The organism is Cupriavidus sp. 291-E7 (assembly GCF_057798835.1).
On record NZ_JBYOJV010000008.1, the window covers coordinates 1 to 228,293 of the forward strand.

General features: G+C 64.2%; 192 protein-coding genes, 11 tRNA genes and 1 other RNA gene (1 of these 204 running past the window's edge). 119 read left to right on the forward strand and 85 right to left on the reverse strand.

Features of this window, described 5'->3' with window-relative positions; genetic code table 11:
• Positions 1-79 precede the first annotated feature (79 nt).
• Positions 80-1,300 (forward strand): ISL3 family transposase, encoded by a 1,221-nt coding sequence (locus tag AC3FLX_RS15345; protein ID WP_488694692.1) that lies wholly within the window; start codon positions 80-82, stop codon positions 1,298-1,300.
• 164 nt (positions 1,301-1,464) lie between these two features.
• On the opposite strand, the gene AC3FLX_RS15350 is transcribed toward AC3FLX_RS15345, so the two are convergent.
• Positions 1,465-1,555: transfer RNA gene (locus tag AC3FLX_RS15350), tRNA-Ser, on the reverse strand.
• Positions 1,556-1,733: 178 nt separating this feature from the next.
• Here AC3FLX_RS15350 and AC3FLX_RS15355 point away from each other — a divergent pair.
• A complete protein-coding gene (locus tag AC3FLX_RS15355) occupies positions 1,734-2,723 on the forward strand; it encodes a LysR family transcriptional regulator (protein WP_488698357.1) in 990 nt (329 codons plus the stop codon).
• 107 nt (positions 2,724-2,830) lie between these two features.
• Here the strand turns inward: AC3FLX_RS15355 and AC3FLX_RS15360 are convergent, their stop codons facing one another.
• A complete protein-coding gene (locus tag AC3FLX_RS15360; RefSeq protein WP_488697878.1) occupies positions 2,831-3,931 on the reverse strand; it encodes a hypothetical protein in 1,101 nt (366 codons plus the stop codon).
• Between the two features lie 130 nt (positions 3,932-4,061).
• On the opposite strand from AC3FLX_RS15360, the gene AC3FLX_RS15365 reads away from it, so the two are divergent.
• Positions 4,062-4,187 carry a hypothetical protein gene (locus tag AC3FLX_RS15365; protein WP_488697880.1) on the forward strand — a complete coding sequence of 42 codons (126 nt, stop codon included), beginning with the start codon at positions 4,062-4,064 and terminating at the stop codon, positions 4,185-4,187.
• A 21-nt stretch (positions 4,188-4,208) separates the two neighbouring features.
• On the opposite strand, the gene AC3FLX_RS15370 is transcribed toward AC3FLX_RS15365, so the two are convergent.
• The 13 genes from AC3FLX_RS15370 to bcsB all read right to left on the reverse strand — a co-directional run bounded on the left by AC3FLX_RS15370 (position 4,209) and on the right by bcsB (position 21,752).
• Positions 4,209-4,925 (reverse strand): GGDEF domain-containing protein, encoded by a 717-nt coding sequence (locus AC3FLX_RS15370; RefSeq protein WP_488698359.1) that lies wholly within the window; start codon positions 4,923-4,925, stop codon positions 4,209-4,211.
• A 32-nt stretch (positions 4,926-4,957) separates the two neighbouring features.
• Positions 4,958-5,347, reverse strand: a complete 390-nt coding sequence (locus AC3FLX_RS15375) for a DUF1987 domain-containing protein (protein WP_488697881.1) — start codon at positions 5,345-5,347, stop codon at positions 4,958-4,960.
• A gap of 24 nt (positions 5,348-5,371) precedes the next feature.
• Entirely contained in the window at positions 5,372-5,944 is a 573-nt protein-coding gene (locus AC3FLX_RS15380) for a SiaB family protein kinase (RefSeq protein ID WP_488697883.1), read from the reverse strand.
• 30 nt (positions 5,945-5,974) lie between these two features.
• Positions 5,975-7,234: a SpoIIE family protein phosphatase gene (locus AC3FLX_RS15385; protein ID WP_488697885.1), complete on the reverse strand. Its 1,260-nt coding sequence runs from the start codon at positions 7,232-7,234 to the stop codon at positions 5,975-5,977.
• Between the two features lie 147 nt (positions 7,235-7,381).
• Positions 7,382-7,618, reverse strand: a complete 237-nt coding sequence (gene bcsR, locus AC3FLX_RS15390) for a BcsR/BcsP family cellulose biosynthesis protein (RefSeq protein ID WP_488697887.1) — start codon at positions 7,616-7,618, stop codon at positions 7,382-7,384.
• On the reverse strand, positions 7,615-9,171 hold the full coding sequence (gene bcsG, locus AC3FLX_RS15395) for a cellulose biosynthesis protein BcsG (RefSeq protein WP_488697889.1): 1,557 nt from the start codon (positions 9,169-9,171) through the stop codon (positions 7,615-7,617). Before bcsG ends, bcsR begins: the two co-directional genes overlap by 4 nt.
• A 21-nt stretch (positions 9,172-9,192) precedes the next feature.
• The gene (gene bcsA / locus AC3FLX_RS15400; RefSeq protein ID WP_488697891.1) at positions 9,193-11,778 is read right to left on the reverse strand and encodes a UDP-forming cellulose synthase catalytic subunit; all 2,586 of its coding nucleotides are present in this window, start codon (positions 11,776-11,778) and stop codon (positions 9,193-9,195) included.
• Positions 11,775-12,557 carry a cellulose biosynthesis protein BcsQ gene (bcsQ, locus tag AC3FLX_RS15405; protein WP_488697893.1) on the reverse strand — a complete coding sequence of 261 codons (783 nt, stop codon included), beginning with the start codon at positions 12,555-12,557 and terminating at the stop codon, positions 11,775-11,777. Before bcsQ ends, bcsA begins: the two co-directional genes overlap by 4 nt.
• Complete coding sequence (locus tag AC3FLX_RS15410; protein ID WP_488697895.1) at positions 12,554-12,754, reverse strand: hypothetical protein; 201 nt, start codon at positions 12,752-12,754, stop codon at positions 12,554-12,556. The genes bcsQ and AC3FLX_RS15410 overlap by 4 nt, the downstream gene beginning before the upstream one ends.
• 3 nt (positions 12,755-12,757) lie before the next feature.
• Positions 12,758-14,524: a cellulose biosynthesis protein BcsE gene (gene bcsE, locus AC3FLX_RS15415; RefSeq protein ID WP_488697896.1), complete on the reverse strand. Its 1,767-nt coding sequence runs from the start codon at positions 14,522-14,524 to the stop codon at positions 12,758-12,760.
• A gap of 25 nt (positions 14,525-14,549) precedes the next feature.
• Positions 14,550-18,344 carry a cellulose synthase subunit BcsC-related outer membrane protein gene (locus AC3FLX_RS15420; protein WP_488697898.1) on the reverse strand — a complete coding sequence of 1,265 codons (3,795 nt, stop codon included), beginning with the start codon at positions 18,342-18,344 and terminating at the stop codon, positions 14,550-14,552.
• A complete protein-coding gene (gene bcsZ / locus AC3FLX_RS15425; protein ID WP_488697900.1) occupies positions 18,326-19,504 on the reverse strand; it encodes a cellulose synthase complex periplasmic endoglucanase BcsZ in 1,179 nt (392 codons plus the stop codon). Before bcsZ ends, AC3FLX_RS15420 begins: the two co-directional genes overlap by 19 nt.
• 1 nt (position 19,505) lies before the next feature.
• The gene (bcsB, locus tag AC3FLX_RS15430) at positions 19,506-21,752 is read right to left on the reverse strand and encodes a cellulose biosynthesis cyclic di-GMP-binding regulatory protein BcsB (RefSeq protein ID WP_488698361.1); all 2,247 of its coding nucleotides are present in this window, start codon (positions 21,750-21,752) and stop codon (positions 19,506-19,508) included.
• Positions 21,753-22,078: 326 nt separating this feature from the next.
• Between bcsB and AC3FLX_RS15435 the strand changes: the two genes are divergently transcribed.
• Together AC3FLX_RS15435 and AC3FLX_RS15440 are read left to right on the forward strand one after the other, a co-directional pair.
• Positions 22,079-22,927, forward strand: a complete 849-nt coding sequence (locus AC3FLX_RS15435) for a D-amino acid aminotransferase (protein ID WP_488697902.1) — start codon at positions 22,079-22,081, stop codon at positions 22,925-22,927.
• A 71-nt stretch (positions 22,928-22,998) separates the two neighbouring features.
• The gene (locus AC3FLX_RS15440) at positions 22,999-23,274 is read left to right on the forward strand and encodes a hypothetical protein (protein ID WP_488697904.1); all 276 of its coding nucleotides are present in this window, start codon (positions 22,999-23,001) and stop codon (positions 23,272-23,274) included.
• A 19-nt stretch (positions 23,275-23,293) separates the two neighbouring features.
• On the opposite strand, the gene AC3FLX_RS15445 is transcribed toward AC3FLX_RS15440, so the two are convergent.
• From AC3FLX_RS15445 to yfiR, 4 genes are all read right to left on the reverse strand, one after another.
• The gene (locus AC3FLX_RS15445) at positions 23,294-25,843 is read right to left on the reverse strand and encodes a sensor domain-containing protein (protein WP_488697906.1); all 2,550 of its coding nucleotides are present in this window, start codon (positions 25,841-25,843) and stop codon (positions 23,294-23,296) included.
• A 263-nt stretch (positions 25,844-26,106) separates the two neighbouring features.
• Positions 26,107-26,634, reverse strand: coding sequence for an outer membrane lipoprotein YfiB (gene yfiB, locus AC3FLX_RS15450; RefSeq protein ID WP_488697908.1), 528 nt, complete (start codon positions 26,632-26,634; stop codon positions 26,107-26,109).
• 8 nt (positions 26,635-26,642) lie between these two features.
• On the reverse strand, positions 26,643-27,923 hold the full coding sequence (gene dgcN / locus AC3FLX_RS15455; protein WP_488697910.1) for a diguanylate cyclase DgcN/YfiN: 1,281 nt from the start codon (positions 27,921-27,923) through the stop codon (positions 26,643-26,645).
• Positions 27,920-28,465, reverse strand: a complete 546-nt coding sequence (gene yfiR / locus AC3FLX_RS15460; protein WP_488697912.1) for a regulatory sequestration protein YfiR — start codon at positions 28,463-28,465, stop codon at positions 27,920-27,922. The genes dgcN and yfiR overlap by 4 nt, the downstream gene beginning before the upstream one ends.
• 330 nt (positions 28,466-28,795) lie before the next feature.
• On the opposite strand from yfiR, the gene AC3FLX_RS15465 reads away from it, so the two are divergent.
• The 3 genes from AC3FLX_RS15465 (at position 28,796) to AC3FLX_RS15475 (ending at position 29,907) form a co-directional block, all read left to right on the forward strand.
• A complete protein-coding gene (locus AC3FLX_RS15465) occupies positions 28,796-28,999 on the forward strand; it encodes a hypothetical protein (protein WP_488697913.1) in 204 nt (67 codons plus the stop codon).
• A 229-nt stretch (positions 29,000-29,228) separates the two neighbouring features.
• Positions 29,229-29,585, forward strand: coding sequence for a YXWGXW repeat-containing protein (locus AC3FLX_RS15470; RefSeq protein ID WP_488698363.1), 357 nt, complete (start codon positions 29,229-29,231; stop codon positions 29,583-29,585).
• A 97-nt stretch (positions 29,586-29,682) separates the two neighbouring features.
• Positions 29,683-29,907 carry a hypothetical protein gene (locus tag AC3FLX_RS15475; protein ID WP_488697914.1) on the forward strand — a complete coding sequence of 75 codons (225 nt, stop codon included), beginning with the start codon at positions 29,683-29,685 and terminating at the stop codon, positions 29,905-29,907.
• 73 nt (positions 29,908-29,980) lie between these two features.
• Here the strand turns inward: AC3FLX_RS15475 and AC3FLX_RS15480 are convergent, their stop codons facing one another.
• The 3 genes from AC3FLX_RS15480 to glpK form a co-directional block, all read right to left on the reverse strand.
• Positions 29,981-30,364 carry a hypothetical protein gene (locus AC3FLX_RS15480; protein ID WP_488697916.1) on the reverse strand — a complete coding sequence of 128 codons (384 nt, stop codon included), beginning with the start codon at positions 30,362-30,364 and terminating at the stop codon, positions 29,981-29,983.
• A gap of 68 nt (positions 30,365-30,432) precedes the next feature.
• Entirely contained in the window at positions 30,433-32,037 is a 1,605-nt protein-coding gene (locus tag AC3FLX_RS15485) for a glycerol-3-phosphate dehydrogenase/oxidase (RefSeq protein ID WP_488697918.1), read from the reverse strand.
• A gap of 21 nt (positions 32,038-32,058) precedes the next feature.
• A complete protein-coding gene (glpK, locus tag AC3FLX_RS15490; RefSeq protein WP_488697920.1) occupies positions 32,059-33,597 on the reverse strand; it encodes a glycerol kinase GlpK in 1,539 nt (512 codons plus the stop codon).
• Positions 33,598-33,621: 24 nt separating this feature from the next.
• Between glpK and AC3FLX_RS15495 the strand changes: the two genes are divergently transcribed.
• Both AC3FLX_RS15495 and purU read left to right on the forward strand, forming a co-directional pair.
• Positions 33,622-34,443: an NUDIX hydrolase gene (locus tag AC3FLX_RS15495; protein WP_488697922.1), complete on the forward strand. Its 822-nt coding sequence runs from the start codon at positions 33,622-33,624 to the stop codon at positions 34,441-34,443.
• A gap of 47 nt (positions 34,444-34,490) precedes the next feature.
• A complete protein-coding gene (gene purU / locus AC3FLX_RS15500) occupies positions 34,491-35,357 on the forward strand; it encodes a formyltetrahydrofolate deformylase (RefSeq protein WP_488697924.1) in 867 nt (288 codons plus the stop codon).
• A gap of 163 nt (positions 35,358-35,520) precedes the next feature.
• On the opposite strand, the gene AC3FLX_RS15505 is transcribed toward purU, so the two are convergent.
• Complete coding sequence (locus tag AC3FLX_RS15505) at positions 35,521-36,291, reverse strand: DeoR/GlpR family DNA-binding transcription regulator (protein WP_488697926.1); 771 nt, start codon at positions 36,289-36,291, stop codon at positions 35,521-35,523.
• Positions 36,292-36,449: 158 nt separating this feature from the next.
• Between AC3FLX_RS15505 and AC3FLX_RS15510 the strand changes: the two genes are divergently transcribed.
• From AC3FLX_RS15510 to AC3FLX_RS15540, 7 genes are all read left to right on the forward strand, one after another.
• Positions 36,450-37,568 (forward strand): ABC transporter ATP-binding protein, encoded by a 1,119-nt coding sequence (locus tag AC3FLX_RS15510; protein WP_488697928.1) that lies wholly within the window; start codon positions 36,450-36,452, stop codon positions 37,566-37,568.
• A 1-nt stretch (position 37,569) separates the two neighbouring features.
• Complete coding sequence (locus tag AC3FLX_RS15515; protein ID WP_488697930.1) at positions 37,570-38,670, forward strand: ABC transporter ATP-binding protein; 1,101 nt, start codon at positions 37,570-37,572, stop codon at positions 38,668-38,670.
• A complete protein-coding gene (locus AC3FLX_RS15520; RefSeq protein ID WP_488697932.1) occupies positions 38,667-39,551 on the forward strand; it encodes a carbohydrate ABC transporter permease in 885 nt (294 codons plus the stop codon). Before AC3FLX_RS15515 ends, AC3FLX_RS15520 begins: the two co-directional genes overlap by 4 nt.
• Positions 39,544-40,374, forward strand: coding sequence for a carbohydrate ABC transporter permease (locus AC3FLX_RS15525; protein WP_488697934.1), 831 nt, complete (start codon positions 39,544-39,546; stop codon positions 40,372-40,374). The genes AC3FLX_RS15520 and AC3FLX_RS15525 overlap by 8 nt, the downstream gene beginning before the upstream one ends.
• A gap of 10 nt (positions 40,375-40,384) precedes the next feature.
• Positions 40,385-40,693, forward strand: coding sequence for a DUF2160 domain-containing protein (locus AC3FLX_RS15530; protein WP_488697936.1), 309 nt, complete (start codon positions 40,385-40,387; stop codon positions 40,691-40,693).
• 135 nt (positions 40,694-40,828) lie between these two features.
• On the forward strand, positions 40,829-42,559 hold the full coding sequence (locus AC3FLX_RS15535) for an ABC transporter substrate-binding protein (RefSeq protein ID WP_488698364.1): 1,731 nt from the start codon (positions 40,829-40,831) through the stop codon (positions 42,557-42,559).
• Positions 42,560-42,842: 283 nt separating this feature from the next.
• The gene (locus tag AC3FLX_RS15540) at positions 42,843-44,027 is read left to right on the forward strand and encodes an AAA family ATPase (RefSeq protein WP_488697938.1); all 1,185 of its coding nucleotides are present in this window, start codon (positions 42,843-42,845) and stop codon (positions 44,025-44,027) included.
• Here AC3FLX_RS15540 and AC3FLX_RS15545 read toward each other — a convergent pair.
• Entirely contained in the window at positions 43,976-45,964 is a 1,989-nt protein-coding gene (locus tag AC3FLX_RS15545) for a diguanylate cyclase domain-containing protein (RefSeq protein ID WP_488697940.1), read from the reverse strand. The two genes, AC3FLX_RS15540 and AC3FLX_RS15545, sit on opposite strands and share 52 nt — an antisense overlap.
• Before the next feature lie 241 nt (positions 45,965-46,205).
• Complete coding sequence (locus tag AC3FLX_RS15550) at positions 46,206-47,066, reverse strand: LysR family transcriptional regulator (protein ID WP_488697941.1); 861 nt, start codon at positions 47,064-47,066, stop codon at positions 46,206-46,208.
• Positions 47,067-47,154: 88 nt separating this feature from the next.
• On the opposite strand from AC3FLX_RS15550, the gene AC3FLX_RS15555 reads away from it, so the two are divergent.
• A complete protein-coding gene (locus AC3FLX_RS15555) occupies positions 47,155-47,772 on the forward strand; it encodes a cysteine hydrolase family protein (RefSeq protein ID WP_488697943.1) in 618 nt (205 codons plus the stop codon).
• Between the two features lie 37 nt (positions 47,773-47,809).
• On the opposite strand, the gene AC3FLX_RS15560 is transcribed toward AC3FLX_RS15555, so the two are convergent.
• The 6 genes from AC3FLX_RS15560 to AC3FLX_RS15585 form a co-directional block, all read right to left on the reverse strand.
• Positions 47,810-48,505, reverse strand: a complete 696-nt coding sequence (locus tag AC3FLX_RS15560) for a hypothetical protein (RefSeq protein WP_488697944.1) — start codon at positions 48,503-48,505, stop codon at positions 47,810-47,812.
• A 139-nt stretch (positions 48,506-48,644) separates the two neighbouring features.
• Entirely contained in the window at positions 48,645-49,850 is a 1,206-nt protein-coding gene (locus AC3FLX_RS15565; protein WP_488697946.1) for a c-type cytochrome, read from the reverse strand.
• A 3-nt stretch (positions 49,851-49,853) separates the two neighbouring features.
• Entirely contained in the window at positions 49,854-50,666 is an 813-nt protein-coding gene (locus AC3FLX_RS15570) for an ABC transporter ATP-binding protein (RefSeq protein WP_488697949.1), read from the reverse strand.
• On the reverse strand, positions 50,660-51,685 hold the full coding sequence (locus AC3FLX_RS15575; RefSeq protein ID WP_488697951.1) for an ABC transporter permease: 1,026 nt from the start codon (positions 51,683-51,685) through the stop codon (positions 50,660-50,662). Before AC3FLX_RS15575 ends, AC3FLX_RS15570 begins: the two co-directional genes overlap by 7 nt.
• A 15-nt stretch (positions 51,686-51,700) precedes the next feature.
• Positions 51,701-52,714 (reverse strand): ABC transporter substrate-binding protein, encoded by a 1,014-nt coding sequence (locus AC3FLX_RS15580; RefSeq protein WP_488697953.1) that lies wholly within the window; start codon positions 52,712-52,714, stop codon positions 51,701-51,703.
• Positions 52,715-52,762: 48 nt separating this feature from the next.
• Positions 52,763-53,854 (reverse strand): LLM class flavin-dependent oxidoreductase, encoded by a 1,092-nt coding sequence (locus tag AC3FLX_RS15585; RefSeq protein ID WP_488697954.1) that lies wholly within the window; start codon positions 53,852-53,854, stop codon positions 52,763-52,765.
• Between the two features lie 190 nt (positions 53,855-54,044).
• On the opposite strand from AC3FLX_RS15585, the gene AC3FLX_RS15590 reads away from it, so the two are divergent.
• From AC3FLX_RS15590 to AC3FLX_RS15600, 3 genes are all read left to right on the forward strand, one after another.
• A complete protein-coding gene (locus tag AC3FLX_RS15590; protein ID WP_488697956.1) occupies positions 54,045-55,253 on the forward strand; it encodes an acyl-CoA dehydrogenase family protein in 1,209 nt (402 codons plus the stop codon).
• A 97-nt stretch (positions 55,254-55,350) separates the two neighbouring features.
• Positions 55,351-55,971 (forward strand): cysteine dioxygenase family protein, encoded by a 621-nt coding sequence (locus AC3FLX_RS15595; RefSeq protein ID WP_488697958.1) that lies wholly within the window; start codon positions 55,351-55,353, stop codon positions 55,969-55,971.
• Positions 55,968-57,572: a rhodanese-related sulfurtransferase gene (locus AC3FLX_RS15600; RefSeq protein WP_488697960.1), complete on the forward strand. Its 1,605-nt coding sequence runs from the start codon at positions 55,968-55,970 to the stop codon at positions 57,570-57,572. The genes AC3FLX_RS15595 and AC3FLX_RS15600 overlap by 4 nt, the downstream gene beginning before the upstream one ends.
• Positions 57,573-57,666: 94 nt before the next feature.
• Here AC3FLX_RS15600 and AC3FLX_RS15605 read toward each other — a convergent pair whose 3' ends face one another.
• From AC3FLX_RS15605 to AC3FLX_RS15655, 11 genes are all read right to left on the reverse strand, one after another.
• Entirely contained in the window at positions 57,667-58,125 is a 459-nt protein-coding gene (locus AC3FLX_RS15605) for an MEKHLA domain-containing protein (protein ID WP_488697962.1), read from the reverse strand.
• A 22-nt stretch (positions 58,126-58,147) separates the two neighbouring features.
• Complete coding sequence (locus AC3FLX_RS15610) at positions 58,148-58,411, reverse strand: hypothetical protein (RefSeq protein WP_488697964.1); 264 nt, start codon at positions 58,409-58,411, stop codon at positions 58,148-58,150.
• Positions 58,412-58,431: 20 nt separating this feature from the next.
• Complete coding sequence (locus AC3FLX_RS15615) at positions 58,432-58,707, reverse strand: DUF3562 domain-containing protein (RefSeq protein ID WP_488697966.1); 276 nt, start codon at positions 58,705-58,707, stop codon at positions 58,432-58,434.
• Positions 58,708-58,810: 103 nt separating this feature from the next.
• Positions 58,811-59,176, reverse strand: coding sequence for a response regulator (locus AC3FLX_RS15620; RefSeq protein ID WP_488697968.1), 366 nt, complete (start codon positions 59,174-59,176; stop codon positions 58,811-58,813).
• A gap of 22 nt (positions 59,177-59,198) precedes the next feature.
• Positions 59,199-59,759: a hypothetical protein gene (locus tag AC3FLX_RS15625; RefSeq protein ID WP_488697970.1), complete on the reverse strand. Its 561-nt coding sequence runs from the start codon at positions 59,757-59,759 to the stop codon at positions 59,199-59,201.
• On the reverse strand, positions 59,756-60,475 hold the full coding sequence (locus tag AC3FLX_RS15630) for a methyl-accepting chemotaxis protein (RefSeq protein ID WP_488697972.1): 720 nt from the start codon (positions 60,473-60,475) through the stop codon (positions 59,756-59,758). Before AC3FLX_RS15630 ends, AC3FLX_RS15625 begins: the two co-directional genes overlap by 4 nt.
• 55 nt (positions 60,476-60,530) lie before the next feature.
• Entirely contained in the window at positions 60,531-62,906 is a 2,376-nt protein-coding gene (locus AC3FLX_RS15635; RefSeq protein ID WP_488697974.1) for an ATP-binding protein, read from the reverse strand.
• Between the two features lie 323 nt (positions 62,907-63,229).
• A tRNA-Val gene (locus tag AC3FLX_RS15640) sits at positions 63,230-63,304 on the reverse strand.
• A gap of 137 nt (positions 63,305-63,441) precedes the next feature.
• Complete coding sequence (dnaQ, locus tag AC3FLX_RS15645) at positions 63,442-64,179, reverse strand: DNA polymerase III subunit epsilon (protein ID WP_488697976.1); 738 nt, start codon at positions 64,177-64,179, stop codon at positions 63,442-63,444.
• Between the two features lie 32 nt (positions 64,180-64,211).
• On the reverse strand, positions 64,212-64,649 hold the full coding sequence (gene rnhA / locus AC3FLX_RS15650; protein WP_488697978.1) for a ribonuclease HI: 438 nt from the start codon (positions 64,647-64,649) through the stop codon (positions 64,212-64,214).
• A gap of 24 nt (positions 64,650-64,673) precedes the next feature.
• Positions 64,674-65,474, reverse strand: coding sequence for a class I SAM-dependent methyltransferase (locus tag AC3FLX_RS15655; RefSeq protein WP_488697980.1), 801 nt, complete (start codon positions 65,472-65,474; stop codon positions 64,674-64,676).
• Between the two features lie 10 nt (positions 65,475-65,484).
• On the opposite strand from AC3FLX_RS15655, the gene gloB reads away from it, so the two are divergent.
• From gloB to AC3FLX_RS15735, 16 genes are all read left to right on the forward strand, one after another.
• Complete coding sequence (gloB, locus tag AC3FLX_RS15660) at positions 65,485-66,285, forward strand: hydroxyacylglutathione hydrolase (protein WP_488697982.1); 801 nt, start codon at positions 65,485-65,487, stop codon at positions 66,283-66,285.
• 165 nt (positions 66,286-66,450) lie between these two features.
• Positions 66,451-68,154 (forward strand): transglycosylase SLT domain-containing protein, encoded by a 1,704-nt coding sequence (locus tag AC3FLX_RS15665; RefSeq protein ID WP_488697984.1) that lies wholly within the window; start codon positions 66,451-66,453, stop codon positions 68,152-68,154.
• Between the two features lie 139 nt (positions 68,155-68,293).
• Positions 68,294-69,253 carry a glycerophosphodiester phosphodiesterase family protein gene (locus AC3FLX_RS15670; RefSeq protein WP_488697985.1) on the forward strand — a complete coding sequence of 320 codons (960 nt, stop codon included), beginning with the start codon at positions 68,294-68,296 and terminating at the stop codon, positions 69,251-69,253.
• A 101-nt stretch (positions 69,254-69,354) separates the two neighbouring features.
• On the forward strand, positions 69,355-71,256 hold the full coding sequence (locus AC3FLX_RS15675) for a propionate--CoA ligase (RefSeq protein WP_488697987.1): 1,902 nt from the start codon (positions 69,355-69,357) through the stop codon (positions 71,254-71,256).
• Between the two features lie 153 nt (positions 71,257-71,409).
• Positions 71,410-73,785, forward strand: a complete 2,376-nt coding sequence (locus tag AC3FLX_RS15680; RefSeq protein ID WP_488697989.1) for a bifunctional salicylyl-CoA 5-hydroxylase/oxidoreductase — start codon at positions 71,410-71,412, stop codon at positions 73,783-73,785.
• Between the two features lie 2 nt (positions 73,786-73,787).
• Complete coding sequence (locus tag AC3FLX_RS15685) at positions 73,788-74,582, forward strand: SDR family NAD(P)-dependent oxidoreductase (RefSeq protein WP_488697991.1); 795 nt, start codon at positions 73,788-73,790, stop codon at positions 74,580-74,582.
• A gap of 73 nt (positions 74,583-74,655) precedes the next feature.
• Positions 74,656-75,507 carry an enoyl-CoA hydratase family protein gene (locus AC3FLX_RS15690; protein ID WP_488697993.1) on the forward strand — a complete coding sequence of 284 codons (852 nt, stop codon included), beginning with the start codon at positions 74,656-74,658 and terminating at the stop codon, positions 75,505-75,507.
• Between the two features lie 9 nt (positions 75,508-75,516).
• Entirely contained in the window at positions 75,517-76,689 is a 1,173-nt protein-coding gene (locus tag AC3FLX_RS15695) for an acyl-CoA dehydrogenase family protein (RefSeq protein ID WP_488697995.1), read from the forward strand.
• 19 nt (positions 76,690-76,708) lie between these two features.
• Positions 76,709-78,376 carry an AMP-binding protein gene (locus tag AC3FLX_RS15700; RefSeq protein WP_488697997.1) on the forward strand — a complete coding sequence of 556 codons (1,668 nt, stop codon included), beginning with the start codon at positions 76,709-76,711 and terminating at the stop codon, positions 78,374-78,376.
• Entirely contained in the window at positions 78,373-78,798 is a 426-nt protein-coding gene (locus AC3FLX_RS15705) for an acyl-CoA thioesterase (RefSeq protein WP_488697998.1), read from the forward strand. Before AC3FLX_RS15700 ends, AC3FLX_RS15705 begins: the two co-directional genes overlap by 4 nt.
• Before the next feature lie 27 nt (positions 78,799-78,825).
• Positions 78,826-79,239: a RidA family protein gene (locus AC3FLX_RS15710; RefSeq protein ID WP_488698000.1), complete on the forward strand. Its 414-nt coding sequence runs from the start codon at positions 78,826-78,828 to the stop codon at positions 79,237-79,239.
• A 316-nt stretch (positions 79,240-79,555) separates the two neighbouring features.
• On the forward strand, positions 79,556-80,704 hold the full coding sequence (gene carA / locus AC3FLX_RS15715) for a glutamine-hydrolyzing carbamoyl-phosphate synthase small subunit (protein ID WP_488698002.1): 1,149 nt from the start codon (positions 79,556-79,558) through the stop codon (positions 80,702-80,704).
• Between the two features lie 48 nt (positions 80,705-80,752).
• Positions 80,753-81,427 carry a leucine efflux protein LeuE gene (leuE, locus tag AC3FLX_RS15720; RefSeq protein WP_488698003.1) on the forward strand — a complete coding sequence of 225 codons (675 nt, stop codon included), beginning with the start codon at positions 80,753-80,755 and terminating at the stop codon, positions 81,425-81,427.
• A 67-nt stretch (positions 81,428-81,494) separates the two neighbouring features.
• Positions 81,495-84,743 carry a carbamoyl-phosphate synthase large subunit gene (gene carB, locus AC3FLX_RS15725; RefSeq protein WP_488698005.1) on the forward strand — a complete coding sequence of 1,083 codons (3,249 nt, stop codon included), beginning with the start codon at positions 81,495-81,497 and terminating at the stop codon, positions 84,741-84,743.
• 227 nt (positions 84,744-84,970) lie between these two features.
• Positions 84,971-85,447 carry a transcription elongation factor GreA gene (greA, locus tag AC3FLX_RS15730; RefSeq protein ID WP_488698007.1) on the forward strand — a complete coding sequence of 159 codons (477 nt, stop codon included), beginning with the start codon at positions 84,971-84,973 and terminating at the stop codon, positions 85,445-85,447.
• A 15-nt stretch (positions 85,448-85,462) separates the two neighbouring features.
• Positions 85,463-85,966, forward strand: coding sequence for a DUF4149 domain-containing protein (locus AC3FLX_RS15735; protein WP_488698008.1), 504 nt, complete (start codon positions 85,463-85,465; stop codon positions 85,964-85,966).
• A 74-nt stretch (positions 85,967-86,040) separates the two neighbouring features.
• Here AC3FLX_RS15735 and AC3FLX_RS15740 read toward each other — a convergent pair whose 3' ends face one another.
• A complete protein-coding gene (locus AC3FLX_RS15740; protein ID WP_488698010.1) occupies positions 86,041-86,544 on the reverse strand; it encodes a YhbY family RNA-binding protein in 504 nt (167 codons plus the stop codon).
• 124 nt (positions 86,545-86,668) lie between these two features.
• On the opposite strand from AC3FLX_RS15740, the gene AC3FLX_RS15745 reads away from it, so the two are divergent.
• The 11 genes from AC3FLX_RS15745 (at position 86,669) to phoR (ending at position 98,968) form a co-directional block, all read left to right on the forward strand.
• Positions 86,669-87,340, forward strand: a complete 672-nt coding sequence (locus AC3FLX_RS15745; protein ID WP_488698012.1) for an RlmE family RNA methyltransferase — start codon at positions 86,669-86,671, stop codon at positions 87,338-87,340.
• 198 nt (positions 87,341-87,538) lie between these two features.
• On the forward strand, positions 87,539-89,440 hold the full coding sequence (gene ftsH / locus AC3FLX_RS15750) for an ATP-dependent zinc metalloprotease FtsH (protein ID WP_488698014.1): 1,902 nt from the start codon (positions 87,539-87,541) through the stop codon (positions 89,438-89,440).
• A gap of 129 nt (positions 89,441-89,569) precedes the next feature.
• Positions 89,570-90,439 carry a dihydropteroate synthase gene (gene folP / locus AC3FLX_RS15755; RefSeq protein WP_488698016.1) on the forward strand — a complete coding sequence of 290 codons (870 nt, stop codon included), beginning with the start codon at positions 89,570-89,572 and terminating at the stop codon, positions 90,437-90,439.
• A 4-nt stretch (positions 90,440-90,443) separates the two neighbouring features.
• The gene (gene glmM / locus AC3FLX_RS15760; protein ID WP_488698018.1) at positions 90,444-91,790 is read left to right on the forward strand and encodes a phosphoglucosamine mutase; all 1,347 of its coding nucleotides are present in this window, start codon (positions 90,444-90,446) and stop codon (positions 91,788-91,790) included.
• Positions 91,791-92,107: 317 nt separating this feature from the next.
• Positions 92,108-93,139 carry a phosphate ABC transporter substrate-binding protein PstS gene (gene pstS, locus AC3FLX_RS15765; protein WP_488698020.1) on the forward strand — a complete coding sequence of 344 codons (1,032 nt, stop codon included), beginning with the start codon at positions 92,108-92,110 and terminating at the stop codon, positions 93,137-93,139.
• A gap of 126 nt (positions 93,140-93,265) precedes the next feature.
• Positions 93,266-94,231, forward strand: coding sequence for a phosphate ABC transporter permease PstC (gene pstC / locus AC3FLX_RS15770; RefSeq protein ID WP_488698022.1), 966 nt, complete (start codon positions 93,266-93,268; stop codon positions 94,229-94,231).
• Entirely contained in the window at positions 94,228-95,130 is a 903-nt protein-coding gene (pstA, locus tag AC3FLX_RS15775) for a phosphate ABC transporter permease PstA (RefSeq protein ID WP_488698023.1), read from the forward strand. The genes pstC and pstA overlap by 4 nt, the downstream gene beginning before the upstream one ends.
• 54 nt (positions 95,131-95,184) lie before the next feature.
• Positions 95,185-95,973 (forward strand): phosphate ABC transporter ATP-binding protein PstB, encoded by a 789-nt coding sequence (gene pstB / locus AC3FLX_RS15780; RefSeq protein WP_061959259.1) that lies wholly within the window; start codon positions 95,185-95,187, stop codon positions 95,971-95,973.
• Between the two features lie 56 nt (positions 95,974-96,029).
• Positions 96,030-96,734, forward strand: a complete 705-nt coding sequence (gene phoU / locus AC3FLX_RS15785) for a phosphate signaling complex protein PhoU (RefSeq protein WP_488698026.1) — start codon at positions 96,030-96,032, stop codon at positions 96,732-96,734.
• Between the two features lie 35 nt (positions 96,735-96,769).
• Positions 96,770-97,477, forward strand: a complete 708-nt coding sequence (gene phoB / locus AC3FLX_RS15790; protein WP_066735924.1) for a phosphate regulon transcriptional regulator PhoB — start codon at positions 96,770-96,772, stop codon at positions 97,475-97,477.
• Positions 97,478-97,615: 138 nt separating this feature from the next.
• The gene (gene phoR, locus AC3FLX_RS15795; RefSeq protein WP_488698028.1) at positions 97,616-98,968 is read left to right on the forward strand and encodes a phosphate regulon sensor histidine kinase PhoR; all 1,353 of its coding nucleotides are present in this window, start codon (positions 97,616-97,618) and stop codon (positions 98,966-98,968) included.
• A 118-nt stretch (positions 98,969-99,086) separates the two neighbouring features.
• Here the strand turns inward: phoR and ppk1 are convergent, their stop codons facing one another.
• Positions 99,087-101,207 (reverse strand): polyphosphate kinase 1, encoded by a 2,121-nt coding sequence (gene ppk1 / locus AC3FLX_RS15800; RefSeq protein WP_488698029.1) that lies wholly within the window; start codon positions 101,205-101,207, stop codon positions 99,087-99,089.
• A 110-nt stretch (positions 101,208-101,317) separates the two neighbouring features.
• Between ppk1 and ppx the strand changes: the two genes are divergently transcribed.
• Positions 101,318-102,850, forward strand: a complete 1,533-nt coding sequence (gene ppx / locus AC3FLX_RS15805) for an exopolyphosphatase (RefSeq protein WP_488698030.1) — start codon at positions 101,318-101,320, stop codon at positions 102,848-102,850.
• A 123-nt stretch (positions 102,851-102,973) separates the two neighbouring features.
• On the opposite strand, the gene AC3FLX_RS15810 is transcribed toward ppx, so the two are convergent.
• The 4 genes from AC3FLX_RS15810 to AC3FLX_RS15825 form a co-directional block, all read right to left on the reverse strand.
• On the reverse strand, positions 102,974-103,825 hold the full coding sequence (locus AC3FLX_RS15810; protein ID WP_488698032.1) for a GNAT family N-acetyltransferase: 852 nt from the start codon (positions 103,823-103,825) through the stop codon (positions 102,974-102,976).
• A 230-nt stretch (positions 103,826-104,055) separates the two neighbouring features.
• Positions 104,056-104,532, reverse strand: coding sequence for a SixA phosphatase family protein (locus tag AC3FLX_RS15815; protein WP_488698034.1), 477 nt, complete (start codon positions 104,530-104,532; stop codon positions 104,056-104,058).
• Between the two features lie 187 nt (positions 104,533-104,719).
• Positions 104,720-104,941 carry a translation initiation factor IF-1 gene (gene infA, locus AC3FLX_RS15820; protein ID WP_008641674.1) on the reverse strand — a complete coding sequence of 74 codons (222 nt, stop codon included), beginning with the start codon at positions 104,939-104,941 and terminating at the stop codon, positions 104,720-104,722.
• 660 nt (positions 104,942-105,601) lie between these two features.
• Positions 105,602-105,678: transfer RNA gene (locus tag AC3FLX_RS15825), tRNA-Pro, on the reverse strand.
• A gap of 439 nt (positions 105,679-106,117) precedes the next feature.
• On the opposite strand from AC3FLX_RS15825, the gene AC3FLX_RS15830 reads away from it, so the two are divergent.
• From AC3FLX_RS15830 to AC3FLX_RS15840, 3 genes are all read left to right on the forward strand, one after another.
• Positions 106,118-107,392, forward strand: coding sequence for a GGDEF domain-containing protein (locus AC3FLX_RS15830; protein WP_488698365.1), 1,275 nt, complete (start codon positions 106,118-106,120; stop codon positions 107,390-107,392).
• A 137-nt stretch (positions 107,393-107,529) separates the two neighbouring features.
• Complete coding sequence (locus AC3FLX_RS15835; protein ID WP_488698036.1) at positions 107,530-108,183, forward strand: class I SAM-dependent methyltransferase; 654 nt, start codon at positions 107,530-107,532, stop codon at positions 108,181-108,183.
• Positions 108,184-108,309: 126 nt separating this feature from the next.
• Positions 108,310-108,386: transfer RNA gene (locus AC3FLX_RS15840), tRNA-Arg, on the forward strand.
• A 76-nt stretch (positions 108,387-108,462) separates the two neighbouring features.
• Here the strand turns inward: AC3FLX_RS15840 and AC3FLX_RS15845 are convergent.
• The 3 genes from AC3FLX_RS15845 to AC3FLX_RS15855 all read right to left on the reverse strand — a co-directional run bounded on the left by AC3FLX_RS15845 (position 108,463) and on the right by AC3FLX_RS15855 (position 112,879).
• A complete protein-coding gene (locus tag AC3FLX_RS15845) occupies positions 108,463-109,071 on the reverse strand; it encodes a CGNR zinc finger domain-containing protein (RefSeq protein WP_488698038.1) in 609 nt (202 codons plus the stop codon).
• Positions 109,072-109,230: 159 nt separating this feature from the next.
• Positions 109,231-110,880, reverse strand: coding sequence for a GMC family oxidoreductase (locus AC3FLX_RS15850; RefSeq protein ID WP_488698040.1), 1,650 nt, complete (start codon positions 110,878-110,880; stop codon positions 109,231-109,233).
• Between the two features lie 25 nt (positions 110,881-110,905).
• The gene (locus AC3FLX_RS15855; protein WP_488698042.1) at positions 110,906-112,879 is read right to left on the reverse strand and encodes an alkyl/aryl-sulfatase; all 1,974 of its coding nucleotides are present in this window, start codon (positions 112,877-112,879) and stop codon (positions 110,906-110,908) included.
• A gap of 99 nt (positions 112,880-112,978) precedes the next feature.
• Between AC3FLX_RS15855 and AC3FLX_RS15860 the strand changes: the two genes are divergently transcribed.
• Positions 112,979-113,875, forward strand: a complete 897-nt coding sequence (locus AC3FLX_RS15860; RefSeq protein WP_488698044.1) for a LysR family transcriptional regulator — start codon at positions 112,979-112,981, stop codon at positions 113,873-113,875.
• A gap of 49 nt (positions 113,876-113,924) precedes the next feature.
• Here AC3FLX_RS15860 and fabI read toward each other — a convergent pair whose 3' ends face one another.
• Positions 113,925-114,707: an enoyl-ACP reductase FabI gene (fabI, locus tag AC3FLX_RS15865; RefSeq protein WP_488698046.1), complete on the reverse strand. Its 783-nt coding sequence runs from the start codon at positions 114,705-114,707 to the stop codon at positions 113,925-113,927.
• A gap of 213 nt (positions 114,708-114,920) precedes the next feature.
• Between fabI and AC3FLX_RS15870 the strand changes: the two genes are divergently transcribed.
• The 5 genes from AC3FLX_RS15870 to AC3FLX_RS15890 all read left to right on the forward strand — a co-directional run bounded on the left by AC3FLX_RS15870 (position 114,921) and on the right by AC3FLX_RS15890 (position 121,706).
• Positions 114,921-116,807: an extracellular solute-binding protein gene (locus AC3FLX_RS15870; protein WP_488698048.1), complete on the forward strand. Its 1,887-nt coding sequence runs from the start codon at positions 114,921-114,923 to the stop codon at positions 116,805-116,807.
• Positions 116,808-116,834: 27 nt separating this feature from the next.
• On the forward strand, positions 116,835-117,884 hold the full coding sequence (locus tag AC3FLX_RS15875) for a microcin C ABC transporter permease YejB (RefSeq protein WP_488698050.1): 1,050 nt from the start codon (positions 116,835-116,837) through the stop codon (positions 117,882-117,884).
• On the forward strand, positions 117,881-119,014 hold the full coding sequence (locus tag AC3FLX_RS15880) for an ABC transporter permease (RefSeq protein WP_488698052.1): 1,134 nt from the start codon (positions 117,881-117,883) through the stop codon (positions 119,012-119,014). The genes AC3FLX_RS15875 and AC3FLX_RS15880 overlap by 4 nt, the downstream gene beginning before the upstream one ends.
• A gap of 14 nt (positions 119,015-119,028) precedes the next feature.
• Positions 119,029-120,681, forward strand: a complete 1,653-nt coding sequence (locus AC3FLX_RS15885) for an ABC transporter ATP-binding protein (RefSeq protein ID WP_488698366.1) — start codon at positions 119,029-119,031, stop codon at positions 120,679-120,681.
• A gap of 347 nt (positions 120,682-121,028) precedes the next feature.
• Positions 121,029-121,706 (forward strand): C40 family peptidase, encoded by a 678-nt coding sequence (locus AC3FLX_RS15890; RefSeq protein ID WP_488698054.1) that lies wholly within the window; start codon positions 121,029-121,031, stop codon positions 121,704-121,706.
• A 191-nt stretch (positions 121,707-121,897) separates the two neighbouring features.
• Here AC3FLX_RS15890 and AC3FLX_RS15895 read toward each other — a convergent pair whose 3' ends face one another.
• Positions 121,898-122,842, reverse strand: coding sequence for a patatin-like phospholipase family protein (locus AC3FLX_RS15895; RefSeq protein WP_488698056.1), 945 nt, complete (start codon positions 122,840-122,842; stop codon positions 121,898-121,900).
• 205 nt (positions 122,843-123,047) lie between these two features.
• Here AC3FLX_RS15895 and gltX point away from each other — a divergent pair, with 205 nt between their 5' ends.
• The 7 genes from gltX (at position 123,048) to AC3FLX_RS15930 (ending at position 125,526) form a co-directional block, all read left to right on the forward strand.
• Positions 123,048-124,445: a glutamate--tRNA ligase gene (gene gltX / locus AC3FLX_RS15900; protein WP_488698058.1), complete on the forward strand. Its 1,398-nt coding sequence runs from the start codon at positions 123,048-123,050 to the stop codon at positions 124,443-124,445.
• A gap of 207 nt (positions 124,446-124,652) precedes the next feature.
• Positions 124,653-124,728, forward strand: a tRNA-Ala gene (locus tag AC3FLX_RS15905).
• 8 nt (positions 124,729-124,736) lie between these two features.
• Positions 124,737-124,812: transfer RNA gene (locus AC3FLX_RS15910), tRNA-Glu, on the forward strand.
• Between the two features lie 66 nt (positions 124,813-124,878).
• Positions 124,879-124,955, forward strand: a tRNA-Asp gene (locus AC3FLX_RS15915).
• Between the two features lie 168 nt (positions 124,956-125,123).
• Positions 125,124-125,199 (forward strand) — tRNA-Ala (locus tag AC3FLX_RS15920).
• 111 nt (positions 125,200-125,310) lie between these two features.
• Positions 125,311-125,386: transfer RNA gene (locus AC3FLX_RS15925), tRNA-Glu, on the forward strand.
• Between the two features lie 63 nt (positions 125,387-125,449).
• Positions 125,450-125,526, forward strand: a tRNA-Asp gene (locus AC3FLX_RS15930).
• Between the two features lie 175 nt (positions 125,527-125,701).
• Here the strand turns inward: AC3FLX_RS15930 and AC3FLX_RS15935 are convergent.
• From AC3FLX_RS15935 to trxA, 6 genes are all read right to left on the reverse strand, one after another.
• Positions 125,702-127,054 carry an MATE family efflux transporter gene (locus AC3FLX_RS15935; RefSeq protein WP_488698060.1) on the reverse strand — a complete coding sequence of 451 codons (1,353 nt, stop codon included), beginning with the start codon at positions 127,052-127,054 and terminating at the stop codon, positions 125,702-125,704.
• 88 nt (positions 127,055-127,142) lie between these two features.
• The gene (locus AC3FLX_RS15940) at positions 127,143-128,927 is read right to left on the reverse strand and encodes an ArnT family glycosyltransferase (RefSeq protein ID WP_488698062.1); all 1,785 of its coding nucleotides are present in this window, start codon (positions 128,925-128,927) and stop codon (positions 127,143-127,145) included.
• Between the two features lie 153 nt (positions 128,928-129,080).
• On the reverse strand, positions 129,081-129,338 hold the full coding sequence (locus tag AC3FLX_RS15945; protein WP_061959698.1) for a type B 50S ribosomal protein L31: 258 nt from the start codon (positions 129,336-129,338) through the stop codon (positions 129,081-129,083).
• 174 nt (positions 129,339-129,512) lie between these two features.
• Positions 129,513-130,358, reverse strand: a complete 846-nt coding sequence (locus AC3FLX_RS15950; RefSeq protein ID WP_488698064.1) for a M90 family metallopeptidase — start codon at positions 130,356-130,358, stop codon at positions 129,513-129,515.
• A gap of 83 nt (positions 130,359-130,441) precedes the next feature.
• Positions 130,442-131,704, reverse strand: a complete 1,263-nt coding sequence (gene rho / locus AC3FLX_RS15955) for a transcription termination factor Rho (protein ID WP_066734373.1) — start codon at positions 131,702-131,704, stop codon at positions 130,442-130,444.
• Positions 131,705-131,888: 184 nt separating this feature from the next.
• Positions 131,889-132,215, reverse strand: a complete 327-nt coding sequence (gene trxA / locus AC3FLX_RS15960; RefSeq protein ID WP_124683940.1) for a thioredoxin TrxA — start codon at positions 132,213-132,215, stop codon at positions 131,889-131,891.
• Positions 132,216-132,676: 461 nt separating this feature from the next.
• Between trxA and AC3FLX_RS15965 the strand changes: the two genes are divergently transcribed.
• The 3 genes from AC3FLX_RS15965 (at position 132,677) to AC3FLX_RS15975 (ending at position 139,500) form a co-directional block, all read left to right on the forward strand.
• Positions 132,677-132,970, forward strand: coding sequence for a hypothetical protein (locus AC3FLX_RS15965; RefSeq protein ID WP_488698066.1), 294 nt, complete (start codon positions 132,677-132,679; stop codon positions 132,968-132,970).
• Positions 132,971-133,042: 72 nt separating this feature from the next.
• Positions 133,043-135,931, forward strand: coding sequence for a PD-(D/E)XK nuclease family protein (locus tag AC3FLX_RS15970; RefSeq protein ID WP_488698067.1), 2,889 nt, complete (start codon positions 133,043-133,045; stop codon positions 135,929-135,931).
• Positions 135,928-139,500, forward strand: a complete 3,573-nt coding sequence (locus AC3FLX_RS15975) for a UvrD-helicase domain-containing protein (RefSeq protein ID WP_488698069.1) — start codon at positions 135,928-135,930, stop codon at positions 139,498-139,500. The genes AC3FLX_RS15970 and AC3FLX_RS15975 overlap by 4 nt, the downstream gene beginning before the upstream one ends.
• 34 nt (positions 139,501-139,534) lie before the next feature.
• Here AC3FLX_RS15975 and AC3FLX_RS15980 read toward each other — a convergent pair whose 3' ends face one another.
• From AC3FLX_RS15980 to ffs, 3 genes are all read right to left on the reverse strand, one after another.
• Positions 139,535-140,413 (reverse strand): hypothetical protein, encoded by an 879-nt coding sequence (locus tag AC3FLX_RS15980; protein ID WP_488698071.1) that lies wholly within the window; start codon positions 140,411-140,413, stop codon positions 139,535-139,537.
• A gap of 2 nt (positions 140,414-140,415) precedes the next feature.
• Positions 140,416-141,732 (reverse strand): TRM11 family methyltransferase, encoded by a 1,317-nt coding sequence (locus AC3FLX_RS15985; protein ID WP_488698073.1) that lies wholly within the window; start codon positions 141,730-141,732, stop codon positions 140,416-140,418.
• Positions 141,733-141,988: 256 nt separating this feature from the next.
• Positions 141,989-142,087, reverse strand: an RNA gene (gene ffs, locus AC3FLX_RS15990) — signal recognition particle sRNA small type.
• Positions 142,088-142,268: 181 nt separating this feature from the next.
• On the opposite strand from ffs, the gene AC3FLX_RS15995 reads away from it, so the two are divergent.
• The 7 genes from AC3FLX_RS15995 (at position 142,269) to AC3FLX_RS16025 (ending at position 153,183) form a co-directional block, all read left to right on the forward strand.
• Entirely contained in the window at positions 142,269-144,761 is a 2,493-nt protein-coding gene (locus AC3FLX_RS15995) for an adenosylcobalamin-dependent ribonucleoside-diphosphate reductase (protein WP_488698075.1), read from the forward strand.
• A 327-nt stretch (positions 144,762-145,088) separates the two neighbouring features.
• Positions 145,089-146,765 (forward strand): L-lactate permease, encoded by a 1,677-nt coding sequence (locus tag AC3FLX_RS16000; RefSeq protein WP_488698077.1) that lies wholly within the window; start codon positions 145,089-145,091, stop codon positions 146,763-146,765.
• A gap of 126 nt (positions 146,766-146,891) precedes the next feature.
• On the forward strand, positions 146,892-148,724 hold the full coding sequence (locus tag AC3FLX_RS16005) for an ABC transporter ATP-binding protein (RefSeq protein WP_488698079.1): 1,833 nt from the start codon (positions 146,892-146,894) through the stop codon (positions 148,722-148,724).
• Between the two features lie 59 nt (positions 148,725-148,783).
• Complete coding sequence (locus AC3FLX_RS16010) at positions 148,784-151,216, forward strand: DNA polymerase III subunit gamma/tau (protein ID WP_488698081.1); 2,433 nt, start codon at positions 148,784-148,786, stop codon at positions 151,214-151,216.
• Between the two features lie 77 nt (positions 151,217-151,293).
• The gene (locus AC3FLX_RS16015) at positions 151,294-151,620 is read left to right on the forward strand and encodes a YbaB/EbfC family nucleoid-associated protein (RefSeq protein WP_019448247.1); all 327 of its coding nucleotides are present in this window, start codon (positions 151,294-151,296) and stop codon (positions 151,618-151,620) included.
• 40 nt (positions 151,621-151,660) lie between these two features.
• Entirely contained in the window at positions 151,661-152,275 is a 615-nt protein-coding gene (gene recR, locus AC3FLX_RS16020; protein WP_488698084.1) for a recombination mediator RecR, read from the forward strand.
• A 2-nt stretch (positions 152,276-152,277) separates the two neighbouring features.
• The gene (locus AC3FLX_RS16025; RefSeq protein ID WP_488698085.1) at positions 152,278-153,183 is read left to right on the forward strand and encodes a LysR family transcriptional regulator; all 906 of its coding nucleotides are present in this window, start codon (positions 152,278-152,280) and stop codon (positions 153,181-153,183) included.
• A gap of 1 nt (position 153,184) precedes the next feature.
• Here the strand turns inward: AC3FLX_RS16025 and AC3FLX_RS16030 are convergent, their stop codons facing one another.
• Both AC3FLX_RS16030 and AC3FLX_RS16035 read right to left on the reverse strand, forming a co-directional pair.
• Positions 153,185-154,519, reverse strand: coding sequence for a GGDEF domain-containing protein (locus tag AC3FLX_RS16030; RefSeq protein ID WP_488698087.1), 1,335 nt, complete (start codon positions 154,517-154,519; stop codon positions 153,185-153,187).
• 35 nt (positions 154,520-154,554) lie between these two features.
• A complete protein-coding gene (locus AC3FLX_RS16035) occupies positions 154,555-155,313 on the reverse strand; it encodes a substrate-binding periplasmic protein (RefSeq protein ID WP_488698089.1) in 759 nt (252 codons plus the stop codon).
• A gap of 242 nt (positions 155,314-155,555) precedes the next feature.
• Between AC3FLX_RS16035 and AC3FLX_RS16040 the strand changes: the two genes are divergently transcribed.
• From AC3FLX_RS16040 to AC3FLX_RS16065, 6 genes are all read left to right on the forward strand, one after another.
• Complete coding sequence (locus AC3FLX_RS16040; protein ID WP_488698091.1) at positions 155,556-156,752, forward strand: CaiB/BaiF CoA transferase family protein; 1,197 nt, start codon at positions 155,556-155,558, stop codon at positions 156,750-156,752.
• The gene (locus AC3FLX_RS16045; RefSeq protein ID WP_488698093.1) at positions 156,749-157,717 is read left to right on the forward strand and encodes a hydroxymethylglutaryl-CoA lyase; all 969 of its coding nucleotides are present in this window, start codon (positions 156,749-156,751) and stop codon (positions 157,715-157,717) included. Before AC3FLX_RS16040 ends, AC3FLX_RS16045 begins: the two co-directional genes overlap by 4 nt.
• 137 nt (positions 157,718-157,854) lie before the next feature.
• On the forward strand, positions 157,855-158,835 hold the full coding sequence (locus AC3FLX_RS16050) for a Bug family tripartite tricarboxylate transporter substrate binding protein (protein ID WP_488698095.1): 981 nt from the start codon (positions 157,855-157,857) through the stop codon (positions 158,833-158,835).
• Positions 158,836-159,045: 210 nt separating this feature from the next.
• Entirely contained in the window at positions 159,046-160,089 is a 1,044-nt protein-coding gene (locus AC3FLX_RS16055; RefSeq protein ID WP_488698097.1) for an ABC transporter substrate-binding protein, read from the forward strand.
• Positions 160,090-160,171: 82 nt separating this feature from the next.
• Positions 160,172-160,984, forward strand: coding sequence for an ABC transporter ATP-binding protein (locus AC3FLX_RS16060; RefSeq protein ID WP_488698099.1), 813 nt, complete (start codon positions 160,172-160,174; stop codon positions 160,982-160,984).
• A gap of 27 nt (positions 160,985-161,011) precedes the next feature.
• On the forward strand, positions 161,012-161,803 hold the full coding sequence (locus AC3FLX_RS16065) for an ABC transporter permease (protein ID WP_488698101.1): 792 nt from the start codon (positions 161,012-161,014) through the stop codon (positions 161,801-161,803).
• Positions 161,804-161,945: 142 nt separating this feature from the next.
• Here AC3FLX_RS16065 and AC3FLX_RS16070 read toward each other — a convergent pair whose 3' ends face one another.
• Entirely contained in the window at positions 161,946-162,920 is a 975-nt protein-coding gene (locus AC3FLX_RS16070) for an NADPH:quinone oxidoreductase family protein (RefSeq protein ID WP_488698103.1), read from the reverse strand.
• 227 nt (positions 162,921-163,147) lie between these two features.
• Between AC3FLX_RS16070 and surE the strand changes: the two genes are divergently transcribed.
• The 5 genes from surE to AC3FLX_RS16095 all read left to right on the forward strand — a co-directional run bounded on the left by surE (position 163,148) and on the right by AC3FLX_RS16095 (position 167,808).
• Positions 163,148-163,900, forward strand: coding sequence for a 5'/3'-nucleotidase SurE (surE, locus tag AC3FLX_RS16075; protein WP_488698105.1), 753 nt, complete (start codon positions 163,148-163,150; stop codon positions 163,898-163,900).
• Positions 163,901-164,006: 106 nt separating this feature from the next.
• Positions 164,007-164,912 (forward strand): protein-L-isoaspartate(D-aspartate) O-methyltransferase, encoded by a 906-nt coding sequence (locus AC3FLX_RS16080; RefSeq protein WP_488698107.1) that lies wholly within the window; start codon positions 164,007-164,009, stop codon positions 164,910-164,912.
• Between the two features lie 8 nt (positions 164,913-164,920).
• A complete protein-coding gene (locus AC3FLX_RS16085) occupies positions 164,921-165,802 on the forward strand; it encodes a peptidoglycan DD-metalloendopeptidase family protein (RefSeq protein ID WP_488698109.1) in 882 nt (293 codons plus the stop codon).
• A 6-nt stretch (positions 165,803-165,808) separates the two neighbouring features.
• Positions 165,809-166,975: an RNA polymerase sigma factor RpoS gene (gene rpoS / locus AC3FLX_RS16090; protein WP_488698111.1), complete on the forward strand. Its 1,167-nt coding sequence runs from the start codon at positions 165,809-165,811 to the stop codon at positions 166,973-166,975.
• Entirely contained in the window at positions 166,972-167,808 is an 837-nt protein-coding gene (locus AC3FLX_RS16095; protein WP_488698113.1) for a 3'-5' exonuclease, read from the forward strand. Before rpoS ends, AC3FLX_RS16095 begins: the two co-directional genes overlap by 4 nt.
• Here the strand turns inward: AC3FLX_RS16095 and AC3FLX_RS16100 are convergent.
• Entirely contained in the window at positions 167,805-168,659 is an 855-nt protein-coding gene (locus AC3FLX_RS16100; RefSeq protein ID WP_488698115.1) for an endonuclease/exonuclease/phosphatase family protein, read from the reverse strand. The two genes, AC3FLX_RS16095 and AC3FLX_RS16100, sit on opposite strands and share 4 nt — an antisense overlap.
• Before the next feature lie 90 nt (positions 168,660-168,749).
• Here AC3FLX_RS16100 and rlmD point away from each other — a divergent pair, with 90 nt between their 5' ends.
• Positions 168,750-170,162 (forward strand): 23S rRNA (uracil(1939)-C(5))-methyltransferase RlmD, encoded by a 1,413-nt coding sequence (gene rlmD, locus AC3FLX_RS16105; protein ID WP_488698117.1) that lies wholly within the window; start codon positions 168,750-168,752, stop codon positions 170,160-170,162.
• 72 nt (positions 170,163-170,234) lie between these two features.
• Here rlmD and AC3FLX_RS16110 read toward each other — a convergent pair whose 3' ends face one another.
• Complete coding sequence (locus tag AC3FLX_RS16110; protein ID WP_488698119.1) at positions 170,235-170,939, reverse strand: Bax inhibitor-1/YccA family protein; 705 nt, start codon at positions 170,937-170,939, stop codon at positions 170,235-170,237.
• A 339-nt stretch (positions 170,940-171,278) separates the two neighbouring features.
• Between AC3FLX_RS16110 and ndk the strand changes: the two genes are divergently transcribed.
• The 17 genes from ndk (at position 171,279) to AC3FLX_RS16195 (ending at position 188,905) form a co-directional block, all read left to right on the forward strand.
• Positions 171,279-171,704, forward strand: coding sequence for a nucleoside-diphosphate kinase (ndk, locus tag AC3FLX_RS16115; protein ID WP_066733833.1), 426 nt, complete (start codon positions 171,279-171,281; stop codon positions 171,702-171,704).
• A 50-nt stretch (positions 171,705-171,754) separates the two neighbouring features.
• Positions 171,755-172,906 (forward strand): dual-specificity RNA methyltransferase RlmN, encoded by a 1,152-nt coding sequence (gene rlmN, locus AC3FLX_RS16120; protein WP_488698121.1) that lies wholly within the window; start codon positions 171,755-171,757, stop codon positions 172,904-172,906.
• Positions 172,903-173,682 (forward strand): type IV pilus biogenesis/stability protein PilW, encoded by a 780-nt coding sequence (pilW, locus tag AC3FLX_RS16125; protein ID WP_488698122.1) that lies wholly within the window; start codon positions 172,903-172,905, stop codon positions 173,680-173,682. The genes rlmN and pilW overlap by 4 nt, the downstream gene beginning before the upstream one ends.
• The gene (locus tag AC3FLX_RS16130; RefSeq protein ID WP_488698123.1) at positions 173,675-174,784 is read left to right on the forward strand and encodes a RodZ domain-containing protein; all 1,110 of its coding nucleotides are present in this window, start codon (positions 173,675-173,677) and stop codon (positions 174,782-174,784) included. The genes pilW and AC3FLX_RS16130 overlap by 8 nt, the downstream gene beginning before the upstream one ends.
• Before the next feature lie 48 nt (positions 174,785-174,832).
• Positions 174,833-176,125, forward strand: coding sequence for a flavodoxin-dependent (E)-4-hydroxy-3-methylbut-2-enyl-diphosphate synthase (ispG, locus tag AC3FLX_RS16135; protein ID WP_488698125.1), 1,293 nt, complete (start codon positions 174,833-174,835; stop codon positions 176,123-176,125).
• A 48-nt stretch (positions 176,126-176,173) separates the two neighbouring features.
• Positions 176,174-177,526, forward strand: a complete 1,353-nt coding sequence (gene hisS / locus AC3FLX_RS16140; RefSeq protein ID WP_488698127.1) for a histidine--tRNA ligase — start codon at positions 176,174-176,176, stop codon at positions 177,524-177,526.
• Positions 177,527-177,613: 87 nt separating this feature from the next.
• Positions 177,614-178,243, forward strand: coding sequence for a YfgM family protein (locus tag AC3FLX_RS16145; RefSeq protein WP_488698368.1), 630 nt, complete (start codon positions 177,614-177,616; stop codon positions 178,241-178,243).
• Positions 178,244-178,284: 41 nt separating this feature from the next.
• A complete protein-coding gene (gene bamB / locus AC3FLX_RS16150) occupies positions 178,285-179,436 on the forward strand; it encodes an outer membrane protein assembly factor BamB (RefSeq protein WP_488698129.1) in 1,152 nt (383 codons plus the stop codon).
• Between the two features lie 128 nt (positions 179,437-179,564).
• Entirely contained in the window at positions 179,565-179,699 is a 135-nt protein-coding gene (locus AC3FLX_RS16155) for a hypothetical protein (RefSeq protein ID WP_488698131.1), read from the forward strand.
• Positions 179,696-181,039 (forward strand): ribosome biogenesis GTPase Der, encoded by a 1,344-nt coding sequence (gene der, locus AC3FLX_RS16160; RefSeq protein ID WP_488698133.1) that lies wholly within the window; start codon positions 179,696-179,698, stop codon positions 181,037-181,039. Before AC3FLX_RS16155 ends, der begins: the two co-directional genes overlap by 4 nt.
• Before the next feature lie 209 nt (positions 181,040-181,248).
• The gene (gene hfq / locus AC3FLX_RS16165; RefSeq protein WP_488698136.1) at positions 181,249-181,488 is read left to right on the forward strand and encodes an RNA chaperone Hfq; all 240 of its coding nucleotides are present in this window, start codon (positions 181,249-181,251) and stop codon (positions 181,486-181,488) included.
• Positions 181,489-181,760: 272 nt separating this feature from the next.
• The gene (gene hflX / locus AC3FLX_RS16170) at positions 181,761-183,017 is read left to right on the forward strand and encodes a GTPase HflX (protein ID WP_488698138.1); all 1,257 of its coding nucleotides are present in this window, start codon (positions 181,761-181,763) and stop codon (positions 183,015-183,017) included.
• Between the two features lie 107 nt (positions 183,018-183,124).
• On the forward strand, positions 183,125-184,462 hold the full coding sequence (gene hflK, locus AC3FLX_RS16175) for an FtsH protease activity modulator HflK (RefSeq protein ID WP_488698140.1): 1,338 nt from the start codon (positions 183,125-183,127) through the stop codon (positions 184,460-184,462).
• Positions 184,463-184,472: 10 nt separating this feature from the next.
• A complete protein-coding gene (gene hflC, locus AC3FLX_RS16180) occupies positions 184,473-185,375 on the forward strand; it encodes a protease modulator HflC (RefSeq protein WP_488698141.1) in 903 nt (300 codons plus the stop codon).
• 142 nt (positions 185,376-185,517) lie between these two features.
• Complete coding sequence (locus AC3FLX_RS16185) at positions 185,518-186,669, forward strand: ATP phosphoribosyltransferase regulatory subunit (RefSeq protein ID WP_488698143.1); 1,152 nt, start codon at positions 185,518-185,520, stop codon at positions 186,667-186,669.
• A gap of 187 nt (positions 186,670-186,856) precedes the next feature.
• Complete coding sequence (locus AC3FLX_RS16190; protein WP_488698145.1) at positions 186,857-188,200, forward strand: adenylosuccinate synthase; 1,344 nt, start codon at positions 186,857-186,859, stop codon at positions 188,198-188,200.
• 135 nt (positions 188,201-188,335) lie between these two features.
• Positions 188,336-188,905: a phosphoribosyltransferase gene (locus tag AC3FLX_RS16195; RefSeq protein ID WP_488698147.1), complete on the forward strand. Its 570-nt coding sequence runs from the start codon at positions 188,336-188,338 to the stop codon at positions 188,903-188,905.
• A gap of 57 nt (positions 188,906-188,962) precedes the next feature.
• Here the strand turns inward: AC3FLX_RS16195 and AC3FLX_RS16200 are convergent, their stop codons facing one another.
• From AC3FLX_RS16200 to AC3FLX_RS16210, 3 genes are all read right to left on the reverse strand, one after another.
• Positions 188,963-189,574 (reverse strand): NAD(P)-dependent oxidoreductase, encoded by a 612-nt coding sequence (locus AC3FLX_RS16200; protein WP_488698149.1) that lies wholly within the window; start codon positions 189,572-189,574, stop codon positions 188,963-188,965.
• 64 nt (positions 189,575-189,638) lie between these two features.
• Positions 189,639-190,073: an Rrf2 family transcriptional regulator gene (locus tag AC3FLX_RS16205; protein ID WP_488698151.1), complete on the reverse strand. Its 435-nt coding sequence runs from the start codon at positions 190,071-190,073 to the stop codon at positions 189,639-189,641.
• A gap of 265 nt (positions 190,074-190,338) precedes the next feature.
• A tRNA-Leu gene (locus AC3FLX_RS16210) sits at positions 190,339-190,425 on the reverse strand.
• A gap of 69 nt (positions 190,426-190,494) precedes the next feature.
• Here AC3FLX_RS16210 and rnr point away from each other — a divergent pair.
• The 3 genes from rnr to AC3FLX_RS16225 are packed head-to-tail and all read left to right on the forward strand — an operon-like array spanning position 190,495 to position 194,642.
• Complete coding sequence (gene rnr, locus AC3FLX_RS16215) at positions 190,495-193,116, forward strand: ribonuclease R (RefSeq protein ID WP_488698153.1); 2,622 nt, start codon at positions 190,495-190,497, stop codon at positions 193,114-193,116.
• Positions 193,117-193,161: 45 nt separating this feature from the next.
• Complete coding sequence (gene rlmB / locus AC3FLX_RS16220; RefSeq protein WP_488698155.1) at positions 193,162-193,899, forward strand: 23S rRNA (guanosine(2251)-2'-O)-methyltransferase RlmB; 738 nt, start codon at positions 193,162-193,164, stop codon at positions 193,897-193,899.
• 2 nt (positions 193,900-193,901) lie between these two features.
• The gene (locus AC3FLX_RS16225; RefSeq protein ID WP_488698156.1) at positions 193,902-194,642 is read left to right on the forward strand and encodes an SIR2 family NAD-dependent protein deacylase; all 741 of its coding nucleotides are present in this window, start codon (positions 193,902-193,904) and stop codon (positions 194,640-194,642) included.
• Between the two features lie 72 nt (positions 194,643-194,714).
• Here the strand turns inward: AC3FLX_RS16225 and tal are convergent, their stop codons facing one another.
• Complete coding sequence (tal, locus tag AC3FLX_RS16230) at positions 194,715-195,671, reverse strand: transaldolase (RefSeq protein WP_488698158.1); 957 nt, start codon at positions 195,669-195,671, stop codon at positions 194,715-194,717.
• A gap of 182 nt (positions 195,672-195,853) precedes the next feature.
• Here tal and rpiA point away from each other — a divergent pair, with 182 nt between their 5' ends.
• A complete protein-coding gene (gene rpiA, locus AC3FLX_RS16235) occupies positions 195,854-196,540 on the forward strand; it encodes a ribose-5-phosphate isomerase RpiA (protein WP_488698160.1) in 687 nt (228 codons plus the stop codon).
• 20 nt (positions 196,541-196,560) lie between these two features.
• On the opposite strand, the gene AC3FLX_RS16240 is transcribed toward rpiA, so the two are convergent.
• Positions 196,561-197,223, reverse strand: a complete 663-nt coding sequence (locus tag AC3FLX_RS16240) for a response regulator (protein ID WP_488698162.1) — start codon at positions 197,221-197,223, stop codon at positions 196,561-196,563.
• Positions 197,220-199,187, reverse strand: a complete 1,968-nt coding sequence (locus AC3FLX_RS16245) for a type IV pili methyl-accepting chemotaxis transducer N-terminal domain-containing protein (protein ID WP_488698370.1) — start codon at positions 199,185-199,187, stop codon at positions 197,220-197,222. Before AC3FLX_RS16245 ends, AC3FLX_RS16240 begins: the two co-directional genes overlap by 4 nt.
• A 309-nt stretch (positions 199,188-199,496) precedes the next feature.
• Between AC3FLX_RS16245 and AC3FLX_RS16250 the strand changes: the two genes are divergently transcribed.
• On the forward strand, positions 199,497-200,798 hold the full coding sequence (locus AC3FLX_RS16250; protein WP_488698163.1) for a hypothetical protein: 1,302 nt from the start codon (positions 199,497-199,499) through the stop codon (positions 200,796-200,798).
• Positions 200,799-200,816: 18 nt separating this feature from the next.
• Here AC3FLX_RS16250 and AC3FLX_RS16255 read toward each other — a convergent pair whose 3' ends face one another.
• From AC3FLX_RS16255 to argA, 11 genes are all read right to left on the reverse strand, one after another.
• Complete coding sequence (locus AC3FLX_RS16255; protein WP_488698165.1) at positions 200,817-202,007, reverse strand: NAD(P)H-dependent flavin oxidoreductase; 1,191 nt, start codon at positions 202,005-202,007, stop codon at positions 200,817-200,819.
• On the reverse strand, positions 202,004-202,381 hold the full coding sequence (locus tag AC3FLX_RS16260; RefSeq protein ID WP_488698167.1) for a putative zinc-binding protein: 378 nt from the start codon (positions 202,379-202,381) through the stop codon (positions 202,004-202,006). Before AC3FLX_RS16260 ends, AC3FLX_RS16255 begins: the two co-directional genes overlap by 4 nt.
• An 11-nt stretch (positions 202,382-202,392) precedes the next feature.
• Positions 202,393-203,109: a carbonic anhydrase gene (locus AC3FLX_RS16265; RefSeq protein ID WP_488698168.1), complete on the reverse strand. Its 717-nt coding sequence runs from the start codon at positions 203,107-203,109 to the stop codon at positions 202,393-202,395.
• A gap of 9 nt (positions 203,110-203,118) precedes the next feature.
• Positions 203,119-203,802: a respiratory nitrate reductase subunit gamma gene (gene narI, locus AC3FLX_RS16270; protein WP_488698170.1), complete on the reverse strand. Its 684-nt coding sequence runs from the start codon at positions 203,800-203,802 to the stop codon at positions 203,119-203,121.
• A gap of 17 nt (positions 203,803-203,819) precedes the next feature.
• Positions 203,820-204,503 carry a nitrate reductase molybdenum cofactor assembly chaperone gene (gene narJ / locus AC3FLX_RS16275; RefSeq protein WP_488698171.1) on the reverse strand — a complete coding sequence of 228 codons (684 nt, stop codon included), beginning with the start codon at positions 204,501-204,503 and terminating at the stop codon, positions 203,820-203,822.
• A gap of 19 nt (positions 204,504-204,522) precedes the next feature.
• Entirely contained in the window at positions 204,523-206,076 is a 1,554-nt protein-coding gene (gene narH, locus AC3FLX_RS16280) for a nitrate reductase subunit beta (protein WP_488698173.1), read from the reverse strand.
• On the reverse strand, positions 206,073-209,834 hold the full coding sequence (locus AC3FLX_RS16285) for a nitrate reductase subunit alpha (protein WP_488698175.1): 3,762 nt from the start codon (positions 209,832-209,834) through the stop codon (positions 206,073-206,075). Before AC3FLX_RS16285 ends, narH begins: the two co-directional genes overlap by 4 nt.
• Positions 209,835-209,873: 39 nt before the next feature.
• Positions 209,874-211,259 (reverse strand): NarK family nitrate/nitrite MFS transporter, encoded by a 1,386-nt coding sequence (locus AC3FLX_RS16290; RefSeq protein ID WP_488698176.1) that lies wholly within the window; start codon positions 211,257-211,259, stop codon positions 209,874-209,876.
• A 37-nt stretch (positions 211,260-211,296) separates the two neighbouring features.
• Complete coding sequence (locus AC3FLX_RS16295; RefSeq protein WP_488698178.1) at positions 211,297-212,613, reverse strand: MFS transporter; 1,317 nt, start codon at positions 212,611-212,613, stop codon at positions 211,297-211,299.
• Between the two features lie 436 nt (positions 212,614-213,049).
• Positions 213,050-213,325 carry an oxidative damage protection protein gene (locus AC3FLX_RS16300; RefSeq protein ID WP_066733742.1) on the reverse strand — a complete coding sequence of 92 codons (276 nt, stop codon included), beginning with the start codon at positions 213,323-213,325 and terminating at the stop codon, positions 213,050-213,052.
• A 103-nt stretch (positions 213,326-213,428) separates the two neighbouring features.
• The gene (gene argA, locus AC3FLX_RS16305; protein WP_488698179.1) at positions 213,429-214,889 is read right to left on the reverse strand and encodes an amino-acid N-acetyltransferase; all 1,461 of its coding nucleotides are present in this window, start codon (positions 214,887-214,889) and stop codon (positions 213,429-213,431) included.
• 23 nt (positions 214,890-214,912) lie between these two features.
• On the opposite strand from argA, the gene hrpA reads away from it, so the two are divergent.
• From hrpA to AC3FLX_RS16335, 6 genes are all read left to right on the forward strand, one after another.
• On the forward strand, positions 214,913-219,133 hold the full coding sequence (hrpA, locus tag AC3FLX_RS16310; RefSeq protein WP_488698181.1) for an ATP-dependent RNA helicase HrpA: 4,221 nt from the start codon (positions 214,913-214,915) through the stop codon (positions 219,131-219,133).
• A 140-nt stretch (positions 219,134-219,273) separates the two neighbouring features.
• The gene (locus AC3FLX_RS16315) at positions 219,274-220,260 is read left to right on the forward strand and encodes a YVTN family beta-propeller repeat protein (RefSeq protein ID WP_488698182.1); all 987 of its coding nucleotides are present in this window, start codon (positions 219,274-219,276) and stop codon (positions 220,258-220,260) included.
• 7 nt (positions 220,261-220,267) lie between these two features.
• Positions 220,268-221,092: a polysaccharide deacetylase family protein gene (locus tag AC3FLX_RS16320; RefSeq protein WP_488698184.1), complete on the forward strand. Its 825-nt coding sequence runs from the start codon at positions 220,268-220,270 to the stop codon at positions 221,090-221,092.
• Positions 221,092-222,087 carry a sterol desaturase family protein gene (locus AC3FLX_RS16325; protein WP_488698186.1) on the forward strand — a complete coding sequence of 332 codons (996 nt, stop codon included), beginning with the start codon at positions 221,092-221,094 and terminating at the stop codon, positions 222,085-222,087. The genes AC3FLX_RS16320 and AC3FLX_RS16325 overlap by 1 nt, the downstream gene beginning before the upstream one ends.
• Before the next feature lie 74 nt (positions 222,088-222,161).
• A complete protein-coding gene (locus tag AC3FLX_RS16330) occupies positions 222,162-223,034 on the forward strand; it encodes an EI24 domain-containing protein (protein ID WP_488698188.1) in 873 nt (290 codons plus the stop codon).
• 22 nt (positions 223,035-223,056) lie between these two features.
• Positions 223,057-223,857: a competence/damage-inducible protein A gene (locus AC3FLX_RS16335; RefSeq protein ID WP_488698190.1), complete on the forward strand. Its 801-nt coding sequence runs from the start codon at positions 223,057-223,059 to the stop codon at positions 223,855-223,857.
• A gap of 51 nt (positions 223,858-223,908) precedes the next feature.
• Here the strand turns inward: AC3FLX_RS16335 and AC3FLX_RS16340 are convergent, their stop codons facing one another.
• The gene (locus tag AC3FLX_RS16340; protein WP_488698192.1) at positions 223,909-224,373 is read right to left on the reverse strand and encodes a rhodanese-like domain-containing protein; all 465 of its coding nucleotides are present in this window, start codon (positions 224,371-224,373) and stop codon (positions 223,909-223,911) included.
• Positions 224,374-224,883: 510 nt separating this feature from the next.
• On the opposite strand from AC3FLX_RS16340, the gene AC3FLX_RS16345 reads away from it, so the two are divergent.
• From AC3FLX_RS16345 to ntrC, 4 genes are all read left to right on the forward strand, one after another.
• Positions 224,884-226,299: a 3-hydroxylaminophenol mutase gene (locus AC3FLX_RS16345; RefSeq protein ID WP_488698193.1), complete on the forward strand. Its 1,416-nt coding sequence runs from the start codon at positions 224,884-224,886 to the stop codon at positions 226,297-226,299.
• 136 nt (positions 226,300-226,435) lie between these two features.
• A complete protein-coding gene (locus AC3FLX_RS16350; RefSeq protein WP_488698194.1) occupies positions 226,436-227,011 on the forward strand; it encodes a DUF4124 domain-containing protein in 576 nt (191 codons plus the stop codon).
• 5 nt (positions 227,012-227,016) lie between these two features.
• The gene (gene glnL, locus AC3FLX_RS16355; protein WP_488698196.1) at positions 227,017-228,171 is read left to right on the forward strand and encodes a nitrogen regulation protein NR(II); all 1,155 of its coding nucleotides are present in this window, start codon (positions 227,017-227,019) and stop codon (positions 228,169-228,171) included.
• 88 nt (positions 228,172-228,259) lie between these two features.
• A protein-coding gene (ntrC, locus tag AC3FLX_RS16360; RefSeq protein ID WP_488698372.1) for a nitrogen regulation protein NR(I) crosses the window boundary here: on the forward strand, positions 228,260-228,293 show its 5' end (the start). Its footprint extends 1,529 nt past the window's final position; 34 of the gene's 1,563 nt are visible here — the first part of the coding sequence; the start codon lies at positions 228,260-228,262; its stop codon lies beyond the right edge, outside the window.

Sequence of the window (228,293 nt, forward strand, 5' to 3'; positions counted from 1 at the left end):
GGTTCTTCGGAGAATTCCGGGGACTGAATTGCCACATTCCGTATCCTAATGGCCGTTAAGACGGCTGTTGAGGAACGGGATGCTGGATCGGAAGACGCTGCAGGCCTTGGGCTGCTGGGATGGCTACAGGCTGGATCGGGTGGTATGGCCTGAAGGGGAGAGCCGTACGCTGGCGCTGTACTTGAAGCCAGTCAGCAAGGTCATGTACTGCGAGGAATGCGGATCGAAGTGCCGGCAGGTCCATGAAACGGTGGTGCGGCGCGTGCGCGATCTTCCGCTGTTCGAGTACCGGGTGGTGCTGCATGTCCCCCGCAGGCGCGTCTGGTGCGATCAATGCGGGGGGCCGCGACTCGAGCGGCTCGAATGGCTTGGGCGCTACCAGCGTGTCACAGCCAGGCTGGCGCAGGCCTGCGGGCAGTTGCTGCGTCACTGCACGGTGCAGGCCGTGGCGGCTTTCTATGACCTGGGCTGGCATACCGTCAAGACGATCGACAAGGCGCGCCTGCGCGAGGCAGTCGTCGAGCCGGACTGGTCCAGCATCCGCTACCTGGCCATGGACGAATTCGCGCTGCACAAGGGCCATCGCTATGCGACGGTGGTGGTCGATCCGATTGGGCGGCAAGTGCTCTGGATCGGTCAGGGCCGCTCGCGCGAGACGGCGCGCGCCTTCTTTGCGCAACTCCCGGCAGGCGCGGCAGAGCGCATCGAGGCCGTTGCCATCGACATGACGACCGCCTATGAACTGGAGATCCGCGAGCATTGCCCGCAGGCTGAGGTGGTCTTCGACCTCTTCCACGTCGTGGCCAAGTACGGGCGCGAGGTGATCGACCGGGTCCGTGTAGATCAGGCCAACCGCCTGCGGCACGACCGTCCGGCCAGACGGGTACTCAAGTCCACGCGCTGGCTACTGCTGCGCAACAAGGAGAACCTGAGCGACCCTCAAGCCGTGCATCTGAACGAGGTGCTGCAGGCCAATCAGCCGTTGCTGACGGTCTACATCCTGAGAGACGAGCTCAAGCGGCTGTGGTTCTACCGCCGCCCGGGATGGGCGCAAAAGGCGTGGGAGCATTGGTGTGAACAGGCAAGCCAGAGCCGGATTCCGGCTCTCGAACTGTTCGCCCAGCGCCTGAAAGCCTATTGGCACGGCATCATCGCCCGATGCCGGCACCCGCTGAACACGAGCGTCGTAGAGGGCATCAACAACACCATCAAGGTCATCAAGCGTAGGGCCTACGGCTACCGCGACGAGGAATACTTCTTCCTGAAGATCAAGGCTGCCTTCCCCGGAATTCCTCGTTGAACCAGAAAAAAGCCGTCCCATTGGACGGCTTCGGACGGTGTTCTTAGGCAGGGAGGTTGGCTGCGCATGCGCAGCAGGCCGGTCACTTCGAATTCGCCGTGCGGCCTGCAATGGTTTGCCTTCTCCAGAAACGACGATGCCCGCTGTCGCGGGCATCAAAAATCTGGCGGAGAGAGGGGGATTCGAACCCCCGATAGGCTATTAACCTATACACGCTTTCCAGGCGTGCGACTTAAACCACTCATCCATCTCTCCGGGAAGTCGGCGATTATAGCAGAGCCGGCGCGCGTGTCCAGCACCGTTCGCCCACGCTGATCCTGACGCCTTTTCGAGCCACCACAAGCGTTCCCAAGCCAACCATCTTTCGTTAATATCTGACCGGTCAATTAATTTTTTGCTGGCCTTCGCCGGTATTGCATTGAGAGCTGTCTGCATGAGCGATTCGGAAATATTGGACCGTGGCGCACAGCCTGATCAGTCGCTGCAAGCGAACCTTCTGTCGGCCAGCTTTGCCTCGAGTTACGCGGGAATCATGGCGTTTGTGGCGGTGGCGAGCGAGGGCAATTTTGCGAAGGCGGCGCAGCGTCTGGGTATCGGACGCTCGGCGGTCAGCCGCAGCATTCAGAAGCTCGAAGCGCAACTGAACACCCGATTGTTCCTCCGCACGACACGTACAACAGCCCTTACGCGCGAAGGGGAGCGATTCTTTGAAAATTGCCACCAGGGCGTGACACACATGATGGACGCGATGCGAGACATGCTGGAGTTACGCGAAGGTCCACCGTGCGGACTGATCCGCATCAGTTCATCGCTCTGCTTCGGCAGGCGCATCGTGGCGCCGCTGCTCGACAAATTCTCGAAGGCGTATCCCGATATCGATATCGAGCTTCTGCTCGACGATCGCCTGACCGACTTCGTGTCGGACGGTGTCGATGTTGCGTTCCGCAATGGACGTATCGAGGATTCTTCAATCATCGGTAAGCTGCTCAGACCGATGGAGTTGATGCTGGTTGCCGCGCCGTCCTATGTGGAGAAGTACGGGTTGCCTGAAACTCCAGACGATCTGTCCGCGCATCAGTGCGTCAACTACCGCTTCTGGCACGGACGTCTGTTCGAATGGGAGTTCAAGGTCGGAGGCCAGGCGCGCAAGCATCAGCCTGCGGCACGCTTCACGTTCAATGATTTCGACCTGGTGCTGGATGCGGCGCTGCAGGGGCAGGGCATTGCGCAACTGGCTGGCTACCAGGTCTGCGGACACCTTGCGGCCAACGAGCTTGTGGTGGCATTGCCAGAATATGTGCCAGCAGATCGCGGACACTATCTCTGTTACCTAAGTCGTCAGCATCTGCCCACGCGCATTCGCGTGTTCATCGATTTCATGGCGGAGGAGATTCGCCTGCTCGACTGGCGCTGCATGGGCTGACCGACGTTGCGCGTTTGGCCGGAACCGGCCGCGAGCGCGACGGCACTCACCAAAAAAATGCCCGCTGCGCGGGGGCGAGCGGGCCGGGATAAATGTCATGGGGTCAATCATGACTGGGGTTGATTGTCTTCTAATGTATCTTCCGTGTCTTCCCTACGGTGGAGGGGCATGTAAGCGCCAACGTCCTCTGCCTCGTGGGATTTGCGGGGCCGCTCTGAAGACAGGTTCTTGATCTCGTTCGGTGACGGCACCTGCATCGCGGGCGCGCTGGATTGCCGGACAACGGGCGTTGATGAGTTCCGACCCGATTCGAATGCGCTGATGATGGTGGAGTTCATCGCCGACATGGCTCCCGCCACCCCGATGACCGTCGTGCCGGCAGCAATCCAGATATTCCATCTCAGCACCTTCGACTCCCTGCGGATTTCGACGACCTCGTCATGAATCGACGCCACCCGGTCCGTGAAGTGTCGGGTCATGTCGTCGATGCGCTTGTTCATGGCGCCAAATCTGTAGTCCAGCATGTCGCGGAAGCTCGCCAATTGTTCGGCGAATCGCTGGTCCATCTCTGAGAGCCGTCTCTCGCTTTCTTTCCTGTTCTGTTCGCGTCGCTCGTCGTATTCCTTCCTGTATTGCGCGGCGCGTTGCTCGCTCTCCATGCGTTGCTGTTCGGTACGTCTCTCCCATTCCTGACGTTGTTGCTCGGCTCGTTTCTCACTTTCCTTGCGTTGTTGTTCGCGTCGCTCGTCGTGTTCCTTCTTGTATTGCTCGGCGCGTTTCTCGCTCTCCATGCGTTGCTGTTCGGCCCGTCTCTCCCATTCCTGACGTTGTTGCTCGGCTCGCTTCTCACTCTCCTTGCGTTGCTGTTCGAGGCGCTCGTCATATTCCTTTTTGTATTGCTCGGCCCGTCTCTCGCGTTCCTGCCGTTGTTGTTCGAGCCGTTCGTCGTACTCCTTCTTGTGTTGCTCGGCCCGTCGCTCGCGTTCCTGACGTTCTTGTTCGAGTCGTTCCTCATATTCCTTCTTGCGTTGCTCGGCTCGTCTCTCGTGTTCCTGCCGTTGCCGTTCGATCCGTTCATCACTTTTCGCGAACATTCGATTCATACGTTCGTCGGCTCGCTGAAGATGAGCGTCGAGCTTGCCCTGCGAGACCGCGTCGCTGCGATGTCTTTTCGAGCCTGATCGAAGTTTCTTCTGCCTATGCATCATGGCTGGGGTCTCCGGTTGAAAAATGTTCAACCTCGACTGTCGGCCAACCTGCAAAGGATCGCTATAAGACAGTTCGCAAAGTGGGATGGCGGCGCCTACCATGCAAGAACATCCACCCTAGGAGGCTCGCATGTCGAAGGAAAAAGGGAGTATTGCCATGCCCACGCTGATTGCCTTTGCCGTGGCCGGCATGGCATTCACCGCTTCGCTGGTGCTGGCGTACTACGCCACGCATCCAGAAAAGCTCAGGCAATAGAAGGCCGGGTGACGCTGCGCCTCAAGCCATGATGGCGCGGGTCACGCGGTTGCGGCCGCCGCGCTTGGCTTCGTAGAGGGCTTCGTCAGCGCGGCCATAGGCGTGCTCGAAGGTGCGGCCCTGGGCGGACCAGCTGACGCCAAAGCTGGCGGTGACCTGGCGATTCACCGGCGACGGAAAGCTCTGGTCGGCAATTGCGCAGCGCATCCGTTCGGCAAGGTCGAGCGCGTCGGCCATCGAGAAATCGGGCAGCAGTGCGGCGAATTCCTCGCCTCCCACGCGGCCGATCGCCCCTTCGGCGCGGATCGTGTCCTTCAGGCAGGCGGTGACGCCGCAGATCACGGCGTCGCCGGCGGGATGACCGAAATCGTCGTTGAGCCGCTTGAAATAGTCGATGTCGAGCACGATCAGCGCCAGGCTGCCGCGCGCCAGCGCCGCCGTGGCGCGGTCGATCACGGCGCCGCGATTCAGCGCGCCGGTCAGCGTGTCGTGCGTGGCGCGGTACTCCAGCTCCTGGGCCAGTTCCTGCAACCGGTGGTTCAGCCGGTTCATTTCCAGTTCTTCGCGGTCACTGCGGCGGATCAGCCGGCGCGTCTCGCGCATGAGCCGTTCGTAGTAACTGATCAGCTGGCCGAGCGTATGCCGATAGGCTTCCTCACCCGCGTCGACATCGCAGAACACGGCCTTGGCATGTGCCAAGGCGCTGTTCTCGGATTCGAACAGGTCGGGTTCCGACATGGCGGCGGCAGTGGGCATGTCGCGCGGCGCGTTCAACTGCTGGTGGTCACTTGGTCGATGAAGTCGATGGCGGGGAAGTCGTCATGCAGCTCCTGGCCGAATTCGAGGATCGTGTCGTCGTCCTCGTCGTGGAACCAGTGCAGCGTCACGTGATTGCCGCGCCCTGCCGCCTCATTGAGCGCATCGAACATGCTGAACAGCATCTTGGTGCTGGAGCTGTTGAAGTAGGTGAGCGCGACGTTCACGGTGATATCCATGTCGTCGCAATCGGCCAGGTACTTGCGCAGGCGCGTGACGGCTTCACCGTAGAAGACGGCGGCATTCTCGGGGTAGGACTCGCCCTTGAGCGAGAGCGTGTGCCGCGCGAAATCGAAGCTCACTTCGGGCGAGCTTGGCGTGGCGGCGATGAACAGGTTTTCCATGGCGGTCTGTGCGATCGGGCGGTGTCAGATGGTGGCGACGAGCTGAAACATCGTCGAGACCGGGTCCGTGTCGATCGGCTGAAAGTTGTACTCCAGGGGCGCGCTGGCATCGCGCGCCATCGTCAGGATGCCAAGCCCGGCTCCCTTGCTGCCTTCGGGAGCGTCCGAGCGCAGCGTTTCCTTGTAGGCGCGCTTGATTTCTTCGAGTGTCATCGTCCGCACCTTCTCCAGCGTGCCGCGCAGTTGCTCCACCCGCGCCGACGACACCGGGTTCGAGCACATCAGACGGTAGTGCTCGTCCACCATGCTGATGCAGACCGAGCCATGACGCAGCTGGCCGTCGGGCTGCGACGGCGAGGTCAGGGAGTCGGATGAATAGTGCACGATGTTCTGCGCCATCTCCACGAATGACGAGAACAGCTTGCGCCGCGTGGTGCCATCCACGCCGCTCACGGTAAGCTGCAGGCGCACCGCATCGGACATGGCGGCGATGATGTTCTGCGAAAAGTAGCCGACGTAGTAGAAAATCACGTTGCGTTCCCGAGCCATCTGGAAGAACGGCTCATATTCCTTGTCAATCGATTGTGCGGCGGTCATGTGCAAACGGTTGGGTGCGCGATTCGTGAGTCATTGCGCACGGAAGCAGAAGAAGGTCAGGTCGTCACGGCGGCGCTGCTCGCCCTGCCACGCACGATGTACGTCGAGCACGGCGTCGCTGATCTGCGCGGCCGACGCATCGCGCCGCGCGCAGATGGCCTCGCGCATGCGGCGCTTGCCGAAGGCGATTTCCTTCGGGCCGCCGATCTGGTCTATCAATCCGTCGGTGGTCACGAACACCAGCGTTCCCGTCTGCGTGGGCACGGCGCTGTTCTGCCAGGTGTAGTCCATGTCCGTGTCGACGTAGCCCACGCCCATGCGCGCACCGTTGATCATTTCGCCGCCGGTGTCGCCCGGCTGCAGCACGAACAGCGACGACTTCGCGCCGGCAAATGTCAGCTGGCGCGTGGCGTTGTCGAACCAGAAGAACGCGGCGTCCAGGCCGTCATCGGATTCCGATGCATCGGGCATCTGGCGTGCTTCCCGGTCCGCCTCGCGATCGGTCTGGCCAAGCATCTGCTTGATGCCACGGTTCACGGCCATCAGCAGCGCGCCGGGGTCGCGGGGCCCCAGTTGCTCCAGCGCCTGGGTCAGCAGCGATGAGGCGATCAGCGTCATGAAGGCGCCAGGCACGCCGTGGCCCGTGCAGTCGGCCAGCGCGGCAAACCATCCGTCCGGGAACGCGGCAAAGTGATAGAAGTCACCGCCCACCACATCGCGCGGTTCCCAGACCAGCGAGGCATCGGGCAGCGTGGCGGCCAACGTGTCGCGCGACGTGCGCAGCATCGCGCGCTGGATCGTGCTCGCGTAGTCGATGCTATGCATGATCTGGCGATTCCGCTCGGCCTGCATGTCCGCCACCACGCGCATCAGTTGCAGACCCTGACCCAGGCCGATGTACTGGCCGCCGCGCGCGATGATGAAGCCGTCGGCCAATGCCTTCTCGCCATACTCCACGGTGCGGAACGTCAGCGCGTCGATACTCATCTCGGCGTCGACGACGAGCGGCTCCTTGTCCATGAACGCGATACAGCTCTTGCGGTTGTAGAGCTCGCGGTGATACGGCTTGCTCATCTGCGACAGGAAGATCGACCGGTTGATCAGGCCGATCGGCTTGCCTTGCTCGGTCACCGGCAGACAGGCCAGTTCACGATGCATCGCAAACACTTCCAGCACATCCTGGTTGGTATGGTCGGTTGTGACCGAGGGCGTGGGAACGGCCAGATCCTCTGCGCATGGCTGCCGGAAGCGCGGTCGGGCAGCGGGAGAATCCACCAGGAAGCCGGACATGACGTAGGGACCACGGAATTGGAAAATGGCCCCGAGTCTAGGCGGGCTTTGTGTCGAATCCGTGACGAAAAGCCCTGGAAGTCAAGGCTTGCGGCCCTACCCACGAGGGGTGGCGGCATTAGCGATTTGAACGCCGGGAAAGCTGTGTCAGGCGCCGTCGTTTCGTGATTCGGCAGGCGAAGGGTAGGGCGTGTCGTCCAGCCCCATCACGCGCGCCAGCAGCGGCCAGCGCCGCACGGCCTCGGCCGTTTCCACTTCGCCCTGCTGGTCGAAGTAATGGCGGCCGTCAAAGCCATCCACCTTCTGGGCCAGCGCGTCGACGTCGTTGTAGGCGATGGCCGCCTTCCGGGATGTAATCGGCTTGGTGATGGGGCGAGTACTCATTTCTGCTCCACCCAGACGCCATCGGGCGTGTGCACGACGTAGCCGTCGGTGCGCTTCATCGTGATCGTGCCTTCGTTCTCGCCCACCATCTGGGTTTGCGGAAGGTCGTCCGAATAGTGGGACAGCGCCGGCGCGCCCTGCCGGAACGGGCTGTCCGCGATCAGGTTGAACACCAGTTGCGACAAGCCCAGGAAGCTCATCGGCGCATCGATGGTCACGGGCTGGGGCGTTTCCGTGCCGGGCAGGCCCACCAGTTTCACGCCCACGGGCACGTGGATGATGTTCGGCGTTGGAATCTCGCGCAGGCCCGAGATCTGGTTCTTGTCGCCGCGCAGTGCCGCGCCGTGCTCGGGTACGAAGATCACCACGGCCTTGCGGCCGGACTTGGAAATGGTGTCGATAATGCGGTCCACATCGTCCAGCAGTGCCTTGAGCCGGAGTGGATAGGATTCCAGGCTGGTCAGCCGCTTGCCCGGTAGCCGGTTGCCGTCGTGCAGCGTCACCGTGTTGTAGTACAGCGCCACGGGCTTCTTGTCCTGCGCCAGGCGCTTCTGGTACCAGTTGTCGAAGGTATTGAAATCCCCGAGCACCGGAGAGTCGTCGAACGCGCGCATCGCCACGGGCACGCCGTCCGTCGATTCGGGCTGCACGCCCGGCAGGCCGATTTCCTTATCCACAAAGCCGCGGAAGTCGTCGAAGCGGCCGTCGTGATTCATCAGCACATGCGGCGTGAAGCCGGCCTGCGCCAGGTCTGCGAACACATGGCATTCGGCCGGCGCGGGATCGTACAGGTTCTTGTGCGGCTCTTGCCCGCACGCCCCACGCAGCACGCGGATCGCGGCGGGGCCACTGTAGCTGGCCGCCGAGCTGAAATTCTTGAACAGGTAGTCGAACCGTGACAACAGCGGATGGTTCAGGCTCCGGGCCGCGTCGAGGTCATCCCAGGAGAGCGAGCAGATGTGGAGGAAGATGACGTCGAACTGCGCATCGGGGCTGGCGGTCAGCGGGGCCACCGTGGCACTGCGTTGTGCTTCCTGCTCGCGGAAAGCGGTCAGGATCGCGTCGTAATTGTTGGTCGCGTTGATGTCCGCGCGCGGGCTATCAGCGGCACGTGCCACGGCCGCGTCCTTGCCCGGCAGCGCGATGCCCAGGCCATACCAGAACGGCATCGCGAATAGCGCGATCAGCACGAACGTGGTGGTACGCAGCCAGCGATTGACCAGGAGGAACACCACCAGCACCAGCAGCACGGCCACCACCAGCTGGATCGACACCAGCCGCTGCAGCAACTCCACCAGGTATGCGGTGGTAAAGGCGCTGATGTTGGCGAACTGCGAGATCACACGCTCGAACGGCGGCAGCATCGATTCGCGCCATGCCAGCGCCGCTCCGACGCCAATCGCCAGCAGCTGCCGGATCACGCGTAACGGGCGCGACTCCATTGGCGCCACCAGCAGCAGCGCGAAGACGATGTTCAGCAGCCATATCGGCTTCATCTGTCCCGTATGGAACAGGTAGAGCTTGGCGAGGAAGTAGAGGTTCCAGAGTCCCATATCGTCTCGTTCAGCCGGGGATCATGGCGCGCGCGAGCGGCGTCGCGCGAGAACCAGATCCACCGCATCCATGAAGGCATCGTAGAGCCGCAGCAGGCCCTGGTAGCCCATTTCCATGACTTCCTTCAGGCTGCGCAGCGGCGCGTCCACGCGCTCGTCGTCGAGCCAGTCGATCCACGCATCGGCACGGCCGAACGTGCACTGGATCAACTGCGTTTCGCGGGCCATCGTCAGGTCTTCCATGCGCACGCCCAGGTGCCGGTTGACGTTGCGCGTGACCACCGCCGGAAAGTGATACGTGCGCGGGCCGCGCGACAGGCAGACGCCAACGCGGGAACCTTCCTGCAGCGGCACGTCGATGGGCAGCACAACACCAAGCCCCCCGATCGAATAGTTCTCGGTCTTGCAGGCCAGCGTGCGGCCATCGGGCAGCAGCAGCGTAGCCGGCACACGCATCGGAATGCGATGCGAGACACGCACCTGGCGCGCTTCGCGTGCCACGCCGACCGCCGCGCCGAGCATCATCAGGTTGAACAGTGCCCACGCCATGTTCATCAGTACCGTGGCCGGTTCCTCCGTGCCCCAGAACAGCAGCCGGGCGATGCCGGCGCCAAGCCCGATCACATTGAGTCCCAGCAGGAACAGGTAGGGCTTGGAAATGGTCCAGTCGAGGTAGTCGTCGGCAATCTGCCCGCCCTTGGCCGTGACGTTGAACTTGCCGGCCCGCGGGTTGATGAAGGCTACCGTGGTTGGCAGCACGATGTACCAGGCCAGCACCGATTCGTAGACTTCGGCCCAGAACGAATGACGGAAGCGGCCCTGCAGCCGCGAATTGGTGATGTTCGCAATCAGCAGGTACGGCACCACATACGCCGTGATCAGCAGTGCCGAGGTGTTGATCACATGCAGCCCGAAGTACAGGTAGGCGATTGGCATCGTCAGGAAGACCAACCGCGGAATACCGTAGAAGAAGTGCAGCATCGCGTTGCTGTAGCACAGGCGCTGAAAGAACTTCAGGCCGCGGCCGAGCATCGGGTTGTCGAGCCGGAAAATCTGCGCCATGCCACGCGCCCAGCGGATGCGCTGGCCGATATGTCCGGACAGGCTTTCCGTGGCCAGCCCCGCGGCCTGCACGGTGCGCAGGTAGGCGCTGTTGTAGCCAAGGCGATGCAGCTTGAGCGCCGTATGAGCGTCCTCGGTCACGGTTTCCACGGCAATGCCGCCGATCTGCAGCAACGGGGCGCGTTTGATTACCGCGCATGATCCGCAGAAGAACGTGGCGTTCCAGAAGTCGTTGCCGTCCTGGATCAGGCCGTAGAACAGACTGCCTTCGTTGGGTACGCGGCGGAACGTGTCGAAGTTGCGCTCGAACGGGTCCGGCGAGAAGAAGTGATGCGGTGTCTGTACCAGCGCGCAGTTCGGGTCGGCCAGGAACTCACCCATCGTCATCTGCAGGAACGAGCGCGTGGGAATGTGGTCGCAGTCGAAAATTGCGATGTATTCGCCGTCCGTCTTCGGCAATGCCGCGTTGATGTTACCGGCCTTGGCGTGGCGGTTGTCCGTGCGGGTCAGGTAGCCCACGCCGGCCGCTTCGGCAAACTCGCGGATGTGCGGGCGGCGGCCGTCGTCGAGGATGTAGACGCGCAGCTTGTCGGCGGGCCAGTCCATGCTGCGTGCGGCGAAGACAGTGGGCTGGATCACGCTCAGCGATTCGTTGTAGGTCGGGATAAAAACGTCGACCGTTGGCCATAGCTCCGGATCGGCGGGCAGCGTCTTGGGCTTGCGATGCAGTGGCCAGGCCGTTTGCAGATACCCCAGCGCCAGCACCAGCCAGGTATAGACCTCGGCTGCATACAACACATAGCCCACGGCGGCCTCGATCGCGCTGGCGAACTGCAACGTTTGCGTGGATCGCCACCAGATATATCGTCCGGCCATCAGTATGGAGATGGCGATCATCGTGATCGTCGCCAGCCGCCCCGGTATGCGCCGCACCACGCTCAGCCCGATCCAGACCACGGCGAAAAGCAACACCTGTTCCCCGAAGCGCAGCGGCGTGGTACTGACGGCCAGCACCGTGATGGCGGCCAGCACCAGCGACACGGGCAAGACGAATGGAATACGGCCGATGCGCGCGGATACCGCTTCGGAGACGAAGGCAACGCGATTCCAGTCGGGGCGGGGCAGGTGCGTCAGAACCTTGTGGCGCAGCCGCGATGTCGCGTGCCAGATCGGTTCCAGCACGCGATCGAGCCATTTGCGCAGCCAGCCCGTCCGTTCGGCGTCTCCGTTGCCGCGTTGCTTGCGCGGATCGGCGGCCAGGCGCACCCGTGGCTTGGGCGGCCGGATAAAGAGCCGCCAGATCCAGGTACCGGCCGAGGGCTGCTTGCCCACGCCCAGGCGCGCGACGGCGCGGCGGTATATCAGCGCGGCCCATTCCGCCGGAATGTCGGGCTTGCCAGGGCGTGGCGGGCGGAAGAACAGCCGCAGCAGCCAGTCGCCCACGTGAGGTACGGCGGAGGTGCTGGTGCCCACGCCGAGTTCACGCGACAGGCGGCTGCGCGCCGAAGCCATCCATTGCCGCAGCCAGGCCATGCGCGTGATCATGATGTGCTCCCGTCCAGCGCGCGCGATTCGATCCACGCCGACAACCACGAAGCCAGTCCATTCAGATCATGCGCGGCCTGCGAGTGAGGTGCGCTGCGGCTGAAGCATTCGCTGCGCGCCAGTGCCTCAGGCACGCTGCTGTCCTCGTGCACGTGATAGGGCAGCATGGCCTGCCCCAGCATCGCCTGCAGCATCGCAACGATGTCGACCTGCAGTTGCCGGGCCGGTTGCAATCGCGTGGCCAGATAGCGCACGGTCTTGCCGCGCGTGGCCAGATCATCGGTCAGGCGCTTCAGCGTCAGGCAGGTTTCCGGCTGTGCTGGCACCAGCACCAGTATCAGGTCCGCTGCGTCGATGGCCTGGTTGGCATAGGCCGACGGCCACGGTGCGGTATCGATCAGCACGGCACTGTGCGCCGGCAGGTCCACCTGCCCGACCCGTCGCGCCAGCCAGTTCGCGGGCAGCCGCTCGATCGCGCTCGATTCCACGCTGTCTCCCCAAGGCACGAACAGCACGCCATCGTCGCTGCGCAGTCCCGTGCCCGCCCAGGCCGCGGCCGAGGTGTCGTGCAGATAGCCGCCGATACCATCGGCCGGAATGCTGCGCAGCCCGAAGTGGAAACCGAGCACGTTGCGCGGGTCGCACTCCACGGCCAGAACTTCATGCTTGCGCCACGACAACAGCGAGGCCAGCTCCGCCGTCAGCGTGCTGCGGCCCGCCCCGCCGGTCGTGGAGACGATGGCGATGGTTGCCGTCGCGGAGGTTGTCCCGGCGCTCATCGACGGCCTCGTTCGCCAGCCTGGCGCTTGCCGCGAATGACCAGCGCATCGAGTTGGGGCGGCAGCCGCACGGCGCGGCGCGGGCGCGGTGCGGTCCAGCGCGGCAGCCATCGCAACAGGTCGAAACGCCAGGTCAACCAGGCCAGCGGCGCGGCGAGGATCAGGCCCCAGATGAAGTAGCCGAGAAAGATGGGCATGTCTCAGTCCTGACGTTTGAGAGGCACCGGATGGTGCTGGGGCAGGTCGCGTGGCGCGGCATTGGCGCTGGCGCGCCGTGGCGCCATCAGCGGCAGCGACATCGCGGCCGGCTCCGGCGCGCTGACCGGTTCTACGGCAACGTCCGGCGCCGACGACTCCTGCGTTGCCGATACAGCCGGACCGGGCTGCGCCGGCAGCCACGTGCTGTAGTCGGGCGGAGGATATTCGGCGATCTCCGTTTCGAGCCTTGCCAGCTCCGCCGCAATCGATTCGTTGTCGCCGCTGCGCAGGTCGCCCTGAAACAGGTCCGCCATCGGACGCTTGAACACGCGCTGGCATACGGCGTCCACATCGTCCATGCGGCAAGCGAAGAAGAATGCGTAGAGACTGTCGCTGCCGGCGGTGCACAGGTCGCCAGCGCGGCTCATATGGCAGGCACGCAGCGCATCCACGTGGGCCACTTCCGGCAACAGCGGCAGCTGCAGCAGTACGTGCGGCAGGCGGATCATCCGGCTGCGTTCCACGGCGTCGCGCGCCAGTGCAATGAATGTGGAAGCCGGGACGTAGCCGCTTGCCGTGGTGGTCAGTACGGCGGACAGCGCGTTGTGATAATCGGCCAGGATAGGCCGCGAAAACACTTGGCCCTGCAAGCCGTCAATCATGGCCTGCATGCGCGCAAACGGCGTGCGTTGGGCGATCACGGCATTGGCGCCGAGGTTCAGCATCAGCAGTTCATAGTGCTGGCGCATCGCTTCACGATCCTCGCGGATCACGATCTTGAGCGCGCGGCCCGCGCTGCGCCGCAGCCGGTGGACCTGACCGGCCAGCATCTCAAGGTCCCGCGTGCCAGCGTAGTGGAGGATAACGGTGGCAGCGACCGATTTGCTGGCCGTGGCGACGGCTGCTTCATTGCTATCCACCACCCGCCAGTCTTCCGGTATGAAGCGCTCGCGCAGCACGGCGTCGCGGCTGGCGATCACGCGCTGCTCGTCCGGCGCCAGCATGCCGGCTTCCTCGATCGTGTCGCTGTAAGTGTCGGATGCCACCATCAGACGGTGTTCGTTCGGCGCAAAGCGCAGGCGCAGAACCTCGCCGGCCACCACGGCCTGGTTGTCGCGCCAGAAAGCCACCTCCCACGTGTACTGGCCCTGCTGCTGCGACAACTGCACCGCGCCGGCAAAGCGGCCGTGAAAACCGTGCAGGTCCGGCAGGGGCTGTCCCTCCGCCGCTTCGGGCGGCGCCATCACAAGCAGGAGCGCGCAGCGCTCGCCTGCGCACCATTCGCTGACACGCACACCTTCGAGTGCCAGCGTTGTGGCATCGTGCCAGCTGAAGAATGCTTCGGCACCTTCGAGCAGGAACGTCGTGCCGCGTGCGCCGCATTGTTCGACCAGTGCGTCCAGGGCCTCGATCAGCGCGTCGATGCCGCTACGCCCGGTCTGCGCGCGCAAGGCGCACAGATTGGCGCGCGCATGCATGGCGCGGTTCACCTCGATGTCCAGTCCGTGCTCGCGCAGCGCATTGGCAATGCCATCGGCGTCGCGCGTGGACAGCACACAGGCGGGGCCGCGCAGTGCGGACGCCGCGGTTTGCCAGAACAGCGCGTCGCGTGCCGGGGACGGCCGGGCATAGACCACATGGGCGCGGCCGGGTGCCAGCGTGGCCAACGCTGGCGCCAGGCCCTCGATCGCCAGCATGGCGCGGGCCTGCAGCCGGGCCATCAGTGGCGCGGCGCGTGGCGTGGCGGGGATGCGGACGGCGTCGTTCATCGCGGTTCCTGGCTCATGGTGCCGCTCAATAGGCCGAATAAGGCCGCACCGGCGTTGGCGGGAATGGCACCGGTAGCTGTCGCTTGTCGAACAGGTAGCGGAGCCAGGCCATAGCGCGATTCGGCGCATAGTCGCGCGAACGGTCGATCGAGAATCCGGCGCCCACTACCCAGTGCGGCGCGAACGTATATTCGACGGTTGCGCCGATCGTATAGCTGAATCCACCGCCCGATCCGCCGCCGTAGGTGGCGTTGCCGCTCTGCGCCTGCAGGTCGGGACGCGTGGGGAAAAACGGCGCGGCATCTTCATAGGTCCATGACCAGCCCGCCGAACCGAGCAGGCGCCACGACCACTTCGCGTAGCGGCCGGTCCAGTCCAGCGGAACACCGACGGAGACGTAACGCTGCGGACTGTAGTAGCCGCCGTGCCCGAATGTGTAGAAGCGCTGGTTGTCCGAGTAGTGCCACCAGTTCAACACCAGGCCACTCGTCACGCGCTGGTCGCGCTGCGTGTAGACCGGCACGTCGAACCCGGTGCGAAGCGTGACTTCGCGGTTGGTCTTGACGTTCTCACCAGTGTAGAGGCCCGCGCCGACATCGGCAAACAGGCCCAGACGCCCCACGTCGCGCGCGTAGCGCAGGTGTACGCCATTGCGCACGATGCCGCCCCAGTGCTCGCCCGTGACCGGATCACGCGCGCCCGCGTACGAGATCAGCGAGCTGGTTTGCGCGCGGCGGGAGATGTCCACTGACACGGACTGCACGCCCAGATCCGCGCGATAGCGGAAGCCGCCCACCACCGTGGTTTCAAGAAAGCCCAGCGGCGTGGTGCCGATATCGGCGCGCCAGCTGTTATAGGCCCCGTCGTATTCGTAGCCCGCGGCCAGTGCCACGCCCTTGTCGGTCTGGCCGATGTTGCCGAGTCCGGCATTGCCGAGCGCGGGAATCTTGCCGAATGCCAGGTTGCGGATCGGGTCGCCGCCATGCAACGTGCCGGCGTCCAGCAAGACGGTGTCGGCGTGGAAGAACGCGTGACCCGTGTAGCCATGCGGGATGCGCACGTAGAGCGGAATCTCGGTGGCATGCAGCCGCGAAATACCATCGTCTCCGGACTTGTTCGATTGCATGACCGCCGTGGCCACCTCGCCCTGGCGTCGCGCTTCGAGCCCGGCCAGCGCGCGTTGTGCGGGCGTGCCGGTGGGGCCGGGCAGCACGCTTTCGCGTTGCTCCAGCGGTAGCGCGGAGCGATAGATATCCGCGGCCTCGTTGAAGTCGCCACGCGACTGCGCGATACGTCCGCGCTGCACGGTGATGTCCGCACGGTCAGGAAAGCGGGCATCGAGCGCATCGACGACTTCCGCCGCTTCGTCCTCGTGCCGCATCGCGGTGAAGCGACGGGCGATGGAAAGCCGCGTATCGATGTCGTCCTCCGGTGTTTCCGCCAGCACCGTGCGGACGATGTCGAGCGCCTGGCCGGTTTGCCCCATCAGTTCGTATTGGCGTGCCAGAGTGAGCTGCGCACCGGCATCATGCGGTTGCTTGGCCAACACCTGGCGCGCGGCATCGGCCGCCCCCTTGTAGTCACCGCCCGCCTGTCGCAGGTCGGCCAGTTCCAGCAGCCAACGCCGGTCGGTCTGCAGTTCGGGCGGCACCGCATAGAGCACCTGCTGCGCGCGCTTGAGATCGCCTGCTTCGATCTGGCGGTCCGTTTCGCGCAGAGCCAGCCGCAACGACTGGTCCGCGAAGTCGGCGCGTTGCTCGGGTGTGAGGCCGGGCAGGGCGGTCGAGTCGGCGATCCATTGGCGCAGTTCGTCGTCGCGGTCGGCGGCGGCCAGCAGTTCGCCATAGCGCAGGCGGATATCGGTGTGAGCGTCTTCCGGATGCGCGGCCAGCCAGTCGCTGACGAGGCGCAGGCCCTTGTCGGTCTCGCCCAGCGCGATCCATTCGCGGCCGATCGATGCCAGCATGTGCGGATCGTCGCGCGCTTCCACGGCAGCCTGGTCGAGCAGACGTCGTGCTTCGTCGTCGCGCCCCTCCGCCACACGCAGCCTTGCATCGCGCAACAGCTTTTGCGCGGCCAGATTGCGGGCCAGTCCCTGCATGCTGTCCGAGCGCTCGGCCTGCGGCACGGCGGACAGCATCGTGGCAGCGGCGTCGATATCGTCCACGCTATTCAGATAAAGCGCGCTGGCGTAACGCATGTCGTTGCTGGGTGCCGCGCGCATACCGTCGTCCATCACGCTGCGGCCCAGTGCGGGGAGATTCAGGTCACGATAGATGCGTGCCAGCGTGAAGCGCGTCCACGGGTCGTCTGGCCGCAGGCGGATGGCATCTTCTAGATCGCGGATGGCCGGGCTGCGTTTCCGCTGGGCCAGCAACTGCTCCGCACGCACCGACAGCAGATCTGCACGCATCGCGCGCAGTTCGGCCGCGGAGCCAGTCATGCGCGATGCCTGGCTTGCAATCAGCGGCTCCACCTCGGCATCGCGGCCTTCCTTCTGCAGGACTTCCACGAGCATGCGCAGCGCGCCGATGTCCGGCTTGGGCCGCGCCAGCATCTGCCGCAGCAGTGTTTCGGCTTCCTGGTTCCGGTTCTGCGCGATCAGCGCTTCGGCAAGGATATGCTGCGCATCTTCGTTGCCGGGCTGCTGCGTCAGCGCCTGCCGTGCCAGGCGCTCGGCATCGGCCGGCTTTCCCTGGCGGTTGGCTTCCCGGGCCTTGGCGACGGTGCCCCAGAACGTGGCGGTGCCAATCAGGCCGCGCCATTTGTTGCTCGGGTCGAGCTGGTTGGCGCGCGTGAACAGTTCGCGCGCCTCGTCGTGCCGGCCTTCGCGCAGCCGCACCAGTCCCAGGCCGCCCACCACTTCCGCATCGTCGCGGCGCTTCTGGTACGCCTTCTGCAATGCGATATCGGCGTCCTTGAGCTGGCCGCGCTCCAGTTGAGCAAGTCCGCGCTGACGAGCCTGGTAAGCGGGATCGGCCTCCAGTTTCTTTTGTGCCGCCACCTTGCTACCCAGGTCGGCGACGGCCGCTTGCGCGGTCTTGTCATCGGGCACTTCCTTCAGATAGCGCTCGAACCAGACGTAGTAGGCGGGATCATCGTTGACGCGATACAGCGTGCGCCGCCAGATGTCGAGCGCAGTGGCGCGGTCGCCATCGGGCCGCTGCGTGATTTCGTAGAGCAGGGCGATCCCTTCCTGGCGAGTGCCTGCCCGGTCGGTCAGCAGGTCGCCAAGCGCCAGCTTGAGCTGCATGTCATTGGGATTCGCGCGGATACGCTGGCGCAGTTCGCTGATGGCACGCGTGCGGCCATCGGGCGTTCCGGACAGGATGCGATAGTAGTCGCGTGACAGACTGCCGCCCGGCGCGCCGCGCGGGAACAGCTTCTGCAACCGCTGCGCGGCTTCCTCGTCCTTGCCGCTGCGTGACAGCAGGCGGATGTTGGCCATCTCGCGCTTGTCGCGCGTGGCGATGCGGTAAGCATCGTCGAGTTCGAGCGTGGCGGCACTGCCGGGGGCTACGGCCTGCAGCTTCTTCAACAGCTTTTCCGCTTCCGCCGGCCGGTTCGAGCGGATTTCGATCAGGCCAAGCAGCTTCAGCGCTTCCGGCTGGTTCGGATCGATCAGCAATGCCTTGTCCAGAATGCCGCGTGCCATATCGGCGCGATTTTTCGCTTCCCACATCCGGGCGGACGCCAGCAGTTGCGCCATCTGGGCGGAGGGCGTGGCGCGCGAGGAAGGGGCGGGGTCCGCGGCGAAGGCAGGCATGGCGGAACTGGCCAGCAACAGTGCCAGCGTGGGGGCTAGCGCGTTGCGGGGCATGTGGATTCCCAGGCCGGCACCAACGTGCCGTCCGCTTCAAAGCGGAAGTGTCCGTCGAGATGACCGAGGCCGAACAGCGACAGCACTTGGCTGTAGTAGCCGGGGGGCGTCTGCGTGGCGAGTTCGCGCGCGCGCTGGGCCTGCGCACGCGCCGCATCGGTCAGTCCCAGCGCCGCCAGATACGGGGCCACGGCAGCGGAAAAGCCACCATTGCCGGCGTTCGGGCCGAAGCTGCCCGCCTGCGTATCGACACGTTCGGGTGGATAGCCCTTGGCCACCACGTAGTCGGCCATCGGCCGGAAGGTCTGCAGTACGGAGGTTCGCAGCGGATCGCGCGGCGCCGTCATGCCGGCCCACAGGTACACGCGGATGGCGTTGTACGAACCGCCGGCCTGCGTCTGGGTGTCCGGATGAAAGCCGCGGCCCTTCCGGTACAGGACCCAGTCCGGCGAAAAGCCTTTCGGTGCGGTATCGACGATCAATCGCGCCGAGGTGTCGACCAGTGTTTTCCAGCCGCTATCCTCCGCACCGAGCACCGCCGCCAGCCGGCGCATTACCGGTAGCGGCACATAGCTTGGATTCAGGCGCCAGGTATCGGGTGCGGGATGAAAACCGACCGGGCCGGGCAGTAACGTGCGGCCCAGGCCGGGCAGGGCGGCTGTTTCCTCGCGCAGGGCGCGGCGCGCGACCAGAGTGCCGAGCGCCGTATAGCGCCGTTCTTTCCACAGCCGGCCGGCCTCCAGCAGTGCGTAGGCAATCCAGAGGTCGGCATCGGAAGCCGGGTTCGCGTCGATCACGCCCCAGGTGCCGGCGTGCTCGCCTTCCGTACGTTTGCCCCAGATCCACGCGGGCAGGTGCGATGTCAGGTCGCCCTGCGCCAGGTTGTTCTCGGTCCAGGTCAGCAGTTTGTCGAAGGTGGCGCGGTCATTGGCGGCCAGCGCGAAAAACAGCGCATAGGACTGGCCTTCGGAAACCGTAACCAGCTGGTCGGTGCTGGCATCGATCACGCGGCCGTCCTGGCTGATCGCGGTGCGCCGGAAGGCGTCCCAATCGGGCCACGGGCAGGCGGCAGCCACGGCCGACAGCGTGACGCCGCCCATCGCGCATGCGACGGCGCAGTGTATCGACACGCGCAGCAGCCAGGCTCGTGCCCGCCGCATGTCAGCCTCCGCTGCGGCGTGCCGCCAGTCGGCCCAGCGCCCAGAACAGTGTCAACGCCACCAGCAGCCCGGCCAGAATGCCGGCGATTGCAAGCAGCGCCGGGTGGGCGGACATCTGCATCCAGAGTCGCGCGTACCAGGGCAGGTTGCCCACGTAATAGGTCTCGCCCAAGCGCAGACCTTCGAGGTCGCGCTGGCGGATCACCGTGAGGTCGCCGCGAATCTGCGCGACCTTGCCCGGATCTTCGAGCACGTCGAGCACATCGCGCACGCGATCGTCGCTGGAGGCGGTCAGCGCCACCACGCTGCGGCGTTCCGCATAGGGCGACTCGAAGCCGATCAGCGCGGCCAGCGGTCCGTCGGCGACCAGTATCGCGCGGCCCGCCGGTGAAATGTTCTCGCTCTCCGCACCGCTGAGCCAGTTGGACCAGGCGTGCGAGCGCTGGTCGCGCAGCGCGATCTCAGTCTTGCCGCGCTCGATCAGCAACGGCAGCGACTTGCCCCATTTCTGCAGGATCTGCGCGGCGCTGCCGGTGCCGATGATGACGAGGTCATGATTCTTGACGGAGTCGATTGCCCGGGACGGCGTCACGCTCACGCGCAACGACGGCAGGCCGGTCCACTTGCCCATATGGCCCAGCACGGTCAGCACCGCTTCCTGGTCGATCGTGGTCGGTGCGTCTGGAATCACGACCGCGGTATCCGCGAGGTCGGCCATGCGCGTGAACGGGTAGCCGCTGTTGGCAAAGTACGCCAGGTTCGGCAGCGCGGCGTAATGCAGGAAACCGCTGAAGTCGATCGACGAGTCGGGGTCCACGGCGGCGCGTGCCACATTCGCGGCGGTGGACGAGCACAGCCCGGTCTTCTGCGAATCGATGTGGAAGCGGAACTGCATCTGGTTATTGCTACCGACGCGGAATGCCGGAATCAGTACCTCGTTGCTGACGCTGGCGCTGCCGCCGGACAGCAGCGGCACACTGACCAGGTTCTCGTCGGTCTGCACGGTCAGCGGCTTGAGCCGGTACGAGCGCACGAGCTGGTCGTTCACGTCGATGCTCAGCACCGAATCGTTGTACGTGGACGGGGCCGTGTAGCGGTACTTCATGCTCATCGGCACGGCGCGGTCGTTCCAGCCGAACAGATCGGCGGGAACTCTCAGGTTCACGCGAATGGCGTCGGGGCTGGCGCCCGATACCTGCAGCTGCTGCGGGTCGGTCACCAGTTCCTTGAACATGACCGGACGGTCCACGGGCGCCCACGCCGGCGCGTCATAGGGGCGCCGTGGCTTGCCAAGGTCCACCTCTTTCACCGTGGTGCTGGCCCCGGCCATGCCGGCCTTGCCTAGCACCACCGCGTTGGCGGCGACTTCGAGTTCCTGCGGGGTGCGGCCGGCCAGCACCAGCAGCTTGCGCGCCGGATTCGCGGGGTTGGGCATCACGCTGACCGTCGGGCCGTCGATTTTCTCCAGGCGCACACCATCGGGCTGTGCACCGGGCAACACCAGCGCAATCGCATGCGCATCGGCGGGCGCGGTGCGCGTGACCGGAAAGCGCAGCTCGCGGTAGCTGGCCAGCGCGCCCAGCCACGATGCCACCACGCCGGCGGCGCGCAACGTGACCGGATCGGCGTTGGCGGGCAGAACGAAGGGCACGGTCACGCGGCGATTGTCGCGGCGGTCGAAGAACGGGGCCGGCAGTAGCGCCAGGTTATCGGGCAGCGTGACGGTGGACTTGGTCAGCGTCAGCGTGCTGGTAGGGCTGATGTCGGTCCACAGGCTGGAGTGATAGGGGTCTTCGCAATGATCGAGCGTGTAGTGCGCGATCATCTGCACGTTGATGCGATTGAAGTCGGTAAAGAAGCGCGGATCGAGATCGATCTCGCGCGAGACCTGCTGACCGGCGTGCTCCTTGTCCAGGGGCAGCGTGGCCACCACTTCGTCGTTGAGCCGGATCTTCAGGTGAGAAAGCGGATAGATCAGCGAAGGCGAGTACGTGAAGACGAGCTTGAGCTTCGCGGCCGTCACCACTTCGTCGAGCCGCACGCCGACGTTGACTGTGCGGTCCGGGTCGACGCCGCGCAGCGGGATCGTGTAATTGGCGCCCATCTGGGCAAAGGTCAGCGATTGTGCCCGTCCCGGCGGCGGTGCCGCTGCGTCCGATGCGGCTGCCGGCACGGCAACCTGGACGGCCTGGGCTACAGCTTCCTGTGAAAGCAGGGCCGGCAGGACGGCTATCACCATCACAGCCATCCGCATGCAGCCACGTATCAGACCTGACACGAATTCCGTCATATCGGGATGCCCTGAGAATGTCGCGCAATAGGACACTGCGCTAGGGAAAAGTGCGTGACGAATATAGCACGCCACTTTCGGCCAGCAGCAAGGCTTTCCGGGCGGATCGGGGTGATTTAAGAAAGATTCAATTCAAACGGCGATGGTCTCCAAAAACTTTCAATTGCATCCGGCGCGGAGGTAGGGTTAGCCGTGTAGGACATGCTGAATTTGCATAAAGGCAGTCGGAGCCATGTGAAAGAATATCGGCCATCGCTTTCAGCTTTCCTTTTGAGAAATCCGTCATGTCCGAAGCCGTCGTCCTGCTGAACGGGGAACTGCTCCCGTTGTCCGAAGCCCGCATTCCCGTTCTCGATCGCGGGTTTATCTTTGGCGACGGCATCTACGAGGTGATTCCGCTCTACAACGGCAAGCCGTTCCGCGGCGCGCAGCACCTGGCCCGCCTGGCGCGCAGCCTGGCGGCCATCGGCATTCCCAATCCTCATACCGAAACGGAATGGCTGGCGCAGATCGATCGCGTGGTCAAGGCCAATGGCATGGCTGACCAGATGGTCTACATGCAGGTCACGCGCGGCGTGGCCAAGCGTGCGCACGCATTCCCGAAGGAAGTCACGCCGACGGTGCTGATCATGACCAATCCGATGGCGCTGCCGCCCGCGGCGTCCGTGGAGCAGGGCGTGGCCTGCGTGACGATGGAAGACCGCCGCTGGCTCAATTGCCAGATCAAGTCCACGTCGCTGCTGGGCAACGTGCTGGCGGCGCAGGTGGCGGCGGAAGCCGGCGTCACCGAGGCCATCCAGTTCCGCGACGGCTTTCTGACCGAAGCGTCGGCATCGAACGTGTGGGTGGTCAAGCAGGGGCGCGTGGCTGCGCCGCCCAAGGACAACCTGATCCTCGAAGGCATCCGCTACGGGCTGATGGAAGAGCTGTGCGCCGCGATGGAAATCTCGTTCGAGGCACGCCGCATCACCCGGGACGAAGTGTTCGGTGCCGACGAAGTACTGATTTCGTCGGCCAGCAAGGAGCTGCTGCCGGTGGTGACGATCGACGGCAAAGCGGTAGGCAACGGCAAGCCGGGGCCGGTGTTCCAGCGGCTCTACGCGGCATACCAGGCAGCCAAGGCGGCGCTGTAATCACACCGCTCGGGTGCCTTGAGCGCATGCTAGGATGGCCGCTGCGGTAATCCACCGATAGGAGGCTGCTCATGTCCAAGCGCGAGCGCAGCCGGCGTGTGATCAAGGAAGAGGTCAGCCGGCGGATTCAGAACATCGACGAGATCGCGGACGACGGTGCAAGGGTTCGGGTGCCTGACCCGATGCCTCATGAGCGGGACGCACGCGGCCGCAACTGGGACATGGCTCGCTTTGGCAACGCGCGTGGCTACGAGGCCGCCATCCGCGCGGTGGTGGACGAAGTGCGCGACGAATTCGATCTCGTCGACGATCCCATGAGCAAGGCGCCGAACCCGTTCGGCGACTGATGGCCGCGCCGGCAGCGGCTCAGGACGGCAACCCCGGCCAGACAGGTTGAGGTTGCCAGCCTTCAATGGCCTTGGCCGGCAACGGCTGGGCAAACAGGAATCCCTGCCCCACGTGGCACCCCTGGTCCTGCAGGAACTGGCGCTGGTACGCGCTGGTCACCCCCTCGGCCACCACATTGAGATTGCGCGCGCGGCCGATGCGGATCACGGCCTCCACTAGCGTGCGCGTTGCCTCGCTGGTTTCCAGATCCAGCAGAAAACTCCGATCGAGTTTGATTTCCTCCACCGGCAGGCGCGTGAGTTGGCTCAGGCTTGAGAATCCCGTTCCGAAGTCGTCGATCGACAGGCGCACGCCGAGCTTGCGCAGCGCGCCAATCGTGGTTTCCGCATCGGCCGTGTGTTCCAGGAAGACCCCTTCGGTGATCTCGATGGTCAGACTGCCGGGCGGCAGCCCGTGCGCGTGCAGGGCCTGGGCCACGACGTCGGGCAGCCCGGGGTCGCGGATGCAGATCGGCGACAGATTGACCGAAATGGCCGGAACGGCGGCGCCCGCCTTGCGCCATAGCGCCTGTTGCGCGCAGGCTTCGCGCACGGCCCAGTAACCCAGCGCGATGATCAGGCCCGATTCTTCGGCCAGCGGCACGAATACGGACGGCGACACATCGCCGCGGCGCGGATGCGGCCAGCGCGCCAGCGCTTCCACGGCCCAGAGATTGCCGCTGGCAAGGTGGATCTGTGGCTGGTAGTGCATGCGCAGCTTGCCCTCGGCGATGGCTTCGCGCAGTTCGCCTTCGAGCGTGCGGCGGTCGCCAAGGCGGCGCGCCAGGGCGGAGTCGTAGAGGCACACCTGATTGCTGCGCTCGCCCACCCGCTGGCGCTTGGCCTGGTAGACGGCCAGATCGGCGTGGTGCAACAGGGTCTCGCGGTCGCGCGCCTGCTCGCTCAGCAGGCTGATGCCGATGCTGGCCGATGGCGACAGACTGAATCCGCGCGCGACGTTGACCGGTTCGGTCAGCGCCTGCAACAAGTCTTGCGCGGCGGCGATGGCGGCATCGCGCGCGTGGCCGGGCAGCAGCACGGCGAATTCGTCGCCGGACAGGCGGCCCACCGTGGCGTCCCCGTGGCGGGCTTGCGCCACGTGCTGCAGACGGGTGGCCACTTCAATCAGGAAGCGGTCTCCCGCGCCATGTCCCTGCACGTCGTTGACGCGCTTGAAATCGTTGAGATCGATGAACAGCAGTGCCAGGGGCCCGCCATCGGCGTTGGCGCGGGCCACGGCATCGTCGGCGCGTGCCAGCAGCAACTGCCGGTTCGGCAGGCCGGTCAGTGCATCGTAGTAGGCCAGGCGATGAATGCGCTCCTGCGTCTGGTCGCGCGTCAGCGCCAGCGCGCAGAGGTCGGCCGCCACGGCCACGATGTTTTCGTGAAACGCATCGGGCAGCCGGGGTTCGGTGAAGCACAGGCCGAACGTTCCCAGCACGCGGCCATTGGCGGCACGTACCGGCGTGGACCAACTGGCGGCCAGGCCGGCGGCCAGCGCCACGTCGCGCAGCGGTTCCCAGCGGGGGTCGCGGGAAATGTCTCCGACCGCCACCGGCTTGCCCAGGAAGGCGGCAGCGCCACAGGAACCCGATTGCAGGCCGATCGGCATGTCGTCGAAGATGGCCACGGCGCCTGGGGCGGCCGATGGCATCGCCACATGCCTGAGGCGGCCGTCGGCCACGCGCATCACGGAGGCAATGGCGCCGGGCGCCATGCGTTCCACGCTGCGGCACAGGTCGGCCATGATCTTGCTGGTCGGCAGGTCGCGCGCCAGCGCTTCGAGCGTGCGGTGCTGGATCGACTCGCGCACCTTGGTGGCGGTGATGTCGGTCAGCACACTCACCGTATTGACCACACCGGCCGATGGCGCCGTCGTCATGATCGGACTGACGGCAATGGACAGCCAGCGCGGCTGGCCCGCCTTGTCGGCAACCAGCGTTTCATGCTGCAGGGGCTTGCCCTGTGCCAGCGGCGCCAGCAGGGCGTCGATCACATCGGCGCGGGCATTGAGCGGCTTCAGCAATTCGTGCCACGGGCGGCCTACCGCCTGATGCCTGGCGTAGCCGACCAGGCGGGCAAAGCCGCCGTTCACGTGGCAGATGATGCCGCGGCCATCGGTGATCATGACCGGGTTTTCGGCGTGATCCAGGCAGAGTGACAACATGTGCAACCCTGCCGGGCTTAGCGCTTCGCCACGCCCATCCGGGTGGTCGCACAGGAAGGCGGCAAACTGCATGGCCGAGCCGGTGTCGCCATCGAGCGGCGAAAAGGCGGTGGCATGGAGCCAGACATTGCGCACCGTGCCGTCGGATCGCGCGATGGCGATCGCGCGGGCGGCCTCGGCCTTGCTGCCGGCACCTGGCGTGTTCAGCGCGCCGAGCGACAGCGTGCTGGCGCATTGCCCAAGCACTGCCGATCGTCGGACTCCCCACAGCGCTTCGGCGGCGCCGTTGAACAGGGTGACCTGGTTGCGTGCGTTGACCGCGACCACGGCATCGATCGCCTGCTCAAGCGCCTGGGTACGCATGCTTTCTGACTTTCTCTTTATTTTTGGGAATTCGTTGCGTGCGCCCGGCAGTCTCCCTCGAAAGCCGTCCAACCACACGCCCCCGCGAGTGTAAGCCCGATCCCTACCGCCGACGGGCAGGGTTTGCCCGGTCTTTGTGCAGGAATTGCAACGGCGTCAACCCCACTTCCGGAGCGCGGCTGCCGTCCGCGTCATATCCGGCGCTGTTCGCTACCCGCGTATGCCAGAAATTAGAGGGTTTCTTCGGTATCGGGCAGCCAGGGCTAATCGACCGAGACGATGATGGAGACGCGCCGGTTTTCGGCGCGGCCGGCGGCGGTGCGATTGTCAGCCACCGGTCGGGTTTTTCCCAGCCCGCGCACTTCCAGGTGGTCGGGTGGAAAGCCGCAACTGGCCAGCACGCGAGCCACGGCCTCGGCCCGGCGCAGCGACAGCAGCCGGTTGTACTCGATAGGACCCGCGTTGTCAGTGTGGCCGTCGATGCGCAGCGATTCGATGCCCGCTTCGACGAGCACGCGCCCCATGCGCGTCAGCGAGGCCTGGCGCTCAGGCGCGATCGTATCGTCGTCAAAGCCGAACAGCACCTTGTCCGGCAACCCCAGTTCCCAGCCGTTGTCGGTCAGCGCAAAGCCCTGGCTCTTGAGTACGGTGATCTGGGCCGGGGTGAGCCGGCCTTGGGGTGCCGTGGCGCAACCGGCCAGTGCCGCGATCAGCCAGGCCACCAGTACCGTACTCAACACCTTGCCAGCGTGGCGCAGGCGCAGGCGGCGGACGGTGTCGACCCTCGGCATGGTGACGGTCAGGCGTGGGGTTCGGGCGGGGCGGTCTCGGCGCTGCGCCAGGTGGCGCCGGATTGGCGCTTGGCGCCATACATCGCGGCGTCCGCGGCGTGCAGCAGGGCGGTGCCATTTCTGGCGTGGATGGGATATACCGCCAGGCCGATGCTGAGCGGGGCCATGATGGCGGTGCCGTCGGGCAGGGCCATCGGTTCGGTCATCGCATCGAGAATGTCTTCGGCGATATGTACCGCGTCTTCGGGGCGGCGCAGCCCGGCGATCAGCACGGCAAATTCGTCACCGCCCAGGCGCGCCACGCAATCGGCTTCGCGCAGGCGCTCCCGGATGCGCTGGGCGATGCCGATCAGCACGGCGTCCCCAGCCGCGTGTCCGTGGCGGTCGTTGATACCTTTGAAGTCGTCACTGTCGAGATAGAGCACGGCGGCATGGCAGTTGCTGGTCGCTGCCGAGCGCACGGCAATGTCGAGCGCTTCGGTGAACGCGGCACGGTTCAGCAATCCTGTCAGGCTGTCATGCGTGGCGCGGTGCGCCAGCGAACGGTTCTCGTGCTGTAGCTGCTTTTGCCATGCCTCCAGTTCATCCAGCAGCACATTGAAGTCTTCGGACAGGTCGTTGAGTTCCTCGATCCTGGCTGGCGGCATGCGCTGGCCGAAGGCGCGCTCGGAGCGCACCGCGTGGGCCACGCGCATCAGGTTGCGCAGCGGATCGACGATATTGGCCAGCATCCGGCTGGACATGTAGTGCGCCCCCACCGCCGTCAGCAACAGGCAGGCCACCAGTCCCAGGGCCCCTTTCAACAGGAAGTGCAGCAGGGTGATGGGGTCGCCGGACACACGCACGCTGCCCACCTGCTGCGACTCGTGGATGACCGGCTGCTCCACCGGCCCCGAGGTCAGCAGTTCGCCAGCCAGCGCGCGCAGGGCCGGAAAGCGGCCCTGGCTACGCCGCTGCCACGACGCCAGCAGTTGATGCTCGCGGTCGAACACGGTGACGGCGGTCACGTCCTCGGCACTGGCGATGGCCGCCAGGGTGTCGGCGGTGGCGGCGTCGTCCCGGAACACGACCGGCGCCTCGACCGTATAGGCAATGGAGCGCGCCACCAGGCGCAGGTTGTGGTCGGCGTAGGCCCGCAGCGCGGTCAGGCCCAGGAATGTCAGCGAAATGCCTACCGTGAGCACCGCGATCAGCGCTACGCCCAGATGGATGCGGCGCAGCGCACTATATAGCGTGGGCCGGGTGGGCTGTGCGGAGGAAGGGGCGGCGCGGCGGCGGGGCAGGTTCATGGCGCCGGCGCCTTGCGGCGTCCCAGTTGCAGCACACCGGGGTGAATGTGGACGCCGCTGCGTGCGATGGCATCGAGGTTGATGCGGAACGACACCTGGTGCTCGCGGATATTCAGGCAGAACATGCTGCCGCCCTCACACTCGAAATCCTCTTCCGCCATCACCAGCACCGGCTTGCCCACGAAATACGTGGTCAGCGTGCGGCGGCGGGCCTCGTTGATCGTGCCGAGGTACAGGGCGTCGCACTCGGGCACCAGCCCCTCTGACAGGGTGTCGACCCTGCGGGCTTCAACGAGCCGCCCGGTGGATAACGTGCCACCTTCCATCAGCTTGCCGGCATAGCGGGCGGAACTGTCCACGCACAAACGCAGCGTTTCGCGTTCGCTGGGCCAGCGCGCATAGCTGAGCAGGCTCAACACCACGCGCGCGACGGCATCGGGCCGCGATGCCGGGGCAACGGCGGGTGCGGACGCAGGCACGGGCGCGGAGGGGGCCGGGGTCGCCCACGCGGGCACCGGAGGCAGCACGGCAGCCAGCAGCACCAGCAGCGCCAGGCGCGCACGGCGGCGAATGGCAGGGAGGAGGGAAGAGGGGCGGGACGCGAGGCGCGGCAATTGGGCAGCGGGCGAAGGAAAGGTCGGGCCGGCGAAAATGGCGGGTGAATGACTCCATGAAAGTGTCGGCAGGATTTGAAAAAACTGTAGTCACAAACGCCTGCGCCCGCATCCGGGCCAAATGCCCTAGGCCGGCGGGAGGGCGCCGGACGGATGTGCTAGAGTTTTTGGCAGTGCGTACCTGCCAGCGCCTTGTCCAGGCTGTCCCGTGTCTGTCCTGTTTGTCCTCTTTGTTGTCATATTGACCGGAGAAGCATCATGACGAGTGAATCCAGGCCGCAATTGAAGGCTTTTGTGCAAACCGCGCCCCAGGCCGGGCGCTATGTATGGGTCATCTCACTGGTGGATTTCAGTGCGCAGCAGATCCGCCGCACGATGGTGTCCGATGACACCTTCACCACCGCCGACGCCGCGCGCGTGGCCGGCGACGCCGAACTGAAAGCGATGGCGGCTGACCACTGACCACTGACCACTGACCACTGACCACTGACCGCTGACCACCGGCCCGGCCGTAACGCTCCGATACCCTTTCTTACATCACACCGCTTGGCCGGTGGGTACACTGCTGCCCGTTAGTCGACGTATTCCATCCAACAAGAGAAAGGGGTCAACCTTGAATCGTCAAGCCTTCCTGCGCGCCGCTGCCGGTGCCGCACTGCTCTGGTCCGCGGCGGCTTTCGCGCCCGCCGCGATGGCACAGGTCAATATCAGCATCGGTATTGGCACGCCGCCTCCGGCGCCCATCTACGAGGTCGTGCCGGCGCCGCGTGCCGGGTATGTCTGGGCACCGGGCTACTGGTCGTGGGATGACCACTATCGCAAGCACGCCTGGAAGAAGGGTCACTGGGTGACCGGGCGTCCGGGCTACGTCTACGAGGCGCCGCGCTGGGTGCAGGGCAGCAATGGCTGGGTGATGACGCCCGAGCGCTGGAATCGCGGTCCGGACTACGACCGCTATCAAGGCCACTATGACCATGACGACCATCATGGAAAGGGCCCCAAGGGCTACCACTGCCCGCCGGGACACGCAAAGAAGGGCGAGTGCTGAGGCACGTATCAGGCGGCGCGGTCTCACGACGCGGTGCCGTGCGGGCGTGAGGCCATGCTAGGATTTCCGGGCACAGCCGACTATCCGGAGTCCCGACATGCCCAAGCAGGTGTTCTCGCGCTCGCAGTATCTCGACATCCTTAACGACAGCCTGCGGCGTCATCCCGGCTTTCAGCCCGGCATGGCCTTCGTATTCCTGCCGCCAGGCGCGAGTGCCGACCAGGCGTCGGGCGTAGGCTGCACTGGTCCGCTAGACGCCATGCCGGTCTACTGCGAGATCGAGCGCGTCGCGTCCGGACTGATCGAAGTTAAGGATCGGTAAAGGTTTGGTGCTTCGGCCCAAGCCAAAGCCGAAGCCGCAGAAAGAAAAAACGCACCCGAGGGTGCGTTTTTTTTCAGCCTTCGTCTTCCTCGTCGTCGAGGAATTCGCGCCGCAACATCCAGTTGGCAATGGCTTCGTCGCAGACGTTCTTGAGCTTGCCCTTTTCGGGCAGCTTGTCGAACATCTGGAAGTTCACCAGCGCCATGCCAGCATCGGTGATGTAGAACAGACGGTCCGGTTCGTCGTAGTGGACGATGCGTCCGTCGATGCCGGACTCCTCGCTGTCGGCGGGCATGTCTTCGAGTTCCACGACCCGGCAGGTGAAGCGCGGGCTGCGTGTGTGGGTCAGGTACTCGAATTCGTCGTGCGTGACTTCGCCGCCCTTGCTGGCGGTAATGGCGAAGCCCCAGATGAACCGGGGCATCGGCAGATCGGACAGATCGTCAATCTCGTCCATGTGGTGTTCTCCCTGATGCGATAGCCGGCATTATCGCCGAAGTCTCGCGCCACGGGAGCCTGTCTGTCCTAATCGAGCATATATCCACGGGCCAGCGCGCCAAAGTCCTCCAGTTCGCGCGCCTGCCAGGCGGCATCCTGGCCCAGTTCCTCGGCCAGGATCTGCGCCACGCGCGGGGCGCCGGCCAGCGCGGCCCGGGCGTCGAGGAACAGCGCGCGGTTGCGCCTTCCCAGCACGTCTTCCACGCGGCGGGCCAGTTCGTGCCGGGCCGCGAAGCGGACATGCGCCTCGGTCAGGCCCGACGCCGGCACGATCATGGTGTCGGCCCCTGGCAGCGCACGCACCAGGGGCAGGTCCGCGCCGTAATAGCGGTCGGGCGATCCCGAATTGGCCGGCGGCAGGTCCGTCGGCATGCCGATGGCGCCGTGCAGCGGCAGCTCGGCGGTGCGGCACGGTGCGGCACGCAGCATCTGGCGCTGGATCGCGGTTTCGATCACGTCCTCCGCCATTTTCCGGTACGTGGTCCACTTGCCGCCGGTGACGGTGATCAGGCCCGCCTTCGACACCAGGATGGTGTGCTCGCGCGACAGCGAGGCCGTTGACGCCTCCCCGGTGGCCTTTACCAGCGGACGCAATCCTGCCCAGACGCTGGTGACATCTGCTCGCGACGGATCGCGGGCCAGGTAGCGCGCCGCCGTTTCCAGGATGAAGTCGACGTCGTCGCCTGTGGCGCGTGGCTCCAGCGGCAGGTCCTTGCGCGGGGTGTCCGTGGTGCCAACGATGACATGGCCGTTCCAGGGCACCAGAAACAGCACGCGCCCGTCGTCGGTTTTCGGGATCAGGATGGCGCGGTCGCCGGGCAGGAAGCTGCGCGGAAGAGTCAGGTGCACGCCCTGGCTGGGCGCCACCATCGTGCGGGCCTGGCCATCCTCCATCTGCCGCACGGCATCGACCCACACTCCGGTGGCGTTGATCACGCAGTCGGCGCACAACTGGAAGGTGCCCGTGCCGAGCGCATCCTCGGCCGTGAGGCCGGTGATGACGCCGTTGCGCTGCGTCAGGCCCGTCACGCGCATGTAGTTGATCGCCGTGCCGCCCACGTCGAACAGCGTGCGCATCAGGGCCATCGCCAGTCGCGCATCGTCGAACTGGCCGTCGAAATAGAGGTTGCCGCCTCGCAGCGGACGCCCCCCGACATGCTCGGCCAGCGTGGGCGCGGCTTCCAGTGTTTCGCGGTGGTTGAGCCAGCGGCTGCCCGACAGGTTCAGCCCGCCGGCGAGCATGTCGTAGAGCTTCAGGCCGATGCCGTAGAACGGCTGGTCGAACATCTGGTAGGCCGGCACCACGAAGCCGAGCGGCCACACCACATGCGGCGCATTGCGGGCGAGCAGGCCGCGTTCGTGCAGCGCCTCGCGCACCAGGCTGATATTGCCCTGGGCCAGGTAGCGCACACCGCCGTGCACGAGCTTGGTGGCCTTGCTTGACGTGCCCTTGGCAAAGTCGGCGGCTTCGAGCAGCAGGGTGCGGTAGCCACGCGCGGCCGCGTCGAGCGCCGTGCCCAGGCCCGTGGCGCCGCCGCCGATGACAATCACATCCCAGCGCGCGGTGCGCGACAGCGTATCGAGCAGTTCGGCCCGTGAGGGTGGCTGGACCGGAGGTACGGAGATAGACATGAGTTCTTCAGGCAATCGGATTCAATGTGTGATGTCTTCGCGTGCCCAGTCGCGCGCGCGGTCCACGGCGCGATGCCAGCGAGCGATACGATGCGCGCGATCATCGGCCGACAGCTTTGGCTCGAAGCGGTGCTCCACTTGCCACTGGCGCGAGATTTCCTCGGGATCGGTCCAGTAGCCCGTGGCCAGCCCCGCCAGGTAGGCGGCGCCGAGCGCCGTGGTTTCCGTGACGCGCGGACGCACGACCGGTGTGCCGAGCAGGTCCGCCTGCATCTGCATCAGCAGGTCGCTGCGCGAGGCACCGCCATCGACGCGCAGTTCGGCCAGCGAGATGCCGGCATCCTTCTGCATGGCGTCGAGCACGTCCACGCTTTGCAGCGCGATTGACTCCAGCGCCGCGCGGGCGATATGCGGACCACCGGTCCCGCGTGTGATCCCGACCAGCGTGCCTCGCGCGAAAGGGTCCCAGTGCGGTGCGCCAAGCCCTGCAAATGCGGGCACCAGCACCACGCCGCCAGTGTCTTCACATTGGCGCGCCAGTGGTTCCACTTCCGGCGCACTGTGGATCAGTTTGAGGCCGTCGCGCAGCCACTGGATCGTGGCGCCGCCCATGAACACGCCGCCTTCCAGGCAGTACTGGGTGTTCTGGCCGATCTGCCAGCCGATGGTCGTGATCAGCCGGTTCCGCGAGGTCACGGGTTTGTCGCCCGTATTCATCAGGATGAAGCAGCCGGTGCCGTAGGTGTTCTTGGCCATGCCGGGCCGCAGGCAGGCCTGGCCGAAGGTGGCGGCCTGCTGGTCGCCGGCGATTCCCGCGATGGGCACTTCCACGCCGAACAGGCGTGCCGACGTGCGCGCGACCTCGCCGCTGGACGGCACCACTTCGGGCAGCAGGCTGCGCGGAATATCGAGAACGCCGAGCAGTTCGTCGTCCCAGCGGAATTCGTGGATGTTGAACAGCAGGGTGCGCGAGGCGTTCGATACGTCGGTCACGTGCCGTTTGCCATCGGTCAGTTGCCAGATCAGCCAGGCATCCACCGTGCCGAACGCCAGCTCGCCGCGCTCGGCGCGTTCGCGTGCGCCATCGTAGTTGTCGAGCATCCAGCGCAGCTTGGTGCCAGAGAAATAGGCGTCGATGATCAGGCCGGTCTTGTTCTGAAACGCGTCGCCGTGCCCGGCGGCCTGCAGTTGCTCGCACATCGGCGCGGTGCGGCGGTCTTGCCAGACCAGCGCGCGGCCCACCGGCTCGCCGGTCTTGCGGTCCCACAGCACCGTGGTTTCGCGCTGGTTGGTGATGCCGATGGCGCGCAGCTGCGAGCCACTGACATTGGCGTCGCTCAGTACCTCGTGCGCGACGGCCAGTTGCGATTGCCAGATTTCGTAAGGGTCGTGCTCGACGTGGCCGGGATGCGGATAATATTGCCGGAATTCGCGCTGGGCGATCCTTACCACATTGCCGGCGTGATCGAACAGGATGGCGCGCGAGCTGCTGGTACCCTGGTCCAGGGCCAGTACGTACTGCGGCGTTTGCGTGGAATGCGTGGGTGTCATGCGGTCCATCCGTAACGGTGAATTTGATTGCCCATGTCCGATATCGTTAGCGAAGTCATTGACGGCGTTGCCGCGCGCAGTCCGTTTGATCCCGCCGCGCATCTGCGGCTGCTGGTGGACGGCGTGCAGGTGGGCTGGCTGCCGCGCCGCCATGCCGGCATCCTCCATGCAATGGGCGATGTGATCGGGCCGGTGGACGGGCAGGGCGTCGTCACGCTGTTGCCCGGCTGCGCCACGGTAGCGTCGCGCAACGCCGCGCTGGCCACGCTGGCGCGGCAACTGGCCGATGCCGGCCACGTGCGCGGCTGGCGCAACGAACTATTCGCGGTGACGCCGGCACTCGATGCCACGCCGTACGCGGTGATCGAACGCGCGGCGGCCCGCTTTCTGGGGCTGCTCACGTTTGCGTCGCACATGAACGGCATCGTCGAGGGGCAGCAGGCGTTCTGGATTTCGCGGCGCAGCCCGGCCAAGGCCGTGGACCCTGGCATGTGGGACAACCTCGTGGCCGGCGGCATGCCCGCCGGCAGCGATCCGCTGGAAACGCTGGTGCGGGAATGCGACGAGGAATCGGGCATTCCGGCCGCGCTGGCCAGCCGTGCCGAAGCGCACGGAGTGATCGATGTGCTGCGCGAAATTCCCGAAGGCGTGCAGTGGGAACGCGTGTATGTATATGACCTGACGCTGCCGCCGGACTTCGTGCCGCACAACCGCGATGGCGAAGTCGTTGAGCATCGGCATATCGACCCGGAGGCATTGCTTGCTATCATGGCGGGCCGCGCCATGACCGTAGATGCCACGCTGGTGACGCTGGATGCCCTCCGCAGGCGCGGCTGGGCGCACGTCCAGCCCTGAAACCGCGCCATCACGCTCAGGCCTTGCCTAACCCCGATTTGCCCAAGATGAGCTCCACTGGATTTATCCTGACGCTTTCCTGCCCGGATCAACCGGGCATCGTGCACGCTGTTTCCGGCCTGCTGTTCCAGCACGGCTGCAATATCGTGGATTCCGACCAGTACGGCGATGCATTCACCGGTCGCTTCTTCATGCGGGTGCATTTCAGCACCGCCACGGGCGGCCCCGGTCTGGCCGAACTGCGTGAAGCGTTCACGCCGGTGGGCGACCAGTTCGGCATGCAGTGGAACATGTTCGACGCCGCTGTGAAGCCGCGCGTGATGATCATGGTGTCGAAGATCGGCCATTGCCTGAACGACCTGCTGTTCCGCGCCAAGGCCGGTGGCCTGCCCGTGGAGATCGCCGCGATCGTGTCGAACCACCGCGACTTCTACCAGCTGGCCGCGTCGTACGACGTGCCGTTCTTCCACCTGCCGCTGATGAATGCATCGGGCGAGCAGAAGTCCGTGCAGGAAGCGCGGGTCTTTGAGGTGGTACGCGATCAGAACATCGATCTGGTGGTGCTGGCGCGCTACATGCAGGTGCTGTCCGACGACCTGTGCCGCAAGCTGGAAGGCCGTGCGATCAATATCCACCATTCGTTCCTGCCCAGCTTCAAGGGCGCCAAGCCGTACTACCAGGCGCATGACCGTGGCGTGAAGCTGATCGGCGCAACCGCGCACTACGTGACGGCCGATCTGGACGAAGGCCCGATCATCGAGCAGGAAATCGAGCGCGTGGACCACAGCATGGACCCCGAGCAGCTCACCGCCGTGGGCCGCGATGTCGAGTGCGTGGCGCTGGCCCGTGCGGTCAAGTGGCACGCCGAGCATCGTATTCTGCTGAACGGTCACAAGACCGTGGTGTTCAAGTAAGCCTTCGATTCGCCGAAGGTTTTCTCCCATCTCCCGAGCACGGGAGATGGGCTGGGAAGAGGGCTGCGGCATCAGGCCGCGTGGTTGCCGGATCAACGGCCGGCCCTTTCCCCCAACCCTTCTCCCACAAGCGGGATAAGGGAGCCGGATGCGCGAGCGGCGTTCATTCCTGATCCGCGACCACACATTTCACTCCGCTTTCCGCCAGCATCGTGTCGAACGGCGTGTGTAGCGGCTCGTCCGTGAACAACCGGTCGATGCTCGTCAACGGCGCCAGTTCCACCATCGCGCGGCGATTGAACTTGCTGGCATCCGCAGCCAGCCATATCTCGCGCGAGTGTTCCATGATCGTGCGCGCGACCTTCACTTCCCGAAAATCGTAATCGCGCAAGGTGCCGTCGGTCTCGATGCCCGAGATGCCGATCAGGCCGATATCCACCTTGAACTGGCGGATGAATTCCACCGTGGCCTCGCCGATGATGCCGCGATCGCGCGACCTTAGTACGCCGCCGGCCACGATCACTTCGCAGTCCGGGTTGTCCGCCAGGATATTGGCCACGTGCAGGTTGTTGGTGATCACGCGCAGCCCGCGGTGATGAATCAGCGCGCGCGCCACCTCTTCCACCGTCGTGCCGATGTTCAGGATCAGCGAGCAACCTTCAGGCACCGCCGCAGCCACCGCACGCGCAATGCGCGCCTTGCCTTCCGCATTGAGTACCTGCCGCTGCCGGTAGGCAATGTTCTCGGTTGTCGACCCTTCCATACGCACGCCGCCGTGAAACCGGGCCAGCATGCCGTTCTCAGCCAGCAGGTTTACGTCGCGCCGGACGGTTTGCAAGGTCACGCCGAACTTGCGCGCGAGTTCGTCGATGGAGGCAAAGCCCTGGGTGCGGACTTCCTCGAGCAGGGCGGTCTGGCGGGGATTAAGCGTCATGTCCGGCATTCTAGTTCAAACAGAAACGAAAACAAATGACGCACCGCAGTATTGTTTTATGTTCGTTTTTGCGCTAAAACGCACACGATGACTGGAAAAGTGCGCCTTGGCCGCGGTTTTCGGAGTGGCTAAGCAAGCACAGGAACATTGGAGACTGGATGCAGCTGAGCCTGGAAGGCATTGCGCAGCAAGTGGGGTCGCAAGCCTATCTTTACCCGATGTCGCTGGCCCCGGTGCCTGGCGCCGTCACCATCCTGCTGGGGGCTACCCAGGCCGGCAAGACATCGCTGATGCGGGTCATGGCCGGACTCGACAGGCCCACCACCGGCCGCGTGCTGGTCGACGGCGTGGACGTGACCGGCGTGCCGGTGCGCGAGCGCAACGTGTCGATGGTGTACCAGCAGTTCATCAACTATCCGTCGCTGACCGTCTTCGACAACATCGCGTCGCCGCTGCGGCTGCGGCGTGACAGCCGCGACGACATCGCCGCGCGCGTGCGCAGTCTGGCGGGGCGTCTCCATATCGAGCATCTGCTGGAACGGTTTCCGTCGGAGCTGTCCGGCGGCCAGCAGCAACGGGTGGCACTGGCGCGCGCGCTGGCCAAGAATGCGCCGTTGATGCTGCTGGACGAGCCGCTGGTCAACCTGGACTACAAGCTGCGCGAGGAACTCCGCGAAGAGCTGACGCATCTGTTTGCGCAGGGCGATGCCACGGTGATCTACGCCACCACGGAGCCGGCCGAAGCGCTGTTGCTGGGCGGCCATACCGCCGTGCTCGACGCCGGCGAATTGCTGCAGTACGGCCCGACGCCCGAAGTCTTTCACTATCCCACGTCGCTGCGGGTGGCACGCGCGTTCAGCGATCCGCCGATGAACCTCGTGGAAGGCGTGCTCGATGGCGGCCGCGTGACGTTGCCGGGCCAGATCGTGATTCCGTTGCCCGACGTGAACGCACCGGGCGGCCCGGTGACCGTTGGCGTACGCGCCGGCGCGCTGCGCCTGCAGGCCGTGCCGGGCGCCGTGGAGGTGCCGGGCAAGGTCGCGCTGGCCGAACTGTCGGGTTCGGACACGTTCGTGCATATCGATACGGCCGCCGGCAACCTCGTCGCGCAGTTCGCCGGCGTGCTCGATCTGCAGCTCGGCGCGCCGTTGTCGCTCCATATCGAGCCAGGCCAGCTTTATCTGTTCAATGCTGCCGGCGATCGCATCCACGCGCCGCGCCGTCCTGGCGCTCTGGCCGATGTGGTCAGCGCGCCGATCACCGAGTCGGGAGCCTGACATGGCACGTATCGATCTCGACCTCGCCCATTCCTATGTCGCCGATCCGCAGAAGGATGAGGACTACGCGCTGCTGCCGCTCAATTTCACATTCGAGGACGGCGGGGCCTATGCGTTGCTGGGGCCGTCCGGCTGCGGCAAGACCACGCTGCTGAACTGCATCTCGGGGCTGCTGCGCCCGTCGCAGGGCACGATCCGCTTTGACGGCAAGGACGTCACCGACGCCTCGCCGCAGGCGCGCAACATTGCCCAGGTGTTCCAGTTTCCGGTGATCTACGACACGATGACCGTGGGAGAAAACCTGGCCTTTCCGCTGCGCAACCGCGGCGTGCCGGCCGCGCAGGTCAAGGAGCGCGTCGGCAAAGTGGCTGAAATGCTGGACCTGTCGGCCTCGCTCGACCGGCGCGCAAGCGGGCTGGCTGCCGATGCCAAGCAGAAGATCTCGCTCGGACGCGGGCTGGTGCGGCAGGACGTGTCGGCCATCCTGTTCGACGAGCCGCTGACCGTGATCGACCCGCACCTCAAATGGCAACTGCGGCGCAAGCTCAAGGAAATCCATCACGAATTCCGGCTCACGCTGATCTACGTGACGCATGACCAGACCGAAGCCTTGACCTTTGCCGACCAGGTGGTGGTGATGTCTCGTGGCAAGGCCGTGCAGGTAGGATCGGCCGACGCGCTGTTCGAGCGGCCCGCGCATACGTTCGTGGGCCATTTCATCGGTTCGCCGGGCATGAACTTCCTGCCGGGCCAGTGGCGCGACGGGGCAATCGAAGTGGCCGGACGCCGCTACACGCCCGAGCTGCCGTCGCAGACGCAAGCCGCGCTGCAGACCGCCGGCAGTTTCAAGGTCGGCGTGCGGCCCGAATACCTGCACCTGACGCCTGCCGATGACCCGCAGGCCATGCCGGTGCGCGTGGAGCGCGCCCAGGATATCGGCACCTACTGGCTCATGACATCGACCGTGAACCACGGCGAGGCCGCGACCATCCGCGCCCGCCTGGGCACCGAGGCCGCATCGCTGCGCCCCGGCGATACCGCCTGGTTGTCGGTATTCAACCGGCATACCTGCTTCTACATCAACGAGGAACTGGTTTCATGAAGCCCGTCAACCAGAAGGCCTGGCTGCTGGTCTTGCCCGTGGTGATCTGCGTGGCGTTCTCGGCCATCCTGCCGCTGATGACCATCGTCAATTACTCGGTGCAGGACATTATTTCGCCGGAGCGCCGCGTGTTCGTCGGCACCGAATGGTTTGCCACCGTGCTGCGCGATGGCGAACTGCACGACGCGCTGCTGCGTCAGCTCGGCTTCTCACTGGCCGTGCTGTGCGTGGAGATTCCGCTGGGCATCCTGCTGGCGCTGGCCATGCCTGCCAAGGGGTGGAAGGCGTCCGCGGCGCTGGTCATCATCGCGTTGTCGCTGCTGATTCCGTGGAACGTGGTCGGCACGATCTGGCAAATCTTTGGCCGTACCGATATCGGCCTGCTTGGCGCGGCACTCGATGGGATGGGCTTCGACTATAACTACACGGGCAGCGCCGTGGATGCGTGGGTGACCGTGCTGGTGATGGATGTCTGGCACTGGACGCCGCTGGTGGCCCTGCTGTGCTATGCGGGCCTGCGCGCGATTCCCGATGCCTACTACCAGGCCGCGCAGATCGATGGTGCGTCGCGCCTTGCGGTGTTCCGCTTCATCCAGCTGCCCAAGCTGCGCGGCGTGCTGATGATTGCCGTGCTGCTGCGCTTCATGGACAGCTTCATGATCTACACCGAGCCGTTCGTACTGACCGGTGGTGGGCCGGGCAACGCCACCACGTTCCTGTCGCAGTATCTGACGCAGAAGGCAGTGGGCCAGTTCGACCTGGGGCCGGCCGCGGCGTTCTCGATCGTCTACTTCCTGATCATCCTGCTGACCTGTTTCGTGCTCTATAACTGGATGCAGCGCGCCGGCACCGCCGGTACCGAGGAGATTCCCAATGGCTGAGCGCAACCTTCCCGGCCAGCGCCCCGGCTGGTGGCGTCCGATGTTCCTGACGCTGTACCTGCTGTTCGCCATCGTGCCGATCTACTGGATGGTGAACATGTCGTTCAAGACCAACGAGGAGATCGTCTCATCGCTGTCGCTCTGGCCGGCGTCGTTCACGTTGGAGCACTACGTGACGATCTTTACCGATTCGTCGTGGTACTCGGGCTATATCAACTCGCTGATCTACGTCGCGTTGAACACGGTGATTTCGATCTCCGTGGCGCTGCCGGCGGCCTATGCGTTCTCGCGCTACCAGTTCATCGGCGACAAGCACGTGTTCTTCTGGCTGCTGACCAATCGGATGACGCCGCCGGCGGTGTTCCTGCTGCCGTTCTTTCAGCTCTACACGACGATGGGGCTGATGGACACGCACCTGGGCGTGGCGCTGGCCCATCTGGTGTTCAACGTGCCGCTGGCAGTGTGGATTCTGGAAGGCTTCATGTCGGGCGTGCCGCGCGAGATCGACGAAACCGCGTACGTGGACGGCTATTCGTTCCCGCGTTTCTTCCTGACGATCTTCCTGCCGCTGATCAAGGCCGGCGTGGGGGTGGCGGCGTTCTTCTGCTTCATGTTCAGCTGGGTGGAACTGCTGCTGGCGCGCACGCTGACGTCGGTCAATGCCAAGCCGATCGTGGCGACGATGACGCGCACGGTGTCGGCATCGGGCATGGACTGGGGTGTGCTGGCAGCGGCCGGTGTGCTGACCATCGTGCCCGGCGCGATCGTGATCTGGTTTGTCCGGCACTACATCGCGAAGGGCTTCGCGATGGGCCGCGTGTAAGGAGAAGACGATGCTGAGCTGGATGGTATGGACCACGCCGGTGGCCGTGTTCTTCTCCCTGGTGGTGCTGATGCTGATCGGTATGACGTTCTGGGAAGTGCGCTCGCCAACCGTCGAGCGCAAGGGCTTTCTGCCCATCGCCACCACGCGCGGTGACCGCCTGTTCATCGGCCTGATGTGCGCGGCCTGGATCAACCTGGCATGGGTGGGCCTGGGCGAGAAGATGCAGAGCTGGTTCCAGCTTGAGGTGGAGCCTTCGGTCTGGATCAGCGCGGTGATATCCGCCGTGGTGCTGCTGATCATCATGCGCAAGGGATAGCCTGCGCCAGGCAAAGGCGACGAGACGAGAGGTTTTGCTGTTCATGGGCTGCGAGATCTTTGTCCCTTCCCCGGGGCCGCAACCCAGGTACAGAGCCGGGGAAGGGTACCTGAGGAGACACGAATGAAAGAGCGCGTGAAGTTGGGGATGTCGGCCCTGGCCTTTGCGGCCGCGTTGACATGCGGGCATGCCGCGTGGGCCGACGAGGCCGCGGCGAAGAAGTGGATCGACAGCGAATTCCAGCCGTCGTCGCTGGCCAAGGACAAGCAGCAGGCCGAGATGAAGTGGTTCATCGACGCGGCGGCGAAGCTCAAGGCCAAGGGTGTGACGCAGATCAGCGTGGTGTCCGAGACGATCACCACACACGAATACGAATCGAAGACGCTGGCCAAGGCCTTCGAGGAAATCACCGGTATCAAGGTCAGCCATGACCTGATCCAGGAAGGCGACGTCGTGGAGAAGCTGCAGACGTCGATGCAGTCGGGCAAGTCGATCTACGATGGGTGGATCTCGGACTCCGATCTGATCGGCACGCACTACCGCTATGGCGCCATCCTGCCGCTGTCCGACTATATGAGCGGCGCGGGCAAGGAATTCACGAACCCGGGCATCGACGTCAAGGACTTCATCGGCACGAAGTTCACCACGGCGCCGGACGGCAAGCTGTATCAGCTGCCCGACCAGCAGTTCGCCAACCTGTACTGGTTCCGTGCCGACTGGTTCGCGCGCAAGGACCTGCAGGACAAGTTCAAGGCCAAGTACGGTTATGACCTGGGCGTGCCGACCAATTGGTCCGCCTACGAGGACATCGCCAACTTCTTCACCAACGACGTGAAGGAGCTCGATGGCAAGAAGGTCTTTGGCCACATGGACTACGGCAAGAAGGACCCGTCGCTGGGCTGGCGCTTCACCGATGCCTGGCTGTCGATGGCCGGCTCGGCTGACAAGGGTCTGCCCAACGGCATGCCGGTGGACGAGTGGGGCATCCGCGTGGCCGACGACAAATGCACGCCGGTGGGGGCCTCCGTGTCGCGGGGCGGCGCAACCAACAGCCCGGCCGCGGTCTATGCGCTGACCAAGTACATCGACTGGATGAAGAAGTACGCGCCGCCGCAGGCAATGGGCATGACGTTCTCGGAAGCCGGCCCGGTGCCCGCGCAAGGCCAGGTCGCGCAGCAGATCTTCTGGTACACGGCGTTCACGGCCGACATGACCAAGAAGGGCCTGCCCGTGGTGAACGCCGATGGCTCGCCGAAGTGGCGCATGGCACCGTCGCCCTACGGCCCGTACTGGAAGCAGGGCATGCAGAACGGCTACCAGGACGTGGGTTCGTGGACGTTCTTCAAGAACACGGATCCGAATCGCCTGGCCGCGGCGTGGCTCTACGCTCAGTTCGTGACGTCGAAGACCGTGTCGCTGAAGAAGTCGCTGACCGGCCTGACCTTCATCCGCGACAGCGATATCAATCACGAGTACCTGACCAAGAATGCGGCCAAGTACGGCGGCCTGGTGGAGTTCTACCGCAGCCCGGCCCGCGTGGCCTGGACGCCGACCGGCAACAACGTGCCCGACTATCCGAAGCTCGCACAGCTCTGGTGGAAGAACGTGGCCACGGCCGTGACGGGTGAGAAGACGCCGCAGGCCGCGATGGACAACCTGGCCGAGGAAATGGATCAGGTGATGGGCCGGCTGCAGCGCGCGGGCATGGCCCAGTGCGCGCCGAAGCTGAACCCGAAGAGCGATCCGTCGAAGTGGCTGTCGTCGGAACACGCGCCTTGGAAGAAGCTCGAAAACGAAAAGCCGAAGGGCGAGACCATTTCCTACGACAAACTGCTGCAAGCGTGGAAGGAAGGGCGAGTACGCTAATCCTTCGCTGAACGGGGTATTCAGCTTGCAGGCCGAAGCGGTGGCGCGTGTTGCGTCACCGCTTCATTTTTTTGTGGATGTGTAAAGGATCTGACTATTGCTGTTGCAGTCGGCGACGAGGGGTGGACTCCGAGCGTGGGCTACATAGAATCGGCAGCAACATCTTGCCGGTAACTGGAGCCTCTCAATGAATCCATTCTTCTTCAGGCGTCGTGCATTGGCTTGCGAACTCGCAACGCTTCTTGTGGACGCCGACGGTGAACGAACGGCGCGCTCGGGCGTGATGCTGACGGCGCCGCGCGGCACAGGCAAGTCGGTGTTCCTCAACAATGACCTGGCGGCCGCGCTGAGGCATCGCGGAGCCGTCGTCATCGTCGCCGATCTGGCGAAGCATTCCGATGCGGATCCGGCGGACCTGGTTGCCAAGGCGGTACTCGAAGCGCTCAAGGCGCATGAAGGTGTGCTGGCGCGGCTGGCAAGGCGGGTGGGTCTTGAACGCATCGGCTTTGGTGGCGTGTCGTTTCTGGTGTCGCGCCCCAGGTCCGATGGGATGTGGCTCTCCGAGGCACTGGAGGCGCTGTCTGATATGACGCGGCGACCCATCGTCCTGATTCTGGACGAAGCGCAGCAATGTCTGACGACGCCGCGCGGCACCAGTCTGCTGACCGTCCTCAAGGCGGCGCGCGATTCGCTGAATATTTCCCACTATGGGATGCGGATCATGGCAACCGGTTCGCACCGGGCCAAGCTGATGACGCTGCTGGGCAGAAGCAAAGTGTTTTTCTGTTCGAAGCGGATATCGCTGCCACCGCTCGATGGCGAATTTCTGGACTGGTTTCACCGCCATCACGGACTACCGGCATCGCTTGGCCCCGATGCTCTGGCGTCCCTGTTCCGGAGCGCGGGATATCGTCCGCAAGTTCTAACGGACGCCACGCTAGAGGTAATTTCGACCGGCGGCTTTCAGTATGGCGATGCGACCAGGATTCTCCGCCGGGCGATCGACAGGCAATCCACTGAGATTCACAAGGACATACTCGAAGTCATTGGGCGACTGCCTGCGATGGCGTCGGCGGTTGTCCGGGTCATGGCGACCACTGACAAGACGCGGGCCGGATTCGATCCGGCGACCATGACCGTCTACGCGGACGTGGTTCGCCGCATTGATCCTGCATGGAATGGCCAGGTCGATGTGGATGGCGTGGAACAGGCGCTTGCGGTGCTGGCGAGCAGGCGTCTGGTGTGGAAATCGACGATCGGCGTCTATATGCTCGAAGACCCGCTGGTGGCCACGGCGATGCGGCGGGCCGGCCTGCTGGACATCGTGCCCCCGATTCCCGGCGTCAGCCCCTATGAGGAAGCGTCGGACGATGTCGGGGACGATGAAGTATTCCCGCTCTGGGTCGGCACCTGTCGTCAGGCATTCGTTGCCGTGTCGACGGCTCGGTGGGCGCCCGTCGACGCGTAGCAGGCCTTGCCATGCCGCTTGGCATCGTAGAGCGCCATATCCGCGCGCATGAACAGTTCGCTGACCGACGTGCCCTGGTCTGGCCGATGCATTGCGCTGCCTACGCTGGCCGTCGATACGAGTCGATGGCCATCAATGTCGAACGGCCTCAGGGCCGCGTGGACCACCGTATGGGCGATGCGCTCGACGGTGTTGGGATTGCCCACGTTGTCGAGGACGATTGCGAATTCGTCTCCGCCTATCCGTGCCACGGCATCGCCATTGCGCACGCAGGCGCGCAGGCGCTCGGCGAAAGCAATCAGGAGCTGATCGCCGACCGGGTGTCCGTAGGTGTCGTTGACCGCCTTGAAGTCGTCCAGATCCACCAGCAGCAGGGCAGCGCGATAGTTGCCGGCGTCGGCACGCGCCATCGTCTCCTGCAAACGGCGGTCGAAGCCCTTGCGGTTGAGCAGGCCGGTCAGGTGATCGGACAGGGTCTGGGCTTCGAGGCTGCGCAGCTTCTGGCGTTCGCCGGTGATGTTGCGCGCGAACATGTGCAGCCCGGTGACAGTGTCCTTGGTCTCGTTCCAGGCGGGTTGGAATGTCATCTCCCAGGCCACGCTTTCGGCATTCTCGCGCGTGTACGTCACGGACTCGCCGCCGCAGGCGCGTTCCAGATATGGCTTGTTGGCGACGTACTCCGGCGTACCCCACAGTTCGCGCAGCGTCAGCCCGGTGATCTGTTCGGCCGGCAGCCCGAAATGACGGGCATAGGCCCGGTTGACGAAGACGAAGCGTTCACCGGCGTCGACGAATGCGACCAGATCCGGCACGTGGTTGGCGATGGCCTCAAGGCGTTTTTCGCTGGCGGCGGCACTTTCATTGGCGGCCTTCAAGGCGGCCTCCCGCTCGGTCAGCTGGGTCATGACTTCCGAGAACGCGCCGGCCAGCTCGCCAATCTCGTCGTCGCGGCGCACGGGCAGTTCCGCCACGGCAGCAGGTTGTTCGCAGAGCCGCCGTACTGTGCGATGCAGATGTTCCAGCGGAGCCAGCAGGTGCCGGATCACGGCCCACATCAGCGCCGCGGCGGCCAGGAGCGTCACGATGCCCAGGATGACCGCCCGGTGGCGGACCTCCACCAATGGCGCATACGCTTCAGCGGCGGGCAGGACGGAAATGACTTCCCATCCATTCGATTCCAGCAGATAGCGCGCTACAACCGGTTCTAAGGGTGCTACCGATTCCCAATCGGACTCGGGGACATCGGCGCCGCAGGCTTCACCAACCGGCAATGCCGGGGTGAGAACCTTTGAAGTGTCGGGGTGCATCGCGTAACGCGGATTCGGTCCGGCCGACACCAGGCAGTAGAAGCCCGTGACGCCCACGCGGTGCTGGGCCAGTTCCCGCAGGAAGTTGTCCGCCGAAAGGTTCAGCACGCCACCAACCACACCGCGCAGTTGGCCATGCGCGTCGCGCATCGGCACGGCGAGGATGACGCCTGGGGCGCTGGAGTGCTTGCCTTGCAGCAGATCGGAAACAGCGAAGTCTGCGCCGTTGACGATGGCCTTGAAGTAATCGCGATCGCCGACTGTCATCTTCACGCCATCAGGCACGGCAGTGCTGAATGCGAGCGTGCCATCTGGCCAGGCCAGGAACGTGGCGTTGAAGTGCTCCGGCATGTCCACGGTGTCGGTGGCGAGCTGCCGCAGTTGAGCGGTGGGTCGATCCAGAACAGGCGCCAGCGTGCGTGCGAGCCGGCGAAGCACCACGGCGCGCGATTCGAGCTTCTCATCGAGTTGGTCCGCAACCAGCTTGACCAGTGTGTCCTGCTGAGCCTGAATGACCTCCTTCAGGCGCGTGTATGCGTAGAGCTGGGAAAAACCCACTCGCACGACAAACACCAGCGTGACAACCGTCGCTGCCGCGATGGCCATCCGGTACTTCAAAGAGTGCCGCATGAATCTCTTTTTGTTCTGCGCACTGACCCGTTTCTACGACTGCCTGGGCTTTCAGTTCTGCGACCCTGCCCATCTAGGCGATGCATTAGTGCGATGCATCAATGACAGCCGGTTCAAAGCGTAGCAGAAGCGTTGCTTTTTTTTGGCTGTGGTGAGGTGGAAACACGTGTGCCACCCCACACGGAGTGGTGTATGCGGCGCGTCGTGGTAGCGATGCGACACCGAGCATGCGCGGTGCGCCTCAAGGGCAGGTTGCCAGGGCTTCAGCCAGCCAGTCGATGACCGGCCGGAATCGTGATGCGCCTCGGAACTCGGCGGGGTAGGCGAGCCAGATTTCGCGGATGACCTCCGGCACATCGCGCACCAGGGCAAGGCCCGGTTCGCCAGCGCCGAGGTAATGCGGCAGCAGTGCGACGCCCAGGCCGGCACACACGGCCTCGCGCACGGCCAGCAGGCTGTTGGATTGGAACGAGAAGCGTCGCTCCTGCGCCCGCGGCCATTCCACTTCCGGCAGCGAGAATCCTTCGTCGAGTAGCCCGCACATCGGCGTATCGCGGGAGTCGGCCTCCTCGGCCAGCATCGATGTGGATGCGTAGAGTCCGAACTGGATGGTGCCGACGCGCTGTGCCACCAGCGAATCTTCCTGCGGACGCGCCAGGCGCACGGCGATATGTGCGCGGCGCCGCGCCAGGCTGGTGATGCGGTTGTCCACTTCGAGCCGCAATTCCACATCGGGGTTGCGTGCGTAGAAGGTGGGTAACTGAGGCGTAAGGAAGTGGCTGCCCAGCGAAGCGGTGGCCGCCACCCGCACCACACCCGAAACCCCCGAGCCGGCGCCTTCGATCTCACGCAACAGCCGGTCAGCCGATTGCTCCATCTGGCGCGCCGCCGTCAGGGCATTGCGGCCTGCGTCGGTCAGCACGAAGCTGCCGTCCGTGCGTGTGGCAACGGGTTTGCCAAGCGCCGATTCGAGCCGGCGGATGCGTCGGATCGCCGTGGCATGGGTGATATCGAGTTCCCGGGCACAGGCCGAATAGCTGCCCACGCGCATCAGCGTGGACAAGGTGAGCAGGTCGTCCCAGGCGATTGTGCTTTTTTGCACAGCTTGTGTGATTTTGTGGCGAATTGGCGTACAGCTTACCGCGCCATAGGATGCGTGCATAGCCAATGATTTCCGCCTGGAGACATCCATGACCGCAGCCACAGTCGCCAAACCTTTCACCCTGCTCGATGCCGCAGGCGCAAGCCGCCTGCCGTCTGCCTGGAGCGAAGCCGTACTGATCCTGGTGGACCACCAGCGCGAATACATCGATGGCAAGCTGCCGCTGACCGGCATGCCCGATGCCGTGTCGGAATGCGCCACGCTGCTATCGATGGCTCGTCAGCACGGCACGCCGGTGATCCACGTCGTGCATCACGGCAAGCCGGGCGGGGCGTTCGATCCGAACGGGCCGTATGCCGCGATCATCGAGGGCGTGACGCCTGTCGACGGTGAGCAAACGGTCACCAAGAGCCTGCCGAACAGTTTCGCCGGCACGGATCTCGCGGCCCGGCTGGAGGCAATCGGCCGCAAGGAATTGATCGTGGGCGGATTCCAGACGCATATGTGCATCAGCGCAACGGTGCGCTCGGCGCTGGATCACGGATACCGCGTGACGCTGGTTGCGGCCGCTTGCGCCACGCGCGATCTGCCGGACCCGCTGGGTGGCGAGCCGCTGGCTGCCGCCGAGCTGCACCGGGTCACGCTCGCAGCGCTCAACGATCGCTTTGCCACCGTAGTGCCCGACGCCACGGCGTGGCAGACCTGACGCAGTGGGTATTGGCGCTAGCGCGGCACCCCCGCGCCTAGGCGCCGAATCGTGCCGTTGGCATTGCGTCGGCGTAGCGCCAGTATTCGAAATCCACGATCGTGGTGTTGCCGTTGGCGGTGACCACATCCAGCATGTATGGCTGGCGCCGGATCAGCATCTGCGTCAGGTAGCGCGCCCCGCGCGGCAGGGTCTTCGGTGCCGGAGTGGGGTCGCCATGACGTATTGCCAGGCGCAGGATATGCACGGGCACGAAGCTCTGCGCATTCTCCATGCGCGCCAACGCCGCACCCCAGTACAGCAGCGACGCGTTGGCCAAGCTGGCAAAGCGGGTACGCAACTGCGCCAGCATGGCTGGCGCCAGCGCGGCGCCGGTCCCGGTCAGCCCCAGCGGCGTCAGGCCGCGCACATTCTCGCGCCATAGCCCGCCCACCACCACCAGCGGATCGCGCTTTTCTGGTGGCGGCAATGCCGACAGGTCTTCCCACACAGAGAACATCTCGCCGTTGAGATCGTAGAGATGGCTGCGCAGGCCAAAGCGGCGATAGTAGCCAATGATGCAATCGAGATCTTCATCGAAGATCGGCCGCGCATCGCGGGTCAGGTAGGGGGGACGGATTTCGAACAGGCCGGCCGAGGCGGCATAGCGGCCTGTCCAGCTCCGCGGTGCGGTGGCTTCTGACCGAGCATCGGTACCGGTATGCAGGGTTGGTAGTTCCAGCGACATCGTCATCGATTCGTAGCGTTGAGGGAGTCCCCCACGCTACGCGGCTCACCGTTCGATGTCGGTAGGACGGTTCTGCAAATCGATGCGGAAATTTCTCTTCTTGTCGCCAGTTTGATGCAGGGCAACGTGTGCGCGCGTTGGCCAGTCAGTGGATGAAGCCGCCCTGGACAAAGCGCACTGGCTCGGCATCCATGCGCAGGAGCAGCGCGGTGAGGCCATCCGGTGGCACGGTTTGGTCGCCACTACGGGCGCTGTCATTGCCGGCCCCGGCACCTTGGCCAGCGGTGCAGAGCAGGCTGCCATCGCTCCATCCGCCGCTGCCCGGTACCGCCAGCGCGCGCAGCCAGCCGTCGCGGTCAGCCAGCCAGGCGGTGCCGTCCAGGCGTGCAGGGTCGATGCCGGCAATCCGCGCGAAAGCAGGCCAGGCGTCGGAGGAAGTGGCCACGCAGCCAGCGCGGAATTCGGGGACGGTCGATAGCGGACCGCCATCGCGCGTAATCAGCAGCGTCAGGAATCGTGGATCGTCGATTGGCAATGCGGCTCGCGCACCGTCGAACGCCACCACGCGCACGCGCTGGTCGCCGCGCCACGCGGCCAGACTGCGCGGCGCCGCCTGCCCGCAGCGCACCGTAACGTTGGGCAGACGCAGCGGGATCGGCCAGTTGCCCTGAGTGGTGGCGCCCGTACCGGCGGCCAGCGTCTTCATGTAGTCGATCACGGCCCAGATCTGCGCATCGTCGAGCTGGCGTCCGAATGCCGGCATCGTTGGATGCCCATCACGGTCACTCATGCCAGCGGAGATGCGCCAGAACAGTTCGCCTTCGGCGCGCCGGCCCAGCAGCGGACTCAGGAAGGTCGGCGGCCAGCGTGACAGCGAGGCCGCTATCGGTCCCTCGCCGCGGCCATCGTCGCCGTGACACGCCACGCAATGCCGGGCGTAGACGCGGGCGCCTTCCGCGATCGCGCTGACCGCAAATTGCGTCGGACTCCGATGAAAGCTGGTGGGAGCCGCCGGCGTCAGCAGCAGCGTGGGCGATGGCCACGGCGCCAGGACGATTGCCAGCGCGCCCAGGCCCAGCCATGCCAGGCGCCTGCGGCGCCAGCACAGCGCCACGATCACGCAACCCAATGCGAATGCGACCGCCAGCAAGGTCAGCCCGAGCTGGCGCGCCAGTCCCAGATCGATCAGCAGTGTTTCGCCGGCAACGCGGTGCGTCCATTGCCACGCGGGTTGCCCGTGGATATCGTCGGTCCAGCCCAGCGCGTGCCAGACCCGCAGCAGCGCAAGCTGGGTCTCCTGCACCACGCGCAGCAGCGCGTTGAGCCACGCCTGCGGCGGCGGGGCACTCATGGCTTACCAACTGTCATCGAGGCCCAGATGGCGAAGCGCTTCATGGCGAAGTTCGGCCAGGCGCGGGTCGCCGCGATGACGCGGATAGGGCAGGTCGACATGAATCTCGGCCGTGATGCGGGCAGGCCGCTGGCTGAACACGATCACGCGCTGGGCCAGGAACAGTGCCTCCTCGACATCGTGGGTCACGAGTAGCGCGGAGAATCCGGCGCGTTGCCACAGTTCGACGAGGTCGCTCTGCATGGCCAGTCGTGTCAGCGAATCGAGTTTGCCGAGCGGTTCGTCCAGAACCAGCAGCCGTGGATCGTTGACCAGCGCGCGCGCCAGCGCCACCCGCTGGGCCATGCCGCCGGACAACTGATGCGGAAAGGCGCGTGCAAACGCTTCGAGGCCAACGCGCTTGAGTGCCGCATCCACGCGATGGCCCTCACGGCGCAGCAGTCCGCGCGCCTGCAGCCCGAGTGCGACGTTGTCGCGTACGCGCCGCCACGGGTAAAGCGTCGGGTCCTGGAACACCACGATCCGCGACGGATCGGGCCGGTCGATCGGCGCGTCGTCCTGCAGGATCTCACCGTGCGTGGGACTGTCGAGCCCTGCCACGAGCCGCAGTAGCGTGGACTTGCCACAGCCGCTCGGTCCGAGCAGTGCGACGAACTCACCGGGCGCCACGTTGAGGTTCACGCTGTCGAGCACCGGCAACCGGTTGTCGCCATCGCCAAAGGCATGGCTGACCGCCCGGATATCGATTCTTGCGCCGCGTGCGGCGTTTCCGGCCTGTTCGGTCTGTTCGCTCTGTCGCGTTGCGCCGACTACCATTTGACGGTTCCTTTCTGCCAAGACAGCGCGCGATCGCGCACGGCAAACAGCAGTGTGATGACGCTTGAGAACAGCAATGCCATGACGATCAGCGCCGCATACATGTTCACGTAGGAAGCCCAGCCCTGCGCCCACGTCAGGTACCAGCCCAGCCCCGACTTCACGCCCATCATCTCGGCCGTAACCAGTACCGAGAACGATGCGCCAAGTCCCATGAACAGCCCGACGAAGACCTGAGGCAGCGCGGCCGGGATGGCGACGCGCAGCACCAGGAACCACTCGGAGGCACCCATCGTGCGCGCCACGTCGTAATAGCTTTTGTTCACGCTGGCCACGCCGGACCATGTCAGCACCGCCACCGGGAATGCCGTGGCCAGCGCGATCAGAAACACGGCGGCCGAATAGCTCGACGGGAAGAAATAGAACGTCAGCGGCAGCAACGCGGTGGACGGCAGCGGGCCAAGCACGCGCAGCACCGGATGCACCCAATAGCCAATGCGCCGTGACCAGCCGATCGATACCCCAATCAGGAAGCCGGCCACGCCGCCATAGGCCACGCCGAAGCCGAGCAGCTTCAGCGTGTTGAGCACGCTGTCCCCGAGCCGGCGCCAGTCGTCGATATAGACCTCGATCAGTGCCTGGGGCGGCGCGAAGAACGGCGTGGGCAGGGTGGCGGTTTTGGCCGTCAGGATCTCCCATGCCGCAAAGACCGCCGGCAGCGCGATCAGCCACGGCCCCGCGTTGCGCAGCGGATCGCGCACGCGATGCAACGGCCGGTAGCCGCCCGCCAGCGCCACCAGAAGCAGCGCGGCGGCGGCAACGAGCACCGCGATGCCCAGTTCCTCCGTATAGGCCCAGTCGTTGAAGCCCGCCACCTTGTTCGGCCAGCGCCAGGTGATCGCGCCGAAGGCGCCCCACGCCAGCGCGGCGACGATGCCGGTGGGCCAGATGCTGGCCGGCGTGCGCGGCGCGCCGGTGTGCAGCAGCGGGGCGTCAAGCGTTTGCTGCGACGATGCCATGTTCGCTCTCCTGTATCAGCCGAGCACGTTCGCGTACACGTGCTGCGCCAGCTTCCTTGTATCGGTCGACTTCTTGAGGACGCCGATACGCTGGAAATCGCCGGCATAGAACGCGATCTCTTCCTGCAGGTCCACGCCGGTAGGGTGGTGGGTATAGGTCAGCGACGCGTAGAGCTTGCGCAGGTCGTCGGTGCTGATCTTCGGCGAGTATTTGGCAAAGACCTTGGCCGCCTCGTTCGGATTCTCGTTGACGTAGTCGGTCGCCTGGACAATCGAGCGCGCCAGCGCCGAGGCGGCGGGGCGGTCGTTACGCACCAGCTCGCCACGCGCGCCGATCACGCAGCAGACCTTGCGCGCGTATTCGCCGGTCAGGTTGGTGGCCAGTTCCACGTAGGCGCCATTGGTGCGCTTTTCCAGCAGATAGAGATTGGGATCGCCGTCGGCAATCGCCTGGATCTCGCCCTTTTCGACGGCCACGCCCAGCAGGTCCGCCGGATACTGGCGCCACGTGATGTCGCGGTCGGGGTCGATGCCATTCTTTGCCAGCAGAATCGTGAAGAAGTGCTTGCCCGGCGCGGCCAGATCGCTCACGCCCACCGTCTTGCCCTTGAGCGCCTGCAGGTTCGTCACGCCAGCCGCCTTTGCGCCGACCAGTCGCACGCACCCGCCATGCGAACTGCCGATGATCTTGACGTCGAAGCCTGCCTCCAGCGGCTTGAGCCAGCGATGGATCATGCCTACCGCCGCATCGGCCTTGCCGGTGGCAATCGATTCCAGCAACTGGTCGGTGGACCCGCTGTAGTTGATCAGGTCGATCTGCAGCCCGTTCTTTTCGAAGAAGCCTTTTTCCTGCGCCACCACGATTGGCGTCAGGCAGAACGAATTCTGGTTCCACGCGAACGTGAGCTTGCGTGGCGCGGACCATGCCTGGCGGCCCAGGATCAGTGCCGGCGCCGCGATGGCCGCGCTGCCGGCCAGCCGCAGCACGCTGCGGCGGCGTGTATCGGGTTGGTGTTCTTTTTGGCTCATGATTTCCCGCTCCCCTTCTTGTCGATGTTCGTGAGGTGGGCCGCCCGTTCAGGCGGCGTGGCGCCGATGCGCGGCGTCCCTTTGTGCGACCAGTTCGCGCACGCGGGGAATCAGTTCGCGGCCGTAGTCGACGGCGTCTTCCAGCGGATCAAAGCCGCGGATCAGGAACGTGGTGACGCCAAGGTCGTAGTAAGCCAGCAGCGCATCAGCCACTTGCTCCGGCGTGCCGACCAGCCCGGTCGAGTTCGACCGGCCGCCCGTTTCGCGCGCGATGGCCGTCCACAGACGCTGGTCGACGCGGTCGCCTTTGTCGGCCGCCGCCAGCAACCTGCGCGCGCCCTCGCTCTGCTGCGGGCCGCCGCGGCTGTAGCCGGCCTGCACGCGCAGCGCCCTGGTGCGTTCGAGGATGTCTTCGGCACGTTTCCACGCCTTGTCTTCGGTTTCGGCCAGCACAGGGCGGAACGACACCGAGAAATTCACCGTGCGCCCGTGCTTTGCCGCTTCGGCGCGCACGCGGGTGGTCAGGTCGCGCACCTGATCGAGCGACTCGCCCCACAGCGCGTAGACGTCGGCATGCTTGCCGGCCACTTCGATGGCGGCTTCGGAGGCGCCGCCGAAGTAGATCGGAACATGAGGCTGCTGCGCGGGCTTGACCTCGGAGAAGCCACGCTCGAAGCGATAGAACGTGCTTTCATGATCGAACGGCTGCGCCTCCGTCCAGATGCGCCGCAGGATGCCGAGGTACTCATCGGTGCGCGCATAGCGCTGGTCGTGGTCCAGGTAATCGCCGTCGCGCTTCTGTTCGTCGTCCGATCCGCCCGAGATGAAGTGGACGCCAAGCCGGCCGCCGCTGAACTGGTCGAGCGTGGCGATCTGCCGCGCGGCCAGCGTCGGCGACGTAAAGCCGGGGCGATGCGCCAGCATGAAGTGGATGCGCTCCGTCACGGCCGCCGCATACGAAATCGTCAGCGTGGCCGATGGCCCGGTGGAGTGGTGCGGTACCAGGATGCGGTCGAAGCCTGCCTGTTCATGCGCCTGCGCAAAGGCGCGCACGTAGTCGCGGTCCACTACCGCGCCCTGCGGCGGATGGATCTCGGACTGCTTCTGGCTCTGGATCATGCCGATGAAATTGACGCTCATGCGTGCTTCTCCTGGTTCGCTTTTGGGTACGGACGAGAACCGTACGCCCGCGCCACGCGAGACCAAACGAATAAAAACGCGGCTCCATATGCGCAAAAACCGTTGCTCGATATGCGATATGCGTCGTTACTGGCGCAGGGTGTGGGGCGGTACGCTATGTGGCGTTTCGCCGTCCCTCCACAGGATATTTATGTCTTCGTCATCGCTTCACCGCCTGCCCGTGTCCGAGGCAAGGCTGGACGATGTGCTGGCCGAACTGGCCGCGCGCTTTGCTACCACCGCCGCCGATCACGACGCTAGCGGCGCCTTCCCGCACGACAATTTCGCGCTGCTGCACGAGTACGGGCTGATTGCGCAGGTAGTGCCGGCGGCCCACGGTGGCGGCGGTGTCGGGCTGACCCGCGCGCGGCAAATCATCGCGGCCGTGGCTGGCGGCGATGCGGCGACGGCACTGGTCCTCACCATGACGTACCTGGTGCATCGTTCGATTGGCCGGGCCGATTCGCGCTGGCCGCAAGCGGTGCGGCAGCAGGTATTTCGCAGTGCGGTGGAAGAGGGCGCACTGATCAATTCCTTGCGCGTGGAACCTGAACTTGGATCGCCGTCGCGCGGGGGCCTGCCGGCTACCGTGGCGCTGCGCGTGGGCGACCGCTGGCGGCTCAGTGGTCACAAGCTCTACACCACGGGCATTCCGGCTCTCAAATGGCTGGCGGTCTGGGGACGCACGCACGAACCCGAACCGCGGGTCGGCATTTTTCTGGTGCCGAAGCCGCAAGCCGAGACACCGGGCATCCGCGTGATCGAAAGCTGGAACCACATGGGGCTGCGCGCTTCCGGCAGCCATGAAGCCGTGTTCGAGGATGTCTGGATTCCGCTGGAGTATGCCGTCGACATTCGCCCACCCGCCGCATGGGCGCCAGCCACCGGCAGTCAGGCCGACTTCGATGCCAATGCCGATCAGCAGGCGTGGATGGTGGGCTTGCTGGGCAGCCTGTACGACGCCGTGGCGCGGGCAGCCTTCGCGTGGATTCGCCAGTTCGTGCGCGAGCGTGTGCCGGGCAGCCTTGGCAAGCCGCTGGCTACGTTGCCGCGCGTGCAGGAATCGATCGGCGAGATCGCGGCGCTGCTGCAGACGAATCAGGTGTTGCTGGACGATATCGCCGCGCGTACCGATGCGGGCACTCCGCCATCGGCTGCCGACAGCGGGTTGCTCAAATACACGGTGACGTCCAACGCAATCCGCGCCGTGGAGCTGGCGTTGCAGTTGTCGGGCAATCACGGCCTGAGCCGCAATAATCCGCTGGAGCGCCACTATCGCGACGTGCTCTGCAGCCGCATCCATACGCCCCAGAACGACGCCATCCTGACCGCCGCCGGCCGCGCGGCGCTGGGTGCCTGAGTGTCTCCGGCCGCCGCGCCGGTCTGCCGTCATCGTGCTATGGTGGCGGCAGATTCGCCGCGACCGCAGACGGTGAACATATCCTGGAGACACGCTCATGGCTGAGACGCTTCCTGCCGCGCAGCGGCTGGCGCCGCTACGCGACTTCATTACCGCTTTCTCCGCGCTGCTGGACCAGCAGCCGGGCGAGGCGCGCATTCTCGACGAAGGCGGCAAGCTGCTTGCCACGCTGGTATCGCGCGACGACTGGTTGCCCGATGCCTACGCCCAACCGCATCCCGAGTATTATCAGCAGATGCTGCTGCACTGCGATTCCGCCGAGCGGTTTTCGATCGTCAGCTTTGTCTGGGGTCCGGGGCAGCGGACGCCGATTCATGACCATACGGTCTGGGGACTGATCGGCATGCTGCGTGGCGCGGAGTACGCCCAACCGTATGCCATCGGCACCGATGACGTGCCGCGACCTCATGGCGAGCCGGTGCGCCTGGAGCCTGGCCACGTGGAGACGGTGTCGCCTACCGTGGGCGATATCCATCGCGTACACAACGCATTCGACGACCGCGTGTCGATCAGCATCCACGTCTACGGTGCCAACATCGGCGCCGTGCGCAGGCACGTCTATCTTGACGCCGGAGGCAGCAAGACCTTTATCTCCGGCTACTCCAATTCCACCTTGCCCAATCCCTGGGATCGTTCGAAGGATTCCGCAGCACCATGACCGACGCCCGTCAGCCGTTTCCCGTCACCACCAGCCAGGCGGTGCGCCAGGCCTTGCTCGATCGCGCCGAGATAGCGCTGATTGATGTCCGCGAGGAAGATCCGTTTGCGCAGCAGCATCCGCTCTGGGCCGCGAACTTTCCGGTCTCGAAACTTGAGCTGGAAGCATGGCGGCGCATTCCACGCCGCGATACGCGCATCGTCGTCTACGGCACGCATGACGGCGAGGACCTTGCCCCGCGCGCCGCCGCGAAGCTGCGTGAACTGGGATATACCGATGTGTCGCTGCTCGATGGCGGCCTGGATGCATGGATCGCCGCCGGTGGCGAGGTATTCCGCGATGTCAACGTTCCCAGCAAGTCGTTTGGCGAAGTCGTGGAGGCCCGCCGGCACACGCCGTCGCTGAGTGCGCAGGAAGTGCAGGCGCTGATCGATAGCAAGGCCGATGTGGTGATCGTCGACGCGCGTCGCTTTGACGAATACCAGACCATGAACATTCCGACGTCAACCAGCCTGCCGGGTGCTGAACTGGTGCTGCGTATTCGTGAACTGGCGCCCGACCCGCGTACGCAGGTCATCGTCAATTGCGCGGGACGCACGCGCAGCATCATCGGCACGCAGTCGCTGGTCAATGCAGGGATTCCCAACCCCGTGGCGGCGCTGCGCAATGGCACGATCGGCTGGACGCTGGCGGGACAGACGCTGTCGCATGGCGCTAGCCGCCGCGCACCGGCGCAGGTGGACCCCGCCAACCTTGCGCAGGCCCGCGAAGGGGCGCGTGCGATTGCGTCGCGCGTCGGAGTGCGGCGTATCGCTTTCGATGCGCTGGCGTCGCTGGAAGAGCCGGGGCGCACGGTGTATCGCTTCGATGTACGCACGCCCGAAGAATATGCCGACGGACATCTGCCCGGGTTTGCCAGTGCGCCGGGTGGTCAGCTCGTGCAGGAGACCGATCATCAGGCGCCGGTGCGTGGCGCGCGGATCGTGCTCGCCGATGACGACGAGGTGCGCGCGAACATGTCGGCATCGTGGCTCGCGCAGATGGGCTGGGAAGTGTACGTCGTGGAACCGGTCGACGCCGCGCGACGCAACGAGCGCGGCACGCCTGCGGCGAATCATGCGGCTACGCCAGAGGTAGCGACGGTAGATCCCGCGACGCTTGCCGAATGGCTGAAAGCCGGCGACACCGCCGTGATCGACGTGACGGCCAGCGCCAACTATGTGAAACGTCATGTCCCCGGTGCCTGGTTTGCCATTCGTGCGCAGCTGGCGCAGGCGCTGCGCGTGATTCCGCCAGCCGGCCGTTACGTACTGACTTGCGGCTCAAGCCTGCTGGCGCGCTTTGCGGCGAAGGATCTGCAGGCGCTGTCGAAGGCTGAAGTCTTCGTGCTGGAAGGTGGCACGGCGGCGTGGGTGGAAGCGGGGCTGCCAGTGGAGCAGGGCGAAACCCGGCTGGCCGTGCCGCGCACGGACCGTTACCGCCGGCCCTATGAAGGCACCGATAACGCCGCGGCGGCGATGCAGGCCTACCTCGACTGGGAATTCGGCCTGATCGCGCAGTTGGACCGCGACGGAACGCACTTCTTTGAGGTTCAGGGCTAAGCACTACCTTGCGCCGTTGCCGGGCTGAACCGGCCGGCGCATGGACACGCCTATCGTGCTATCGCCGTGTGGCTATGGCGGCGGCCGGGGCCAGTCAGAGGTCCCGGGTGCCGGGAATGATCACGGCCTGTCCGTGCAGCACGCCGTCGGCATCAAACATTTGCCAGAGCGTGGCTTCCTCGATCATGAAGCGCTTTCCGGATCGGGTAATCCGCACGCCCTTGTAGCCGGACTCGTAGCCGAGGCGCTGGACGCGCTCAAGAAACCGCTGCCGTTCCTCGCGGTTTGGCGCTTCGGCGGACAGGCGCGACGGCAGGTTCGTAATCGCGTCCCAGTCGTATTCAAAGCGTTGCTGGGCGGCCTTGTTACCGTAGATGAACACCGGGTCTGGCGCGGTATTGTGGGCAAGGATGGCGAACGGCGCGTGCTCGTACAGCCAGGCCGTGGCTTCGGCCACCGGCATGGGATGGGGCACCAGCGGCTTGCCCAGGATGCGGGCATAGCTGCCGGCAAGCAGTTCGTAAAACGCGGGATCGCTGTGGCGAGGCAGCATGGACGGCTTTTCCGCGTGACGATCAGGCGGACTTTGCCGTGGTCCTCGCAGCAGGCTTCGACAGGTCACCGCCGAACTCGGCGAACACACGCGCCTGAACCGCTTCCATGACGCCGAGCGTACGCGCATCCGCCACTTCGTCCGCCGTCACCCCCGTGGCGTCCTTGGGTTTTGCGCCAATCGGATAGAAGACGAAGCTGGACCCGAAATCCTTGCCCGCTTCGTTCTTCAGGCTTCGGTTCAGAGCCTTCAGATACTTCTTCTTCGCTGCCTTCGTCATTGCCATGTTTTTCGTGGTCTGGTTGTTTAGTGGTGCATCTGTTTGCCGCGCAGCGCCTGAACAGCCTTGCGTTCCGTCAGCACCAGCAGGTAGTCCGGAAACTTCGCGTCGAGCAGCAGACCGTCCCAGGCGTGCCAGAACTCCCAGCGCACTCGCTCCACGGGCAGTTCCAGTGCCGCGGCGATGCGGGCAATGGCGTCTTCTCCCGCTGCCGGCCTGGCCTTCGGGGCATGGCTGGCTTCCGCCGCAGTGGACTCATCTTGCAGTGGCGGGTTCTGAATAGCTTCTTGCGAGTGATTCATCTGGCATCCCCGGACAGGTCGGCGTGAGGCTATGTTAGTCGCCCCATGCAGGCGCGATCAACATCCGAATGGCTTTGTATCTAATGTTTGGAGAAGCCGGGATTCAGATAGCCAGCTTTTTGAGACCTTCCAGTACCGCGGCGCCCTTGAACGGCTTGACGATCCAGCCCTTGACGCCAGCCGCCTTGCCGCGATCCTTCATGGCCTGGCTGCTTTCGGTGGTCAGCATCACCACGTTGACACTCTTGTTGGCAAGCTCGCTACGAATTTTCTCGACCATCGTCAGGCCGTCCATATTGGGCATGTTCACGTCGCTGATGATGAGCCGGATGCCGGGGTCTGCCTTGAGCCGGGACAGGCCGTCCTTGCCGTCGACGGCGGTCTGCACGTCCAGGCCGTTGCTCCGCAGAAAGGTTGCCACTTCATCGCGCACCGCGCTCGAATCGTCCACTACCAGAATCTTCGCCAATTCATTTCTCCTGCAAGGACATTCAAAACAGTTCCAGTTCACCGTCGCTGGTGTCTTCCTCGACTTCGTGCCCCACTTGGAAGTCGACCGGCACGCGCGTGAACATGCACATCGTCACGCCGACTGCCACCGATGAGCCGATGGCAACGTCGAAGTCGGCACGAAAGTCGGGTTTCAGGCTATCCACGTGCCGCAGGGCGTGTCCTCCCAGCACATAAGGCGTGGACATGCCCAGGTCCGGGAAATGCCGGCCCAGGTCCTGGTTGATCGCTCCGCAACAAAGATTGCCCAGCTCCAGCAATGCGTCGCGCAGATCGTTGGCGTTGCCTCGGGCAAAGTAATCGGCGGTGGCCGCGTCGTCGGGAAAGCGCAGGAACAGCATGTACCGGAACCCCATCGACGAAATTGTGAGCACCACGATGACGTCGTTTGCGGCACCGTCGGGCATGTGCGTGGCCACCTCGGTGATGGAGCATGGGTCGCCGGGTTGCAGTACCAGCCGCGATTGCACGGCGCGATGCAACACGCGAATCAGGCTCTGCCTGGCCTGTGCGCTGATCATGCTGGCGTTTGCCGCGGTCACTGGTAAGCCGCCTCGAACTGTTCGGCCAGCAGGGCGACGCTGGCCAGCGAGGCAGTCACCATCTTGCCGCCGGCCTGGATGTCCTGGAACGTGGCGGTTGTCGTCAGGTCGCTTTGGTGCAGGCTGTCGCCATAACTCTTGGACAGCGCCTCGGATCGCGCCGCCAGCGCGCGCACTTCGCTGGCCACCACGCCAAAGCCCCGGCCCGCGGCACCGGCGCGGGCCGCTTCGATCGAAGCATTGAGCGAGACGATGACTACGTGCCTGACGATGGCCGACAGTTCCATGTTCTGCTCGTGCATGGCGCGGTTACGTGCCATCAGCGAAATCATGTGTTCATGCCAGCGTTCGAACGTCGTCGAGAGGCCGCGCAGCCGCGTGGTCTCCTCGGCGATGCGGCGCGCCTGGTGCAGTGCTTCGGCCTGGAGCCGACGGCTCGTGGCCAGGTCGGCATCTCGCTGTTCCAGCGCTGTGGAGCGCTCGGCGGTCATCGCCTGCATGCGCTGCACCTCGGCCAGCAGGGTTTCCTTTTCCTGCTCGCACGCGTCAATGCGCGCGCCGAGATCGGCATTGTCCTGATGCAGCTGTGCCAGCGCGCTCTCCTGCGCGGCCTGCGCGTGTGCCGTCATGCGTTGCATGCCGTTGCGCCACGCCAGCCATGCCGGTGCCGCGACGATGATCATGCCAAGAAGCGCACCTACCAGATACTCACCCATACTGCGTGTTCCTCATCCAACCTCAACAACTGCACGCGCGATGCGCCTGCAGCGCTCAAAGCGTCATCGATGCCGGTGTTTCAGCCAGCACGGCCACGCTATCCACGGCAAACCGGTCGGGCAGGCTCACGATGGTCTGGAACTGCCGGAACGGTGCGCCAACGTGGTTGTCGGTAAAGCGCAGCTCGATGGTGCCCGCCGAACGGGACAGAAACTCCCGCACTGCGTCCATGCCGACGCCTCGGCCGGAGATCATGGTCACGGCCTCGGCCGTCGAGAATCCGGGGTGGAAGATGAACTGCGCGATCGCGTCGTCGCCGAGCGCGGCGTCGGCGTCGATCCAGCCACGTTCCACGGCCGTCGCGCGAATCTTGTGTAGTGCCAGGCCGCGGCCATCGTCGGTGACGGTGATCTGCAGCGTCTGCTGATCGACTCCGGCTTCGACAACGACGCGGCCCGCGGGAGGCTTGCCGGCGGCCAGTCGTGCCTGCGGTGGTTCGATGCCGTGGTCGATGGCATTGCGAAGCAGATGCGTGAACACGTTTTCCAGCATGCCCGTGACTTCCGCGCGCAGCCTGTAGCCGTTGTCCTGGATGCTGACTTCCGGCGCGGCCTTGCCGAGCTCCGCGGCCAGCGAGGGCAGGGCATCGACTACGGGCGACAGTACCTCGGACAGGCTGGTGGCATCGAGCACGCGCAGGATGCGGTGCACAGCCGCGCGCATCGACAACAGCTCGGCCAGGCTGTCGGTCTTGGCGGCTTCCAGCAGGCGCAGGCTTTCGCGGATGCGGCCCAGTTCGGCATCGGCCAGCCGGGCGGCCTCCAGACCAGATGCCGTGCGACCCTTGCCCTTGCGCCCGAGCTTGTCCTCGTTGATCGTGGAGTAGCGGGCCAGCGTGTCACGTACGCGCGCCACGTCTTTCAGCAGGGCGTCGGGATTCCATTCGTTGGCTTCGCGCTCCAGATTGCGCAGCAGTTCCAGCCGTTGCTCGGCTTCGTGCACGACATCGGTCAGATGCTGGAGCTTGTAAGTGCGCGCATTGCCCTTGATCGTATGCATGTTGCGGAACAGGGCGGCGATGGCTGCGTTGTCCGCTTCGGTGGACTGCCGGATGATGTGCTCGTTCTCGTGCACAAAGCCGTGCGCGGTTTCCATGAACCGATGGAACTTCTCTTCGCTGACCGCCAGGATTTCGCCAATGATCTCCAGGCTGCGGCGCTGTTCGCTGGCCTCGGCCGCGAGTTCGCGCAGCTGCGTCACGTCGCGCACACACAGCATCAGGCGAATGATCGTGTCGGCGTCGTCGGTGATGGCGGACCAGCTCAAGTCCAGCACCTTGACCTGCCCATCGGACAGACGTTTCTCGATCTCCGTCGGCAGCAGGTGCTCGTTGAAGACGAAGTTGATGCCGTCCTGACCCAGGCAGGCGTTGATGGCCGCGTCGGCCTGCGCCAGCGCATCGGCGCCCAGGCCGGTATCGGCGAACACCAGATCCATGAAATTGCGGCCGGCAATGTCTTTCGTCTCGAAGATCTGTTCGAGGTAGGCCGAATACTCGGGATGCACGACGCCGCCTTCGACGGCCGTCAGAATGCCTTGCTGCATGTTCTGCAGAATGGCCTGGATGTCCGTGGTCTTCTGTCGCAGCAGGGAGGCGTTTTCCTGGATGCGCTCGATCATCTGATTGAACGCGACGATCGAGTGGCCAATCTCGTCCATGCGGCCCACCTCGATGCGGCGCGTGAAGTCCTGGCTGGCGGCGATCTCGCTCATGGTCGATTGCATCCGCGTGAGCGGACGGGCGATCTGGCGATGCAGCAGCCAGCCGATCAGCGACAGCAGCACGACGGCGGCGGCGCTGACCAGCCCGATCGTCCCGGCGGCGCTGGCGAGCGTGCTGTTGAGCGCGGCGATGGCGTCGTCTTTCTCGCGATTCTTTTCCACGCGCAGCGTATCGACGATCTTTTCCATCTCGTCGCGATAACGCGCGACGTTGGCAAACAGGAAGGCCTGCGCAATTTCGTCGCGCCCGGCGGCCTTCATCTCGGCGGTTTCGCGGATGGCGTCGAAGTAGTTGGTCAGGCTTTCATCGGCCTGCGCCATCAGCCCTTTCTGGGCGTGGGTGATGGCGTTACCCGCCTGCCTGGCCAGGGCCTCGCGCAGTGCGGTCTGCCTGGCCTTGAGGTCTTCCTGCGCCTGCGCCAGCAGATTGGCGTCGGGCGCATAGACCAGGGTCATGGTGGCCAGCTGAATATCCTTGACCAGGGACACCACATCGGCAGAAGCCAACGCACTGGGCACGACGCCCTCGGTCACCTGTTTCACTTCAGAAGCGCTGGAACGTGTCTGCAGCACGGCGTAGCCACCAATCGCGGCCAACGCCAGACACATCAGGACGATCAGCAGCACAATGCGCTGACGAATGGTCATGGCAAAGCTCCCCGGCATTACTAGTGTCAAGCCCTTCAAGGAAGGGAATTCGCCTCGTTCTATGCGAAGCAATCCATCTGTGGGGAGGATTATGTGAATGGGTGTATGACCTTGGGATGACCGTTGGCTGCTGGGGGTTCCCCTCGGAGGGAGGGGTGGGGTGAGGTGATTTGATGCGGGGGCAGGCAGGGGAGTGTTGTTGCGCGGGGTCGTGTGGCGCGAACTGATGGGGAGAGGGCGCTGGCGCGAAATCGGAGGCCGGTTGAGGGCGGCGTCGGACAAAACAAAAAGCCCAGCATCGCTGCTGGGCTTTTTGATGAATCTGGTGGGTGGTACAGGGATTGAACCTGTGACCCCTGCCGTGTGAAGGCAGTGCTCTACCGCTGAGCTAACCACCCCTTACTGCTTCGTCACCGTTGTTGCTGGTGTCGTGCAGCGGAGAAACGAGATTATGCCGATGGGCCAGTATCTTGTAAAGCCCTTTTTTCAACTTTCTACGAAAAAGTTGCGAAGGCTTCGGCACTGGTCCACTGGCCTATTGCACCGTTGCGTCCGCGGGCACTTCGGATGGCACTTCGATTTTCCAGACGGTCTTGCCGCCGCTGGCCTTGTCCAGCTCCTTGAGCACGACCTCGTGGGCCGAGATTTCCGTCTCGGTGGCCAGCAGGATCGGCAGGGACAGGGCGGACAGGTCGGCCGTGGCGCGGGCCTCGCCGCCGGCGGTGCCGCCGTCGAGCATGTCGATGACCAGCGAGTTCTGGCCGCGTGTCATGGCCAGGTACACCTCGGCCAGCAGCTCGGCATCGAGCAATGCGCCGTGCAGCGTGCGGTGTGCGTTGCTGACGCCCAGGCGGTCGCACAGTGCGTCCAGGGAATTCCGCTTGCCTGGGAACATCTGGCGCGCTTCGCGCAGGGTGTCGATCACGTTTGCCACATGGTCGCGGAACGGGGGCAGGTTGTGGAGCTTGAACTCCATCTCCAGAAAGCCCATGTCGAACGCCGCGTTATGGATGATCAGCTCGGCATCGCGCACGAATTCGCGGATATCGTGCATGACTTCGGCGAACTTCGGCTTGTCGGCCAGGAAGTCGGCGGTCAGGCCGTGGATGGCCACGGCGTCCTCGGGGACGTCGCGCTCCGGGTTGATGTAGAAGTGCAGGTTGCGGCCGGTCAGGCGGCGGTTCACCAGCTCCACGCAGCCAATTTCGATCAGGCGATCGCCGGTGGCGTGGTTCAGGCCGGTGGTTTCGGTATCGAGAACGATCTGTCGCATGGGGCAGGATTGTAATCGCTGGCGATAGGCTTTCAGGAATTGATCGATTCCACGCCGCGATTGGCGAGGCGATCCGCGCGTTCGTTGCCGGGGTGGCCGGCGTGGCCGCGCACCCAGTGCCATTCGATCTCGTGCGGCTGGCGGGCTTCGTCCAGGATTTGCCAGAGGTCGGCATTTTTCACGGGTTTTTTGTCAGCCGTCTTCCAGCCGCGCGCCTTCCAGCCCGTGATCCACTCGCTGATGCCTTTCTGCACGTACTGCGAATCGGTGTAGATCTTGATGACGCAGGGCCGCTTGAGCGCGCGCAGCGCCTCGATCACGGCCATCAGCTCCATGCGGTTGTTGGTGGTGGGGTTCTCCCCGCCGAACAGCTCTTTCTCGTGGCCGCCGGATACCAGCACGGCACCCCAGCCGCCAGGGCCGGGGTTGCCCTTGCAGGCCCCGTCGGAATAAATCGTGACTTCTTGCATGGATGGAATCTGGATGGCCCGGCCTCAATTGCCGGGCGAGTTCTTGTGGTGCTTGCCGTGTGTGCCCGTGGGCGTGGCCACCGGGGCCGACACCGGCGCCAGTGAAGGCTTGGAATTCTTCCAGGCCGGACCCACCAGGCGGATGTTCTTCACGCGCTTGACCGCGGAGATCATATAGACCGAGCCGAAGATCGGCCACCAGCGATCGCCCGCTTTCTCCATGAAGGCGGCGCGCTGCAGCCAGCGGTCGGTGCGGTAGGGCGGGCAATAGCAGCCAAACCGGCCGCGGATGATCTCGAAACCGAGCAGCTTGAGCCAGTCCTTGATCCGCACGAAGCCGATCGTCTGCGCATCGCTGGGCAGGAAGGGCGTGGCACCCAGGCGGTTCAGGCCCTGGCGCGCGCCCCACAGGCTCATTGGATTGAAACAGGTAACGACCACGCGGCCCTCGGGCATCAGCACGCGCGACACCTCGCGCAGCACTTCGTGCGGGTCCTCTGAGAATTCGAGGATGTGGGGCAGCGTGAGCAGGTCGATACTCTGGGTGTCGAACGGCAGCTCGTCGAACCGGCACAGCAGCTGGCGGGCGTCGGGGTGGGTCTCGCGCGGGCCGTGCGGGCCGGCGCGGTTGTCGAGCGCCAGCGCCGAGAACGGCATGCGGTTCTCGCGCAGCGTGTCGATATGGGGCAGCCCTAGCTGCACCGCGTGATAGCCGAAGATGTCCGCTACCGTCCGGTCATATTGCTGGGCTTCCCACTCGAGCATGTACTGCCCGGGTGGCGACGCCAGCCATTCTTCCCAATCTATAATCGGTCGGTTGGACATAGGAGCACGCATGTTGAAAGTGGAGCCGATCCCCGCCTTTCAGGACAACTATATCTGGGCTATCCATGACGGCAAAAGTGCCGCCGTGGTGGACCCAGGCGAGGCCGAGCCGGTCGAGCGCTTTCTGGCGCAACGCGGGCTGGCACTGGGCGCTATTGTAATCACGCATCATCACGGCGATCACCAGGGCGGTGTAACGCACCTGCTGGAAAGCCACCCGACCGGCCCCGACGGCGCGCCGATGCCGGTGATCGGACCCGCCGGCGAACGGATCGGGCATCGTACCCAGGCCGTGCGCGAGGGCGATACCGTGACGCTGGCGCATCCGGCCGCCACCTTCCGCGTGCTGGACGTCCCGGGCCATACCGCCGGTCACGTGGCCTATGTGGGAGACCTGCCCGGCGCCGGCCATGCGGTGTTCTGCGGCGACACCCTGTTCGCCAGCGGCTGCGGGCGGCTGTTCGAGGGTACGCCCGCGCAGATGCTGGCCTCGCTGGACAAGCTGGCCGCCTTGCCGGGCGATACCCGCGTCTACTGTGCCCACGAATACACGCGCAGCAATGTCCGCTTTGCCGAAGCCGTGGAGCCGGCCAACGCCGACCTGTCGGCGTGGTCGGCCCGCGTGGATGCATTGCGCCAGGCGGACACCCCAACGGTGCCGACGACTGTCGCCCATGAGCGCGCCGTCAATCCGTTCCTGCGCTCGCGCGAGCCATCGGTGCGCCATGCCGTGCAGGCCCAGGGCGGCGACGTCAGCAGCGATGCCGCGGCCTTCGGCGCGTTGCGCGGCTGGAAGGACAACTTCCGCTGATCGGCTAATACATTCCAGACGTTTCTGAGCGCGGCCGGCGGCCTTGGCTGCCATCGAAAGTAGCGCAAGATGTCCAAATTGCATCTTCGGGAAAATCTCATTGACGTTCACCGGCCTTTTCCATAGCATCAGGCGAAATTTTTGGCGTCACTTTCAGAGAACTTAATGCGATTTGGTCGATTTCTGGCGGTAGTTGCGTGTGCCGCGCTGCTTGCAGCCTGCGCCAGCACACCCACTCCGCCCGCCGGTGAGATGGCCGGCACGCCGACCGCCCTGGAATCCGGTCCAGCCAAGGACCCGCTCAATACCCTGAACAGCACCGGCCGCGCCGGCTCGCTCTCCCGCGCCAACGTCGTCAATGTCGACCAGTCCAGCGTGGACTGGCTGCGTGGCCCTTCCAACGATATCTGGGACCGCATCCGCAAGGGCTTTGCGATGCCTGATCTGGAAGGCACGCTGGTCGATGACCGCACGCAGTGGTACGCCGCCCGCCCTGACTATATGGAACGGATGGTAGGCCGGTCGAGCCGCTACCTGTACCACATCGTGGAAGAGCTCGAGCGTCGCAAGATGCCTACCGAGCTGGCGCTGCTGCCGTTCGTGGAAAGCGCATTCAATCCCCAGGCGGAATCCACGGCCAAGGCGGCCGGGATGTGGCAGTTCATTCCGAGCACGGGCAAGTCTTATAACCTCAAGCAGAACATGTTCCGCGACGAGCGGCGCGATGTGCTGGCGTCCACCGACGCCGCGCTCGACTATCTGTCGCGGCTCTATGACATGTTCGGCGACTGGCAACTGGCGCTGGCCGCTTACAACTGGGGCGAGGGCGCGGTGTCGCGTGCCATTGCGCGCAACCAGGCGCGCGGGCTGCCGACGGATTACGCCAGCCTGACCATGCCGAACGAGACGCGCTACTACGTGCCGAAGCTGCAGGCGGTGAAGAACATCATCGCCAACCCGGCCGCGTATGGCGTGAAGCTGCCCGAGATTCCGGATCACCCGTACTTTGTGACGGTGACCACGTCGCGCGATATCGACGTGGCGCTGGCCGCCAAGCTGGCCAACATGCCGCTGGACGAATTCAAGGCGTTGAACCCGTCGTTCAACCGGCCGGTGATCCTGGGCGCGGCCAATCCGCAGATCCTGCTGCCTTTCGATAACGCCGAGCGCTTTCAGTACAACCTCAATACCTATCGAGGCGGCCTGTCCACCTGGACGGCCATTTCGGTGGATAGCCGTGAGCGCGTGGAAGCACTGGCCGCGCGGCTCAATGTCGATGCCGACACGCTGCGCGAAATCAATCGCATCCCCAAGGGCATGCGCCTGAAGGCGGGTTCGACGGTCATGATCCCCCGCACCGAGCGCCATGACCAGGATGTCAGCGCTTCGCTGGTGGATACCGCGATGCTGGCCGTGGAACCCGACGTGCCGGATGCCAAGCGCGTGGTGGTCAAGGCGGGCCGCAAGGACACGGTGGTTTCGGTGGCGCGCCGTTATGGCGTGTCTCCGCGGCAGGTGCAGTCGTGGAACAAGCTGTCGGGCAGCAAGCTCGTGGCGGGGCAGAGCCTGGTGCTGATGGTGCGGCCGAACTCGGCAGCCGCCGCGCGCGCCGAGCGTGGCGACGACGGCGACGATACGCCTGCACGCGGTGCCGCGCAGGGCAAGTCGCATGGCAAGACGGTTGCCGCGAAATCGGAGAAGACTTCGAAGTCGACGAAATCCGAAAAGGCCGAGAAGGCCGAACCGCGCAAGCATGTGGTGGTAGAGGCTTCGCCGCGCAAGGGCACGGCCAAGTCCACGAGTAAGCCGGCGCCTGCGGCACCGGCGAAACCAGCCGCCGCCAAGTCCAGCAAGGGTCATTCTCGCTGAACTACGATGTCTCGCCCCGGCCGTATGCCGGGGCGTTTCGTTTGTGGCCTTCCGTTGTGTCTGGCCGTTGACGGGCATCAACGACTGCTTCCACTAAGCATGACAAAAGTGACATCTTTCGCAGGTGTTCATTTTGTCCATGTCTCTTTTCAGAACGCTCTGTGGCCTGCCGCTCGTTGCGGCGTGCCTCGGTGCCGCGTGCGATACCACGCGCAGCGGCGCCGATGCCGCATATCCCGCTCCGAAACTGATCGCGCATCGCGCAGGCACCGCAGACCGGCCGGAAAACACGCTGGCAGCTATCGACGCAGCCCTGGCGCAGCGCGTGGACATGATCTGGCTGTCGGTCCAGCTCAGTGCCGATGGCGAGCCCGTGCTTTACCGGCCCGCGGCGCTCGATGCGTTGACCAACGGCACGGGCAAGGTGGCCGATTGGTCTGCCGCGGCGCTTGCCAAGCTCAACGCGGGATGGAGCTTTGCCGAGAAGGTTGCCGATGGCACCGTGCGATACCCGTATCGCAATCGTCCCGTAGGTATTCCCACGCTGCGTGACGCGCTGCACGCCATTCCTGGCCGCATTCCTGTCGTGCTCGACATGAAGTCGATGCCGGCCGAGCCGCTGACGTTTGCCGTGGCACAGGTACTGACGGCGGAAGATGCCTGGGGCCGCGTGCTGATCTATTCGACCGAGGCCGACTTCCAGCGCACGTTTGCGTCATGGCCGAAGGCACGGCTGTTCGAATCGCGCGATACAACGCGCAACCGGCTGGTAACCGCCACGCTTGGTCAGGCATGTGGCACGCCGCCCCCAACCGGCGCCTGGGCCGGATTCGAGCTGCGTCGCAATGTGGAAGTCGTCGAGCAATTCACGCTCGGCGAAGGGCGCTCTCCCGTCAATGCCGTGTTCTGGACCAAAGCCTCGGTGAACTGCTACCGCGAAAAGACATCGGTCAACCTTGTTGCCTTCGGGATCAACGACCTGGACACCTATTGCAATGCCAAACGGCTGGGACTCGATGCGGTCATGGTAGATTCTCCAGAAAAGATGGCTGGCATCCGTGACCAGGTGGTGCAAAGCCCCGCGCGATGCAACAAGTAGGAGTGCCGGGGCCGAAGTAGTACCCAGGCAGTGCCCATCAGGCCGGCCGATGCCATCCGATACCGCATTCATATTCACACTACAAGCGGAGGAGACACATCATGACGGCAAGCCGTGCGCTGCACGCGCGTTCCCTGTCCGACAAGGCCGGTTTCTGGGCCGAACAGGCCGCGCGGATCGACTGGGAGACACCGTTCGAGCGCGTACTCGACGACAGTAATCCGCCGTTTGCACGCTGGTTCGTCGGCGGGCGCACCAATCTCTGCCACAACGCCATCGACCGCCACCTGGCCGCGCGCGGCGACCAGCGCGCGCTCGTCTATGTGTCGACCGAGACCGACACCGAGCGCGTCTACTCGTATCGTGACCTGCACGACGAAGTGAACCGCATGGCGGCCACGCTGCAGGCGCTGGGTGTGCAGCGCGGTGACCGCGTATTGATCTACATGCCGATGATTCCCGAGGCGATGTTTGCGATGCTGGCTTGCGCGCGCATCGGGGCGGTGCACTCGGTGGTGTTCGGAGGGTTTGCCTCGGTCAGTCTGGCCGCGCGTATCGACGATGCCAGGCCGAAGGTGATTGTCAGCGCCGATGGCGGCTCACGCGCCGGCAAGGTGGTGCCATACAAGCCGCTGCTGGACGAGGCAGTCCGTCTGGCGGGCCATCACCCGGACAAGGTGTTGCTGGTCGACCGGAAGCTGGCCGAAATGCCGCGCACGGCGGGCCGTGACGAGGACTACGCCACCTGGCGCGACAAGATGGCCGGCCAGCAGGTGCCGTGTGTCTGGCTGGAATCGAGCGAGCCGTCCTATGTGCTCTATACCTCGGGTACCACGGGCAAGCCCAAGGGCGTGCAGCGCGACACCGGCGGCTATGCCGTGGCGCTGGCCACCTCGATGGAGTACATCTTCTGCGGCAAACCGGGCGACACCATGTTCACGGCGTCGGACGTCGGCTGGGTCGTCGGGCACAGCTATATCGTCTACGCGCCGTTGCTGGCCGGCATGACGACGGTCATGTACGAAGGCACGCCGATCCGTCCTGATGGCGGCATCCTCTGGCGGATCGTGGAAAAACACGGCGTCAACATCATGTTCAGCGCGCCTACGGCCATTCGCGTGCTCAAGAAGCAGGATCCCGCGCTGCTCAAGCGCAATGACCTGTCCAGTCTGCGGCTGTTGTTCCTGGCTGGCGAGCCGCTGGACGAACCCACCGCGCGCTGGATTCAGGACGGCATTGGCAAGCCAGTCGTCGACAACTACTGGCAGACCGAGTCGGGCTGGCCGATCATCGCGATCCAGCGCGGTGTTGAGCCGTTGCCCGCCAAGCTCGGCTCGCCTGGCGTGCCGGCCTATGGCTATGACCTGCGCATCGTCGACGAGGTGACTGGCGAGGAATGCCAGCCCAATCAAAAGGGTGTGGTCGCCATCGACTATCCATTGCCGCCCGGCTGCATGACCACGATCTGGGGCGACGATGACCGGTTTGTGCGCACCTACTGGTCGTCGGTGCCAAGCCGGCGATGCTATTCGACCTTCGACTGGGGCGTGCGGGACGAGGATGGCTATGTTTTCATCCTCGGCCGCACGGACGATGTGATCAACGTGGCGGGGCACCGGCTTGGCACGCGCGAGATCGAAGAGAGTCTTTCGTCCCATTCGGGCGTGGCCGAGGTGGCCGTGGTTGGCGTGCAGGATGCGCTGAAAGGGCAGGTGGCGCTGGGCTTCTGCATCGCTCGTGATGCCAGCCGCACCGGAACCGATGCGGATCGCCTGGCCTTCGAGGGCGAGTTGATGAAGACCGTGGAGCAGCAGCTGGGGGCCGTGGCGCGCCCGTCGCGCGTGTTTTTTGTCAACGCGCTGCCCAAGACCCGCTCCGGAAAATTGCTGCGGCGCGCGATTCAGGCCGTGGCGGAAGGGCGCGATCCGGGCGATCTGACGACGATCGAGGACCCGACCGCACTCGAACAGGTCAAGTCCGCACTTTCCGGCGCGTCCAGCTAGAGTAAAGAGGGTTCCGGTGGCGTGTGCGGCGCCGGAACCCTGAAATTCCTCTTGCAACCGATCAGCATGCGGCCTAATATTTTAAGCATAAAATATTTAACCCTGATGTAGAGACCGCCAGTTCACTGCTGGCGGCGTGCAGGAGATCGACAGATGCGTGTGCTCTGTATTGGTGGTGGCCCGGCCGGACTGTATTTCGGCCTGCTGATGAAGCTGCAGGACCCGGCCAACGAGGTAATCGTGGTCGAGCGCAACCGGCCCTATGACACGTTTGGCTGGGGCGTCGTGTTCTCCGATGCCACGCTCGAGAACCTGAAGCAGGCTGACCCCGTCAGCGCGGCCGAGATCAACGAGGCCTTCAACCACTGGGACGATATCGATATCCATATCGGCGGCCGGACCATCCGCTCCGGGGGCCACGGATTCATCGGCATCGGCCGCAAGCGCCTGCTCAACATCCTGCAGGCGCGTTGCGAGGCGCTTGGTGTAAAGCTGGTTTTCGAGACCGATGTCAGCGACGACCAGGCCCTGGCGCAGCAGTACAACGCCGACCTGGTGATTGCGTCCGACGGCATCAACAGCCGCATCCGCGCGCGATATGCGGCGTCGTTCGCGCCCGATATCGACACGCGCCAGTGCCGCTTTGTCTGGCTCGGCACGCGCAAGCTGTTCGATGCGTTCACGTTTGCATTCGAGAAGACCGAACACGGCTGGTTCCAGGCTCATGCATACCGCTTTGACGACGACACATCGACGTTCATCGTGGAAGTCCCCGAGCCGGTCTGGCGCGCCGCCGGCATCGAACAGATGAGCCAGGAGGAGGGCGTGGCGTATTGCGAAAAACTCTTTGCGCGCCACCTCGACGGCCACAAGCTCATCAGCAATGCCACGCACTTGCGCGGCTCGGCCAGCTGGATCCGCTTCCCGCGCGTGATCTGCCACCGCTGGGTGCATTGGAACACGCTGGCTGACGGGCGCCGCGTGCCCGTGGTGCTGATGGGCGATGCCGCCCACACCGCCCATTTCTCGATTGGATCGGGCACCAAGCTCGCGCTGGAAGACGCCATCGACCTGGCTAACGAAATCGGCACCCACCGCGCTGCCGGTATCGACGGCCTGCCCGAGGCGCTGACCCGCTACGAAGCCACGCGCAGCGTGGAAGTGCTGAAGATCCAGAACGCCGCGCGCAACTCCACCGAATGGTTCGAGAACGTCGACCGCTACGCGGGCATGGCGCCGGAGCAGTTCGCCTACTCGCTGCTGACGCGCTCGCAGCGGATTTCGCACGAAAACCTGCGGGTGCGAGACGCGGGCTATGTCGATGGATTCGAGCAATGGCTGGCCGCGCAGGCGGGCGTGCCGCCGGAGACGCTCAAGCTGCGCGCCGCTGCCGGCGACGCGGGTCTGCCGCCGATGTTCACGCCGTTCACGGTACGTGGCGTGACACTGAAGAACCGTGTGATCGTCAGCCCAATGGCGATGTATTCGTCGGTCGATGGCGTGCCGGGCGACTTCCACCTGGTGCATCTTGGCTCGCGCGCAATGGGCGGGGCTGGCATGGTGGTGGCCGAGATGACCTGCGTGTCGCCGGATGCCCGCATCACGCCGGGATGCCCGGGTTTGTGGAACGATGCGCAACGCGATGCGTGGCGGCGCATTGTCGACTTCGTGCACGCGAATAGCGATGCGAAGATCGCCATGCAGCTGGGCCATGCCGGACGCAAGGGTTCCACGCAACTGGGCTGGGAGAAGATGGACTACCCGCTCGCCGATGGTAACTGGCCGCTGGAGTCGGCGTCGGCGCTGCCTTACATGCCCGGCATCTCGCAGGTGCCGCGCGAGATGACGCGCGCCGACATGGCTCGCGTGCGCGACGACTTCGCCGCCAATGCGCGCCGCGCCGCGGAAGCCGGCTTCGACTGGCTGGAGCTGCATTGCGCGCATGGCTACCTGCTGTCGAGCTTCATTTCGCCGCTGACCAACGTCCGGACCGACGAATACGGCGGATCACTGGACAACCGCCTGCGCTTTCCGCTCGAAGTATTCGCCGCCGTACGCGCGGTGTGGCCGCAGGACAAGCCGATGTCGGTGCGGATTTCCGCCCACGACTGGGTCGACGGCGGTATCACGGCCGACGATGCCGTGAAGATTGCGCGAGCCTTCAAGGCCGCCGGCGCGGACATGATCGATTGCTCGTCCGGCCAGGTCAGCCCCGATCAGGCGCCGGTCTACGGCCGGATGTACCAGACGCCGTTCGCGGACCGCATCCGCAACGAGGCCGGCATTCCGACGATTGCCGTCGGCGCCATCTTCGAAGCGGACCACGTCGACAGCATCGTGGCGGCGGGCCGTGCCGACCTGTGCGCGATTGCCCGACCGCATCTGGCCGATCCGGCCTGGACGCTGCACGAGGCGGCACGGCTCGGCTTCCGCGACGTGACGTGGCCGAAGCAGTACGTGGCCGGCAAGCGGCAGTTGGAAACCAATCTTGCGCGCGCGGCATCGTACGCGCAGCAGCCGGGAAAGTGATCATGACACTGTCTCTGCAGGGCCGGCATGCGCTGGTGACCGGCGGCGGACGCGGAATTGGCGCCGCAATTGCGCGCCGACTGCTTGAGGAAGGCGCCAGCGTGACACTGGTGGGCCGCCACTGCGCGGCGCTCGATGCCGCGATGCAGACGCTGGAGCCGTTGGCCGTGGATGGCGCGGCGCTGGGCGCGGCGGCGGCCGACATCACCGATGCCGATGCCGTGGCTGCCGCGTTTGCGCAAGCCACCGAGGAACGCGGCCCGGTCACGCTGCTGATCAACAACGCGGGGCAGGCGCACAGTGCGCCGTTCGGCAAGACCGATCTGGCGCTGTGGCAACGCATGCTCGATGTGAATCTCACGGGCACCTTCCTGTGCACGCAGGCAGCGTTGCCGGCGATGCTGGAGCAGGGCTGGGGACGCATCGTCAATGTGGCGAGCACCGCGGGCCTGATCGGCTATGGCTATGTCAGCGCCTACTGCGCGGCCAAGCACGGCGTGATCGGCCTGACCCGCGCGCTGGCGCTGGAACTGGCGACCAAGGGCATCACGGTCAACGCCGTGTGCCCCGGCTATACCGAAACCGATATCGTGCGCGACGCGGTGGCCAACATCGCCGGCAAGACCGGCCGCACCGAGGAGCAGGCACGCGCCGAACTGGCCGCGCGCAACCCGCAGAAGCGGCTGGTGCAGCCCGACGAGGTAGCCGACGCCGTGGCGTGGCTGTGCCGCCCATCGGCATCCGCGATCACGGGGCAGGCTGTGCCAGTGGCGGGCGGCGAGGTGATGGCGGGTTGAAGTACCGACTGTTTGCTCCGCTCTCCCGCCAGGTGGGAGAGGGGAGAACACACACACTGGAGCGAGACAAGCAATGACCGAAATTGCACTGGACATGCGCCACCACAAGCGCGCATTCGCCAACTACCAGCCGAAGCACTTCCTGTGGTCGGTATCGCCCGACGGCAAGGTGGCCACGATCACGCTGAACCGGCCCGAGCGCAAGAATCCGCTGACGTTCGATTCCTACGCGGAACTGCGCGACCTGTTCCGCGCGCTGTGCTATGCCACGGACATCAAGACCGTGGTGATAACCGGCGCGGGCGGCAACTACTGCTCCGGCGGCGACGTGCACGAAATCATCGGCCCGCTGACGCGCATGACGATGCCGGAGCTGCTCGACTTCACGCGCATGACCGGTGACCTGGTCAAGGCGATGCGCGCCTGCCCGCAGCCGATTATCAGCGCGATCGACGGAATCTGCGCCGGAGCGGGCGCGATGATGGCGCTGGCATCGGACATGCGGCTTGGCACGGCGCAAGCCAAGACGGCGTTCCTGTTCGTGCGCGTGGGCCTGGCCGGCGCCGACATGGGCGCATGCACGCTGCTGCCGCGCATGATCGGACAAGGGCGCGCAAGCGAGTTGCTCTATACGGGCCGGTCGATGAGCGGCGAGGAAGGGCTGCAGTGGGGCTTCTTCAATGCGCTGCATGCGTCGGACGCGGTGCTGGCTCAGGCCCAGGCACTTGCCGCGCAGATCGCGGCGGGACCCACCTTCGCGCACGGCGTGACAAAGAAGCTGCTGCACCAGGAATGGAACATGGGTGTGGATGAAGCCATCGAGGCCGAAGCCGAGGCACAGGCCATCTGCATGCAGACCCGCGACTTCCGGCGTGCGTACGACGCATTCGTGGCAAAGCAGAAGCCAGTGTTCGAAGGCGATTGAGGAGCGGGCATGAGCGACAAGACCTATATCGACCTGCCGTTCTTCGACGACGCGCATCGCCAGCTTGAACGCGAGCTCGATGCGTGGTGCGGTGAGCACCTGCGCGACATCGATCACCACGATGCCGACGCCGCGTGCCGCGCGCTGGTTCGCCAGCTTGGTCAGGCCGGCTGGCTGCGCTACTGCGTGCCGGCGGCGTTCGGCGGTGCCTTGCCCGCGCTGGATTCGCGCGCACTGTGTCTGCTGCGCGAAACGCTGGCGCGTCACGACGGATTGGCCGACTTTGCGTTCGCAATGCAGGGCCTTGGGTCCGGCGCCATCACGCTGGCCGGCAGCGACGCGGTGCGCGAGCGCTACCTGCCGCGCGTGGCAAAGGGCGAGGCAATCGCCGCCTTCGCGCTTTCCGAGCCCGATGCGGGCTCCGATGTAGCGGCGATGCAATGCAGCGCCAGACTGTCCGACGATGGCAGTCACTATGTGCTGGATGGCGCCAAGACCTGGATCTCGAACGGTGGCATTGCGGACTTCTACTGTGTGTTCGCGCGCACCGGCGAGGCGCCGGGAGCGCGTGGCATTACGGCCTTCGTGGTCGATGCCGATACGCCGGGCCTGACGATTGCCGAGCGCATCGACGTCATCGCGCCGCATCCGCTGGCCACGCTGCGCTTTGACAATTGCCGCGTGCCCGTGGGGAATCGTCTGGGCGAAGCCGGGCAGGGCTTCAAGGTGGCGATGATGACGCTGGACATCTTCCGCGCATCGGTGGCCGCGGCCGCGCTCGGCTTTGGCCGTGCGGCGCTGGACGATGCGCTCGCGCGCGCCACGTCGCGCCCGATGTTCGGCGGCGTGCTGGCGGACCTGCAACTGACGCAGGCGGCGATCGGCGACATGGCGACTGCCATCGATTCCGCCGCGCTGCTGACCTATCGCGCTGCGTGGCTGCGCGATGTGCGCCAGCAGCGCACCACACGCGAGGCGGCGATGGCCAAGATGGTGGCCACCGAAAACGCCCAGCAGGTGATCGACCGGGCGGTGCAGATCTTTGGCGGCCTGGGTGTCAAGGTGGGCACGCGCGTGGAAAGCCTGTATCGGGAAATCCGCTCGCTGCGCATCTACGAAGGCGCCACCGAAGTGCAGAAGCTGATCATCGCGCGCGAGACACTCGCCGCGCGCCAGGTCTAAATCGAATCAGGAGACAAGCATGGTCGCCCCCAACGTCGCCACGTCTCACGTCGACACCTTTGCGCAAGACCGGCTGCCGCCGCTGAAGGCCTGGCCGGTATTCCAGTTCAATGACGATACGCGCTATCCCGCGCGGCTCAACGCGGCCGTGGAGCTGGTGGACCGCCATGTCTCGGAAGGCAAGGGCAAGCGCGTGGCGGTGCGCCATGAACGCGATGGCCGTATCGAGACGGTGACGTACGCGCAGCTGGCGGCGCTGGTCAATCGCATCGCCCATGTGCTGGTGGAAGACATGGGGCTGGTGCCGGGCAATCGCGTGCTGTTGCGCGGGCCGAACAACCTGATGATGGCGGCAAGCTGGCTGGCGACGGTCAAGGCCGGGCTGATCGCGGTACCGACGATGCCGCTGCTGCGCGCGAAGGAACTGCGCCAGATCATCGACAAGGCGCAGGTGACGGCGGCGCTGTGCGATGCGCGCCTGCGCGACGAACTGGAAGCGAACCGGCGCGCGGACGGCGAGCATTATTGCCCGACGCTGGCAACGGTGCGGTATTTCAACGGCACGGGTGACGATGCGCTGGAAACCGCGATGGATAGCAAGCCGGAGACGTTCACGGCGTGCGACACCGCCACCGATGACATCTGCGTAATTGCATTCACCAGCGGCACCACTGGCCAGCCGAAGGGCACCATGCATTTTCATCGCGACGTGCTGGCGATGTGCGACCTGTTCCCGCGTCACGTGCTGAAGCCGACGCCGGACGACGTCTTCTGCGGCACGCCGCCCCTGGCGTTCACGTTCGGGCTCGGCGGCATGCTGTGCTTTCCGCTGCGGATAGGCGCCAGCACGGCGCTGGCCGAGAAACTCACGCCCGAAACCCTGCTGAAGCTGATTCAGGATCATCGTGCGACCGTGGTGTTCACGGCACCGACGTTCTATCGGCAGATGGCCGCGCTGGCCCCTGGCTTCGATCTCAAGAGCCTGAGGGAGAGCGTATCGGCTGGCGAGGCACTGCCCGATGCCACGCGCCAGGCCTGGAAGGCTGCCACCGGCATCGAGATGACCGACGGGCTTGGTGGCACCGAAATGATGCATATCTTCATTTCCAGTGCGGGAAGCGATGTGCGGCCCGGCGCGGTCGGGCGCGTGGTGCCCGGCTACGAAGCACGCATCGTCGACGACAACATGCAGCCGGTGCCGCCTGGCACCGTGGGCAAGCTGGCGGTGCGCGGCCCCACGGGCTGCCGCTATCTCGACGACTCTCGCCAGGAAGTCTACGTGCGCGACGGCTGGAACCTGCCGGGCGACACCTTCATGGCCGATGAGGACGGCTACTACTTCTACCAGGCGCGCTCCGACGACATGATCATTTCCGCCGGCTACAACATCGCCGGACCGGAAGTGGAGGGAACGCTGATGAAGCACGAATTCGTCGCCGAATGCGGCGTGGTCGGCGCGACCGATGCCGAGCGTGGCCAGGTGGTGACGGCCTACGTGGTGCTGCGGCCCGGCGTGGATGCCGGTGATGCGACACGCACCGTCCTGCAGGACTATTGCAAGCGCGAGATCGCGCCCTACAAGTACCCGCGCCGCATCGAGTTCGTGGCGGCGCTGCCGCGTACGGAAACAGGCAAGTTGCAGCGCTTCAGGCTTCGGCAGCTTGCCAACGAGGACGCGCAGCCATGAGTGAGGTGTTCCGCAATCACGTGCGCATCCGCTTCAAGCATTGTGACGCGGCCGGCATCGTCTTCTATCCGCGCTACTTCGAGATGCTGAACGACTTCATCGAGGACTGGTTTGCCGACGGACTCGACTGGCCGTTCGATGCGATGCACGGGGCGGGGCACGCCGGTATTCCCACGGCCGAGCTGCAGTGCCGCTTCGAGGCGCCGAGCCGCCTGGGCGAATTACTGACCCGCGAGCTGCGCGTCACGCACATCGGCCGCAGCAGTTTTGCCGTGGAGATCCGCTTTGCCGGCCCCGACAACGGCACGCGGATGGCCATCACCCAGCGGCTGGTCTGCGTCGACACGCGATCGATGACGCCGCAGCCGCTGCCGGACAACGTTCGTACCGCAATGGGCCGCTATCTGGCGTCCGCTGCATAAATTCATAGCGCATAGAGAGCAGACATCATGCTGAAGACTTTGCAACCGCCCGACTGGGCACCGCCGAAGGGCTACGCCAACGGCATCATGGCCGAGATGCAGGTGGGCAGCCGGCTGATCTTCGTGGGCGGCCAGATCGGCTGGAACGGCCAGTGCGAATTCGAGACCGACGACTTCGCGCTGCAGGTGGCGCAGGCGCTGCGCAATATCGTGGCCGTGCTGGAGCAGGGCGGGGCACGCCCCGAGCACATCGCGCGCATGACCTGGTATGTGAAGGAAAAGGCCGAATACGTCGGCGCGTACAAGGCCATCGGCCAGCACTATCGCGACATCATCGGCCGGCATTTTCCGGCGATGACCGCCGTCGAAGTGGCCGATTTGGTGGAGCCGCGCGCCAAGGTCGAAATCGAGGTGACGGCCGTTGTGCCGCCCGTTATCTGAGTTACGGAAAACTGACCGTGCGGCTTAATGACCATCCGATGTCAGGTAAGCCGCACGCCTTCGCTGTCCATCGTAAGTTATTGAATAGTTGAGAAATTGGGTGCGGCGGGATATAATTCGAAAGTTTCGCTTTCAGAACCCTTCACCCTAGCGCCTACCGTATTCCACCTTCCGCCGCCCCGATTGCGCGCCTTTTTCGTGCACCGCACTAAAGTGACGAAAAGAGCATGCGCCAGCCGGTCCTTCGCAGGGCCGCCCAGGGGGCACGAGGCGTTGAGCAGGTCGGTCACGGGGTGAGTCCAGCAGGAGCCTACCCGTGTTACCGTCTTTTCCGTCCGCCATCCTCGCGCTTGCAGACGGCACGGTCTTTCGTGGCTATTCCATCGGCGCTTCCGGCCATACGATCGGCGAAGTGGTGTTCAACACCGCCATCACCGGTTATCAGGAAATCCTCACCGACCCGAGCTATTCGCGGCAGATCGTCACGCTGACGTATCCGCATATCGGCAATTACGGCGTCAATCCTGAGGATGTAGAAGCCACGAAAGTCCATGCCGCCGGCCTGATCATCAAGGATCTGCCGCTTCTGGCCTCCAATTTCCGCAAGGAACACACGCTCGCCCATTACCTGAAGCAGGAAAAGGTCGTGGCGATCGCCGGTATCGATACCCGCAAGCTGACCCGTATCCTCCGCGAGAAGGGCGCGCAGAACGGTTGCATTCTTGCCGGTGAAGATAACGTCCAGAAGGCCATCGACCTGGCGCGCTCGTTCCCTGGCCTGGCCGGCATGGACCTGGCCAAGGTCGTCTCCGTCAAGGAGCCGTACGAGTGGACCCAGACCGAATGGAAGCTGGGCGAAGGCTATGGCAAGCAGGACAAGCCGCAATTCCACGTCGTGGCCTATGACTACGGCGTGAAGTTCAACATCCTGCGCATGCTGGCCGAGCGTGGCTGCAAGGTGACGGTGCTGCCGGCGCAAGCCAGCGCGGCCGACGCCCTGGCGCTGAATCCGGACGGCATCTTCCTGTCCAACGGCCCTGGCGACCCCGAGCCGTGCGACTACGCGATCGCTGCCACGCGCGAGTTCATCGCCCGCGGCATCCCGACGTTCGGCATCTGCCTGGGCCACCAGATCATGGCGCTGGCCGTGGGCGCGAAGACGCTCAAGATGAGCACGGGCCACCACGGCGCGAACCATCCGGTCAAGGATCACGACGACGGCCGCGTGGTCATCACGTCGCAGAACCACGGTTTCGCGGTGGATGCCTCCACGCTGCCGGCCAATGCGCGCGTCACGCACACGTCGCTGTTCGACGGCACGCTGCAAGGCTTCGCGCTGACCGACAAGCCCGCATTCTGCTTCCAGGGCCACCCGGAAGCGTCGCCCGGTCCGCATGACATCGCGTACCTGTTCGACCGCTTCACGAAGCTGATGCAGGACGCCCGCGCCAAGGCTGCCGCCTGACGCGACGAGCGCAACGAGAGACCTGAACAGGACGAAACAGGATCGCCCATGACGGAATTCATGCACGCCAGCTTCGGTATCACGGACTTCTGGACCTATGTGCTCGGCACGATTTTCATCGTGCTGCTGCCGGGGCCGAATTCCATGTATGTGCTGTCGGTGGCCGCGCAGCGTGGTGTGCGCGCCGGCTACAAGGGCGCGTGCGGAGTGTTCCTGGGCGACGCGATCCTGATGGTGCTGTCGGCCGCGGGCGTGGCGTCGCTGCTCAAGGCCAGTCCGGCGCTGTTCCACGTGGTCAAGTACGTGGGCGCGGCCTACCTGGCGTGGATCGGCTTCCAGATGCTGCGCGGCGCGCTGCGTAACTGGGCCAAGCCGTCGGATGCCACCGCGCAGGCTGCCGCCGTAGCGGTGGACCGCTCGGCGAACCCGTTCACCAAGGCACTCGTGATCAGCCTGCTGAATCCGAAGGCCATCCTGTTCTTCATCTCGTTCTTCATCCAGTTCGTGGATCCGCAGTTCGCGTATCCGGCGCTGTCGTTCGTGGCGCTGGGCCTGGTCTGCCAGATCTGCAGCTTTGCGTACCTGACCACGATCATTTTCGTGGGCGCGAAGCTGGCCGATGCGTTCCGCCGCCGTCGGCGCCTGTCCGCAGGCATGTCGAGCGGAGTCGGCGCGATGTTCATCGGCTTCGGTGCCAAGCTGGCTACTGCCACCCTGGGCTGACGGTCAAAACCTGATATCCGGCACGGCCCGCGCAGAACTGCGGGCCGGCCAATAAAGAGAGCGTGCAATGCCAAAGCGCACAGACATCAAAAGCATCCTAATCATCGGCGCGGGCCCGATCATCATCGGCCAGGCGTGCGAGTTCGACTACTCCGGCGCACAGGCCTGCAAGGCGCTGCGCGAAGAGGGCTTCAAGGTCATCCTGGTCAACTCGAACCCGGCGACCATCATGACGGACCCGAACACGGCCGACGTGACCTACATCGAGCCCATCACGTGGGAAGTGGTCGAGCGCATCATCGACAAGGAACGTCCTGACGCGATCCTGCCGACGATGGGCGGCCAGACCGCGCTGAACTGCGCGCTGGATCTGCATCGCCACGGCGTGCTGGACAAGTACAAGGTTGAGCTGATCGGCGCATCGCCGGAAGCCATCGACAAGGCCGAGGACCGTCAGAAGTTCAAGGACGCGATGACCAAGATCGGTCTCGGTTCGGCCAAGTCGGGCATCGCCCATTCGATGGACGAAGCCGTGGCCGTGCAGTCGCGCATCGCGCAGGATACCGGCACCGCCGGCTACCCGATCGTGATCCGCCCGTCGTTCACGCTGGGCGGCACCGGCGGCGGCATTGCCTACAACCGCGAAGAGTTCGAAGAGATCTGCAAGCGCGGCCTGGACCTGTCGCCCACGCGCGAGCTGCTGATCGAAGAATCGCTGCTCGGCTGGAAGGAATACGAGATGGAAGTCGTCCGCGACAAGGCGGACAACTGCATCATCATCTGCTCGATCGAAAACCTGGACCCGATGGGTATCCACACCGGCGACTCGATCACGGTGGCCCCGGCCCAGACGCTGACCGACAAGGAATACCAGATCCTGCGTAACGCGTCGCTGGCCGTGCTGCGCGAGATCGGCGTCGATACCGGCGGTTCGAACGTGCAGTTCTCGATCAATCCGAAGGACGGCCGGATGATCGTGATCGAAATGAACCCGCGTGTGTCGCGTTCGTCGGCACTGGCCTCGAAGGCCACGGGCTTCCCGATCGCCAAGGTCGCGGCCAAGCTGGCCGTGGGCTACACGCTGGACGAGCTCAAGAATGAAATCACCGGCGGCCAGACCCCGGCGTCGTTCGAGCCGTCGATCGACTACGTGGTCACCAAGGTGCCGCGTTTCGCGTTCGAGAAGTTCCCGGCAGCCGATAGCCACCTGACCACGCAGATGAAGTCGGTGGGCGAGGTGATGGCGATGGGCCGTACGTTCCAGGAATCGTTCCAGAAGGCGCTGCGCGGCCTGGAAGTGGGCGTGGACGGTCTGGACGAAAAGTCGACCGACCGCGACGAAGTGATCGAGGAAATCGGAGAAGCCGGCCCGGACCGTATCTGGTACGTGGGCGATGCATTCCGCCTGGGCATGTCGCTGGAAGAGGTCTACGCCGAGACCGATATCGATCCGTGGTTCCTGGCCCAGATCGAGGACATCGTCAAGACCGAAGGCCTGGTGCGTAACCGCACGCTGGACACCCTGTCGGCGGTTGAACTGCGCTTCCTGAAGCAGAAGGGTTTCTCGGACCGCCGCCTGGCTCGTCTGCTGAAGACCGATGCCAAGAGCGTGCGCGAGGCGCGCCTGGCGCAGAACGTGCGCCCGGTGTACAAGCGCGTGGACACCTGCGCGGCCGAGTTCGCCACCAACACCGCGTACATGTACGGCACGTACGAAGCCGAGCATGGCGAGTGCGAGGCGGACCCGACCAACAACAAGAAGATCATGGTGCTGGGCGGTGGCCCGAACCGGATCGGCCAGGGTATCGAGTTCGACTACTGCTGCGTGCATGCCGCGCTGGCACTGCGCGAAGACGGGTACGAGACCATCATGGTCAACTGCAACCCGGAAACCGTGTCGACCGACTATGACACGTCCGACCGCCTGTACTTCGAGCCGCTGACGCTGGAAGACGTGCTGGAAATCGTCGACAAGGAAAAGCCGGTTGGCGTGATCGTCCAGTACGGCGGCCAGACGCCGCTGAAGCTGGCGCTGGACCTGGAAGCCAACGGCGTGCCCATCATCGGCACGAGCCCGGACATGATCGACGCCGCGGAAGATCGCGAGCGCTTCCAGAAGCTGCTGCAGGAGCTGGGCCTGCGCCAGCCGCCGAACCGCACCGCGCGTGCCGAGGACGAAGCCCTGCGTCTGGCCGAGGAAATCGGTTATCCGCTGGTGGTGCGTCCGTCGTACGTGCTGGGTGGCCGCGCGATGGAAATCGTGCACGAGCCGCGCGACCTGGAGCGCTACATGCGCGAGGCCGTGAAGGTATCGAACGACTCGCCGGTGCTGCTGGACCGCTTCCTGAACGATGCGATTGAATGCGATGTGGACGCCCTGTGCGACGGCCAGCGCGTGTTCATCGGCGGCGTGATGGAACACATCGAGCAGGCTGGCGTGCACTCGGGCGACTCGGCGTGCTCGCTGCCGCCGTACTCGCTGGCGCAAGCCACCGTCGACGAACTGAAGCGCCAGACCGCCGCGATGGCCAAGGCGCTGAACGTGGTCGGCCTGATGAACGTGCAGTTCGCCATCCAGCAGAAGGGCGGCGAGGATGTCGTCTACGTGCTGGAAGTGAACCCGCGCGCGTCGCGTACCGTGCCGTACGTGTCGAAGGCTACCGGCCTGTCGCTGGCCAAGATCGCCGCGCGCTGCATGGCCGGCCAGTCGCTGGATTCGCAAGGTATTGGCGCGGAAGTCGTGCCACCTTACTTCAGCGTCAAGGAAGCCGTGTTCCCGTTCAACAAGTTCCCGGGCGTGGATCCGGTCCTCGGACCTGAAATGCGTTCCACCGGTGAAGTGATGGGCGTGGGCAAGGTGTTCGGCGAAGCGCTGTTCAAGAGCCAGCTGGCCGCCGGTTCGCGTCTGCCCGAGAAGGGCACCGTGCTGATCACGGTCAAGGATAGCGACAAGCCGCGCGCCGTGACCGTGGCACGCATGCTGCACGACATGGGCTACCCGATCGTCGCCACGCGCGGCACGGCGTCGGCCATCGAGGCAGCCGGCATCCCGGTCCGGGTGGTCAACAAGGTCAAGGATGGCCGTCCGCACATCGTGGATATGATCAAGAACGGCGAACTGGCCCTGGTCTTCACGACGGTGGATGAAACGCGCACGGCAATTGCCGACTCGCGCTCGATCCGTATCGCCGCGCTGGCCAACCGCGTGCCGTACTACACGACCATCGCCGGCGCCAATGCCGCGGTGGAAGGCCTGAAGCACATGCAGAGCCTGGAGGTCTACGACCTGCAAGGCCTGCACAAGCAACTGGCCTGACGTCCCGCCCGATGCTGCGCCGCGGAAGATGCTTCCACGGCGCGGCCCGTCCGCCGGGTTGAAACCGGCGGCGGTTCTGGCCTACACTACGTCGAATTCGCTGATCGACCTGGCGTCACGCCGGTCGGTCCCATCTGAAAGCCGCGGTCGAGCGGAAGTGCCCCTGGCAGTTGTTGCCGAGGCATGGTTCCAGCTCCGCTGCGGCTCATTTTTTTGTTGAACAAGATATGAGCACCATTCCGATTACAAAGCGTGGCGCCGAACTGCTGAAGGAAGAACTGCAACGCCTCAAGGCCGTTGAGCGTCCTGCGGTGATCAATGCCATCTCCGAGGCGCGTGCCCAAGGCGATCTGTCGGAAAACGCCGAATACGACGCCGCAAAAGAGAAGCAGGCATTCATCGAAGGCCGTATCCAGGAAGTGGAAGCCAAGCTGTCGGCCGCACAGGTCATCGACCCGACCCAGCTCGATACGGACGGCCGCATCGTGTTCGGTGCCACCGTGGACCTGGAAGACCTGGAATCGGGCAAGGCCGTGAGCTATCAGATCGTCGGCGACGACGAGGCTGATCTGGACACCGGCAAGATCTCGGTGAGCTCGCCGATTGCACGTGCGCTGATTGGCAAGTTCGAAGGCGACGTTGCCACGGTGCTTGCGCCGGGTGGCGAGCGCGAATACGAAGTCATCACCGTCCGTTACATCTGACGCGGCGGGACAGACGTGTTTTCGTCTTCCTACTCGAATCTGCCGCCGCTGCCGCATCGCATCTTCCTGCTGCTGACCGTCATCTGGGCCGGCAGCCTGTGGACGGTGGGCTACATGGTGGCGCCGACGCTGTTTGCCGTGTTGCCGAGCCGTGAAACAGCCGGGATGATCGCCGGGCACCTGTTTCGTTATGAGGCCATCCTTGGCGTGACGGTGGGCGTGCTGCAACTGGTGCTGTGCAATGTGCTGATCCGCCGCGGTGCCGCGCGCTATCGCGCGCTGCGCTGGATCGTGCTGGCCATGCTGGTGTGCGTGCTGGCCGGGTATTTCGGCCTGCAGCCGTTCATGGAAGGGCTGAAGGTCAAGGCCCAGGCGATGAACCTCGGCGTGTCGGAATCGCCGTACAAGAGCCAGTTCGGCATGCTGCATGGCGTGTCGAGCGTGTTCTACCTGTTGCAGAGCCTGCTCGCGCTGGTACTCGTATGGCGTGCAAGCGCGCCACGCTCCGCCGGCGAATGAAAAAAGGCGGCCACGGCCGCCTTTTCTTCAGGGTCGGGGAACCGGCCGGCGCGGGGCCGATCTGATTCTGCCGATCAGCCCAGTGCCTTCTTCTTCTGGCTCGAAGGACGCGCGCGGGCGCGCTTGACGTTGCCGGCCTGCGTGACGCGTTCGTTGCCAAGCACCTTGACCGCGGTGCGCGGCGCGCGACGCTGGCCCGAACCGGTCGCCTTGCGGACCATGACGGTGCGCGGGGCGGTGCCGGAACCCAGGCGGCGACGGGCCGCACCCAGATCCTCGGGCTGGTTTTCCTTCAGGCGGGCAGGACCCGGACGCCAGATGACCAGCAGCTTGCCGATGTGTTGAATCGGCGCGGCACTGAGTTCGTCACAAATGGATTCGTAGATGGCGATGCGGGTGTCGCGTTCGTCGCCGAAAACCCGGATCTTGATCAGGTCATGTGCCGCCAGGCTGCGGTCGATTTCGGCCAGGACCGAGCGGGTCAGGCCTTCGGCGCCGATCATGACCACGGGATTGAGGCCGTGGGCGCGGGAGCGCAGTTCGGAGCGTTGTGCGGGGATCAGTTGTAGAGCGGGCATCAGGGCAGCAAATTTCGGATTGGTGCGTATTATCCGCTAAAAATACGCCAGAATGTCGCCGCAAGACGGTAAAGATCATCAAATGGGAGAAAAAAGCACTCCCGCAATCAGGCAAGTCTCAGGAATGGCCAAGGGCAAGAACAAGTTCAACCAGTCGTGGCTGCACGACCACATCAACGATCCCTACGTGAAGATGGCGCAGCGTGAGGGCTATCGCGCACGCGCGGCCTACAAGCTGAAGGAGATCGACGACCAGGACAAGCTGATCCAGCCGGGCCAGGTCATCGTCGACCTGGGCGCCGCGCCGGGCAGCTGGAGCCAGTACGCCCGCAACAAGCTGGCGGCGTCGCCCCGTGCAAAGGACGGCAAGCCGGACGGTGCGGTGGTGGCCATCGACATCCTGCCGATGGAGCCCGTGGCTGACGTGATCTTCATCCAGGGCGATTTCCGGGAGGAAGAAGTGTTCCGGGAACTGGAAAAGGTGGTGCTGGAGGCGTCCGGCGGCTCCAGAATCGACCTTGTTATCTCGGACATGGCCCCCAATTTGTCCGGTGTGGCTTCGGCCGATTCGGCGCGGATCGAGTATTTGTGCGATCTGGCGCTGGAATTTGCCCAGGCCCACCTGAAGCCGGAAGGGTCGTTGCTGGTCAAGTGTTTCCACGGTTCCGGCTACAGCCAGATCGTGGAGAAGTTCAAGCGTCAGTTCAAGGTTGTCGCCAAGCGCAAGCCCAAGGCGTCACGCGACAAGTCTTCAGAAACCTTCATTCTTGGGCGTTACCTGAAATCGGTGGACTGACATGGTGTATGACAGTGCTGGGCTGTCCCCCCGAAAGCAGGGGGCTTCGGGTTTGTGCCGGGAACCGACCGGCTTGCCCGGACTGTTCGGCTCGGGCACTATCAGGCTCATAGAATCAGATTTCCCTGTGGGAACGGACGCTGCATTACAATGCAATGCAGCTATCCGTTGGCAAGGCAATTGCAAAGGAGTTCGGCCTTGAATAACAACCTGTTTCAAAAGGCGGCAATCTGGCTCGTGATCGCGCTGGTTTTGTTCACCGTCTTCAAGCAGTTCGACAAACCGCGTGCCCAGGACGGTGTCACCTATTCGCAGTTCATGGATGACGCCAAGAACGGCAAGGTGTCGCGCGTCGACGTGCAGGGCCGCAATCTTGTGGTGTCGCCCAAGGAAGGGCCCAAGTACACCATCATCTCGCCGGGCGACATCTGGATGGTCGGCGACCTGATGAAGTACGGCGTCCAGGTGACCGGCAAGGCCGACGACGAGCCGAACGTGCTGGTCCAGGCGTTGTACTACCTGGGACCGACGCTTCTGATCATCGTCTTCTGGTTCTACATGATGCGGCAGATGCAGGGCGGGGGGAAAGGCGGAGCCTTCTCCTTCGGCAAATCCCGCGCACGGCTGATCGATGAGAACCAGAACGCCGTGACCTTTGCCGATGTGGCAGGGTGCGACGAGTCCAAGGAGGAAGTGGTCGAGCTGGTCGACTTCCTCAAGGATCCTCAGAAATTCCAGAAGCTTGGCGGCCGTATCCCGCGCGGCGTGCTGCTGGTTGGCCCTCCGGGTACCGGCAAGACGCTGCTGGCACGCGCCATCGCCGGCGAGGCGAAGGTGCCGTTCTTCAGCATCTCGGGTTCGGACTTCGTTGAAATGTTCGTCGGCGTGGGCGCTGCCCGCGTACGGGACATGTTCGAGAACGCCAAGAAGCAGGCACCCTGCATCGTGTTCATCGACGAAATCGACGCGGTCGGCCGCCATCGTGGCGCCGGCATGGGCGGCGGTAACGACGAGCGCGAGCAGACCCTGAACCAGATGCTGGTCGAGATGGACGGTTTCGAGGCCAACTCGGGTGTGATCGTGATCGCCGCGACCAATCGTGCCGACGTGCTGGACAAGGCGTTGCTGCGCCCGGGCCGTTTCGACCGTCAGGTCTACGTTGGCCTGCCGGACATCCGCGGCCGCGAGCAGATCCTGAAGGTCCATATGCGCAAGGTGCCGATCGGCAACGACGTGGACGCTTCGGTCATCGCACGTGGCACGCCGGGCTTCTCCGGTGCCGACCTGGCCAACCTGGTCAATGAAGCCGCACTGTTTGCCGCCCGCCGCAACAAGCGCGTGGTCGACATGCAGGACTTTGAGGACGCCAAGGACAAGATCTACATGGGTCCGGAGCGCAAGTCGACGGTCATGCGCGAGGAAGAGCGCAAGGCTACGGCTTACCACGAGTCCGGCCATGCGGTGGTTGCCAAGCTGCTGCCGAAGGCCGACCCGGTCCACAAGGTCACGATCATGCCGCGTGGCTGGGCACTGGGCGTGACCTGGCAGTTGCCGGAGCACGACAAGTACTCGAAGTACAAGGACAACATGCTTGAGGAAATCGCGATCCTGTTCGGCGGCCGTGCCGCGGAAGAGGTGTTCCTCAACGCCATGAGCACCGGTGCCTCGAACGACTTCGAACGTGCTACCAAGATTGCCCGTGACATGGTGACGCGCTTCGGTATGAGCGATTCGCTGGGTGCGATGGTCTATGTCGATACGGAGCAGGACGGCATGTTCGGCAAGCTGTCGTCGAAGACCGTATCGGAAGCCACGCAGCAAAAGGTCGACGCGGAGATCCGCAACATCATCGACGAGCAGTACGCGCTGGCCAAGCGCCTGCTCGAAGAGAACCGCGACAAGGTCGAAGCGATGACCAACGCGCTGATGGAGTGGGAAACGATCGACGCCGACCAGGTGAACGACATCATGGCCGGCAAGCCGCCGCGCCCGCCGCGTGGCCTGCAGGGTCCGAGCGGTGGTGGCAGCACGCCTTCGGGCGGATCGCCGGTGGCGCCGACCAACGCGCCTGCCACGGCGCGAGTCGACGACACGGTGTAAGCCAGTCGCTTCTTGGCGTGGGGTACGCCGCGTAACAGACCGTTTGGTACGGTTTCAAACGCGGCGGATTCTGATAGCCTCCAAAGCCGGTGCCCAGTGCGCCGGCTTTTTGTTTTCAGGACGCACAACGTGTCGACCGAGTCTTTTCAGTGCGGGCGTTATCGCTTTGCCCGTAACCGTCGCCCACTGGTAATGGGCATTCTCAACGTAACGCCGGACTCCTTTTCGGACGGTGGCCAGCACGCCAGCCGTGACGCCGCGCTGCGCCATGCGGAGCAGATGATTGCCGAAGGCGTCGACATCATCGATATCGGCGGCGAATCCAGCCGGCCTGGATCTGCCGCGCTACCGCTGGACCAGGAGCTGGACCGCGTAATGCCGATCGTCGAAGCACTGGCAGCCTGCGGCAAACCGTTGTCAATCGACACATATAAGCCTGAAGTGATGCGTGAGGCACTGGCGGGCGGAGCCGATTTGATCAACGATATCTGGGGTTTCCGGATGCCTGGCGCCGTGGAAGCCGTTGCGGCGGGGCAGGCAGGCCTGTGCGTCATGCATATGCAGCGCGATCCCCAGACGATGCAGGAAGACCCCCACTACGCGGATGTGGTGGCGGAGGTCGAGGGTTTTCTGCGCGAAAGGGTGTCAACCCTACGCGCGGCGGGCGTGGACGACGCGCGGATTTCGCTCGATCCGGGCTTTGGCTTTGGCAAGACGCCGGATCATAATCTGCGCCTGCTCGGGCAGATGCCGCGACTGGCGGTGGACGGGCTGCCGATTCTGGCGGGCTTGTCGCGCAAATCCACGCTCGGCGCCATCATCGGCGGCAAGCCACCGCAGGCACGGGTGGCCGCCAGCATCGCGGCGGCGGTTTGTGCAGCCGAGAAAGGTGCTTTTATCGTGCGCGTGCACGACGTAGAACAATCGGTGGACGCCCTCAAGGTCTGGTGGGCGATTCGCCATGAGTCAGTTGCCCCGCAAGGGCAGCAAGGAGAATGATCAGATGACACGCAAGTATTTCGGGACGGACGGTGTACGGGGCAGGGTAGGCGAGGTACCAATCACGCCCGACTTTGTGATGCGGCTCGGATATGCCGCGGGCAAGGTGCTGGCGCTGGGACAGAAGACGTCGCAGGGCAAGCCCACGGTGCTGATCGGCAAAGACACGCGGGTTTCCGGGTACATGCTTGAGGCGGCCCTGGTGGCCGGCTTCACGGCGGCAGGTGTCAACGTGCGGCAGACCGGTCCGCTGCCTACCCCCGCGATTGCCTACCTGACGCGGGCCCTGCGCCTGGCGGCGGGCGTGGTGATTTCAGCCAGCCACAATCCGTACTACGACAACGGCATCAAGTTCTTCTCGGCATCGGGCGACAAGCTGCCCGATGAAACCGAAGCGAAGATCGAAGCGCTGCTGGAAGAACCGATGCTGTGCGTGCGCTCCGAAGACCTCGGCCGCGCCAAGCGTATAGACGATGCCGCTGGCCGGTATATCGAGTTCTGCAAGAGCACCTTCCCGTACGAACAGGACTTGCACGGCCTGCGCATCGTGGTCGACTGCGCGCATGGCGCCGCGTACCACATCGCTCCGCATGTATTCCATGAACTCGGCGCGGAAGTGATTCCGATCGGCAACCAGCCCGACGGCCGCAACATCAACGCCGGCTACGGCGCCACCGAACCGGAAAAGCTCGTGGAGGCCGTGCGCACCCATCGTGCCGACCTGGGCCTGGCGTTCGATGGCGACGCAGACCGCCTGCAGGTGGTGGACGCGAATGGCCGTCTCTACAACGGCGACGAACTGCTGTACTTGATCGTCCGCGACCGCCAGGCGGCTGGCCAGCAAGTGGATGGCGCCGTTGGCACGCTGATGACGAACATGGCCGTGGAGCTGGCGCTGAAGCGTCAGGGCGTGGAGTTTGTTCGCGCCAAGGTGGGCGACCGCTATGTGCTGGAAGAGCTGAACAAGCGCGGCTGGCAACTGGGCGGCGAGGGCTCGGGCCACCTGCTTTGCCTGGACCGCCACACCACCGGTGACGGCATTGTCTCGGCCCTGCAGGTGCTGGCAGCGCTGCGCCGTAGCGGCAAGACGCTGGCGCAACTGCTGGACGGCGTGAACCTGTTCCCACAAACGCTGATCAATGTTCGCGTGGAAAAGGGCTTCGACTGGCAAAGCCATGCGGGTCTGAAGGCTGCGCGTGAGCAGGTGGAGCCGGAGCTGGAAGGCCGCGGCCGCGTGCTGATCCGTGCTTCTGGCACCGAACCCGTGGTGCGTGTGATGGTGGAAGCCGAGCAGGTGGAAACCGCCGAGCGCGCCGCGCAGACGCTGGCCAACGCGTTGCGAGCCGCCTGAGCGGAGTCACCAGGGGCCGCCGGGGCATCCCCGGCCAGGCCAACAAAAAAGCCACGACACGGCGTCGTGGCTTTTTTGTTGAAGAAATTAGCAATTAACCGCCGAGTAATCCGAAGGCATGTGATACGCAGGCCGCGTTCAGTGGAGTGGCGAGTAGGGCACGGCGATGCGACAGTTTCGTGACGGACGGGGAATATCGGCCATTTGGCTGACCGTTTGAAGAAGATTTCGGGATGTCATGGAACTGTCATACAAGCGGCATAAAGTTCGCCTTGTCAAAAATTTGTCATTCCCAACCAATGTTCTCTGGAGGACATATGAAGCTGGTCAAGACTGCCGTGGCAGGCATCGTGTCGATTGTGGTGGCGGGTACTGCGTTCGCGGCGGAAATTACCGGTGCAGGCGCTTCTTTCCCGGCGCCCGTGTATTCCAAATGGGCTGATGCCTATCAAAAAGCAACGGGTAACAAGGTCAACTATCAATCCATCGGTTCGTCGGGCGGCATCAAGCAGATCAATGCCAAGACGGTCGATTTCGGTGCTTCGGACGCGCCCCTGAAGGACGATGAGCTTGCCAAGGGCAACCTCGTCCAGTTCCCGACCGTGATCGGCGGCGTGGTGCCCGTGATCAACCTGCAAGGCGTGAAGCCGGGCGAGCTGATGATCACCGGCGACGTGCTGGCCAACATCTACCTGGGCAAGATCAAGAAGTGGGACGACCCCGCGATCAAGGCCCTGAACCCGAAGGCCAAGCTGCCGAGCCAGGACATCCTGCCGGTGCGCCGTGCTGATGGCTCGGGCACGACGTTCATCTTCACGAACTACCTGTCGAAGGTCAGCAACGACTGGAAGAGCTCGGTTGGCGAAGGCACGACCGTGAACTGGCCGGGTGGCGGCACGGGCGGCAAGGGCAACGAAGGCGTGGCCGCTTTCGTGCAGCGTCTGAACGGCGCTATCGGCTACGTCGAGTACGCCTACGCCAAGCAGAACAAGATGACGTACCTGACGATGAAGAACTCGGCAGGTGAAGTGGTGCAGCCGAGCGACGACGCCTTCAAGGCCGCAGCCGCCGGTGCCGACTGGAACAAGTCGTTCTACCAGATCCTGACGAACCAGCCGGGCAAGGGCGCATGGCCGATCGCTGGCGCGACTTTCATCCTGGTCCACAAGAACCAGGAAAAGCCTGCCCAGGGCCAGGAAGTGCTGAAGTTCTTCGACTGGGCATACAAGAGCGGTGCCGCAATGGCTTCGGACCTGGACTACGTGCCGCTGCCGGAAGCCGTCGTGAACCAGATCCGCGCGACGTGGAAGCAGAGCGTCAAGGACGGATCGGGCAAGGCCCTGTACTAAGCCGGTGTTGTACTGAAGTACGACCCGTCACGCGCATCCCGCCCCGCATCGTGGCAGGGCGCGCGTGACGGGGCCACGGTGGCCCGCACGCCGCCGTGGCATATGTTCCACCTACCGATTTCCATCATGGCGACTACGTCCGATCTTCCCGCAGTCCGGCCTCCCAGCCGCCTTGGCGACATCCTGTTCGGCGGCCTGACCCGCGGCGCCGCCATTGTCACCTTGCTGCTCCTCGGCGGCATCATCGTATCGCTCGCCATCAGCGCCTGGCCCTCGATCAAGCAATTCGGCCTGTCGTTCCTGTGGAGCGCCGAGTGGGATCCACCCGCCGACGTGTACGGCGCGCTCGTGCCGATCTACGGCACGCTGGTCACCTCGCTGATTGCCCTCATCATCGCCGTGCCGGTCAGCTTCGGCATCGCACTGTTTCTTACCGAGCTGTCGCCCGTGTGGCTGCGTCGTCCGCTCGGAACCGCCATCGAGCTGCTCGCCGCCGTGCCGTCCATCGTCTACGGCATGTGGGGTCTGCTCGTGTTCGCGCCGATCTTCGGTGAATATTTCCAAAAGCCTCTGGCAGCCACCGTGGGCCAGGTGCCCGTGATCGGCAAGCTGTTCCAGGGCGCGCCGCTGGGTATCGGCCTGCTGTGCGCGGGTGTGATCCTGGCCATCATGATCATTCCCTACATTGCCTCGGTGATGCGTGACGTGTTCGAAGTCACGCCCGTGCTGCTCAAGGAATCGGCCTATGGCATCGGCTGCACCACGTGGGAAGTCATGTGGAAGGTCGTGCTGCCGTACACCCGCGCCGGTGTGATCGGCGGCGTCATGCTGGGCCTGGGCCGCGCGCTCGGTGAAACGATGGCTGTCACGTTCGTGATCGGCAACACCAACCTGCTGGACAACGTGTCGCTGTTCTCGCCGGGTAACAGCATCACCTCGGCGCTGGCGAACGAATTCGCGGAAGCCGGAGCCGGCCTGCATACCGCCGCGCTGATGGAACTGGGCCTGATCCTGTTCTTCATCACGTTCGTGGTGCTGGCCCTGTCCAAGATCCTGCTGCTGCGCCTTGCAAAGAATGAGGGTGGCAAATGAACCAAGCCAGTCAAGCCGTGTCTACTTCGTCCATCCCCGCCGTCCGTCCCGATTCCGAAGCCGTCCGCACACGGCTCCAGAGTTCGCGCCGACGCACCAACGCCTTTGCCCTGACTGCCTCGCTGGCTGCGATGGGTTTCGGCCTGTTCTGGCTGGCGTGGATTCTCTGGACCACCATCTCGCTCGGCGTGGGTGGTCTGTCTATCGATCTGTTCACACAGATGACCCCGGCGCCGAACACCGCCGGTGGCGGTCTGGCCAATGCCATCTTCGGCAGCTTCGTGCTGGTGGGCGTGGCTACGCTGGTTGGCACGCCGCTGGGCATCCTGGCGGGCATCTACCTGTCCGAGTATGGCCAGAAGTCGCCGCTGGCCAGCTTGATCCGCTTTATCAATGACATCCTGCTGTCGGCCCCGTCGATCGTGATCGGCCTGTTCGTCTACGCGCTGGTGGTGACCCGCATGGGCCATTTTTCCGGCTGGGCGGGTGTCTGCGCGCTGGCGCTGCTGCAGATTCCGATCGTGGTCCGCACCACCGAGAACATGCTGAACCTGGTGCCGAATGCGCTGCGCGAGGCAGCGGTGGCCCTGGGCACGCCGAAGTGGAAGATGGTGATGTCGATCACGGTCAAGTCGTCGTACGCGGGTATCGTCACCGGCGTGTTGCTGGCCGTGGCCCGTATCGCCGGCGAAACCGCGCCGCTGCTGTTCACCGCGCTGTCCAACCAGTTCTGGAGCGCGGATCTGAACAAGCCGATGGCCAATCTGCCCGTGACGATTTTCCGGTTTGCCATGAGCCCGTTCACGGAGTGGCAGCAACTGGCCTGGGCGGGGGTGTTCCTGATTACCGTCGGTGTGCTTGCGCTGAACATTGTCGCGCGCATGCTGTTCAAGAAATAACCGGCGCCACGCGAAACGCCTGAGCCAACTACCGAATTCAAGCGAGACATCAGCATGACCTCTACCGTCATCGATATTCCCGATACCGTGCGCGCCAAGATTGACGTCCGGAACCTGAACTTCTATTACAACCAGTTCCACGCGCTCAAGAACATCAACATGTCGATCCCGGACCGCAAGGTCACGGCGTTCATCGGCCCGTCCGGCTGCGGCAAATCCACGCTGCTGCGCACGTTCAACAAGATGTTTGCGCTGTACCCGGAGCAACGTGCCGAGGGCGAGATCAATATGGACGGCGAAAACCTGCTGACCAGCAAGCAGGACATCTCGCTGTTGCGCGCCAAGGTGGGCATGGTGTTCCAGAAGCCGACGCCGTTCCCGATGTCGATCTATGACAATATTGCCTTTGGGGTGCGCCTGTTCGAGAAGCTGTCGCGCTCGGAAATGGACGACCGCGTGGAATGGGCGCTGTCCAAGGCGGCGCTGTGGAACGAGGCCAAGGACAAGCTGCACCAGTCGGGCTACGGCCTGTCGGGCGGCCAGCAACAGCGTCTGTGCATCGCGCGTGGCATCGCCATCCGCCCGGAAGTGCTGCTGCTGGACGAGCCGTGCTCGGCGCTGGACCCGATTTCCACGGGCCGCATCGAGGAACTGATCGCAGAACTCAAGGACGAATACACCGTCGTGATCGTGACGCACAATATGCAACAGGCCGCGCGTTGCTCGGACTACACGGCATACATGTACCTGGGCGAGCTGATCGAGTTCGGCGAGACGGAGAAGATCTTCATCAAGCCGCACCGCAAGGAAACCGAAGATTACATTACCGGCCGCTTCGGTTGAACGCGGCGGGCATTGCAGGACATATCCAGCATTCGGAAAGCGGCCAGGAGAACATCATGACTGACAAGCACCTGTCGACCCAGTTCGACGCCGACCTCAACGCGATCAACACCAAGCTGCTGCAGATGGGCGGCCTGGTCGAATCGCAGATCGAAATGGCCATGCGCGCGCTGGCCGACTTCGATGGCGACCTGGCCGACCAGGTCATGGTTCGAGAGCAGCAGCTCAATTCGCTCGAAGTTGAAATCGATGCCGATTGTGGCAACATCATCGCGCGTCGCCAACCCACCGCGCGCGACCTGCGCCTGGTGATGGCGATCTCGAAGACGATCACGAACCTTGAGCGTGCGGGCGACGAGGCTGAGAAGATCGCCAAGCGCACCAAGCACATCATGGAAGATGCTGCCGCGCACAACATCAATTACGCCGAAGTGAAGCTGTCCGGCGAGATGGCCATCAACCTGCTGCGCCAGGCACTGGACGCCTTTGCCCGCCTGGATACGGTGGCGGCCGCGCGCATCGTCAAGGACGACAAGGCCATCGACGAGGAATTCCGTGCCTTCGTGCGCAAGCTGATCACGTACATGATGGAAGACCCGCGCACGATTTCGGTGGCGTTGGACTTCCTGTTCATCGCCAAGGCGGTGGAACGTATCGGCGACCACGCGAAGAACATTGCCGAATTCATCATTTACATCGTGAAGGGCACGGACGTGCGCCATGCCTCGCGCGAAGACATGGAGCGCGAAGCATTAAGCTGATAACGCGCCAGGACTGATAAGCGGAGAAAAAATACATGCCGAGCAGTATTCTCGTTGTCGAAGACGAACCGGCAATCGCCGAGCTGATTGCCGTCAATCTCCAGCACGCGGGACACTATCCGATTCGCGCCTATAACGCCGAGCAGGCACTGTCGCTGATGAGCGACGTGTTGCCCGATCTCGTGCTGCTGGACTGGATGCTTCCGGGAAAGTCCGGGGCAACCTTCGCCAAGGAGCTGCGGACCAACGATCGCACCAAGCAGATCCCGATCATCATGCTCACCGCGCGTAGCGAAGAGCAGGACAAGGTCATGGGACTGGAAGCCGGTGCGGACGACTATGTGACCAAACCGTTCTCGCCCAAGGAACTGCTGGCCCGCATCAAGGCTGTGCTGCGCCGCCGCGCACCGCAGCTGACCGACGACGTGGTAGCCATCAACGGCCTGAGGCTGGACCCCGCCACGCATCGCGTGACCGGACAGGACGACAGCGGCCCGATCAAGCTCGATCTGGGTCCGACCGAGTTCCGTCTGCTGCATTTCCTGATGACCCATCCGGAGCGGGTGCATAGCCGGTCACAATTGCTGGATCAGGTGTGGGGCGACCACGTGTTCGTGGAAGAACGTACCGTCGACGTGCACATCAAGCGTCTGCGTGCCGCATTGACGCCTGGCGGGTACAGCAACATGATCGAGACTGTTCGCGGCAGCGGCTATCGTCTGGCGCGATCGCCGAGCCACTGATGTGGCCGGCCGGCGGCGGAGCAGCGGGGGCCGCGCCGGCCGATGTCGGATAATGCCGGCTGTATGCCACGCCGTGGCGCTTGTTGTGGCAGACTGTGCCGCAATGCGAACGCGGTCTGAACCTCTTCTACTCCTCGCATGAATGTCATCTGGGCCCGATCCGTGGCCATCCTCGTCGGCCTGGCGGTCATCGCCGCCGGTCTGTACGTCACCGCCGGCGCCGTTCCCGGCCTGCTATTCCTTTGCATCGCGCTGTTTGGCCTGCTCGGCTATTACCTGTTCCAGATCAACCGTCTGTGGCGGGTGCTCGACGCGCCGGCCTATGGCGAGATTCCGAGCGCACTTGGCCTCTGGGGCGAGGTGTATTACCGGCTGCACCGCCTGGTCAAGCGCTGGCGCACGCAGGTTCTGCAGGTGGAGCAGCAGCACACGCGTTTCATCCAGGCTATCCAGGCGTCGCCGTATGGCGTGCTGATGCTCGATGACGCCGACCAGATCGAATGGTGCAATGGCGTGGCCGAGCAGCACTTCGGCCTGAATGCTAGGCGCGACGTGCGCCAGCGCATCACGCACCTGATCCGCCGGCCCGAATTCGTGCACTACCTGACGCGCGAGCGCTATGACGAGCCGCTGATCATGCGCGATATGGGCGAGCACAAGCGCAATATCACGTCGGTGCAGATCCTGCCGTATGGCGAAAATCGCAAGCTCGTGCTGACGCAGGACATCACCAAGGTCGAAAACACCGAGGCGATGCGGCGCGACTTCGTGGCGAACGTTTCGCACGAACTGAAGACGCCGCTGACGGTGCTGACCGGCTTTCTGGAAACGGTGCGCGACCTGCCCGTATCGGAAGAAGACCGCAAGCGCTACGTCGATATGATGCTGGTGCAGTCGATGCGGATGCAGCATATCGTCGAAGACCTGCTGGCGCTGGCCAAGCTGGAATCGGACGCGCAGCCGCCCGCGCACGATCGCGTCAACGTGGCCGGCCTGGCCGCGCATCTGGTGCACGATGCCGAGGCGCTGTCGCAGGGCCGGCACGATATCGAAACCGAGATCGATACCGCGGTGGTGTTGCGTGGATCGGAAGGGGAGCTGCTGTCGGCGCTGGGCAATCTCGTGTCCAACGCGGTGCGCTATACGCCGGACGGTGGCCGCATTGCCATTCGAATGACCTTTACCGATGGCCATTCGGTGTTCTCGGTCAGCGATACCGGCCTGGGCATCGCGCCCGAGCATATCCCGCGCCTGACCGAACGCTTCTATCGCGTGGACCGCAGCCGCTCGCGCGATACCGGTGGCACCGGGCTGGGCCTGGCCATCGTCAAGCACGTGCTGTCGCGCCACCATGCCGACCTGCGCGTGACGAGCGAAGTTGGCCGCGGCAGCACCTTCCGCATCGTCTTTCCCGTGGACCGCAGCGGCTACGAACCGGACGCCGCGCAACCGCTGTCCCAGGCGGGCGACGCTCCGCGCTACGCTGCCTGATCATACCCGCGCGCCGCTCGCGGCGCCGATCTGCCTGCCTTAAAAAGAAAGGCCGCTACACCGAGGCGTAGCGGCCTTTTTCTTTGCGCGGCCGGTTAGGCGGCCGGTTTGACGGCCCTTACGTGCCGAACTTCAAAAGCAGTTCCTGCTGGCTCACGCGCTGCACCTTCGCACGCGAAGCCTTGCGTACGTATTCGCCATTGGGTTCCATGACCCACGCCGACACATTGTCGTGCAGATGTACCTGCAGGCCTTCCTTGATCACGCGCGCCTTGAGCGAGCGGTCCAGGATCGGGAATGCGACCTCCACGCGGCGGAACAGGTTCCGGTCCATCCAGTCGGCGCTCGACAGGTAGAGAACATCTTCGCCAGCCGCGTGGAAGTAGTAGACGCGGTGGTGTTCCAGAAAGCGCCCGACGATCGAGCGCACCGAAATGTTCTCCGACATACCCGGCACGCCCGCACGCAAGGCGCAGACGCCGCGCACAATCAGGTCGATCTTCACGCCGGCGCGCGACGCCTTGTAAAGTTCGTCGATGATCGTTGGCTCAAGCAGCGCGTTCATCTTGGCGATGATACGTGCGCGCTTGCCGGCGCGCGCGTTGCGGGCCTCGGCGCGGATGTGCTCGACCAGGTTGCTGTGCATCGTGAACGGCGACTGCCACAGGTGGTTCAGCCGAATCGTGCCAGCGGTGCCCGTCAGCAGCTGGAAGACGTGATGCGCGTCCTCGCAGACCTGCTCGTTTGCGGTGAGCAGACCAAAGTCCGTATAGAGGCGTGCGGTGCGCGGATGGTAGTTGCCGGTGCCTAGATGCACATAGCGCCGCAGGATCGAGTTCTTGGCCTTCGGGCTGGCCGGCTCGCGGCGCACGATCAGCAGCATCTTGGCGTGGCACTTGTGGCCCACCACGCCATAGACCACATGGGCCCCGGCGGATTCCAGCCGCTCGGCCCAGTTGATATTGGTTTCTTCGTCAAAGCGCGCCAGCAGCTCCACCACGACGGTCACTTCCTTGCCGTTGCGGGCAGCCGTCATCAGCGCTTCCATGACCGCGGACTCATTGCCGGTGCGATAAACCGTCTGCTTGATGGCGACCACGTTCGGATCGTTGGCGGCGGCCTGGAGCAGGTCCAGAACCGAGGCGAAGCTTTCGTACGGATGATGCAGCAGCACGTCGCGCTGGCGAATCACATCGAACATATTCGTGCCAGGCGGAAATGCCTTTACCGGCGCGGGTACGTGCGGCGGATATTTGAGGGAAGGGCGGTCCACCAGATCCGGAATCTGCATCAGGCGCACCAGGTTCACCGGGCCGCTCACGCGATACAGGTCCTGGTCCGTCAGGCCCGATTCCAGCAGCAGCCGGCGTGCCAGCGCGGGCGGCGTGTCCGACGACACTTCCAGGCGCACCATGTCGCCAAAGTGGCGTGTAGGCAGTTCGCCCTGCAGCGCTTCGCGCAGATCCGTAATGTCATCCTCGGATACGAACAGGTCGGAGTTGCGCGTGACGCGGAACTGATAACAGCCCTGGACCTCGATGGCCGGGAACAGCTCATGCACGAATGCCTGCATGAACGACGACAGCATCACGAAGCCATACGGATAGCCCGACAGCTTTTCGGGCATGCGCACCACGCGCGGCAGCGCACGAGGCGCCTGCACGATGGCCAGGTCCGCTTCGCGGCCAAACGCGTCCTTTCCGGACAGCTCGATCACGAAGTTCAGGCTCTTGTTGAGCACGCGCGGGAACGGGTGCGCAGGATCCAGCGCGATCGGCGTCAGCACCGGACCGAGTTCGCGTACGAAGAAATCGCGCGCCCAGGCGCGCTGGGCGTCCGTCCAGGTTCCCGTCAGGTGAAAAAACACGCCTTCTTTTTCCAGCGCGGGGAAAATGACGTTCTGCAGCATGTCATACTGCGAGGCCACGAGGCGCTGCGTGCGCTCGGTGACAAGCTGGTAGGTCTGCTGGAACGAGAGGCCGTCGGGTGTCAGACCCGACGCGTTGTCGCGCATCTGTTCCTTCAGACCGGCCATCCGGATCTCAAAGAACTCGTCCAGGTTGCTGGATACGATGCAGATGAATTTCAGCCGTTCCAGCAACGGAACATTGGGGTCGGCGGCTTGCGCGAGGACGCGCGTGTTGAATTCCAGAATGCCCAGCTCGCGGTTTAGCAGCGTGCCGGGCGGAGTCGTCGACATGTCTAGGACCTTGTTTTGGCGATGTGGCGACTTTTTCATAAAATCGTGTCAATTTGATGACACTTTGATTTTGTCATGATCCGGACATGACAGAGACATAATCTCACGGGCTTGGCCATTGTTGGCCTATCCCGCGCAATACTGACGCAATGACACAGAATCCCCGCTTGCTGGCCGCCGTCGATATGGGCTCCAACAGCTTCCGCCTGATGATCGGGCGGGTGGATGAAACGCCTACGGCCTCGGGCCCAGCCAGCCAGATCTTCCAGGTCGATGCCCTGCGCGAACCCGTCAGGCTGGCCGCTGGCTTGACGCCGGACAAGTATCTGGACCAGCCGGCGCGCCGCCGCGGCGTTGATGCGCTGCGCCGATTTGGCGACCGCCTGCGCGATTTCGCGCCCGAGCAGGTGCGTGCGGTAGCCACCAATACGTTGCGCGTGGCCAAGAATGCATCGGACTTCCTGATCGAGGCGGAAGCCGCGCTCGGGTTCCCGATCGAAGTGATCGCTGGCCGCGAAGAGGCCCGCCTGATCTACCTGGGCGCGTCGCATGACGCGCCGGCGTGCCAGGGCAACCGGCTGGTCGTCGATATCGGCGGCGGCTCCACCGAATTCATCATTGGCAGTGGCTATCAGTCAAAGCTGATGGAGAGTCTTTACATCGGCTGCGTATCGCATAGTCGCCAGTTCTTTCCGAGCGGCAACGTCGACGAATACGCGTTCAAGCAGGCCGAGCTGGCGGCACGCCGCGAGATCCAGGTGCTGGTGCGCCAGTACAAGGCGGCCGGCTGGCAGCAGGCGGTGGGTTCTTCGGGTACGGCACGCGCGCTGGCCGAGCTGATCGAGCTGAATGGCATGAACGACAGCACGTCCGAGCATGGCATCACGCGTGAAGGGCTCGAGCGACTGAAGCGCTCGCTGATCAAGGCCGAGAACACCAACCGGGTCAAGCTGACCGGCCTCAAGGCCGATCGCATTCCGGTGCTGCCGGGCGGGCTGTCCATCATGCTCGGCGTGTTCGCCGAACTCGATATCGACCGCATGGATGTCACCGACGGTGCGCTGCGCCTGGGTGTGCTGTACGACCTGCTTGGCCGCAGCCATCACGAGGACATGCGGACGGTGACCGTGGACCAGTTCATGCGCCGCTACGCCGTGGACCGTGCGCAGGCGACCCGTGTAGGCCAGGCCGCGCGCAACCTGCTGGCGCAGTTCCCCGAGCCACGCAACGAACGCCGGGAGGACAACCTCGCGCTGCTGGGCTGGGCCGCCAATCTGCACGAAATCGGCATGACGATCTCGCACAGCGGCTACCACAAGCATTCGGCCTATATCTCCACGCATGCGGATATGCCGGGCTTTTCCAAGACCGACCAGGCGCGCCTGGCCACCCTGCTGCTGGGTCATGCGGGCAAGCTGGGCAAGTTGTCCGGCAGCGGCAAGTTCGTGGACTGGCGCATGCTGTTCAGTCTGCGGCTGGCCTTTGTCCTGTGCCGGCGGCGCGGCGATATGAAGCTGCCCGACATCCAGGTCAGGCAACGTTCGGACGAACTCGACGAAGGGTTCGAGGTCCGGTTGCCGAAGTCCTGGATCGATGCCAATCCGCTGGTGGAATACAGCCTGGCCCAGGAGGCCGACGAGTGGGAGCGGGTAGGCAAGCGCTACAAGGTGGTGTACGTCTGAAGCAGACAGCGGCGCGCTGCTGCCGAATGAAAAACGGCGACTCGATCGAGTCGCCGTTTTTTGTTTGCGATGCCGGTTCGAGTTGCCGTTTCGTCCGGTGGTGGTGGGCTGCCGATCAGCGGGTCAGGCCGATTGAAGACCCAGGAAATGCCGGGCATAGCGCGGGTTCATGTCGCGCACGCGCAGCAATGTCAGGAAGTCGGCAACGTTGAAGTCGGGGTCCCAGGCAGGCAGACCGCAGATTTTTGCGCCAAGGCGCAGATAGCCCTTGATCAGCGCGGGCGGTTCCACGTCGAGCGTCTGGTTCAGGTCGTCGACAGGCAGCGGCACGCGCGGGAAGGCGTGATATTCGATCGGTGCCAGCGACTTTTCCGCGAACTGACGATAGAGGCTGGCGGCGTAGTGGCCACCGTCGCTCATCGGCACGCTTGCGCAGCCGAGCATCGATTCGAGGTTGTAGCGCTGCAGGTATTCGCCCAGGCCGCCCCACAGGGCCATGATCACGCTGCCCGAGCGATAGTCGCGGTGCACGCACGAGCGGCCCAGTTCCAGCATCTTCGGGCGCAGGTGCGCCAGGCGGACGAGATCGAATTCGGATTCGGCGTAGAGGCAGCCGATACGCTTGGCCTGGTGCGGCGGCAGTACGCGGTAGGTGCCAACCACCTTGAGCGTTTCCTGGTCGCGCACGATCAGGTGGTCGCAGTAGGCGTCGAACATATCGACGTCGGTCTCATTGACCGAGGATTGCAGGCGCGCGCCCATTTCCTCGGCGAACACCTTGTAGCGCAGGCGCTGGGCCTCGGCTACTTCGTCTTGGTGACGTGCCCACGCCACGCTGAAAGCAGGCGCCGGAGCTTGAACCTGGGTTTGGTGTTGTGCTGGCTGACGAGGAAGACGCCTCCGCGCCGACTGGCCAGAAAAGCCAGTGGGCAAGGAGTCGAAAAGCGGCTGGGTAGGCGTCGGAAGATCTCGCATCAGTATGTCCTTTCGGTGACGAAACGGCTTCGAAACAATGTAGAGAGGCCGGGTGACAGCGACGTGAACTGATGATGACGGTTCTGTGACTGACACATCATTGTCGCTACGTAGGCCTTAAACATAGAGCAGGCCTCCGCTCGCGCACATCGCAGTTTCTCTAGAAGTTCGAACTGATGGCAAAGTTGCGACGGCTGCGCGCTTTTGGCGTCACAACCGTCGTGAAACGTTTAAAGGAAGTCGGGTTGGATCACCGCGCGGAGTACAACCTGGGCTTCGTGCTCGCGGGTGCGGCCGGCCAGCCACCAGATGCCGCTTTTCTTGACGCTCCAGGGGATTTCCTGGCCGGCGAGCAGCAGGCTGGCGAGTTGGCCGATCCAGGGCTGGTGGCCCACTACCACGGTGTGGTCGTGGCCCTGAGGCCAGTCGATGGCAGCCAGCACGGCGCCTACATCGGCGCCGGGGGCCAGGTCTTCCAGGATTTCGGCCTTGCCGGAGAGAGCGGCGGCGGTTTCCCGCGTGCGGAGGGCGGGGCTGCAAACCACGCGGTAATCGGCCGGCAGATGGCCGCGCAGCCAGTCAGCGGATGCTTCGGCCTGCTTGCGGCCTCGGCGGGTGAGCGGACGCTGCAGGTCCGCGCTGCGCGAGATGCTCAGCGCATCCGGCAAATCCTCGGCCTCGGCGTGGCGCCACAGAATCAGATTCATGGTTGGCAGGGGGCTTCGTCGAGCCTTGAGTATGGTGAGCCACGGCAGGCGTCGCAAGAAAATCGCGATACCGCCGCCAAAAAACAAAACGGGCCATCCAGTGGGCAAGGCCCACGGATAGCCCGTTAGTGTCGGCAGCGGCGATGTCAACCGCGTGACAGCGGTGCATCGGCCGCGTGCGGCGAACTCAGGACTTGTGGCGGAAGTTGATGCGGCCCTTGGTCAGGTCGTAGGGCGACATTTCCAGGGTCACGCGATCGCCGGCCAAGATGCGGATGCGGTGCTTCTGCATCTTGCCCGAAGCGTATGCCCAGATTTCCACGCCGTTTTCCAGCGTCACGCGATAACGGTTGTCGGGCAGGGCTTCCGACACCACGCCGCCAAATTCAATGAGTTCTTCCTTAGCCAATCTGTTTTCCTTTGTGGCAACCCTTGCAGGTTGCGTTAAGTTAGTGAGTATTCTGTGGGGCGCCCGGTAGGTCGTGCGCATCCACGCTCCACCGCCATTGGCGGCAGCCGCGCGAGACTTTTCCGGGAAGCAATCCGACGGGCCGGGCGAATGGAAGCCAGGCGGGTCAGAGAATCGAGAAGGGGCGCGGAGACCCTGACGATTGCCTTGCCACTTCGATTGCGCGAGCAAATGGCGCAGCCGTGTACATCACGGGGACAGCGGGCAAGGTGTTTCCGGGGCCGGCAACGCTTCCGGCTTTCCACGTATCGGGTGATATGGGGGCGGGGCGGCGTTTTGTCCAGTGCGCCAGGCGGCGCTATCCCGGTTACAGGGCATGCACAGACACCCCGAACTGACGCGCGATTGTAGCACGATCCACGACCTTCGCAGGCGCAGCATCAGTGACTTGATCAATGGGGAAACGTTATGCGCACGCGCCCGAGGCGGTTGTGCGGCGCCGCATTCCCTTCAGCCGCCGGAAGGCCGCATGCGCACAATCCGTCATAACGGGCGGCGCGAGGCATCGCCACGTGGGTGGCAGGTTGGGCTGTGTCAAAACAAAAAGGGTTCACGCCATTCAGCGTGAACCCTTCGACTACCTAGAACTGCCTGCAAATATGGTCGGAGCGATAGGATTCGAACCTACGACCCTCTGATCCCAAATCAGATGCGCTACCAGGCTGCGCTACGCTCCGAAGCCGGCGATTCTATATCGAGCTGGGGTGCCAGGTCAAATGTGTCTTTTGAAAGATTCGACTACGCGAAAGTGACGCGGCGTGTGCGGGGCCAGTACCCTGCTTCAGGCGGGATCTTATTTGGCTTGACTTGAGGCGTCGCGCTGACATAATCCGCACACCGCAACGGTCCGACCGGCGCTTCGCGCCTTTTCTTGCTGTGCCCACCCGGACCAGGTCCCGACTATCACAACTATGGCACGCCACCCCCGCTTTGCGACGCGGGCGGCCTGGACAGTGCCTGAGAGCCAAGCCTTGCCCTCGATGCCTGCGCATCGAAGGCTCCAAGGCCTGCCGGACCTGCGGAAACAATACAAGGACGGCTGTTCGCAGGCCGCAAACAGAAGGGCCGCCAGGTGCGTGCGGAGCACCGGCAAGGCCTTTGTGAACGGGAATGAAGATGTTTCAGTCGCAGGTGGTAGTGCTGATCGCAGCCTTGTTCGCGCTGCAGATGGCGATCGTCTGTGCCGTGTTGCGGCGCTCGGCCGGTATGGAGCGCAGCGGGCTCACCTCGTGGGCACTCGGCGATCTGGTCGTGACTCTGGCCGCGGTATTGCTGGCCATCCATATCTATCGTCCCGAATGGCCCCTGGCGGCCACGCCGGAACTGGCGTTGACGATGGGTCTGTCGCTGATGGTCCACGGTACTCGCCACTTCGTCGGCAAGCCCGGACGGGCCGCGGTGCTTTTCCTGCTGAATCTGCCTGGTCTGGTGGTACTGGCGTTGCACGCCGGCATCGGACTGGCGGGCATGGTGCCCGGCGAACTATCGCCCATCGTTGCCGTAGTGGCCTCGCCTTCGACCGTGGCCGGACTCATGCTGGGCGCATCGGCAATCCAGATGATGCTGCTGCTGGAAATGATCCGGGTGACCCTGCCGCGCCTGCCCATGAAGCGGGGGATGGGGCGGCTGGCGGTGCTGTCGCTGACACTGGTGGCGCTGGCCTGCACTGTGATCGCGGGCGCGCAGGCCTGGGCGCCGCTGTCCACGCTGGTGGATGGACATCCGCTGGTCACCCCGGACGAGCGCGACAGCATTACGGTCTGCTTTGTCTTTGGCGTGGTCGGACTGTCGGTCAGCTTTGCGCTGATGGCCCATGACCGGCTGCGGCGCATCATCGAACGCCGGGCGCGGCATGACGACCTGACCGACGTGCTGTCCCGAGGTGCGTTCTGGGAAGAACTCGAAGGCGCCTGCAAGCTGGCGGAACGCCAACGCGCACCGTTCACCGTGGCGTTCATCGACCTCGATCACTTCAAGGCCATCAACGATCTTTACGGGCATCTGGCCGGCGACAGCGTGCTGCGTCATTTCGCTGGCCTGTTGCGCAAGGCGGCGCCCGAACGGGCGGTGCTCGGACGGCTGGGCGGCGAGGAATTCGCGATTGCGATGCCCGACACCACGCTGGAAACGGGCCGTGCCATCAGCGTGCGTCTGAGCGCGCTGGTGAGATCCGCACCGTGCCCGTCGGAACCCGACGCCATCGCGTACACGGTCAGTATCGGCATGGCCGAGCGTCAGCCGGGAGAAAACGCCGACGCGATGATGCGCCGCGCCGACCGCGCGCTTTACGATGCCAAACAGATGGGGCGCAATTGCGTGTCGTCGCATGACACCGCCGAGGGTGCCGGCATGCCGCGCCGCCCGCGGGTGCGCGAACGCGAGTCTTCCTGAGGCATGGCAATCCGGCGCGCGCGTATGTTCGCGCCGTCGTTTGTTCACGCGTCAGTTTCGTCGGACTCTGATTTCGGGCGTGTATCGCCGATGCTATAGATGTGCGGATTACTGCAACGCGCTTTGCGCCAACATCTATGGATATCATCCGGCCGGAACATGCTGCCCAACAGGCTAGGCAGATTCACCTGAACATCCCAGGCGCGACGTCGATCTCGATCCTTCGTCGCGTGCATGACTCGCGCTATGCAACACGGTATCTCGTCGGTAATGGTCTCGATGTAGGCGGAGGCATCGACTCCATTGCGTTGTTCGGCGACATGTTTCCCGCCATGAAGAATTGTTTCGTCTTCGACATGCAGCATGGCGACGCGCAGTACCTGGAGCGGATCGAGGACGAATCCTTCGATTTCGTCTATTCGTCCCACTGTCTGGAGCATATGGTGGACCCGGCAGTGGCCATCAAGCACTGGATACGGGTGGTGAAGCCGGGCGGCCATCTCGTGATCCAGGTGCCGGACGAAGACCTCTACGAGCAGGGGCACTGGCCCTCGCGGTTCAATCATGACCACAAGCACACGTTCACGATGTTCAAGACGCAGTCGTGGTCGCCGGTGTCGATCAATGTCATCGACTTTGTCCGGGCCGTGTGCGACGAGGTAACGCCGATCTCGATCTTCCGCGTCGACATCGGCGTGCGGCAGAGCCTGCTGAACGGCCGGCTCGATCAGACCCGAACGCCGTCCGCCGAGTGTGCCATCGAGTTCATTTTGAAAAAGCATCCCAGGTAGCACGTGCCGACCGCGCTTGACGGAATTTGACCGTCCGCAAGCGCGTTCCCCTTGCGCAACCAGTGGGGTAGAATGCACGCCTTGCCGAAACGGCAAGGCTTTCCAAGCCCTGACGGGCACGGCCATCCGCCCTTAGCTCAGTTGGATAGAGCACTCGCCTTCTAAGCGAGCGGTCAGAGGTTCGAATCCTCTAGGGCGGGCCACAGTATCCAGACGGTCCCGGCAGCGCCGGCCACCGTTGCCTTGATTTCCCCAGCTCGATTTCCAGCCGTTCGGCGCTCAGGCGTCTTCGTCCGTGGCCGCCTCGCGTCGGCGGAAGGCGGCCACTTTATGGCGGTTGCCGCAAAGCGCCATGCTGCACCAGCGTCGCCGGTGCGATCGGGTGCGGTCATAGAACCAGAGCGTGCAGGCATCGCTCTCGCATTTGCGTACCAGTTCGAAGTCCCCATTGACCAGCAGGTCCGCTGCCGATTCCGCCAGCGGCACCAGGTATTCCGCTGCACTATTGGCCGCGTGCACACGTAGCAGGTTCAGCGACCCATCCGCTTCAGTCCGAACTACGAGATGACTGCCGCCGGCCTGCAATGCCAGGTTCAAGCCAGATATGTCGATCTTCTTGCCTGATTTCCTGCGCAGGACCAGGCCACGAACCAGTTCACGGAGATCCCGTGCTGCCTGCAGCAGGCCTTTGGGCGCTTTGGCTGGCGCGCCGACAGGCAGCAGGCCGACTTTGGAAAGCCAGTCCGCCACGTCGGCGTCGGATTGCCAATAGTCCGTAGCAACGCCATCCGCCAGCTCTACGGTATTCATCACGTCCAACGCGACGTGGTCGGCCAGCAGGCGGGGTGGGGTGTGGATATCCTCGGATTGACGATCAACGGACGGCATGGGCACTTCTCCTGTTGCTGAGAGAGTAACCCTTCAATCCTTGATTTTCAAGTTACTGAGAATTCGCGCCAATGCCGTGGTCATTGGCGCGTCCGCATCGGGGTGGGCCGTGCAGGCAGATCGGTGATACGTCCGATTCACCCTGGGCAGATAGCCACTTCAGGTCGTAGCGCGCAGCAAATCGGCGGCGCGCTCGGCGATCATGATCGTTGGCGCGTTGGTATTGCCGCCAATCAGCGTTGGCATGATCGAGGCATCGACCACACGCAAACCGTCCACGCCGTGCACGCGCAACTGGGGGTCCACCACGGCCAGTGCATCGATGCCCATCTTGCAGGTGCCAACCGGGTGGTAAATGGTGTCGGCGTGGCTGCGCACGAAATCGCGGATTGCGGCGTCGTTGCCATCGCCGCTGCCCAGTACGGCGGTCAAGGGATCATCGCCGCCCGCATCGGCCAGGGCCGACTGAGCGAAGATGCGCCGCATCAGTTTTACGCCTGCCACCATGCCTTCGAGGTCGGACGGTGCCGACAGGAAGCGTGGATCGATCAGCGGTGCCGCGCGCATGTCCGGCGACTGCAACTGCACCGTGCCACGGCTTTCGGGGCGCAATACGCAGGCGTGGCAGGAGTAGCCGTGGCCGGGCCTGCTGCTACGCAGGACGTTGGAATTGCCGAGCAGGGCCGGCGCGAAATGCAGTTGCAAGTCGGGGGCCGTCAGATTGGGTCTGGTCTTGACGAACGCACCTGCTTCGGCGACTGGCGACGCCAGCATGCCCGTGCGGCGCCAGCGGTAGCGCATGACCTCGCCGGCCATGCGCGCCACACCGCGCAGCGAATAGCCGTAGAGATCCCAGGACGCCACGGGCTTGCCGATGATCACGTCGAGATGGTCCTGCAGGTTCTGGCCGACGCCGGGCAGATCGTGCACGACTTCCACGCCCACGCTGCGCAGGTGTTCGGCCGGGCCGATGCCCGACGCCATCAGCAACTGGGGCGAATGAAATGCCCCGCCGCTGACAATAACCTCGCGTCGCGCGCGCAGTGTCCGGGTTTGACCGTCTCTCATCACCTCCACGCCAACCGCTCGTTTGCCCTCGAACACGATGCGCAACGCCTGTGTGTCCGTCATCACGCAAAGGTTCTGACGGCCGCCGTTGTGACCGGTATCGGTGCGATTGCCGCGGTGCAGATAGGCGCGCGCCGCGTTCCAGCGCTCGCCGTTGTATTGCGTGGCCTGATACAAGCCAACACCTTCCTGCTCCGCGCCGTTGAAGTCGTTGTTCAGCGGCAGGCCGGCCTGCGCCGCCGCTTGCACAAAGCGCCGCGAGAACGGATTCGGGGTGCGCAGATCGCTGACATGCAGCGGTCCGCTGCCGCCATGCCATGCGTCATCGCGCCCGGCGTTGCGCTGATTGCATTCGCTGCGGCGAAAGTAGGGCAGCACCTCGTCGTAGCCCCAGCCTTCGCAACCCAGTTCGGCCCAGCGGTCGTAATCGCTGCGGTGGCCACGCACGTACAGCATGGCATTGATCGACGAACTGCCGCCCAGGCCGCGACCGCGTGGCTGGTATGACTCGCGGCCATTGAGTCCGGCCTGCGGTACGGTTCGCAGGCCGTAGTTGCGCGGGCCGGGCTTGGGTACCGTTTGCGCAATGGCCAGCGGCGTCCAGACGCTGGGATGATGATCGTCGGGTCCCGACTCGAGCAGCCCGACGGTGACGCCTGCCTGGTCGGCCAGCCGTCCGGCAAGCGCGCAGCCGGCCGAGCCGGCACCCACGATGATGTAATCGAAGCTTGTATCGCCCATGAATGCTGTCTCCTCGGCGCGGTTTTTATTTCTGGTAGGCGTGCGGCGTGACGATGTTGAAGTTTGGATCGAATGTGTCGAGCATGCCGAACAAGCCTGCCACGGCCTGTGGATTGCCGTCTATCCGGATGGCACCGGACTGTAGCGCCTGCGCCAGCGTCAGTTGCTTCAGGCTGATCTGATCCAGCGTGGCCTTGGTGAGCATGACCGTGGCGGTGGGTTGGGCGTGCTGGGATTCGGCCACATAGGTCAGCGCGCTGTTGCGCAGCGTCATCGCATAGCGCTGCTTCAGATCGGTGAACTGCCAGTTCAGCGTCATCACCTTGCCGGCCGCCTTGTCGGCGTTCAGACGCACGGCCAGGAAGTCGAAGAAGTTCGGCACGGTCAGCGCGCGCACCAGGTCCGACGAACTGGTGGCGCTGCTGCTGGGTTTGGCCACGCCGTCGCGCAGCTCCTGCGCGCCGGTCAGGTAGATATTGCGCCAGGTGGCGTTCTCGCTCTGATAGCCGAGCTGTTCCAGCGCATCGGCCTGCAGCGCGCGCGCGGCGGTATTCGACGGATCGGCGAACACCAGTTCGTTGCCGATCTGGCTGACCCAGCGGTACTCGCCACGTGCGTAGGCTTCGCGCATCCTGGCGAGCACGGCATTGGCGCCGCCCATCCATTCGATGGTCTTCCGGGCGGACTGCTCGGGCGGCAGCGGATTCAGATGCGCGGGGTTGCCATCGTAGAAGCCAAGGTAACGCTGGTACACGGCGCGGACGTTGTGGCTGACGGAGCCGTAGTAGTCGCGCGCATACCATTTGCTGGCCAGCGGCTGCGGTAGCGTCTTGAGCTGGTCGGCGATGTCCAGCGGCGTGTAGCCCTGGTTCATCAGACGCAGCGTCTGGTCGTTCAGGTACGCGTACATATCGCGCTGATCGGACAGCATCTCGACGATCCGCGCGCGGCCCCAGGTGGGCCAGTGGTGCTGGCCGATCAGTACGTCGGTGCGCTCGCCGTAGCGGAGCAATGCCTGCGCCAGGAAATACGACCAGCCCTTGGCATCGCGCACCTGCGCGCCGCGCAGCGTCAGTACATTGTGCTGAGTGCGTACGGCGTTCTCGGCGATACACAGCGTGCGGAACTGCGGCAGATAGACGTTCATCTCCGCCGGTGCCTCGGTACCGGGGGTGAGCTGGAATTCGAAGTCGACGCCGTCGATGCGGCGTGTCTCGATCGGCTTGGTGATCGATGAAGTCGGCGCCAGCAATGTCATGGTGCCGCGCGCCGTGGCCTTGCCCAGGCCCGTGTCGACCTGACCCGTGGCGCTCTTGGGCAACTGGGTCCCATACATATACTGCGCGCGGCGGCTCATGGCGCTGCCGGCCAGCACGTTCTCGCTGACAGCTTCTTCCATGAAGCCGATCGGGGCGAGGATATCCACCTTGCCGCGCTTTACATCGGCCTCGTCGATGATGCCGCGTACGCCGCCGAAGTGATCGACATGGCTGTGGGTGTAGATCACGGCCACGATCGGCTTGCGTGGGCGATGCGCGTAATAGAGGTCGAGCGCCGCGCGTGCTGTTTCAGCGGTAAGCAGGGTGTCGATGACGATCAGTCCGGTATCGCCTTCGATGATGTTCATGTTGGCGAGGTCGGCGCCGCGCACCTGGTACACGCGGTCCGTCACCTTGAACAGGCCCGCTTCATTGTTCAGCTGCGCCAGGCGCCAGAGGCTCGGGTTCACTGTGTTTGGCGCATCCGCGGCCGATTCAAACGCATAGGCGCCGAAATCCCAGGCCGCATTGCCATCGGCAGTCTTGATCGTTCGATCGGGGAAACGTGCCACAAGCCCGCGCTTTGCATCCTCGTAGTCGGCCCGGTCCGAAAACGGCAACTTGCGCAGCCATTCGGCATTCGATTGTTCGGTCAGCGGCGTGGCCGGATTCGGCCCGGCCATCGCGGCGGACATCGTCAGGGTGGTGGCAACCAGCATGGCAGTGCGGGCAAGGCGCATGGGAAATCGACTCCGGCTTGAAGGATCGTCTATTGAAAGCGCGCCGCACCTATAATTCAATTGCAAATTTTGTATCGCAGGCATGCGTATGGTGCATATATGAATCTGAAGCGGCTGGAACATCTGGTGGCGGTGGTGGAAGAAGGCTCGCTGGCGGCGGCCGCGCGGCGCGTGCATTTGAGCCAGCCGGCGCTGACGCGCAGCATCCAGGCGCTGGAAGAGCAGGCCGGCGCGGTGCTGTTTGACCGGGGTGCCCGCGGTGTCACGCTGACAACGGTGGGGCGGATGGTGACCGAGCGCGCGCGGCGCATTCTGTTCGAGTCGGGCTGCCTGGCGCGAGACCTGGCACTGGTGCGGCAGCACGAGATCGGGAGCGTGCAGATTGGACTGGGGGCGTTCCCGGCGGCGATCCTGTTGCCGGAGTTGCTGTGCCGGCTGCACCGGCAGTGGCCGAAGCTGCGGATTGCCACCGAGGTCAGCCATCCGGCGGCGCTGCTCGATGCGCTGCACGCCGAACAGGTGGATTTCGTCGTGATCGAGCACAGCACGGTTCCCACGGCGGCCGAATTGGAGGTGGGACGGCTGCCGGCCGGGCCGGGCGGGGTGTTTGTCAGGGTGGGTCATCCGTTGGCGGCCGGACCGGTGGATCTGGCCACGCTGCGCGAATCGGCGCTGGTATCGGTGGTATTCCCGCCGGAAACGCACGAGCGGTTGCGCAAGCTGCTGCGCTGCAAGCCCGGTGAGGAGTTGCCGTTCCAGGTCGAAAGCAATGACTTCCGCGCGCTGACGCATCTGGTGCGGCATGCCGATGCGCTGCTGCTGGCGCCCGAGCGGGCCGTGCGCGAGGAACTGGAGGCTGGGCGGCTTGTGGCGCTGGAGATCCCGGACCTGCCCGAGATCGCCATGCAGTTCGCGATCGTGCGGCTGGCGCAGCGCACGTTGTCACCCGCGGCGGCACGCGCGGTCACCGTGCTTGAAACCGTGGCGCGGGAATAAAAAAAGCGCCCCTGGCTGGGGCGCTTTTTCGAGGCGATGCGGGAGCGGTTTAGTCTTCGACGGCGGTGCCGACGATGTTGTAGCCGCCATCGACGTAGGTGATCTCACCGGTCACGCCACTGGCCAGGTCCGACAGCAGGAACGCGGCGACGTTGCCGACTTCCTCGATCGTCACATTGCGGCGCATCGGGGCCACGTCCTCGAAATGCTTGAGCAGGCGGCCGAAGTCCTTGATGCCCGAGGCAGCCAGCGTCTTGATCGGCCCGGCGGAGATGCCGTTGGCGCGCATGCCCTTGGGGCCTACCGCCGACGCCAGGTAACGCACGCTGGCTTCCAGCGATGCCTTGGCCAGGCCCATCGTGTTGTAGTTCGGCACCACGCGCTCGGCGCCCAGGTACGTCAGCGTCAGCAGCGAAGCCTTGTCGTTGAGCAGCGGCATGGCGGCCTTGGCCAGTGCCGGGAAGCTGTAGGCCGAAATGTCATGGGCGATGCGGAAACCTTCGCGCGACAGGCCGTCCAGGAAGTCTCCGGCGATGGCTTCGCGCGGCGCGAAACCGATCGAATGCACCAGGCCGTCGAATTTTTCCCAGCGTTGCCCCAATGCGGCGAAAGTGGCGGCGATCTGTTCGTCGCTGCCCACGTCGCATTCATAGATCATGTCGGAACCGAATTCCTTGGCGAAGTCCGCGATGCGGTCCTTGAAACGCTCGCCTACGTATGTGAAGGCCAGCTCGGCGCCTTCGCGCTTGCACGCCGAGGCGATGCCGTAGGCGATGGAACGGTTCGAAAGCAAGCCCGTGATCAGGATCCGCTTACCTGCCAGAAATCCCATAGATTCTCCAAATCGTTTTGTGAGGACGGGCATGTTTCGTGCACCGGCCCGTGTCCGGTGCACGGCGGGAATGATTGCCCGCAGTTTGTTGCGCCGCGTAAAGGGAATGTCCGGATGGCTGGCCGCCACCCGAACGCATGTAAAATTGTCGCACAACTTCGCCCGGCCACAAGCCGCCGGGCTGTCTCGGGCATTGTGGAGGTCTGCAACCGGATGCTGATTCATGCACGTTGGCCGCGTCTGGCGGCAGGGCAGTGCTTCCGTCGACGCGCGGTGGTGCAATGGGCGCTGGCACTGTCGTTCGTGCTGGCTTCGGGTTTTCCCTCATTGGGGTTCTGCGCGCACGGGTTTGCGCTGCATGGCGATCTCAAGTATCCGGCGAATTTTTCGAATTTCGACTATGTCAATGCGAACGCCCCGATGGGCGGCACTTTGACACTGGCCAACCCCGATCGCCGCACCAGCTTTGACAAATTCAACCCGTTCACGCTGAAGGGCACGTCCGCGCCGGGCCTGACCTCGCTGATGTTCGAAACGCTGCTGATCAGCAGCGCCGACGAGAGCGCCAGCGCCTACGGCCTGCTGGCCGACGACGTGACCGTGGCGCCCGACCAGCTTTCGGTCACGTTCCATATCCGCCCCGAGGCCCGCTTTGTCAACGGTGATCCCGTGCTGGCCGCGGACGTCAAGTATTCCTATGACATGCTGATGAGCAAGGCCGCGAGCCCCGGCTATCGCAGCATGTGCACGGACGTGAAAGCCGTGATGGTGACCGGCGAACGGTCCATCCGGTTCGATTTCAAGCAGCGCAACGCCGAATTGCCGCTGATCGTGGGCCAGTTGCCGGTGTTCTCGAAGAAATGGACGGCCAAGGTGCCGTTCGAGAAACTGACCTTCGAAGAACCCATCACCAGCGGTCCGTACAAGATCGAGCGCTACGACGCAGGCCGGGGCATTGTGTTCCAGCGTGACCCCAACTACTGGGGCAAGAACCTGAATGTGCGGCGCGGCACCTTCAATTTCGGGCGCGTCGTTTATCGGTTGTATAAGGACGAGACCGCCAAGCTGGAAGCGTACAAGGCGGGCGAGTTCGATGCGATCGTCGAATACCGTTCGAAGAACTGGGCGAAAAGCTATGTCGGCACGAAGTTCCGCGACGGTGACCTGATCAAGACCGAGTTTCCGCACCGCAACGGCGCAGGCATGCAAGGGTTCGTGATGAACATGCGCAAGCCAATGTTCCAGGACGTGCGCGTGCGCCAGGCCCTGATCCTTGCGCTGGACTTCGAGTGGCTGAATCGCCAGTTGTTCTATGGCGCCTACAAGCGCCTGGACAGCTGGTTCTCGAACAGCGAGCTGGCCGCCAGCACCACGTTCGACGGCAAGCCCGGCGTGGCCGAGCTGAAGCTGCTGGAGCCGCTGCGTGGCGAACTGCCAGCTGAAGTGTTCGGCGCCGATGTGGTGCAGCCGAGCACGAATCCGCCGCGTTCGCTGCGAGACAATCTCCGCGAGGCGCGCCGCCTGTTGGCGCAGGCTGGCTGGACCTACGATGACGGCGCCTTGCGCAACGCCAAGGGCGAGCCGATGGTGTTCGAGTTCCTGGACGATGGCGGCGCCATGAGCCGTGTCATTACGGCCTACGTGCGAAACCTGGAAAAGCTCGGCATTTCGGTGCACCAGCGCACCACCGACTTTGCCCTGTACCAGAAGCGCCTGGAAGACTTCGACTTCGACATGGTGTCGATACGTTTTCCGGATTCGCAGAGTCCGGGCAACGAGCTGCGCGACCGTTTTTCCGCTGAAGCCGCCGCCATGCCGGGGTCGGACAACCTGTTCGGCCTGAAGTCGCCGGCCGTGGACAAGCTGGTCGACGCCGTGCTGCATGCGGATTCCCGCGAGGAACTGATAACGGCCGGCCGCGCGCTGGACCGCGTGCTGATGCACGGCTACTACATCGTGCCAAACTGGTACAGTGCTTTTCACCGTGTGTCGTACCGCAGGGAGTTGGGGTATCCAACGCGCCTGCCGTACTACTACACCGCGGAAGGCTGGATTCTTTCTAGCTGGTGGCGCCGCGATCTGGCGCCAAAAACCCAGTAATCCAGTCATCCCCCAATCGGACGGCCAATGCTTGCCTATCTGCTGAAGCGCATCCTGCTGATGATCCCGACGCTGGTCGGGGTGGTGACGCTTACTTTCGTTGTGATCCAGTTTGTGCCGGGCGGCCCGGTCGAGCAGATGATGCTTGAGATGAAGGGCCGTGGCGGCGCAACCGAAGCCAGCGGCGGCGGCGCCGAATACCGTGGCCGGCGCGGCGTGGACCCCGAGAAGATCAAGGAAATCCAGGCGCTTTACGGGTTCGACAAGCCGCCGCTCGAACGCTACTTCATGATGCTCAAGCGCTTTGCCCAGTTCGACCTGGGGCAGAGCTACTTCCAGCACCGCAGCGTCTGGGAACTGGTCAAGTCGAAGATGCCTGTGTCGATCAGCCTCGGGCTCTGGACGTTTTTCCTGACTTATCTGATATCGGTGCCGCTCGGCATCTCCAAGGCGATCCGGGCGGGCAGCCGATTCGACGTGATCAGCAGCATGATCGTGCTGGTGGGATATGCCATTCCGGGCTTCGTGCTGGGCGTGCTGCTGCTGGTGCTGTTTGGCGGCGGGACGTTCGTGCAATGGTTTCCGCTGCGCGGCCTGACCTCCGACGACTGGGACCAGCTCTCGCTGATGGGCAAGGTGATGGATTACCTGTGGCACCTGGTGCTACCGATCACCGCGTCGGTGGTGGGCAGCTTTGCCGTGGTGACGATGCTGACCAAGAACGCGTTCCTGGAAGAAATCCGGAAGCAGTACGTGCTGACCGCGCGCGCCAAGGGGTTGTCGGAGCGCCGCGTGCTGTGGAAGCACGTGTTCCGTAACGCCCTGATCCCGCTGGTCACGGGTTTTCCGGCCGCTTTCATCGGCGCCTTCTTCACTGGGTCCCTGCTGATCGAGACGCTGTTTTCGCTCGATGGCCTGGGCCTGCTGTCCTATGAAGCCGTGCTGCGCCGCGACTATCCCGTGGTGCTCGGTACGCTTTACCTGTTCACGCTGATCGGGCTGGTGACGCGCCTGATTTCGGACGTCTGCTACGTCATGGTGGATCCGCGCATTCATTTCGAGGGGATGCACCGATGAAATTCGGCCCCAAACACGCGGTTGCCGGCAACGGCCTGCCGCACTCGTTGTCGCCGCGCCAGCGTGCGTGGCAGCGCTTCCGCCGCAATCGTCTGGGCTACTGGAGCCTGGTCCTGTTCGTGATCATGTTCGTGTTGAGCATGGGCGCCGAGCTGTTGTCGAGCGACCGTCCTCTGGTGGTGAAATACAAGGGCGAGTACTACTTCCCGATCGTCAAGTCTTATCCGGAAACCACGTTCGACGGCGACTTCCCCACGCGCACGGATTACCTGGACCCGTTCATCCGCGACCGGATCACCACGCACGGCAATTTCGCGGTGTTTCCGCCCAATCGCTATTCCTACGATTCGATCAACTACTTCGCCAAGGAGCCGAATCCGGCGCCGCCGTCGGCCGACAACTGGCTTGGCACTGACGACCGCGGCCGCGATGTGCTGGCGCGCCTGCTGTACGGATTCCGCGTATCGGTACTGTTCGGGCTGGCGTTGACGATCATCGGCGTGCTGGTCGGTACGCTGACCGGCGCCCTGATGGGCTTCTTCGGCGGCCGCTTCGATCTGATTTCGCAACGCGCGATCGAGATCTGGAGTTCGATGCCCGAGCTTTATCTGCTGATTATCTTTGCGTCGATTTTCGAGCCGAGCCTGGCGCTGCTGATCATCCTGCTGTCGCTGTTCGGCTGGATGGGGCTGTCCGACTATGTACGGGCGGAGTTCTATCGCAACCGCTCGCTGGACTATGTGAAGGCCGCGCGGGCGCTGGGTTTGTCGAACGTGCAGATCATGTGGCGCCACATCCTGCCCAACAGCCTGACGCCGGTTATCACGTTCCTGCCATTCCGCATGAGCGCCGCCATCCTGGCGTTGACCAGCCTCGATTTTCTGGGTCTGGGCGTGCCGCCGACCACACCGAGCCTGGGCGAGCTGCTGGCGCAGGGCAAGGGCAATCTCGACGCATGGTGGATCTCGCTGTCGACGTTTGCGGTGCTGGTGGTGACGCTGCTGCTGCTGACGTTCATGGGGGATGCGCTGCGGGACGCATTCGATACGCGCCTGGGCCTGGCCCAGCTGCGCGGCCGCGTGGAACCGAAGGTGCCTGCCGGTGGCACCGCAGCGGAGGCTACGCCATGAGTTCCGCGACCCCGATGACTTCTGTCGCGCCTGTTTTCCCGGACCCGGTGGCCGTGCCCGAGCCGGGCACCAAGCTGATGTGCCTGGATCACCTGTCCGTCACGTTTGGCGAGGGCGAGCACGCCACGCGCGCCGTGCGGGACGTGAGTTTCGATTTGCGCGCCGGCGAGCGCTACGCGCTGGTGGGTGAGTCCGGCTCCGGCAAGACGGTGACCGCGCTGGCCATGCTGCGGCTGGTGGAAGATGCGCACTACCACGGCGCGATCCGCTTCGAAGGCAAGGATCTGCTGCAGGTGTCCGACCGTGAGATGCGTCGCATCCGTGGATCGGAAATCGCGATGATCTTCCAGGAACCGATGACGGCGCTGAATCCGCTCTACACGATCGGCAATCAGATCGTGGAGACGCTGGCGCTGCACGAGGACCTGGATCGCCGAGCGGCGCGAGACCGCGCAATTGCGCTGCTGGAACGTACCGGCATCAGCGACGCGGCCAACCGCTTCAACAGTTTTCCGCACCAGTTGTCGGGCGGGCAGCGCCAGCGCGCGATGATCGCTATGGCGCTGGCCTGCCGTCCGAAGCTGCTGCTGGCGGACGAGCCGACCACGGCGCTCGATGTCACCATCCGCGCGCAGATCCTTGACCTGCTGCGCAGCCTGCAGGCCGAGTTCGGCATGACCGTGATGCTGATCACGCACGACCTGAACATGGTGCGCGCGTTCGCGCAGCGCGTGGGCGTGATGGAGAAAGGCGTGTTGGTGGAGACCGGTGAAACGGCCGAAGTCTTCGCCAATCCGCGCCACCCGTACACGCGCAAGCTGATCGACAGCCGGCCAAAGCGCGAAGTGCTGCCGCTGGTGCCGCTGGCGCCGGTGCTGCTGGAAACCGACGCGCTGTGCGTCAACTACCAGAAAAAGCGCGCTGGCATTGCCGGCTGGTTTGGCAAGGAAGCGTTTGCCGCGGTCAAGGACGTCACGCTGCAGCTGCGCGAGGGCGAGACAGTCGGTATCGTGGGCGAATCGGGCTCGGGCAAGACGACGCTGGCCCACACGGTGCTGGCCTTGCAGCGCAAGAGCGGCGGGGCGATCCAGTTCCTGGGCCGCAGCTTCGATACCTGCTCGCAGAAGGAGCGCAGCGCGCTACGCAAGCGTATGCAGGTGGTGTTCCAGGACCCATTCGGTTCGCTGTCGCCACGCATGACGATCGAGCAGATCGTGGGAGAAGGGCTGGCCTTGCATCAGCCCGGCCTGTCGAAGGAGTCGATGCGCGAGCGAGTGATCGAGGCGTTGCGCGAAGTAGGGCTCGACCGCACGGCGCTGGGACGATATCCGCACGAGTTCTCGGGCGGGCAGCGCCAGCGCATTGCCATCGCGCGCGTGCTAATTCTCAAGCCGCAGGTACTGGTACTTGATGAGCCGACTTCTGCACTTGATGTATCGATCCAGCAGCAGGTGCTGGCGCTGCTTTCGCAACTGCAGCACAAGTACAACCTCAGCTATCTGTTCATCAGCCACGATTTGGCCGTGATTCGTGCGATGGCGCACCGAGTCATCGTGATGAAAAACGGTGAAGTGGTGGAATCGGGCGAGACAGAAACGGTTCTCGGCGCGCCGCAGCATCCGTATACAAGAAAACTGATGGCCGCAGCCCAGTTGGGGGCGGCCTGAGTGATGTGCATTGCAACGCGCTTTGTCACGTAGTGGTAACACGGATTCTTTATAAGGAATCCGAGAAACAGAATACGTTTTTTACTCTAGTTCGTTGATTTACTAGAGATTTGCGGGAAAGTTGTAACCATCTTTGACACGTCAAGGGTGCGTACTTTACTATCCCGCGATGAGTTTTGTCGGGGGTGGTTCGTCCGCCGCATGCAGGCCTTGGGGAAGGCCGATGTTGCACGCGGCTGGTGCAGTCTTGCTGGCGTACTTCTTGCGTACGTTCCGCCCTGATGTTTTCACGCTGTCCGGCTTTGTCTGATTTGCCGGTCAGATTTGTCCGATCATCAGGAGAACCAATGCAAACGGTACTTCATTCCCTGGCGCGCGCCGCTATCGGAATTGCCATTGCCTGCGGTGCGACTGTGTCGAATGGAGTGCTGGCGGATACGGTGTTCAAGGACCCCGACGCCCGGATCGAAGCCCGTGTGGATAGCACGGACGCGCATCCGGAAGGCAAGCGCGGCTTGCTGTCGTCGGTGATGAACTCCACCAGCAACGTTGCCAGCAAGGCTGGCGACCTGGTCATGAACGCGTTGGGCCTGATTGGTGTGCGTTATCGCTTTGGCGGTAACAGCCCCGAGTCGGGTCTGGACTGCAGCGGCTTTGTCCGCTACGTGTTCAACGACACCTTCGGCTTCATGTTGCCGCGCCGGTCCGTCGAAATGAGCCAGGTGGGCACCACCGTGGCGGTCAACGAACTGCGTCCGGGCGATCTTGTGTTCTTCAACACGATGCGCCACACGTTCTCGCACGTCGGTATTTATATCGGCGACAACAAGTTCGTGCACGCGCCGTCCACCGGCAGCAAGATCCGCGTCGACGACATGCGTGCGTCGTACTGGGTGACGCGCTACAACGGCGCCCGCCGCATCGACGATTCGGCCAAGGGTTCGGTCGAAAACACGGGCAGCATGATCGAGACGCTCAAGCGTTTTGATCCGAATGCCCAGGGCCGTACGATGCTGGGTGGTTGACGTCCCGTCCGCTGGCCGCGTCGAACAAAAAAGGACTGCTCAGGCAGTCCTTTTTTATTTCTGGCGGGCCGATGCAGAGCCTTTGTCTTAATACAAATACCCCACTAAAGGGTGACATCCTCTGTCATGCCAGTGACGATTTCTGTCATCTGGCGTGACAACGGTTGGCGCCTTGCGTTTTGTGTGCGGCGCTATTGCGTGGCAACGGTGCCGGCGGCAGCGGGCCGCAGCCGCGCCGCTGCAAGTTTTTCGCGCAACGTGCCGATCACTGCCGAGGTGGCTTGCTCGCCGGCCAGGATGGCGCGGTTGCGCGAGGCAAAGTCGCTGCCGCCCATATCGGGCAGGTCGGGCCGGATCACCACGTCGGCACGTGCCAGTGCCATCCGGTTGATCGACTGACCCATGATGGCCGTGGTCTGCAGCAACACACCGCTCTGCCCGTTGTTCTTCTGGTTCGACGGGTCCGCCGAGATATTCACGGCGATCACGAAATCGGCGCCCATCTCGCGCGCCGCATCGACCGGTACTGGTTCAACCAGACCGCCATCCACATAGTCGTGGCCGGCAATCGAGACCGGCTGGAACACGCCGGGCACGCTGCTCGATGCACGAACCGCCTGGCCGGTGTTGCCGCGCCGGAAGACGATGCGTTCGCCGGTTTTCAGGTCCGTGGCGACGATGCCCAGCGGCAGTTTCATGGCTTCGATCGGGCGGTTCTTGACCAGACGGTTCACGTAGTTCTGCAGTGCCTCGCCCTTGAGCCAGCCGCCGAATTTCGTGCCGAAGGGCAGGGCCCAATCGGCGATTGCCGCTTCATCCATCGTCAGCGCCAGCTTGTTGAGCTGGAATCCGTCCATGCCCGTGGCATAGAGCGCGGCCACAACCGAGCCCGCGCTCGTGCCAGTAACGATGTCGACGTGGATGCCTTGCGCCTCAAGTGCCTTGATCACGCCGATATGGGCAAAGCCGCGCGCGGCACCGCCGCCGAGCGCAAGCCCGATACGCACGGGGCGCGGCGGCGTTGCCACAGGCGGTACCGTGGCGATGGGCGGTGTGGTCGGCGCCGGTTTCGGGCCGAAAGAGCAGGCGGCCAGCAGCATTGCGGCCGAGGCGCCCAAGAAGTGTCGTCGTTGCATCAAGGGTGGAAACTCATACGGAAGTGATGCGCCGGGCATCGGAAGGGCGCGTAACAGATGACCTGTCGCTTGGCCCTGGTTCAGACCGGTGGCAAGCATAAATGATTCCGTGGCCGGACTGGAATCGGGCAGGGCGTATAATGCAGCGTTCAACGAAATCCGGCCTGCGCGCATCCGTGCGTGGGCTTTTTTGTTTCTCCCGACCATGACACAACGCGTCCGCACCCGCTTCGCGCCGAGCCCGACCGGCTTTATCCACCTTGGCAATATTCGCTCTGCTCTCTACCCGTGGGCTTTTGCCCGCCGTATGAAGGGCGACTTCATCCTGCGTATCGAGGATACCGACGTCGAGCGTTCGTCCGAAGAGGCCGTCGACGTGATCCTGGAAAGCATGGCTTGGCTGGACCTCGATATCGACGAGGGCCCGTTCTACCAGATGCAGCGCATGGACCGCTATCGCGAGGTGGTGCGCCAGATGCTCGATAACGGCATGGCCTACCACTGCTACATGAGCACCGAGGAACTGGATGCGCTGCGCGAAGCCCAGCGCGCCGCCGGCGAGAAGCCGCGCTACAACGGTTTCTGGCGTCCGGAGCCGGGCAAGGTTCTGCCTGAGCCGCCCGCTGGCGTGCAGCCCGTGGTGCGTTTCAGGAATCCGCTCGGCGGCAGCGTGGTTTGGGATGACGCGGTGAAGGGTCGCATTGAGATTTCCAACGACGAGTTGGATGACCTGGTGATCGCTCGCCCGGACGGCACGCCGACGTACAACTTCTGCGTGGTGATCGACGATCTCGACATGAAGATCACGCACGTGATTCGCGGCGACGATCACGTCAACAACACGCCGCGCCAGATCAATATCATTCGCGCGCTGGGTGGTGACGTGCCCGTCTACGCCCACCTGCCGACGGTGCTGAACGAGCAGGGCGAGAAGATGAGCAAGCGTCACGGTGCGATGGCCGTGACCGGCTACCGTGAGGAAGGCTATCTGCCCGAGGCCGTGCTGAACTATCTGGCGCGTCTGGGCTGGTCGCATGGCGACGCCGAGATCTTCACGCGCGAACAGTTCGTCGAATGGTTCGACCTCGACCATCTGGGCAAGTCTCCGGCGCAGTACAACCCGGAAAAACTCGCCTGGCTGAACAACCACTACATCAAGACTGGTGACAATGCTCGCCTGGCCGACCTGACGCGTCCGTTTATTGAGGCGCTCGGTGGCAAGGTGGAGGGGGCTGACCTGGCTGGTGTGGTGGCGCTGGTCAAGGACCGCGCGAACACGCTCAAGGAAGTGGCGCAGACGGCGCTGTTGTTCTATCGCGGGGAGCCGCAGGCCGACGCCGCCTTGCGCGCCGAGCACCTGACCGATGAGATCCGTCCGGCGTTGCAGTCGCTGGCGACGCAACTGGCTGCGCTGACCGAATGGAAGCGCGAGGCCATCAGCGCAACGTTCAAGGCGGTGCTGGCCGAGTTCGGTCTGAAGATGCCCAAGTTGGCCATGCCGGTGCGCTTGCTCGTGGCGGGACAACTGCAGACGCCGAGCATCGATGCGGTGCTGGAACTGTTCGGCCGAGACACGGTGCTGCGCCGCCTGGCTGCCGCATAAAAATGTGCAGAAAAATCTCGGCGGGGGCTTGCGCTCCGGCCGGGACTTCAGCATAATCTCGTTCTCCCTGCTGCGCGACGCAAGTCAAGCGGATCAGTCAAAAGACTGAAAAAAGGGACTTGCAAAACGCAGTGATTGATTTATAATCGCCGCTTCGCCAGAAAGCAGTAAATCTGGTGGCAAGTAGTGGTAAATGGCAGTAACTCTGGGGCTATAGCTCAGCTGGGAGAGCGCTTGCATGGCATGCAAGAGGTCAGCGGTTCGATCCCGCTTAGCTCCACCAAAGTTTCTGTCCCCTTCGTCTAGAGGCCTAGGACATCACCCTTTCACGGTGAGTACAGGGGTTCGAATCCCCTAGGGGACGCCAGATATTGGACGTAATCAGACGTCCAGTTGGCTGTCCGGAGCGAAGCTTCGGGTAGCAACCGACAATGGAGCGGTAGTTCAGTTGGTTAGAATACCGGCCTGTCACGCCGGGGGTCGCGGGTTCGAGCCCCGTCCGCTCCGCCAGACTAAGCCCGCTTGGGTGAAACCAAGCGGGTTTTTATTTGGGTGAGAGGTGATTATCTGATAATCACTTCACGATTTACCCGAAGCGAATTTTGTCAGCTTCGAAAAATCAAATATGGTCGCAACTTCGCAAGTTGATGCGATTATAAGCAGTACAGAAAGTATTAAGGGGCTATAGCTCAGCTGGGAGAGCGCTTGCATGGCATGCAAGAGGTCAGCGGTTCGATCCCGCTTAGCTCCACCAGGATTTGTGAAGCGCTGATGCAGTAAAAAAGTTGCTTCAAGTTGCGAAAGTTCTGGTAGAATGCCGGACTTCGCAGCAATCGACGGAAAGCGTTGCTTGCAACAGATTTCTGTCCCCTTCGTCTAGAGGCCTAGGACATCACCCTTTCACGGTGAGTACAGGGGTTCGAATCCCCTAGGGGACGCCAAAACAGCCGGGCGTAATCAGACGCCCAGCAGTTGTCCGGAAATTCCGGGTAACAGCCGAAAACGGAGCGGTAGTTCAGTTGGTTAGAATACCGGCCTGTCACGCCGGGGGTCGCGGGTTCGAGCCCCGTCCGCTCCGCCAAACTTTAAAAAACCTGCGCAAGCAGGTTTTTTTTCGTCCATACGGCGTGGAGGGAGCTGTCGGCACAGCCCTTGCGCGGAGCGCATATGGGGGCGAGTGACCTCTGTCCCCGTGCAATAAAAAAGCCTGCGTGAGCAGGCTTTTTTTCGTTCGCCGAGGCCGAGGATGCCGGCCCTTACAGCTTCTCCCGGCTGACCTTCATGAAGTACCGCACCAGCAGCGTCCCGGCGATCGCCAGGCTGATGCTGTTGGCCATCCAGAAGCCCGAAGCGCCGCGTGTGAATGCGGGCATCGTATCGATCAAGCCAAAGCCCAGCACGTAACCACCGCCCAGCCCCACGCCCCACAGCGAACCCGCATAGATCAACGTCGGAATCAACGCGATCTTGTACGCGCGGAGAATGAAGGCGCTCATGACCTGGATCGAGTCGAAAGCCTGATAGAACGCCACGAACAACATCAGGGGCAGTGCCTTGGCCACGACCGCGGGATCGTGCGCGTAGGCATGCAGCAGCGGCTCACGCAGCAGCCAGAGCAGTGTGCCGATGACCAGTGCCAGGCTTGCGCCGAAGCGAATACCTCGCCAGCCAATGCGGCGTGCGGCAGCCATATCGCGCGCGCCGATCGACTGGGCTACCAGCGTGGAGGTGGCGATCGACAACGACAACGGCACCATATAGGCCACCGCACTGAGGTTCGCGATGATCTGGTGGCCTGCAAGCGTCTCTGTGCCAAGCCGGGTAATGAATACCGACATCAGCGTGAAGGACGTGATCTCGATCAGATAGGTCAGGCCCATTGGGACGCCGAGCCGCAGCAGCGGCTGAATGCGGTCCCATCGGGGCCATTCCCAGCGGGTAAAGATGCCCAGCGGCTGGTAGGCGGCACCCCTGCGCAGGATGGTCAGCCCCGACAGGCACCAGACCCAGCTGATCAGGGTCGATGCCAGTGCGCAACCGGGTCCGCCCATTGCCGCGACACCCAGGCCGCCGTGAATGAACCAAGCGTTGAGCGGAATCTTGAGCGCCAGTCCGGCGATCTGCAGAACCGTCACCATGATCGGCCGCGACAGCGCGTTGTTCAGCGCCATGTAGATGCGGAATGCCAGCGCCGCCGGCAGGCCAAGCGCGACGATATGGAGGTACCGCGTGGCCTTTTCCACCAGCTCGGGCGGCGCCTTTGCAAATGCGAGTACTGGGCCGGGAAAGAGCAGCAGCAACATGCCCGGGATGGCCAGCGCCACGCCGAGCCATGCGGCCTGTCGCACTTCGACGCCGATTTCCGCGGTGCGTCCGGCACCGTAGAGTTGCCCGGCAATGGGCGCCAGCGCCTGCAACACGCCCATCAAGCTGATGTAGACCGTCACATAGATCGATCCACCCAATCCGACGGCAGCCAGGTCCGCGGCAGAGGCGCGACCGGCCATGATGGTGTCGATCACGCCAAAGGCGATCACGGCAAGTTGTCCCACCAGAACGGGGGCGGCAAGTTGAACGATGCGACGGATATCCTGCAGCGCGCTGCTCATCGTGATTGTCGGTTGGGGCGCCCCGGCACGCTGGCCGGGGATGCAGGTCGGACGGCGGGTTTCCGCCGCCTGCCGGAAGAGGGGGGGCTTACTGGGGCGGCAGACGGCGCCGCGACGGCGGCTGTGCTGGCTTGAGCTGCGAAGTATCGACCAGCCGGTACATGCGGAACCGCTCGTCGCGGTCGGCCGGACGACGACCTTCCCAGATCAGGCGCCACTCGAAATGCGAGATGTTGCTCGGCGCGCCATAGTCCACCGCATCGTGCCGCAGCAGCACATCGCAGCCATCGCCGGGCCCACCAAAGCGGATATGGCCGAAGTACGCGAACGATGCCAACTGTGCATCCCCCATGCGAATCGGCTGGACGCATTGATACGTAGGCGGCAATGCGAGGGCGGCCGCTTTGGCCACGTCGCGGTAGGTCTTGCCGTAGTTGATGGAAGGCAGCCACAGCGTCATGGCCATCACCCACATCAACGTGGTGCCGGCGGCCGAAATCACGACGGGGCGCCAGATCTGCTTGGGCGCGCGCGACAGCCTCCAGCGGACGACCAGCACCCAGGCAATGGTCGCGGCCAGCGCGATGACGACGGCACTGATCGTGAATGTATGTTCGAAGCCGGGAATTTGCCGGAACACGTTGCTTGCCACCTTCGGCGGCCAGCCCGTGGTCTTGGCGATCCACATGAACCAGACGGTGCCTCCGAAAATGGTGAAGAAAAGCAGGGCGAACCAGTCCACCGCATTGATCGCCGCGCGCGGTAGCGTCGGCAACGCAAAGGCGGCCAGAATGGCCATCGGCGGCAGAAGCAGGATGAACTGCACGTCGCCGGGGTTGCGCTGTAGCACCAGCAGCAGGAACAGCATGGCCAGGATGGCCAGGGGCAGCGTCACATGCGGCGCGCGCCGCATGCCGCGCCACGACAGCCAGGCAAAGGCCGCGATCGGCCAGACCGGCCAGGCGAACAGCAGGAAGTTGCGGGCAATGAAGCCGGCCGTGGGCACTGTGGGCAGGCCGTAGGTGCGCCGGTCATAGCGCGCCCATTCGCGGATGTAAGTCACGCCATCTTCGCTTGCCGTCGCGCCCAGGTAGACCGCGGCCATCCATGCGATAACGATGGCCAGCGCAATCGGCACGCCGATCAGCAGCAGCCGTTTCAGCGGGACGGGATTCGATACGGCGCCGGCAATCAGTGCGGCGCCCAGCAATGCCGCCGCAAGGATAGGTCCGCTGGCCAGGCACAACGCGGCAAGGCCCACGCCGAACCAGAGACTGCCTTGCACGGGCTTGTCCAGGCTGCGCACCATCCCGTAGAGCATGAATGCGATGAAGCAGACCTGTCCGACCTGCGCCGTGGTTTCATGGCCGCGCATCGCCAGGCCCACGCAGGCCAGGAAGATCAGCAGCGCACCATCGGCGAGCGCACGTCCGTACGACCGCGCGTCCGGCTGGCCGCCGAAGGCGAAAGCAAACGGCTGTACCTCGTCGCGGCGCCCAAGCAGATAGGTCGAGTACCAGATGAACGCGCAGGTCGCGAAATAGAACAGGGCCGTGGCCAGACGCGACGCGTCGGGGGCGCCCAGCCAGCCGCCGAACAGGCGGATCATCAGGCCACCCACCCAATACACCAGCGGGCCGTCCTCGCTGAACGGGCGGCCTACGATGTTTGGCATCAGCCAGTCTTGCAGGCCGCCGCTGCCAAGCTGCCACATCACGCCGAAGCCAGCGGCATCCTCGTTCTTCCACGGATCGCGCCCGAACAGGCCGGTCAGTCCATAGATGATGCAGATCGCCAGCAGCAGGTAGCGCGGCAGGGCGCCCGTGGCGGCTGCAGTCAGGTGAACGGGAGAGGTTTTGGTGGCTTGGGACATCGGCAGTGAATCCGGGCGGCCTGGGACGGCGGGCAAGCCGCTATTGTGGGCCACAAATGCAAAGAGGCAGCCGATGCTGCCTCTTTGTCAGGTCGCGCGCCGCGGGAGCATCTGTCCTGCCGCGCGCCGCAGTTGCTCGGTAGAGCCGGGCGATTACTTCTTGGCTGCCAGCTTGCTGCCGAACTTCTGGCGGAACTTCTCGACGCGGCCAGCCGTGTCCATGATCTTCTGTTGGCCGGTGTAGAACGGATGCGATTCCGACGACACTTCAATCTTGGCCAGCGGGTAGGTCTTGCCTTCGTGTTCGATCGTGTCCTTGGTCTGGATCGTCGAGCGGGTCACGAACTTGAAGTCGTTCGACACGTCGTGGAACAGGACTTCGCGGTAATTGGGGTGAATGCCTTCTTTCATGGTGCTTCCTTTCAGGTTGGGTAGCCAGTCCGCTCTCATGGTGCCGCAGGGCGTGCTTGCGACGAGCGAACCACTTGCCGATAACGGGCAAACCGGGATTATGGCAGAAAAACAAGAGCCTGGGCAATATACGTGGCAGGTTTTGCCAAGTCGCGCACACCGGTTGTTGGTGTCCTAATCCGCACTTTTTGCCGGGTCCTGCCGGTAGAACTGGACAAGTACTTCGTAAAGCGTTGGCCAGTGCTCACGCAGGCCGCCCGGATCGACGAAGAAAGTCTCCGATGCGACGGCGAAAAACTCGCTGGGCGCCTCGCTGCCGTATGGATCGATGACGCGCAGCCGGGGCGGCAGTCGTTCCGGATGGTCCCAGGCGGAATCGGGTACGGCCTCGCAGGCATCGGCAAACGCGTCGTACTGCGTGAGCAAGGTCTCGGCCCATTGCTCGGCATCGATGCCAGGATGCAGCACGCGCGAAAAAGGTGGCACGCCGTCGGGTTCGCCATCGAGCATGTCGAGCTTGTGGGCGAATTCATGGATGACCACGTTATAGGAATCAGACCCGTTGTCGAGGCCGGAGCCAGGCATGTTCACGTCCTGCCAGGACAGGATCACGGGGCCATGCTCCCACGCCTCGCCGCTGGCTTCTTCCTCAACGCCGTGCACCAGTCCGATGTCGTCTTCCACGGTCTTGCGGATCAGGAATTCGCCCGGATACAGCACGATGCCATGCCAGCCGCGGTACCACTCGATGCCGAGCTTCAGAATCGGCACGCAGGCCTGCACGGCCACCCCGACCACCATCTCATCGGTCAGCTCCAGTTCATGCGCGGTCGAGTATTCCTTGCTGGCGATGAACAGCGTGGCCAGTTCGCGCAGTGTCGCCAGGTCATCGGCCCCATAGCGCTGGAGGAATGGCAGTCCAGCGACGGTGCTGGCCCACAGGTCATCCGGGATGGCGTAGTGCGCGAGCTTGCGTTCGCGTGAGCGCGCGCGCAGGAAGCTGGACAGTTTGCCGAACATGATGTCGGTTGGTTGGTGAGCGGAAAAGAAAAAAGGCGCACCCGAAGGGTACGCCTTTTCGTGAGCCAGGCAACTGCCGGAGGTCAGCCGCCGCGGCGCATCATGTCGAAGAACTCTGCGTTGTTCTTCGTCGGTTTCATCTTGTCCAGGATGAATTCCATCGCCTGGACTTCGTCCATGTCCGAGATGAACTTGCGCAGGATCCAGATCTTTTGCAGGATTTCCGGCTTGATCAGCAGTTCCTCGCGGCGCGTGCCCGACTTGTTCAGGTTGATGGCCGGGTAGACGCGCTTTTCCGCCAGGCGGCGTTCCAGGTGCACTTCCATGTTGCCGGTGCCCTTGAACTCTTCGTAGATCACGTCGTCCATGCGGCTGCCGGTTTCGATCAGTGCCGTGGCGATGATCGTCAGCGAACCGCCTTCTTCCAGGTTACGCGCGGCACCGAAGAACCGCTTCGGGCGTTGCAGCGCGTTGGCGTCCACACCGCCGGTCAGCACCTTGCCCGATGCCGGCACCACGGTGTTGTAGGCGCGGGCCAGACGCGTGATCGAGTCCAGCAGGATCACCACGTCGCGCTTCAGTTCCACCAGGCGCTTGGCCTTTTCGATGACCATTTCGGCCACCTGAACGTGGCGGATCGCCGGTTCATCGAACGTCGATGCCACGACCTCGCCGCGCACCGAGCGCTGCATTTCGGTCACTTCTTCCGGGCGCTCGTCGATCAGCAGCACGAACAGGTCGGCTTCCGGATGGTTGTTGGCAATCGCGTGGGCGATGTGCTGCAGCATCACGGTCTTGCCGGACTTCGGCGATGCCACCAGCAGCGCGCGCTGGCCGCGGCCGATCGGGGCGATCATGTCGATGATCCGGCCGGTGATGTTCTCTTCGGCGCGGATGTCGCGTTCGAGCGTGAGAGGCCGGTTCGGATGCAGCGGCGTCAGGTTCTCGAACATGATGCGGTTCTTCACCGCTTCAGGGGGCTGCCCGTTGACCTTGTCCACCTTCACCAGCGCAAAGTAGCGCTCGCCGTCCTTGGGCGTACGCACTTCGCCTTCGATCGAATCGCCGGTATGCAGGTTGAAGCGGCGGATCTGCGAGGGGCTGATGTAGATGTCGTCCGTGCTGGCCAGGTACGACGTTTCCGGCGAGCGCAGGAAACCGAAGCCATCAGGCAGAACTTCCAGCGTGCCGTCTCCGTAGATGGTTTCGCCCATCTTGGCGCGCTTCTTCAGAATCGCAAACATCAGTTCCTGTTTGCGCATCCGTTGTGCATTGTCGATCTCGAGCGTAGCCGCCATTTCGAGAAGCGCAGACACGTGAAGCGATTTGAGTTCTGTCAGGTGCATAGACAAGGGGTACAGAAGGGGCCCGGACGGGCAAGACCTAGGGGAAGGGGGAAAGAATGAGCGAACGCTCGGGGAAGTTGTTGGGTCGCATCTTAGCACAATCCGGCCGGCGCGCCAGAGCTGGCGCACGCGAGGCCGGATCATGCAGGGCCGGAGCGTCGGGCTCCGGCAACAGGCCGATGGCTTAGACCTGTCCGTCCAGGAACGAGGTCAGCTGCGACTTCGACAGCGCGCCAACCTTCTGGGCCACGACTTCGCCGTTCTTGAACAGGATCAGCGTCGGGATGCCGCGGATGCCGAACTTGGCCGGGACTTGCTGGTTCTCGTCCACGTTGATCTTGGCGATCTGCACGCGGTCACCGTAGTCCTTTGCAACTTCGTCCAGGATCGGGGCAATCATCTTGCAGGGGCCGCACCACTCAGCCCAGAAGTCGAGCAGTACGGGCTTGTCGGACTTGAGGACGTCGGTGTCGAACGATGCGTCGCTCACATACTTGATTTGATCGCTCATGGCGGGGAACCTCTGGTTTCGCTCAGTTTATGTTGAAGACGGGCAACTGCCGTGGGGCTGAACCGCTACCTTACACGAGATCGTGCAGGGCCGCCGGCCGGCAATGCGTGGCGACACGCGCCGCCATTGACGCCGATATGTTACCAGCTTGCCGGATTTCAAGTCCCCCAGCTGCCCGTGCCGCGCCGCCTGCCGCAAGGCTGATCGACGCTCACCGCCACATTGTGCCGCGCCCCGGCCTCTGTTGCCGATGATAGTTTCAATCGCCCCGAAAGGTTGGCTCAATCGGCATCCCTCATTGGAGGTATTTGCGGGGCGCGCCGGTGCCTGGGGTCGGGAATTCCCGTAGAAATTCGTGCCCGGCATGATCTAGAATCCACTTGGACGGATCGCATCCGTGACCGCGTAGAATGGCAGGCCGGATGCGCCAACCCTGCATCTCCCGACATAGGCCATCGATCATGACGCCCGATCCTCGCAAGCCCGATACCGATACTCCCGATATCCCGGACGCCGGCGCGCAGCAGGCGCCCGATGCCGACCAGCTGAGCGACGCGCTGGCGCACCTGAGCAGCGCCGTCGAGTCCGATAGCATTGCAACCGGCGCTGCCAAGGGGTTGATCTACAGCGTGATGGAAACGCTCGGCACCCTGATCGGCGACCCCGATCTGCCCGAGCACGCGCGCTCGGGATACGAAGGGTTGCTTGAAACCGCACGCGAACTGCGCGCCCGCCTGGAGCGCGGCGGCAACTGACGCTGCCGCCCGCATCGGGGGCGCCCCGGGCAGCCCCCGGATACGCATCGGACGTATTGGTCCCAATCATTCATGACCCGGCTTTCGTTTCCTCCCGGCCCGTCGTTCCTCGACCAGGCCGCCACGGCGACGTGGTATTTCCTTGACCACTGCGGCCCTGCCGCATCGGCCGCGCACGTAGTGGTGCCGACGGCTGCGCAGATACCCGGCGTGCGCCAGGCGCTCGATGCCGCCGCACGCGCGGCGGGTCAGCCGCGCTTGCTGCCCCGCGTGCTGACGCTCGGCCACTGGCTGCTGGACCTGCCGCCCGATCTCGAAGCGGAACCGATGCCCGCGCGCAGCCATGCCGCGCGGCTGCTGGCCGTGCAGCAGGCCATTCGCGCGCAGGACTGGCTACGCCGTGCCTTCGGTGCGCAGACTGAAGGCGCCGCATGGGGCCTGGCGCAGACCCTGTTGTCGATCAGCGATGAGCTGAGCGCGCGCTGGCTGGAGGACGCGGCCGTCCGCGAGGATGACGACGTCGATGGCGACGATCGCGCCGCGTTGCTCCAAGGCGCGCTGCAACGTACTTACGCCCATCTATCCGAGCGTTTTCTCGGGCAGGAAGCGCAGATCGTGCTCGCCTTCTGGCAGATGCTTTCAGGCCCCGACGATCCCTTGCCCGCGCGCCGTCGTGCGCTGCAACGGCTGGCGCAGCAGGTGGCGGGCCCGGTGATCTGGATCGGCCCCACGCCGCCGGAGCCGATCGAAGCCAGCTTCCTGCTGCAGGCCGGCGAAGCAGTGCCGACGCTCGAGGTGGGCTACGACTGGACCGGCGGCGATCAGCCACCGGACGACGCCGACTGGTATGCCACGCTGCTGGCCCTGTGGCCCGAAGCGCGCCGTGGCGATGGCGTCGAGGCTGCGCCGGTTCCGGCTCTGCCACAGGCTTTGCCGGCACAAAGGCCGAGCATGCGCGTGATCGGCAGCGCCCGATTCGAGGACGAAGCGGCAGCCGCGGCAAGCCAGCTCGTGCAATGGCTCAACGAAGGCCGCAAGCACGTGGCGCTGGTGGCGCACGATCGCGTGGTGGCGCGCCGCACGCGCGCATTACTGACGCGCGCGGGTGCCCCGGTGCGCGACGAGACCGGCTGGAAGCTGTCCACCACACGTGCCGCGGCGGCGCTGATGCGTTGGTTCGATGTACTGGTGCGCGATGGCGATACCGCCGCCTTGCTGGACCTGCTCAAGTCTCCGTTCTGTCTGCCCGATGCCGGGCACCGCGGCGCGGCCATCGCGCTGCTCGAACGCCAGATCCGGCGCGACGCGATCACCGGCGGATGGGCGCGCCTGCGCCATCTGTTCGCGGAGCGTGCCGGCGGCACGGTGGTGGACGCCGAGGCCATCGATGACGATGACACGATGCTGCAGGTCCGTGCCGCCGCGCGCATGCTGGTTGGCACGCTGGCCGACGAGTCCGCCCAATGGCCGCGCGGCCACGCCCAGCAGCCGCTGTCCGTCTGGCTGGGCCGGCTCGACAGCACGCTCGATACGCTCGGCATGCGTGCCGCCTTGGCCTCGGACGATGCGGGCCAGCAACTGCTCGATGCGCTGGCGCGCCTGGGAGAGCTATCCGAAGACGAGACCGGCAGCCATGCCACGCTGAACCAGCAGGAATTCCGCGCGATGCTGGCGGCGCTGCTCGAGACGGTGGCCTACAAGGAACCGTCGGCATCCGGACCTGCGCGTATCACGATCCTGCCGCTCAATGGCGCGCGGATGCGCCGCTTTGACGGTGTGGTGGTGGTGGGCTGCGACGACGCGCAGTTGCCATCGAGCGCGGCGGAGCTGATGTTCTTCTCGAACCAGATGCGCCGCGAGCTTGGCCTGGAAGACCGCGAGGCGCGATTCGCGCAGCAGGCGCGCGACCTTGCCGAAGTCCTGCTGAACAATGACGACGTGGTGCTGACCTGGCAACGCTACGGCAGCCGTGGCGAGCCGCATCATGTATCTGGCTGGATCGAGCGACTGTCGGCCTGTTGCGCCAGGGCCGGTGCGTCGATCGAGGCGGGGGCTACTCCCCAGATGCTGGATACCTTTGCGCAGCCGGCCTACATGCCGGCGCCATCGGCCCCCGAGCGCGTGCCTGCCCGCTGGAGCGCGGCCGCCTACAACATGCTGCGCCGCTGTCCGTACCAGTTCTTCGCCGGGCGCATGCTCGGCCTGGCCGGCCTTGAAGCGCTGAACGACGACCTGGAAAAGCGCGACATCGGTAACCTGCTGCACCGCGTCCTGCTGCAATACCACCAGGAGATTCATGACGCGGGGGAGCGCGACGATGCCCGGCGCCTTGCGCGGCTGCAGCAGATTTCGGACACCGTGTTCGGCAAACAGATGGCCGAGGATGGCAACGCGATCAGCTACTACCGCCGTTGGTGCGAAGTGTTGCCGTCGTATGTGGCCTGGCAAGCCGCGCGTGAGGAAATGGGGTGGCAATGGCGCGCCGGTGAAATGGATGCCGGCGTTGACGTGGCGATGCCCGATGGCGTGCCGCTGCGGCTATCCGGCCGGATCGACCGGCTCGACAAGGGACCCGACGGCGCGCACGCGGTGCTCGACTACAAGACGCAGCCGGCCAGCCGACTGCGCCGCAAGGCCGGCGATGCCGAGGAAGACTGCCAGCTCGCGTTTTACGGCCTGCTGCGTGCCGATGCCGTGGCGGGCAGTTGGGTGGCGCTGGAAGGCGTCAAGCAGGGCGGCCGCGACAGCGCGCCCGGTGCGCAACGCGAAGTCGATCTGCCCGAATTCCAGGCTGCCGTGACGTGGCTGGAGCGGCAGTTGCGGCAGGACGTCGGCCGCCTGCGGCAAGGCGCCAAGCTGCCGGCGTTCGGCGACGCATCTGCCTGTACCTATTGCGAAGCGCGTGGCTTGTGCCGCAAGGGCTTCTGGGAATCCACCGCATTGCCCGATCTTCAATCATGAGCGCGAGTCACGATATTCACGCCTATCTGCGTGACGGCCAGACTGTGGCCGAGGCCGATTTCACGCGCGCTGCCTGCGATCCCGCGCGTTCCGTGGTGGTCGAAGCCTGTGCCGGTAGCGGCAAGACATGGCTGCTGGTGGCACGGCTGGTGCGGCTGCTGCTGGCCGGCGCCGCGCCGCACGAGATCCTTGCCATCACGTTCACGCGCAAGGCCGCCGAAGAGATGCGCGAGCGCCTGCTGGAGGTGCTGTCGCAACTTGCCAGCGGCACCGACGAGGCGGTGCTCGCACACCTTGAAATGCGCGGGCTCGACGCCGATGCGGCGCGCGCCGCGTTGCCGCGTGCGCGGCTGCTGCACGCACAGGTGCTGGCATCGCCCGGTCGCATGGCCATCGATACGTTCCACGGCTGGTTTGGCACGCTGCTGCGCGGCGCGCCGCTGTCGTCGGGCATCGTGCCGGGTGCCTCGCTGCGCGAGGATGCGCTGCGCATGAAGCGCGAGGCCTGGGCGCCGTTCTGGCGTGCGCTGGCGCATCCCCAACATGCCGAGCTGCGCCAGGCGTATGAGCAACTGGTCGATGCGATTGGCGATTTCCAGGCGCGCAGCCTGCTTGACCGCATGTTCCACGCGCGCAACGAGTGGTGGGCATTCCGCGACGCTGGCGATCCCGCGCAGCGGCTGACCGACGATCTTGGGGACGACGCCACTGCCGATGTTTTGGTTGAAGCACTGGTCGACGACGACTGGCTCGAAGAGTGCGCGCAACACGCACTGACGTTCGGGCGCGGCGGCAAGACCGAACAGACCCACGCATCGCGGTTGATGGACGGCCTGCGCGCCATCAGGACGTGGCGCGATGCGGGCACCGCGCCGGGCGATGCCGCCACGCAGGCGTTCAACGCGCTGCGCGCCGCGTTCTTTACCGATGCCGGCAAGCCGCGCGCGATGAAGGCCACCACGGCGCTGGTCAAGGTCTGTGGCGGCGAGGGCGCGGCCGAGGCGCTGATCGCGCGCATGGCCGACCATTGCGCGCGGCTCGACGAGATCGCCGCGCGCCGCTGCGAGGCAGCGGTGCTGGCCGTCAACCTTGCGCTCTATCGCCTGGGCGACGCGCTGCTGGAGCGCTACCAGCGCTACAAGGGCGAGCAGCGCGCGATGGATTTCGCGGACCTGGAATGGCTGGCCGCGAAGCTGATGGCCGACGAGGAAACCGCCACCTATCTGCAGGTGCGGCTCGACGCGCGCTATCGCCACCTGCTGCTTGACGAGTTCCAGGACACCAACCCGCTTCAATGGCGCATCCTGCAAGGCTGGCTCGCGGGATACCAGGGGTTGGGCGACAAGCCTACCGTGTTCCTGGTTGGGGACCCCAAGCAGTCGATCTATCGCTTCCGCCGCGCCGATGCGCGCCTCTTCGATGCCGCACGCGACATGCTGCAGGCCGATTTCCGTGCCACCGTGCTGCGCACGAACCGCACGCGCCGCAACCGGCCCGAGGTGCTGGACTGGGTCAATGCCGTGTTCGACCATGCGCGAACCGAGGGACGTTATCCGCTGTACGAGACGCAGACCACCGCGCTGAAGGACCCGGGTGGCCCGGTCTGGCTGCTGCCCCTGGTAGAGTCCGAAGACGCGGCCGAAGAAGAGGATGAGTCAGCGGCGCAGGGCGACGGCCATCGCGACACGCTGACCCAGCCGCGTGCGCAGCAGGGCGATTCGCTTCGCTTTGAGGAAGGGCGGCGGGTGGCCGCGTGGCTGCACTATCTGCGCAACCAGGTGCCGGTGCGCGAGGGCGATACATCGCGTCCGGCCTCCTGGCGCGACATGCACCTGCTGGTGCGGCGCAAGACCCATCTGCCCGATTACGAACGTGCGCTGCGCGAGGCCGGTGTGCCGTGCCTGAGTCCGCGTCGAGGCGGTCTGCTGACCACGCTGGAAGCACTCGATATCTCGGCGTTGCTGGCGTTCCTGATGACGCCGGAATCGGACCTCGACCTGGCCCACGTGCTCAAGAGTCCGATCGTGGGTGCCACGGACGACGACCTGATCCTGCTGGCGTCGATGGAGGGCGAGGGCGGCTGGTGGTCGCGCATCGTCGCGCATGACCTGCCGCCGCATACGTCCGACGCGCTGCAAGGTGGCATCGCGCGGCTGAAAGCGTGGCTGGCGTTGGCGCCGCACAAGCCCGTGCATGACCTGATCGACCATATCTACCACCAGGGCGAAGTGCGGCGTCGCTATGCCGAATCCGCGCCATCCGCCATTCGTGAGCAGGTGCTTGCCAACCTCGACGCCTTCCTGAAGTTGTCGCTCGATCTCGATGGCGGCCGTTACCCGAGCCTGCCCAAGTTCATCGACGAGTTGCAGGAAATCCGGCGGGGTGACGAGGACGAAAGTCCCGACGAAGGAGGCATGGGCGAGGGCGCGGAGGATGCCGAAGCGGAACCCGACGACGCCGGCGACAGCCAGCTCGATGCCGTGCATATCCTGACCGTGCACGCCGCCAAGGGGCTGGAGGCGCCGTTCGTGGTGCTGCTCGATGCCAATCACAGCGACCCTGCCGCCGATCGTGGCGGCATCCTCGTCGATTGGCCGCCGGCTTCACCCGAGCCGCGGCATTTTTCCGCCTATGGCAAGCGCAGCGAGCGCGGGCTGGCGCGCGCGCCGATGTTCGAGGCCGAGGTCGCGCTGGCGGACCGCGAGAACTGGAACCTGCTCTACGTTGCCATGACGCGTGCGCAGCAGGGCTTGCTGGTCAGCGGCGTCAAGGGCCGCGCCAGCAGGAAGGAAGAATCGAGCGGTGCGGAGATTGCCGGTAGCTGGTACGTCCGGCTGGCAGCAGCGGGCATCGGTGACGAAGTGACGCCTTACCCGGAAGCGGAAATGACCACTGCCGACGCGTTCGCGGCAGCCAGCGAGCGCGTGCGGTATTCGGATTTCCGGCTGCGCTACCGCGATGCCGCCGATGCAGGTATCGGTGATGTGTTCGAGGATGACGCGGAATCAACGGTGTTCGACGCGCAGGCCGCCGCCCACGGCGAACTGGTGCACGCGCTGCTGGAACGACTGACGCGCTACCCCGAAGCCTATGCCGGCGTGCCCGATGCGGCCACTGTGATGCACTGGTTTCCGTTGACCGGGGGCGGTGCGCCCCAGGCGCGCGAGCGGTGGCAGCAGCAGGCCGAAGCGGCGGTCGCGGATTTACGCGCAATGCTGGCGGCACCGGCATTGCGCCCGTTGCTGTTTGCGCACGATGCCGTGTCGGCACGCAACGAAGTGGAGCTTTACGACGATCGTGGCCGACTGCAGCGGATCGACCGGCTTGTGGAGTTCGACGACCGCGTGGTGATCATCGACTACAAGCAACGCTTGCTGCCGCAGGAACACGCGGCCTACGGGGCGCAGCTGCGGCGCTATATGGCCGCCGTGCAGCCGATGTTCCCGGACAAGCGGATCGAGGCCGGCGTGGCTACCGCTGCGGGCGAATGGATCGACGCGGAAGCGCTCCGCGCCACGCCGCATCCGCAGACACCAATCGCCACGACGCAGCAGGGGTCGTTGTTCTGATGGTGCACGGTCAACGGTGACCGTGCGCCATCGATCAGTTTTCCAGCTTCTTCAGAAACGCTTCCGCGCCGGCCTGATCAGCAAAGGTCGCTCTAATCGAATCGCTATTGTTGTAGTCGACAATAACCTCGATCTTGTGCAGCGTGCCGGCCGGTGTATGAGCGTCGATCTCTTTGAGTTTCTCCAGCGCGTCCGTTGCGGTCATGGCCTTGACCTCGTTGCCGTACAGCGGAATCAGCAATACCTGCGTGATATACCGCTCAAGCGATCCTTGGAGAGTGCTCATGAACTTGTCCGTTTCCGCCTTCGAGACCTGAGACAATTCCTTTCGGAGTTTCTCGCGATCGGCGGGCGTCAGATTAGCGAGGCGCTCATTTGCCTTGGCAAACTCCTCGTCCGGCGTGTTTTCATCGAAGGCTATGTCGAAATCGATGCTGGCAAACGCATCCACCACGTCTTGGTACGGAATATATAGAACCGCGAATCGATTGTTGCGGAGTTGTTGCAGCGCTGGACCGGTAAACTCGCCCGCCAAGACGGCGCCATAAAACGGCGCGGACAGGTGATGCAATTCGATGATGGGAAGAATGGCGCCCTGAATTTCCTGGGCCTTGTTCTTGGAGTGCTTTGTGTAACGGCGCCACGCGGCCTCGATGAACGCGATGGGCGTGCCTATGCGGGTCTCCGTGCCCCCGACTTCGATTACGAAGTCCAGGTCATGGTTGCTGCCATACTTGTCTTGCCAGGTAACCTTCTTGCCGTTTCTTGCGGGACGCTGCTTTTGCCAATCCAGATAATAGTGCTTTGCATTGGTAAATGCTTCCAGGCGCGGCTTCAGGATTTCATTGAGCACCACGTGCTCGAGGAGGTTGCCTAGATCCTGGCCAAATTTATGTGACGGCGAGCTCGCCATACTTATCCCTTAATCCAAAGTCTGCCTTCGTGAAGTGGAACCGTGTGCTTCCTGTTTTTCCACTTCACGTTGCGCTCCCTGATCTTCTCGAATGACCACTCACGGAAGCCAAACGCGAGCGCTTGTTCGCCGAACCATTTCTCTGCTGGTGCATGAACACCATAGGGTGCGGAGTCGCCAATCACCAGGCAGAGTGTGCTGCCACTCGTTGTGACCCGGCGCAACGCCTTGAAAGTCTCGCCCATATCGGCAAAGTACGCGGCCAGCATCGTGTGATAGGCCTTGTTCCCACCTTTGGTGGTGCGCACAACCGCCAGTTCCTGACAGACGTTTGTCAGTTCCGCTCGGATGGGTTCCACGGACGGTCGTGCCAGCAACGACTCCAGTACGAGTCGTTCCTTTGACGCGTGCTGCGAGTTTGAGCAGATCAGGTATTTGCGCACCGTTTCATGAAGGTCGCCCCAAGATTCGACTTCGCCCCAGAACGTCATTTCGAGTCTGGTGGCATCCGCGTAGTCATAGTTGTTGGCGTACGGCGGTGAAGTCACCACGAGGTCAATCGATCCGTCAGGCACACCTGCCAACGTGCGCGCATCGCTCTGCAACAGTATTGCCTTTCTTTCGGCCTGCTCTCGCTGCATGTACGACATATCAGCGAGCATGATTGCCGCCTGCGCGGACAATGCCTCCGTGGGCGTGGTGACATTCACCTTGCGCTTGTTTGGCAATACGTATTGCCATTGGGCGGTGCCCACGTGGCTGGAGGGCCGAAGGATTGAGTTGACTGCGAGAAACAGCAATGCCCTGATATCTTCGGATAAAGACGGCGCTACCTTTAGGCACGCCGCTTTCAATTTGAGCAGATGAATCAGCGTTTCCCGTTCGTAGCACTTCTCGAGAAGTGTCGGAACGCTTGGCGGAGCCTTGAAAGGCGAACGCGCGGCCATGTCTTCAACGAGAGCGATAGCTTGCTCGAATTCGCTTGCTGAAGCCGCCCACGACAGCTTTCCCCTTGCCAGACGATACACAAACGGATGGGACTCAACGCCGTACGAAGCAACGCCCTGGCGGTCAGCTTCCACGCAAACGGTGCCGGAACCAACGAAGGGGTCCAACACCACCTTTGCGCCGTACTGGGAGATTACGCTGCCGGCCCATTCCGAAGAAAAGCCGGCGGAATACCGGAACCAGCGGTGAACCGGCAACTTCATGTTCGGAGTGAAAGTGCCGGACTGTTCCGTGTCCAATTGTGAGCGGGTCTTGGACAGTAGTACTGGAGTGTCGAACAGCTCGCTTTGGACGGAATGCGAAATCTTCATCAGGAATGTGGTCAGGCGCCGGGGGGGCTGCGTCGAATCGCGCATGTTACCCCATGAGGATTGGCCGAAGCGTACGCCGCCGGAAGCTCCGTGCGGAGCCAGTCGGAACATGGCTTTGGGGCCGGGACTTCAACGGATTTTTCGTCGGATCAGCGGTTGCTACAGTGACACACAGAAGGAACACGCAGGCCGCTGGATTCCCTGGTCTGGCGTAAGATATTGACAGCCAAGGAAACGGGAAGGGGTAAAGAGGAAGGGGGACGAGCCTGACCCTCGGCACTGGCGGAAAACGGCTGTGGCTGCTTCGTTCCCGACCTGACCAGGTTGACCGCGCCGCCATGCGAGGAGGCCCGTCCGACCGGCATTGTAACCCAACCTGGGACAACGTTCCCAATTTCGTTGTTCTACGAAGTAGTTCAACTGAGTTTTGATCTGACACCGGGGTATTGCGCGGCCATGCTGGCAGCATGGCGGACGGCAATTTTCAGCCGGATTGTTTCAGCTAATCCGGTTCTCACCTAGACGACAGGTTGGGCATGAACGCAAACGACCAGATCCTCCGCGGCGCACTCGTGCCGCAAGACATTTCCATCGAAGTCCTGCAAGAGAAATACGCCAAGGGCGAAGAGCGCAGCATCGACGACGTGCGCCGCCGTGTGGCGCGCGCGCTGGCGGAAGCCGAGTCGGCCGAACACCGCGATACCTGGGCCGCGCGTTTTCTCTGGGCGCTCGAAAATGGCTTCGTGCCAGCCGGACGCATCAATTCCGCCGCGGGCACGGGCATCCAGGCCACGCTGATCAACTGCTTCGTGCAGCCCGTGGGCGACTCCGTTTCCGAAGCAAAGGGCGGCAAGCCCAGCATCTATACCGCCGTGGCCCAGGCCGCCGAGACCATGCGGCGTGGCGGCGGGGTCGGCTATGACTTTTCGTCGATCCGGCCTGGTGGCGCGCTGGTACGCGCCACGCATTCGCGGGCGTCCGGGCCCGTGTCGTTCATGAAAGTGTTCGATGCATCGTGCGCCACCGTGGAATCGGCGGGCGCGCGGCGCGGCGCGCAGATGGGCGTCCTGCGTTGCGACCATCCCGATATCGAAAGCTTCATCCACGCGAAGGACCGCGGCGAACTCACCAACTTCAATATTTCGATCGGCGTGACCGACGCATTCATGCGCGCGGTGGAAGCGGACGAAGAAATCGAGCTCGTCCATGAGGCGGAGCCGGGCATGGATGTGATCGAGGCCGGCGCCTACCGGCGCGACGACGGCCAGTGGGTGTATCAACGCATGCCGGCGCGGCGCCTGTGGGACCAGGTCATGCATGCCACCTACGACCATGCCGAGCCGGGCATCCTGTTCCTGTCGCGCATCAACGCCGACAACAACCTCTACTACTGCGAAACCATCGAGGCCACGAACCCCTGCGCCGAGCAGCCACTGCCGTCGTATGGCTGCTGCTGCCTGGGATCGATCAACCTGACGCGGTTCGTACGCCAGTCGTTCACCGACGAGGCCAGCTTCGACTTTGCGGCGTTTGCCGAAGTGGTGCGCGTGTCGACCCGTATGCTCGACAACGTGCTCGACGTCACGTTCTGGCCGCTGCCGGAGCAGCGGGCAGAAGCCGAGGCCAAGCGCCGCATCGGGCTGGGTTTCCTTGGCCTGGGCAGCGCACTCGTGATGCTGGGTCTGCGCTATGACACGGACGAAGCGCGCGCACTGGCGGGCCGGATTTCGGAAACGATGCGCGACCACGCCTATCTGGCGTCGGTGGAACTGGCCGACGAGAAGGGCGCCTTCCCGCTGTTCGACGCCGATGCCTATTTGCGTGGCGGCTTCGTGAGCCGCCTGCCCGAGACCGTGCGTGACGCGATTCGCACGCATGGCCTGCGCAATTCGCATCTGCTGTCGATCGCGCCCACCGGCACCATCACGCTGGCGTTCGCGGACAATGCGTCGAACGGTATCGAGCCGGCGTTCTCATGGACTTACAACCGCCGCAAGCGCATGCCGGACGACAGCTATCGCATGTTCGAGGTGGCGGACCACGCGTGGCGCCTGTATCGCCATCTGGGCGGTGACATGGAGCGCTTGCCCGACAGTTTTGTCACCGCGTTGCAGATGTCAGCGCTCGACCATATGCGCATGCTCGAAGCCGTGCAGCCGTATATCGATACCAGCATCAGCAAGACCGTGAACGTGCCCGAGGACTATCCGTACGAGGCGTTCCGCAACCTGTATCTGGAAGCGTGGAAGGCTGGCCTGAAGGGATTGGCCACCTACCGGCCGAACCAGGTGCTGGGCGCGGTGCTGTCCGTGACGCCGGCGGCAGAGGCGCCGGCAGCGCCAACCGCGCAGAGCGACGACGATCCGCTGACGCGGCCGTTCGGCAGCCGCCCGCTCGGAGACCTCGAGGGCGTTACGTCGAAGGTGGAGTACCTGACCTATGAAGGGCACAAGACCGTCTACCTGACCGTGAATTTCATGCGGGTATCGGGTGCGATTGGTGGCAAGCCCGTGACGATCGAGCGGCCGATCGAGTTCTTCATGCCCGCGGGCCAGCGGTCGGAAGGGCAGCAGTGGATTACATCGACGATGCGCCTGCTGTCGATGGTGGCGCGTTCGGGCGGACCGATTGCCAAGGCGCTGGCCGACATGCGCAGCGTGGTGTGGGACAAGGGCACGGTGCGTTATGGCTCGCTGGTGCGGCAGGATGGCACGGAGGTGCCGCGCTTCCATGACTCCGAAGTGGCGGCGCTCAGCTATGCGCTGCAGCGCATCCTGATCAAGCGCGGTTTCCTGGACGACGAAGGCGGCCAGGTGCCCGTGGCGGCGCTGGCGGCCCGGTTGGCGCGCCGCGATGGTGGCGAAGCGGCAGTGGCGTTGGCCGTCCCGGCCCATTCCTCGCCCGCCGCGACGTCCGCTTCGGGCATCGGCACCGGCAAGACCTGCCCCGAGTGTGGCGCCCATGCGTTGCATAAGGTCGACGGCTGCGCCAAGTGCGCGAACTGCGGCTACGTGGGGGAATGCGGCTGACCCGTCCGGGTTGGCGGGCAAGGTGACACGCGACGCACCAGGGTGGGTCGCGCGTCCATCACATTCTTGTTTCGAACGTTCGTTTTAAGGAGTACTCTCCGCGCGAGGAGGGTGAGGTGCGCCAGTCTGCCCCCGCATAAACCCTGATCCCTGAATCCGGCTCATGGAGTCGATGACAGGATTTTGGGCGGAGGGCCGGAACCCCGTCCTTACAATCCCCTTTCTGTCCGTAGGGCGGCGCTTGCGCCGCTTATGCGGACAAATGTCGTCCGGATGTCCAGGCCCGTCAGAGGCAGGCAGCCGCATCAACCAGAGGAGGATTCAATCGTGTGGAGTCAAGTCTATGACCCGCTAGGCAGCATGGCGCTTTCGACCATTGCTGCAGGGGTTCCGGTCGCCGTGCTGCTTGCCGCGCTGGCGTTCTTTCACATGCAGGCGCACTTGGCGGCCGGGCTGGCGCTGGTGGTCGGCGTCGTCGTCGCGTCGTTCGTGTTCGGCATGCCCGCGGCAATGGCCGGCAAGGCGGCAGGGCTTGGCATCGTGTCCGGCCTGTTCCCGATTGGCTGGATCGTCCTAAACATCATCTTCCTGCACCGGCTGACAACCTTGAACGGGTCATTCAAGGTGCTGCAGAACTCGATCTCCGGCGTGACCGAAGACCGCCGTCTGCAACTGCTGCTGGTGGCGTTCAGCTTCGGCGCGTTCTTCGAAGGCGCGGCGGGCTTCGGCACGCCGGTGGCCGTGACCGGCGCGATTCTTATCGGGCTGGGCTTCTCGCCGCTGGCTGCCTCGGGTCTGGCGCTGATCGCCAACACCGCGCCGGTGGCGTTCGGCGCGCTGGGCGCTCCGATCATCGGCCTGTCGTCGGTGACCGGGATCGACCAGGTTCAACTGTCCGCGATGATCGGCCGGCAACTGCCGTTCTTCTCCGTGCTGGTGCCGTTCTGGCTGATCTGGGCGTTTGCGGGTTTCCGCGGCATGCTCGCGATCTGGCCGGCGATTCTGGTGGCGGGCGTGAGCTTTGCGGTGCCGCAGTTCCTGGTGTCGAATTTCCACGGCCCGTGGCTGGTGGACGTGATCTCGGCGCTGATCTCGATGGGCTGCCTGACGATGTTCCTGAAGGTCTGGCATCCGAAGGAGATCTGGACCTCGACGCGGATCCTCGGCCGCCACGACGACTCGAAGGTGGATCATCCGGAAGCGCTTGAAGCCGACGCCCGTGCCACGGCCGCATCGGTCGGTATCTCGGTGGTCAAGGCCTGGATGCCGTGGGTGATCCTGACCGTGTTCGTGTTCGTCTGGGGCATTCCGGAGTTCAAGAAGCTGATGGACGGCATCTGGGCGTGGAAGTACCCGATCCCGGGTCTGGACAAGGCGATCATCAAGGGCCCGCCCGTTGTGGCGAAGGAAATTGCCGAAGGCGCCGTGTTCAACTTCAACGTGCTGTCGATGGCGGGCACCGGCATCCTGGTCTCGGCCATTGTCGGCGGTGTGATGATGGGCTACTCGATTCCGCGCCTGTTCAAGGAATACTGGGAGACCATCAAGCTCGTGCGCTATTCGCTGCTGACCATCTGCGCGATGTTCGGTATCGGCTACCTGACCCGCTACTCGGGCCTGGACGCCACGCTGGGCCTGGCGTTTGCGCAGACCGGCGTGCTGTACCCGCTGTTCGGTACGATGCTGGGCTGGCTGGGCGTGGCACTGACCGGCTCCGACACGGCGTCGAACGTGCTGTTCGGCGGCCTGCAGAAGACCACGGCCGAGCAACTGGGCCTGTCGCCGACGCTGATGGCCGCGGCCAACAGCTCCGGTGGCGTGATGGGCAAGATGATCGATGCGCAATCGATCGTCGTGGCGTCCACCGCTACCAAGTGGTACGGCCACGAAGGCGAGATCCTGCGCTACGTGTTCTTCCATTCGATCGTGCTGGCCATCCTGGTTGGCCTGTTCGTGACGCTGCAGGCCTACGTGCATCCGTTCACGTTGATGGTGATTCACTGACGCATGCCGCTGGCCGCCTTTCCCGCGTTCAGGGGAAGGATAGTCACCCCATAAGCCCCGCCTTCCGGCGGGGCTTTTTCATGGGCGTATCATCACCGGTTTGATGTCTGCCGACGAGGACAGCCGATGCTTATCCGCCGCCTGGAAAGACTGATCGATCCGTTTCGCGGGCTTCCCGACACGCAGCCGCCTGACAGCGTCTGGCGCTTCTACGCCCACTTCCTGCGCGAGGTCTGGGGCGTTTTTGCGGCGCTGCTGATCGTAGGGTTTGTCGGCGCGCTGGTGGAAGTGTCGTTGTTCACGTTTCTGGGCCGGCTGGTCGACCTGGCGCGGGAATCTCCCGACGGCGGCTTCTTCGCGCGCCACCGCAACGAGTTGCTGTGGATGGCGTTTGTCGCGCTGTTCCTGTGGCCGCTGATGGTCTGGCTGCACGATGTGCTCGTGCATCAGATCATCAATCCGAATCTGGCCAACATGATCCGCTGGCAGAACCACAGGTACGTGCTCAAGCAGAGCCTGTCGTTCTTCCAGAGCGATTTCGCGGGACGCATTGCGCAGCGGATCATGCAGACCGGCTTCTCGCTGCGCGACTCGGCCGTGCAGGCCGTGGATGCGCTCTGGCATGTGCTGATCTACGCGTCCACGTCGCTGCTGCTGTTTGCCCAGGCCGACTGGCGGTTGATGATCCCGCTGCTGATCTGGATTGCGTGCTTCGTCGCCGCGATGCTGTTTTTCACGCCCCGCGTAAAAGAGCGCTCGGTGCGCGCCACCGAAGCCCGTTCGCAGCTGATGGGCCGTATCGTCGACGGCTACACCAACATCACGACGCTCAAGCTGTTCGCGCATACGCGCGGCGAGGAAGACTACGCGCGCGAAGCAATGGCCGAGCAGACCTACCGGAACCGCATGGCCGGGCGCACGATTAGCGCGATGGATGTCACGGTCACCGCCATGAACGGGGCGATGATCGCCGGCACCACCGGTGTGGCGCTGTGGCTATGGAATGCCGGCATCGTCAGTACGGGTGCCATTGCGCTGGCGACCGGGCTTGTCATCCGAATCAGCAATATGTCCGGCTGGATCATGTGGGTGGTCAACGGCATCTTCGACAACATTGGCCAGGTGCAGGACGGCATGAAGACGATTGCCATGCCACGGCGCGTACTGGACCACCCGGACGCGCACCCGCTGGCGATCACGCGGGGCGAGGTCCGCTTCGATGCCGTCGGCTTCCACTATGGCAAGGGCGGCGGTGTGATCGAAAACGTCAACCTGACAGTTCGGCCGGGCGAGAAGATCGGCCTGGTGGGGCCGTCGGGCGCCGGAAAGTCCACGCTGGTAAATCTGCTGCTGCGCCTTTATGACGTGGAAACGGGCCGGATCCTGATCGACGGGCACGACGTGGCCGGCGTCACGCAGGAAAGCCTGCGCGCCCAGATCGGGATGGTGACGCAGGACACGTCGTTGCTGCACCGGTCGATCGGGGACAACCTGCGCTATGGCAGGCCCGATGCCACCGATGCGGAGCTGCACGAGGCACTGCGCCGGGCCAAGGCCGACGATTTCATCGGGGATCTTGTGGATACGCACGGCAACCGGGGGCTTGCGGCGCTGGTGGGCGAGCGTGGCGTGAAGCTGTCTGGCGGCCAGCGGCAGCGCATCGCCATTGCCCGGGTGCTGCTCAAGGACGCACCGATCCTGATCCTCGACGAGGCAACGTCGGCGCTGGACTCGGAGGTCGAGGCGGCCATCCAGGAAAGCCTGGAGGCGCTGATGGCGGGCAAGACCGTGATCGCCATTGCCCACCGGCTGTCGACGATCGCCCGGATGGACCGGCTGGTGGTGCTGGACGGCGGCCATATCGCCGAGACCGGCACCCATGCGGAACTGCTGGCACGCGGCGGACTCTACGCACGCCTGTGGGCCCACCAGACGGGCGGGTTCGTGGGGGTGGACTGACGGGGATTTGTCCGCCCGGTTCCGAAATTTCAGGTCCGCCTTTTGCTACAATCGCCGCCATGAGTTATCAAGTTCTAGCGCGCAAATGGCGCCCACGGGATTTCACCACGCTGGTCGGCCAGGAGCACGTGGTGCGCGCGCTCACGCATGCGCTGGAACAGCAACGGCTGCATCACGCCTACCTGTTCACCGGCACGCGGGGCGTTGGCAAGACCACGTTGTCCCGGATTCTGGCCAAGGCCCTCAACTGTACCGGCGCTGACGGCAGCGGCGGCATCACCGCGCAGCCGTGCGGGCAGTGCAAGGCTTGCCAGGAGATCGACAGCGGGCGGTTCGTCGACTACATCGAGATGGACGCGGCGTCCAACCGCGGTGTCGACGAAATGGCACAGTTGCTCGACAAGGCGGTCTATGCGCCGACGGTCGGCCGCTTCAAGGTCTACATGATCGACGAAGTGCACATGCTGACCAACCACGCCTTCAACGCGATGCTGAAGACGCTGGAAGAGCCGCCTGGGCACGTCAAGTTCATCCTGGCTACCACCGATCCGCAGAAAATCCCTGTCACCGTTCTGTCGCGCTGCCTGCAGTTCAACCTGAAGCAGATGCCGCCGGGGCACATCGTTTCGCACCTGGATAACATCCTGGGCCAGGAGGGCATCAGCCACGATGGCAGCGCGCTGCGCCTGCTAGCGCAGGCCGCTCACGGATCGATGCGCGACGCGCTGTCGCTGACCGACCAGGCCATCGCCTACAGTGCGGGGCAGGTGTCCGAGGACGCCGTGCGCGGCATGCTGGGGGCGATCGACCAGAGCTATCTGGTTCAGTTGCTCGATGCACTGGCCGCCGAGGATGGCGCGTCGATGCTGGGCATCGCCGACTCGATGGCGGACCGCAGCCTGTCGTTCGCCGGTGCGCTGCAGGATCTGGGTTCGCTGCTGCACAAGGTCGCGCTGGCGCAGGCCGTGCCTGCGTCGGTGCAGGACGAATGGCCCGAGGCCGAGGACGTGCGCCGTCTGGCCGGCCTGTTCGATGCGCAGGAAATCCAGCTGTTCTACCAGATCGCCAATCTTGGCCGCAGCGAGCTTGCGCTGGCGCCCGACGAATACGCCGGCTTTACGATGACGCTGCTGCGGATGCTGGCCTTCCGTCCGTCGGCCGCCCCGTCGGCACCGGCGGGTGGGCAGGGCGGTGGCGGCCAGCCGGTGGCACGGCCGCGTCCCGCGAACCCGCCAGCGGCAGCGCCTCGCGCGATGTCGGCTGCGCCTGTGGCCGCGGCCGAGCCGGTTGCTACCCCGGCTGCGGCGCCAAAGGTCGAGGCGCGTTCGAATCCGAATCCGGCCCCGGACATGGCAAAGCCTGTAACCCCGGCGCCTGCCGTTGCCCCTGTGGCGTTGCCAGCATCTGGTGAGGCGTCCGCGCCCGCCAGACCGGTAGCGCCCGCCGTACAGGCTGCGCCCGCTGCACCGGCAGCGCCTTCGGCCAGCAGCCGTACGGCAATGTCGCCGGCCCGCGCTGCGCTGGAAGCTGCGCGCCAGGCGTCGGCAGGCAAGGGTGCCGCCCGTCCGGCCGGCGCCGGTGCACCGCCGATGGCCGGTGCGGCGGCAGCCGCCGTGGCAAGCCAGCGGCCGGCGGCACAGCCGCTGCGCCCGCCTTCGGCAGGGCGTCAGGCAACCGCTACGGCGCCGGTATCCGCGCCAATCGATCAGGCTGCGGCCGCGGCGCCCGCCGTCGAGCAGGCACCGGCCGCGCCGGAGCCAGTGCGCGAGCGCGCCGCCCCGTCGGCCAAGCCGGCCCCGCAGGCAAAGCCGTCCGCCGAGGCGCCGCCGTGGGAAGCCGCCGGTGGCAGCGACGTGCCGCCGTGGGAGTCCATGCCGTCCGACATGCCGGTGATCGGCCCGTACGATAGCGATCCGGGCTTTGACCCGAGCTTTGGCGGATACGACAACGGCTTTGAAGCCGCGAGTTTCGATCGCGCACCGCGTGGCGGCGGTCGTGCCGCGCCTGCACCGGCGCAGGCGCGCAAGCCGGAACCCGAACCCGTGCCAGCGACGCCCCTGGCGCCTGCCGTACCGCCGGTGGCGCCAAGCGCGGCCGACGATGGCACGCCGGCAGTATTCACGGGCGACTGGCCGGCACTGGCTGCCGGCCTGCCGTTGAAGGGCCTGGCGCAGCAGCTGGCGCACCAGAGCGAGCTGCATCGCGTGGTTGGCCGTACGCTGCATTTGCGCGTGCCGGTGGCGGCGATTGCCGAAGCCAGCGTGGCCGAACGTCTGCAGACCGCGCTCATCGAGCATTTCAAGGTCGACGTGCGCGTGCAATGCGAAATTGGCGCCGTCACGCATACCGCGGCGGCCGTTGATGCCGCGGCGCGCGCCGAGCGCCAGCGCGAAGCCGAGGCCGAGATCGACCGCGACCCGTTTGTACAGGGCCTGCTGCGCGAGTTCGGCGGACAGATCGTGCCTGGTTCCGTGCAGCCCCGCGCTGCCTGAATTCAAGAGGCGGGCGCGCGAACACAAGTCACGCAGCGCCGCCCAATCCAACACACACATATCCAAGGAGTGATTCCATGATGAAAGGTCAACTGGCCGGGCTGATGAAGCAAGCCCAGCAGATGCAGGAAAACATGAAGAAGATGCAGGAGCAGCTGGCCCAGATCGAGGTCGAGGGCCAGTCCGGCGCCGGTCTCGTGAAGGTGCTCATGACCTGCAAGAACGACGTGAAGCGTGTGACGATCGATCCGAGCCTGCTGGCCGACGACAAGGACCTGCTGGAAGACCTGGTGGCCGCCGCGTTCAACGACGCCGTGCGCAAGGCCGAGGCAACCAGCCAGGAAAAAATGGGTTCGATGACGTCCGGCCTGCCGCTGCCCCCGGGCTTCAAGCTGCCGTTCTGATCGCTGCCCTGATGCTCGGAACGACTCTGGCGGAGCTGTCATGAGAGCGGCCCCGCCCACCTCGCTGCAGGCGCTGATCGAGGCGCTCAAGGTGCTACCCGGCGTGGGGCCGAAATCGGCCCAGCGCATGGCGTATCACTTGCTGCAGCACGACCGCGACGGCGCTCGCAAGCTGGGCGACGCCCTGCGCGGGGCCGCCGATGGCATTCGCCATTGCGAGCGCTGCAATACGTTCACCGAGCAGGAGATCTGCGAGACGTGCCGCGACCCTGACCGCGACGCCTCGCTGCTCTGCGTGGTGGAAACGCCTGCCGACCAGGTCATGATCGAGCAGACGCTGACTTACCGCGGCCAGTATTTCGTGCTGATGGGGCGGCTGTCGCCGCTCGATGGCATCGGCCCGAAGGAAATTCATCTTGATCGCCTGCTGGCGCGCGCCACCGATCCCGAGTACGGCGGCCCGGCCACGGAGGTGATCGTTGCCACTAATTTCACCAGCGAAGGCGAAGCCACCGCGCACTACATCGGCGAAATGCTGAAGGCGCGTGGGCTGAAGGTGTCGCGCCTGGCGCGCGGCGTGCCGGTGGGTGGCGAACTTGAATATGTCGACGCGGGCACCATCGCCCGCGCCGTGATGGACCGCCGCACACTCTGACCATGAACCTGGCGCGCTTCGACCTTGTCACGCTTGGCCTGTTCGTCGCCGTCGCCCGGCAGGGCAGCATCTCCGCTGGCGCGCGGCAGTCGCATCTGGCCGTGGCGGCCGCCAGCAAACGGATTTCTGACCTGGAAACGGCGGTCGGCGCGCCGCTGTTCTTCCGCCATGCGGCCGGGGTGCAGCTGACCGAGGCTGGCCAGGCTTGCTTTCACCACGCGCTGACGATCCTGCAGGACGTGGAGCGTATGGCGGGCGTGATGTCCGACTACGCCTCGGGTGTGCGTGGCCAGGTGCGCGTCTGCGCGAACACGTCGGCGATTACCCAGTTCCTGCCCGACGATCTGGCGCAGTTCATGCGCCAGCATCCGACCATCCGCATCGAACTCGAAGAGCACAACAGCAGCGATATCGTCGCAGCGCTGATGGAAAACCGTGCCGATGTGGGGATCTTTGCCGACCGCACGCCGTGCACCGGGCTGGTCACGGTGGAGTACCGGCAGGATGAACTCGTCATCATCACGCCGCCGGGCCACCCGCTCGCGCAAAACGGGCCGGTGCACTACGCCGATGCGCTCGAATACGACTTTGTCAGCCTGCCGCAGGTGACCTCGCTGGCCGCGCGACTGCTGGAGGAAAGCAGCCGGCTCGAACGCCAGTTCCGCCTGCGTATCCAGGTGCGCAGCTTCGATGCGATGTGCCGCATGGTGATGGCGGGGCTGGGCGTCGGCGTGCTGCCGCGCATCGCGGCCGAACCGCACGTGAAGTCGATGGGTTTGTCTCTGGTGGGATTGCGCGATGCCTGGGCGCGCCGGTCGTTGCTGATCGGCATGCGCGATCCAGCCGGGCTGACGGTTTCGGCAAGGCTGCTGATCACCCATCTTTGCGGCGAACGCGCGCCGTTCTGACCTACGGCGTCGTCACGCCCTCGTCGGCATATTCGACCCGATCCCGCCCGTTTTTCTTGCCACGATATAGCGCCTGATCAGCGCGCGAGATCATGCCGTGGATCGTGTCTCCCGTCTGCACGCTGGCCACGCCAAGGCTCGCCGTCATCGCGCCCGTCACAGGAAAATGCCGCTCCGACACCGTGCGGCGCAGCCGTTCGGCAAACTGCACGGCAGCCTGCGGGCTGGTATCGGGGCAGATGATCAGGAATTCCTCGCCGCCCCAGCGGCCTACGGTATCGGCGTCGCGCGTGGCTTCGAGGATGCGCTCGGCCAGTTCCACCAGTACCCGGTCGCCGATCTGGTGGCCGTGATTGTCATTGATGGATTTGAAGCGGTCCACGTCGATCAGGATGATGGAAAACAGGCTGCCATCCTGGCGATGGCGTTCGAGTTCGCTGATTAGTACGGCGTCGAGGTGGCGGCGGTTGAAGACGCCGGTCAGCTGGTCGGTCTTGGATAGCGCTTCGAGTTGTAAATTTTTCTCGACCAGCTCCGCCTGGGTAGCCTGGATCTGCGCAAACGCTTCGTGGCTGCGCTGGATCGCGGCGCGTACCGTCAGTTCGGCTTCGGTCCGTTCGGCGATGATCAGCTTGAGTTTGCGCAGGACCTGGTTGAACCCGTCGATCACGCTATCGAACTCGGTCCGGCCTAGCCGCGACAGCTCGTCGGGTTCGTCGCCGTGGCTGGAAGCCAGCTGGAACAGCGCGCGCTGCAGATGCTCCAGCGGGCGGAACACCATGCGCAGGCCGAACGTCAGCAGCAGCACCAGCACGACGTCGATGGCGGCCACTTCGGTCACGCCCTGGATCATCGCCTTGCGCAACGCCTTGTGCATGGGGTCGTGTGAAAACCGGATGACGGCGGTGCCGATGGCCTGCTCCCGGCGCGCGGCGTCGATATTGGCCGGCGGATAGATCTGCACCTCGCTCAGCACGTCGTTCGGGCCGGCCGCGGTGCAGGCCGCCCGGCCCGGCGCGGCGGGATGCCCGGCGGTGGCATAGGCCTCCTTGCGGTCGGGCGAGAACATGCAGGCCTCGGAAACTTCTGGATGCACCAGCGTCCCTTCGAGCCGGCTGCGCAGGATGCCGACGTTGAGCGCCCAGGCCGGTTCGGCCAGGCTTTGCCCCAGACCTTCCATGATTTCCGCGCGCGCCCGCTCGAAGCGGTGTTCGAGTTCCTGGTGCAACTGCCATTGGCGATGCGCGGCAAAGGCCCCAAGCGTTGTCGTGGTGACAACGATGAACAGCACGATCATCCTGTTCCGGATCGAATGAACCGGTGGCAGCAGTGGCATGAAGGGCTCGATCCTGAAGGATTCAGGGAAGGATTCTATTCATCCGCCGCCTTGTTGAACAGCAGGCGGAACCGGGCGAGTTCCGGATGCGTTTCCTCGTATTTCTTGCTGAAGCCAATATGGACGGTCTCGGTACGGATATTCAGCACGCGCCTGGACTTGTAGCGCATGCGCTCGGGCAGGCCGCGCGCTTCGAGTGCGACCAGCGCCTCGTTGATGACGGCGCTCGGGTTGACCACGCAGTCGATCTCTCCAACCAGCATCTTCTTGACCAAGTCGTGGAATTCGTGGCCTTCGACGATTTCGATCTTACCTTCGCGGGCAAACTCGAAGAAACGCGGGCCGGGAGCCAGATAGCTGCGCTGGTTGCCGAATTTCAGGCCGGCGAAGTCGTCCGGATAGGTGTGAAAGGTGCGGCCGGCAATCGCGTCGCGGTTGCAGTGCACCGCCACGTCCTCGGAGTAGAACGGCTTCGAATGATTCAGAAACGGCCGTTCCTTGGGTCGATAGTAGACCCCCAGGATGCCCGCGCTGTTGCCGTTGCGGGCCTCTTCCACGGTGCGCGCCCAGGACGCAAAGCGGATCTCGACCTTGAATTCAGGCGGCATCCGCCTGAGTACGCGCTGCAGGTTGTCGATGTACGCGCCTTTGGGCGTGCCGTTTTCCTCGTACGACTGCGGCCGCTGGCCAGCCTCCGAATACAGCACGATGGTGGTGCTCTGCGCGAGCGCAACGGTCGATGCCAGGCAGGCACAGGCGGCGCAGAGAATCCGGCAAAGGCGGGGAAATCGCATGGCGTCGGGGGCCGCTGTGGAGGGTGGCGGGGCGAAACGCCCCTGGGAGTTTGCCCACGAATAACGGCATCGCCGGCGCTGAAGTTGACCCATCCCCCCGTCAGGGTTAGCCCCAATCTTTCGCATTCCGAGAAAACCCGCTTTCCGGAATGCCGATTCCGGATCACCCCGCGCTGTAGCACACTCCGTCGAAACAAAGCCTATTCCCAGATACGGGTCAGATTCACGGAGACACTTCCAACATGGCGCAACAGATTCTCAACGGCATCAAGGTCCTGGAACTGGGCCAGCTGATTGCCGGCCCCTTTGCCGCCAAGACCCTGGCGGACTTCGGCGCGCATGTGGTCAAGGTCGAGCCGCCCGGACAGGGCGATCCGCTGCGCAAATGGCGCATGCTGCACGACGATACCTCGGTCTGGTGGGAAGCCCAGTCGCGCAACAAGGAGTCGATCGCGATCGACCTGCGCCAGCCAGAAGGGCAGGCCCTGGTGCGCAAGCTGGCTGCCGAGGCCGACGTCCTGATCGAAAACTTCCGCCCGGGCACGATGGAAAAGTGGGGCATGGGCTGGGATGTGCTGCACGCGGCCAACCCGAAGCTGATCATGCTGCGCGTGTCGGGCTACGGCCAGACCGGCCCGAAGCGCGACGAACCGGGCTTTGCGGCGGTGGCCGAGGCCATGAGTGGTCTGCGTCACCTGACCGGTGAACCGGGGCGCCCACCGGTGCGCGCCGGACTGTCGCTGGGGGACACCATCGCGGGCCTGCATGGCGCATTGGGCGTGCTGCTGGCGCTCTATGAACGCGATGCGCGCGGCGGCGTCGGCCAGGTCATCGACGTGGCGCTCTACGAGTCGCTGTTCAATCTCAGCGAAAGCCTGCTGCCGGAATACTCCGCGTTTGGCGCCGTGCGCCAGCCGGCGGGTGGCGCGCTGCCCGGTATCGCGCCGTCCAATGCCTATCCATGCGGCTGCGGCGATTACGTGCTGATTGCCGCGAACGGCGATGCGATTTTCAAGCGCCTGATGGCGGCGATGGGGCGCGAGGACCTGGGCGATGACCCGGACCTGGCGCGTAACGACGGCCGCGTGAAGCGCGTGGACGAGATCGATGCCGCGATTGCCGAGTGGACCCGCACGCAGACCGTGGCGTCGGCGCTCGAAGTGCTGCGCGGCGCCGATGTGCCGTCCGGCCGCATCTACACCGTTAAGGACATCGCCGAAGATCCGCACTACCGCGCCCGCGAAGTCATCGAAACGGTGACGTCCGCCAAGGGCCTGAGCGTGGAAGTACCGGGCATCATCCCGAAGCTGTCGGGGAATCCCGGCGCCATCCACGACCGTGCGCCCACGCTGGGCGAGCATACCGACAACGTGCTGGCGCAGGCCGGCTTCGACGCGGCGGCCATTGCCGACCTGCGTGCCCGTGGAGTGATTGCATGAGTACCCAGAACCATCCGCTGGCCGGACCGGCGAAGATCGAAATCAACGAAGTGGCGCCGCGCGACGGCTTGCAGATCGAGCCGTTCGTCGTGCCCACCGAAGGCAAGGTCGCCTTTGTCAACGCGCTGGCCCATTGCGGCTTTGCGCGGATCGAGGCCACGTCGTTCACGTCGGCCCGCGCAATTCCCGCACTGGCCGATGCCGAGGCCGTGATGCATCAGATCGAGCGCGTGCCCGGCGTGCGCTACACGGTGCTGGTGCCGAATCTGCGGGGGCTGGAGCGTGCGCTGTCGTGCCATCCGGACGAAGTGAACCTGGTGATGTCGTCCAGCGAGACGCATAACCGCGCCAATCTGCGCATGACGCGCGAACAGTCGAAGGCGCAATTGCTGGCAATGATCGACGAGGCCGGCAAGGCTGGCGTGCCGGTCAATATCTCGCTGTCCACCGTGTTCGGCTGCCCGTTCGAGGGCGATGTCAGTGAAGCCGATGTCATGGCGCTCGCGCAATCGTTTGCCGATGCCGGCGCGGCTGGCATCACGTTGTGCGACACCACGGGCATGGCCTATCCCAATCAGGTGGCCGCCGTGTGCCAGACGTTCCAGCGCGCGCTGCCGGACGTCGGCCTGACCATCCATCTGCATAACACTCGCGGCATGGGCCTGGCCAATGCCATCGCGGCCTGGCAGACCGGCGTGACGCGCTTCGATGCGGCGGCTGGTGGCCTGGGCGGTTGCCCGTACGCGCCCGGCGCCAGCGGCAATGTCAGTACAGAAGAACTGGTGCATATGTTCGCGTCGATGGGCGTCGATACCGGCGTCGATCTTGCCGCGCTGCTGAACGTGGTGGGTGGTGTTTCAGAACTCGTGCAGCGCGACGTGCCCAGCCAATTGCTGCGCGCCGGCCCGCGCCTGCGCACGCACCAGCCGCCCGCGTGGATGGCCGAGTTTTTTGCGAACGCATAACAAGTAGCGTCGCCACGGTTTTTTTTCTTCCCTCTCCGGTACGCGGAAGAGGGAAGTCGATCGACAGGATTTTCGGTTTTTCGGAATTTCGGTTTTTCGGATTTTCAGGTCCCCTAATAAGACATACGGAGACAACCATGAAACGCAACCTCACCGGCGCCTGCGCCGCGCTGGCCGCTGTCGGCCTGACTTTCGCTGTGACCGCGCAAGCCCAGGACGGCGCCTATCCCAATCGTCCGATCATGCTGGTGGTATCGGCGGCCGCCGGCGGTACTACCGACCTGGCCGCACGGCTGATCTCGGAGCCGCTGTCGAAGGCGCTGGGCCAGTCGGTCGTGGTCGACAACAAGCCGGGTGGCAACGGCACGATCGCCGCGCAGAACGTGCAGCGCGCCAAGCCGGACGGCTACACGCTTCTGGTGCAGTACTCGGGCTACCACGTGATCACGCCGCTGCTGACCAAGACGTCGTGGGACCCGGTCAAGGACTTCCAGCCCGTGGCCAACCTGCTGTCGGCCCCGCAGGTGCTGGTGGTGCGTCCGAGCCTGCCGGTCAAATCGCTCAAGGAACTGGTGGCATACGCCAAGGCCAATCCGAACAAGCTCAACTATGCGTCGTCGGGTAACGGTTCACTGCAGCACGTATCGACCGAACTGCTGAACCAGATGGCCGGCATCCAGATCACGCACGTGCCATACAAGGGCACCGGCCCGGCCATGACCGACCTGCTGGGCGGCAACGTCGACATGACGATCACCACGCCGCCGCCGCTGATGGGCCATATCGCCGCCGGCAAGCTGCGTCCGCTGGTGGTGACCAGCAAGTCGCGCCTGGAAAGCCTCAAGGACGTACCGTCGGCGCCTGAGGCGGGCTACCCCGACCTCGACGTATCGTCGTGGTTTGCGATGTACGCCCCGGCCGGCACGCCCAAGGCCGTGGTGGACAAGCTGACCGCCGAGATCGAGAAGATCATGAAGACCGAAGCCTTCCGCAAGAAGGCCGAAGAGCTGGGCGCCGAAGCGAAGTACATGAACCCGCAGCAGTTGGACCAGTACCAGAAGGCCGAACTGCAACGCTGGGCCAAGGTGATCAAGTCCGCGAACATCCACGCCGAGTAACGGGCGGGCAAGCTGTTTGAAAGGGCGGGGCGGTAGCATCGCCGCCCTGCGCGCTTTCTCTCATTGTGCTGACATTAGGTGTTGATCCCGATGCGGGTTTTGACCGCGTCCGGTAGCATCGCCGGGAGCCGCTTGGGCGGCGTCCCGGCTTTTGTGCGTCGGTACGCCGCGCCCGCATTCAAACAGAAGTAGAAAAGGCAGGAGAGCAATATGTACAACAAACCTTTCTGGAAGCAGTTGCTGATTGCCTTGGCGCTGTTCCTGGCCGGCTGGTTCACGTTCGGCAGCGCCTTTGCACAGGGCAAGCCCGAGAAGACGAAAGTCACCATCGCCGTGGGTGGCAAGAACCTGTTCTACTACCTGCCGCTGACCATTGCCGAGCGGCTGGGCTACTTCAAGGAAGAGGGCCTCGACGTGGAGGTCGTCGACTTTGCCGGCGGCGCCAAGGCGCTGCAGGCAGTGGTGGGCGGCAGCGCCGACGTGGTGTCGGGTGCGTACGAGCACACGATCAATCTGCAGGCCAAGGGCCAGCACTACCAGGAATTCGTGCTGCAGGGCCGTGCGCCGCAGATCGTGCTGGTGACGTCGAACAAGACCATGCCCAACTTCAAGTCGATCGCCGACCTGAAGGGCAAGAAGATCGGCGTGACCGCGCCGGGTTCGTCGACCAACATGATGGCCAACTTCGTGCTGGCCAAGGCCGGCCTGAAGCCGTCCGACGTGTCGTTCATCGGCGTGGGCGCCAGCGCGGGCGCGGTAGCCGCGATGCGCTCGGGCCAGATCGACGCGATGGCCAACCTGGACCCGGTCATCTCGATGCTGACGCAGAAGGACGAGGTGAAGATCGCCTCCGATACGCGCACGCTGAAGGAAACGCAGTCGGTGTTCGGCGGCAACATGCCGTCGGGCTGCCTGTATGCGTCGACCAAGTTCATCGAGCAGAACCCGAACACCACCCAGGCGCTGACCAATGCAATGGTGCGTGCGTTGAAGTGGCTGCAGAAGGCTGGCCCGTCGGACATCGTCAAGACCGTGCCGGAAAGCTACCTGCTGGGTGATCGTGCGCTGTATCTGGCAGCCTGGGACAAGGTCAAGGAAGCGATCTCGCCCGATGGCGTGATGCCGGCCGATGGCCCCAAGACGGCCCTGAACACGCTGCAGCAGTTCGATGCGGACCTCAAGGGCAAGACGATCAAGCTCGACGGCACGTTCACGAACACGTTCGTGCAGAAGGCCAACGCCAAGTACAAGTAAGCATTCCGTCCCTTCGGGGTACCCCATCGCCCGCCGCGCGCACGCCGCCCCGGCGGGCGAAACGTTTCAGAGCCATGCCGTCATGAGCACGCCTGCACTTTCCCTTGAAAACGTGACCTGCACCTTCGTCTCGCGCGAAGACCGCGCGCAGCGTTATACCGCCGTGCGCGATGTCACGATGTCCATCCAGCCCGGCGAATTCCTTTCCGTGGTCGGGCCCACTGGCTGCGGCAAGTCCACGCTGCTGAACGTAGCGGCCGGATTGCTGGAGCCGTCCACCGGCGATGTGCGCGTCTTTGGCGAGCCGCTCAAAGGCATCAACAAGCGCGCCGGCTACATGTTCCAGGCCGAGGCGCTGATGCCGTGGCGCAGCGCGCTGGACAACGTGATCGCGGGCCTGGAATTTCGTGGCATGCCGCGCGCGGAGGCCGAGGCGCAGGGCGAGGAATGGCTGCGCCGCGTGGGTCTGGGCGGGTTTGGCGACCGCTATCCGCACCAGCTCTCGGGCGGCATGCGCAAGCGTGTGAGCCTGGCGCAGACGCTGGTGATGGACCCGGACATCATCCTGATGGATGAACCGTTCTCGGCGCTGGACATCCAGACCCGCCAGCTGATGGAAAACGAAGTGCTCGACCTCTGGGCCGCCAAGCGCAAGGCCGTGCTGTTCATCACGCACGACCTGGACGAAGCCATCGCGATGAGCGACCGCGTGGTGGTGCTGTCGGCGGGACCGGGCACGCATCCGATTGGCGAGTTCACGATCGACCTGCCGCGCCCGCGCGATGTGGCCGAAATCCGCAACCATCCGCGCTTTGTCGAGCTGCACGCCGCCATCTGGGACGTGCTGCGCGAAGAAGTGCTCAAGGGCTATGCGCAGCAGCGCAAGGTGGCCTGATTCAACGGACCGGACAACTACAAGATCATGGCTTTTCGTGCTGATTCCAAAGGCATGCTGCGCGTCTGGCAGCTGCTGCTCCTGGTCATCATCCTGGTCGTGTGGCACATGGCCACGCGCTCCGAGCAGGTGGCGTTTTTCTTTGGCGAACCGCTGATGGTGGCCCAGCGCATCTGGAACTGGTTCATCGTCGAACGCGATATCTACATCCACCTTGGCGTGACGCTGCTGGAAACCGTGCTGGCCTTCGGCATCGGTACCGTGGCCGGGCTGGGCGTCGGTCTGTGGCTGGCGCTGAGCCCGTTCACGTCGGCGGTGCTGGACCCATACGTCAAGGCTGCCAACTCGATGCCGCGCGTGATTCTGGCGCCGATCTTCGCGGTCTGGTTCGGCCTCGGCATCTGGTCGAAGGTGGCGCTGGCCGTGACGCTGGTGTTTTTCATCGTCTTCTTCAACGTCTACCAGGGCGTGAAGGAAGTCAGCCCGGTGGTGCTGGCCAACGCGCGCATGCTCGGCGCCAACAAGCAGCAACTGCTGCGCCACGTGTACCTGCCGAGCGCCACGAGCTGGGTGTTCTCGTCGCTGCATACGTCGGTGGGTCTTGCGTTCGTGGGCGCGGTGGTGGGCGAATACCTCGGTTCCGCGCGCGGTGTGGGCTACCTGATCCTGCAAGCCGAAGGCACGTTCGATATCAACACCGTGTTTGCCGGGATCGTCGTGCTGACGGCGTTCGCGCTGGTGCTGGACTGGATGGTGACGACGGGGGAAAAGCGGCTGATGAAGTGGCAGCCGAAGAGCGGAGAGACGGAGAAGCTTTGATCGTCCGAGTCTGAATCGGAGGGCGGGGGAGAGGCTGCTGAGGTTCAAGCTACGGAAATCGGCAAGCAGCACCGCATTTCCCTCTCCCCGAACTTCTCTCCCGCGCACGGGAGAGAAGGGTAGAGCAAGCGAAGAACGGCGCTTACGGCGTGATCACGATCTTCCCGGTCACCTTCCGTGCTTCCATGTCCTTCAGCGCCTGCGGCGCCTGGTCCAGCGGATACCGTGCGGAGATATGCGGGCGGATCTTGCCTTCCTTCATCCAGCCGAGCATCTGCGCCATATTGGCCTGATTGGCCTTCGGCTCGCGCCGGGCAAAGTCGCCCCAGAACACGCCCACCAGCGACGCGCCCTTGAGCAGCGCAAGGTTCAGCGGCATCTTCGGAATCTCGCCATTGGCGAAACCTACCACCAGGTAGCGGCCGCGCCAGGCGATCGATCGGAACGCCGGTTCGGCATAGATGCCGCCCACCGGATCGTAGATCACGTCCGGGCCCTTGCCGTCCGTCAGGGCCTTGACGCGCTCGCGCAGATCTTCGGTGGTGTAGTTGATCACGGCGTCGGCGCCGTGTTCCTTGCACACGGCGAGCTTTTCATCGGTGGATGCCGCGGCAATCACGCGCGCGCCAATCGCCTTGCCGATTTCGATAGCTGCCAGGCCAACGCCGCCGGCCGCGCCAAGCACCAGCATGGTCTCGCCGGCCTTGAGTTCGCCGCGGTCCACCACTGCATGATGCGACGTTCCGTAGGTCAGCGTGAACGCCGCGGCCACATCGAAGTCGATGCCGGGTGGCATCGGCACCACGGCCTTGGCGGGCGCCTTGGCCTGCGTCGCGAATGCGCCATTGCCCAGGTAGGCAATGACCTTGTCGCCCGGTTTCACATGTGTGACACCCGCGCCAACGGCGTTGACGACGCCGGCCAGTTCGGAACCCGGCGAAAACGGCAGCTCGGGCTTGGCCTGATATTTGTTCTGGATGATGAGCACGTCGGGGAAGTTCACGCCGGCGGCCTTGACGTCGATGACGACTTCGCCTTCGCCCGGCACCAGGTCGGGCAGCGTTTCCAGCGACAGGGAATCGGGCGGGCCCCAGGCTTTGCAAAGTACGGCTTTCATCGTGTCTCCCATGTGTGATGTGATATTGCCGGTGTCTGCGCGGCAGGAACGCGAGGGCGGCCGCGGACAACGTCGGGCAAGTGTATCGCAAGAAAAGCACGATCGTTCTGCTAGAACAAATCGTTGCATGTCACCTATTCGGGCGACGCATGTCTGGCCCGGATTGTCCCCGCTTCGGTGCATCCGTGGTGCCTCCGACGGCCCCTTGCTCAGGTACAATCGCGGCCATGCATATCCTTCTCGCCAACGATGACGGTTACCTTGCGCCGGGACTCGCCGTCCTGCATGCAGCGCTCGCGCCTTTGGCGCGCGTGACCGTGATCGCCCCGGAACAGAATCATAGCGGCGCCTCGAATTCGCTGACCCTGCAGCGTCCGCTTTCCGTCTACGAGGCGCGCGAGGGCGTGCAGAAGGGTTTCCGTTACATCAATGGCACGCCAACCGACTGCGTGCACGTGGCACTGACTGGCCTGCTCGATGATCGGCCAGACCTGGTGGTCTCCGGCATCAACCAGGGCCAGAACATGGGCGAGGACGTGCTGTACTCGGGCACGGTTGCCGCGGCCATCGAAGGCTACCTGTTCGGCATTCCGTCGATTGCGTTTTCCCAGGTTCACCACGGCTGGGAGCATCTGGACGCCGCCGCGCGCGTGGCGCGCGAGATCGTCGAGCACGTGATTGCGAAACCGCCGCGCGAGCCGTTCCTGCTGAACGTCAATATCCCAAACCTGCCGTACGAGCATATCAAGGGGCAGCGCGCCACGCGGCTGGGCAAGCGGCATCCGTCGCAGCCCGTCATCCAGCAGGTGAATCCGCGCGGCGATCCCATTTACTGGATCGGCCCGGCTGGCGACGCGCGCGATGCGAGCGAAGGCACGGACTTCCACGCCACCGCCAATGGCTACGTCTCTCTGACACCGTTGCAGCTGGACCTGACGCATCGCGGCCAGCTCGAACAGATCGAGCAGTGGCTGGGGTGAGCGTGTCATCGCCGCGCGCGCCTCAGTCGTTCAATTGCGATCGCCACGCCTGTGGCGCATCCGATGGCATCGTCGTGATTCCCTTTGTCCTTGCGCCGTACCTGAAATGAGTTCCACGCCGCGCCGATCCCGCTTTCCGCTACCGCTCGATGCGGTGGTTGAACGCAAGCCCGCGCCTGCGCGTACCGCTGGATTACCTGCGGTAGGCAAGCGCGCGGCCGCCGCGCCGGCGCCGGCCACCGCCAAGCCGCGCAAACCTGCCGCGCCACCGGCCGCACCACCCGCGCCGGGTAGCGCCGTGGAGGCGCGTACATCGGCGGCTGCCGCCGGCGGTGGCGGCATGGCGTCGGATCGTGCACGCGCGGCGCTGGCTTCGCGCCTGCGCGCCGGAGGCATTCGTGACGAACGGGTGCTGAGCGCGATTGCAACGGTGCCGCGCCACCTGTTCATGGAGCCGGGATTGGCATCGCAGGCGTATGAAGACGCCGCGCTGCCGATCGGGCATCAGCAGACCATTTCCAAACCGTCGGTCGTGTCTCGCATGATCGAGTTGCTGCGCGAAGGCATGACGCCGGATCAGCCGCTCGAGCGCGTGCTGGAGATCGGCACCGGCTGCGGGTATCAGGCTGCCGTGTTGAGCCTCTGTGCCCAGGAAGTGTTCTCTATCGAACGGATTCGTCCGCTACACGAACAAGCCAAGGCCAACCTGCGCCCGCTGCGCGTGCCGAACATCCGCCTGCATTACGGCGACGGCATGCTGGGTCTGCCGCAGGCGGCGCCTTTCTCGTCGATTATCCTCGCGGCGGCCGGTATGGAAGTGCCGCAAGCCCTGCTGGAACAATTGGCGATCGGCGGGCGTCTGATTGCGCCGGTGGTGACACCTGGCAATGGCGCGGCCGGTCAAACGGTGACGCAGCAGCTGCTGCTGATCGAGCGCCTCAATCGGCATCGATTTCACAGAACCGCGCTTGAAGCCGTTTTCTTTGTGCCCTTAAAATCGGGCACCATCTGAGTCGAACTATGCACAACATCGTGAATCAGAAGAATTTCACACGAGTCGGACAACATCTGAGCATTCTGGCGTGCGCGGCCGTGCTGGCCGCCTGCGCCAATTCCCCAATGCCCGCCCCAGTGGTGGATCGTACTTCCGGCGGCACAGCCCAGCCGGCGGCGGCGTCCACCGAACCGGCACCGCCCGGATACTATCGGGTCAAGCGTGGCGATACGCTTTACCGTATCGCGCTGGAAAACGGCCAGTCGTACCGCGACGTGGCGGCCTGGAACAACATGGCCAATGTGAACCAGATCGAGGTGGGACAGCTGCTGCGCGTGGTGCCGCCGAGCGCCGACGTGAACGCCGCGCCGGGCGTGGCTACGGTGCCGGTGGCGCCGGGCACCGTCCAGTCGCAGCCGATTGACGCGGCGCGCCCCGTGGGTACGCCGATGAGTGCATCTTCCACGCCGCCGGCTGCTGCTCCGGCCGCCGCTGCTGCCCCGGCCGTTGCCGCGGCATCGGGTGCCGCGTCGGCCCCGGCGGGCGACATTCGCCTGGGCTGGCCAGCCAGCGGCCAGTTGATGGGTAAATTTGACGATAAAGGCAACAAAGGCATCGATATTGCCGGCAAGAAAGGCGATGCCGTGCTGGCCGCGGATGAGGGTAGGGTGATTCACGTAGGCCCCTTGCGCGGCTACGGGAATCTTGTCATCATCAAACACAACGACACGTATCTCACCGCCTACGGTTACAACGACAAGGTGCTGGTGGCAGAGCAGTCAACGGTCCGCAAGGGCCAGAAGATTGCCGAAATGGGTAACAGTGATACTGACAGGGTCAAGCTGCATTTCGAGGTTCGAAAGAACGGAAAACCGGTCGATCCGATGCGGTATCTACCGCCACAGTGAGGGTTCATGCCACGCCAGAAAACTGTCTCATCCGGAGTTGTCAGCAGGACCCGTCGTCCCAAGCAGCCGGAAGGAAAGGCTGGTGTGGCAACGCAACCCGATGACGATGTCGCCACCGGAGTGTTCGAGGTGGAAGCCGACCCGGCATCCGACATGGTGCCGGTGGCTGACGAACCTATCGCGCCCGTATCGCGCGCTAGCCGGCGCAATGCCGAGATAAGCGCCGACGACGCCGATCACGACGAAGACGACGAGGAATCCGAGGACGACGAGGAAGAGGGCAGCAGCGAAGCCGCTGCCGAGCCTGACGACTTCCGCACCGTCCTGCATACGGAACTGGCCGCCGATACGGTCCAGCACTATCTCAATCGCATCAGCATCAAGCCGCTGCTCTCCGCGCCCGAGGAACTGCATTTCTCGACGCTGGCCAAGGGCGGCGATTTCTCGGCCCGCCAGGTGATGATCGAGCGCAATCTGCGGCTCGTGGTCAGCATCGCCAAGGGCTACCTGAACCGCGGCGTGCCACTGCTCGACCTGATCGAGGAAGGCAACCTCGGTCTGATGCATGCGATCGAGAAGTTCGATCCGACGCGCGGTTTCCGTTTCTCAACCTATGCCACCTGGTGGATTCGCCAGAGCATCGAGCGCGCGATCATGAATCAGGCGCGCACCGTGCGATTGCCGGTGCACGTCATTCGCGAGCTCAACCAGGTCCTGCGCGCCAAGCGTCATCTTGAAAAAGGTGGCACCGACGGCCGCGACGCCAGCCTCGAGGACATCGCCCACCTGCTCGGCAAGACGCCGGACGAGGTGCAGGACGTGCTGGCACTCAATGAACACACCACCTCGCTGGATACGCCGTTCGATCTCGACCCCGGTTCGAGCCTGCTCGATTTTCTGTCCGACGAACATAACGCCGCGCCCGATCAGGAAGTGGCCCACCGCGAGCTGGAAAACCTGATGAAGCTCTGGCTGGCACGCCTGTCGGAGAAGCATCGCTATGTGGTGGAGCGCCGTTTCGGCCTGAACCACATTGAGCCGGCCACGCTCGAGGAGTTGGCTGAGGAAATGGGTCTGACACGCGAACGCGTGCGCCAGATCCAGCAGGAAGCGCTGGTCAAGCTCAAACGGCATTTCGCTTCGCAAGGTGTACGCAAGGACGCCGTTCTATGACCCCTGTGCTGGTATTCGACATCGAGACGATTCCCGATGTCGACGGCCTGCGCCGTTTGCATGATCATCCCGCAGCAATGAGCGACGCCGAAGTGGCTGAGCATGCCTTTGCTGCGCGTCGAGAAAAAAACGGTTCCGATTTCCTGCCGCACTATCTGCAGCGCGTGGCCGCCATTTCATGCGTGCTGCGCCGCACGCAACGCGATGGCTCGGCAGTATTCCACGTTGGATCATTGGGCACGCTCGAAGATGGCGAGGCCACGCTGATCCAGAAGTTCTATGAACTGATTGCGCGCTACAGCCCGCAACTGGTGTCATGGAATGGCGGTGGCTTCGATCTGCCCGTGCTGCACTATCGTGGCCTGGTCCACGGCGTGGCCGCGCCACGCTACTGGGAGATGGGCGAAGGCCGCGACGAAGACAGCCGCGACTTCAAATGGAACAACTACATCAGCCGCTATCACATGCGGCATCTGGATCTGATGGACCTGCTGGCGATGTATCAGCCGCGCGCCAGCGCGCCGCTCGATGACCTGGCCAAGCTGTGCGGTTTCCCCGGCAAGATGGGCATGGATGGCAGCATGGTCTGGCAGGCGTTCCAGGAAGGCAAGCTGGGCGAGATCCGCGACTACTGCGAGACGGACGTCGTCAACACGTATCTGATGTACTGCCGCTTCCAGTTGATGCGCGGCGGGCTGACGCCGCGCGAGTTCGACATGGAAGTGTCGCTGGTACAGGAAACGCTGGCCGAGCTGCCGGGCGAGCAGTGGATGGAATACCTGCGCGCGTTCAGGCTGCAGCCGATGGCGCCCGAGTCTGAAGAGGACGACTAAAGCGCGAGACTCAGATGGATCGGCTGATGGTCTGACGCATCGGTCTTTCCATTGACCTCGCAGTGCGTCACGTCGCCCAGCAGGTCTTCCGTCACGAACATGAAATCGCAGGCGAATGGTGGCTCAGGCCATTGTTCCTTGTCGTAGAGCGCGCACGTGGGCGCGTGGGCCTGACCCGGATGCGTGAGGCACCAGGCGTCTTTCCAGTTCACCGTGCCATCGGCGTATGGTTCCAGCATGCGCCGATAGGCGACGTCATCGGGCTTGCTGTTGAAGTCGCCGCACAGAATGGCTTGGGTCGGGCGCGGTTCCGGTGTGAAGGGGCCAGGCTTCTTTTCCGACTTGCCAGGGCGGCGCGCATGTTCACACGCTTCCACATGCCATTGGCGTAGCGCATCGGCCTGCGCGGCGCGCTGGAGCTTCGAGTAATACTCGAGATGGGTGCAAATGACGCGCACAGGTTTTGTGCCTGCCGCCACGGTCACCTCCAGCGCCACGCGCGGCATCGACGCCACTTCCGGGTCGGCCGGCCAGGGTAGGGCATGGCGAAAGATCTCGCGTACCGGCAGCCGCGTGGCAATGAGGTTGCCGAACTGGCGTGGTGTGCCATCGCCGTGTGTGCGATCGACCGCCGGCGCGAAGATGATCCGATAACCGGGCAATAGCGCTGTCAGTTCCGCCACCTGATCGCGCTGCGGTTGGCCCGCCATATCGGAGAAACCGCGCGTCACTTCCTGCAGGCAGATGACGTCGGCATCCGCCATGTCGCGGATCGCGTCGACGATGCGGGCCAGATCGACCTTGCCGTCGGCCCCCCGTCCCCACTGAATATTCCACGAAACCAGTTCCATTGCTTCCTCTTACGTGACGGCTTCTTTCGTGACGGCGCGATGACTGGACTACAATCCCGCTTTCGCAAAACAATACGTCAGGTCCCTCCGGTGTCTCAAGCCGTCGTTTCTTCCAAGCCCGAACAAGCGGGCCAGCCGGGTGCCGTGCCCGCCGCATCCGCGCCCGCCGATCCCGTTGTCCGCATTCACAGCCTCGACATGGAGGCACGTGGCGTAGGCCGTCTGGAAAACGAGGACGGCACGCCAGGCAAGGTCATTTTCGTCGAAGGCGCGTTGCCCGGCGAAACGGTCGCCTACAAGAGCTACCGCCGCAAGCCGAGCTATGAGCAGGCACATCTCGTCGAGATTAAACAATCGTCGGTGATGCGCGTAAAGCCGGGTTGCCAGCACTTTGGCGTGTGCGGGGGTTGCTCCATGCAGCATCTCGATGCACGGGCTCAACTGGCGATCAAGCAGCGCATCCTGGAAGACGACCTCTGGCACCTGTCGAAAGTGAAGCCCGACGTGGTCTTCCGCCCGATTGCCGGGCCGGACTGGGGGTATCGCTACCGGGCGCGCCTGACCGTGCGGTACGTTGCAAAGAAGGGCGGGGTGCTGGTGGGCTTTCACGAGCGCAAGAGCAGTTACGTGGCGGACATGACGCGCTGCGAAATTCTGCCGCCGCATGTATCGGCCATGCTGGTGCCGCTGCGCGAACTGGTGGCGGGGCTGTCGATCCGCGACCGCATGCCGCAGATCGAGCTGGCTGTCGGCACTGAGGTGACGGCGCTGGTGCTGCGTATCCTCGAGCCGATCACCGATGCGGACAAGGACTTGCTGCGTGCTTTCGCCGATCAGCATAACGTGCAGTTCTGGCTCCAGCCGAAAGGCCCGGATACGGTCTATCCGTTTTATCCGGCCGAGCAGGAGCTGGCGTACACGCTGCCCGAATTCGGCATTCTCATGCCGTTCAAGCCGACCGACTTCACGCAGGTCAATCACCAGATCAACCGCGTGCTGATCGGCCGTGCACTGCGGCTGCTCGACGCGCAGCCCACTGACCGCCTGCTCGATCTGTTCTGCGGCATCGGAAACTTCACGTTGCCGCTGGCTACGCAGGGTGCATCCGTGATGGGCATCGAAGGTAGCGAGGCGCTGACCACGCGCGCGCTGGCCAATGCGGAGTACAACAAGCTCGCGGAGAAGACTTCGTTTGCCAGTCGCAACCTGTTCGAGGTGACCGCGGACGATATCGCGGCGCTGGGCCGCTTCGATCGCTGGCTGGTGGATCCGCCGCGTGAAGGTGCGCTGGCAGTCTGCAAGGCGCTGGGCGAGCTGAACCAGGCGGGTAGCGACGTGCTGCCGAAGCGAATCGTCTACGTGTCTTGCAGCCCGGCCACGCTGGCGCGTGACGCCGGACTGCTGGTGCACGAGGCTGGGTATCGCTTGAGCGGTGCGGGTGTGGTCAACATGTTCCCGCATACGTCGCATGTGGAATCGATTGCCGTGTTCGACCGCGATTGAACGTCGCTGGATCGCACGCGCCCATGAAAAAAGCCGCCCACAGGCGGCTTTTTCTTTTTCAGCGGGCCGGCGTCAGTCGCGGCTGCCACCGAAGATGCCCAGCAGTGCCAGCAGATTTACGAAGACGTTGTAGACGTCCAGGTAGATCGCCAGCGTGGCGGTGATGTAGTTCGTCTCGCCGCCGTTCACCACGCGCTGCACGTCGATCAGGATAAAGATCGAGAAGATCGCGATGGCGATGACCGACAGGGTGATCATCAGTGCGGGTAGCTGCAGCCAGATGTTGGCGACGCTGGCCAGGATCAGCAGGATCACGCCGACGAACAGGAACTTGGCCAGACCCGAGAAATCGCGCTTGCTGACCGTGGCGATCGTGGCCATTGCGCCGAATACCGCCGCGGTGCCGCCAAACGCGTACATGATCAGCGCGGGGCCGTTCGAGTACGACAGCGTCAGGCTGAGGATGCGCGCCAGCATCAGGCCCATGAAGAACGTGAAGGCCAGCAGCAGTACTACACCCATGCTGCTGTTCTTGGTCTTCTCGATCGCGAACATGAAGCCGAACGCCACCGCCAGGAACAGCAGGGCGGACAGTCCCGGGCTGCCCGCGACCAGGCCGGCAAAGCCGGCGGCCACGCCGATCCACGCGCCAAGCACGGTCGGGATCATCGAGATGGCCAGCAGCCAGTAGGTATTGCGTAGGACCCGGTTGCGGACGGCAACATCGGTGACGCCCGCACTGTTGCCGAATCCGTAAGTATTCAGCTTGTTGTTCATCATGACTCCTGTCATCAGATATTCGTGAGGCGCCGGGCTAACCCGGCAGCACAGCGCCAATGTGGCATCGCGTCAGCGGATTTGCAAGGGGGTTTGTCTTGACAATTACCCGTCGCAGTAGTTGTTTTCCGAAAACTCAGACATTTTGACGGAACTTCTGGGTCTCTGTTCCCGCATTTCACGAATGTAATGTGCGCTAAAAATAACAAAAAAGGGGTTGCACCCGGTTGCGGCATGCGTCTCGCACGTCATGCCGGGTCAAGCTCGAATCCGCCATGCGGTCGTGCTAGAATTGCACGTTTAATCCATTTGTAACCCCTTCATTTTTCGGAGTTTTTCATGGCGATCGAACGCACCCTGTCGATTATCAAGCCGGATGCCGTGGCCAAGAACGTTATCGGCCAGATCTACGCCCGTTTCGAGGCCGCTGGCCTGAAGATCGTTGCTGCCAAGATGGTTCATCTGTCGCGCGGCGAAGCCGAGCAGTTCTACGCGGTGCACAAGGCGCGCCCGTTCTTCAAGGATCTGGTGGACTTCATGGTTTCCGGCCCGGTCATCATCCAGGCACTGGAAGGCGAGAACGCAATCGCCAAGCACCGTGACCTGATGGGTGCCACCGACCCGAAGAAGGCTGAGAAGGGCACGATCCGCGCCGATTTCGCCGACAGCATCGACGCCAACGCCGTGCACGGCTCGGACGCCGCTGAAACGGCTGCCGTGGAAGTGGCTTTCTTCTTCCCGGGTATGAACGTTTACAGCCGCTGATTGTCTCTGACATCACGACTGAACCTGTAGCAACGCTGGAAACTGCCGTCATGAACGATCTCGTCAACCTGCTCGACCTCGACGCGGACGCGCTCACCGCCTATTGCGGAGAGCTCGGCGAGAAGCCGTTCCGTGCGCGGCAGCTGCAACGCTGGATCCACCAGTTCGGTGCCAGCCGCTTCGATGCCATGTCGGATCTTGCCAAGTCGCTGCGCGAAAAACTCGCGACGCGGGCCGAGATCCGTGCGCCTGCCGTCATCACCGACAACCAGTCGGCCGACGGCACGCGCAAATGGCTGATCGACGTCGGTGCCGGTAACGCGGTGGAGACGGTGTACATCCCCGAGGACACGCGCGGTACGCTGTGCGTGTCGTCGCAGGCCGGATGCGCCGTCAACTGCCGGTTCTGTTCGACCGGCAAGCAAGGCTTCTCGCGCAATCTGAGCACGGGCGAGATCATCGGCCAGCTCTGGATGGCCGAGTTCGCCATGCGCGAACGACTGGGCCGCGGCCCCAAGGACGACCGCGTCATCTCCAACGTGGTGATGATGGGTATGGGCGAGCCGCTCCTGAATTACGATGCCGTCGTGCCGGCCATGCGGCTGATGCTCGACGACAACGCGTACGGCCTGTCGCGCCGCCGCGTGACGCTCTCCACGTCCGGCGTGGTGCCGATGATGGACCGTCTGTCCAAGGACCTGCCCGTGGCGCTGGCCGTGTCGCTGCACGCTTCCAACGATGCGCTGCGCGATGTGCTGGTACCGCTGAACCGTAAATATCCGCTGGCCGATCTGATGGCGGCATGCCGCCACTACCTGGAATTCGCGCCGCGAGATTTCATTACCTTTGAATACTGCATGCTCGATGGTGTCAACGACACCGTCGAACACGCGCGGGAACTGCTGAAGCTTGTGGCCGACGTGCCTTGCAAGTTCAACCTGATCCCGTTCAACCCGTTCCCGGAATCGGGGCTGAAGCGCTCGAACAACGAGCAGATCCGCCGCTTCGCTCAGGTGCTGATGGATGCGGGAATTGTCACGACGATCCGCAAGACCCGGGGCGACGACATCGACGCCGCCTGCGGCCAGCTGGCTGGCGAGGTCATGGATCGTACCCGTCTGGCCGAGCGCGGCAAGTTCGGCAAGATCACGCCACTGGTTCCGGTGGTTGCCGGCGCCGCTCGGGAGGCCCGTCCTGCATGACCCGTCTGCTTGTCGCTGCCCTGTCAGGGCTGTTGATGCTGTCCGCCTGCACGCTGCCCGCCGGGCCCACGCAGGACATCAAGACCGCTTCCGACCAGACTGCCGTGGACAAGCGCACCGCGCTTCGGCTGCGCCTGGCCACGCAGTATCTGGAAGCGCGCCAGTATCCGGTGGCGCTTGATGAGGTGAAGCAGGCTATCGCCATCGATCCCTCGAATGTCGATGCCTATCACGTTCGCGCCCTGATCTACATGGGCATGAACGAGAACGCGCTGGCCGAGGACAGTTTCCGCACCGCGCTGGGCATGCGTTCGGGCGATCCGGATATTCTGAACAACTATGGCTGGTTCCAGTGCCAGACCGGCCGCTACGCCGAGGGCAAGGCCACGCTGCAGCGCGCGGTGCAGACACCTTCGGCCAACGGGCCGATCAAGCCGTTGACGAACCTCGGCGTATGCGAAATGCGGAACGGGAAGTTGGCCGAAGCGGAAAAAAATCTGCAAACGGCCTACGGATACGACCGAAATGATCCGTCAGTGCTCATGAACCTCGCGCAACTGTATTTCCAGGGCGGGGACTTGGGACAAGCCCGGCAATTCGCTGGCCGTATCAACGGCAGTCGCTTTGCCACCGCGCAATCCCTCTGGCTGGGTGCGCGCATTGCCCACCGCCAGGGCGATACCAAGACGCAGGGCGCGATGATCGCGGAACTGCGTAACCGTTTCCCCGATTCGCGCGAGCTGACCGCATACGAGAGAGGAGCTTGGGATGAATGAACAAGAGCGCGCCGGTAGCCAGGCCGCAACGCAAGTTGCCGGCGGCGCGACAGACTCCGACCGCGAGGCAGTGGCCCGCGAAATCGGGGCGCAACTGAAAGAGGGTCGTGAGGCACAGCGCCTGTCGCTGGAAGATGTCGGAGCGCGCCTGAAGGTCGCACCGAACAAGCTCGTGGCGATCGAGGCGGGCGACGTGTCCAGCCTGACGGACGTGACGTTTGCAAAAGGCGTGATGCGCGCCTATGCGCGCACGCTGCAGATCAATATCGACGGGTTGCTCGGCCAGTATCATGCCCAGGCCCAGGCGACTCCTGTGACAGGCATCACGCGCCGTCACGAAGGCGCACTCAACCAGACGTTCGACGATCGCAAGCGTTTCGGCTCCAAGGGCTCGGGCGGTGCAGGTGGCCGCTGGCTGTGGCTGGTCTGCGTTATCGCGCTTGTGGGTGCGGGGGTTTATTTCGGATACGACCATGCCAAGGCATGGCTCGAAGCCCATAACAAGGCCGCGGAGGAAACCGCGGCAGCCGAGAAGCCGGCCGAGAAACCGGTGGAAGAGGGCGCCACGCAGAGCAATGGCGACGGCACGGTGTCTGCCGCGCTGCCCCCGGTGATGGCCGGCAATGATTCTCCGGCGCCGTCCGAGGCAGCACCGGCTGAACCGGCCAAGCCTGCTCAGGCACAGACATCGGCACAGGCTCCCGCAACGGCGGCGCCGACTACATCCACGGGCATGCCGCTGGCAACCGGTGGCGCAGTGGGATTGCCGCAGGAAACACGCGCATCCGCGCCCGCAACGGTGTCCCAGGCAGCTCCAGCACCGGCCGCCACGGCACCGGCGGCGCCTGCCGCGTCGGGCGATGGCGCCGTGCAGATCCGCTTTGCCTCGGACAGCTGGTATGAAGTACGCGACCGCACCGGCAAGGTCATCCTGGGCGGTACGGCCAAGGCCGGCGACGCCGTGGCCGGCAGCGGCGCGGGTGGTCCCTACAAGGTCGTGCTCGGCAACGTAAAGGGCGTTGAGTCCCTGGCGCACAATGGTGTGCCGGTGAACTTCAAGGCCGCCGACCGGAACAATGTGGCGCGCCTGACCCTGCAGTAATGCTGCCGGGCAGCGCAATCAGCCATGCCATTTGAAGGTGGTAACGCAATGCACCAGAAAGCTTCCCAACCCGTAATTCCGGGTCCGCTGCCACGCCGCGTGTCGCGCCAGGCCAGCGTCGTGTGGGGCGACAACATCGTAACGATCGGCGGCGGCGCACCGGTGCGCGTGCAGTCGATGACCAATACGGATACGGTCGACGCGATCGGCACCGCTATCCAGATCAAGGATCTGGCGCGTGCAGGCTCGGAGATCGTCCGCATCACGGTGAACACCCCCGAGGCTGCCGCCGCCGTGCCGGCGATCCGCGAGCAGTTGGACCGCATGGGCGTCAATGTGCCGCTGGTCGGTGATTTTCACTACAACGGCCATACGCTGCTGCACGACTATCCGGAATGCGCGCAGGCACTGTCGAAGTACCGGATCAACCCGGGCAATGTCGGCAAGGGTGCCAAGCGCGACAAGCAGTTCGCCGAAATGATTGAAATGGCGTGCCGCTACAACAAGCCGGTGCGCATCGGCGTGAATTGGGGCAGCCTGGATCAGGACCTGCTCGCGCGTGTCATGGACGAAAACGCCCAGCGCGCCGAGCCGTGGCCTGCGCAGAGCGTGATGGTGGAAGCGCTGATTACGTCGGCGATCGAATCGGCACAGAAGGCCGAGGAAATCGGTCTGGCCGGTAACCAGATCATCCTGTCGTGCAAGGTGTCGCAGGTACAGGAACTGGTGGCGGTGTACCGCGAGCTGTCGCGCCGTTGCGAATACGCGCTGCACCTGGGCTTGACCGAGGCCGGCATGGGCAGCAAGGGTATCGTCGCATCGACGGCCGCGCTGTCGGTGCTGCTGCAGGAGGGCATCGGTGACACAGTCCGTATTTCGCTGACGCCGGAACCGGGCGCGCCGCGCGAGAAGGAAGTCTACGTCGGCCAGGAAATCCTGCAGACGATGGGCCTGCGTAATTTCACGCCGATGGTGATCGCATGCCCAGGCTGCGGTCGCACCACGAGCACGACGTTTCAGGAGCTTGCCGCCAGCATCCAGGGCTATCTGCGCGAGCAGATGCCGGTCTGGAAGAACGAGTATCCGGGCGTGGAAGAGATGGACGTGGCCGTGATGGGTTGCATCGTGAACGGGCCTGGCGAAAGCAAGCACGCCAACATCGGCATTTCGCTGCCCGGTTCGGGCGAATCGCCGGCCGCGCCGGTGTTCGTCGATGGCGTGAAGGTCAAGACGCTGCGCGGCGAGAATATTGCCCAGGAATTCCAGGCGATCGTGGACGAATACGTCCGCACGCACTACGGCCCGGGCGCAAAGCAGGCAAAACAGGAAGCAGTGGCCTGAGCGCAGGGGCGCCAGGTCGGCAGCAGCACCGGTATCACGAAGAGAACAATGAGCGAAGACAAGACGAAGGCCGATAAGGCACTGCAGGGTGTGAAGGGCATGAACGACATGCTGCCCGCCGACGCCCCGCTGTGGGAAATGTTTGATAACGCCGCACGCAGCATGCTGCGTGCCTATGGCTACCAGCAGATCCGCACGCCGATCGTCGAACATACGCAGCTCTTCGTGCGCGGTATTGGCGAGGTGACCGACATCGTCGAGAAGGAAATGTATTCCTTCACCGATGCCCTGAACGGTGAAAACCTGACACTTCGCCCGGAAGGCACGGCGGCTGCCGTGCGTGCCACGATCGAACACAACCTGCTGTACGACGGCCCGAAGCGCCTGTGGTACACGGGTCCGATGTTCCGCCATGAAAGGCCGCAGCGCGGCCGCTATCGCCAGTTTCATCAGCTCGGCGCCGAGGCTCTGGGCTTTGCCGGCCCGGACGTGGATGCCGAAATCATCCTGATGTGCCAGCGCCTGTGGGACGACCTGGGTCTGGTCGGCGTACGCCTTGAACTGAATTCGCTGGGCCAGGCGCATGAGCGCGCCGCGCACCGTGATGAACTGATCAAGTACCTGGAAGGCTTCAAGGACATCCTCGACGAGGATAGCAAGCGCCGGCTGTACACCAACCCGCTGCGCGTGCTGGATACGAAGAATCCCGCGCTGCAGGAAATGGCCGCCAACGCGCCGAAGCTGATCGACTTCCTGGGCGAAGAGTCGCTGGCCCACTTCGAAGGCGTGCAACGGATCCTGAAGGCGAACAACATCCCGTTCAAGATCAACCCGCGCCTGGTGCGTGGCCTGGACTACTACAACCTGACGGTGTTCGAGTGGATCACCGACAAGCTTGGTGCCCAGGGCACGATCGCCGGCGGTGGCCGCTACGATCCGCTGATCCAGCAGATGGGTGGCAAGTCGGCACCGGCCTGCGGCTGGGCTATGGGTATCGAGCGCATCATTGAGCTGCTGCGCGAGGAAAAGCTTGTGCCTGAGGCACCGGGCTGCGATGTCTATATGGTTCATCAGGGCCAGGCCGCCGGCGAGCAGGCGATGATCGCCGCCGAACGGCTGCGCGATGCCGGGCTCGACGTGGTCTTGCACGCTACGCCGGACGGCAAGAGCGGCAGCTTCAAGTCGCAGATGAAGCGCGCCGACGGGAGTGGCGCATCCTTTGCCGTTATCATTGGCGACGATGAAATCGCCGCGGGCACGGTGCAGGTCAAGCAGCTGCGCAGCGGCAATGCGGCCGAAGGCGGTCCTCAGACCAGTGTGCCGGCCGAAAGCGTCGTCGACTTCATCATCGACCGGATGGTCGATGAAATCGAATCCGACGACGAGGACGACGAGCAATAAGCTCACCGTCAGATTCGTGCCGCACGGCCGCTGTCCCGGGAGGAAGCGGCCGTGCCAATTTCAACCAACGCGGGTAACTGCCTCGACATGGCTTACGATCTAGAAGAACAGGAACAGCTTGAGAGTCTCAAGGCCTGGTGGAAACAGTACGGCAATGCCGTTACGTGGGCACTGATTGTTGTCTTGCTGGCATTCGCGGGCTGGTCCGGCTGGAATTACTGGCAACGGAGCCAGGCCGGCGAAGCCGCGCAGCTTTACGAGCAGGTGACCAAGGCGGCCGAAGCGCGCGATGTGGATCGCGTCAAGCGCGCGGCCACTGACCTGGAAGACAAATTCGGCCGTACCGCCTATGGCCCGATGAGCGCACTGACCGCTGCCAAGGTGCTGTACGACGCAGGCGACCTCGCTGGCGCCAAGACGCAGCTGCAGTGGGCCATCGACCACGGTGGCAACGACTACGCACCGCTGGCGCGCGTTCGCCTGGCCGGTGTTCTGCTGGACGAGAAGGCCTACGATCAGGGCCTGGCATTGCTGAAGGACGCACCGGCGCAGTACGAAGCGCTGTTTGCCGATCGCCGTGGCGACCTGCTGGCTGCGCAGGACAAACGCGACGAAGCACGTACCGCCTACCGCCGCGCGCTGGAAAAGCTCGGCGCGGGAGAGGCCGGCATGCGCCAGATCATCCAGTTCAAGCTCGACGCGCTGGGCACCGCCTGAGCGGACCGCGGACCCTTTTAAAAAATACAGGATCGCATCCTATGACGTCATTGCTTCGCACAGCCGCAACCCGTACGCTCGTGGCCGGCACCTGCCTTGGCCTGCTGGCGGGCTGTTCGCTGTTCAGCAAGGAAAACAAGCACCCGCCCACCGAACTGAAGCCGGTTTCGGCCGCGCTGTCGGTAAAGCAGGCCTGGAAGGCCGACGTCGGCAAGAGCGGCCCGTACGTGATGGCGCCGGTTGCGGCTGGCGATGCGGTTTTCGTGTCGGGCAAGAGTGGTGCATTGATGGCTATCAACGCCACCAATGGCCAGACGCTGTGGAAGGCGAAGACCGATCTCGACCTGACCTCTGGCCCTGGTTCGGACGGAGAGACGACCGCGGTGGCCGGCGAGAAGGGCGCGATCTACGCGTTCGACAAGAGCGGCAAGCAGATCTGGAAGAAGCAGGTTAACGGCGAGGTTCTGTCGGCGCCGCTGGTCGGCAACGGCCTGGTCGTGGTGCGTACTACCGATACCCGTATCATCGGCCTGGACGCCAGCACTGGCGATCGCCGCTGGATCTACCAGCGCTCGCAGGCAGCGCTGAACCTGCGTGCCGCGATGGGCATGGTGTATGCCGGCGACGGCATCGTCACCGGCTTCCCGGGCGGCAAGCTGGGCGTGCTGGCTCCTGGCAATGGTGTGCTGCGCTGGGAAAGCACTGTGTCGTACCCGAAGGGCGTGTCCGAAATCGAACGCCTGAACGATGTCACGGGCATGCCGGCCGTCATGGGTCGTCAGGTCTGTGCCACCACGTTCCAGGGCCGTATTGCCTGCCTCGAACTGGCGAACGGCCAGCCGCAGTGGGGCAGGGATTTTTCGTCGCCGATGGGCCTGACGCAGGATGACAGCTCGCTGTTCTCCAGCGACGAAACGTCGGCGGTGTTCGCGTTCGATCGTCAGAATGGCAACGAGCGCTGGAAGAATACGGACTTGCGCTACCGCAGCCTGGGCGCGCCGGCGACGATTGGCCGCTCGGTGGTGGTGGGTGATTTCGAAGGCTTTGTGCACTTCCTGTCGCGGGAAGATGGCACGGTCGTCGCGCGTATGAAAACCGACGGCAGCGCGATCAGCGCTGCGCCGGTCATTGCCGGGCAGACGCTGGTCGTCCAGACCCGCGATGGCGACGTGTACGGCTTCGTGCCGAACTGATCGCAAGGGGCGGCGCGCAAGCGCTGCCAGCTTTCAGCGTGCCATCGCACGCAAGCCCGCCCGTGCCCCTGTCGCATGGGCGGTGCCAATCCGGTAGCATGATCCCTGGTCGTGCCAGGAATTACGGGATGGAACAAGTGTTCCGTTTCCCTCCGACAGGAAAAGTGGCCGACCGTGACGAACACGGTGGTTGTCGGATCAACATGACTCCGGAAATGCTGGGGGACGGCGCAAGCCGCCCCCTGTTTCCATTTATTGCATGAAACCAGTTATCGCACTCGTCGGCCGTCCCAATGTGGGCAAGTCGACGCTATTCAATCGCATGACCCGTTCGCGCGACGCGCTTGTCGCCGACTTGCCGGGTCTGACGCGCGACCGTCACTATGGTGAGGGCCGCATCGGCGACCGTCCGTTCATCGTGATCGACACGGGTGGCTTCGAACCCGTGGCCAAGGATGGCATCGTCGCCGAGATGGCTAAACAGACGCGCCAGGCCGTGGTGGAAGCGGACGTCGTGATCTTCCTGGTGGATGGCCGTCTGGGCCTCGCGCCGCAGGATCGCGTGATCGCCGACTATCTGCGCAAGACGGGCCGCCGCATCATGCTGGCCGTCAACAAGGCCGAGGGCATGAAGTACACCTCGGTGGCCGCGGATTTCTATGAGCTTGGCATGGGCGATCCGTATGCGATCTCGTCCACCCACGGTGACGGCGTGAGCGAACTCGTTGACGAGGCGCTGGAGCTGGCCGTGCAGGAGCGTCCGGAACTGGCCGAAGAGGCCGATGCAGGCCAGCGCGGCACGAAGATCGCCATCGTGGGTCGCCCGAACGTGGGTAAGTCCACGCTGGTCAACACGCTGATCGGCGAAGAGCGCGTGATTGCGTTCGACATGCCCGGCACTACGCGCGACGCCATCTATGTGGAGTTCGAGCGTGGCGGCAAGCCCTATACGCTGATCGACACGGCCGGCCTGCGCAAGCGCGGTAAGGTGTTCGAGGCCATCGAGAAGTTCTCGGTGGTGAAGACGCTGCAGTCCATCGCCGACGCCAATGTGGTGGTGCTGCTGCTGGACGCCCAGCAGGACATCTCCGAGCAGGATGCGCACATTGCCGGCTTCATCGTGGAGTCGGGTCGCGCACTGGTGGTGGGCGTGAACAAGTGGGATGGCCTGGACGGCCACCAGCGCGACCGTGTGAAGCATGATCTGGAGCGCAAGCTGCAATTCCTGGGCTTCGCGAATTTCCACTTCGTTTCCGCCAAGCAGCGCACCGGAATCGGCGCGCTGCTTCGCTCGGTTGATGATGCCTACGCCGCTGCAATGGTCAAGCTGCCAACGCCGCAGTTGACGCGCGTGCTGCAGGAGGCGGTGGAATTCCAGCAGCCCAAGCGCGCGGGCGTGTCTCGTCCGAAGCTGCGCTACGCGCACCAGGGCGGCTCCAATCCGCCGATCGTGGTGATTCACGGAAACGGCCTGCAGAACGTGACCGACGCGTACAAGCGATACCTTGAAAACCGCTTCCGGGAGGCGTTCAAGCTCAAGGGCACGCCGTTGCGCATCGAATTCCGTACGAACAAAAACCCGTACGCCGAATCGAAGGATTGAGCCAAAAAGGTGCCGTTCCTCGTCCGAAGTTTCGTTTGCGTTCGTTTGGAACTGCGGCTAAATTCACGGTAGCAGGGGAAACCCTGCGCGTTGATGCCAGCTTGGTACCGTTTTGATCTTTTTTCTGGCGCGTTTTTGCGCCAACTGACTTGAACCGGGGACTTTCGTCCCCATGATCCATCACTAAATCTATAATTTTGGAGTGTGCCATGAGCAACAAAGGGCAATTGCTACAAGACCCGTTCCTGAACGCGCTGCGCAAAGAGCACGTGCCGGTTTCCATCTACCTCGTCAATGGCATCAAGCTGCAAGGCAATATCGAGTCGTTCGACCAGTATGTCGTCCTGCTGCGTAACACCGTGACCCAAATGGTGTACAAGCATGCGATCTCTACCGTCGTGCCTGCGCGCGCGGTCAATTTCCGTGTGGATGATACTTCCGAGGGCTGATTTTTCCTCATTCGTGGCTGGCCGCATGCGCATGCGGCCGCCCACGTTGCACGTTCCCGCCCAGCTGTTCTCCGGCCTGAGCCGCCAGCGCTGCCCCAAATGGGCCGCATCTTCCGAATCCGGTTTCCGATTGAGTCCGCGTCTGTCCCTCAGTCTTATGGCGGGGGTATGTGACAGGTTGCCGCAGTGCGGCCAGCCATTGCGGCCATTGTCTTGACAATCGGCTTCCCCATCCGTTTTCAACATTTTTCCGGCGCCACGCGTCCTCCCGCTTGCAACCCAGAGCTACCTCCCAGACCGATCCCTCACGCGCGATCCTCGTCGGCGTGGATTTCGGCAAGCACGATTTCCAGGAAAGCCTTTCCGAACTGGCACTGCTGACCTCCACGGCCGGCTCGGTGCCCGTGCACACGCTGACCGGCAAGCGCTCGCGCCCCGATCCGGCGTTGTTCATTGGCTCGGGCAAGGCGGAGGAGCTCAAGGAGGCGGCGGACGCGCTGGATGCCGACGTGATCGTGTTCAACCACGCGTTGAGCCCGGCCCAGCAACGGAATCTGGAGCGGTTCCTGCGCCGTCACGTGATCGACCGTACGGGCCTGATCCTCGATATCTTCGGGCAGCGTGCGCAAAGCCACGTGGGTAAAGTGCAGGTTGAGCTGGCACAGGTGCAATACCAGGCGTCGCGCCTGGTGAGGGCATGGAGCCACCTTGAGCGGCAGAAGGGCGGTATCGGCATGCGCGGCGGCCCGGGCGAGCGGCAGCTCGAACTGGATCGCCGGATGCTCGATGATCGCGCCAAGCGGCTCAAGTCCGATCTGGCACGGTTGCAGCGCCAGCACCATACGCAGCGCCGCGCCCGCGCGCGCAACGATACGCTGAGCATTTCACTGGTCGGCTACACCAATGCAGGCAAGTCCACGCTGTTCAATGCGCTGACCAAGGCGCGCGCCTATGCGGCCGACCAGCTGTTCGCCACGCTCGATACCACATCGCGCCGGCTGTTCCTCGATGGACTGGGCAACGTCGTCTTGTCCGATACCGTCGGGTTCATCCGTGACCTGCCAACGCAACTGGTGGCTGCATTCCGTGCCACGCTCGATGAAACCGTTCATGCCGACCTGCTGCTGCACGTCGTGGACGCGTCGAGCACCGTTCGTCACGAGCAGATCGAGCAGGTGAACCGTGTGCTGGCGGAAATCGACGCCCTGGACATCCCTCAGATCGTTGTGATGAACAAGATCGATGCGTCCCCGGAGTTGCTGGAGCATGGCCCGCGCATCGAGCGCAATGAAGATGGCGTGCCGACCCGTGTGTTCCTGTCGGCGCGCGATGGCCTGGGCCTCGATTCGTTGCGAGAAGCAATCGTGGACGTGGCCCAATGGCTGGCCAACCGGCCCGACGAGCCTGCCCCATATGACCCGCGGCTGGAGGGCATTGCGCCCCCGGCCAGCGGCGATGACTGGGATGCCGCCGACCCCGATGAAGGGGCCGAAAATGGCCCTGATCAGGGTGTTGATCACCCGAACTGAGCGTCGATCGCCGCGAATGGCGGCCCGATTAGGGGAATTTGAGCAAAAGTGATCAAGATGGCTGCTAGAATCCCCCTGTTCCAAACTTTCCCGGACCCGTGCCCTTCATGCCCCTGTTCCCTCGGAATCCTGACTCGCACTTCGTGCCAGGCAGCCGCGCCGCGCGGTTTGCACGCTGGCCGCGCCTGCGCGCCATCTTCTCGTTGAATGACCCGCGTTGGGGTCGTAACGGACAGGACGATGAAGACAAGGACAAGAGTCGTCAGCAGAACCAGCGGCCGCAAGATGGTCCGCCAGATCTCGACGAACTCTGGCGTGACTTCAACCGTCGCCTGAGCGGCCTGCTTGGCCGCAAGGACAACGGCGGTGGCGGCCAGGGCAACGGCTTTGGCTCGCGCCCGTCGGGCAAGGGTTCGAGCGTCGGTGTCGGCGTGATCGTGGCTGCCGTGATCGGCATCTGGCTGGCCAGCGGCTTCTTCATGGTGCAGGAAGGGCAGACCGCCGTGATCCTGCAGTTCGGCAAGTTCAAATACGCGACCGGCCCCGGTATCAACTGGCGCGCGCCGTGGCCGATCCAGTCGGCCGAGGTGGTGAACCTGTCGGCCGTGCGTTCGGTGGAAGTGGGCCGTGCCACGTCGATCAAGGACAGCAACCTGAAGGACTCGTCGATGCTGACGCAGGACGAGAACATTATCGACGTCCGCTTCACCGTGCAGTACGACATTCAGGATGCCAGCGAATTCCTTTTCTTCAACAAGACCGATCGCGGTGGTGACGAAGAGCTGGTGACGCAGGCTGCCGAAACGTCGGTGCGTGAGATCGTTGGCCGCAACAAGATGGATGCAGTGCTCTACGAGAACCGCGAGCAGATTGCACAGGGCCTGGCAAAGTCGATCCAGTCGATTCTGTCGGCCTACAAGACCGGCATCCGCGTGATCTCGGTCAACGTCCAGAGCGTGCAGCCGCCCGAGCAGGTGCAGGCTGCGTTCGACGACGTGAACAAGGCCAGCCAGGATCGCGAGCGCGCGATCAGTGAAGGGCAGGCCTACGCCAACGACATCCTGCCGCGTGCACGCGGTACGGCGGCGCGCCTGAAGGAAGAGTCGGAGGCCTATCGCGCCCGCGTGGTGGCGCAAGCCGAGGGTGATGCATCGCGCTTCCGCTCGGTGCAGGGCGAATACGCCAAGGCGCCGCAGGTTACGCGCGACCGTATCTATCTGGAAACCATGCAGCAGATTTACAGCAACGCGAACAAGATCCTGGTCGACGCCAAGGCGGGCAACAATCTGCTGTACCTGCCGCTGGACAAGTTGATGTCGCAGGTCCAGTCGTCCACGCCGCCGGCCGCGGCGCCTGGCACGAACGCACCGGCGACGCCGGACACGACCACGCCGGACATTCGTTCGCGTGAGTCGATGCGCAACCGCGACCGCGACGTACGCTAAGGAGACCGTCATGAACCGACTGATTTCCTTTGCCATTGGCCTGTTTATCCTGCTGGCCGTCGTGTCGTCGATGCTGTTCGTGGTGGATCAGCGCCAGTATGCCGTGGTGTTCGCCTTCGGCGAGATCAAGCAGGTGGTGCGCGAGCCGGGCCTGCATTTCAAGCTGCCGCCGCCGCTGCAGAACGTGGTGTTCATGGATCGCCGCCTGCAGACGATCGACGTGGCTGCCAACGAGCGTTTCCTGACCGCCGAAAAGAAGTCGATGGTGGTGGACTGGTTCGTCAAATGGCGTATCACCGATCCGCGCAAGTTCTTCGTGGCGTTTGGCGGCAATGTACGTGGCGCACAGGACCGCATGACCCAGCGTATCGACGCCGTGGCGCGCGAGGAGTTCGGCAAGCGCACCGTGACCGACGTGGTGGCGGGAGAGCGTGAAAAGGTCATGCAGAACATTCGCGTGGGCATGGCTGAGTATGCGCAGTCCGTGGGTGTCGAAATCATCGACGTGCGCCTGAAGCGCGTCGACCTGCTGCCCGCGATCAGCGAGTCTGTCTATCGCCGCATGGAGGCCGAGCGCAAGCGTGTGGCCAACGAACTGCGTTCGACTGGCGCCGCGGAAGGTGAGAAAATCCGTGCCGATGCTGATCGCCAGCGCGAAGTGGTACTGGCTGAGGCCTACCGCGACGCACAGGTGGTCAAGGGCGAGGGCGATGCCAAGGCGTCGCAGCTCTACGCCGATGCATTCGGCAAGGACCCGAGCTTCGCGCAGTTCTGGCGCAGTATGGAGGCCTACCGCAACACGTTCCGCGACAAGGGCAACGTGATGGTGCTGGAGCCGAATTCGGACTTCTTCCGCTACATGCGGTCGGCAGGCGGCAACGCCGCACCGGCAGCGGCGGGCGGCAAGAAGTAGCGCGCACGGCGCGCACCGGGCGTCGCGGTCACATGACGGACGCCCCGATACGCAACATTTGACAGAACCCCGGTCCGCCGGGGTTTTGTCCGGCTGGAGGGATGGCATCCCTTCAGCCTGGTTTTTGATAGAAGAGACCCCCATGTCCAACCGCTGGCTCCTGCCCGAAAACATTGCCGACGTCCTGCCGTCGGAGGCGCGCAAGATCGAAGAACTGCGCCGCCGCATGCTGGATCTGTTCCGCACCTATGGCTACGAGTTGGTCATGCCCCCGATGCTCGAGTACCTGGAGTCGCTGCTGACCGGTACCGGCCATGATCTGGACCTGCGCACGCTTAAATTGGTGGATCAGCTGTCTGGCCGCACGATGGGCCTGCGCGCCGATATCACGCCGCAAGTGGCGCGTATCGATGCGCACCTGCTGAACCGGCCTGGCGTGACGCGCCTGTGCTATGCCGGCAACGTGTTGCATGCCCGTCCCGCGGGTTTTCACGCGACGCGTGAACCGATCCAGATCGGCGCCGAGATCTACGGCCATGCTGGCCTGGAGGCCGACGTCGAGATCCAGGAACTGATGCTGGCGGCGCTGCAGGCCGCGGGTCTGCGCGATATTCGCCTGGACCTGTGCCATGCAGGCATTCTGGAGGCGCTGCTGTCCGCGCTGCCTTCGGTGCGCGAGATTGAAGACGCGCTGTTTGCCGCGCTGGAAACCAAGGATGTGCCCGCGCTGCGCGAGCTGACGCAGGGTATGCCGGAGATCGAGCGCAACGCGCTGCTGGCGCTGCCGACGCTCTATGGTGGCGCTGACGTGATTGAGCGCGCACGCAAGACGCTGCCGGCCAGTCCGGCGATCGGCCGTGCGCTCGACGAACTCGCCGCGTTGGCTGGCCAGGTGCGCGGTGCCAGCGTGAACATCGATCTTTCCGATTTGCGCGGTTACCACTATCACAGTGGCGTGATGTTTACGGCTTATGTGGCCGGCCTGCCGAACTATGTGGCCCGTGGCGGCCGCTATGACAAGGTAGGGGAGGCGTTCGGCCGTGCCCGCCCGGCAACCGGCTTCTCGCTGGATCTGCGTGAGGTGGCCGCGCTGTCGCCGGTGGAAGTTCGCGCGCAGGCCATTTTCGCCCCGTGGGACGCCGATCCAGCGCTACGCTCGACCATCGCCACGCTGCGCGCGGCGGGTGAGATCGTGATCCAGTCGCTGCCCGGCCACACGCACGAACTCGATGAGTTCAACTGCGACCGGCAACTGCAGCGCCAGGGCGATGCCTGGGTGGTGATGCCGCGTTGATTCGCTGATTTCCACGCCGGCCGCTCGCGCCGGCGTTTTCCGTCTGCTCTCGAATGACGTTTGCTGCCCGTGGTGGCCTATGATCGCCCGGAATGGATCGCAAACGTCTGTTACACGGACTCGTGAAAACCCGGATCCGTCGAACAACAAGAGTAGAATACGTTTTTAACCTTCTGACCAATTCAACATGTCCGCATCCGCAGTAGGCCAGGGACGCAATGTCGTCGTGATCGGAACCCAGTGGGGTGACGAAGGCAAAGGGAAAATCGTCGATTGGCTTACCGATCATGCAAAAGGCGTGGTGCGGTTCCAGGGCGGCCACAACGCTGGCCACACGCTCATCATCGGCGGCAAGAAGACCATTCTGCGACTGATTCCGTCGGGGATCATGCGCGAAAGCACCGTCTGCTATATCGGCAATGGTGTGGTGCTGTCTCCCGAAGCGCTGTTCCGCGAAATCGAAGAGCTTGAGACTGCCGGCCTGCAAGTGCAGAACCGTCTGCGCATCTCCGAAGCCGCCACGCTGATCCTGCCGTACCACGTTGCTATCGACAAGGCGCGTGAAGCCCGCCGTGGCGCCGCCAAGATCGGCACCACGGGCCGCGGCATCGGTCCGGCTTACGAAGACAAGGTCGCCCGCCGCGCGCTGCGCGTGCAGGACCTGTTCGATCCGAAGCATTTCGCCGAGCGCCTGCGCGAGAACGTCGACTTCCACAACTTCATGCTGACCCAGTACCTGGGCGCCGAAGCTGTGGACTATCAACAGATCCTGGACGAGATGCTGGCCTACGCGCCGCGTCTGAAGCCGATGGTGGCTGATGTTTCGGCCGAGCTGTACGCCGTGAACACGGCTGGCGGCAACCTGATGTTCGAAGGCGCGCAAGGCACGCTGCTGGACGTCGACCACGGCACGTACCCGTTCGTGACATCGAGCAACTGCGTGGCCGGTGCGGCTGCCGCGGGTGCCGGTGTTGGCCCGGGCCGCCTGAATTACATCCTCGGTATCACCAAGGCGTACTGCACGCGCGTGGGTTCGGGTCCGTTCCCGAGCGAGCTGTACGACAACGACAACCCGGCCCGTCAGGACGCCGTGGGTGTGCGCCTGGCCAACGTCGGCAAGGAATTCGGTTCGGTGACTGGCCGTCCGCGCCGCACGGGCTGGCTCGATGCCGCCGCGCTGAAGCGTTCGGTGCAGATCAACGGCGTATCGGGCCTGTGCATGACCAAGCTCGACGTGCTCGATGGCCTGGAAACGATCAACCTGTGCGTGGGCTATGAGCTCGACGGCAAGCGGGTGGACATCCTGCCGCGCGGCTCGGACGCCGTCGCGAACTGCAAGCCGATCTACGAGGAGTTCCCGGGTTGGAACGAATCGACGTTCGGCGTGAAGACGTGGGACGCGCTGCCGGAACCGGCCCGCGTGTACCTGAAGCGGATCGAGGAAGTGGTCGGCATTCCGATCGACATGATCTCGACTGGCCCGGATCGCGACGAAACGATCCTGCTGCGCCATCCGTACCAGGTCGCCTGAAGCGACCAGACTGTTCTGTGAGTACGACCGTGGCGCCATGAGTGCCGCGGCCTCACAAAAGCCATTCGGCCCGCGACATGCGGGCCGATGCTTTATCCACTGGTCACTTAGGTGGCCAATAGAAGAAAAGACGCCATGAACCTGCCTACCAATGACGAAGAGAACCTGTGGGTCTCCTGGGACGACTATCACCGCCTGATCGCACGTCTGGCGCTGAACGTGCATGAGTCGGGCTGGAAGTTCGACCAGATCCTGTGCCTGGCCCGTGGCGGCCTGCGCGTGGGCGATCAGATGTCGCGCATTTTTGACGTGCCGCTGGCTATCCTGGCCACGAGCTCGTACCGTGAGGCCGCCGGCACGCAGCAGGGCGATCTCGATATCGCGCAGTACATCACGATGACGCGCGGCGATCTGGCGGGCAAGATCCTGCTGGTCGATGACCTCGTCGACTCCGGTGTCACGCTGGAACGCGTGGGTCGTCACCTGAAGGAGCGCTATCCGGCCGTGACCGACGTGCGTTCGGCCGTGCTCTGGTACAAGGCCTGCTCGAAGGTGGAGCCCGACTATCACGTGACGTTCCTGCCCTCGAACCCCTGGATTCACCAGCCGTTTGAAGAGTACGACACGCTGCGCCCGCACAACCTGGCGGCCTGGCTCAAGCGCGGCAAGCGCGCGAGCCTGCTCGAAGACGATTCGGCGGCGTAAGCGCTTCGTCGTTCCCCCTCTGCCGCAAGACGGGAGAGGGGGCTAAGCGGTGGCGATTCAATACCCTACCGTGAATCGCTCCCGCACATGCTTCGGCTGCTCGATTTCATCGAGCATGGCGATGGCATAGTCTTCCATCGAGATCCAGCTCTTGCCGTCTGCCGCAGTGAGCAGCTCGTCTTTCCCGAGTCGGAATTTGCCCGTGCGCTCGCCGGGGGTGAACAGTGCCGACGGCGACAGGAAGCTCCAATCCAGCCCCGTTTCCGCGCGCAACGCATTCAGAAAATCCCGGCCGGCTGAAGCCTCTGCCTTATAGGCGTCAGGGAAGCTCGGCGTGTCCACCAGTTGCACACCTGGCGCCACATAGAGGCTGCCCGCGCCGCCCACGACCAGCAAACGCCGGATGCCGGCTGCCTTGACCGCCGCGGTGATCTGGGCTGCGCTGGTCTGCAAGAAGCGCACGGTGCTGATGACGGCGTCATTGCCGCGTAGTGCATCGGCCAGCGCCTGCGTATCGGCGACATCCACATCGCGCGTGGTCACACCGTCGCGCCCTGGCAGTTTGGATGCCTGGCGGGCGATGGCGGTGACTGCGTGGCCGCGGCGCAGTGCTTCTTCGATCAGGCGGCTGCCCACGTTACCCGTGGCTCCAATGATGGCGATCTTCATGGTCGATTCCTTTTGGCAAGGTTTGATATGAAACCAAATTGGTTACACATCGGGATAAAAAAAATCAGCGCTTGCGGCGCCGGGCGGCATGCTCAACCTCGCTGAGCATGCTGGCAATTGTGATTTCCGCGAGCGACGCATCCATAGCGGCCTGCGCACGATCGGCCACGGTTTGCAGCGCGCCAGTGATCTCGCGGCCGACCATGCAAGCCGGGTTCGGCGCGCTCTGGTGCAGCGTGATCAACGCGGTGGTCTCCGTGGCGCGGAACACGTCGAGCAGGGTGATGTTCGACGCCGGCTGCGCCAGCATCGCGCCACCGGTGCTGCCCATTGTCGTGGTCACGAAACCAGCCTCGGTCAGCGCACCGATCATGCGTCGGATCAGCGCCGGGTTGGTGCCCACGCTGCCGGCGATCATCGACGACGGCATGGGGCCTTCTGCCTGCGCGAGCAGGGTCAGGATATGGACGGCGACGGCAAACCGGCTGCTGGTGCTCATGCGGAAATCTCAATGTGAAACTATGGTAGTTACAGATCGGCCAGCCGTCAACTGCTGAGTTGAATGGAGATGCCGCTGTATTTTTCGTGATTGATGTGGCGAAGATGCCGAGATAATGCTGGAATCGGCACTGAAACTGATACACTCATTCACGCTCAACGTCAGTAACGAGCGATAGACAAGGCAGAGAGGAGAGGGTTTGAACGATTCAGCGATGCAAAAACAAAAAACCCGCAACGTGCGTTGCGGGTTTCTCGCTAAATCTTGGTGCCCAGGAGAGGACTCGAACCTCCACAGTGTTGCCACCGCTAGGACCTGAACCTAGTGCGTCTACCAATTCCGCCACCTGGGCAGGTGTCGAAACAACCGAAGCGGCCATTATAGCGACCGTCAAACGATTGTCAAACAGTTTCGAGAAAAATTGAATCAGAACAACTATCCGATCCCTAGCCGGGAAGAAATCCTCGGCGTACTGAGAACTTCGGGGTCGCCCCTGTCGGCCGGCGATATCGCCAAGGCCCTGGCCGTCACGCGCAAGGAGCATGACGGCTTTCAGAAACGGCTCGCCGCAATGGAGCGCGACGGCCAGATCGAATTGAACCGCAAGGGCCGCTACGAGCTGGCCCATCAACCGAATTTTGTCGTGGGCCGCGTGCAGGGCCATCGCGACGGCTTTGGCTTCCTGATCCGCGACGACGGCGAGGACGATATCTTCCTGCCCGAACGCGAGCTGCAGAAGGCGATGCACAACGACCGCGCGCAGGTGCGCGTGGTGGGCTATGACCGCCGTGGGCGTCCGGAAGGGCAGATCGTCGAGATCGTGGAGCGGGCCAACCGTTTCGTGATTGGCCGCCTGCTGTCGGAAAACGGCGTGCTGGTGGTGGCGCCGGAAGACAAGCGCATCGGTCAGGACATCCTGATCCCACCCAAGGCGCAGGGCAAGGCGCGCGTCGGCCAGGTGGTCAGCGTGGAGCTGGTTGAATGGCCGGACCGCTACGTGCAGCCCGTGGGCCGCGTGGTCGAGGTGCTTGGCGATATCGACGATCCTGGCATGGAAATCGAAATCGCCGTGCGCAAGTACGGCGTGCCGCACGAGTTCTCTCCCGCTGCAGCCAAGGAAGCGCAGGCGCTGCCCGACGAAGTCCGCCAGGCCGACCTCGATCATCGTATCGACCTGCGTGACGTGTCGCTGGTGACGATCGACGGCGAGGACGCACGCGACTTCGACGACGCCGTCTACTGCGAGCCGGTCAAGATCGGCCGTGCCAAGGGCTGGCGCCTGATCGTGGCTATTGCGGACGTTTCGCACTATGTGCGGCCAGGCACGCCGCTGGATGCCGATGCGCTCGATCGCGCCACGTCGGTGTACTTCCCGCGCCGCGTGATTCCGATGCTGCCGGAGAAGCTGTCGAACGGCCTGTGCTCGCTCAATCCGCATGTCGACCGTCTGTGCATGGTTTGCGATGCCGTGATCACGGCCAAGGGCGAACTCAAGGGCTACCAGTTCTATCCCGCCGTGATGCATTCGGCCGCGCGCCTGACCTATAACGAGGTCTGGTCGGTCCTGTCGAACACGAAGGGTCCCGAGGCACACAAGCGTGCCGAGCTGGTGCCGCACCTGCAGAACCTGTACGAGCTGTTCCAGGTCCTGCTCAAGGCGCGCCGCGAGCGCGGTGCGATCGACTTCGATACCACCGAGACGTACATCGTCTGCAACGCGCAGGGCAAGATCGAGCAGATCCTGCCGCGCACGCGCAACGACGCGCACCGGCTGATCGAGGAGTGCATGCTGACGGCAAACGTCTGCGCGGCTGACTTTCTCGAACGCTTCAAGCATCCGGCGCTGTACCGTATCCACGCGGGCCCGAGCGAGGAAAAGCTCAAAAACCTGCGCGAATTCCTGAAGACGGCCGGCTTGTCCCTGGGCGGCGGCGACAAGCCGCAGGCATCGGACTACGCCGAGGTCATGGACAAGATCAAGTCCCGCCCCGATGCGCCGATGCTGCAGACAATGCTGTTGCGCTCGATGCAGCAGGCCGTCTACAGCCCGGACAACATCGGCCACTTCGGCCTGGCCTACGAGGCCTACGCGCACTTCACAAGCCCGATCCGCCGTTATCCGGATCTGCTCGTGCACCGTTCGATCAAGGCAATCCTGGCGCATACGAAGTATCAGCCAGCCTTTATCCACGGCACCGAACTCAATACGCAGATCTCGCCGAAGGCGCGCCGGATGCAGGCCGCCGACGCGGAAAAGCGAGCCGAGAATGCGGCCGCCCGTGCCAAGCGCAACGAGGGCATCTGGGACGAACTGGGCCTGCATTGCTCGGCCAACGAGCGCCGTGCTGACGAAGCCTCGCGCGACGTCGAGGCCTGGCTCAAGTGCTACTTCATGCGCGACAAGCTCGGCAGTGACTTCGCCGGCACGATCAGCGCCGTCACGTCGTTCGGCATCTTCGTGCAGCTCGACGAGCTGTATGTGGAAGGTCTGGTGCATGTGACCGAGCTGGGCAGCGATTACTTCCAGTACGACGAGGCACGCAACGAACTGCGTGGCGAGCGTACCGGCATTCGCTACCGGTTGACCGATCGCGTGCGCGTGCAGGTGTCGCGTGTGGACCTCGATGCGCGCAAGATCGATTTCCGCCTGGTGCAGGAACCGTCGGCCAAGACGCTGCGTGCGCGTGCCGGCGCGCCCGAGCAACCGCGCGTGCCCGCCGCTCATGCGGTGCCGGCGCGTAAGAAGGGGCGGCAGTTGGCGGCGCTACTCGGCGGCACCTCGAAACCCGAGGAATCGTTCGATGAAACGCTCGACCGCGTGATCGAAGAGCAACCGGTGTTCGAGGCTGTCATCACGCCGCTGAGGCCGAGGGATGCAAATGTCGGTCATGCGCCGCATCCGGGCCGTAAATCGCAAGCGGGCAAGCCGGCCAAGCGTGCGGCCAAGCCCAAGCCCACGCATCTGAAGACGGCCAAGAAGACCACGGCCAAGCGGGCTGCCAAGCCGGCTGGCAAGACTGGCCGTCCGGCACGCAAGCGGTAAGCAAATCAGCGTTGTTGTGAGGCCGTGGCGGGTACAATGCGCGCCATGGCCAAACACAAACTCCTGATCGGCTTTCACGCCGTCAACGCACGCCTGCGCCAGAACGCGCAGAGCGTGTCCGATATCTACATCGAAGCGAATCGCAAGGATCGCCGCATGCTGGACTTTGTCCGCCTGGCGGAGAGCCTTGGCGTGACGCTGCATCCGGTGGATGCCGACCGCCTGCGTGGCATGGCCGGCACCGACCGCCATCAGGGCGTGGTGGCGCGTGCTGACGATATCTCGCTCGCACTGAACCTCGACGAACTGCTCGACGGCATCGAAGGCACGCCGCTGCTGCTGGTGCTCGATGGCGTCACCGACCCGCACAACCTCGGCGCATGCCTGCGCGTGGCCGACGGCGCCGGCGCCCATGCCGTGATCGCGCCGAAGGATCGCAGCGTCGGTCTGAACACGACCGTGGCGAAGGTGGCCAGCGGTGCCGCCGAAACCGTGCCCTATATCACCGTGACCAATCTCGCCCGCACACTGCGCGAACTGCAGGAGCGCGGCATCTGGGTGATCGGCACTGCCGATGGCACCGACAAGTCGCTGTACGACATGGACCTGAAGGGACCGACGGCAATCGTGATGGGTGCCGAAGGCGAGGGCATGCGCCGCCTGACGCGCGAAACGTGCGACGAACTGGTCGCCATTCCGATGGCCGGTGGGGTGGAAAGCCTCAACGTCTCGGTGGCCAGCGGCGTTTGCCTGTACGAGGCAGTGCGCCAGCGCCGGGGCTGAACGTGATTGTCGATGCGGCAATCCTGGAGCAGGCACGCAACTGGATTGCCGGCGCGCGGAACGTGTTCGTGCTGACCGGCGCGGGCATCTCCGCCGAATCGGGTGTGCCGACCTTCCGCGATGCGCTGACCGGCCTCTGGGCGCGTTTCGATCCGGAGGAACTGGCGACCGAGGAGGCCTACCGCCGCCAGCCGACGCTGGTCTGGCAGTGGTATGAGCACCGGCGCGAACTGGTGTCGGCCGCGAAGCCCAATCCCGCGCATTACGCGCTGGCCGAGCTGGCCAGGCAGAAGTCGCTGACACTGATCACGCAGAACATTGATGGGCTGCATCAGCAGGCGGGCAGCGAACACGTGGTGGAGCTGCACGGCAACCTGTTCGCCAACAAATGGCTCGATGGCTGCGGGCGTTGCGATACGGTGCCGCCCGTGCCCGGGGAGCCGCCGCACTGCGCACTGTGTGGCGCGATGATGCGGCCGGGCGTGGTGTGGTTCGGCGAAGACCTGCCGCGCGTGGCACGTTTTCGCGCCGATCACGCGGCGCAGAACTGTGATCTTTGCCTGGTGGTAGGAACGTCGGGGCTGGTCTATCCGGCCGCGGCACTACCTGGCTTGGCGAAGGAGCATGGCGCGCGGGTGATCGTCGTGAATACGCAGCCATCCGCGCTCGATGCCACGGCCGATCTGGTGTTGCCGGCCGCGGCGGGGGAGTGCCTGCCCATGCTTTGGGCGCAGGCGACCTGACGGTTCCGGTTTTCGCCCGTCTTCCTTCTGCCGCAAGCAGGGAGCAAGACGGGCTGCGATAGTCCGGGCTTCTTACGAGGCCAGCTCCGCCACCAATTTTTCGAGCTTCACCGCGTCCGCCGCAAACAGGCGGATACCTTCCGACAGTTTTTCGGTTGCCATCGCATCTTCGTTCAACTGCCAGCGGAACGACGCTTCATCTGCGGCGATGCGCGCGATGTTCGCGGCCTGTGCCTGCTCGACCGATAGTTTGCGATCCACTGCCGCCGGGCTGGCTGCCAGTTGCTCCAGCAGTTCGGGGCTGATGGTCAGCAGGTCGGAGCCGGCCAGCGACAGGATCTGGCCGGTGCCGCGGAAGCTTGCGCCCATGACCTCGGTCGTGTAGCCGAATTTCTTGTAGTAATCGTAGATCTGCCGCACGGAGCGCACGCCGGGGTCGTTGTCGCCTGCGTTCGCTTCGGCATCCCACTTGTCGCCTGCCTGCTTCTTGTACCAGTCGAGGATGCGGCCGACGAACGGCGAGATCAGCTGTGCGCCGGCTTCCGCGCAGGCCACCGCTTGCGCCAGCGAGAACAGCAGCGTCATGTTGCAGCGGATGCCGTCGCGCTGCAGGATCTCGGCGGCCTTGATGCCTTCCCACGTCGACGCGATCTTGATCAGCACACGTTCGCGTGCCACGCCGCGCTGCTCGTATAGCCCGATCAGATGGCGTGCCTTGGCGACCGTCGCTTCGGTGTTGAACGACAGCCTTGCGTCCACTTCGGTCGACACGCGGCCCGGCACGATGGCCAGGATTTCGCAGCCGAATGCAATCAGCAACTGATCCATCACCGCTTCCACGCCGGCGGCACCGTGATGGTCGCGGGTGGCTTGTTCCAGCAGCGGCCGGTACTCGGGCTTCTGCACGGCCTTGAGGATCAGCGACGGATTGGTGGTCGCGTCCTGCGGCGTGTACTGTTTCATCAGCTGGAAGTCGCCGGTATCGGCCACTACCGTGGTGAACTGCTTCAGTTGTTCGAGCGCGTTCATGATCTGGATTCCGTCTGGATGGAGCCGGCGTATGAGTGGGCCGGGAATGGGCCATTGTAACGGCGTGGCGTGAGGCGGCAAGCTGGTACACCAACGTGGAGTTCGCATTCGGCGGCATTCCCCGACAGCCGGCCGCGATCCGCTACACTACGCGTTTTCCCCAACGCTTTCTGGCTGTTGTCATGACTCAGGATGAACTCAAGGCGCTGGTCGCGCAAGCCGCCGCGGACTATGTGAAGCAGGAAGTGCCCGAAGGTGCCGTTCTTGGCGTGGGCACGGGCTCGACCGCCAATCTCTTCATCGACGCCGTTGCGGCGTTCAAGGAGCGCTTCAGCGGCGCTGTGTCCAGCTCCGAAGCATCCACGCGCCGGCTGCAGCAGCATGGCTTCAAGGTGTTGGACCTCAATGAGGTCGACAGCATTCCGGTCTATGTGGATGGCGCCGACGAGATCGATGCCTCCGGCGCGATGATCAAGGGCGGCGGCGGCGCGCTGACGCGCGAAAAGATCGTTGCGGCCGTGGCCGAGCGCTTTGTGTGTATCGCCGATGGCAGCAAGCTGGTACCGGTCATGGGCACGTTCCCGCTACCGGTTGAGGTGATTCCGATGGCACGCGCGGCGGTGGCCCGGCAGCTCGCCGCGATTGGCGGCCAGCCGCGCCTGCGCATGACCAAGGAAGGTGGCATCTACAAGACGGACAACGGCAATGTGATTCTCGATGTGTCCGGCCTGAAGATCGACAATCCGAAGGATCTGGAGTCGAGCATCAACCAGTTGCCAGGCGTGGTGACGGTCGGTCTGTTCGCACTGCGCGGCGCCAATGTGCTGCTGCTCGGCACCGAGCGGGGCGTCCAGCGCACCGACTACTAAGCGGGTTGCTGGAGCGGCGGTCAGCCGGAGAGTCCGTGCCCGACGGCGTAGACCGCCACTTGGACGCGGCTGGCCAGATGGAGCTTCTTGAGGATGTTCTGCACGTGGATCTTCACCGTGCTTTCCGCCACGCCAAGCTCACGCGCAATTTCCTTGTTGCTTTCGCCTCGCACCAGCCCCTGCACGATATCGCGTTCGCGCGCCGTCAATGGCGCGTTGTCAGGGCTGCGGGCGGGGCTGACCGGCACGCTCGGCGCGCTCGGTGCACGAAACTGCTGCACCAGCTTGGCGGTCATGCCTTCCGAAATCACCGGCTCGCCAGCGGCCGCGCGCCGGATCGCATTGGTCAGGGCCTCGGTCTCGATGTTCTTGAGCAGGTAGCCACGCGCACCGCTGCGTAGCGCGGTGGCCAGTTCCTCTGCTTCTTCCGACACGGTCAATACGATGACGGCGCTGTCGGGAAGATCTTCCACTAGCAACTGCAGCGCCTCGAGGCCGGACAGCCCAGGCATGTTCAGGTCCAGCAGGATCACGTCGGGCCGGTGCTGCTTGGCGCGCTTGATGCCCTCCACGCCGTCGGCTGCTTCATCGACAATCTCAAAGTCGGCTTGCCGCTGCAGCAGCGCACGAATGCCTGATCGGAACAGCGTGTGGTCGTCGATCAGCAGGATACGGATAGTCATGATGTGAGTTCCTCGAGACGTTGCGTGGAAGGAGCGGCAACGTCGCGTCCCTGGAGGCCGTCGCCACGCGGCAGCGTCAGCTCGATCGTTACGCCAAGGCCGGGCCGGGCGTCGATGGCCAGGCGCGCGCCAAGCCGCGCCGCGCGCTCGCGCATGATGTGCAGGCCAACGTGGCTGGCGTCGTGCTCGTCAAGGCGGCTGGCGTCGAAGCCGTCGCCATCGTCCTGTACCACGAGCTGAAACACGCGGTCGTGGCGGATCGAGATGGTGACGTGTTCGGCCATCGCGTGCTTGCGCACGTTGGACAGTGCCTCCTGCAGGATGAACAGCACCTGCAACTGATGCTCTGGCTGTAGCGGCAGCCCTCCATCGTCGATCTTCAGCTTGGCCTCGGTGCGGCATTGGCGCCGGAAGCGCGCCACGGTTTCTTCCACGGCGGGCCGCAGGTCGCCGGTAGTCAGCCGAGAGCGGAAGTTGTGCAACAGCTCGCGCACATCCTGATAGCTCTCTTCCACGCCGTGCCGCAGCAGCGGAATGATCTCCTGCACCTCGTTGTCCGCATGGCGTTCCACCGCATCTTCGAGCAGTTGCACCTGCAGATTCAGAAAGTTCAGCCCCTGCGCGATGCTGTCATGCAGCCCTTGCGCCACCAGGTTGCGCTCTTCCACCACGGCCAACTGACGTGCGCTGGCCGACAGGCGTACGTGTTCCAGCGCGGTGGCCAGATGCTGCGCCATCGTTTCGAGCAGTTGCCGGTCCGATGGTGGCAGTTCGCGCGCCACGCGGAAATGCAGTGTCAGCGAGCCCACCGGTCCGCGCAGTGTGTCGAGCCGGAAGGCGGCCATCGACAGGAAGCCTTCGCGCCGGCAGGGCGACGAGGAAAGCGGGGGAGTGGACGAAACGGCCGGCGGGGCATCCAGGAATACGGCGCGCCGCAGGTCCGCAACGGTGACGATGCCAGTGTGCGTGGCGCGCCCGCAGTGGCAGGCATCGATATCCGCGCAGTGATCGTTGTCAGCCAGCGTGGCCGACAGCCCGACCGACGCCAGCCGATGCAGCTTGCCCTGGCGGGCATCGAACATGCGCACCGTGCCGCCATCGGCGCCGAATTGCCGCACCACGCGCTCCAGGAATCCGCACGCCAGGCTCTCGGAATCGCTGGCCTGGTTCAGAAACGCGGCCATGTCGTAGAGCGCTTCCAGGTCGCTGTTCTGGCGTGCCAGCTCGGCGGTCTTGCTGGTCACGCGCGCCGCGAGATCATGGTAGAGGTCCTGCAGCTCGGCAGCCATCTGGTTGAAGCCGGCATTCAGCGTGCCGAACTCATCGCGGGTGTCCACCGGCAGGCGCAGCGAAAATTCGCGCGCCGCCATACGACGCAGCCCGTCTTGCAGCCGCAGGACGGGCAGGATGATCCAGAGATAGAGCAGGTAGATGACCGCCACCGTTCCCACGCAGGCCATAGCGGCAAGGCCGACTTGGGACAGGCGCAGCACATCGGTCTTGCGTGCACTGTTTTTCTCGATCTGACGGACTAGCCGGTCTGCCTGATCGACAAAGCCCGGCAACGCCTGGACATACTGGCCGGCATCGCCACCCAATGCCATCGGTTTGAGCCGTTGCGACCAGTCGGCCAGCACGGTATCCAACTGGGCATGGATCACCGGTTCGTCCGGCACGAAAAGCGGGCGCGCGGGATTGCCTCTGCGCAGCTGCGCCAGCGTATTGTCGAGCGTCTCAATCTGTGCGCTGAGCGTATTGGGTTTGCCGGAAGCCGACAGCGATAGCTCGATGGCAACGCGATTGGCGCGCATGCGCAGGCTGCCAGCGTCATTGATGGCGGCGCCCGCGCCTTCGAGCTTCCAGGACAGATAGAGTGTGCCGGCGATCATCGTCAGCACTGCCAGCAGCGACGCCAGGGACAGCAGGATGATGCGCGACGACAGCCGGTAGCGCAGCGGCGTCATCCGGACGGTATCCGGCACATGGCCGGTATCCGGCAGCGGATGCGGCGTCTCGGTCGCGGGTGCAGGCGGAAAGTCTTTGTTTGAGGAGGGAGAGGTATTGGGGCCGGACATGGGTTCGGGTTGGCGCAAGGGGGCGGGCACAACCTCGGTACAGATTTTCTGCCTGTTGAGGTCCGTAACTTCTGCGCCAGATCAAGTAATGTGTAATCCGCACGAGAACGTGGTGAATTTGTCAGGGGGCTTGAAGCGGCGGCGGGTCGAAGCGGACAATCTGCCATTTTCGGTATTCGCCAGGCACGGAACACGCAAGTGAAAGCGGCAAACCTCGACTATGCCCAGGCACCACGGCCCGCCGTGGTGTTTGGTTGCCTGATGCCAGCGCCGTGGCTAGGTGCCGTGGCCGGTTTGCTGCTGGCATGCGGCCCTGCCGATGGCTTGCCGCATCGGTTCGCGCCGCTGGCGCTGGCTTCGGTCCACGCGCTGGCACTGGGCATGCTGCTCCCGGTGATGCTTGGCGCACTATTTCAGATGATGGCGGTGATAGCCCGCGTGCCAGTGCCGCGCGTGAATTGGCTGGCGCCATTTGTTGCCGTGTCGGGTGCGGGCATGGCTGCCGCGCTCGCCGCTGGCTTTCTGGGTGTTGACCGTCTGGCATTCCGTTCGGCGGCGGTCATCGGCCTTTTCCCGGCACTGATTGCCGCGACGCTATTGACGGCCGGGCGACGAGTGGCTTGCGTTGACCCCACCACGCGCACATTGGCATGGATTGGGGCGCCCTTGCTGGTGACCCTCGGGGCGGGCATCGCCCTGGCAGGCGTGCTCGGCGGATGGTGGTCATTGCCGTTGCCGACTGTGCTGTCGTTGCACGTGGCCTGGGGTTTGGGAGGGTGGCTCGGTGCGCTGGTCGCTGGCGTGTCAACGACAGTATTGCCAATGTTCTGGCAGGCACACCAACTACCCGGTCCTCTACAGCGTTGCCTGCCGGTCGCGCCCTGGCTGCTGCTGCTCGGCTTCAGCGTCGTTGCGGTGATCGTTCAGGATGAAGCGGTCTCCAGATACGCGCTGTTGCCGTGGCTCGTCTTTGTCGTGTTCCTGGGAAGCTGGATGCTGGCGGCCGTGCTGCGGGCACGGCGCCGACATGATCCCCACTGGCTGCTCTGGCCAGTTGCGATCGGCAGCATGGTCGGGGCGGCTGCACTGACGCTCCTCCTGCAATTTCAGTCCGGAGATTCGTCAGTGTCGTGGCCGTGGTGGATTGGTGTGCTGGCGCTGGTGGGTGGCGGTGTGCTACCCGTTACGGCAATGCTGGGAAAAATCGTGCCATTCCTCGTGTGGCTGCACTTGCGCCGCATGCTGCCACCGCGCGCACGGGTGCCGGTGATGCAGGCCATCATTTCCCCTATCCGCCAGCGGCAGCAGAGCTTGTTTCTGCTTGCCTCGTTCGTGGTGCTACTGGCGGTACCGCTGGCGCCAGTCTGGCTGGCACGTGTTGGTGGTCTGATGTTTGCCGTGGCCAATGCCTGGCTGGGCTACCAGTTGCTCACGGCATTGCGATGCATGTTGCGGATGCGCAAGCAGGGCGGCTTGCCGCCCCGCGTACCGCGCGATTGAGATTCGGAAGGATCCTGATCAGGCGCTAATCACCGTGGCCGGCGCGGCAACCGCTACGGTTTCCAGTGCGGCCGGCTTCTCGCCGGTCAGCAGATAGTGCATCAGTTCCGCCACGGGCCGGATGGTCTCGCCAAACGGCAGCTTGCCCTTGCCGCGGAAGAACAGGCCGCGCTCCACGTCGCCGCGCACCGCCTGGGCGAGCTTCAGGTCGATACAGAACTGGCCGATCTTTGCCACGCCATCGCGCAGGCCACACGCCTGCAGGCAATCGAATCCTTCCAGGCAGTCGCGTGGTTTGGCACGGCGCTGCAGACGGCTTTCGCTCGACAGATAGCGGGAGAGCCACGGGGTCAGCACGGCTCGTGCGGGCAGGCCAGCCACGCTTGTAAATTCACGCAGGTCTTCGGGCGAAGCCGTTGCCAATACATGCTTGAAGGCCGGGTGCGCGTCGGACTCTTCCGTCACGGCAAACGCGGTGCCAAGTTGCACGGCCGATGCGCCTTCGTCAAGCCAGTGGCGCACCTTTTCATGCGAATTGATGCCACCGGCCAGGATCAGCGGGATGCTGTCCCACGCCAGCCCGAGCGACTGGAACAGTTCCCGGCACTCGTTCAGCACGCGCGCGAAGGAGAAGCGCTCGTTGCCGAGGTCTTCGATCGTGGAGGCACCAAGGTGCCCGCCGGCGTGGGCCGGGTGCTCGATTACGATGGCGTCGGGCAGGCGTCCCTTTTTCATCCAGCGGCGCAGGACCAGGCCAATGCCGCGCGTCTCGGACAGGATTGGAATCAGTGCCACCTTGGGATGGTCGGCGGCAAGTTCGGGCAGATCGAGCGGCAGTCCGGCACCCATGACGATTGCATCGGCACCGCTTTCGCAGGCCTGGCGCACCATCTGCGCATGCGACCCCACGGCCTTCATCACGTTCACGGCAATCAGGCCGCGGCCTTCCGACAGCTTCCGGGCTGCCTGGATCTCGCGGTCAAGTGCCACGCGATTGACCGCTTCGATCTTTTCCTTGTCGCGCGTTCCGCGCGTCTGCTCCATCAGGTCCGGGTGGTGATGGCGCAGGTCGATGCTGGCAATCGTGCCGACACCGTTGTTGGCGGCCACCGTGCCGGCCAGGCGATGGGCGGAGATGCCGATGCCCATGCCGCCCTGGACGACCGGCAGCAGCCGCCGTCCGGCGAGTTTCAGCCAGTGTTCTTTCATGAGTCCATTCCGGATAGTGTTTGCTCTACGACGGCCCAGGCGGCCGCCTCTTCATCGTCGGTGCAGTTGCCGTGCTGGCGCTTGGTCGCACCCAACCGGTTCAGGACCAGGTGGCGGGTCGGCGTGACGTCCGCTGACTCCAGGCAAGCCTTGACGCATGCCAAGGGGCAGCCATCGAGTGCCAGGATCGGACGGCCGGAACGTGCCACGCGCGTAAGTGCGGGGACGCCACCCCCGACGCCGCTGATGCAGGACATCTCGGCGCGGCCGCTGCGATCCAGGCGCACGGCGAACTGGTTGGCGAGCTGGGCGACACTCGAGCAACCGGAGCACGCATAGACCAGCGGAAGGGCAGGGGGCGTCGAAGAACTCATTGCATCAGGCATCAGGAGGCGGTGATGGTTTCGCGGACGTCGTGTGTATTGGCTTCAGGTAGCGGGCAAACCAGTGGCAGGAAACCGTCGGCGCGCTCCGAATAAGCGAGCAGCGCGCCTGCGGCGATATCGAAGTACCAGCCGTGCAATGAGAGTTCGCCACGCTCACACGCTTCGCGCACGAACGGGAACGACTCGAGGTTGCGCAGCGACACCAGAATGGACGCCTGTTCACAGGCATGCTGGCGCTGCTCGGCGCTGGCGCCGGGCATCGTCTGTTCCACCAGGTGCCTGGCCGATGCGGCAATGCGCACCCAAGGGCCAATGAAATCCTGGCGTGGAACCTGCGTCTGCGTGGTGTCGCCCTCGACCTCGGGCCGCGCCAACAATGCTCGAATTCCGCCGCAGCCGCTATGACCCATGACAATAATTCGTGCAACTCGCAGTTGCTCTACCGCAAACTGGATCGCCGCGGACACCCCGTGAAGCCGTCCGCTTTCGGTTTCGTTGCACGGTGGCACCAGATTCGCCACATTGCGCACCGTGAACAGGTCGCCCGGATTGCTGCCGAGCAGCAGCCCGGGGTCGACGCGGGAATCGCTGCATCCAATCAGCAATGTCTGAGGATGCTGGCCGGCGCGCAATGCGTCGAACAGCGCCGGCGCATCCTCAAAGTAGTGCTGCTGGAAGCGCTCGAACCCTTTCAGGAGGCGCTCGATCGCGTGCATGGCGACACCTCACCGGCTCCGCACCAGTTGCCAGGCGCGGCCGAGGTAAGTCACCGAGGCGAAGCCGCTCCACACGTGCACCAGGCGGGTGAACGGGAAGATGGCAAACAGCGAGATCCCCATGAACAGATGCGCCTTGAAGACGAGCGGCGCGTCGATGATGTAGCTGGCGGCATCACCGCGCAACGTGACGATGTGCTGGGCCCAGGTCATCAGTTGCACCATCATGTGGCCGTCCATGTGGCTGGCGGACGCGAAGATGGTGGAAAGGCCGAGCAGCAGCGTAACCAGCAGCCACAGCAGCAGGATCTTGTCGCCCGTACGGGTCACGGCCGACACGCGCGCGTTGGTCAGGCGGCGATGCAGCAGGATCAGCAGACCTGCCAGGCACATGCTGCCCATGACGCCGCCGGCGGTCATGGCCACGGCCTGCTTGAAGCCGTGCGACACGCCAAGCGCATCCCATACGGCCACGGGCGTGAGCAGCCCGGCCATGTGGCCGAAGAACAGACCAAGGATGCCCACATGGAACAGGATGTTTCCCATGCGAAGGTTGCCACGGTACAGCACCTGCGAGCTGTCGGATTTCCACGTGTACTGCTCCCGCTCGAAGCGAGCGAGGCTGCCGAACAGAAAAATGGCGGCGGCGATGTACGGGTAGATGCCGAAGAGGAATTGATGGACCAGATTCATGGTGAGGGTCCTTGGTATCAGGGGTTGATCGGTGACGGCATGGCACGCGCTGCGACAGCCTTGTCCCGCTTGTAGAACTTGACGGTCTCGATGTCCGGCTTGCGTGCCAGCAGCGGTTCCACGCCATCCGAACCGGGGCCGAAGGTTTCGAGCGCTTCGTCCATGTCGCGCACGGGCGGCTCTTCCTGCGGCTGTGGCTGGATGTCGGTCAGCGTGCGCAGCACCCGGAACACCGCGGCGTAGGGGCTTTCGCCACGCGCCAGGCGGTCGCCGATGGCGGCCAGCACATGGATCGCGTCGCCCAGCAGCTGTTCGGCGCGGTCTTCCTTGCCGTCGATGACCAAAGCGCCCAGGTACTCAAGAAACAGCGGCACGTAGTCGGGCAGCTCGGCGGTGATCAGATCGAAGCCGTCGCGCCGGTATTCCTCCAGCAGGTCTACCATCGCCTGGCCGCGATCACGGCTTTCGCCGTGCACATGCTCGAACAGATGCAGCGAGTGGGCCGGATTCCGGTCAAACGTTGCGACGTAGTTTTCCTGCAGCCTGATCAGCGGCTCGCGGCGCATTACATCGAGCAGGGGAGCCAGCATTTCTTGCACCTGCGGCCATTCGGACAGCGTCTGGTCGATCTCGCCCAGGCTGTCCAGCAGCGGCTGCTCCGGGTAGCTGAGCACGGCGCTCAACACATGATGGATAGTCATTCCGTTTCTCCTCTGCGTATCAGGTGGCCAGCGCCTTGCGGCGCGAGCGCGGCAGGTCGGCATAGGCGACTTCCGGCTGCGGCTTCTTCTTGCCGAAGAGCGTGCCTTCCGAAGTGCCGCCAGAGCAACCGTTACCGAAACTGAAGCCGCAGCTGCCTTTCTCGTCGAAGCTGTCCTCAGTCATTTCCTTATGGGAAGACGGCACGACGAAGCGGTCCTCATAGTTGGCGATGGCCATGATCTGGTACATCTCTTCGACCTGGGCAGGAGTCAGACCCACCTGTTCGAGTACAGCCAGATCCTCGAGGCCATCGACCGACTGGCTGCGCTTGAACGCCCGCATGGCCAGCATCCGTTCCAGTGCGCCGAGCACCGGAATGACATCGCCGGCCGTCAGCAGATTGGCCAGGTACTTCACGGGGATGCGAAGGCTCTTCACGTCCGGGATCACGCCGTTCATACCCATGAAGCCTGCTTCGGCAGCGGACTGGATAGGCGAAAGCGGCGGGATATACCAGACCATCGGCAGCGTGCGGTATTCCGGATGCAGCGGGAAGGCCACCTTCCATTCGACGGCCATCTTGTAGACCGGCGACTTGCGTGCGGCGTCGATCCAGCTCTGGCTGATGCCCTGGCGCAGCGCTTCGGCCTGGATGGCCGGATCGTTCGGGTCCAGGAAGATGTCGAGTTGCGATTGGTACAGGTCGCGCTCGTCGGCCACCGAGGCGGCCTGTTCGATGCGGTCGGCGTCATAAAGCATCACGCCGAGGTAGCGGATACGGCCGACACAGGTTTCGGAGCACACCGTTGGCTGGCCCGCTTCGATCCGCGGATAGCAGAACACGCACTTCTCGGCCTTGCCGCTTTGCCAGTTGAAGTAGATCTTCTTGTACGGGCAGCCGGAGATGCACATGCGCCAGCCGCGGCACTTGTCCTGGTCCACCAGCACGATGCCGTCTTCCTCGCGCTTGTAGACGGAACCCGACGGGCACGATGCCACGCAGGTCGGGTTCAGGCAGTGCTCGCACAGACGCGGCAGATACATCATGAACGTGTTCTCGAACGTCGAGTACATGTCCTTCTGGATCTCGTCGAACAGCTTGTCGCGGCTACGCGAATCGAATTCACCGCCGAGATCGTCTTCCCAGTTCGGGCCCCAATGGATCTTGTCCATCTTCTTGCCGGTAATGGCGGAGACCGGGCGCGCCGTGGGCGGCGTCTCCACCAGCGGGGCCTTCTGCAGATGCTCGTAGTCGTACGTGAACGGCTCGTAGTATTCGTCGATCTGCGGCAGGTTCGGGTTAGCGAACATGTTCGACAGGATCTTGCCCTTGCCACCCTGGCGAGGGGTCAGGCTGCCGTCGTCGTTACGCTTCCAGCCGCCGTTCCACTTGTCCTGGTTTTCCCATTCCTTCGGAAAGCCGATGCCGGGCTTGGTTTCGACGTTGTTGAACCAGGCGTACTCGACGCCCTCGCGGCTGGTCCAGACGTTCTTGCAGGTCACGGAGCAGGTATGGCAACCGATGCACTTGTCGAGATTGAGCACCATTGCCACTTGAGCGCGGATCTTCATTGCGATGCTCCTTCAGTCTTTTCTGCCTTGTTTTGGGGGGATGGTTCTTCTTTTCGTGGACCTTCCAGCCAGTCCACCTTGTTCATCTTGCGAAGGATCACGAATTCATCGCGGTTGCTGCCGACCGTGCCGTAGTAGTTGAAGCCATAGGCCAGTTGCGCGTAGCCGCCGATCATGTGCGTGGGCTTGGTCACGGCGCGCGTGACCGAGTTATGGATGCCGCCGCGCATGCCGCTGGTTTCCGCACCCGGCACATTCACGATTTTTTCCTGAGCGTGGTACATCAGGCACATGCCTTGCGGCACGCGCTGCGACACCACCACACGGGCCGTGAGGGTGCCGTTGACGTTGAACACTTCCACCCAGTCGTTGTCGCGGATACCGTTGGCCTTGGCCTCGGTTTCCGAGATCCAGACGTGCGGGCCGCCGCGCGACAGCGTCAGCATGCGCAGGTTGTCCGAATAGGTGGAGTGGATGCCCCACTTCTGGTGCGGCGTGATCCAGTTCAGCACCAGCTCCGGATTGCCGTTCGGCTTGCGGCCCAGCATCGGGCTGACCGTCTTGGTGTCGATGGCCGGCTTGTAGACGCAGGCGCCTTCACCGAAGTCGAGCATCCAGCGGTGATCCTGGTAGAACTGCTGGCGGCCCGTCAGCGTGCGCCAGGGAATCAACTCGTGCACGTTCGTGTAGCCGGCGTTGTAGCTGACTTCTTCCGACTCCAGGCCAGACCACGTCGGCGCGGAGATGATCTTGCGCGGCTGGGCCTGCACGTCGCGGAAGCGGATCTTGTCGTGCTCGCGGCCAACCGCCAGATGCGTATGGTCGCGGCCGGTGATCTTGGACAGCGAGTCCCATGCCTTGACGGCCACGTGACCATTGGTCTCGGGCGCGAAGGTCAGGATCATCTCGGCGGCGTCGATGGCCGTTTCCAGGCGCGGGCGGCCGTAGCTGACGCCCGGCTCGGTCACGGTCTTGCTCAGGTGGCCGATCTCGCGGACTTCATGCTTGGTGTCCCAGTTGATGCCCTTGCCGCCGTTGCCGAGCTTGTCCAGCAGCGGTCCGATCGACGTGAATTTCTTGTAGATGTCGGCGTAGTTGCGCTCCACCACGGCCATCGACGGCGCGGTCTTGCCCGGGATCAGTTCGCACTCGCCGTGCTTCCAGTCCTTCGGCTCGAACGGCTGACCCAGCTCACCGGGGGTGTCGTGCAGCAGCGGCGTGCAGACCAGGTCTTCGCGCGTGCCCAGGTACGGCCCGGCAATCTCGGTGAACTTCTTCGCAATGACCTTGTAGATTTCCCAGTCGGTCTTGCTTTCCCACAGCGGTTGCACGGCTTCCGACAGCGGGTGGATGAACGGGTGCATGTCGGACGTGTTCAGATCGTCCTTTTCGTACCAGGTGGCCGTCGGCAGCACGATGTCGCCGTACAGGCAGGTGGTGCTCATGCGGAAGTCCAGCACGGTCAGCAGGTCGAGCTTGCCTTCCGCGGCAGGGCGCACGTTGACTTCGCTCGGCTTGATCGCATCGTTCTCGTCGCCGAACACGGCGTTCTGCGTGCCGAGCAGGTACTTGAGGAAGTACTCGTGGCCCTTGCCGGAGCTGCCGAGAACGTTCGAGCGCCACACAAACATGTTGCGCGGGAAGTTTGCGGGATTGTCCGGGTCATCGCAGGCAAAGTTCAGTGCGCCGGACTTCAATTGCTCGACGGTATGGGCAACGGGGTCCTTGCCGGCCGCGCGGGCTTCCGCCACCACGTCCAGCGGGTTGCGGTCGAGTTGCGGTGCCGACGGCAGCCAGCCCATACGTTCCGACTTGGCGTTGAGGTCGAGCAGCGACATGTTGTCGTACCGCTTGCGATCGGCCGTCGGCGCCAGGATTTCGTCGACGCCGAGTTTCTCGTGACGCCACTGGCTGGTGTGGTTGTAGAAGAACGACGTGCCGTTCATATGACGCGGCGGACGCGACCAGTCGGACCCGAAGGCCAGCGGTGCCCAGCCGAACTGCGGACGCAGCTTCTCCTGGCCCACATAGTGCGCCCAGCCACCACCGCTCTTGCCCACGCAACCGCACATCATCAGCAGGTTGATGATGCCGCGGTAGATCATGTCGTTGTGATACCAGTGATTCAGGGCCGCACCGACGATCACCATGCTCTTGCCCTGCGTGCGATCCGCGTTGTCGGCGAATTCGCGCGCTACCTGGATGACGAGGTTGCGCGGCACGGACGTGTGCTTTTCCTGCCAGGCCGGCGTGTAGGGCACGTCGTCGTCGAACGACGTGGCCACGTTCGGGCCGCCCAGGCCCTGGTCCACGCCATAGTTGGCCATCTGCAGGTCGTAGACGGTGGCTACGCGCGCCACGGTACCGTCGGCCAGCGTCAGGCGGCGCACCGGCACGCGGCGCGTGAGCAGGGCGTCGTGTTCGCCGCCGAAGTACGGGAAGCCCACTTCGGCAACTTCATCCTCATGACCGATCAGCGAAAGACGCGGATCGATCTGGCGTCCGCTGCCGCCATCCTTCATTTCCAGGTTCCAGCGGCCGACCTTTGCGCCGTCGTCGTGGGCGGCTTCGCCCCAGCGGAAACCAATCGAACCATTCGGCGCGACGATCTCACCGGTGGCTTCGTCCACCAGCAGCGTCTTCCATTCCGGATGGTTGGCCTGGTCCAGGTTGCCGTCCAGGTGCGAGGCGCGCAGGAAGTGGTCGGGCACCAGCGTGCCGTCCTGGTCGCGCAGCAACACGAGCATCGGCATGTCGGTGTACTGCTTCACGTAGTCACGGAAGTAGGTCGACTTGCCGGTGGTATGGAATTCCTTGAGCACCACGTGGCCCATCGCCATTGCCAGCGCGGCATCGGTGCCTTGCTTGGGCGCTAGCCAGATATCGCCAAACTTGACCATTTCGCCGAAGTCCGAAGACACGGCGACGGTCTTGGTGCCCTTGTAGCGCACCTCTGTGTAGAAGTGGGCGTCGGGCGTACGGGTTTGCGGAACGTTCGAGCCCCACACCATCAGGTATGTACTGTTGTACCAGTCGGCCGATTCGGGCACGTCGGTCTGTTCGCCCCAGATCTGCGGGCTGGCCGGCGGCAGGTCGCAATACCAGTCATAGAACGAAAGGCAGGCGCCGCCGATCAGGCTCAGATAGCGCGCGCCAGCCGCGTACGAAACCATCGACATGGCCGGAATCGGCGAAAAGCCGATCACGCGATCCGGGCCGTACCGCTTGACCGTGAAGGCGTTGGCAGCGGCGATCATTTCAGTCGCCGTGTTCCAGTCCGCGCGCACAAAGCCGCCCTGGCCGCGCACGCTCTTGTAGTGCTTGGCCTTCTCGGGGTCCTGGCTGATCGACTCCCATGCCGCGATCGGGTCCAGCGTCTTGCGGGCCTCGCGCCACATTTCCATCAGGCGGCCGCGGATCATCGGATATTTCACGCGCTGCGCCGAATAGACGTACCAGCTGTACGAGGCGCCGCGCGGGCAGCCACGCGGCTCATGATTGGGCAGGTCGGGGCGCGTGCGCGGGTAGTCGGTCTGCTGGGTTTCCCATGTGATCAGACCATTCTTGACGTAGACCTTCCACGAGCACGAGCCGGTGCAGTTCACGCCGTGCGTGGAGCGCACGATCTTGTCATGCTGCCAGCGGCTGCGATAGGCGTTTTCCCACTTGCGGTCTTCGTTTACCACCGCGCCATGCCCATCCGCGTACGTGGACTTCACGCGAGACAGGAACTTCAGTCGATCCAGAAAATGAGACATTTCTTATGTTCTCCACTTACTTTTGTGGGGCCGCCAGCTTCAGCAAGGCATGGGGGCGTTACGGCGTGCGTAGTACCACCAGGTCACCAGCACACAGCTCAGATAGAAGGCAATGAAGCAATAGAGCGCGGCATCGGGCGATCCGGTCAGTTCCAGCGAGGTGCCGAAGCTCTTGGGGATGAAGAAGCCGCCGTAGGCACCGATTGCGCCGGAGAAGCCCAGCACGGCCGCCGATTCCTTGCCGGCGTCCTGCAATGCCTGCTTCTGCGCGGTGTCACCCTTGCCGGCGGCGTCGCGCTGGCGTTCGGTCAGGAAGATCACGGGAATCATCCGGAACGTCGAGCCGTTACCGATGCCTGTCAGCGCGAACAGCACGATGAACGCCGCCAGGAACGCCTGGAAGCTGCCGCCCTGGCCGTCATGCGGCAGCGCGGCCAGCACGGCGAAGACGGCGGCGATCATGCCGATGAAGGTCCAGAGCGTGACGCGGGCACCGCCGAGCTTGTCCGAGATCCAGCCACCGACCGGGCGCGTCAGGGCGCCGACGAGCGGCCCCAGGAAGGCATAGGCCGTGGGGTTGACGCCGGGGAACTGCGACTTGGTCAGCAGCGCCAGACCGGCCGAGAAACCGATGAACGAACCGAACGTGCCGATGTAGAGCCAGCACATCAGCCAGTTGTGCTTGCGCTGGAAGATCACGGCCTGTTCGGCGAACGATGCGCGCGCGTCGGCGATGTCATTCATGCCGAACCACGCCGCCACCGCCGACACCACGATGAACGGCACCCAGATGAAGCCGGCGTTCTGCAGCCACAGGTTCTGTGTGGCGCCGTTGGCCTGGTAGCTTTGCGGTTCGCCGCCGAGCGCGCCGAACACGGCCAGCGACACCACCAGCGGCGTGACGAACTGCACCACCGAAACCCCGAGGTTGCCGATGCCGGCATTGAGACCGGTGGCCAGGCCCTTCTTCGCCTTGGGGAAGAAGAAGCTGATGTTGGCCATCGACGAGCTGAAGTTGGCGCCACCCAGGCCGCAGAGCAGGGCCAGCACCAGCAGCGTCGGATAGCTGGTGGAAGGGTCACGCAGCGCGATACCCATGCCGAGCGCCGGAATCAGCAGCAGCGCCGTGGAAATGGCGGTGAAGCGGCGGCCGCCGAACACTGGCACCAGGAACGAATAGAAGATGCGCAGCGTGGCGCCCGAGAGGGCCGGAAGGGCGGTCAGCCAGAACAGCTGGTTCTTGGTGAACTGGAAGCCGGCGCGGTCAAGATTGACCGCCACCACGCTCCAGAGCATCCAGATCACGAACGCCAGCATCAGCGCCGGGATCGAGATCCATAAGTTGCGATAGGCAATGCGTTCGCCTTGCGAGCGCCAGAAGGTCGCGTTCTCTGGCTCCCAGCGGGTTAGTACGGAACTGGTCATGATGTGCGAGAAAAGTGGAATCTGTGGGAATGCGGTATCAGGCGGGCTGCGTGGCCTTGCTCAGGGCGGTTGCCTCCGGCTTGGTCCGTGCACGCATTTGTTCCGCGCGATTGCTGTAGTGCATCCAGACCAGGCTCACGCACACCGTGCCGTACATCAGCATGAAGCAGCTGCTGCGGATGCCGGTCAGGTCGGCCAGCGCACCGAACAGGATCGGCAGAATGAAGCCGCCGAGGCCGCCGGCCAGCCCCACCACGCCGGATACGGCGCCGATGTTGTGCGTGAAGTCGTTGGAGATGAACTTGAAGACCGACGCCTTGCCGATGGCGAATGCGATGCCAACCACGAACATCAGGATCGTGAACAGCGTCGGGGTCAGGGCAATATGGAAGCTCTGCGGGCCGTTGACCGTATGGATCACGAAATCGGTCTTCGGATAGCTCAGCAGGAAGAAGGCCACCCAGCTCACCCACATCACCCACCAGGTGGTGCGGTGTGCGCCGTAGCGGTCCGAGATCCAGCCGCCGATGGCGCGCAGCACGCCGCCGGGCAGCGAGAAGCAGGCGGCCAGGAACGCGGCCGTCTTGATGTCGAAGCCGTATTCGCCGATGTAGTACTTGGTCATCCACAGCGCCAGGCCCACGTAGCCGCCAAACACGACCGAGTAGTACTGCGAGTAGCGCCAGACGCGCGGATCGCGCATCACGGCCAGCTGTGCCCGGAAGCTCGTGCCGGAAGTCACACGGTGCGCCGGATTGCTGCGCGAGAACAGCCAGAACACGATGGCGGTCACCAGCATCGCCACCGAATACACCTTTGGCACGATTTCCCAGGTGCCGGCGGTGACGATCAGCACTGGCGCAACGAACTTGGTCAGCGCGGCGCCCGAGTTACCGGCGCCGAAGATGCCCATTGCCAAGCCCTGCCGCGAGCGCGGGAACCAGCGGGCCACGTACGGCGTGCCCACCGAGAACGATCCGCCCGCCAGGCCGACGAACAGGCCCAGCACCAGCAGTTGCCAGAACGTGTGCACGTACGAAATCAGCCAGATCGGGATCACCGTCAGCAGCATCAGCACGAAGAACACGACGCGGCCGCCGTAGCGGTCGGTCCAGATGCCCAGCGGCACGCGGATCAACGATCCGCTCAGGACCGGCGTGGCGGCCAGCAGGCCGAATTCGGTGTCATTGAGGCCCAGCTCGTTCTTGAGCGGAATGCCGAGGACGGCAAACATCATCCAGACGGCAAAGCAGATGGTGAAGGCGAACGTGCTGGACCAGAGGGTGGTCCATGCCCCGGCGGGAGCGGCGTCTACAGACGTAGAAGGGAGTTGAGTTTCGGAGGCCATAGCCATAATCCGGCGTCACGTGGAAGGGTGATGCCAGAGTAGGCGGATGTTGTGTTGGCGACCATTCGCCGGGCGTAGAGGTCTCTTGGGGGAGACTATGCGGGTCGAACTAGTTCGATCGGCATATGCCGCGCACCCGCACGCCGTTTCCGGTCCGATGAGGGCCGTGAGCATTTCGTCGAACGGCTATCCCTACGGCGTTCGATATTCGGCGTGATCGGCAGCTTGAGGTCCCGGCTCAGCGCGGGATAGGGACAGGGGACGGGGCTAAGAATGAATTTGCCGCACGGTACACCGGACCCGGATGGATCATGGCGCGGCGCGCGGCAGGTATCCCCCGGTATGGGCGTCGAGGGATGAGCGGGGAGATGCGGGGGAGAGCGGGGGCCTGGAGGCGGCAGGCGATCGAGCCTGCAAGGCGCCGGGGCGCAGGCCCCGGATATTACGCCGAGGGCGGCGGCACGTAGCCGGCGGCCTGATCGGCGCCTTCGCCGAAGAAATACTTCTCGGTCTGCTTGAGCAGATACTGGCGCGCGCGGACGTCGGCCATGTTCAGGCGGTTTTCATTGATCAGCATCGTTTGGTGCTTGAGCCAGCCGGCCCATGCCTCTTTCGAAACGCTTTGCCAGATCTTCTTGCCGAGATCGCCCGGCAGCGGCGGAAAGTCGAGACCTTCGGCTTCCTTGTTCAGCTTGACGCAATGGACCATGCGGGCCATGAGGGACTCCTTGTTCGTGTGGCCGCTATTGTAGCCAAGCTGGCCGGGGCCGGCGGCGCGAACCGTCGATTGCCCCTGCGGCGTCTGGTGTTTTTGGCGGGGACTACAGCTTTTTCATCAGCACCATCGACTTGCGCTGCCAGTTGTAGAGCTTGCGCTTGTCTTCCGGCAGGTCATCCACGGTGGCGTGCACGAAGCCGCGTTTCAGGAACCAGTGCTCGGTGCGCGTGGTGAGCACGAACAGCCGGTCCAGCCCCAGCGTGCGTGCGCGGCGCTCGATGCGCTTGAGCAGGCGCTCGCCGTCGCCGGTGCCCTGGGCCTCGGCGGATACGGTCAGGCACGCCATCTCGCCCATGTTCTCGCGCGGGAATTCGTAAAGCGCGGCACAACCGAACAGCACGTTGTCGTGCTCGATCACCGAGAACTTGTCGATGTCGCGCTCGATCAGGTGACGGCCACGCGGCACCAGCGTGCCGTCGGCTTCCAGCGGGGCGATCAGTTGCAGGATGCCGCCCACGTCGTCCAGCGTGGCCTCGCGCAGGCTTTCGAGGTCCGTGTCGGACACCATCGTACCCACGCCATCGTGCAGGAACAGTTCCAGCAGCACGGAGCCGTCCAGGTCGAACGGGATCAGGTGGGCGCGCGGGACGCCGCCCTTGAGCGCCTTGACCAGGTGCTGCAGGTAATAGGCCACATCGGGCGGCAGGTGGTTGTTCTGCAGCCGTTCCACGGCCGTGCGCAGCGACATTTCCTTCATCAGCTTGCCCACGGCGTCCGGCACGCCCGACACCTCGGTGATGAAGATCAGCTTGTCGGCCTTGAGTGCGCTGGCCGTGGCGCTGGCCACGTCTTCCATCGACAGATTGAACGCCTGGCCCGTCGGCGAGAACCCCAGGGGCGACAGCAGCACGACCTTGCCGTGCGACAGCGACATGCGCATCGAGTCGTCGTCGATCTTGCGCACCAGGCCGGTGTGCTGGTAGTCCACGCCGTTGACGATGCCGACCGGGCGCGCCGTGATGAAGTTGCCGGACACCACCGAAAGCTGGGCGCCCGCCATCGGCGTGTTGGGCAGGCCCTGGCTGAACGCGGCCTCGATGTCCAGGCGCAGTTCTCCTGCGGCTTCCTTGGCACATTCGAGCGCGGCGTTATCGGTAATCCGGACGCCGTCGGCGTACTGCGACTGCACATTGCGCAGCGCCAGTTGCTCTTCCACCTGCGGACGCGACCCGAACACCAGCACCACATGCATGCCCATCGCGTGCAGCAGGGCCACGTCGTTGACCAGGGCGTTGAGCACGCCGGCCTTGACCAGTTCGCCGCTGAAGGCGATCACAAATGTCTTGCCGCGGAACGTGTGGATGTACGGGGCGACGGCACGCAGCCAGTCGACGAACTGCTGCTGATCCGGGCCGCCATTCTCGACGGATTCGATATCGGCCACGGCCGACGGGATCGGGGTGGCGGGTGCGGCAGCGGGCATGGCGACGGGTGTCTGGTCTAGGGACGCGGGGGCGGCGGCAGGATCGGGGTCCTGCGGTGGGGAGTCGGTTCTGGCGTTCATGCGGCGGATTATAATCCCGGCCAATGTCAGCACAACGCCCCGCCAAATCCGCCCCGGCCAAGCCCGCCGAAGCTACCACCTCCAAGGCCACCCAACATGCCGCTCCGCGCGAGGCGGGTGGCGGCGCGCGGCCGCAAAAACCGTCCCGGCCGCCCCGGCAGGAAGGCGCCCAGCGTCCGCCACAGCCGGAGAGGGATCAGCGCCCCGCGCGTCCAGAGGGCGCCCAGCGTCCGCCGCGTCCGGAGAAGGATCAGCGCCCCGCGCGTCCGGAGGGCGACAAGCGGCCGCCACAGCCGGAGAAGGATCAGCGCCCCGCGCGTCCAGAGGGCGCCCAGCGTGCGCCGCGTCCGGAGAAGGATCAGCGCCCCGCGCATCCGGAGGGCGACAAGCGGCCGCCGCGCCCTGAAGGCGCCCAGCGCCCGCCCCGCGCGCCGCAACCGGCACGCCTGGCCAATCCGCTGCCCGAGATCACGTTCCCGGAAGCGTTGCCGGTTTCCGCGCGGCGCGACGAGATTGCAAAGGCGCTGCTGGCCAACCAGGTGGTGATCGTCTCCGGCGAAACCGGCTCGGGCAAGACCACGCAGCTGCCCAAGATCGCGTTGTCGATCGGACGCGGTCCGGCGCGCGAGGGCAAGCCCGGCGGCGGCCTGATCGGCCACACGCAGCCGCGCCGGATTGCCGCCACTTCCACCGCTAAGCGCATCGCGCAGGAACTGGGTACCCCGGTGGGCGAGCACGTCGGGTACCAGGTGCGGTTCAACGACACGATGTCAGCGGGTGCGTCGGTCAAGCTGATGACCGACGGCATTCTGCTGGCCGAGACGCAGAACGATCCGCTGCTGCGTGCGTACGACACGATCATCATCGACGAGGCGCACGAACGCAGCCTCAACATCGACTTCCTGATCGGCTACCTGCGCGAGATTCTGCCAAAGCGGCCCGACCTGAAGGTCATCATCACGTCGGCCACGATCGACGCCAAGCGCTTTGCCGAGCATTTCGCCAGGGACGGCAAGCCCGCGCCGGTGATCGAAGTCAGCGGACGGCTCTACCCGGTGGAAGTTCGCTACCGGCCGATCCAGGAAGATCAGCCGCCCGGTGCGCAGAACGGCGCACCGCGCTCTGAAAAGGCGAAGGAGCGCGACCTGTACGACGGCATCGTCGACGCCGTGGACGAGCTGTGCCGGCTGGGGTCGGGCGACGTGCTGGTTTTCCTGCCCGGCGAACGCGAGATCCGGGAGGCCGCCGAGGCGCTGCGCAAGCATCACCCGCCGCACACCGAGATCCTGCCGCTGTTTGCGCGGCTGTCCGTGCAGGAGCAGGAGCGTGTGTTCAGGCCGTCGAACGCGCGCCGTATCGTGCTGGCCACCAACGTCGCCGAAACGTCGCTGACCGTGCCCGGCATCCGCTACGTGGTGGATACCGGTCTGGCGCGCGTCAAGCGCTACTCGTACCGTAACAAGGTCGAGCAGCTTCAGATCGAGTCGATCTCGCAGGCCGCGGCCAACCAGCGCGCCGGCCGTTGCGGCCGTGTGGCCGACGGTGTTTGCATCCGCCTGTACGAGGAAAGCGATTTCCTGGGGCGGCCGCGCTTCACTGACCCCGAAATCCTGCGTTCGTCGCTGGCGGCGGTCATTCTGCGCATGAAGGCCTTGCGCCTGACCGACATCGAAGCCTTCCCGTTTATCGAGCCGCCGCTGGGCCGCGCCGTTGCCGACGGCTACCAGCTGCTGCAGGAACTGGGTGCCCTGGACGATGACAACCGCCTGACGGCCATCGGTCGCCAACTGGCCAAGCTGCCGCTGGACCCGCGCGTGGCCCGCATGATTCTGGCGGCGCGCGACCAGCATTGCCTGAAGGAAGTGCTGATCATCGCCAGCGCGCTGTCGGTGCAGGACCCGCGCGAGCGCCCGCAGGAGGCGCAGGAAGCCGCCGACCAGGCCCATCGCAAGTTCATGGACGAGAAGTCCGAATTCCTGGGATGGGTCAAGCTGTGGAAGTGGTTTGAGGAAGCGGTTGCACACAAGAAGACGAACCGGCAGTTGCAGGACCAGTGCCGCAGCCACTTCCTGTCGCATGTGCGCCTGCGCGAATGGCGCGACGTGCATTCGCAACTGCATACAACGGTCAGCGAGCAGGGCTGGCGCCTGAACGAGACCGAGCCGACTTTCGAGCAGGTGCACAAGGCACTGCTGACCGGCTTGCTCGGCAACGTGGGCCTGAAGCTCGACGAGGCCGACGGCAAGGGACGCGAATACCTGGGCGCGCGTGGCATCAAGTTCCACCTGTGGCCCGGATCGCTGATCGCCCGCAAGGTGGGGCGCTGGATTATCGCCGCCGAACTGGTGGAAACCAGCCGTCTGTATGCGCGCACGCTGGCCCGCGTGGAACCCGAGTGGGTGGAGCAGGTGGGCAAGCATCTGCTCAAGGTGAGCTGGAGCGAACCGCACTGGGAGAAAAAGGCGGGCCAGGTGCTGGCGCTGGAGCGCGGCACGCTTTATGGCCTGCCGGTCTACCAGCACCGGCGCGTGGATTTCGGGCCGATGAACCCGACCGAAGCGCGCGAGATCTTTATCCGCAACGCGCTCGTGGAAGGCGAGTTCGATACCCGGCTGCAATTCTTCGCCCATAACCAGCGGCTGGTGCGCGAAATCGAGAACCTGGAACACAAGTCGCGCCGGCAGGACGTTCTGGTCGACGATGTGCTGATCTTCGCGTTCTACGACAAGGCCATCCCGGCGGACATCCATAACCAGGTGGCGTTCGAGAAGTGGTATCAGGCGGAATCGGCCAAGGACCGCAAGCTGCTGTACCTGAACCGCGATGAGCTGATGCGGCACGAGGCGGCCGGCATCACGACCGACCTGTTTCCGAAGATCCTGCCGATCGCCGGCATCGACATGGGTCTGTCGTACCACTTCGAGCCTGGCAGCCACCGCGACGGCGTGACGCTGACCGTGCCGCTGTACGCGCTGAACCAGGTGCGCCCGGAACGCACCGAGTGGCTGGTGCCGGGCATGATCAAGGAGAAGGTGCATCTGCTGCTGAAGTCGTTGCCGCAGAAGCTGCGCCGCCATTGCGTGCCGTTGCCCGACTACGCGGCCGGGTTTGTCGACCGCCAGCCGTTTGGCGAAGGCGACCTGCTCGACGTACTGATTGCCGATGTCCGCGAGCAGACCGGCACGATGATCCGGCGTGCCGACTTCAAGCTGGAAACGCTGTCCGCGCACCACGCCATGAACTTCAAGGTGATCGACGAACACGGTCGCCAGCTGGACATGGGCCGCAATCTCGCGCAACTGCGCGCGGAACTGGGCGGGCAGGCGCAGCAGTCGTTCCAGAACATTGCCGCGCGCGACGTGCCGGCCGCCGAGGCTGGCCAGTACGAGAACCTGACGTCGTGGTCGTTCGGTGAGCTGCCCGAGCTGCTGGAAATCCGCAAGGGCAACCAGACACTGTTCGGCTATCCGGCCCTGGTTGACCGGGGTGACCACTGCGACGTCGAAGTTTTCGACGATCCCCAGGAAGCCGCGCGCATCCACCTGGCGGGCCTGCGCCGGCTCTTTGCGCTGCAACTGCGCGAGCAGGTCAAGTTCATCGAGAAGAACATCCCGAACCTGCAGCAGATGGCGATGCAGTACATGACGCTGGGCACGCAGGAGGAATTGCGCAATCAGATCGTGCTGATGGCGCTGGAACGGGCCTGCCTGCAGGCGCCGCTGCCGCGCAACGAGGCCGAGTTCAACGCGCGCAAGGAAGAGGGCAGGGCGCGGTTGTCGCTGCTGGCCCAGGAAATCGGGCGGCTGGTCGGCTCGATCCTGGCCGAATTCGCCACACTGCCGCGCAAGCTGCTGCAAGCCAAGCCGTTCGGTTCGGCCTTCCAGGATCTGGAAGGCCAGCTGGGCAGGCTGATGACCAAATCGTTCGTGATCGACACGCCGTACATCCAGCTGACGCACTTCCCGCGCTACCTGAAGGGCATGGCGATGCGGGTGGACAAGCTCAAGGGCGATCCGGGCCGGGACAGCCAGCGCGTGCAGGAAATGTCGCCGCTGGTGCAGCAATGGCAACGCGCGGAAAAGCAGATGCGCGCGCAGGGCCGCGGCGCTGCCGACGCCCGGCTCGACGAGTTCCGGTGGATGCTCGAGGAGTTGCGCATCGCACTGTTCGCTCAGGAGCTGCGGACGCCGCAACCGATGTCGGTCAAGCGGCTGCAGAAAGTGTGGGAATCGATGCAGCGCTGACCGGCCGGCGTGCATCGGGCATGGAAAGCGCTGCTCACATGTGTCCAAATGTAAGTAACGCTTAAGATTCTGTGTTTCTCGTCATCGCGGCGGCCGGCCGAAACGTTAGAATGCGCGATTCGTGTAGAAATGGCGGTCTTATGCTCGCATTGCGTCGTGTTGTGGCTGGGGTGGTATCGGTCGGCGCCCTGGGTTTTGCTGTGGCTTCCGGGCCAGTTCAGGCTGAGGTGGTCACCATCCTGAATTCTGGTGATGCCAGCGTCACGTTGATCGACAAGGATACTCAGAAGGTTCTGGAAACCTTCCCGATCGGCAAGGAGCCGCATCACCTGATCGCCACGCCCGACGAAAAGTCGCTGATTGTGGCCAACGCCGTCGGCAACGACCTGGTCTTCCTCGATCCCGTGACCGGCAAGGTGCAACAGCGCGTGCCGAACATCGACGATCCGTACCAGGTGGGCTTCTCGCCGGACCAGAAGTGGTTCATCGCCACCGGCAACCGGCTGGACCGCGTGGATGTCTACCGCTGGGACGGCCATCAGCTCAAGATCGCCAAGCAGTTTCCGCTGCCCAAGACGCCTAGCCATATCGCTTTCACGTCGGACAGCAAGATCGCGTTCATCACGCTGCAGGATTCCAACCAGATCGCCGCGATCGACCTGACCACGCTCAATGTGATGTGGGTCATGGAAGCCGGCTCGGCGCCGGCCGGCATCTGGGTCACCCCGGATCAGAAGTATCTGCTGGTTGGCATGACCGGCGCGGACTACGTTGCCGTGATCGACTGGCGCACCCGCACCGTGGTCAAGCAGATCCAGACCGGCAAGGGCGCGCACAATTTCCGTGCCGTTGGCGACAAGCGCCATCTGTTCCTGACCAACCGCGTATCGGGATCGATCAGCATCATCGACCAGCAGACGCTGTCGAAGGTGGGGGATATCACCGGCCTGCTGCCGGGACCGGATGACATGGAGTTGACCGCCGACGGCAAGACGCTCTGGGTGACGTTCCGCTGGGCGCGCTCGGTGGGCCTGATCGACGTGGCCAGCCGCAAGCTGATAAAGACGATTCGCGTGGGCAAGTCGCCGCACGGCATCTACTTCAAGACCCGGGCACCGCTCTACTGAGGACACCATGCGCAGCCTGACTTCGCGCATTGCCGCACTGGTGCTGGCTTCGGCCGCGGGTGTGGCCGCCGTCGGCGCCACTGCCGCCGAGGCCGGACAGCATCCCGGCACCTGCCGCGCCGGCACGCTGTATCTGACGTTCGACACAGGCAGCATGAGTCAGGCGGAACTGATCGCCCGCACCCTGCGCCGCCACCATATCCGCGCCACGTTCTTCCTGGCCAACGAGCCAACCGTCAACAAGGACAGCTCGCTGGAGCCGGCCTGGGCGCCGTACTGGAAAGCGCTGGCCGCTGACGGCCATGCCTTTGGCACGCATACGTTCGATCACGTGTACCTGCGCGGCGTCAAGAACGGCAAGGTCACGATGCGTCCGCAGTTCGGTGAGCATGCCGGCCGCGACACGGTCATGGACGAGGCATCGTTCTGTGCGGAATTGCGCCGCAGCGCGACGACATTCCAGTCGATGACCGGCCAGCCGATGGTGCCGCTGTGGCGCGCGCCGGGCGGCCGCACCGCGCCGCAGACGCTGGCGTGGGCCGAGCAATGCGGCTTCCGGCATGTCGGCTGGGCGCCGGCGGGATTCCTGGGCGACGAACTGTCGTCGGAGAAATTCCCGAACCAGGCGTTGCTGGACAAGGCCCTGCGAGACCTGCGCGATGGCGATATCACGATGGCACACCTGGGTATCTGGTCGCGCAAGGACCCGTGGGCGCCGGCGGTGCTGGAGCCGCTGATCAGTGGGCTGGAGCAGAAGGGCTTCTGCTTTGCCACCTTGCGCGAGCATCCGCTATACCAGAAGTGGATCTCACAACAAGGGTCGAGGCAGTAATGTGGGACGCATTCACTAACTGGCTCAATCTCTGGGTCGGCCAGATCGAGGCCACGGTGTTTCAGGACGTGATCCTGCCCGTGGTCTACAACCTTGGATTTGGCGGCTACGCGGAAGACGCCTTCACCGGCACCGAATGGCTGCTGGTGGGCATCGTGCAGATTGCCGTGATGGTCCTGATCCTCGGGCCGCTCGAAAAGCTGCGCCCGGTGGAGGCGGTGACCGACCGCGGGGCTATCCGCACCGACATGTTCTATACGGTGATCCACCGTCTTGGGCTGTTCCGGCTGGCGATGTTCTTCCTGCTGGCGCCGCTGATGGATGGCATCGAGGGCCATCTGCGCCTGCTGGGCTGGCAGCGTATCAATGTGGAAGACTGGTGGCCGGCCGTGACATCGATCCCGCTGGTCAGTTTCTTCGTCTATCTGCTGCTGTTCGACCTGCTCGACTACTGGTACCACCGGCTGTCGCATACCTACCGCTGGTGGTGGAGTCTGCATGCGGTGCATCACAGCCAGCAGCAGATGACGCTGTGGAGCGACAACCGCAACCATCTGCTGGACGATATCCTGCGCGATTTCGTTTTTGCCACCGTGGCACTGGCCGTGGGCGTGGAGCCGTCGCAGTACGTGCTGCTGGTGGCGCTGTCGCAATTGCTGCAGAGCCTGCAGCATGCCAACCTGAAGCTGCACTTTGGCTGGCTTGGCGAGCGGCTGCTGGTTTCGCCACGCTTTCACCGCACGCACCACGCGGTGGGCCTGGGGCACGAGAATGCCGGCAAGGCCGGCAAGCCGGTGCGGCTCGGTGGCTGCAACTATGGCGTGATCTTTCCGTGGTGGGACATGCTGTTCCGCACGGCCGTCTTTACCGACGTCTACTATCCCACCGGCATCCGCGACCAGCTGCCGCCGCCCACGGGGCGCGGGCGCAACTATGGCGCGGGCTTCCTGTCCCAGCAATGGCTGGGCATCAAGCGCCTGTTGCGTCTGGGGTGATGGGAACGCCCCTGGGCTGTGCTAGGCTCTGGTGGCTTTCCTGAACTTCTTACTCCTTTCCGCAAGAACGCTGCATGAACGATATTCTTCGCTCGTTTGGGCGCGCCGTGGCCAGTCAGTTCCATCCGCGCATGCTGATGCTGACGGCCATTCCCTTCGTGCTGGCCACGGTGCTGTGGGGCGGCCTGATCTGGTGGGGCTGGGACCCCATCATGGGCGCCGCACGGACGCTGCTGGAAGGGTCCATCTTCACGAGCTGGATCTATTCCATGCTGGACTGGCTGGGGCTGCAGTCGCTGCGCAGCGTGGTGGCGCCGCTGTTTGTGCTGACGCTGGCGATTCCGCTGGTGATCGCGTCGATGCTGATCTTCATCAGCCTGTTCTCGGTGCCCGCCGTGGTGAAGCATCTGGAGCGCAGCTACCCGGACCTGCACAAGGCCCGAGGTGGCAGCATCGCCGGCAGCGTCTTCCAGGCGCTTGGCAATACGCTGATCTTCCTGCTGCTGATCATCGTCACGATGCCGCTGTGGCTGATCCCACCTTTCTTCGCGCTGATTCCGCCGGTGCTTTGGGGCTGGTTGACCTATCGCGTGATGACGTACGATGCATTGTCCGAGCACGCCACGGCGGAGGAGCGCAAGACGCTCATGCGGCGCCATCGCACGCCGCTGCTGATCATCGGAGTGGCCGTGGGCCTGCTCGGGTCGGCGCCGACCTTGCTGTGGGTTTGGTCGGCTGTCATCATCTTCCTGTTTCCGGTCGTGCTGGCCGGCACGCTGTGGCTCTATGTGCTGATCTTCATCTTTTCGGCACTGTGGTTCGGCCATTTCTGCCTGCGCGCGCTGACGGACCTGCGCGCCGAGCGTGCGGCAGCCGCACCGCCATCGCCGACGGGCGACGTCATTGATCTGGCGCCGTCGGATGTGCGCCGCATCGGGCAATCGTGAGCATCAAGACAAGAGGGGAATCATGGGTTTCGGTTTGATCGTCATTGGCGACGAGATCCTTTCCGGACGGCGCGAAGACAAGCACATGCGGCGCGCCATCGAATTCCTGGGCGCGCGCGGATTGGCGCTGGACTGGGCCGAGTACGTCGGCGACGAGCGCGAGCGCATTACCGCCACGCTGCGCCGTACGTTTGCCGGTCCGGACATCGTGTTCTGTACGGGCGGCATCGGCGCGACGCCGGACGACCACACCCGCCAGTGCGCGGCGGCGGCGCTGGGTGTGGATCTGGCACTGCATCCCGAGGCGCGTGAGCAGATCGCGCTGCGCATCGCGGAGAGCGCCAACGGCGACCCGGTCAAGGCAGACCTGAATGCGCCCGAGAACCAACACCGCTTCAAGATGGGCGAATTCCCCGTCGGGTCACGCATCATCCCCAACAGCTACAACCGCATTCCCGGGTTCTCCGTGGCGGATCATCACTTCATGCCGGGCTTTCCCGTGATGGCGTGGCCGATGATGGAATGGGTGCTCGATCACTATTACGCACACCTGTTCCACCTCGATGCGGAGCACTCGCGCGCGTTCTATGTGTTCGAGGCACCCGAGTCGACGCTGACGCCGCTGATGGAGCGGGTGGAAGCCACGTTCCCGGGTATCCGTGTGTTCAGCCTGCCGTCGGTGGGGGATGTCAGCCGTGGCGACCGCCTTGCGCGGCGCCATATCGATCTTGGCGTGAAAGGGCCGGCTGATCTGGTACCGCCGGCCTATGGGATGCTGCTCGATGGCGTCCGCGAGATGGGTTTCGAGATCGTCGAGCAGTAGGGTGCGTTTTCTGCCCCATCCCGCAGGGCGGGATGGGGCGGGGACGAAGGTTCAGGCGCCGTGCCACGGCAGCCCGCGGAAGCACCAGCCTTCCACAGTCTTGCGGTGGTGGTGATCATCGCGCGGGCCTTCAAAACCTTCCAACACATCCATCGCCAGCGTGTAACCGGCTTCCGTTGCCACGCGCGCCGCATGCTTCGAGCGGGCGGCACTGCGGCACAGGAACAGCACTGGGGCGTCCTGCGGCACGCGAGCCTTCAGCTCGGCCACGAAATTCGGGTTCTGCGTGCCACCCGGATAGGTCGACCATTCCACATGCGCAAACTGCTCGTCCGGCAGCGCCACGCCGCCCACCCAGTCCAGTTCGGCCTGGGTGCGGACGTCGACCAGCACGGCCTTCGGGTCGGCCTGCAGCAGGGCATAGGCCTCCTGCGGGGAAAGGGCGCCGTAATAGGCAAGCTGGCCCTGTTGCTGGCGATCGTGGGCGGCCTGAAGAAGCGTGTCTCGGGTAGTCATTGTGAGCGACAGAGTCAATAAGAAAGGCGGACAACCCGGCGGGCTCCTGATGCGACGGCAACAAAGCCGAAACTTCGCTGGGAACCGGCCGGAACCGGCGCTATTCTAGCGCCCGGCCGTTGCGAACGGACCGAAAAATGGCCGCCAACCGAATGCCTCGTTTTGGTGCTGAATCGACGACCAGGCACTGAAACGGTGCTGGTACTTGAATCGTGCACCATATTGGTGTTTGATAGTTGGCAGGCAAGGCGACCTGCGCCAATCGGGCGTGCTGGCATCAGGGCTGGGCGCAAGATTGCATGCAATCCGTATACCCCGTGGCGGTGCGGACTTGCGCGCAGATGCACGTTTTTCGGGAAGTCTGTGCGATTGGCGGACCTAATGGGATCGGCGTTGGCACGCTTTCTGCTAACATCCCACGTCCCTTTTGGGGTGGCCAGATCGGCAGGTCCGGAGGTCGCACCAACAATGGCTTTCTCAGACACAGCCTCGAATTTCCAGGAGATAGGCATGGCGCAGAGCGTTGCAGATGTGATGAAGCTCGTGAAGGAAAACGACGTCAAGTTCGTCGATTTCCGTTTCACGGATACCAAGGGCAAAGAACAGCACGTGTCGGTTCCGACGTCGCACTTCGATGAAGACAAGTTCGAAAGCGGCCACGCCTTTGACGGTTCGTCCATCGCCGGCTGGAAGGGTATCGAAGCGTCGGACATGCTGCTGATGCCGGATTCGGGTACCGCCTTCATCGACCCGTTCTATGAAGAACCGACCCTGGTCCTGACCTGCGACGTAATCGAGCCGTCGGATGGCAAGGGCTACGACCGTGACCCGCGCTCGATCGCCAAGCGCGCCGAGGCCTACCTGAAGAGCACCGGCCTGGGCGACACCGCCTTCTTCGGTCCGGAACCCGAATTCTTCATCTTCGACGGCGTGACCTGGAACATCGACATGCAGGGCTGCTCGGTGAAGATCCAGTCGGAAGAAGCACCGTGGTCGTCGGGCAAGGAATTCGAGCACGGCAACAGCGGTCACCGTCCGGGCAAGAAGGGCGGCTACTTCCCGGTTGCCCCGATCGACACGTTCCAGGACATGCGTTCGGAAATGTGCCTGATTCTGGAATCGCTGGGCATTCCGGTTGAAGTGCACCACCACGAAGTGGCTGGCCAGGGCCAGAACGAAATCGGTACGCGGTTCAGCACGCTGGTGCAGCGCGCCGACTGGACGCAGCTGCAGAAGTACGTGATCCAGAACGTTGCGCACACCTACGGCAAGACCGCCACGTTCATGCCGAAGCCGGTCGTGGGCGACAACGGTTCGGGCATGCACGTTCACCAGTCCGTGTGGAAGGATGGCCAGAACCTGTTCGCAGGCAACGGCTACGCCGGTCTGTCGGAATTCGCGCTGTACTACATCGGCGGCATCATCAAGCACGCTCGCGCGCTGAACGCCATCACCAACCCGGGCACGAACTCGTACAAGCGTCTGGTTCCGGGCTTCGAAGCTCCGGTTAAGCTGGCTTACTCGGCCCGCAACCGCTCGGCCTCGATCCGTATTCCGTACGTTGCGAACCCGAAGGGCCGCCGTATCGAAACGCGTTTCCCGGATCCGCTGATGAACCCGTACCTGGGCTTCTCGGCGCTGCTGATGGCCGGTCTGGACGGCGTGATGAACAAGATCCACCCGGGCGAAGCTGCCGACAAGAACCTGTACGACCTGCCGCCGGAAGAAGACGCAAAGATCCCGACCGTCTGCTCGAGCCTCGACCAGTCGCTGGAGTACCTGGACAACGACCGTGAGTTCCTGACCCGCGGTGGTGTGTTCTCGAACTCGATGATCGATGCGTACATCGAACTCAAGATGGAAGAAGTCACGCGTTTCCGCATGACGACTCACCCGATCGAGTTCGACATGTACTACTCGCTGTAAAGCGAGAAGTGAGTTGCCAGGTTGTGACCGGGCAACAGTTGCACCAGGAAGGGGCGGCTTCGGCTGTCCCTTTTTGTTTTGGAGCGACGTTGATCGCTAGAATGGGGCTCTTTCCCTAACCTTACCGTCGGTGTTCATGAAAGCGATTTCGAGCAAGGTATTGAGCATGGCCGGCAGCGCGCTGCCGCACCAAATGCGTGTGGGTTTCCCCATTCTGGTGACGATGGCAGCGGTGGCGCTGAGCGTCTGGGCCGCGCCCGCGGCGGCGCAATCGTCTGACGTGTACATGTGCAAGGGCGCCAACGGCGTGCCCGAGTATCGCAACGGCAATCCTGGCAACAGCAAGGACTGCAAAAGGCTCAACCTGCCCGATGTGGTGACCGTACCGGGTGGCCGTACCGGCGGCGGCACGGTGACGTCCGGCGCGAAGCCGGCGGCCGCGTCTCCCGCTGCGTTCCCGCGCGTGGACGGCGCCACGCAGAAGAACCGCGACAGCGAGCGCCGCTCGGTGCTGGAGCAGGAACTGCAGTCCGAGGAAGCGAAGCTGGCCGGGTTGCGCGCCGAGTACAACAACGGCGAACCCGAACGCCAGGGTGGCGAGCGCAACTATCAAAAGTATCTGGATCGCACGGCACGGCTGCGTGATGATGTTGCTCGCAGTGAAGCCAATGTGGCATCGCTTCGGCGAGAACTGTCGAATTTGAAGGATTGAAACCAATGCGTCGCCTGATTCGCGGAGTTTCGCGCAAGGTCACCGGAGCGGACCGCAAGCCGGATGCGCCTGAACCGGACGCCGACATCCTGCCCTTGGGCGACGTGGCTTTTCATCCTGGCCTCGATGTCGTGGCCAACCCCGTGCTGCTGGTGCGCCAGCCGGGGCTGCAAGTGGTCTACGCCAATCCCGCCGCCGAGGCCACCTTTGCCATGTCGCGCAAGGCGATGGTGGAGTTGACGCTACCGGATCTGTTCGGCACGTCCGAAGAACTGGACACGATGATCGAGACGGTCATTGCCCGCCAGGTGGACGTGCGCCGGCAGGACCTTGTGCTGCGCCCGCCGCTGCAGGAGCCGATGCATGCGCACGTTGTGGTGGGTGGCATCGAAGGGTTTTCGAGCACGGTGCTGGTCGAGATTCTGCTCAATGAACAGAAGGTGCGCAGCGACCGCGAGGAACGCCTGATAGACCTGACCTCGGCCAACAAGGAACTGATCCGCAATCTGGCGCACGAGATCAAGAACCCGCTGGGCGGCATTCGCGGGGCAGCGCAGCTGCTCGAGTTCGAGTTGTCCGAGCGGGCGCTGCGCGAGTACACGCAGGTGATCATCAAGGAGTCGGACCGTCTGCAGACGCTGGTGGACCGTCTGCTGGAACCGCACCGGCACCCGCACATCGTCTCCGAGCTCAATATCCACGAGGTGCTGGAGCGCGTGCGCTCGGTGGTGCTGGCGGAATTCCCGAACGGTCTGGATATCGTGCGCGACTACGATGCCAGTCTGCCGGAGCTGCGTGGCGACATGGAGCAGCTGATTCAGGCCGTCCTGAACATCGTCCATAACGCCGCGCAGGCGCTGCACGAGCGGATTTCCCAGGGCGACGCGCAGATCGTTTTGCGTACCAGGGTGGCGCGCCAGGTGACAATTGCCAAGCGACTGTACAAGCTGGCATTGGACTTGCATGTGATAGACAACGGCCCGGGCATCCCCGAGGACATTCGCGAACGCATCTTCTATCCGCTGGTGTCGGGGAGGGATGGCGGTAGCGGTCTCGGTCTCACACTCGCTCAAACCTTCGTGCAGCAGCACGAGGGCTTGATCGAATGCGAGAGCCGGCCGGGCTGTACCGACTTCCGTATCCTGCTGCCCCTGCACTGAGCGTCGATCGATGCATTGACGGGTCCGGCGAGGCGATCCAGTGGGACACACGGGAGACCACATGACACCGAGCAGACAAGCGACGCACATGAAGCCGATCTGGATAGTCGACGACGATCAAT

What these genes read in the sequence shown, in the direction of transcription:
- AC3FLX_RS15935 (WP_488698060.1), bottom strand. Translation starts at nt 127,054, where the DNA reads ATGAGCAGCGCGCTGCAGGATATCCGTCGCATCGTTCAACTTGCCGCC.
- AC3FLX_RS15710 (WP_488698000.1), top strand. Translation starts at nt 78,826, where the DNA reads ATGCTGAAGACTTTGCAACCGCCCGACTGGGCACCGCCGAAGGGCTAC.
- purU (WP_488697924.1), top strand. Translation starts at nt 34,491, where the DNA reads ATGAGCTCCACTGGATTTATCCTGACGCTTTCCTGCCCGGATCAACCG.
- AC3FLX_RS15595 (WP_488697958.1), top strand. Translation starts at nt 55,351, where the DNA reads ATGGCTGAGACGCTTCCTGCCGCGCAGCGGCTGGCGCCGCTACGCGAC.
- AC3FLX_RS16295 (WP_488698178.1), bottom strand. Translation starts at nt 212,613, where the DNA reads ATGGCTATGGCCTCCGAAACTCAACTCCCTTCTACGTCTGTAGACGCC.
- recR (WP_488698084.1), top strand. Translation starts at nt 151,661, where the DNA reads ATGAGAGCGGCCCCGCCCACCTCGCTGCAGGCGCTGATCGAGGCGCTC.
- AC3FLX_RS15855 (WP_488698042.1), bottom strand. Translation starts at nt 112,879, where the DNA reads ATGCGCCTTGCCCGCACTGCCATGCTGGTTGCCACCACCCTGACGATG.
- tal (WP_488698158.1), bottom strand. Translation starts at nt 195,671, where the DNA reads ATGAACGCGCTCGAACAACTGAAGCAGTTCACCACGGTAGTGGCCGAT.
- AC3FLX_RS15380 (WP_488697883.1), bottom strand. Translation starts at nt 5,944, where the DNA reads ATGACCGCCGCACAATCGATTGACAAGGAATATGAGCCGTTCTTCCAG.
- AC3FLX_RS16200 (WP_488698149.1), bottom strand. Translation starts at nt 189,574, where the DNA reads ATGAAGATCGCCATCATTGGAGCCACGGGTAACGTGGGCAGCCGCCTG.
- AC3FLX_RS15565 (WP_488697946.1), bottom strand. Translation starts at nt 49,850, where the DNA reads ATGAGTGCCCCGCCGCCGCAGGCGTGGCTCAACGCGCTGCTGCGCGTG.
- AC3FLX_RS16055 (WP_488698097.1), top strand. Translation starts at nt 159,046, where the DNA reads ATGTACAACAAACCTTTCTGGAAGCAGTTGCTGATTGCCTTGGCGCTG.
- bcsR (WP_488697887.1), bottom strand. Translation starts at nt 7,618, where the DNA reads ATGAGTACTCGCCCCATCACCAAGCCGATTACATCCCGGAAGGCGGCC.
- AC3FLX_RS15970 (WP_488698067.1), top strand. Translation starts at nt 133,043, where the DNA reads ATGACCCGGCTTTCGTTTCCTCCCGGCCCGTCGTTCCTCGACCAGGCC.
- AC3FLX_RS15635 (WP_488697974.1), bottom strand. Translation starts at nt 62,906, where the DNA reads ATGACCATTCGTCAGCGCATTGTGCTGCTGATCGTCCTGATGTGTCTG.
- AC3FLX_RS15940 (WP_488698062.1), bottom strand. Translation starts at nt 128,927, where the DNA reads ATGTCCCAAGCCACCAAAACCTCTCCCGTTCACCTGACTGCAGCCGCC.
- leuE (WP_488698003.1), top strand. Translation starts at nt 80,753, where the DNA reads ATGACGGAATTCATGCACGCCAGCTTCGGTATCACGGACTTCTGGACC.
- AC3FLX_RS15435 (WP_488697902.1), top strand. Translation starts at nt 22,079, where the DNA reads ATGTCCGAAGCCGTCGTCCTGCTGAACGGGGAACTGCTCCCGTTGTCC.
- rlmB (WP_488698155.1), top strand. Translation starts at nt 193,162, where the DNA reads ATGGCCAAACACAAACTCCTGATCGGCTTTCACGCCGTCAACGCACGC.
- AC3FLX_RS15345 (WP_488694692.1), top strand. Translation starts at nt 80, where the DNA reads ATGCTGGATCGGAAGACGCTGCAGGCCTTGGGCTGCTGGGATGGCTAC.
- bcsE (WP_488697896.1), bottom strand. Translation starts at nt 14,524, where the DNA reads ATGAACGACGCCGTCCGCATCCCCGCCACGCCACGCGCCGCGCCACTG.
- AC3FLX_RS15605 (WP_488697962.1), bottom strand. Translation starts at nt 58,125, where the DNA reads ATGCTGCCTCGCCACAGCGATCCCGCGTTTTACGAACTGCTTGCCGGC.
- AC3FLX_RS15385 (WP_488697885.1), bottom strand. Translation starts at nt 7,234, where the DNA reads ATGTCCGGCTTCCTGGTGGATTCTCCCGCTGCCCGACCGCGCTTCCGG.
- AC3FLX_RS16260 (WP_488698167.1), bottom strand. Translation starts at nt 202,381, where the DNA reads ATGAGTTCTTCGACGCCCCCTGCCCTTCCGCTGGTCTATGCGTGCTCC.
- AC3FLX_RS15680 (WP_488697989.1), top strand. Translation starts at nt 71,410, where the DNA reads ATGCGTGTGCTCTGTATTGGTGGTGGCCCGGCCGGACTGTATTTCGGC.
- hfq (WP_488698136.1), top strand. Translation starts at nt 181,249, where the DNA reads ATGAGCAACAAAGGGCAATTGCTACAAGACCCGTTCCTGAACGCGCTG.
- AC3FLX_RS16345 (WP_488698193.1), top strand. Translation starts at nt 224,884, where the DNA reads ATGGCGCAGAGCGTTGCAGATGTGATGAAGCTCGTGAAGGAAAACGAC.
- ppx (WP_488698030.1), top strand. Translation starts at nt 101,318, where the DNA reads ATGACACAGAATCCCCGCTTGCTGGCCGCCGTCGATATGGGCTCCAAC.
- bcsQ (WP_488697893.1), bottom strand. Translation starts at nt 12,557, where the DNA reads ATGAGCGCCGGGACAACCTCCGCGACGGCAACCATCGCCATCGTCTCC.
- AC3FLX_RS15630 (WP_488697972.1), bottom strand. Translation starts at nt 60,475, where the DNA reads ATGGGTGAGTATCTGGTAGGTGCGCTTCTTGGCATGATCATCGTCGCG.
- AC3FLX_RS16040 (WP_488698091.1), top strand. Translation starts at nt 155,556, where the DNA reads ATGGCGCAACAGATTCTCAACGGCATCAAGGTCCTGGAACTGGGCCAG.
- AC3FLX_RS15700 (WP_488697997.1), top strand. Translation starts at nt 76,709, where the DNA reads ATGGTCGCCCCCAACGTCGCCACGTCTCACGTCGACACCTTTGCGCAA.
- AC3FLX_RS16325 (WP_488698186.1), top strand. Translation starts at nt 221,092, where the DNA reads ATGTGGGACGCATTCACTAACTGGCTCAATCTCTGGGTCGGCCAGATC.
- AC3FLX_RS15975 (WP_488698069.1), top strand. Translation starts at nt 135,928, where the DNA reads ATGAGCGCGAGTCACGATATTCACGCCTATCTGCGTGACGGCCAGACT.
- pstS (WP_488698020.1), top strand. Translation starts at nt 92,108, where the DNA reads ATGAAGCTGGTCAAGACTGCCGTGGCAGGCATCGTGTCGATTGTGGTG.
- gloB (WP_488697982.1), top strand. Translation starts at nt 65,485, where the DNA reads ATGTTGAAAGTGGAGCCGATCCCCGCCTTTCAGGACAACTATATCTGG.
- AC3FLX_RS15585 (WP_488697954.1), bottom strand. Translation starts at nt 53,854, where the DNA reads ATGAGCGTCAATTTCATCGGCATGATCCAGAGCCAGAAGCAGTCCGAG.
- AC3FLX_RS16145 (WP_488698368.1), top strand. Translation starts at nt 177,614, where the DNA reads ATGGCTTACGATCTAGAAGAACAGGAACAGCTTGAGAGTCTCAAGGCC.
- AC3FLX_RS15470 (WP_488698363.1), top strand. Translation starts at nt 29,229, where the DNA reads ATGGCACAGGTCAATATCAGCATCGGTATTGGCACGCCGCCTCCGGCG.
- AC3FLX_RS15945 (WP_061959698.1), bottom strand. Translation starts at nt 129,338, where the DNA reads ATGAAAGAAGGCATTCACCCCAATTACCGCGAAGTCCTGTTCCACGAC.
- AC3FLX_RS15475 (WP_488697914.1), top strand. Translation starts at nt 29,683, where the DNA reads ATGCCCAAGCAGGTGTTCTCGCGCTCGCAGTATCTCGACATCCTTAAC.
- AC3FLX_RS16015 (WP_019448247.1), top strand. Translation starts at nt 151,294, where the DNA reads ATGATGAAAGGTCAACTGGCCGGGCTGATGAAGCAAGCCCAGCAGATG.
- rho (WP_066734373.1), bottom strand. Translation starts at nt 131,704, where the DNA reads ATGCACCTGACAGAACTCAAATCGCTTCACGTGTCTGCGCTTCTCGAA.
- der (WP_488698133.1), top strand. Translation starts at nt 179,696, where the DNA reads ATGAAACCAGTTATCGCACTCGTCGGCCGTCCCAATGTGGGCAAGTCG.
- yfiB (WP_488697908.1), bottom strand. Translation starts at nt 26,634, where the DNA reads ATGCCGAGGGTCGACACCGTCCGCCGCCTGCGCCTGCGCCACGCTGGC.
- phoU (WP_488698026.1), top strand. Translation starts at nt 96,030, where the DNA reads ATGACTGACAAGCACCTGTCGACCCAGTTCGACGCCGACCTCAACGCG.
- AC3FLX_RS16255 (WP_488698165.1), bottom strand. Translation starts at nt 202,007, where the DNA reads ATGAAAGAACACTGGCTGAAACTCGCCGGACGGCGGCTGCTGCCGGTC.
- AC3FLX_RS15480 (WP_488697916.1), bottom strand. Translation starts at nt 30,364, where the DNA reads ATGGACGAGATTGACGATCTGTCCGATCTGCCGATGCCCCGGTTCATC.
- bcsG (WP_488697889.1), bottom strand. Translation starts at nt 9,171, where the DNA reads ATGGGACTCTGGAACCTCTACTTCCTCGCCAAGCTCTACCTGTTCCAT.
- AC3FLX_RS15370 (WP_488698359.1), bottom strand. Translation starts at nt 4,925, where the DNA reads ATGTCGGAACCCGACCTGTTCGAATCCGAGAACAGCGCCTTGGCACAT.
- AC3FLX_RS15465 (WP_488697913.1), top strand. Translation starts at nt 28,796, where the DNA reads ATGACGAGTGAATCCAGGCCGCAATTGAAGGCTTTTGTGCAAACCGCG.
- bamB (WP_488698129.1), top strand. Translation starts at nt 178,285, where the DNA reads ATGACGTCATTGCTTCGCACAGCCGCAACCCGTACGCTCGTGGCCGGC.
- AC3FLX_RS15410 (WP_488697895.1), bottom strand. Translation starts at nt 12,754, where the DNA reads ATGCCCATCTTTCTCGGCTACTTCATCTGGGGCCTGATCCTCGCCGCG.
- hisS (WP_488698127.1), top strand. Translation starts at nt 176,174, where the DNA reads ATGAGCGAAGACAAGACGAAGGCCGATAAGGCACTGCAGGGTGTGAAG.
- AC3FLX_RS16290 (WP_488698176.1), bottom strand. Translation starts at nt 211,259, where the DNA reads ATGACCAGTTCCGTACTAACCCGCTGGGAGCCAGAGAACGCGACCTTC.
- greA (WP_488698007.1), top strand. Translation starts at nt 84,971, where the DNA reads ATGAGCACCATTCCGATTACAAAGCGTGGCGCCGAACTGCTGAAGGAA.
- AC3FLX_RS15515 (WP_488697930.1), top strand. Translation starts at nt 37,570, where the DNA reads ATGGCACGTATCGATCTCGACCTCGCCCATTCCTATGTCGCCGATCCG.
- AC3FLX_RS15545 (WP_488697940.1), bottom strand. Translation starts at nt 45,964, where the DNA reads ATGCGGCACTCTTTGAAGTACCGGATGGCCATCGCGGCAGCGACGGTT.
- ppk1 (WP_488698029.1), bottom strand. Translation starts at nt 101,207, where the DNA reads ATGAAAAAGTCGCCACATCGCCAAAACAAGGTCCTAGACATGTCGACG.
- AC3FLX_RS15610 (WP_488697964.1), bottom strand. Translation starts at nt 58,411, where the DNA reads ATGGCAATGACGAAGGCAGCGAAGAAGAAGTATCTGAAGGCTCTGAAC.
- AC3FLX_RS15705 (WP_488697998.1), top strand. Translation starts at nt 78,373, where the DNA reads ATGAGTGAGGTGTTCCGCAATCACGTGCGCATCCGCTTCAAGCATTGT.
- AC3FLX_RS15670 (WP_488697985.1), top strand. Translation starts at nt 68,294, where the DNA reads ATGTCTCTTTTCAGAACGCTCTGTGGCCTGCCGCTCGTTGCGGCGTGC.
- pstA (WP_488698023.1), top strand. Translation starts at nt 94,228, where the DNA reads ATGAACCAAGCCAGTCAAGCCGTGTCTACTTCGTCCATCCCCGCCGTC.
- AC3FLX_RS16245 (WP_488698370.1), bottom strand. Translation starts at nt 199,187, where the DNA reads ATGACGCCGCTGCGCTACCGGCTGTCGTCGCGCATCATCCTGCTGTCC.
- bcsA (WP_488697891.1), bottom strand. Translation starts at nt 11,778, where the DNA reads ATGATCACGCGCATGGCCTGGCTGCGGCAATGGATGGCTTCGGCGCGC.
- rpoS (WP_488698111.1), top strand. Translation starts at nt 165,809, where the DNA reads ATGCCACGCCAGAAAACTGTCTCATCCGGAGTTGTCAGCAGGACCCGT.
- AC3FLX_RS15530 (WP_488697936.1), top strand. Translation starts at nt 40,385, where the DNA reads ATGCTGAGCTGGATGGTATGGACCACGCCGGTGGCCGTGTTCTTCTCC.
- AC3FLX_RS15695 (WP_488697995.1), top strand. Translation starts at nt 75,517, where the DNA reads ATGAGCGACAAGACCTATATCGACCTGCCGTTCTTCGACGACGCGCAT.
- AC3FLX_RS15895 (WP_488698056.1), bottom strand. Translation starts at nt 122,842, where the DNA reads ATGCAACGACGACACTTCTTGGGCGCCTCGGCCGCAATGCTGCTGGCC.
- AC3FLX_RS15985 (WP_488698073.1), bottom strand. Translation starts at nt 141,732, where the DNA reads ATGAAGATTTCGCATTCCGTCCAAAGCGAGCTGTTCGACACTCCAGTA.
- trxA (WP_124683940.1), bottom strand. Translation starts at nt 132,215, where the DNA reads ATGAGCGATCAAATCAAGTATGTGAGCGACGCATCGTTCGACACCGAC.
- AC3FLX_RS16030 (WP_488698087.1), bottom strand. Translation starts at nt 154,519, where the DNA reads ATGCCACTGCTGCCACCGGTTCATTCGATCCGGAACAGGATGATCGTG.
- pstB (WP_061959259.1), top strand. Translation starts at nt 95,185, where the DNA reads ATGACCTCTACCGTCATCGATATTCCCGATACCGTGCGCGCCAAGATT.
- AC3FLX_RS15355 (WP_488698357.1), top strand. Translation starts at nt 1,734, where the DNA reads ATGAGCGATTCGGAAATATTGGACCGTGGCGCACAGCCTGATCAGTCG.
- AC3FLX_RS15745 (WP_488698012.1), top strand. Translation starts at nt 86,669, where the DNA reads ATGGCCAAGGGCAAGAACAAGTTCAACCAGTCGTGGCTGCACGACCAC.
- AC3FLX_RS16155 (WP_488698131.1), top strand. Translation starts at nt 179,565, where the DNA reads ATGGAACAAGTGTTCCGTTTCCCTCCGACAGGAAAAGTGGCCGACCGT.
- AC3FLX_RS16350 (WP_488698194.1), top strand. Translation starts at nt 226,436, where the DNA reads ATGAAAGCGATTTCGAGCAAGGTATTGAGCATGGCCGGCAGCGCGCTG.
- fabI (WP_488698046.1), bottom strand. Translation starts at nt 114,707, where the DNA reads ATGGGATTTCTGGCAGGTAAGCGGATCCTGATCACGGGCTTGCTTTCG.
- AC3FLX_RS15540 (WP_488697938.1), top strand. Translation starts at nt 42,843, where the DNA reads ATGCTGACGGCGCCGCGCGGCACAGGCAAGTCGGTGTTCCTCAACAAT.
- AC3FLX_RS16060 (WP_488698099.1), top strand. Translation starts at nt 160,172, where the DNA reads ATGAGCACGCCTGCACTTTCCCTTGAAAACGTGACCTGCACCTTCGTC.
- AC3FLX_RS15965 (WP_488698066.1), top strand. Translation starts at nt 132,677, where the DNA reads ATGACGCCCGATCCTCGCAAGCCCGATACCGATACTCCCGATATCCCG.
- surE (WP_488698105.1), top strand. Translation starts at nt 163,148, where the DNA reads ATGCATATCCTTCTCGCCAACGATGACGGTTACCTTGCGCCGGGACTC.
- pilW (WP_488698122.1), top strand. Translation starts at nt 172,903, where the DNA reads ATGACCCGTCTGCTTGTCGCTGCCCTGTCAGGGCTGTTGATGCTGTCC.
- AC3FLX_RS15615 (WP_488697966.1), bottom strand. Translation starts at nt 58,707, where the DNA reads ATGAATCACTCGCAAGAAGCTATTCAGAACCCGCCACTGCAAGATGAG.
- AC3FLX_RS15950 (WP_488698064.1), bottom strand. Translation starts at nt 130,358, where the DNA reads ATGTTCGGCAAACTGTCCAGCTTCCTGCGCGCGCGCTCACGCGAACGC.
- AC3FLX_RS16195 (WP_488698147.1), top strand. Translation starts at nt 188,336, where the DNA reads ATGAACCTGCCTACCAATGACGAAGAGAACCTGTGGGTCTCCTGGGAC.
- AC3FLX_RS15570 (WP_488697949.1), bottom strand. Translation starts at nt 50,666, where the DNA reads ATGGTAGTCGGCGCAACGCGACAGAGCGAACAGACCGAACAGGCCGGA.
- AC3FLX_RS16130 (WP_488698123.1), top strand. Translation starts at nt 173,675, where the DNA reads ATGAATGAACAAGAGCGCGCCGGTAGCCAGGCCGCAACGCAAGTTGCC.
- AC3FLX_RS16035 (WP_488698089.1), bottom strand. Translation starts at nt 155,313, where the DNA reads ATGCGATTTCCCCGCCTTTGCCGGATTCTCTGCGCCGCCTGTGCCTGC.
- AC3FLX_RS15375 (WP_488697881.1), bottom strand. Translation starts at nt 5,347, where the DNA reads ATGGAAAACCTGTTCATCGCCGCCACGCCAAGCTCGCCCGAAGTGAGC.
- AC3FLX_RS15875 (WP_488698050.1), top strand. Translation starts at nt 116,835, where the DNA reads ATGCTTGCCTATCTGCTGAAGCGCATCCTGCTGATGATCCCGACGCTG.
- AC3FLX_RS16185 (WP_488698143.1), top strand. Translation starts at nt 185,518, where the DNA reads ATGTCCAACCGCTGGCTCCTGCCCGAAAACATTGCCGACGTCCTGCCG.
- rnhA (WP_488697978.1), bottom strand. Translation starts at nt 64,649, where the DNA reads ATGCAAGAAGTCACGATTTATTCCGACGGGGCCTGCAAGGGCAACCCC.
- AC3FLX_RS15360 (WP_488697878.1), bottom strand. Translation starts at nt 3,931, where the DNA reads ATGATGCATAGGCAGAAGAAACTTCGATCAGGCTCGAAAAGACATCGC.
- AC3FLX_RS16340 (WP_488698192.1), bottom strand. Translation starts at nt 224,373, where the DNA reads ATGACTACCCGAGACACGCTTCTTCAGGCCGCCCACGATCGCCAGCAA.
- AC3FLX_RS16010 (WP_488698081.1), top strand. Translation starts at nt 148,784, where the DNA reads ATGAGTTATCAAGTTCTAGCGCGCAAATGGCGCCCACGGGATTTCACC.
- AC3FLX_RS16095 (WP_488698113.1), top strand. Translation starts at nt 166,972, where the DNA reads ATGACCCCTGTGCTGGTATTCGACATCGAGACGATTCCCGATGTCGAC.
- AC3FLX_RS15590 (WP_488697956.1), top strand. Translation starts at nt 54,045, where the DNA reads ATGTCTTCGTCATCGCTTCACCGCCTGCCCGTGTCCGAGGCAAGGCTG.
- AC3FLX_RS16050 (WP_488698095.1), top strand. Translation starts at nt 157,855, where the DNA reads ATGAAACGCAACCTCACCGGCGCCTGCGCCGCGCTGGCCGCTGTCGGC.
- AC3FLX_RS15995 (WP_488698075.1), top strand. Translation starts at nt 142,269, where the DNA reads ATGAACGCAAACGACCAGATCCTCCGCGGCGCACTCGTGCCGCAAGAC.
- hflC (WP_488698141.1), top strand. Translation starts at nt 184,473, where the DNA reads ATGAACCGACTGATTTCCTTTGCCATTGGCCTGTTTATCCTGCTGGCC.
- narH (WP_488698173.1), bottom strand. Translation starts at nt 206,076, where the DNA reads ATGAAGATCCGCGCTCAAGTGGCAATGGTGCTCAATCTCGACAAGTGC.
- ndk (WP_066733833.1), top strand. Translation starts at nt 171,279, where the DNA reads ATGGCGATCGAACGCACCCTGTCGATTATCAAGCCGGATGCCGTGGCC.
- argA (WP_488698179.1), bottom strand. Translation starts at nt 214,889, where the DNA reads ATGAACGCCAGAACCGACTCCCCACCGCAGGACCCCGATCCTGCCGCC.
- AC3FLX_RS16320 (WP_488698184.1), top strand. Translation starts at nt 220,268, where the DNA reads ATGCGCAGCCTGACTTCGCGCATTGCCGCACTGGTGCTGGCTTCGGCC.
- AC3FLX_RS16240 (WP_488698162.1), bottom strand. Translation starts at nt 197,223, where the DNA reads ATGACTATCCGTATCCTGCTGATCGACGACCACACGCTGTTCCGATCA.
- AC3FLX_RS16070 (WP_488698103.1), bottom strand. Translation starts at nt 162,920, where the DNA reads ATGAAAGCCGTACTTTGCAAAGCCTGGGGCCCGCCCGATTCCCTGTCG.
- dgcN (WP_488697910.1), bottom strand. Translation starts at nt 27,923, where the DNA reads ATGAACCTGCCCCGCCGCCGCGCCGCCCCTTCCTCCGCACAGCCCACC.
- AC3FLX_RS16005 (WP_488698079.1), top strand. Translation starts at nt 146,892, where the DNA reads ATGCTTATCCGCCGCCTGGAAAGACTGATCGATCCGTTTCGCGGGCTT.
- AC3FLX_RS15885 (WP_488698366.1), top strand. Translation starts at nt 119,029, where the DNA reads ATGACTTCTGTCGCGCCTGTTTTCCCGGACCCGGTGGCCGTGCCCGAG.
- AC3FLX_RS15505 (WP_488697926.1), bottom strand. Translation starts at nt 36,291, where the DNA reads ATGACGCTTAATCCCCGCCAGACCGCCCTGCTCGAGGAAGTCCGCACC.
- bcsB (WP_488698361.1), bottom strand. Translation starts at nt 21,752, where the DNA reads ATGGCTGTGATGGTGATAGCCGTCCTGCCGGCCCTGCTTTCACAGGAA.
- AC3FLX_RS16315 (WP_488698182.1), top strand. Translation starts at nt 219,274, where the DNA reads ATGCTCGCATTGCGTCGTGTTGTGGCTGGGGTGGTATCGGTCGGCGCC.
- AC3FLX_RS15510 (WP_488697928.1), top strand. Translation starts at nt 36,450, where the DNA reads ATGCAGCTGAGCCTGGAAGGCATTGCGCAGCAAGTGGGGTCGCAAGCC.
- ispG (WP_488698125.1), top strand. Translation starts at nt 174,833, where the DNA reads ATGCACCAGAAAGCTTCCCAACCCGTAATTCCGGGTCCGCTGCCACGC.
- AC3FLX_RS15690 (WP_488697993.1), top strand. Translation starts at nt 74,656, where the DNA reads ATGACCGAAATTGCACTGGACATGCGCCACCACAAGCGCGCATTCGCC.
- AC3FLX_RS15555 (WP_488697943.1), top strand. Translation starts at nt 47,155, where the DNA reads ATGACCGCAGCCACAGTCGCCAAACCTTTCACCCTGCTCGATGCCGCA.
- AC3FLX_RS15485 (WP_488697918.1), bottom strand. Translation starts at nt 32,037, where the DNA reads ATGTCTATCTCCGTACCTCCGGTCCAGCCACCCTCACGGGCCGAACTG.
- AC3FLX_RS16100 (WP_488698115.1), bottom strand. Translation starts at nt 168,659, where the DNA reads ATGGAACTGGTTTCGTGGAATATTCAGTGGGGACGGGGGGCCGACGGC.
- AC3FLX_RS15580 (WP_488697953.1), bottom strand. Translation starts at nt 52,714, where the DNA reads ATGAGCCAAAAAGAACACCAACCCGATACACGCCGCCGCAGCGTGCTG.
- AC3FLX_RS15420 (WP_488697898.1), bottom strand. Translation starts at nt 18,344, where the DNA reads ATGCCCCGCAACGCGCTAGCCCCCACGCTGGCACTGTTGCTGGCCAGT.
- narI (WP_488698170.1), bottom strand. Translation starts at nt 203,802, where the DNA reads ATGAATCTGGTCCATCAATTCCTCTTCGGCATCTACCCGTACATCGCC.
- AC3FLX_RS15445 (WP_488697906.1), bottom strand. Translation starts at nt 25,843, where the DNA reads ATGCGTACCCAGGCGCTTGAGCAGGCGATCGATGCCGTGGTCGCGGTC.
- AC3FLX_RS15890 (WP_488698054.1), top strand. Translation starts at nt 121,029, where the DNA reads ATGCAAACGGTACTTCATTCCCTGGCGCGCGCCGCTATCGGAATTGCC.
- AC3FLX_RS15655 (WP_488697980.1), bottom strand. Translation starts at nt 65,474, where the DNA reads ATGTCCAACCGACCGATTATAGATTGGGAAGAATGGCTGGCGTCGCCA.
- glnL (WP_488698196.1), top strand. Translation starts at nt 227,017, where the DNA reads ATGCGTCGCCTGATTCGCGGAGTTTCGCGCAAGGTCACCGGAGCGGAC.
- AC3FLX_RS15850 (WP_488698040.1), bottom strand. Translation starts at nt 110,880, where the DNA reads ATGGGCGATACAAGCTTCGATTACATCATCGTGGGTGCCGGCTCGGCC.
- AC3FLX_RS16045 (WP_488698093.1), top strand. Translation starts at nt 156,749, where the DNA reads ATGAGTACCCAGAACCATCCGCTGGCCGGACCGGCGAAGATCGAAATC.
- AC3FLX_RS15860 (WP_488698044.1), top strand. Translation starts at nt 112,979, where the DNA reads ATGAATCTGAAGCGGCTGGAACATCTGGTGGCGGTGGTGGAAGAAGGC.
- AC3FLX_RS15520 (WP_488697932.1), top strand. Translation starts at nt 38,667, where the DNA reads ATGAAGCCCGTCAACCAGAAGGCCTGGCTGCTGGTCTTGCCCGTGGTG.
- gltX (WP_488698058.1), top strand. Translation starts at nt 123,048, where the DNA reads ATGACACAACGCGTCCGCACCCGCTTCGCGCCGAGCCCGACCGGCTTT.
- AC3FLX_RS16110 (WP_488698119.1), bottom strand. Translation starts at nt 170,939, where the DNA reads ATGAACAACAAGCTGAATACTTACGGATTCGGCAACAGTGCGGGCGTC.
- AC3FLX_RS15495 (WP_488697922.1), top strand. Translation starts at nt 33,622, where the DNA reads ATGTCCGATATCGTTAGCGAAGTCATTGACGGCGTTGCCGCGCGCAGT.
- AC3FLX_RS15980 (WP_488698071.1), bottom strand. Translation starts at nt 140,413, where the DNA reads ATGGCGAGCTCGCCGTCACATAAATTTGGCCAGGATCTAGGCAACCTC.
- AC3FLX_RS16025 (WP_488698085.1), top strand. Translation starts at nt 152,278, where the DNA reads ATGAACCTGGCGCGCTTCGACCTTGTCACGCTTGGCCTGTTCGTCGCC.
- AC3FLX_RS15830 (WP_488698365.1), top strand. Translation starts at nt 106,118, where the DNA reads ATGTTTCAGTCGCAGGTGGTAGTGCTGATCGCAGCCTTGTTCGCGCTG.
- AC3FLX_RS15560 (WP_488697944.1), bottom strand. Translation starts at nt 48,505, where the DNA reads ATGACGATGTCGCTGGAACTACCAACCCTGCATACCGGTACCGATGCT.
- AC3FLX_RS15575 (WP_488697951.1), bottom strand. Translation starts at nt 51,685, where the DNA reads ATGGCATCGTCGCAGCAAACGCTTGACGCCCCGCTGCTGCACACCGGC.
- bcsZ (WP_488697900.1), bottom strand. Translation starts at nt 19,504, where the DNA reads ATGCGGCGGGCACGAGCCTGGCTGCTGCGCGTGTCGATACACTGCGCC.
- glmM (WP_488698018.1), top strand. Translation starts at nt 90,444, where the DNA reads ATGACACGCAAGTATTTCGGGACGGACGGTGTACGGGGCAGGGTAGGC.
- dnaQ (WP_488697976.1), bottom strand. Translation starts at nt 64,179, where the DNA reads ATGCGACAGATCGTTCTCGATACCGAAACCACCGGCCTGAACCACGCC.
- glpK (WP_488697920.1), bottom strand. Translation starts at nt 33,597, where the DNA reads ATGGACCGCATGACACCCACGCATTCCACGCAAACGCCGCAGTACGTA.
- carB (WP_488698005.1), top strand. Translation starts at nt 81,495, where the DNA reads ATGCCAAAGCGCACAGACATCAAAAGCATCCTAATCATCGGCGCGGGC.
- AC3FLX_RS15675 (WP_488697987.1), top strand. Translation starts at nt 69,355, where the DNA reads ATGACGGCAAGCCGTGCGCTGCACGCGCGTTCCCTGTCCGACAAGGCC.
- rlmN (WP_488698121.1), top strand. Translation starts at nt 171,755, where the DNA reads ATGAACGATCTCGTCAACCTGCTCGACCTCGACGCGGACGCGCTCACC.
- AC3FLX_RS16065 (WP_488698101.1), top strand. Translation starts at nt 161,012, where the DNA reads ATGGCTTTTCGTGCTGATTCCAAAGGCATGCTGCGCGTCTGGCAGCTG.
- AC3FLX_RS15870 (WP_488698048.1), top strand. Translation starts at nt 114,921, where the DNA reads ATGCTGATTCATGCACGTTGGCCGCGTCTGGCGGCAGGGCAGTGCTTC.
- narJ (WP_488698171.1), bottom strand. Translation starts at nt 204,503, where the DNA reads ATGACTATCCATCATGTGTTGAGCGCCGTGCTCAGCTACCCGGAGCAG.
- AC3FLX_RS15815 (WP_488698034.1), bottom strand. Translation starts at nt 104,532, where the DNA reads ATGAATCTGATTCTGTGGCGCCACGCCGAGGCCGAGGATTTGCCGGAT.
- AC3FLX_RS15365 (WP_488697880.1), top strand. Translation starts at nt 4,062, where the DNA reads ATGTCGAAGGAAAAAGGGAGTATTGCCATGCCCACGCTGATTGCCTTT.
- AC3FLX_RS15440 (WP_488697904.1), top strand. Translation starts at nt 22,999, where the DNA reads ATGTCCAAGCGCGAGCGCAGCCGGCGTGTGATCAAGGAAGAGGTCAGC.
- AC3FLX_RS15665 (WP_488697984.1), top strand. Translation starts at nt 66,451, where the DNA reads ATGCGATTTGGTCGATTTCTGGCGGTAGTTGCGTGTGCCGCGCTGCTT.
- AC3FLX_RS15740 (WP_488698010.1), bottom strand. Translation starts at nt 86,544, where the DNA reads ATGCCCGCTCTACAACTGATCCCCGCACAACGCTCCGAACTGCGCTCC.
- AC3FLX_RS16265 (WP_488698168.1), bottom strand. Translation starts at nt 203,109, where the DNA reads ATGCACGCGATCGAGCGCCTCCTGAAAGGGTTCGAGCGCTTCCAGCAG.
- hrpA (WP_488698181.1), top strand. Translation starts at nt 214,913, where the DNA reads ATGTCAGCACAACGCCCCGCCAAATCCGCCCCGGCCAAGCCCGCCGAA.
- AC3FLX_RS15880 (WP_488698052.1), top strand. Translation starts at nt 117,881, where the DNA reads ATGAAATTCGGCCCCAAACACGCGGTTGCCGGCAACGGCCTGCCGCAC.
- AC3FLX_RS16190 (WP_488698145.1), top strand. Translation starts at nt 186,857, where the DNA reads ATGTCCGCATCCGCAGTAGGCCAGGGACGCAATGTCGTCGTGATCGGA.
- AC3FLX_RS15525 (WP_488697934.1), top strand. Translation starts at nt 39,544, where the DNA reads ATGGCTGAGCGCAACCTTCCCGGCCAGCGCCCCGGCTGGTGGCGTCCG.
- phoR (WP_488698028.1), top strand. Translation starts at nt 97,616, where the DNA reads ATGAATGTCATCTGGGCCCGATCCGTGGCCATCCTCGTCGGCCTGGCG.
- AC3FLX_RS16300 (WP_066733742.1), bottom strand. Translation starts at nt 213,325, where the DNA reads ATGGCCCGCATGGTCCATTGCGTCAAGCTGAACAAGGAAGCCGAAGGT.
- phoB (WP_066735924.1), top strand. Translation starts at nt 96,770, where the DNA reads ATGCCGAGCAGTATTCTCGTTGTCGAAGACGAACCGGCAATCGCCGAG.
- AC3FLX_RS16085 (WP_488698109.1), top strand. Translation starts at nt 164,921, where the DNA reads ATGCACAACATCGTGAATCAGAAGAATTTCACACGAGTCGGACAACAT.
- AC3FLX_RS15810 (WP_488698032.1), bottom strand. Translation starts at nt 103,825, where the DNA reads ATGCGAGATCTTCCGACGCCTACCCAGCCGCTTTTCGACTCCTTGCCC.
- rpiA (WP_488698160.1), top strand. Translation starts at nt 195,854, where the DNA reads ATGACTCAGGATGAACTCAAGGCGCTGGTCGCGCAAGCCGCCGCGGAC.
- AC3FLX_RS16205 (WP_488698151.1), bottom strand. Translation starts at nt 190,073, where the DNA reads ATGAGCACCAGCAGCCGGTTTGCCGTCGCCGTCCATATCCTGACCCTG.
- AC3FLX_RS15845 (WP_488698038.1), bottom strand. Translation starts at nt 109,071, where the DNA reads ATGCCGTCCGTTGATCGTCAATCCGAGGATATCCACACCCCACCCCGC.
- AC3FLX_RS15835 (WP_488698036.1), top strand. Translation starts at nt 107,530, where the DNA reads ATGGATATCATCCGGCCGGAACATGCTGCCCAACAGGCTAGGCAGATT.
- AC3FLX_RS16335 (WP_488698190.1), top strand. Translation starts at nt 223,057, where the DNA reads ATGGGTTTCGGTTTGATCGTCATTGGCGACGAGATCCTTTCCGGACGG.
- AC3FLX_RS16285 (WP_488698175.1), bottom strand. Translation starts at nt 209,834, where the DNA reads ATGTCTCATTTTCTGGATCGACTGAAGTTCCTGTCTCGCGTGAAGTCC.
- AC3FLX_RS15600 (WP_488697960.1), top strand. Translation starts at nt 55,968, where the DNA reads ATGACCGACGCCCGTCAGCCGTTTCCCGTCACCACCAGCCAGGCGGTG.
- AC3FLX_RS15685 (WP_488697991.1), top strand. Translation starts at nt 73,788, where the DNA reads ATGACACTGTCTCTGCAGGGCCGGCATGCGCTGGTGACCGGCGGCGGA.
- pstC (WP_488698022.1), top strand. Translation starts at nt 93,266, where the DNA reads ATGGCGACTACGTCCGATCTTCCCGCAGTCCGGCCTCCCAGCCGCCTT.
- AC3FLX_RS16080 (WP_488698107.1), top strand. Translation starts at nt 164,007, where the DNA reads ATGAGTTCCACGCCGCGCCGATCCCGCTTTCCGCTACCGCTCGATGCG.
- AC3FLX_RS16330 (WP_488698188.1), top strand. Translation starts at nt 222,162, where the DNA reads ATGAACGATATTCTTCGCTCGTTTGGGCGCGCCGTGGCCAGTCAGTTC.
- hflK (WP_488698140.1), top strand. Translation starts at nt 183,125, where the DNA reads ATGCCCCTGTTCCCTCGGAATCCTGACTCGCACTTCGTGCCAGGCAGC.